Here is a 230,686-nt window from a genome sequence, read left to right on the forward strand (position 1 = left end):
ATGTTGTCTATGTGGATGCGACGGTGTTAAACCAAGGGGAGAACTTGGTGGATGATTTTTTCACCACTGAAGTTTCAAAAGGCATCAAGGGCGCTGTGGATAAGTTCGGAGATGGCTGGTTAATTCCTCCGGAATTTCTACGCAATCCACCACCAAAAACCATGAGTAAGCAGCCGTTTAAAACGTATACCGACCGTATTGATCTACAAGGCCCCCCTCCCAAATCTGGCACCGTCATCAATGCTACTGAGAATCCGGAAATCTTCGGCGTGATTCGCGAAAAGGGTAGCAAAAGGGCAAAAGAACGCGGTTGGTCCTTGCACATTGTTGAAGGACCTCATCCGCTTCAAGAGAAAAACCCCTCCAAGCAGAAAGTTGCGGAGATTCTTCTGGATATTGCGCAAGACAATAAGTAAGAATAGATATGTCGCAAGCATATTAATCCCGCAACTTCGCGGTAGGCTTTGATATTTGCAGCTTCAACGACTATTTCGAAAGGTCTTTGAGGTACGGCTTATTTTTTAGTTGACTGGCCAGGAGCATCACATGAGTGATCAAAAAGAAAGCAAAGGCAGTTCTTCAAGCCTGACGGGAGTCGGTATCGCAATAGGTACCGCAATTGGGGCTGGTATTGGCGCGGCGATCGATAATCTGGCTCTCGGTATTGGCGTTGGTATAGCGATCGGTGCGGCAATCGGAGCAAGCTGGGCGGCGAAGAAAGGCGGTTCTAGCAAGTAGCGTTGTTGGTCGAATTGACGCGGTATGCTTTCTGCGCCGGGTAAGTTAGATATGGATGTAGCGCACACAAAGCAATTCTGTCGATCCTTTCCCGGAGTGAACGAGGTGGAAAGTGGTCATCCAGCCAATGTGTTGTCCTATAAAGTCAGGGATAAACTCTTTGCATACTTCAAGACTAGTGAGCCGGAACGATGGCGATTTAGCTTTCGGGTGACCCCAGAGCGGTTCTTGGAGTTAACCGACCAGCCGGGGATCAAGCCTGCCCGGTATATGCATCGATATCATTGGGTTACCGTTGTCGACGTGAGTCGTTTTGACGATGAGTACCTGAAAGAGTTGGTGGCTTGGTCATTTAATAAAGCAGTTAGCCGTTTACCTAAGAAAGTGCAGGCAGAAATACGCGACATGACGTAGCGGGGGGGGTAGCTGACACAGACTAGTAAGGCTACTGGCTTGTTCGAAATCGGATTTCTTGGGGCGATACCCTTTTCAGCTGGCGGGAACCAAATGCGAGAGAGAATATGAAGATTCTTAACGAATCAAAAATCATGTATCTACTTTTGTTCGCCACGCTCCTGTGTTCATTCTTCGGCCTCAGGGGGCTGTCGTTTCTCCTGATGTCGGTAACGGTCCCTATATTTGTAAGCTGGGCGTTAAATCATCGTGACTTCAGATACCGAATACAGGCATTTATCTACTTTGTTGTAATCATTATTATCGAGATCGCCGGTTTCGCCGCGCTCTACGAGCGCGAGGGTATCGTGTGTGAAGGTAATCTGATTAAAGATACTTACACTAGCCTTTATTTTAGTGTCGTTACTTGGACAACACTGGGATACGGGGACTGTGTCCCAACACCACATATTCGGCATTGGGCGGCGCTGCAGGCTATTCTCGGCTACGTTATGATGGCTATTTTTACCGCATTGGTGCTTAATTTTCTTAATGGTCGAATACCGAAAAAAAGCTAAAAGAAAAGTTAATCACGTTACTCGCTGGAGAAAATCCTGCAGAAAGTTGTGGTTCTTAACGTATCTTAATTGTTTTCCGTGTTTTTCTCTGTGGTTTTGATCCATGACATCTCTCTTTGAGTATTACCTGGTTGACTGGCTCGGCATGGGGTTAAGTTTGATATCGGTTTACCTACTGGGTAATAGGAACAAATGGGGCTTTCTGCTATTCGCCCTGTCCAATGTGATTTTTATTTTCCTTGGCCTGACCTGGATGAACAGCGTGGGTATGGCTGTGGGTAATGTGGCGTTTATGCTGATAAATATTCGCGGTTATCTGCATTGGGATAAGAACAACCGTGAGCCGTCAGCCAGCAGCGCCTAGGTATGCAATCTCGCCTGGCTTTGCTAACGGGTGAGGTCAGATTTGATCACCGAGTGTGAGCGCCATTTTCCACGTAATGACCTATGCTTATGGCGACGATTCTTCTCGATATATTCTTAATTGAGATATAGATATGGCTACTTCTACCAAACTGAGAGCAGGTGATGCCTTTCCTTCTCTGGAGGCGGTCAAGTTGGATGGTTCGAGCGTTACGCTCGGTAAGCCACAAGGAGGCGCGACCTGGCAGGCAGTGTTTGTTTATCGTGGCAAGCACTGCCCCTTGTGCACCAAATACCTGAATGAACTGGAGACATTCAAGCAGGCCTTTCAGGATGCAGATGTGGATATTCTGGCGGTATCCGCTGATTCAAAAGAACAGTTGGAGCAGCACCTGGAAAAAGTGCAAGTCAGCTTCCCCATTGCCTACGGGCTGACGGAAGAGCAGATGAAGACTCTGGGGCTGTACATCTCCATTCCCCGTTCGGAACAAGAGACTGACCACAATTTTGCGGAGCCCGGGCTGTTTGTGGTGAACGAGGAGGGCAATCTGCACGTTGTGGATATCTCGAACAACCCCTTTGTGCGCCCGGAGCTGGGTGCGCTGACCCGCGGTCTCGCGTGGATTCGCGATCCGGACAACCATTACCCGATTCGCGGGACACTGAAGTACTAATACCACGAAGAATTCGTCCCAGAAGTAATCATTCCGGCTTCACAATTCACCGGCTACTGGTGCTGTTATGGCGACACACTCCTTTGCGGTTTCTCCCGAGGACTATCCTCGCCCGCTGAATGTGATGGGCGATACGGTGAACGTACTAGCGCGGCTCGCGCAGACCGGCTCATACGCAATCTCCATCGTTCACGGCAAGGCAGGGGATGGGCCGCCCCCGCACCGGCACGACTGGAACGAAACGTTTTTTGTGGTGCGGGGGAGTGTCGATTTTTCGTTTCGTGGCTGTGAGGCTTGTGCTGAGGCTGGGAGCCTGGTGCACTTCCCCGCCGGCGAGATTCATTCTTTCACCTTTGGTGCCAACGGTGCCGAACTACTCGAGATCACCGGGCCGGGGAGCCGGGCGGTGGAGATGTTCGAAGCGTTGGACCGCGAAATCCCTGCTGGTGTGAACGACGGGACACGTATTGCAGAGGTCCTTGCTCAGAACGGGGTGGAGGTGGTTTCGGGTACACCTTCCCACGACTAAGCGGTCCGGTGCGCAGTCATAGGGTCTCATTGGTCATCTCTATCAAACTGGAAAGTACAAACAATTTTTACAAATAGGAATTGTTCTCGATAATCGGCATATTGTTCGCAGTTGTACAAAATATGAACAGTGCAGCTGCGACCCGATACCGGTGCAACTGAGGATGATTCACTATGAAGAAGACCTGTAGTTTTGCGTTAGTTCACATGGCCGTTGCGTTTACCGTGGGCTTTGTGATGACCGGGGATTTCTTGGTCGGAAGTGCGCTGGCACTCGTTGAGCCCGCGTGTAACACGGTCGCTTACTATTTTCATGAGAAATGGTGGGGTGGGGCTGCGGTTGCCTAATATGCAGTGTCATCGACGTCGGGACTTAGTCTGAATTCTTTTCGGCGGCCAGTTAGTCTGTCCTAGCTTTTTAATGGCCTCCAATTAACTGCTTCGTTATTGAGATTCCCAAAAGAAAAGGCCGCGGATCGATTGTAATCTGCGGCCTTTTCTTTCTATCTGCCTGTTAACTCCAGTCTCGCTGGAGTTGTTGAGGCGTAATTACTCAGTTATTACCAAGCACGAAACAACGTTCCAGTTCCTTCGGATATCGCAGGCTCAAATTATCGCTGGTCTTACCCAGCTTGGTTTGTGACTGAGGTTGCGTCTTGGTGTCTTTCTGCCGTGTGGCGAGAAAGGCTGATTTGCTTTGGTTGTGGGGTTTTAGCGGCAAGTGCGTATTCATTTGGAAACCTCTACTGCATATACGCTGCGGTGAATGCCTTTGCTGCTTTCGCGGTCGTTCTCTCGTGAGCGTGTTGACCAGGGGAAAGATACGGAAAGTCTGCGCGGCCACGTTTTAACTGTAGTGTAAAAAACGAGGGACCAGCCGCCACATGCCCAATGTGCGCACAAATGCCATTTTCCCTGAGACTCACCGCAAGTTCCCGTCGCCTGAAAGCAGGTTCACGGATTTACCAGCAATTGCCCGCCCATAGATATAGCCTTCGGCAATCATCGCGAAAGCTATATTTGATTATCGCTATGGTGACTTTGGGTCTATTCTTAGTCTTAGTTTCGCGAATACACGACGAACAGATTAAGAAAGAGCGAGAGCAAAAATGAAAAATTCCACGACACCCATGCTAATTACAGAGTTACCTGCAGCCGCTGAGACCGAGTGCAACATTGAATGCAACTATGGCAACAACTATTACGGTGATCAGGTATGTATCTTGAAAAAGTAGTGGCGGACTGGGTAACTGGTATTCTACTGCGGGCACTGGAGACGCAGCTGCAAAGCTTGGATAAGGATGACAGCCTGTAAATGGCACTCAGTAATTTGCGTGCCGTTTTTCCCGTTTAATTTACTCGGCCTGATTTCACGAAAGTAATCCCAAAAGTTCTTCGCCACTTTTTGGCAGCTGCTGTGCCTGCGTGGCATCAAACAGGGCATCCGCCAGCGCTTGCTTGTGCTGCTGCATTTTCTGGATGCGTTCCTCTACCGTATCGGCCGCAATGAGTTTGTACACAAATACCGGTTTGTCCTGACCGATGCGGTGAGCGCGGTCTGTAGCCTGGTTTTCTACCGCGGGATTCCACCAGGGGTCCATATGGATCACTACATCCGCTGCAGTCAGGTTTAGTCCTGCACCTCCAGCCTTGAGGCTGATCAAAAATACCCGCACCTCACCATTTTGAAAACGATCTATTGCTTGCTGCCGGTTGCGAGTCTGGCCGGTAAGTTTCGCGTACTCGACCTGTTGTTCGTCGAGCTGTTGCTCGATCAGTTTTAGCACCTGGGTAAACTGGGAGAAGATCAGAATACTGCGGCCTTCTTCCAGCAACTGCGGCAGGTTCTCTTCCAGCCAGTTGAGCTTGGCACTTTCCTGAATACCCGCCGCCATTTCCAGCTTGACCAGTCGAGGGTCGATGCAGGTCTGGCGAAGCTTTAGCAGGGCATCGAGAAACTCGATCTGGCTTTTTCCTAGCCCCTGGCTTGCGACCAGGTCGCGGATACGCTTTTCCATACTGATGCGCACGCTTTCATACAGACTGCGCTGCTTGCTCCCCAGCTCCACATATTGCATGGATTCCGTTTTCGGCGGCAGGTCAGCGACCACTTCAGATTTTGTGCGCCGCAGCATAAACGGGCGTACCTTGCGGGCGAGTTCTTGTTGCCGCTCGTGGTCGCCATGATTTTCGATGGGATTGCGGTATGCCTGCTGGAATGCCTTGGCGCCACCGAGCAATCCAGGCAGGGCAAAATCCATCAGTGCCCAGAGTTCGCCGAGGTGGTTTTCCAGCGGCGTGCCGGACAGGCACAGGCGGGTGGCACTGCGGATACGGCGCACATGCTCGGCAACCTTGGTGTTGGGGTTTTTGATGGCCTGAGCTTCGTCCAGCACCAGCACGCTAAATGCGTGGTCTCGGTAGTGTTCGTAATCGCGGGCCAGCAGGGGGTAAGTAGTGATGACTAGATCGCTGTGGGCGATCTGGGTAAAGGCGGTTTCACGGTGGGGGCCGTGAATCAGCGTTACCTGTAACTCTGGGGTAAACTTCGCCGCTTCATGCACCCAGTTGCCGGTGAGGCTGGTTGGGGCGATGACCAGTGCCGGCGCGGTGAGGCTACCGCTTTCCTTCATGTGCTGAATCAGTGCCAGGGTTTGCAGGGTCTTACCCAGCCCCATGTCGTCCGCAAGAATACCTCCGAAACCGTAGCCCTGCAGGAATGCCAGCCAGTTCAGGCCATCGTGCTGGTAGGGCCGCAGCGTTGCGTGCAGATTCAGTGGCTTGGGGATATTGGGCAGCCCGGAAAAATCCCGCAGGGTTTCTTTTAGCTGGTGAATATTCGGCGCGTGCGCGTCGTCCAGTTTGTCGATATCCGCGAACTGTACTGCCTGGAAGGCGGGCAGCGGGATGGGTTTATCCAGCTTTTTTTCCTTCAGCAAATCGAACAGCAGGCTGCGAATACTTTGCAGCGGCCGCGTATTTACGCTGACCCAGTCACCATCGACAATCAGGCTCAGTTCATTCGGTGCGTCCTGTTCCAGCCATTGCTCAACCAAATCGACGATGGGCCACTGTTGCCCGTTGGGCAGTGTCAGGTCCAGCCCCATATCAAACCAATTGTTGTCACGATCGGTGAGTTCAATGGCAATTTCAGCGCGGGCAATATCAAACCGGTAGCTGCTGTCGGTACCGATTACCCAGCCCAGTTTTCGCCATTCGGGCAGTTGTTCCCGCAGTAGCGCACTCCAGCGCTGGAAAATTTTCTCGGGCTTGGTGGCATCCAGAATCCAGACTTCTTCCTGGCCACCGAGGTTTTCCGGAATCAGGTAGAGGCCCTGCTCGTGTATTCGATCACGGCAGCGCTGTTCGGCCTCTTCGTCGCGAATAATCCGAATGTAGTCGCCACCTTGCTCTTGGGTAATTTCCTGGCCCGCATAGTGCCGGCTGTAGCTGGGGGCGAGGGCAAAGCCGCCGTAGTCGAAGTGCAGTTTCAGGGCCGGGAGCTTGTAGTGGTCGAAGTCACACCCCACCAGAGTGATGTGGGGGGTAAAGGTGCGCACCACAGTGAGCGAGGGCTCTACCGGCAGTGGCAATTGTTCCAGTGGCACGCGCTGGCGCAGTTCCACGGACATCAGGCCGACGTCGCTCGCGGGCACCGCGGGCATCGCTAGCAGGTGTAATAATTGGGAAGTTGGCAGCGGTGTGGCGATATCGCCGAGACGCGCGCGCTCTGTATCCAGATAGCAGGGTGGGTTGGTTGGGATTATGTCCCAGTTACCCTTGTCTAGCCCGTCGAGGCTCGCGGTCAGTTGTAGCTTGCCATCTTGCTCTGGCTGCCACGTCCATTGCAGCGCGCGGGCAGGGCCCCTTTGAATACGCTCTTCTTCGAAATAAAAGCGTTTGCTATCGAGCAGGTAGGGCAGGGCGCGCCGGCCGGGCTCGCCAGAGAGTTCGAGCCTGCCGCTGGCGCTAACACGGGGTAGCAATTGCAGGATGGTGACGTCTTCGTCTAGCAGGTGGCTGGGGCGGTTCCAGCCAAGGCGGTTGGTTTCCTGGGTGAAATAGCGCAACTGGCTCCAGCTGCCGTCTTTCTTCAGATAGCCTTTCTTGGTGGATAACTGCAGTTGCCCCTGGGTGTTCTGTTCCAGTACATACAACAAGTAGTGCTGGCCGTGCTCGAGTGGCTGCACCTCGGTGCGCGGTGCGCCGGGTAGCTCGGACAGCCACTGCTTCCATGGGGCTGTGCCGGCTTCAGCTGCGGCACTTTCGCTATTCGAGCCGCTGTCTGCCGAATCTACCTGCTGTTCCTTGTTCAGCAGTTCCAGCGCAACGGCGACTGCATGCTTGCAATTAAGTGCCACCGGGCAGGAGCAAAGCCCTACCAAACGGCCGCGCTCCACATCCAGCTCAACCCGGTAAACAAAACGCGCCGAGCCTTTGACGCGACCGCGGTAGATTTCGGCGTCCTGGTCCCAGTAGGCCTCCTGCACCCGCCCGCGCTGGAAATATTCCTCACCGCGCTCGAATGCGCGCGGGTCCACCATATTGCGAACGTTATTGAGGGTGAAACGGACCAAGTTGGGCTCTCCGGTACGGTTTTTTCTGCCGGTACTTAGGGTTAAACCTGCCACTTTAGCATGAGTTACCGGTGGGCAGGTTGAATGCGGCGCAGTATGCCTATGCCTCTATGGTGATAGTGTTTGTGGCGATAGTGCTTATGACGATAGTGCTTGTGATACGGGCTTTGGTATATTCGATGCGGTTTAGCGGAAGGATTTTTTGTCGCCAAGGTGTGGCGCCCAACCGGGTATGGAAGTACTGATGTATGAATGATGTAACCGAACAGGTGGGGCAGGCGGGCGATGCGCTCACGCATAACCCCTCGCGACTGAGTGAGCGCGAACAACGCGGCAATATTTGGCGATTAACCATCGCCCAGGCCCTGGCGGGAGCCAACTCGGTGGTGGCCTATGCCACCGGCGCGATCGTTGGTGCCGAGCTGGCACCGGTATCCTGGCTGGCAACCTTGCCCCTGTCGGTCTTTGTGGTGGGCATGGCGCTGTGTATTTTGCCGGTGGGTGCGATTGCCGGGCGCTACGGGCGACGCGCAGCATTCCTGTTGGGCGCCGGTGCCGGTGTGCTCGCGGGTTTGCTCGGCACCTATGCAATCCTGGTTGGCGGCGTCACCGGTTTCTGGCTGTTCTGTGGCTCGACAATGTTTGGTGGAGCCTACGCGGCGGTTGTCTTGCAATTCCGCTTTGCCGCGGCGGATGCGGTAGCACCCAGCCGCAAGGCACGGGCACTATCCATGGTGATGGCCGGCGGTGTTGCCGCCGGTGTGGTTGGCCCGCAGCTGGTGACCTGGACCATGGATTTATGGGCCGGCCACGTATTTGCCGTTACCTTTCTTGCGCAGGCACTGGTCGCGGCGCTGTCGGCGATCATCCTGTTCGGTGTGCGATTGCCCATGCCGTCTGCAAGTGCCGCCAGCGGTGGCCGGCCCCTCTCACTGATCGCGCGTCAGCCGCGCTTTATTGCCGCCGCCGCGTGTGGGGCCATCTCCTACACGCTGATGAATTTCTTGATGACCGCGGCTCCGCTCGCCATGCACATGCATGGGCATTCTACTGAATCCTCCAACCTCGGACTGCAGTGGCATGTCATCGCCATGTTTGGCCCAAGCTTTTTTACCGGCAGCTTGATCGCGCGCTTTGGCGCAGAGCGGGTGATGATGGTGGGCCTGCTGCTGATCGGTGTCTCCGCCGCGGTGGGGCTGGCGGGAGTCGAGGTGATGCACTTCTGGGTAACGCTGGTTTTGCTGGGGCTGGGGTGGAACTTCGGTTTTCTCGGCGCCTCGGCACTGGTGCTCGAATGCCACAGCGATAGCGAGAAAACCCATGTGCAATCCCTCAACGACTTTATTGTGTTTGGGCTGATGGCATTGGGCTCGTTTGCCTCGGGCGGACTGCTCAGCGCCTACGGCTGGAATACCGTACTGTGGGTGTCGTTTGCTCCGTTACTGGTGACAGTGGTTGCGCTGGGGGTATTAATTTTACGTAAAAAGCCTGAGGTGAATCAGGCTGTCTAGCCAATAAAATCACCATTAAGTGAGGTGCAAAATGCCGCAAGGTTGACGCAAGAACCCGCGGCATTTTTCTTTTAGGTAACCCGATGGCTTTGGGCCCGTGTCGGCATTTGTTCGCCGTGGAGGCTTCTTGTTAAATTTTAAATTTCTGAAAGGGTATCTAACGCACTCAGTAGCAAATGGGCGCTCCGCTTAGATGCGGTGCGCCACTTACGCGTATCGCCAAGGTGTGCGACGGATTCGATATTGAAGTAGATGCCAACGATACCACTGGCCACGGCGTATCGATCGTCACTTTCGCAGTGTGGGTGCGTTTGCTGCAACAGTTGGGTGAGCGCCTCGATAAAGTCGTCAGTGGCGGCTTTAAGCGGAGCGGCGAGTTCCGGTATGGTCGCAGCTGCATTGAACAGGGCGTTGGCGAGCAGCGCACTGGAGCTGTCCGAGTAGTAATCGTCAAACAGATATTCGATAAAGGCCTGTGCCGGTTTTTCTGCCGGTAAAGCCGCAAACAGTAACTGGCTCTGTTGCTGGGATTGTGTGAGATAGCGTTCCAACAAAGCCATAATCAGGTCGTCGCGGTTTCCCGCATAATGGCGGATCAGGCTTCTCTGTAGGCCAGATTCCTCCGCCAGCCGTTCCAGTGTCGAGCCCTCCACGCCGTAACGCGTCACGCAACGCTCAAATGCCAGCATGATCTCTTCTGTTCGCTCTTTTTTGACGCTGGGTCTGGGCATGGCAAAGATACCGCTCTCACCTATAAATTATCAGTATTGACAATCTATCATTCGCTCGTTACTTTGTAAATTATCACGTTTGACAATTTACGGGGGTGTGAAATGCAAAGTGGCATTGTGCGGAGCTTGGCGGTGGTAGCGGTATGGCTGCTCACGAGCAAGGTTCAGGCGACCGATTTGACTGTGCAGTTGAACGGTATCGACGGCAGTCGTGGGGGTTATGTCCACGCGGCAATCTACCGGGAGGCCATGCCTTTTGAAACTTACGATGCCAATGGCGCCTTTGCGACGGTTTCCCGCCAGTTGAGTCCCGCAATATCGCCAAAGCCGGTGTTGATTGCATTTACCCTGGCGGATCTTCCGCAAGGTGAATACGCCGTGCACTTTTATCACGATGCGAATGGCAATCAGCAGTTCGACAGCTCCGGAAGTGAGCCATTGGAAGGTTGGGGTTTCTCTAACGCGCGTCACCTTTGGCAGACGCCCAGCTTCAAGCGTTCGGCATTTACCATTGGTACGGAAGCGAAAACTGTTTCTCTCAAGACCTTTTATATCGAGTGAGCGGGGTATTGGCCGTGGCGTTTTTTACACAAGTGATCAGTGATGCCGAACTGTATCGATGGGAGGCTTTGTTGGGCGATTGGGTGTTCGCTGCCTCAATTGCCTTTCTCATGCTCGAGCTCGCATTGTACGCAGTCAGAAAACAGGTAACGCGAAGTCTGCTGGGCGATACACTGGCTAACTTTGTGACTTTTGCCTTCTTCATTGGGGTTACGCTTGCGATCGGCGTAATCTATCTGAATGTGTTTTATTACGTTTACGATGAATGGCGGTTGTTTACGTTTGCGGTTAACCCGCTGACGATTCTGCTTGCGGTTGTCCTCGCCGATTTTGCCTATTACTGGGAGCACCGTTTTACTCACCGGGTTGGCATTGGTTGGGCTACACATACCGTTCACCACAGCTCGCCGCACTTTAATATTTCTGTTGCCTATCGTTTCGGCCCGTTGGACAGCCTTATCCCCATATTTTTCTACCTGCCACTGGTATTACTTGGGTTTAATCCACTGCTGGTTCTATTCGCCGAGTTGCTTGTGCAGCTGTACCAGACGTTGCTGCACACAGAGGCGGTGAAAAAATTGCCGCGGCAAGTTGAGGTAATCTTCAATACGCCTTCTCATCATCGCGTACACCATGGCTCCAATCCGCAATACATCGATAAGAATTACGCGGGTATTTTTATTATCTGGGATAGGTTGTTTGGCACCTTTGCCGAAGAAACGGAGAAGGTCGTTTACGGCGTTTCCTCGCCAATCAATAGCGTTAATCCGTTAAAAATATTCTTTGCAGGGATGGTCGATATGGGAAGAAAAATGTTGGCGGCCCCAAACCTACTCATCGCACTTCTCTATTTAGCCAAGCCGCCGGGGTGGCGCCATCAGGATGTTACAAAAGCTGAGGTTGTACGGGGCAGGTAGGTGTTGTTAGTCATCGCCGGATGGCCACGGTCTAGGAGCAGGCAAAGTGTCAGGTACTAACGAGAATGCGCTCAGGAAAATGGTGGGCCTTCCGGGACTTGAACCCAGGACCTGCCGATTATGAGTCGGATGCTCTAACCAACTGAGCTAAAGGCCCCCACAGGCGTTCGCAGGGACCTGCGAACGGGTTGGCAAAGTACTCGATTTTCTTCGTTAAATCAACGCTCTGGGGCAGTTTCGCCATGCGGCCCCGATTCTTACCATGCCCAGTTGAAGCCGAGGCTGGCATTGCCCCCGGACCAGTTCAGGCCGTCCAGTGAAGTCTGGTAGCCCACGTTAATAAAGGCGCTGCCGTACTGGCTCTCGAGTAGCACTACGCCAGCGCCAAACTCGCCCCAGGTGGCCTCGCGCTCAAGGTCGGTTTGCTGGTCCAGGTTGTACACCAACTGATCGTTACCGCCGAGGGTGTGCCACAGGTTGCCGAACAGGTAGAGCCGCAAATTACCATCGAGCCACTGGCTGTCGACGTTGTAACCGCGGATGCCGGCGCGAAAATTGGCTTCCGGGGTCTTGTCCGGATCCACCCACGAAATACCATCTTCATACGCTGAGAAGTTGGTGTAATTCACTACCGCCTGCAGTTGCGGCTCCAAATTCAGCGATTCGCTGACTTGCCAGGTAAAGCCCTTTTCCATGGAGAGGGTGAGCTGTGGGCCGGTGATGGTATCGCCGATGCCGCGAGTGGATTGGCTGTGCAGCTTCACGTAGGCGACTTTGGCGGTGAAGTCGAAATAGCCCATATTGGGCCGGTAGTCGTTGAAGTAGTAGCCGAGGTGGTGGCTGGTGAGTTGGTTGCGTCCGGCGTCGAAGTTGTTAAAGCCGCGGGCGAAGCCGGTGACATCACCGCTGGTGCGGGTACTGCCGACAAATAGCCCCATTTCCCGCGCCCCACCGGTACAGGTGGGGCCTGCCCAGAAGTTCTTGCCCACCTGAAAGCCGGAGATGTTGCCGTCGAAGCGGTTATCCACATCGCCACGCCAGTTGTAGTCGGCGCGGGTGTGGTGCACGCGCGCCCACTCCTGGTTGATCCCGTCAAACCAGCTGCGCTGTTCGCCTCGCCGTTTGTGATAACTGCCGATCTCCTGCAGGGAGGTTAGGCGCGCGAGGGATTTTGCCTGGGCGTACAGCGGTACTTCGGGGCGGTAGAGGGGCAGAGGCTCGGTGATTGTGTTCGCAGCGGCAAGATTCAGTAGGGGGGCAGCGGCAGGGGAGGCGCCGGTTTCGATATCTGCTGTGCCGGAACTCGCTCTTAGGTTGAGGCCATCTGACTCATCGCCCCCGGCATCGACGGGAAGCAGGTTGGAGCGTAGAAACCAGTTATCGCTGTCTTCGGGGTTGCGGGCGCCGCGGAACAGAAAATACTCGTAGGGCCCGGCGGATATGGGGCTGTCCATGTAAAACGCGCCACTGGCGGTGGTAGCGCCGCCGGTGGTTTCGACGACGAGAATCCCGTCGATGGTATCCGCGCCGTTTCCGGAAAAGCGATCGAAAACCAGCTGCGTGCTACCGCTGGCGTGGCCGCCATTCAGGATCAGGCGATCGGCGAGGCTGTCGTCATCACCTGCGATCATATCCATGTGGATGATACCGGTGCCGCTGTAATCCCCCTGCACCAGCAGTTGATTGGCGGTGGAACCGCGCATGTCGATGACGCCATGGTTAATAAGGCTGAGGCGCTGGTCGCGGTAGGGAATGATTGCGGCGCCCAGGTGTGGCAACGCGAGGGTGCTGTCACTGCCGATGCGCAGCCGGCCCGGGTGGTCGCCGTCATCGCCGAGGACCAGCGTGGTGTCGAGCGTGAGTCGGCTGGCGCCGTCCAGCGCAATGGACTCCCAGCGCTGCAGGCGGGCGGGGTTGCTGATAACGACATCGCGCAGGGTTAGTGTATCGAAACCATTGCCGCCATCGATTAGCAGCGTGTTGTTGCTCGCGGCGTTGTCATCGGCTTCGAGAATGTATTGGTTGTCGCCACCATCTAACTGAATTTGGGCGTTTGCACTAAACGGTAGGAGCAGGAGTGTTGTGAGAAGCGGTGCCAGCAATGCCGCCGCTGTGCCCGCGCCAATATCGCGGGTCACCCGAGAATACAGCATGGTTCCATCCCTGAACTTATTACTGGGCGCATATCCGTTGCGCTTTATTTAGGGGGTACCAATTAGGTACGTCAGTGCAGGGAGTTTAGGTCGGAGCGGGTAGGATTGCCGGGCCTGACGCCCGGCGGTCACGAATTTTGTCGGGCTAATTCGCCCGGTCATCCATTGGCAATGGCTCAGCCGAGCCAGCGCGGCAGTAGGATGCAGGCCCAGGTGCTGACCCACAACAGCAGGGATATGGAAACCGCGGCGGAGCCCGTGTCTTTGGCAATTTTCGACAGCGGGTGCTTCTCCGGGCCAATCCGGTCGACCACGGCCTCCACTGCACTGTTCATCAGCTCGACGATCATCACCAGCAGGGTGACGCCGATCAGCAGAGCGCGCTCGACACCGGATTCACCGAGCCACAGGGCGGCAGGGATCAGGATAATCGAGAGGGAGACTTCCTGGCGAAAGGCTGCTTCGTTGCGCCAGGTTGCGAGTAGCCCCTGACGGGAATACTCGGTGGCGTCGATTAGGCGGGAGATGCCGGTTTTTCCGGGTTTGTTCACAAACTGCTCTTCCATTGTTTTTCTGATGCTCCGTTGCCGTGGATGTTCATCCGTTTGCAATAAAATCGTGGCCCACAAAAAAGCCCGGCGAGCCGGGCTTTTTCAAGTATGGACAACATTTCCGTGATGGAAAGTTACTCGTCCAAGAAGCTGCGCAGGTGCTCGGAGCGCGAAGGGTGGCGAAGTTTGCGCAGTGCCTTGGCTTCGATCTGACGGATACGCTCACGGGTAACGTCGAACTGCTTGCCCACTTCCTCGAGGGTGTGGTCGGTGTTCATATCGATACCAAAGCGCATGCGCAGTACCTTCGCTTCCCGTGCGGTCAGGCCGCCCAGCACAGAGCGGGTTGCATCGTGCAAGCCTGTGGAGGTCGCGGTGTCCACCGGGGAAGACTGGTTCTGGTCTTCGATAAAGTCGCCCAGATGGGAGTCTTCATCATCGCCGATCGGCGTTTCCATGGAGATCGGTTCTTTGGCGATCTTCAGGACTTTGCGTACCTTGTCTTCCGGCATTTCCATGCGTTCGCCCAGCTCTTCCGGGGTCGGCTCACGGCCCATCTCCTGCAGCATCTGACGGCTGATACGATTGAGCTTGTTGATGGTCTCAATCATATGCACCGGAATACGGATGGTGCGCGCCTGATCGGCAATAGAGCGGGTGATCGCCTGGCGAATCCACCAGGTTGCATAGGTGGAGAACTTGTAACCGCGGCGGTATTCGAACTTGTCTACCGCCTTCATCAGGCCGATGTTGCCTTCCTGAATCAGGTCCAGGAACTGCAGGCCGCGGTTGGTGTATTTCTTGGCGATAGAAATAACCAGACGCAGGTTGGCCTCAACCATTTCTTTTTTGGCGCGGCGAGAGCGAGCCTCACCGATGGACATGCGACGGTTGATCTCTTTGATCTGGCCAACGTCCAGTTGCGCCTTGTCCTGAGCGTGTTGCAACTTGCGTTGTGCACGCTGGATTTCTTCGGATACCTGGCGCAGCGCGTCCGAGTAGTCGCGCTTCTTCTTGATGATCGCCGGGATCCAATCTTCGTTGGTCTCGTTGCCGGGGAATTCCTTGATAAAGGTTTTACGCGGCATGCGGGCACGCTTGATACACAGGTTCATCACCAGACGTTCCTGGGCGCGTACTTCATCGAGAATATCGCGGACTGCGGTGTACAGAGGATCGAACTGCCGCGGGGCCAGTTTGAAGAAACGGAATACTTCGCCCACGGCTTCCAGGGCGGCGCCGGCTTCTTTGGAGTCGCGGCCGTGCTTTTTGATCGCAGCGTCCGCTTTCTTCTGCGCGGCGATCAGTGCGTTCATGCGCTCGGCGAGTTCTTCTGGGTCGATACCGCCGGGGTTTTCTTCCTCTTCCTCGTCGTCAGAATCGTCGTCGCCGTCCTCGGATTTGGCTTGCGCGGCCTGGCCGGCCTGCGCACCCGGAGGCACATCTTCGGCAGGGTCGAGCCAGCCGGCGATCACGTCGGGGACGCGGCGCTCTTCTTTCTCGATCAGCGCGTACTCGTCGATGATGTGCTGCACGGCACCCGGCCAGTAGGCGAGGGCGGCCATCAGTTCACGCAGGCCTTCTTCGATGCGCTTGGCGATGGCGATTTCGCCTTCGCGGGTAAGCAGTTCCACGGTGCCCATCTCACGCATGTACATGCGTACGGGGTCGGTGGTACGGCCTACGTCGGATTCTACGGCAGCGAGCGCGGCGGCGGCTTCGGCGGCGGCGATTTCATCAGCGGAGCTGTCGCCTTCGGCCATCAACAGTTCTTCGGCATCTGGTGCTTGTTCAAACACCTTGATACCCATGTCGTTGATCATGCCGATGATGTCTTCCACCTGATCGGGATCAGAGATGTCCTCTGGCAGGTGGTCATTCACTTCCGCATACGTGAGGTAGCCCTGCTCTTTACCGCGGGCAATCAGTTCTCGAATGCGGGAGGTGGTTTTTTGCTGTTGGGTTTTGTCGGTCATGCACAACCCTGAATTCTGGGGATTGATAGTCTGGACTTTTGTCTGGACAAAGACGCGGGATTATAGCGTATTTGCGATAGCAATAACCACTATGACTGTCAAGGCAGATGGCGTGGTTCAGGGGGTCCGAGCGCGCTTGTCTTTGGTTTCCCCCCGGCTAATGACGGCGGGCCTGTGTATATGGTGCTGGCGGCGGGGAATTCAAGGGGGGAAGACAGAAAACCTTTTGCGGTGTTGTCAGTCTTGCTTGCGACGAAATTGCGCCAGTAGCGCCAGCTGATCGGCGCTTAACTGGTTGCCGTTGCTCTTCAGCTGGTCCAGCAGGCCCCGCTTGCGCTCGCGTTCGGCGGCGAGGTCCAGAGTGCGCAGGCAGTCGCTGAATTCGGTGTTCGGGTCGTACTCCATCGCCTGGCCCTGGCTGCCGACAATGGGGTGGCTCATGGCGAGGCGCGGCAATAACTCGCGGGCTTCCTTGCTTTCCAGATTGAGCAAGCGGCCGAACAGCTGATTGCTGTTGAGGCCGGGATTTTTGTGCAAAACCTGCAGAATTTCGCCGAACAGCCGCAAATCAGAGTCGTTACTGGCGCTAAATCGACTGCTGTCCTCGATCGTCTCTGCCAGCTGCGGGTGGTGCAGCAGCAGCGCGATCAGCATGCGTTCGGCGGGCAGGCGGTACTGCCCGCTGCGGCGGCGCGGACCGTCCTGGACTGCCGGGGTTTCTTCCGGATAGTACTGAGGGTCCTGTGGTATTCCGCCTTCGTCGTAGTCGGGTGGGGGGCCGTCGTAGGTCGCTGCGAGTGGCGCTTCGTCACCATAGGGTGGCGGAGTTGCTTCCCCGGCAGGGGAGTTTGCCACGGGCGCCGCAGAGGGGGCGGATACCGGCTTGGCCGCTGGTGTAGTTCCTGGCTTCGCTGCAGGTTGGGGCGCGGGCTGGGACTGGCGCGCCAGCTCGGCGCTGCGGGCTTTTTCCGCGGCGATAATCTCTTCCAGCATGTCCTGTTCGAGGCCGGTGCGTCGCGCCAGTTGCTGGAACATGAGTTGGCGGTAGACGCCGGCGGGCAGTCGGTCGAGCAAGGGGGCGGCGGCCTTCGACAGGCGCGCGCGCCCATCCATGGTCTGAATATTGATGCCTTCGCCGAGTAGGTCGAACAGGAAATCTTCCAGTGGACGGCCCTGCTCATCGATCAGCTGATTGAAGCGTTCTCCGCCGATCTGGCGCACCAGAGTGTCTGGGTCTTCCCCTTCCGGGAGTAGCAGAAAGCGCAGGCTGCGGCCGTCCTGCATGTGCGGCAGGCCGGCTTCCAGTGCCCGGCGGGCAGCGGTGCGGCCGGCCTTGTCGCCATCGAAACAGAAAACGACTTCCTGAGTGTGGCGGAACGCCAGTTGGATGTGGTCTTCACCGCAGGCAGTGCCGAGGGTGGCGACGGCGCAGCGGATGTCGAACTGGGCCAGTGCCACCACATCCATATAGCCTTCCACCACGATCAGCCGCTTGAGCTCGCGGTTGGCTTGGCGCGCTTCCCACAGACCGTAGAGTTCGCGGCTCTTATGGAAAATCGGGGTTTCCGGTGAATTCAGGTATTTGGGCTTGTCGTCCCCCAGCACCCGGCCGCCGAAGGCGATGGTGCGCCCGCGCTGGTCGCGGATCGGAAACATGATGCGGTTGCGAAAGCGGTCGTAATGATGGCGCTTGGCGGGTTCGGATTTGCCTGCATTGCCGTCACTGTCCTGGCGGCGGATCGCCAGCCCGGCAAGTTCCAGCTGGGCGGCTTTCTCCGAGCTGGTGCCCAGCTGGTTCAGCAGGTTATCCCACCCGGGCGGCGCCAGACCGATACCGAATTCCTTGCAGATCGCGCCAGACAACCCGCGGTTCTTCAGGTAGGTGATGGCGGGTGTGGAGACCTTGTGGTCTCGCAGTTTCTCGCGGTAGAACTCCGCGGCCTTTTCTGTGAGCTGGTAGAGGGACTGGCTTTCCTGTTGGCGCTTGAGCTGGCCCGCATCCATTTTTTCCCGCGGGACTTCCAGGCTCAGGCTGGCGGCGAGCTTTTCCACTGCCTCCGGGAATGGCAGGCGGTCGTATTCCATCAGGAAGCCAACGGCATTGCCGCTGGCACCGCAGCCGAAGCAATAATAGAACTGCTTGTCCGGGCTTACGGTAAAGGAGGGGGTTTTTTCGTCGTGAAATGGGCAGCAGGCGGAATAGTTTTTCCCGGTTTTGCGCAGCTTAACGCGGCTATCGACGACCGGAACAATGTCGGCGCGGGCCAACAGGTCGTCGATAAAATACTGCGGGATCTTGCCTGCCATAGGTCGTTAATCTAACTGCCTGACAGGCGTTAGAAGGAGGCCTTTACCAGCTTGCTTACTGCGCCCATGTCGGCGCGGCCCTGTACCTGCGGCTTCACCAGTGCCATCACCTTGCCCATGTCGGCCATGCTGGCGGCGCCGGTTTCTTTGACTGCCGCGGCTACGATTTCCTGAATCTCCGCCTCGCTCAGCTGCTCCGGCAGGAAGTCCTGGATCACGTTGATTTCCTGCTGCTCCACTTCGGCAAGCTCCGGGCGGCCGGCCTTTTCATACTGGGTGATGGAGTCGCGGCGCTGCTTGGTCATTTTGTCCAGCAGGGCCAGGATGCGAGCGTCGTCCAGCTCGATACGCTCATCGACCTCCACGCGCTTAATCTCTGCATTGATCAGGCGTAGGGTCGCCAGACGTGCCTTTTCGCGGGCCTTCATGGCGTCTTTGGTAGCAGTAGCGAGAGTTTCCTTGAGTGTGCTCATTGGGCGTTGTCCGGTTCTGGTTGCGGAAGATGGTAACAAGGCGGCTAAGCATAGCGCCTAGGGGGGAGCGGCTGAAGTGCCAGGCTTCGATAAATAAGCGCAAGAAATAGAAAACGGCGCGCGAGTGACCTCGGGCGCCGTTTCAGATCGCGAACCGCGTTCGCGTCAGCGTGCTGTGAGCGAGAGACCGGGCTCAGGCCCGGCAAAACTCAGTAGAGACGCTGGAACTTGCGGTTTTCGCGCTGCATTTTCTTGGCGTGGCGCTTAACAGCAGCCGCAGCCTTGCGCTTGCGAACAGAAGTTGGCTTCTCGTAAAACTCGCGACGACGTACTTCGGAGAGTACACCGGCTTTTTCGCAGGAGCGCTTGAAGCGGCGCAGAGCGATGTCAAATGGCTCGTTGTCTTTGATGCGTACTGAGGGCATTAGATTACCTGTAAAATTCGTTTCTCTCGGCCAGAATCCCTAAAGCAATACTTACTAGTAATACTACTGGTAACGCGCACAGGGACTGGCGGGGCCTATCCGGCAAAATGTATATCTCGCAGATACAAGCCGGAGGCCGGTTCACAGCGAGGGCGCAAATTCTATACAGATGATTTCGCCTTCGCAAGCCTTGTGGATGCAATCGCGCCAACCCGGTGCCAGCCGGTGCCACACGGGCGTTGCGACTGGATAGACGGTTTCTACGCTGGCTCGGTTACACCCTACCCGGGCCGGTAAATATAGTCGCCCTAACCAAAGGGGGCTGACTTCGGTGCAGTGCGGCGGATTTCTGGCCCACGTGAGAGTATGATAGCGCCCCCGCACGGGGGTTAACGCCGGTAGTTTGACCGGTTTTGATGCTTTTTCGGTTAATTTGTCACTATTAAAGGAAAGTCGGGCACTGTGCGAGTACTCGGAATAGAAACGTCCTGCGATGAAACCGGAGTGGCCCTGTACGACAGCGAACAGGGTCTGCTTGGTCACACGCTCTACAGTCAGGTAAAACTGCACGCAGACTACGGTGGTGTGGTGCCCGAGCTTGCCAGCCGCGACCATGTGCGCAAACTGTTGCCACTGGTGCGCGAAGTGATGGCGCAGAGCAATACTCGCGCCGAAGATATCGACGGTGTGGCCTATACCGCGGGCCCGGGCTTAATTGGCGCGCTGATGGTGGGCGCCTGTGCTGGCCGCGCCATTGCCTACGGCTGGGATGTTCCGGCGATCGGTGTGCACCATATGGAGGGGCATTTGTTAGCCCCGATGTTGGAGGATAACCCGCCGGAATTCCCGTTTGTGGCACTGCTGGTTTCCGGCGGCCATACCCAGCTGGTGGACGTGCAGGGATTGGGGCAATACGAGTTGCTGGGCGAATCCCTGGACGACGCCGCCGGTGAGGCTTTCGACAAAGCGGCCAAAATGCTCGATCTGGATTACCCCGGTGGCCCGCGCCTCGCCGCGCTGGCGGAAAAAGGTGACCCGTTGCGCTTTACCTTCCCGCGCCCGATGACTGACCGCCCCGGGCTCGACTTCAGCTTCTCTGGCCTGAAAACGTTCACTCTTACCACCGTGAAAAAGCATGCACTGGAAGACGGCTTGCCGGATGAGCAGACCTGCGCGGATATCGCTGCAGCCTTCCAGGAAGCGGTGGTGGATACACTGGTGATCAAGTGTCGCCGGGCCCTCAAGCAGGCGAAGCGCAAGACTCTGGTGATTGCCGGCGGGGTTTCTGCAAACATCTTGCTGCGTCAGCGGCTGGAAGCGCGGCTCGCGGAAGACGGCTGCAGTGTGTATTACCCGCGCCAGGAATTCTGTACCGACAACGGCGCGATGATCGCTTATGCCGGTTGCCTGCGCCTGCAGGCCGGGCAGCGTGCCGATCTCGAAATCGAAGTGCGCCCGCGCTGGCCGCTGACCGAATTGACCGGTGCGCTCGGTTCCCGTTAGCGGGCAAGCGCAGAATAAAAAGTAGAAATGAAAGGAGACGAGCGTTGGATATCGTTTACATCCGTGATTTGAAAGTCGAAACCATTATTGGCATTTACGACTGGGAGCGGGAAGTGCGCCAGACCGTGAGTCTCGATATCGAAATGGCGTTCGATATTCGTGAGGCCGCACGCACGGACAATATCGAACACACGCTGAATTACAAAGCCGTTGCCAAACGCCTGATCGCGTTTATCGAAGGCAGCGAGTTTCTGCTGGTGGAAACCATGGCGGAACAGGCCGCCGAGATTGTGCGCAGCGAATTCAATGTGAGCTGGCTGCGCCTGCGTCTTTCCAAGCCGGGCGCCGTGCGCGGCGCGCGCGATGTGGGTGTCATCATAGAACGTGGTAAAAAACAGGCTGTGGAGGTCTGATCAATGGCAATTGTCTACCTGAGTCTCGGTAGTAACATTGACCGTGAAAAACACTTGTGTGCCGCAATGGACGCATTGGTGGAAGCCTTTGGTGACCTGAAGATGTCCCAGGTTTACGAAAGCGAAGCGGTGGGCTTCGAGGGCGATAATTTTTATAACCTGGTAGCGGCGATCGATACGGATTTATCGGTCGGCGAGCTGGCCCTGCGCCTGCGCGATATCGAAGATGCCAACGGCCGTGTGCGCAGTGGGCCGAAGTTCAGTGCGCGAACATTGGATATCGATATTCTCACTTACGATGATGTGGCTGGAGACGTGGATGGTGTCGCACTGCCGCGCGACGAAATCCTGAAGAATGCATTCGTATTACTGCCGCTCTCCGAGGTGGCGCCAACGGACATGCACCCGGTTCAGGGCAAAACCTACCAGCAGTTGTGGGAAGAGTACGACCAGGCATCGCAGAAACTGTGGGCTGTGGCGTTTGATTGGCCCTGATATGAGCGCATAGAAATATTGTAGACAATTAACATTTGGGTCATCCTTCGGCTATCGCATTCGCGAGCACCTAAAAAAGCCGATAAAGGAAATAAAAATGGCCCTCAAGTCCCTCCCCTATGCCGTGGCGGTTGCCGTCACCTTAGCCTGCGCCGGCGGTGCGCAGGCCAATGATGTGGTGGAAAATTCCGCCACCCCCTCGAAGCCTACCGCCCCAGTCGCTCTAAAACAGCTGCCTGCCACCATCGTAGACTTTGCGCATGCAAGCGAGCAAGGGTGGCTGGTGGCCGACCGGGCGGAGCTCAAACTGCCGGAAAAAGGCAGTGCGCAGGGCCTCGGCATGCGCTTTCCAGCAGCGTCCCACACGCCGGTTCTGAGCATAGTGCCGGATACTCCCTGGGACCTTTCCAACCTCGACGATTACCATCTCGCTTTTGATGTGACCAATCTGGCGCCAGCTTCCACGCACTTTTATGTGGAGCTGTTCGATGCCCAAGGGAGGAGCCAGTCCCGGGAGTTGAGTGTGCCCGAGGGGTATGAGGGCACAGTGTTTTTCCCGCTGGCGGGTGAAAAGGCGGCGATGGACAAGGGGATGTGGGCCAACCCGATGCCGTGGGTAACCGATGAGCTGAAGATGGTTTGGCGCTCCTGGCACGGCGCGCTGGACTTGGCGCAGATCACCAAAATATCGTTCTTCACCATTGGTGTGCTGCAAGACCGCGAACTGCAGGTGGGCAATATTCAGTTGAGACCCAACCCCGATGCTGGGCAGGACTGGACCGAAAAACTGGTGGACCGCTTCGGTCAGGCCGCCAAGAAAGACACACCGCTGAAGGTGGCATCGGAAGCCGAGCTCAAGGCCCTGGCGGAGCAGGAGTTGGCGTTGCTCGCACAAAATACCGGCCCGAAGGACCGCTCACGCTTTGGTGGCTACAAAGATGGCCCCCGGTTGCAAGCAACGGGTTACTTTCGCACCGAGAAGGTGGATGGCAAATGGTGGATGGTAGACCCCGAGGGCTACCTGTTCTTCTCTCACGGCCCAGCCAATGTGCGCATGTCGAACCTCACCACGCTGACCGGGGTGGACTTCAAAGACCCGTCGGTGCGGGTTGTGCATGCGGATGAACTCACTCCGGAAGATTCCATGGGTATTGTGAAGGTCTCGGATAAGGTGCGCGCCTCCCGCTACATCATCAATGACACGCGCCATGACATGTTTGCCTGGCTACCCGAGTACGATCACCCGCTGGCCGATCATTACAGCTATCGCCGCTCTACCCATAAAGGGCCGGTTCCCCATGGGGAAACCTACAGTTTTTACCGCGCGAACCTGGAGCGCCGCTACGGTGAGACGGCACATGAGTCGTACGTGAAAAAGTGGGAAGAGGTCACTCTGCAGCGCATGAATAGCTGGGGATTTACCTCCTTCGGTAACTGGGTAGATCCCGCGTTTTACCCCAATGAAAAAGTACCTTACTTTGCCAATGGCTGGATCATTGGTGATTACCAGACGCTATCCGGCGACACCAATCACTGGGGGCTAATGCCGGACTTCTTCGACCCGGTGTTTGCCGAGCGCGCCCGCGCCACCATTGAAGTCATCGCCAGCGATGTGCAGGCCTCGCCCTGGTGTGTGGGGGTGTTTATCGATAACGAAAAAAGTTGGGGTGAGCGCGAGGGAACGGTGGCCGAACGCTACGGCGTGATCCTGGATGCACTGAGTAAAGATGCGGCCAACAGCCCCGCCAAGCATGCCTTTACCCGTCGCTTGCAGGCGCAATACGGGACTGTGGCTGCGCTCAACCGCGCCTGGGGTAGCCAGTTTGAAAGTTGGGAAGCATTTGCCGCGGGTGCCAGCCTGAACGAGCACACCGAGGCACAAGTGGCGGATCTGTCTTCGTTGCTGGAAGCGCTTGGCGAGCAGTACTTTAAAGTGGTACACGGCACCCTGAAGGAATACTTGCCGGATCATCTCTACATGGGCGCGCGTATGGCCAACTGGGGCATGCCGGATGAAATCATCAAGGCCTCGGTGAAGTATTCGGACGTGCTCAGCTTCAATATTTATGAAGAGGGTATGCAAACGCACCAATGGGACTTTTTGGAAGACATTGATTTACCGGTGGTGATTGGCGAGTTTCATATTGGCGCCACCAGCGATTCGGACAACTACCATCCGGGGATTGTCAGTGCAGCCAGCCAGAAAGACCGGGCGCGCATGTACAAAGCCTATATGCGCAGCGTACTGGAGAAGGACTATATGGTAGGCGCGCACTGGTTCCAGTATGTCGATGAGCCGGTAACCGGGCGCGCCTTTGATGGTGAGAATGCCAATATCGGGTTTGTCACTGTGACCGATATTCCCTATCCGGAAATGGTGGAGGCGGCGAAAGAAATTACATTCGACCTCTATCGCGAACGGTACGGTAAATAATCGATACCAGAACTATCCAACTGGAACTTTCCCCTGCAAGCAGTGGATCTGCTTGCAGGAGTTTTGCTTGAAGGAAGCTGTACTTGAAAGGGGTTTTCTTGCGAGAAAAAGCTGCTAGAAATTTTCATGCGTGCCTTTCAATGGCTTGCCTTCAGTTACTTGAAAGGCGCGTATCGTTTGTGGCGGATTTGGCGCTTGCCAGCAGTCGCACGATATCCAAAAACTTTTTCATCTCTCCCTTCATGGCTGCAACAATGCCGTGCATGGCCAGCAGGCGTCGATCGATGATTTCCCCGTTGCCATCTGCATGCTGCAAGAAACCCTGCAGTATTTCACTGGCTGCTTCGTGGCCATCATTTTCATAAGCCAATAGTATTTCCACGGTTTTCTCGGTTTCGGTGATGGAGCGGGGGGCAGGCTCATAACCCAATGCGCGTACCATTGCCTCGGTAACGTTCCATGAGGACCAGGGGTTCTGTCCGGTGATCAGGCCATCATCAGCGCTGACCTGATTTAAATAGAGCGGGCCTTTTTCAAATACGGCGCCGTTGTCGCGCAAGCGAGTTTCCAGCAAGAACGGGAATACCTGCTCGGCATCCGGGATTAGGAACAGCTCTTCCTCATTGGTGAAGCTGCTAATACGGCGTCCATCGAGAAACGAGGAACCGGAATCGAGTGTGATATCTGCCAGTGCGGCAGGGCCGTGGCAGACGGCACCGATCACGCCGTCGTTTTGGTGCAGTGCAATGACCAGATTCTGGATCGCCTGATTACCGGGGAAGTCAAACATGGCGCCTTTGCCACCGGCAAAGAAGATACCTTCATATTGGTCCGCGACGACGTTTTTCAGGGGAATACTGTTGCGCAGCTTATCCATCGCCTCGTCATCGTTGAGAAAGGCGTATTCGAACGGCCCCATATCATCTTTGTCCATCACCGCCGGTGGCTCGCCTCCCTGTGGGCTGGCGATATCCACGGCAAATCCGTTGGCGCTAAATACATAGTATGGGCGTGCTAATTCGGTGAATTCATAGCCGGTCTTTTTTCCGGTGTCACCGAATTTGGAAGCGCTGCTCACCACCACGAGAATACGCCCGCGTTCTTTCTCTGATGGAATCTGATTGAGGTAAGGGATGTCCGCGATAGTAGTGCGCGCCAGCGCGTCATGATCCGGGGCTTGGGGTATCAGGCTTTTCAGCCAGAAGCCGGTACCGAACAAAACGGCTGCGGTGCAAAGGATGGTTGCGAGTATTTTCTTGAGCATGGTGGATCTCCTGTAGGTAGTGGGGAGATCTTGCCCGGCACGAGGTGAAGGGCGGGTGAAATAAGTGGGCTAACTTGATTTCACCAAGCGTTACTGGTCAGCGCATTGTGAATCGGGCATTACTGAGAGTGAAAATTTGTTGTTTTCACAAGTAGCAGAAAAGCGCCAGCCCAGTGCGGTAAATATCCTGCTGGCCAAGTAGAGCCCCTGCCCAAAGCCTTCGCTATCCGGCCCACGCGCGCCGGCATTAAACAGCGAAGCCGTATTGAAGTCTTTCAGGACCGGGTTTGCGAAAATGAGTGCACCATCCATGTAGCGAATGGTTAACGCCGGTTGTGATGCGTGCTGAATTGCATTGTCGAAGAGGATGTCAAGCAGCGATGCCGCAAGGTGTGGGTGCCCCTCTACCGGTAAGGTATCCGGCAATTCTATGTCCAACTGGAAATCTGGGTGTGTGGTGATCTCGCGTCGCGCTAGCAGGCGCTCTTCCACCAGTGGCCGCAGGTCGAAACTGGAATGCTCGAAGGATTCGGATCGCGCCAGCGCCAATAGTGTACTGACGGTTCTGTTCATCGTCGCGAGTGTGTCGCTGAGCGCGCGTGTCTCTTCCACACCCAAACCTTGATCGCGCGCAAGGGCTAGGGTGTTGCTGGCAATAGCCAGATTGGTGCGCAGTTCGTGGCTGACATCGTGGGTGAATTCCGCTTCCCTCTGTCTGGCCTGTTGGAGTTCGTGCACGTTGCGTTGCAGGGTGCGTGCGAGAAAGCCGATCTCGTCGTGGCGACTGCTGGTACTCAGTGCCAGTGGCGACTGGCTTGTTGCCTGCAGCTCAACTTCCTGGGCCAGGTTGAGGATGGGGCGAATGGCGCTCGTCACAAGCCGGTAGGCGAGCCACAGCGCCAGAGCTGTGGTGAGCAGAAAGGCAGCCAATGGCAGCCAGATCAGGCGGTCCGACTGGTTGGAAACGGTGAGTAGGCTGCCAACTTCGGCGGCAAGTATTGCACCGGTGCCGGGGGAAAGTTCACGCAAATGAAAATGCTGGTGCCCTTCAACAAAGTATTCGGCTCTGCGTTGTTCACCAGCCAGTGCGGTAAGGAATTCTGGCGGGGTATCGGTTGGTGATGTGTACAGGGTAAACATCGGTAGCCGGGGGCTGGGCAGGGTGCCGTCATTGCGAAATGACTGTTCGATGTAACGCGCTTCTTCAATAATCAGGTTGTCGAGCAGCTGGTCCTCAATCACGTAGGCCGTGAGCAGCCCAATACCGGAATAAATCAGGCAGAGCAGCAGGGTAAAACCACCGAACAGGGTGAAGACTTTGCGCTGCAGGTTACTGCGGGGTGTTTCAGCTTGCATTTGGTTGCTCCAGCTGGAAGCCGATACTGCTGATGGTGCGCAGCATGGGCTCGGGAAATGGCCGGTCCAGCTGACGTCGCAGGCTGTAGATGTGTGATTTCAGCGCGTCGCTGTCGGGCGGGTTATCGCCCCATATGCGATGCACAATTTCCCCGCGGCTGAGTGGCTCGGGATAGGTGCAGGCGAGCTCCCACAGGATATTGAAGGCAATGGTGGTGAGCTTGAGGGCTTGCCCATCTCTGCTTGCCTCGCGACGGCGCCGGTGGACATGCAGGGGGCCGATACGGATTTCGTCATTGCGGTGCAGCTCCCAGCGTCGTGCCAGCGCACGGCAACGCAGGGCCAGCTCACGCGGGTCAAACGGTTTGCACAGATAGTCATCTGCACCCGAATCAAACCCTCGTGCCTTGTCCGTAAAGGCATCGCGGGCGGTGAGCATAAGAATCGGGGCAGAGAATTGTGCTTTCTCGCGCAGCTGTCGACAGACTTCGAGGCCGTCGATATCCGGCAGGTTCAGGTCCAGCAGGATCAGGTCGTAGATTTCCTGCAGCGCCAGTTGCAGGCCGAGCTGCCCATTACTGGCAAAGTCCACATGCCAGCCGTGCCCTTCCAGGAATTGGCCGGTCTGACGGGCGAGGGTGGGGTTGTCTTCAACCAGGAGAATCTTGAGGGTGTTCACCGGCAGTGCCTGTCACAGGTTGGATGAGTAGACATTGTGACAAGCTGCCGGTGAAATTGAAGTGAAATCTGATTTGCCGAGGAGTTGCCGGTTCTGAAGGCGTAACTCCCCAGTTTTTGATCAGCTCAGGCTTGCCAGTGCCGCTTTGGTAAATGGCACGATTTCTTCTTCGCGACCTTGTTTCACTTTCATCAGCCAGTTCGGGTCTTGCAGCAGGGCGCGGCCCACGGCAATCATGTCGAATTCGCCCTTGTCCATACGGCGCGTCAGTTCGTCCAGGCCGGTGGGGTTGGCGGTGCCGCCCATGCCCTGGTTGTTGCCACCGATAAAATCATCGTCGAGGCCGACACTACCCACAGAAATGACCGGCTTGCCGGTAAGCTCTTTGGTCCAGCCGGCCAGGTTCATATCGGAACCTTCAAATTCTGGTACCCAGAAGCGTCGTTGCGAGGCGTGGAAGATATCTACGCCGGCATTCGTGAGCGGTGCCAGGAAGCGTTCCAGTTCTTCGGGGGTGTGCGCCAGTCGCGCATCGTAATCCTGTTGTTTCCATTGGGAGTAGCGCAGGACAATAGCAAAATCTTCGCCCACCGCGTCACGCACAGCTTCCACAATTTCCACCGCGAAGCGGGTGCGGTTTTCCAGTGAGCCGCCGTACTCATCGTCGCGCACGTTGGTGCCTTCCCAGAAAAACTGGTCAATCAGGTAGCCGTGGGCACCGTGCAGTTCGACACCGTCAAAACCAATCGCCTTTGCTGCTTTGGCTGCATCGGCAAATGCCTGCACAGTTTCCTGAATGTCGGCTTTACTCATCGCCTTGCCGTTGGGCTTGCCGGGCTTGAACAGGCCGGAGGGCGAGAGACCGGGAAGGGATTTGTCCGGCCCGGTGCCTTCCTTGCGCACTGAGCCAACATGCCATAGCTGAGGAATAATCTGTCCACCGGCGGCGTGTACGCCATCGACAACTTTCTTCCAACCCATCAGGGCATCGTCACCGTAAAAGGCCGGCACATTCTCATAGCCGTTCCCGGCCGGGTGGACGAAAGTGCCCTCGGTAATCAGCAGGCCCACTTCACCTTCGGCGCGGCGGCGGTAGTAACCCGCAACCTGATCGTTGGGAATATTGCCGGGAGAAGCGGTGCGGGTCATGGGGGCCATGGCCACGCGATTGCGTAACTTCAGAGACTTGTGTTCTAACGGACGCAACAGATTGTCGAGAGGGTTGCTCATCGTGCACTCCTGCTTAAGGGTTGTGAGTCGTGCGACTTTACCCGTTTACGACTGCAGGGTTAACCCTCTGCGATATGCTGTGGCAGAAGTGCGATGAGCGGTTTGTTTGGTGAATGGTTAGTCGCTTTTTTTCAGCGCGCGCAGTTTGTCTTGGTGCTTGCGCAGTTCCTGTTTGTTTTCCAGGATTTCATCCATGCTGAGCCCTTTCAGTTCATGGGGGAAGACTAACCACTTGTCGGTTTCGTGCAGGTAGTAGTCCGGTTCCATGTCAGTCTGATTGCGACTGGGTTTGAAGTAGGGGCAGGCAACACGGATTTCCGGGGTGTTTTTCTTCGCCGCCTTGCGCATGTCGCTGATGGCTTGCTGAATGCTCAGTCCGGTATCGTAAACGTCGTCGACGATCAGCATTTTTTCATGGGATTCCACCTGTTTGATCAGGTAGGTGAGGCCGTGCACTTTCACCTCTTTCTGACGCTGGTTAACGCCGGTGTAAGAGGAGGTGCGAATGGCAATGTGATCTGCATGGAAGCCGAGGAAATCAAACATTTCCTGTACTGCGATGCCGATAGGCGCTCCGCCGCGCCAAACCCCTACGATGTAGTCTGGCAGGAAGCCGCTCTCCACGACTTTCAGGGCCAATGTGTAGGAATCGTCCAGCAGGGACTGGGCGGAAATATATTGCTTTTCGCTCACTGCGTTACCTCAAGCTTTAAGTGAAATATTGGCATTACATATTCAGGCTGCGGCCACCGTCGACCGCAATAATCTGGCCGGTGATATAGGGTGCGTCACAGGCGAGGAAGCGCACAGTGCGGGCGATGTCTGATGGGTCACCGCTACGCTGCATGGGGATGCGCTCCAGTATCTGCTCCTTGTTATAGCCTTCACTGGCCTGCTCCGGCCACAGAATCGCACCGGGGGCCACGGCATTGACCCGAACCCGCGGCGCCAGCTCACGGGCCAGGCTCTTGGTCATCATTACCAGTCCTGCTTTGGCCGCACTGTAAATCGTGTGGCTGGGCATGGGCTTGTCTGCATGAATATCGGCAAGGTTGACGATACAGCCATTGGCATCCGCCAGGGCCGGAGTCAGGGCCTGGCTGAGAAAAAACGGGGCTTTCAAATTACTGCCCATCAGTTCACCCCACTGCTGCTCGCTGGCATCGCCGATGGGGGTGGGGTAGAAGGCGGACGCGTTGTTCACCAGTACGGAAACTTCGCCGAAGCATTCCAGGGCGGCCTCTGCCAAGCGTTGGCAGTCGTCGGCACTGGCGAGTTCGCTCTGTACGGCAGTCGCCGAGTCGGGGCGGCGCTGATTCAGAGTTTCCACCAGCGCCTCTGCCGCTTGGCTGGAGTGACGGTAATGCACAATGACCTGATGATCGCGATGGAGTTCTTCGGCGATTGCGCGCCCGAGGCGTGCGGCGGCGCCGGTGATCAAAACTGTGGCCATGGCTGGGGTTCCGTCGGCTGTTGGAGTACTTGGTGCTGGTGCGCTTGCCGGTCAGTCCTGACCGGGGGCTCCGTAGGTGTTTTTTAATTTGGTCAGGGCTTGCAGGCGTGCCTGGTCCAGGGCCTTGCCGAGCTCCGCGCCGGCAAAACCCTGCGCAATAAGCGCCTGTGGGTCTACCTGCGCGGCGGCATCGCGGGCTGCGCGAAGGTAGTCGACTTGCGGATATTCGCGGTCTTCCAGTCCCAGGCGCCCGCGGGCGTCGGCTTCGCAACTCTCCAGAAACTGCTCGAAACGCTCCGGCTTGCGCAGCGCATCGAGCGCGCGCAGTAATTTCAGTAGTGTCTGCGGGCGCAGCTCAAACGCTTTATGGCTATGTAAATGGTATTCACACACGCCGAGTGATAGCGCGGTGATTGGGTTGGGCACGCGCAGGCGCTTACACACTGCTTTTACCAGCGGCAATCCGGCCGCTTCGTGGCCGCGATGGCTCGGCAGAACCTCCTCCGGGGTAACCCCTTTGCCGAGATCGTGTACCAGCACGGCAAAGCGCACCGGGAGTTCCGGTGGTGCCTGGCGCAATGCGCGCAGCACATGATCGCCCGTGTCGATTTCCGGGTGATGCAGCGGCGGTTGTGGGATACCAAACAGGCAATCTACTTCGGGTAGCAGTACTTTGAGTGCGCCACATTCCCGCAGCGTGCTGATAAAAATATCCGGCCGCGGCTCGGTGAGTGCACGACTCACTTCCTTCCATACCCGCTCTGCAACCAGGTGCTCCACCTCTCCTGCATCCACCATGGCGCGCATCAGCGTCATAGTCTCATCGGCGACGGTAAAGCCCAGTGGTGCATAGCGTGCGGCAAAACGGGCTACACGCAATATGCGCAGAGGGTCTTCGCTAAAGGCGGGAGATACATGGCGCAGCGTGCGCGCTTCCAGGTCGGCGCGGCCGCCGTAGGGGTCGATGATGGCACCCTCTTCGGTTTCTGCCATGGCATTGACGGTGAGGTCGCGTCGCTGCAGGTCCTGCTCCAGGGTGACGTCAGGGCTGGCGAACACGGTAAAACCACCGTATCCGTGGCCGCTTTTGCGCTCTGTACGTGCCAGTGCGTATTCCTCACCGGTATCCGGGTGCAGGAAAACCGGGAAGTCTTTGCCCACCGGGCGGAAGCCCTGGTTGCGCATGTCGTCCTCGGTGGCACCCACTACCACCCAGTCGCGTTCGTGTATCGGGCGTTGTAGAAGCTTGTCGCGGACAGCGCCGCCGACCAGATAGACATTCATCGCGTAGAACCTGGCGTCAATGGCTGCGCAGCGCCAGTGGAATGGGCGGTAATCAACAAAACGTGAGAAAAGGCGAAAACTGCCATAAATGCCGCTGTACCTGAGATAAACCACGTTAAAAAACGCTTGGGCCCAGGTAAATATTAGGAAAAAGGAGGATCGGGAAGATAAAAAAAAGGCCCCGAAAAAACAAGGGGGCCCAGGGTCTTAGGGTATTCGTGAAGAGAGAATCCCAACAAGCTCGTGTGCGCTGAAGAGGCTTGCAAGCCGCCTAATAACAACCATTTCGTGACAGTTTGGTACAAAAGGCTGCAGGTTCAGGCTAGATAGCGCGTGCTTTGTCGACATAATGCGTCGAGGTCAACATGCTGCCCATTTTATTTAACCTGTCTTAACTGTCAACCGTGGCTTTCAAACTTTAATTGAGGGAAATGTCGGTTGGTTCGTTAAACATATATAGGCATAGAATTAACGCCTGTTTTTTTGGTTTAATTCAGCACAATTAATAACAAGATGCGCGATTCGTGGGGGAAAGTAATAAAATGAGCGAAGTGCATGTACTTACGACCGGGGAAGCTGCCCGGTATTGCGGGGTTAATTTCCGAACCGTAATCCGCTGGATTGAGCGAGGACAGCTCAAGGCGTACAAACTCCCGGGCCGCGGTGACCACCGTATCTGCGTGGAAGACTTTGTGAGCTTCCTGCGCGACAACGCCATGCCGGTCCCTGCGGAACTGGGTGCCGCGACGCGCAAAGTGCTGCTGGTGTCCGATTCCCCGGAGATGATTGCGGGACGTCAGTTACTGCAACAGGCAGGCTGCGACGTAGATCTGGCGAGCGATTCGTTTAGCGCTGGCGCCATGCTGGCCAGCGGCAAGCCGGCAATGCTGGTGCTGGATAGCAACCTTGAAGGAGTAAACGGCTTTCAGGTATTGGATATGCTGCGTTCACGCAGCGAGTTTTCGTCTCTGAGTGTGGTGCTGGTTGCGCCGCAAGACGAAGACAATCAGCAGCGCTGGTTGGATGCCGGTGCCGATGCGGTGGTTGCGGCCGGTTGCGACCGCGCGGAGCTGGTAGGGCGCATCAACTTGCTGCTGGACGCCTGATCTACCTGTCTGGGTGCCTCGCCGATATCAAATCGGCTTTGGCACCAGCATGGACTCTTCTATTTCCGATCGGTCTCTTCCCTGCTCCGGGCAATGATAACTCGCGGTGATTTCATCGCCGTTGAGGCTATGCAGATGCACGTCGAATCCCCACAGGCGATGCAAATGCTTGAGCACCTCGAGCGTGTCTTTACCCAGAGGCCGGCGCTGATGCTGGGTGTGGTGTAGGGTGATGGAGCGGTCGCCGCGGGTGTCGACGGAGTACACCTGAATGTTTGGCTCGCGATTACCCAGATTGTATTGCCCGGCAAGTTTCGCTCTCAGATCCCGATAGCCGTCCTCATTGTGGATGGCTCCCACCTCAATTTCCTTTTCGCGATCGTCATCGCAAATACAGAACAACTTCATGTCCCGCATCACCTTGGGTGACAGGAACTGCAGGATAAAACTTTCGTCCTTGAAGTCGCGCATCGCGAATTGCAGGGTTTCTTTCCAGTTGCTACCGGCGATGTCTGGGAACCAGGCGCGATCTTCGGCAGTGGGATTTTCACAGATGCGGCGCAGGTCGGTAAAAATACTGAAGCCCAGTGCGTAGGGATTGATACCGTTGTAGTAGGGGCTGTCGTAGGGTGGCTGATAGATCACACTGGTGTGGCTACTGAGGAACTCCATCATAAAGCCATCAGTGACTTTACCTTTGGCATGCAGTGCGTTCAGTAGCGTGTAGTGCCAGAAGGTTGCCCAGCCTTCATTCATTACCTGGGTCTGGCGCTGCGGATAAAAATACTGTGCCATTTTGCGCACAATACGTATCAGTTCTCGTTGCCAGTTTTCCAGTAACGGAGCATTTTTTTCGATGAAATAGAGCAGGTTTTCCTGTGGTTCATCGGGGAAACGATGTACCGCTGCCTCCTCTTCACCGCTACCCAACTTCGGAATGGTGCGCCAGAGGTCATTCAGTTGTCGCTGCCGATATTCTTCCCGCTCTTTCTGGCGACGTTCCTCTTCATGGGCGGAAATGGGATAAGGGCGCTTATAACGGTCAACGCCGTAATTCATTAGTGCGTGGCAGCTATCCAGTAGTGCCTCGACCTCATCGACGCCATAGCGTTCTTCGCAACGGGCAATATAGTTTTTTGCAAACAGCAGGTAATCAATAATGCTGCTGGCGTCGGTCCAGGTACGGAACAGATAATTGCCTTTGAAGAAAGAGTTGTGTCCGTAGCTAGCGTGCGCGATGACCAGCGCCTGCATGGTCATGGTGTTTTCTTCCATCAGGTAGGCGATACACGGATTGGAATTAATCACAATCTCATACGCCAGCCCCATGCGTCCGCGCTGGTAGTTGTTTTCCACACTGATGAATTGCTTGCCGAAGGACCAGTGGTTGTAACCTACCGGCATCCCTACGGATGAATATGCATCCATCATCTGCTCGGAACTGATGACCTCAATCTGGTTGGGGTACGTGTCCAGGCCAAACTCTTTGGCCAGCAGCGCGATTTCGCGGTCGTACTCCTGAATAAGTTCGAACGTCCACTCCGAGGTCGTGGAAATGGGCTGCTTATCGTTGAGTCCTGTATCAAGCATCAGACGGCAACCTTCTGAGTAAATAACTGGCGGAACACCGGATAGATATCGCCGACATCAATGATTTGCTCCATGGCGAAGTGTTCTGGGAACACCTCTGCCACGCTCTGGTATTCATCCCACAGGGCCTGGTGATCCCGCGGGGTAATTTCCACATAGGAGTAGTACTGCACGTGGGGCATGATGTCGTCTATCAGAATTTTGTGGCAGGTACTGGAGTCGTCATTCCAGTTGTCGCCGTCGGAGGCTTGGGCGCCGTAAATGTTCCACTCACTGGCCGGGTAGCGCTCACGCATGATGTTACGCATCATTTTTAGCGCGCTGGATACGATGGTGCCGCCGGTTTCGCGGGAGTAGAAAAATTCCTGCTCGTCCACTTCCTTGGCGCTGGTGTGGTGACGAATAAACACGATCTCGGTGTATTCATAGCTGCGCTGCAGGAACAGGTAGAGCAGTAGGAAAAACCGCTTGGCCATATCCTTGGTGGCCTGGTTCATGGAGCCAGATACATCCATCAGGCAGAACATCACTGCCTTGGAGCTGGGGCGCGGCTGCTTTACCAGCAGGTTGTACTTGAGGTCAAAATCGTCAAGGAAAGGGATGCGACTCACGCGGCCGCGCAGGTCTTCAATTTTTGCGCGCAGCTCATCCAGTTTACGCTGGTCCCGCAGCGCCGGATCCTTTTCTTCTTCTGCCAGTAGCTCCTGTTCCAGCAGTTTAAGATTACGACGCTTACCGCCGCTCAGGGCAATACGGCGTGCATTTGCCGCGCGCATGGAGCGCACGACATTCAGTCGTCCCGGGCTACCCTCGTTACAAAAACCAGCGCGTACGACGTGAAAGGCATCGTTACCGGCAAGTTTACGCTTCACCATGTTCGGTAGCTCGAGACCTTCGAACATAAACTCGAGGAATTCGTCCTGCGAAATCTGGAAGGCGAACTCGTCCATTCCCTCGCCGCTATCGCTGGCACCACTACCGCCACTACCTTGGCCCTGCCCTTGTCCGGGACGGGGAATCCGATCACCGGTGACAAATTCCTTGTTTCCTGGCAAAACCTGCTCCATGTGGCCACCGCGGCCATTGGAGAAAATCGGTTCATTGAGGTCGCGGGTGGGGATGCTGATCTTTTCACCTTTACCTAAATCGGTGATCGATCGGCTGTTCATGGCCTCGCCAACGGCTTTTTTGATGTGTGCCTTGTACCGCCGTAAAAAACGCTGGCGATTTACGGTGCTTTTCTTTTTGCCATTCAGGCGACGGTCGATGATGTAGCTCATAGTACTGCCTTATATTGCTGACCCAAGCCGTTGCCAATTCGGCGATGTGCCAAGCAATCAATACCAGCTGCGCTGCTCACGGAGCTGGAAGGGTTGTCTGAAGGCCCTGGCACCGGTGGAGCTCCTCGAGACTGTCCGTCGGAGGGGCCCGACGGACAAGTCCCCAGGAATGGGGTCACGACGTGTCTCGGAGAGCTCCACCGGTGGCAGGGCCGCCACCGTCGGGCTTCAAGACACAAACCTCGATCAATTACTGAGACTTGCGCACCCGCAGATACCACTCGGAGAGCAGTCGAACCTGCTTCTCGGTATAGCCGCGTTCCACCATCCGTGCGACAAAGTCGGCATGTTTCTTCTGGTCGTCCGCAGACGCCTTGGTGTTGAATGAAATAACCGGCAGCAGGTCTTCGGTATTCGAAAACATTTTCTTCTCGATCACTGCTTTCAGTTTCTCGTAGGATCTCCAGTCTGGATTCTTGCCCTGGTTGCCCGCGCGGGCGCGCAGGACAAAATTGACGATCTCGTTGCGGAAATCTTTGGGGTTGGAAATACCCGCGGGTTTCTCGGTTTTTTCCAACTCCTCATTCAGCGCCGCGCGGTCGAGAATTTCACCAGTCTCGGGATCGCGATATTCCTGATCCTGGATCCAGAAGTCGGCGTAAGTCACATAGCGGTCGAACAGGTTCTGGCCGTATTCCGCATAGGATTCCAGATATGCCGTCTGGATTTCCTTGCCAATAAAGTCCACATAACGCGGTGCCAGGTATTCCTTGATAAAGCCCAGGTAATTTTCCTGAATCTCCGGTGGGAACTGTTCCTGCTCAATCTGCTGCTCCAGCACATACAGCAGGTGCACCGGGTTGGCGGCGACTTCTGTCGCGTCGAAGTTGAACACCTTGGACAGGATTTTGAATGCGAAGCGGGTAGAGAGGCCGTTCATGCCCTCATCCACACCGGAATTGTCGCGGTATTCTTGAATGGTCTTCGCCTTGGGGTCTGTATCTTTCAGGTTTTCGCCGTCATAGACCCGCATCTTGGAAAACACACTGGAGTTTTCTGGATTCTTGATGCGTGACAGTACTGAGAACTGTGCCAGCATACGCAGAGTATCGGGCGCACACGGAGCTTTCGACAGCGAGCTGTTTTCCAGTAGCTTGTCGTAAATCCGGATTTCTTCCTGCACGCGCAGGCAATAGGGCACCTTGACGATATAGATACGGTCGAGGAACGCCTCGTTGTTGCGGTTGTTGCGGAATGATTGCCACTCGGATTCGTTGGAGTGTGCCAGGATCACCCCGTTAAACGGAATCGCCCCCAGCCCTTCGGTGCTGTTGTAGTTGCCTTCCTGGGTTGCGGTCAGTAGGGGGTGCAGCACCTTGATCGGCGCCTTGAACATTTCCACAAACTCCATCAACCCCTGGTTCGACCGGCATAGGCTGCCGGAGAAGCTGTAGGCATCAGGGTCGTTCTGCGGGAAATCTTCCAGCTTGCGGATGTCCACCTTGCCCACCAGCGCGGAAATATCCTGGTTGTTCTCGTCACCCGGCTCGGTTTTCGCGATCGCCTGCTGGTCCAGAATCGAGGGGCGGATTTTGACCACCTTGAACTTGGTGATATCGCCGTTGTACTCATGCAAGCGCTTCACTGCCCAGGGCGACATGATGGTATTGACGTAACGGCGTGGGATGCCGTAGTCCTCTTCCAGAATCTGACCGTCTTCCGTAGGCGAGAAGAGCGCCAGTGGCGATTCAAATACCGGGGATCCCTTGATGGCATAGATGGGGACCTGCTCCATCAGCGCCTTGAGCCGTTCGGCCAGGGATGACTTGCCACCACCCACCGGGCCTAGCAGGTAAAGAATTTGTTTTTTCTCTTCCAGCCCTTGGGCCGCGTGGCGGAAGAAGGACACGATCTGCTCGATCGCTTCTTCCATGCCATAGAATTCGCCGAACGCCTTGTAGCGCTTAATGACTTTGTTAGAGAAAATACGCGAGAGTCGTGGGTCGCGGGAGGTGTCCACCAGCTCGGCTTCGCCGATGGCCATCAGCATGCGTTCCGCCGGCGATGCGTAGGCACTGCGGTCGTTCTTACACAGTTCCAGGTATTCCTGGATGGTGAGTTCTTCCTCCTGAATCGATTCGTAGCGTTCCAGGTAGTGATTGAATATCGACATGGTTTACGACTCCCTGTAGCGTACCGCGTCAGTAACCGGCCTCCTGCCGTGGAGTGCCAACTGCGCTGCAGCGTGTGATGACCGCGAATACATCCCGCAAAATAGCTCCGGTGAGGCTGGAAGAGCGGGAACGCTATCGTTATTACCTATTGAGTGCGCGACGGTGCTGCTGTCGCAACAGGGGGCCTGCTATCAGGTCCCGCACTTTCAGGATAGTCAGCGCTGTGGCCTTGAAAGGCGGATAGAGACAAGATGCGTCGATTGGCGCGTCAGTTTTGCGAAGCACATTGATGACGTAAAATCTGTCATCGGCGATCGCGTGGGACGCCACCGCGGTTGAACTTGCTCTACACCAAGCCCCTTGCTTGGGCTGGGTCGAGAAGAATAAAAGAGGAATTAGGGGACAAATGAAGATTTTGGTAACCGGAGGCGCGGGGTATATCGGCAGTCACACTTGTGTGGAGCTGATTGAGGCCGGTTTTGAGCCTGTTGTGGTGGACAACTTGTATAACAGCAGTGAGGAGGCCCTGCAGCGTGTCGAGGCGATTACCGGTCGCTCGGTACCGCTTCACAAGGTGGATATCACCGATGCCGAGGCGCTGCGAGGTGTCTTCGCACAGTACCAGATTCAAGCGGTAATTCACTTTGCCGGGCTCAAGGCGGTTGGAGAATCTGTTGCCAAGCCACTGCGGTATTACCAGAACAATGTCGCCGGTACCCTCACCCTGTGTGAGGTGATGGAAGAGGCGGGCGTCCACGAGTTGATCTTCAGCTCCTCGGCCACCGTTTATGGCGACCCGGAGACGGTGCCTATTCGCGAAGATTTTCCCACTGGAGCGACCAATCCATATGGTGCCAGCAAACTGATCGTCGAGGATATGTTGCGCGATCTGTGTAAGGCACCGGGGAATCAGTGGAAAGTCACCCTGCTGCGATATTTCAATCCGATCGGCGCGCATGAAAGTGGCACCATCGGGGAAGATCCTGCGGGTATTCCGAACAACTTGCTACCTTATGTTGCTCAGGTCGCGGTTGGTCGCCTGCCGCAGTTGCAGGTTTTCGGTGATGACTATGACACGCCAGATGGCACTGGAGTGCGCGATTATATTCACGTGGTGGATTTGGCCCGCGGTCACCTGGCAGCATTGAATAAATTGAACAACGATGACACCGAGGTCGGTTGTTATACCTACAACCTGGGCACCGGCCGCGGTAGCTCGGTACTGGAAATTGTGCAGGCCTTTGCCGAAACGGCTGGTAAAGAAATACCCTATGCGATTGTTCCTCGACGCGCAGGGGATATTGCCGAGTGTTTCGCCGATCCATCGTTTGCCGAGCGCGAGCTAAAATGGAAAGCAGAGTTTGATTTGAAGCGTATGGTGGAGGATACCTGGCGCTGGCAGTCGCAGAACCCTCAGGGATATGCCAAGTAGCTTTTGACCGTAAATCGCTCCTCGCAAGGAACTGTCTAAAAGACGGCAATAAAAAACCCGGCATATAGCCGGGTTTTTTATTGCTTGATAGCGGGTCGCTAATTAGAAGAAGCGGCGACGACGCAGCAGGGCAGCGGCGAGCAGAGCAAGAAGAGCGAAACCGGTGGCGCCGCCACTGGAGTCGTTGTCCTCATCCTCACCCTGGTCATCTTCCAGCTCTTCCTCGTCTTCGGGGATAGAGCTGTCGTCCTCACGGGCCAGAGTGAACACCGCAGTGGTACGCGCCGGAACAGTGAATACACCAGCTTCTACGGTTGCATCGGCCAGAGCTTCGTCTGCAGATTCCTGCTGTACTTCGTGCAGGGCAAACGGCAATTCAACAGCAGAATCGAGGGTAAACTCCTGTGTTTCCGCGCCACCGTTAAACAGCACCAGAATCTGAGAGGTTTCTTCATCGAAGTCGCCCGCCGGATCGTTCAGGTGCATGGCGATCAAACCGGGGGTCTGTTCAGGGCCAGTGTTGGCAAAAGACACCACAGAATCAATCGCTTCCTTGGTTGGAAGGCGGAACAGCTTACTGCTGCCTCGGATCTGCAGTTGCTCTTTGAATACCGCCAGTGCAAATTCGCGATCGGACTGCTGCGGGGCAATATCCGGGTTCGCCAGCAGCGGTGCCATTAGGTCCCACTTGTCTTCGTTCTTATCGGCGATCGGCAGGCCGGCGGCCCAATTGTCGGTGGCAAGGGAGTAGTCGATAGCGTTGAACCAGTCACCGGAGTTGTAGCTGTCGCGGTCCATGGACTTGGAGCGCAGGATTTCCTGGCCCGCATGGATGAACGGAACACCCTGGGCGAACATCACCAGCGAGGTGCTGAAGTTCTGCAAGCGCACACGGTCCGCCAGGCTGGTGGAGCTGTTGGCCTTGATCTGGATGCCGTCAAACAGCGTCTCGTTGTCGTGCGCGGCTACGTAGTTGATCGACTCCTGTGGGTCGGCGGTATAGCCAGTAGCCTGACCGTTGTACTCCAGTTGGGCGCCGGTCATGATGGTGCCGTCCGAGGTTTCCAGCTCATAACCTGCGAGGTTGCCGGCAAGGGTGATACGTACCTTGTCTGCCAGGGTCAGCAGAGTAGCGCGCTCATCATCACCGCCGAATTTACCATTGCTATCGGTAAACAGGCCGGTACTGAAGCCCTGTTCCTCAAAGCCACCGAATGGGTTGCCGCCACGCGCGGAATCGCGAATACGATCGTTGAAGGTGCCGACACCTGTACCCGCCATATTGCCTTGGCGTGCTTGCACGAAGCGTGCGTCATCAACAACTTCACCAAAGTTCCAGCCTTCGCCATACAGGTATATGGACGAGCCATCTACGCCGTCTGCTTCAGTGGTGAGCGCTTCCATATCGGATGCTACGTTGAGGATGTTTTGCTTGGTGTGATGCCCCATCAGGTCAAAGCGGAATCCATCCACCTTGTAGGCGGTGGCCCAGACCTTCATGGAGTCACGCATCAGCTTCTCCATCATGGTGTGCTCACTGGCAGTATTCGCGCAGCAGCTGCTCATTTCTACAAAACCTTCACCGTTGCGGCGGTGGTAGTAGCCTGGAACGATTTTGTCGAGAATGGACTTGTCGTACTGAGCAAACGAGCTGGTGTGGTTGTACACCACGTCCATCACCACACGCAGGCCAACATCGCTCAGGGATTGCACCATCTCGCGGAATTCGATAATGCGCTGTACACCGTTGGGGTCGGTGGAGTAGCTACCTTCGGGAACAGTGAAGTGCAGCGGGTCGTAACCCCAGTTGAAGCCGTCCTCATCACGGATCGCGTTGACTGCTGCCTGCTGCTCACTGCTGTCCGCCGCGTAGACGCTGAGGTCTTCGGTAGTTTTCTGTGCGGAGCGATCTTCATTCACAGTAGCGAAATCGAACGCTGGCAACAGGTGTACATGGGTCAGGCCGGCTGCCGCCAGTTCTGCAAGGTGCAGGCTACCGCGACCGTCTTCGGCAAACGCCGCGAAGGTGCCGCGTGCTTCTTCACTCACCATGTCGTCGGCAATACTGAAATCGCGCACATGCAGTTCGTAAATGGAGATGTCTTCCGCCGCGTCGAGAGACGGTTTCATTACCGAGTCCCAACCTTCAGGCTTCAGGTCATCATCATTCAGATTGACGATCTGAGACTTGTAGGAGTTGGTGGACAGGCTCAGGGAATAGGGGTCGGAAACCCAGTTGTTTTCGATCTTCCGGGTCGCGTAGGAGTAGACTTCTACTTCGTACATGTAGAACTTGCGATCCCAGTCAATGCTGGCGGAAGCTGTCCATACACCGTTGCTTTCTACCATTTCCACATTGGTGCTCGGTGCGTACTGATCGCCACTGTCGAACAGGTGTACCTTGACGGATTTTGCGGTTGGTGCCCACAGCGCGAATTCGACGGCGTTCTCACCAACAGTCGCACCGAGAGTTCCTTCATAGGCAAAAGCGTCATCCAGCAGGCCCGGCATTTGAATACCGGTGGCATCCACAATTGCGCCTTCTGCATCAAAAATGGCTACCGCCAGCTGGCCTTTTACCAGCGCGGACAGATCCGCAGTTTCGGGCACGGTAAGGGCGGTTGAATTCGTGAGGTGAGGGAATTTGGCGAGAGCTTCTTCGGATGCGCCATTTGCACTTACTGTCAGCGCAATTTCGCTATCACCGGAAACGCCGTCAGGACCCAGAGTAAGTGCAGCGCTGTCGCTTACCACCAGCTTGGCGCTACCGCCCTCTGGCATGGTGATCGGCCACAGAATGGTGCTGGCATCTACCCAGTGTGCCTTGTCGGTGGTCAGGTCTCCGCGCGGAACGCCGTCGGTGCTGACTACGACTTTTTTGGTGTTGCTGTCGAACGCGAAATAGATTTCTTTGCCGGCTTCTGCAGTAAAGGCAATGTTGTTGCCGTTGTCACCGTAGCTTTCGTCCCAGCCCTCATTGAGCGCGGCTTTCATCTGGTAATCACCAGCCGGGATCGCATCGGTAATGAATGTGTAAATACCGTCGCCGTCTACGTCTTGCAGTAATGTTTGCAAGCACTGCGGTTGCCAGTTATCCGGGCAGCCCAGTGCGCTTTGGAAATCACCGGCGGCAGTCACGATGGTGTGTCTGACGTTATCGGCAATCCAGTTGGTCTCGTGATCGTAGATAAATTTTACTGATTGCTCGGCAGCAATACTCAGTGGAATGTTGCCACCGCCTGCGTCTGCGTTCGCTCCATAGTTTTCATCCCAGCCCCCGTTGATCGCGACTTTGTATTCGTAGTCGCCCGCTGGAAGGGTGAAGGTGCCTTGCCACAGGTCATCGTCCGCGTCATAAGTCAGCTGTGATGCTGCGCAGTCCGGCTGCCAGTTGTCACCACAACCAATAGCGGTCTGGATGGTGCCAGGAATATTGACCATGGAAAGTTCAGAGTTGGTACTCGCCTGAGCGGCACTGTGGGTGGCGGCGGCGACTGCCATGGCCAGCAGCGAACTCAATTGTACGCGGCGGGCACTCCCTCGGGAGTGTGAGGATGCTTGCATGCTCTTTGACCTTTTTTTTCTATTGTCGATTCTCTGTCAGCCGCGGCATTTTTGCGTTGCTGCTGGCTGTTTCACCATCGTTACACGAGCCCCCTCAAACCGACGGGCGACTGAAATCATGTACAAAAACGGAAGATCGATTAGAGGTCAGGTACCTGCAAACGGCATCCCACCCGAGGGGGGCGGAGAAAAAAGTAGTCAGGGGTGATCTGGTAGCTGGGAGGGGGATATAGGGTGGAGGAAGCTAGGTGCAAATTACAGTTGGGTAAAATTTGTGCGGCGGGGGCGGCTCCCGCTGATATTTCTCGTATTTATAGTGGGCAGTCGGCGCAATAAAACGACTCGTCTTCCATCTTCATCGCAGTAAGGTAGCCGCCCCAAACGCAGCCGGTGTCGAGCGCGTATACATTTTTGGTGTTGGCTTCGCCTTCCAGTGCCGCCCAGTGGCCAAAAATAATCCGATCGTTTTTTGTCTTGCGGTTCTTGAAGCTGAACCACGGATGGTAGTCGTGGTGTGCGGCCAGCGGCCCCTGTTTTGTGACCAGATCCAAAGTCCCGTCTTCTTTGCAAAAGCGCATACGTGTGAAGTAGTTGGTAATTGAGCGCAGCCGCTCGACCCCAATTAGGTGGTCACTCCACTTGTGTGGCTCATTGCCATACATCCCAAAGAAATAGGCTTCGGCCATTGCCGGATCCTGTAGCGCTTTGTGTACTTCGCCGGCGAGTTCCAGAGCCTTGCTCATACTCCAGATGGGCGGTATGCCCGCGTGCACCATAGAAAAGTATTTGCCATTTACTTTTTTATGCACCATCAGCGGCTGTTTTTGCAGCCAGCCCAGCAATGTATCCGCATCCTTGGCCCGCAGGATCTTCGCGAGGTCGTGCTCTTTATCGGTGAGGCGCTTGGCACCGTGGGCGATGGCGAGCAGATGCAGATCGTGGTTGCCGAGTACTGCGGTAACCTGGCTGCGGTGCTCGTACAGAAAGCGCAGAGTGCCGAGGCTGTCATGCCCTCGGTGCACCATGTCACCGGCCAGCCACAATTTATCCTGGTGCGGATTAAAGTCGACTTTTTTTAGTAGTCGCTGTAAGGGCTCGAAGCAGCCCTGAATATCGCCGATTGCGTAAGTAGCCAAGGTATTCCCCGTTTACTGCGCTTGGGTTTGCGGAGGTGTCAGGTTATTGCAGAAATTTGCCAACTCCACATACTCTTTTACGCTCAAGGTCTCCGGGCGGCGTCTGGTATCCACCGGCAGTTGCTCCGGGTCGAGCTCAGGGAACAGCGGTTTCAGCGCGTTGCGCAGGGTTTTACGGCGTTGCTGGAAGGCAACGCTCACAATCCGCTCTAGTAGCGCTTCGTTCTCTGCAGGGTGCGGTAGTGATTGGTGGGGCACCAGGCGCACAATAGCGGAGTCGACTTTGGGGGCCGGACGGAAAGATTGTGGTGGCACTGGAAATAGTCCCTGTACACGACAGTAATACTGCGTCATCACGCTAAGCCGGCCGAATGCTTTTACACCGGGTACCGCACTGAGGCGGTCAACCACTTCTTTCTGCAGCATAAAGTGCATGTCTTTCACCTTGCCGCGAAAGCTCAGCAGGTGGAACAGCAGAGGGGTGGAGATGTTGTAGGGCAGGTTGCCGACAATGCGCAGCTGTTCGCCTTCTTCCACCATGCTGCCGAAATCAAATTTCAGTGCATCTTTTTCAATGATGGTGAAATCTGGGTAGTCGCGGAATTTGAATTCCAGCATTGGGATCAGGTCACGATCCAGCTCCACCGCAGTTAGCGACGGACACTTGTCGATCAGTAGGGCGGTAATAGCACCTTGGCCCGGGCCAATTTCCACCAGTTTGTCGGTTTCTTTGGGGCCGATGGCGCGCACGATGCGCTCAATAATGTTTTCGTCGACAAGAAAGTTCTGGCCGAAGCGCTTGCGCGCCTTATGTTGGAAAAAGTTGTCCATGGAATCGTTCGTATGAATATGAGTTTGCGCGCCACTCTATACAGGCGCGCCTAAACAGCCGGTCTAAAAAGCCTGACGCAGCTGGGCCAGTTCGATGGCTTGGTTCAGTGCTGCAATCAGGCTGCCTGTGTCAGCGATACCCTGCCCGGCGATATTGAGGGCGGTACCGTGATCCACCGAGGTGCGGATAAACGGAAGCCCAAGGGTGATATTGATTGCGCGCCCGAATCCCTTGAATTTTAACACCGGCAGGCCCTGATCGTGGTACATGGCGAGTACCGCGTCACAGCGCGCCAGTTGTGGTGGGGTAAACAGGGTGTCGGCGGGTAGCGGCCCGATCAGGTTGATACCGAGTGAGCGCAGGGTATTCAGTGCGGGCTCAATGACATCGATTTCTTCCCGGCCCAGGTGCCCGCCTTCGCCGGCATGGGGGTTGAGGCCACATACGCCAATGCGCGGCTGTTCAATGCGGAACTGATCGCGCAGGCTCCGATGCAGGATCGTGAGTACCTGCTGCAGGGATTGCCCGGTAACCGCGGCGCTAACGTCTTTTAGTGGCAGGTGCGTTGTCGCAAGGGCTACGCGGAGGTCGTCGGCAGCGAGCATCATCACAACCTTTTCCACGCCGGCTTTTTCTGCGAAGTATTCGGTGTGCCCGCTGAAGGAAACGCCGGCCTCATTGATTACGCCCTTGTGTACTGGACCGGTTACCAACGCATCGAAAGTGCGCTGCATGCAGCCCTCGGCGGCAATGTGCAGGGTTTCCAGTACGTAGGCACCGTTGGCGGGGTTCAGCTGTCCGGGTAGAGCGGATTCCGCGAGTGTTGCCGGCACGATATGCAGGCTGCCTGGAGGTGTAGGTTCCGCCTCTCGATTACTGTCGAAGGGAATCAATTGCAAAGGCTTGCCCTGGCGGGCGGCTTCCTGCTGTAGTAGGTCCGGATCGGCGATGGCGATGATTTGCGCCCGAGCAGCGGTGGCGGGGCGATCAGAGCTGGCAATTTTTATTGCCAGCTCCGGGCCTATCCCGGCCGGTTCACCGGGGGTAAAGGCAATGCGAGGGACCATAAAGCGTTACTGGGAATCGTTGGCGCTTTCTGCGCTTTGCTCTGAGTCACCGGATTCAGAGTCCGGCAGCTTGATTTCCACATAAGCCTGGTCGCGAATTTCCTGGCGCCAGTTTTGCAGTTCTTCTTCGTAACGTCGGTTACGCAGCAGGTTGGCGGCCTGGTTGCGGATGTACTGATCTGTCATGTCCTGCTGGCGGCGCTCATCCACGCGCAGGATGTGCCAGCCGAACTGGCTGCGGAAGGGCATGCTGATCTCGCCCACCGGCGTGTTGTTCATGGCTTGGGTGAACTCTGGGACGAACTGGCCAGGTGTGGACCAGCCCAGATCGCCGCCCTGCAGCATGGTGCCGATGTCTTCGGAGTTGTCCTTGGCTGCATCTGCGAACTTCAGTTCACCGGCTTCGATCTTGGTGCGCAAATCGGTGAGCAGGTTATAGGCCGCGTCGTCATCGCGGATGGCCGAGGTTTTTACCAGGATATGGCGCACTTTGGTCTGCTCCACCACCTGCTCAGTGGCGCCACGCTGCTGATGGATTTTCAGCATGTGGAAACCGGCATCGCTGCGGAAGGGTTTGGTGGTTTCCCCTACCTTCACACCGTCCAGAGCATCCGCAAACAGGGTTGGCAGCTCAACGGGTTTGCGCCAGCCCAGATCACCGCCCTGCAGCGCGTTCTGGCCGGAGGAGTTGGAAATGGCCAGGGCGCGGAAATCCTCACCGCCGGTGGCCTTGTCATACACCGCATCGGCTTTTTCACGCGCCGCTGTGACTTCTTCGGCAGGGGCACTGGAGCTTACCGCGATCAGGATATGGCCAAGTTCATATTGGGGAGACTTCCAGAACTCCCCTTCTTTGGAGCGCAGGAAATTATTGATGTCCTGATCGGTGATCTGGATGCGGCGGCTCACGCTGCCTTGTTCCACCCGGCGAATGATTAGCTCCTGACGGATTTGCTGACGGAAGGCATTGTTGGAGATGCCGTCCGCTTCAAGCTTCTGCTGAAACTGGGCCGGAGACAGGTTCATGTTCTGCTGTACGCGCGCGATCGCCTGATCGAGCTCTTCCTCAGAGATAGTGACACCAGCTCGGGCGCCCATCTGTAGCTGCAGGCGCTCAACGATAAGTTGCTCCAGGACCTGGCGGCGCAGCACGTCGATCGGCGGCGCCTGTACATTCTGTGCGGCGATCTGCTGAGTGATGGTGTTGATGCGCTGCTGCAGTTCACTGGCCATTACCACGTCGTCGTCCACTACGGCTACTACACGGTCCAGTTGCTGTACTTGGGCCCAGGCGGGGAGCGCAATGGCGCTGGCGGCGGCTAGGGTCAGCAGGCCGCGGCGAAGAGAGGTGAACATCTGCATTATTGTCATCACTGTTTCAGTACTTCTCGTTGTTCAAAGTTGGCAATGCCCTGGGACAAAATACGGGAAACGGAACCGCCTAGGCCGGCCAGCCCCTTCAACTGCAGTTCAATATAGACACCTTCGTCGAATTTCAGCTCTTCCGGCGGTACGACGTCGGCCAGGTCATTGTCCAATTCGCGGCGCCACAGCACACGAGTGCGGTAGCAGCATGTGTCATATTCGAGTCCCGCGAGGTACTCCAGTTCCCTATCGAAGGTGAAATCGTAGTTGGCGCGGGCCAGAACCGAAAGCCGATCATTTATTGGCCAGGCCGTGGATATATCCGCTTGGCGCACCGGTCCCTGCACCAGGAAGGTATCGGTTGAGTCGAACCGCTCTTCCTTGCGCAGATAGCGGTAGCTTACGTTAAACAGGCGAAAATCGTCATCCAGATAGCGCAGGCTGACGTTGCCGCGGTTAATGGTATTGTCACTGTCGTGGTAGATCAGCTCACTGCTGATGCGCAAGTCGCCCGTGGGACGGCTCTCTAGGCGTGCGGCGAACTCGGAGCGCGGCACATCCTCGATAAATTCAGCCAGCTCGATACGGCTGTCATTAGAGTAGAAAATCTGCCCCACGCTGGCGGCAAACAGGTCGCGGCCACTGCGTGGGTCGATAAACCGGGTGGTTAGGCCGAGAGCGGCGCGGTCGGCATCGTCGATACGATCGTTGCCGTTAAAGCGGCTGTCACGGAACAGCTGGTCGTAGCTGAAGGTAAACAACGAGGTGTCGTACAGCAGATCGTTGCCGCCGTCTACTGGGCTGGTGCTGACATTCAGGAAATCTGACTGATCGGCATTAGAGCTCGCGAGCAGGAACAGACGCGGCTCCAGGGTCTGCACATACTCCCGAGAAAACAGGTTGCCATCGCGTTCGAAGAACAGGCCGCTATCAATGGAAAGTTGCGCCGCCGCAGCCTCGGGGGTGTCCATATCTGGATTTTCGAGGAAGGTATCGGACAACTCGTAGCCGAGATAGATGCCGGTTACCTGCGGGTTGAAGAAACCCCACAGCCATTGCTTGTCCCAGCCGTAGCTGTAGTCCACCCGTGAACGCCGCGCGTTCACGAAATTGCGGGTGCTGGTGGTAACACTGTCCGGATCATTGACGTCGGCAATGAACTGGATGGTCTGGGTATCCTGATGGTCAAAGCTGGTGATCTCATGGTCGAGCATCAAATACCAGTCGTTCCACTTGTAGTTACCATTCACATTGATGCGTGGCAGCTGGCTGTAGGTATCGAAGCGATCCTTGGACAGCTGCTGATATTCCTGTACGCGTACGCTGGCGTTCCAGTGCTCCAGGGTCAGGCTGGCTTCCGCCGTCTGGTTCAGGTTAGTCAGTGCTCGCGAACTCACATTGGCCGGTGCTTTGAGCTCGGCGGTGTCGAGGTCACGGAAATAGTCTGGGTCACTGACCTTGGAAAAATCGATGCGGGTGCGCCACGGTCCCCCGTTGCCGCCGACCTGGTCTAAATTCACATACCAGCGGTCTTCGCCTTTGGCGGGTAATACCAGGTCTTCGGGGAAGCCTTCATTAATCAGGCGTCGCGCGTCTTCATCGTCGCCGCCCTTGTCGTCAGGTAGGCCGGCGAGACGCGCCTCGGTGCTGAACCATTCGCTGAGATGGCGGGCTTCCAGTTCAAGGCCAGTGCCGCGGTGCTGGATATAGCGCGGGGCAATGGTGGCATCCATTTGCGGAGCGATGTTCCAGTAGTAGGGCACCGCGATGTCCCAGCCGTTGTCATCGCTATTGCTGATACTGGGGAACAGGAAGCCAGACATGCGCTCATCTCCTACCGGGAAGCGCATGTAGGGAAAATAGAATACGGGGATGTCGGCGATTTCCAGACGCACGTTACGCGCGGTGCCTTGGCGCTCAACATTGTCGATGGTGATTTCACCACCAGTCATGCGCCAAAAAACGTCGTCCGGTTCACAGCGCGTATAGTTGCCTTGCGTCAGAATCAGCTCCCCGCTTGCCTCGCGGGAGGCGAATTGCGCGGAACCGTGTACCGATTCTTCGTGGACCACATAGGTAGCGTCTTCAATAGACGCGGCTTTACTGTCCGTGTGCACCTCGGCGGCCTTGCCGCGTACCAGCATACCGGGTTCGCGCATCTCGATGGCGCCACTCAGGTAAGCGGTGCTCTCCGCGCGGTTGACGTTTACCTGATCGGCAAACAGCTGGCGGTATCCCTGGGTGATGTGGACATTGCCGCGCAGTTGTGCCGTGCCGTCTTCCAACCAGTCGGAGCTGTCGGCAGTGGCGCGCAGCGGCGCGTCTTCTGGCAGCTCTTCGGCATTAGGGTAGTCGCGTGCGGGCTCGATAAACATGCCGCCGCAGATTGGCGAGATCTGGTTGCGCAGGTAGGGTTCCAGTTGGCCCTTGGGAAACCAGTCCAGATAGAGGTACGGGTTTTCTTTGAGCTGGGCGGAAGCCGCGTCGCTCTCCGCGGCAGCAGCGAGCGGCCACAGGGCGTGGGCAGCGAGCAGGCCGAAAGCGAGGGGGCGGGGGCGTGATAATTGTCCAATGGCCAGCGCAAGGCTGCGCCAGCGGGAAGCTTCCAGCATCGAGTGATTGGTTCCAGCTATCTTTAGAGTCTGTCTTGGATTCTGGCCGTTGGCGAGAGTTGCGCGAATGGCGTCAAAAAGTACGAATCGGCGAAGTTTGAACCGGTCCGCAAAATCAGCGGTCGATTCTACTTGAATGGTTGCGGCCATGGAAACCGGCCGCGCAAAGATTAGCGGGTGAACCGTGTGGCGGGTGTCGTTACAATGCCGGGTTTTCAGGCGGCATCGGTACCATTTATGGCCATTCGCGTGGTCAATCCCGTGGTGACGTGTTGAAGTGAACAAGCAGGTAGTGGATGAACGAGTGTGTAACCCAGGCCCCAGATGAGCGCAAAGAACAGCTGCGCCAGTGGGCTGCCCGTGCCCTGCAGTCAGGCCATGAGTCTTTGCGGGTGCCGCCGCTGGAGGCGACTCTGCATTTGCAGGCGCTGTCTGGCGATGCCGGGTTCCGCCGTTACTTTCGCACCGATACTGCCCCCACCCTTATCGCAGTGGACTCTCCTCCGAGTAAGACCAACGTCAATCGATTTGTTGCGCTGGCGGACTACTTGCGCCGCAATGGCATCCATACCCCACTGGTGATCGCCGCCGATGTTGAGCACGGCTATATGCTGTTGGAAGACCTTGGCGACACCCAGTTACTGCGGGACCTGAATCCGGACAGCGTCTCCGGTCTGTACGCGGAAGTGATGAATGAGCTGCTATGCCTGCAGCAAATCCCGCGTCAGGAAGGGCTGTTCCCGCCCTACAACCGCGAGCTGCTGCACATGGAAATGCGCCTGCTACCCGAGTGGTTGATTGGCAAGTTGCTACAGCGGGAGCTGAGTGAAGAAGAAAATCAGCTTATAGAGCACACCTTTGCACACCTGCTCGACAGCGCCACTAGTCAGCCGCAGGTACTGGTGCATCGAGATTACCACAGCCGCAACCTGATGATTCGGGATGGCGAGCGACCGGGGGTGGTGGACTTTCAGGACGCGGTGTGGGGCCCGGTTACCTATGACCTTGCCTCCCTGCTGCGCGATTGTTATATCCGCTGGCCGCAGGAACAGGTGGAAAACTGGGCCCTGGCCTACGCCACCAACGCAGTAGATGCGGGCGTTATTCCCGAAGTGGCACCGGAAACTTTCTTGCGCTGGTTTGATTGGATCGGCCTGCAACGCCACTTCAAGGTACTTGGGCTATTTCCGCGGCTGTATTTGCGGGATGGCAAGCACGGTTACCTGCCAGATTTGCCGTTGGTCATTCGCTATACCTTTGAAGTGTGCGATAAATACGCAGAACTACAACCCTTCGCCCGCTGGTTCCGAGCTGAAATAATGCCGTTGATCGAGCAGCAGGACTGGTATCGCGATTACCGCATTGCCGGCGAGCGGCAGCCTGCAGACACCACCGTTACTCCGTGACGCGTGCTACCTCATAGCAAACGCTGCCTACTAGCTGCCTAATAAAGCTGCTCAATAAAAAAGGACCGCATGACATCGCAACCGCCTAAAGCGCCCACCGCCATGCTACTTGCCGCCGGGTTCGGCAAGCGTATGCGTCCGCTTACCGATTTCACGCCCAAACCGTTGATCCCCGTGCTGGGCAAGCCGCTGATCGAATACGCCATCGGGCGCCTCGCTGCCGCAGGAGTCAAGAACCTTGTGATAAACCTCGCACATCTGGGCGGACAGATCCGTGAGCATCTGGGGAGCGGCGAGCGTTTTGGTGTGCAGATTCAGTACTCGGAAGAGAGTGAGCCACTGGAAACCGCTGGCGGTATCTGCAAGGCATTACCGCTGCTGGGCGAAGAGCCCTTCCTTGTAGTGAATGGCGATGTCTGGTGTGACTTTGATTTTGCGGCTTGGATAAACAACCCGCTGCCAGAAAACCGCCCCGGCCGCCTGCTGATGGTGCCCAACCCGCCGCATAACCCGGAGGGGGACTTCGGCATCGATGACGGCCTGCTCTCTGGTAGCACAAAGCCGCGCTACACCTTCGCCGGCATCAGCTACCTGCGCCCGCAAATCCTCACCGAATACCCCAATGCCCGCGAATGCTACGGCCTTGGTGAAGTCTTCGCGCATAACGAAGACAAGATGCAGGCGGAAGTCTACACGGGTGACTGGTGTGACGTGGGTACGCCCGAGCGCCTGAATAACCTTGAAGAAAGGTTAAGAGCGGGATAACAAAAACCGTTAAATATTAGAAAGTTCAAATCGAAGGCAGGGTGCCGGGTGGGGCTTTTCAGGATCGTCGGCAACAGGGATGTTGCCGACGAAGTGTACAGGGATGTATTCACAGCGGTCCTGAAAAGCCCCGCCCGGTGCCCAGCCGCCACCGGGCCAAAACAGAGCTCCGGGGAACAACTCCAAGCACCGAGACGAGAAAATGCCAGACTACAAAATTGCACCTTCCATCCTCTCCGCCAACTTCGCCCGCCTGGGTGAGGAAGTCGACAGCGTCCTCGCGGCTGGCGCCGACTGGGTGCACTTCGACGTAATGGATAACCACTACGTCCCCAACCTCACCATTGGCCCCATGGTGTGCAAAGCCCTGCGCGACCACGGTGTGGAAGCCCCCATCGACGTGCACCTGATGGTCGAGCCCGTCGACGACATGATTCGTATGTTCGCCGATGCCGGTGCCACCTACATCACCTTCCATCCGGAAGCGAGCAAACACGTCGATCGTTCCCTGCAGCTGATCAAATCCCTCGGCTGCAAGGCAGGCCTGGTATTCAACCCGGCCTCGAGCCTCGACGCTGCCAAATACGTGATGGACAAGCTCGACATGATCCTGCTGATGTCCGTAAACCCGGGCTTCGGCGGCCAGAAATTCATCCCCGCCACCCTCGACAAGCTCAAGGAAGCGCGCAAGCTGATCGATGACTCCGGCCTCGACATTCGCCTTGAGATCGATGGTGGCGTGACCCGCGACAACATCCGCGAAATCGCCCAGGCCGGCGCCGACAGCTTCGTGGCGGGCTCAGCGATCTTCAATCAGGATGACTACGCAGCGGTTATAAATGCCATGCGCGCCGAGCTGGCCCAGGCCTAAGAACTGACTTGAGACTGGCTGAGAATTGCTGGTCACAAGGGCAGGCGCCTGCGAAGCGGCGCTTGCCCACCCCAAGAGACCTTTGTACACTTGCTCGCCGGAATACAGGGAAGCAACTCGACGCTGCGAGATTCTGACATTGAACTGCACTGCCCACCTCAACAACAGCTGGCGATGGCGCCGCTGATCCGCTGAAGCCTGAAGACCTAACTCGATGAAGAGTCACAGAACTAGGTCCGACGGGCGCCTTCCCCGCGGGTTGGATTCCACAACGATGGGAAATCCAGACCCCGAAAGAACATACAAAGCATTGCATAGACCGGAGTCGCCATGACCCCCAGCGAATATACCCAGCTTGCGTCTGCAGGATACAACCGCATACCGCTCGTACGCCGCGTGCTGGCCGATATCGAAACCCCGCTCACCACCTATATGAAACTCGCTGCCCGCGATGGCGGCCGCTACAGCTACTTGTTGGAGTCCGTACAGGGCGGGGAAAAGTGGGGCCGCTACTCCATTATCGGCCTGCCGGCGCGCACGGTACTGAAAGTGACCGGTCACGAGTTAACGGTCGAGCGTGATCGCAAAGTGATTGAGCAAAAGCAGGTTGATGACCCGCTGGCGTTCGTCGAAGAGTTCCGCGGCCGCTATAAAGTGCCGGAAATCGACGGGCTGCCGCGCTTCAATGGCGGCTTGGTGGGTTACTTCGGCTATGACGTTGTGCGCTATATCGAGCCGAAACTCGCCGACAGCTGCCCGCCGGACACCCTGGGCAACCCGGATATCCTGCTGATGGTGAGCGACGAACTGGTGGTGTTCGACAACCTGGCCGGTGCGGTGCTGTTTATCGTGCATGCCGACCCGCAACAGGAAAATGCTTTCGAGTCCGCCCAGCGTCGCCTGGATGAGCTGGTCGGCCAGCTGTCCCAGCCCCTCGACAGTGTCGAGCCGCTCGGGATTGACGGGGAGCACACCGCCGAAGACACCTTCGTCTCCCATTTCGGTGAAGATGCCTTCAAGCAGGGCGTACACAAGGTGAAAGACTACATCCTCGCCGGCGATGTCATGCAGGTAGTGCCGTCTCAGCGCCTGTCCGCGCCGTTTACCGTACCGCCGTTGAATCTTTACCGCGCCTTGCGCAGCCTGAACCCCTCCCCATATATGTATTTCCTCGACCTGGGTGATCACCAGGTGGTGGGCTCCAGCCCGGAAATCCTGGTGCATTTGGAGGATGGGGACATGACCGTGCGCCCGATTGCCGGTACCCGCCGCCGCGGTGCCACCGAAGAGCAAGATCTGGCGCTGGAACAGGATTTACTGGCGGACCCGAAAGAAATCGCCGAACACCTGATGCTGATCGACCTCGGCCGCAATGATGTCGGGCGGGTTGCGCAGACCGGCACCGTGCAGGTAACGGAAAAGATGGTGGTAGAGCGTTACTCCCACGTGATGCACATCGTGTCGAATGTGACCGGCAAGATTAAGCCGGGGCTCAATGCCATCGATGCCCTGCGTGCGGCGCACCCGGCGGGCACGCTTTCCGGTGCGCCCAAGATCCGAGCTATGGAAATTATTGACGAGCTGGAGCCAGAAAAACGCGGCGTTTATGGCGGTGCTGTGGGCTACCTGGCGTGGAACGGCAATATGGATACCGCCATCGCGATCCGCACCGCGGTGATCAAGGATGGAAAAGTATTTGTACAGGCTGGCGCCGGTCTGGTGGCGGACTCCGATCCGCAGTCTGAGTGGGATGAGACCATGAACAAGGCGCGAGCACTATTCCGCGCCGTGGCCATCGCTACCGGTGAATAACCCAATCGTATTGAGAAACGTATTGCGACATTGGAAGACGTATTACCGATGAGTGAAATATCAGTACAACAGAAGCGCGGTTTTGCCGAGAGCTGCCGTCGCCTCGTAGAAGCGCCAATTTTTAATCAGGTGATTATTGGCCTGATTATGGTCAATGCGGTTGCCGTGGGTCTGGAAACCTCCACCTGGGTGGTCGAGCGTTTCAACGGCATGCTGCAGGGTGTGAACCAGCTGATCCTGCTGTCGTTTATGGTGGAAGCGGCAATCAAGATTGCCGCCGAAGGTCGTCGTCCGTGGCGTTATTTTGCCAACGGTTGGAACTGCTTTGATTTCTCCATCATCGTGCTCAGCCTGATTCCGGCGGCAGGCCCCATGGCCACGCTAGCGCGTCTGGTGCGGGTGTTGCGGGTCTTGCGTTTGGTATCCGCTTTCCCGGAGCTGCGCTTGCTGGTGGATACACTGCTGCGCAGCCTGCCCAGCATGTTCCATATCAGTCTGTTGATGGGCATTATTTTTTACATTTACGGTGTGGCTGGTTATTTCCTGTTTCATGAAATTGACCCCACCCACTGGCGTACACTGCCCATCGCACTGTTGAGCCTGTTCCGGATCGTCACCTTTGAGGACTGGACGGACATTATGTACACCGCAATGGATGCCATGCCCTACGCCTGGATCTATTTCATCAGCTTCGTGGTGATGGGCGCGTTTGTGATGATCAACCTGTTTATCGGGGTGGTGCTGAACAACTTGGAAGAGGCCAAGCTGCGCCGTTTGGACGAGCTTTCCATGCCACCGAGCCAGACCGAAATTTTGCGCGAACTGCGTGCCACTCAGGAATCCCTTGCCCGCTTGCAGAAGCGGCTGGGCGAGGCGGCACAGGATAAAGGAACCGAATCATGATCCTGATGATCGATAACTACGATTCATTCACGTTCAATATTGTGCAGTACTTGGCGGAGCTGGGTGCGGATGTGGTGGTGAAGCGCAATGACGAGATCAGCGTTGCCGATATTGAGCAGCTGAACCCGGAAAAAATTGTGATTTCCCCGGGACCCTGTACGCCGAACGAGGCCGGTATCTCCATGGATACCATTCGCGCTTATACGGGCAAGTTGCCGATTCTCGGCATTTGCCTCGGTCACCAGAGTATTGGTCAGGTGTTCGGTGGGCGTGTGGTGCGTGCCGGTGAAGTGATGCACGGCAAGACGTCGCCGATTATCCACAACAACCTGGGGGTGTTTAACGGCCTGTCGAACCCGTTTGAGGCGACTCGTTATCACTCGTTGGTGGTGGAGAAGGGCAGTTTGCCGGACTGTCTTGAGGTTACTGCGTGGACCGAGACCGAAGATGGCGAGATGGATGAAATTATGGGGCTGCGCCATCGCGAGCTGCCGATCGAGGGGGTGCAGTTCCACCCGGAATCGATTTTGACTCAGCACGGGCACGATATGCTGAGGAATTTTTTGGAGTCTTGAGGTATTGGGTTGGCACCTCGTAGGTGAGCTGGTGGCGGCGCTGCTACCGGGATCGCGTTTGCGAGACACGAACTAGGCGCCCCCCCGTGAACCCATCCATGGGGCTCTTCTAAAACATCCCTGTTTTAGAAGGTCTCGCAAAGGAATACCGGTATCAGCGCCTTCGCTTTGAATACTGGAAGTGTAACGACCCTCGGGAACTCATTACTTAGGGAAGGGGAAAATAATGAATATCCAGCAGGCCATTGCCAAATTGGTGGAAGGCGAACATCTCACCCGCGAAGAGATGCGTGGGGCCATGGGGCAAATCATGCGCGGCGAAGCGGAAGATGCGCAGATCGGTGCGTTTCTGGTAGCCCTGCGTATGGCGGGAGAAACCGTCGACGAGATTACCGGCGCGGTGGAAGTGATGCGTGAGCTGGCCACCAAGGTCGAGCTCGACCCTACTCATGCAGTCGACATTGTGGGTACCGGTGGTGACGGGGCAAACCTGTTCAACGTCTCCAGTGCGTCCAGCTTTGTTGCAGCCGCTGCCGGCGCACGGGTGGCCAAGCATGGCAACCGTTCGGTTTCCTCGTCCTCCGGTTCTGCCGATCTGCTGGAAAAGGCGGGTATCTATTTGCCGCTAACCCCGGAGCAGGTGGCGCGCTGCGTGGATGGTGTTGGTGTGGGCTTTATGTTCGCGCCGAGCTATCACAGTGCCATGCGTCACGCGATTGGACCGCGCAAGGCGCTGGGCCTGCGCACTATTTTCAACCTGCTGGGGCCGCTGACCAATCCGGCCGGCGTAAAGCGCCAGGTAATCGGTGTGTTTGACCCACACTACTGCCGCATGCTCGCGGAAGTGTTGCAAACGCTGGGTTCCGAGCATGTACTCGTATTGCACAGCGACGATGGGCTGGATGAAGTGAGCCTCGCTGCCGAGACCCGCGGTTGGGAATTAAAAGATGGTGAGCTAACCGAAATCGTCATCAAGCCCGCAGATTTTGATATCGAACCGAGAGCCATGGATGATCTGTGCGTCGATGGCTCCGAGGCCTCCCTCGCACTGATTCGCGATGCCTTGGGCAAGCGCGAAACACCTGCGGGCAACAAGGCTGCAGATATTATTGCCCTCAACGCCGGCATGGCTATTTACGTTAGTGGTGTAGCGGCGAGCCCCGCGGAAGGGGTGAGCATGGCGCAGGACGCGATTTATAGCGGACTGGCCGGGGAGAAAATTAACGAGCTGGCTGCCTTTACCAGCGCATTCAAAGAGTGAAGTCATGAGTACGCCAACAATTCTGAAGACCATTGTCGAGCGCAAGTGGGAAGAAGTCGCCGAGCGCAAGAAGCTGGTTAGCCAGGATGAAATGCAGCAGCGTGCGTTGCAGCAGCCGCCCTGTCGCGGTTTTGTGAAGGCGATTGAAGCCAAGCGCAATGCCGGTGAGGCAGCGGTGATTGCGGAGATTAAAAAGGCTTCGCCGAGCAAGGGCGTTATTCGCGAAGATTTTATTCCCGCGGAGATTGCCACCAGCTATGAAAAGGGTGGTGCAGCCTGTTTGTCGGTGCTTACCGATGTGGACTTTTTCCAGGGGGCGGATGAATACCTGCTGCAGGCTCGCAGTGCGGTACGTCTGCCGGTTATCCGTAAAGATTTTATTGTCGACCCTTATCAGGTGTATGAGGCCCGCGCCATGGGTGCCGACTGCATCCTGCTAATTGCCGCCTGCCTGGATGATGCACAGCTCACCAGCCTGAATGATCTTGCGCAGGAGTTGGGTCTGGATGTGCTAGTGGAAGTGCATGATCGCGAGGAGCTGGAACGCGCACTAAAACTGCCGAACCGACTAATCGGGATCAACAATCGCAACCTGCACACCTTTGATGTGCAGTTGGAAACTACCTTCAGCCTGCTGAGCATGATCCCGGACGACCGCATCGTGGTCACCGAAAGTGGTATCCACACCACCGATGATGTGGCCGCTATGCGTGGCCACAATGTAGACACCTTCCTGGTGGGCGAAGCGTTTATGCGCGAGGAAGAGCCCGGCCGTCGCCTGATGGAACTGTTTAACTAAGAGTTAGCCTGGCGGTCTCATGTCTTAAATCAGCCCGGCCTCGGCAAAGATTTCCGCGGCCGGCTGTAACTCCTTCTCATACTTGCGCCAGCGTTCCACTGCACTGCGGTAAATAGGCTGGCGTACCTGCACACTGCTGGCCGTAGATACGGCGGCATCTGAACGATAAAACTCGAGACACTCTGCTTCCCACGGTAAATCCAAATATTGCGTCAGCGAGCGCGCTTCCTGCTCCGGTTTTTCGGTGAGCTTTTCGTAATTCAGCGTATAGATTCTGTCCCCGAACAGGCTGCTCCAGTGCGCCATCAAATCTTTATAGGCGCAGATATAGCGTGCCGTATCGGTAAGGCTGTAGTGATAGTGGTAGTAGCGGAAGTTGAAAGAAAACAGTTGGCGGTAATTGCTCAGGCATATATCCAGTGGGTTTCGCTCGAGCACCACGATTTTTGCCTTGGGCAGGCTGCGCAGGATAAATCCCAGATAAAGGAAATTCATCGGTAGCTTGTCGATCAGGCGCGTGGCGGTTTTACCACGCTCGCTACAGCGTGCTACATAATTCCTGCCAATAGATTTTGCGTCCGCGGCGAGTGCCCCGGTGATTACCTCGGGATCCAGGGTTTGCGCCGAGCTGTTTTGTGAGTGGTGCTTGATTGCCAGCGGAAACTCGTGCAGCTCGCCGAGCGTTTCGATCTGCGAATGGCTCGCGAGAATACGCTCTACCAGTGTTGTGCCGGAGCGGGGCATACCCAGAATAAACAGGCAGTTTTCCCCAAGGTTTGCGCTCGTACTCTCTGATACGGGCGAGTCACCGGGAAACGCAGATTTAATTGCCTCAAACAGCTCTGCGTCCTGGGAAAAATCGTAGCCAATTTTCTGCCGGTAGCGTGTTTTCGCCTGAACGAGGTAGCGGAATGACTGGGTGTAATCACCGGCGCGCTCCAGATCCCGTGCCAACGCGTGGCTCAGGTAAAGCTGGTCTTCAGCGGCAAGGCCGGGCTGGGCTAACAGCTTGTTAAGCTCGCTATTCGTTACGGTCTGAGTTTCATTTTTTCCCAGCTCGGACAGAGCCCAGTGCGCGCGACTGAAGCCTGGCTGTAGTGTGATTGCCGCCTCATAAGCGGCGCGGGCCGCTTCTTGGTTGCCAAGGAACTGCTCGGCAGATGCCAGGTTAAACTGGAACTGGGCATTGTTTGGAGCGAGTGCCACGGCATGTCGCAGTGGGGTCACCGCTTTCTCGTGTTCATCAAACTTGGCATACACTACGCCGAGGGTGTCGAGAATCAGCGCGCGCTCGGGGCTTTCTGCCATAGCGGCGTCCGCCGCCTGAATCGCTTTGGCATATAGGTTCAGCTGCGCAAAGTAGCGGGCCTTCTGACTTAAATACTCTGCATTGTGCGGCGCCGTTGCCAGCGCACGCTCGATCATTTCCAGCGCCTTGTTGACCTGCCCGGCCGCAGCGGCCGCAATACTGATCAGAAACCAGGCGTCGCCGTGCGCTGGGTCCAGCTGCAAAATCTGTCGGCAGCACTGGTGCAGCGTGCGCATATCGCCCCGGTTAAGGGCCTGTTCGGCGGCAGCGTGGAGTTGTGGAATCGAGGGTTTTTGCATGGATAGCAACCAATAAAAAAGCCGGCCAGGATAGTGTATCGCAGGCCGGCTTCCAGTGAAGTTCTGAAACTAAGTCAGCATCAGAACTCGTAGGTGAAGCGAGCACCGATGGTGCGCGGGGTACCTACGTACTGGCCGTAAGAGCGCTGGGTGAAGCCATTGCCCCACTCGATGCCCGGGCCATTGTTTTCGTCTTGCAGATTGCGACGGCTGGTGCGGGTACCGGTGATGTAGTACTTGTCCCACAGGTTGTCGGCGAATGCCTGAACGGTCCACTTGTCCAAACGCAGAGTTGCGGACATATGGTGTACTGCGTAACCGGGGATCGCTTCACCACCGCGGTCGCCAGCCAGGATGTCGCCGCTGTCTTCGTCGATCATGTACAGCGGATCTTCCGGGCCACCCACCATGTTGTACACGTCACTGGCGAAGACCAGACCATAGTTCAGGTCGAGGTCGTAGCCGTTCAGTACAGTGGTGGTGTAGTTCAGATTCAGCGAGCCCTGGTGTTCCGCGTGTCCGGGCAGGCGTGCGCCGGCATAAACGTCGTATGGGCCAACCAGACCTGGAGCGTCTTCGGTCAGCTCTGCATCGGTATAGGCATAGGTAAATGCCAGATCCAGATTGTCGCTAATCAACCAGCTACCCTGCAGCTCGAAGCCCTGGCTGACCGCGGCACTGCCGTTGCCGGTAATCGGCAGGGAGCCGTTGGTGGTGGTAGTGGCCACCTGCAGGTCGGTCCAGTCGATGTAATAGAGCGCGGTGCTCACAGACAGACGATCGCCAACCAGGCCTTTGTAGCCCACTTCGTAGTTGTCGATTTTGTCCGGGTCGATCAGTACTTCGTCTGACAGCGCACACAGCTGCTGGTTGTCGCTGGCAATCTGCTCGGCGGTACATTCGGGTACGGAGTTAACGCCACCATTGCGGTAGCCCTGCGAGTAGGTGAAATACACCATACCGTTGGCAGTGGCATCCCAGGCGACGTTGAACTTGAACAGGTCGCCCTCGTCTTCGCCCTGGTTTCTGCCCAGGTCTACGTTGATTGCGTCCTGGGGTTCGCCGAGGAATACAGTTTCAAACAGCGGCAGGCCGAAGCCGCCGGTAATATCGGTTTCAAACTTGTAGCGACGATAGCCACCGGTAACTGACAGGGTGTCGGTAATGTCGTAGGTCAGCTCACCGTAGAACGCGGATTCTTTTTCGTCGATGTCGGTCAGCTGGATGTATTCCAGGTTGTCCGGACGCAGCTGCACACCGCCCCAGTTGTCCACAACGAACTGGTCGAAGAAGGGGGTGAATTCTTCACTGATCGCGTCGGATTGGTATTCGTTCTGGAAGTAGCCGGCTACCCACTTGAACGGGCCTTCGTGCTGAGAAGACATACGCAGTTCGAAGGTGTCGGCCTTATCCTTCACTTCCTCACGGGTATAGGCGGAGAAAGAGGGGAAGGAGTCATAGCCGTAGTCCAGGTCCAGCAACAGGTCGGTCTGGTCACGCTGGCCCAGCTCATCGTATTCCGACTGGCCGTAAACCATAGTGGCCTGGGCGAAGCCCAGATCGCCGATCAGCTCGATACTGGTGAGCTTGTTGGTGTAGTGGTTAGGCTCTTCGTAGCGCATACCGGATTCGTAAGGACCGGTATTGAAGGAAAGCTGGTGAGCCAGCTGGCGACCTTCCGCCTTGGTGTCCTGGTAGTAGTGCCACAGGTTGGCTTCCAGCCAGTCGGTGGCCAGCCAGCGCACGTTGATACGGCCAGATTTGGTGTCTTCACCGTTGGCATCTTTTACCTGGCGCAGGTTCGCGGCAACGTCATCGGGGTTGCTGAAGTCCGGGTCGGGGTTAGATACACCAGATTCACGCACGACGTAGTTGTAGTCGATAAACCCGGGATCCTGGATGCTGTCCGCGTTTACGCGCACGGCCAGGTTATCGGTGATCGCAAAGTTCAGGGTCGCACCGTATTCAGAGCCGAGGCCGGAGCTCTGGGCGTTGCTGCTGGCACTGCTGCGCACGGTAGCGGTGAACTCAGAAGGGTCCGCTTTAGCGGGAATATAGCGGATAGCGCCACCCATGGTGCCCTGGCCATACAAGGTGCCCTGGGGACCGATCAATACTTCCACACGCTCCAGGTCGATGGGCTTCAGGTCTACCTGCAAGGGGATGTCGCCGAGGTAAGTGGCAACGGTGCTGCTGCTGAAGCCCGGGCCGAGACCGCCGGTGTTCAGGCCGCGCACCAGAATGTCTGGGCTCTCGTCCCGCGGGCCGCGATCGACGACTGTCAGGCCGGGGGTGTAGTAGGCAATCTTGGCGATGCTGTCGAGGCGCAGGTCCTCGATCTTCTCGCCACCCACCGCAGAAATATTGATGGGGATATCCATCACATTTTCTTCGCGGCGGGAGCCGGTTACCACCACTTCCTCGAACACGGGTTTGTTTTCAGTGTCCGTAGCCTGTGCGGAGGCAAGGTGCGGCATGGGTAGGGCGGCGCAGGAAATAGCCAGTGCCAGATGGGATTTTTTCAGCCCGAGATAGTTGTTGTGCTTCAAGTGGTTCCCCTAGAGCTTTTTGTTGTGTGTTATTTTGATTGCAACCAACGTACCAGCGTAAAGAAGCACTCACTGCTGAATTCTTGTAATTTGCGGAGTTTTATTTTGCTACTGCGGGAGGTTCTGGTGCGAAATGCCGAAACGGGTGCGTTGTGCGCACCCATTTGGTGCGCCGGTTTGGTTTTGGGGCGCGCTTTAAATTTCACCCACAAAAAAGCCGGGCGATTGCCCGGCTTTTTTGTGGGTGAAATTGGCAGCTTATCGAGTGCCGTACACCACCATGGTTTTACCTTTTACCGATACCAGCCCCTGTTCTTCCAGAGTCTTCAGTACCCGGCCAACCATCTCGCGGGAACACCCCACGATACGGCCAATTTCCTGGCGAGTGATCTTGATCTGCATGCCTTCCGGGTGGGTCATCGCATCCGGCTCGTTACACAGGTCCAGCAGGGTGCGGGCTACGCGGCCGGTGACGTCGAGGAATGCCAGGTCGCCCACCTTGCGGGTGGTGTTGCGCAGGCGCAGTGCCATCTGGGTGGCCAGGTTGAACAGGAACTCCGGATGCTGGCGGGTAAGCTCCTGGAATTTGGTGTAGGAGATTTCCGCTACTTCACACTCGGTCTTGGTGCGAACCCAGGCGCTGCGGGTGTCCTGGTCGAACAGGCCCATCTCGCCGAAGAAGTCGCCATCGTTCAGGTAGGCAACGATCATCTCGCGACCTTCGTCGTCTTCGATCAGAACGGTGACGGAACCACGCATAATGAAGTACAGAGACTCACAGCGGTCGCCGGCGTAAATAATGGTGCTCTTGGCTGGGTAGCGGCGGCGGTGGCAATGGGCGAGAAAGTCTTCGATGTTGCCACTAGTCAGAGTGTCTTCGGTAGAGACCGTCACGGATCTACTCCTTTTTTTGAAATATTTGTGCCTGATCCCGGTTAAGGGGACGATTATCCCGCTAAAACCCTAGTGCAAACAGGGCCTTTACGAGCCAATCTTTCGCAATGTGATCTGGGCCACTTTTTGTATGGGGCATAGGCAGCGTTTGTTTATAGCGGTTGAGCGCAGCGCTGACAACCACCGTAAGTTAAGGCTTACTCAGATCTTAGGGTGAGACTGTACGTCCGCACCAATTAGCGGGTGCACTGTGCTGCGGGTTCCCAGGGTTGTTGTGGTAAGCTCCCGGCCCCCATCCAATATGAAGGAGAGAGTTCCATGGCGGGCGTAATGCAGGGTCAGGTGACCTGGGTAAATGGTGTCACTTTTGTCGGTGAAGCGGGCAGTGGCAATTCCGTGGTGATGGAAGGTGGCCAGAAGAACAATGGTATCCGCCCCATGGAAATGATTCTGCTGGGTGTGGGTGGCTGCGCCTCGTACGATGTGGTGGGCATCCTGCAAAAGACCCGTCAGGACGTGGCCAGCTGTCACGTAGAACTGAAAGGTCACCGTCCGGACGCGGTACCGGCGCCGTTTGAGAAGATCGAGATGGAGTTCGTGGTGCGCGGACGCAACATCAAGGAATCGCAGGTAGCGCGCGCGGTGGAGCTGTCTGCGGAAAAGTACTGCTCGGCATCCATCATGCTCGGCAAGGCTGATGTGGAAATCGTGCACTCCTACCGTATCGAAGAAGTCTAAGTCCTTCTTTTTCCCAAACTTTCCCCGACTTGTCCGTGGTATCGCACCGCGGGCAGGCTCGAATCCCGCAACTCATGAATTGCGTTGCGGGACACTAGAATTGTCTCGTTCTCTCTAGCCCTCTAAGATGCGCACATTCGTACTCATGCAGCGGGGAAATTGATGACAGATCTCAACCAAAAGACCAGTGTCCGCATTCTCACTACCGGTGGCACCATCGAGAAGAGCTACTGCGAATCCGAAGGCACCCTGAAAAACCGTGCCTCTATTATTCGCGAGGGCCTGATCAGCAGCCTGCGCCTACCCTATACCCATCTCGAGCTGGAGAGCATCCTCAACAAGGACTCTCTGGAGATGGACAACAGCGACCGCGACCAGATTTGTGCGGCCATTGCCCGCACCGCCGAAAAGGGCGACCCCATCGTGATTCTGCACGGAACCGATACCATGTCGGTCACCGCCGAATATTGCTTTGACAAGATGGGTACGCCGGCGGTGCCTGTGGTGTTCACCGGGGCCATGCGTCCCATGGGCTTTATCGATTCCGATGCCCGTCAAAACGTCACCGAAGCGTTGCTCGCCGCGCGCCTGCTGTCGCCGGGGTTCTATATTGCGTTCCACAACCGGGTATTCGCGATTCCCGGCGCCCGCAAGAATCTGGAGACCGGTACCTTCGAGGCCGTGTAAGCGGATTTCACCGGTTTGCAGTGGCAGCTTCCCTGCAGCAAAATACAGACTCGTTGATTTGTGATCACATTTTAGATATAAACTGAATAATCCTTCAGTTTTTAGCTGATAGCCAACTTTTCGTGTGCCAAACCGAGGTGACCATGACTGACAACCGGAATCCACAGCCAACGCCGCAAACCCTGCAGGAGTGGCTCGCCCGGGCCGACGAACTCACTATTGAGGGCCGCGCTTTCATTAACGGTGCCTACGTGGACGCAATCAGCGGCCAGACCCGTCCGTGCACCAGTCCGGCAGATGGCCGCGAGCTGGCACAGATTGCCAATTGTGGACCGGAAGACGCCGAGGTAGCGGTCAAGGTCGCCCGTGAAACCTTCGAATCCGGTATCTGGTCCGACATGCCGCCCATGGATCGCAAGAAGATCCTGGTGCGCTTTGCCGAGCTGATCGAAGAAAACCGCGAAGAGATCGCCCTGCTGGAGAGCCTCGATGCAGGCAAGCCCATCAGCGACACCATGAATGTGGATGTGCCCAGTGCAGTCACCACCATTCGCTGGAATGCGGAAGCGATCGACAAGATTTACGACGAGATTGCCCCTACCGGCCCCACCGAGATTGGCCTGATTACCCGTATGCCGTTGGGCGTTGTGGCGGCGATCGTGCCGTGGAACTTCCCACTCTCCACCACCGCGTGGAAGCTGGGCCCGGCGCTTGCCACCGGTAATAGCGTGATCCTGAAGCCGGCATCCAATACACCGCTCACCGCAATCAAGCTGGCGGGCTTGGCGAAACAAGCAGGCCTGCCGGATGGCGTATTGAACGTGCTGCCCGGACCGGGCAGTAGCCTGGGCAAGGCTTTGGGCCTGCACATGGACATCGATGGTCTGACCTTCACCGGTTCCACCGAAGTGGGCAAGACCCTGACCGAATACTCCGGCCAATCCAACCTGAAGCGCACCTTCCTCGAACTGGGCGGCAAGAGCCCGAACATCGTGTTTGCCGACGCCGACCTGGACAAGGCCGCGGAAGCGGCCGCGCTGGCGGTGTTCTACAACCAGGGGGAGACCTGTACCGCTGGTACCCGTCTGCTGGTGGAAAAAGGCATCGCCGACACCTTTATCGAGAAGGTCAAGAAAGCTTCCGAGCGCTTCCAGCCGGGACACCCGCAGGATCCAAACACCGTTATGGGTGCCCTGATCGACCAGAGCCAGTACGACACCGTGGAGTTTTACGTGGCCAAAGGCCTCGAGCAGGGCGCCAACCTGGTGTGCGGCGGCAAGCCGGCAGCAGCTGTGGAAGGCGGTCACTATTACGAACCGACTATCTTCCGTGGTGTGAGCGGTGAAATGACCATTGCCCGCGAGGAAATCTTTGGCCCGGTGCTGTCGATCATCGAATTCGAAACCGAAGAAGAAGCGCTGCAGATCGCCAACGATTCCATCTATGGCCTGGCCTCCGGCGTGTGGACCAAAGATCTCGCCCGCGCCCACCGCATGGCGCGCGACATTCGTGCGGGCTCGGTATGGGTCAACAACTACTTCGGTGGCGACATCACCGTGCCCTTTGGTGGTTTCAAGCAGTCCGGTAACGGCCGCGACAAGTCCCTGCACGCGCTGGACAAGTATTGCGAGCTGAAGTCCACCTGGATCGATATCAGCTAATCATCCCTACGTTATCCCGTCTAAATTGACTCCTTTGGGCTGCTTTTGCAGCCCTTTTTTATATGCGGGGTTCATATCTGTGGCGTGATAGCGAAACGATGAACCACTGCCTTAAAACTGCCCTATGGCCTTGGATTGCTGGTTTGTTGTCTCACTACATTCACCTTATACCTGCAAGCTAAAATACTTTTGCAGCAAGGGGCGAAAACATGTCTCACAATCATCACGGCTTTTCCGTTAGTGTTGAACGTGTCGCGGACGACAAAGTACTGTTGACCATGCACGCCCGAGGAAAGTTACAGCATGAGGATTACGCGACCATGGTGCCGATGCTGGAGACTGCGATTGCCGGTATGAAAAGCCCGAAAATCGACGTGATGATGGATGTGCGCGAAATGGACGGTTGGGAAATGCACGCTGCGTGGGATGACTTCAAGCTTGGCTTAAAGCATGGTCACCAGTTCAACAAAGTGGCCATGGTGGGCAGTAAGTCCTGGCAGGAAACCGCGGCCAAGATTGGCAGCTGGTTTATCGGCGGCGAAGCCCGTTTCTTTGAAGACAAAACCGCGGCGCTTGCCTGGCTAGTAGAAGAGGGCTGAGGTCGGTTTCTTGGCAAGTAATCTTTCCTAAATAATTTTAGGCAAATAAAAAAGGGGCGATAAATCGCCCCTTTTTTATTTGGTTGTCCGCATGAATTACTGGCACAGGCTGCGAATACCGTGCGCCTCCTGTGCTGCATCCATCCACAGGAACACATCGTCGTCACTGAAGTAGTAATACACCGAGTTGTTCGGTAAGACGAGTACGGTGATACCGCCATAGCCGGACATAAACGGTAGCCACAGTGGGTTGCTACAGCCGCTCATGTTGCCGCTCACCTCGTGCGCCCAGAAGCCATTGTTGTACTTGTAGTCAGTGAGGGGCTCCAGTCCGCGGTCGGCGCTGTCGCGCTGCAGCGCTGCATCCAGTTCGCCCTGGTGCAACACCGATTGGCTGCTGCCCGCGAGGAAGGCGCCAATCTTCGCCACATCGTCCCGCAGCCACATCAGTCCCCAGCCGGTAAAGGGCTGCTGAATACCGTCGTAGGTGCGGCGGGTGAATTCTGCCGTGGGGCTGACGCCGAGCGGCGCAAGAATTTCATCCACCACAATATCGCTGAAGATATCGCTACTGCTGCCTTCAATACCGCGCAGGTAGGCGTTCATCGCCGTGCCGAGAATATAGGTGTCAGAGGTGTGGTAAACCCACTTGGTGCCGGGCGACGCCTTGCGCGGATACTCGGTACAGCTGTAATTGATCTTGCTGGCGTGATCTTCCGGCAGGAACAGGTCGTTGGTGTGACTGGCGCCTTCGTCGCTCATATAGCCGGCGAGCTTGTAGTTGCCCGTCCCCATATCCAGCGCATTGCCAAAGGTGACATCGTTCCAGTTACCATTGGTGTTGCACTCGCTGATGTAACTGCCGATGGACTGGTTAAACGTACCCGGATATTTCTGTTCCAGGCGCATCATGGCGCCGCCGGCGAACACGGTTTTTGCACTGGAGTAAGACGGAACAACCAGGGATTCACAATACGGGTAGTCACCACGGCGAGAGCCGCATCCGCCCATGTAATGGGTGCCATCGATTACAAAGCCCGCCAGAGAAAGATCCAGGGGGTCCTTGCCGTTGGGTGCAGCAAAAGCGGTGTAGTCGGTGCCGGGGTAATCCTGAGCCAGCGCGCTGAGTGGTTTGCTCGGCATGCGGTTGTTCACTTCCGCCTGGTAGTCGCTGGTCAGCTGATCGCTGTTGGCAACGCTATGCGGCGTGTAACTGGCAGAGAGCTGCCCCCACATATCCACCTGGAAATACAGGCAGGTTTCTCCGGCGATCTGGTAGGCCACATCGGAGACGGAACCGTCATCCTTGAACAGGAAGGTCATCATGCCGTTGTGAATACAGTTGGCATTTTTCTGTTGCAGGGCAAATGGCAGCGCAACCCGGCTGTAGCCGGCATCCCCGTTTTCATCCCAGACCCGCCCAGGTGTCAGGATGTATTCCCACTCGGGGTGCGTGCTGACAATCGAACCGCGCTCTACCGGGAAAATATGGCTGCCGCTCTGTACAAATTCAAAATTGAATTCCGGCAGATGCTTGCGCGTGGTGTCCTGTGAACCGGTGTAACGGAAGGAGTCTTTGTGCTCGTCAAAGTCCCCACCGGAGGCTTCTCCGAATAATTCCAGAGAACCTTCAAACTGGTTGCTGGGCATCGCGGCATTGGCGGGTAGTGCATAGTGGCTGTAATCAACAAGACTACCCGGGTCGCTGCCATTGATCAGCGTATTCATGGTCAGTGCGCTGCGAGAAACATTGCCGCTACCACTTAGCGGATCAAAGTCGTCCACACTCCCGCCGCCGGTGGATGCGCTGCCGCTGAGGCTAACCGCAATACTCGGCTCGTCCGGATCGTTGGAAGAGATATTGAGGCTGCCGTTAAAGTTACCATCCGTTTGCGGTGCAAATGCCACATCGATACTGCAGTTTGCGCCGGCGCTCACGCTGCCACAGTTGTTACTGCTTACTGAAAAAGGTGATGCTGGGTTGCTCACATTGCTAATAACGAGGGCGGCTGAACCGTCGTTGGAAACGGTGATGGTGCGGGTAGAGGTTGTGCCTGTGCCGATCGCGCCAAAGCTCACACTTGCCGGTGCGCTAATGTCCGGATCGGTGGGCGCGCCGCCTGTGCCGGTTACCAGGGCCCGATACCCATAACAGTAATCGCCGGTGGTGGCGCCGGTGCCGCGAAAGCGCAACTGCACAGCAACGTTGTTGTCGATACCGGATGGCGCACTGTTGCTGGAGAACTGGCTGCCGTTGTCATCACCGTTGGCAATGGTCAATGCAGTTGTCCAGCTGCTGCCGCCGTCCGTGGAAATTTCACCGTAACAGAACTCACCGTTTTCCAGCGAGGTCGCCGCCATAGCGAGTTCAACGGAGACCGCGGAGTAACCCGCAGTAGAAAGTGCCTGCGTTGCGGTCGATGTACCGCGCAGACGCATACTATTGCCGTTGTATGCGGCAACGTTGCCGGTGGTGGACCAGCCGCTGATATCCCCGTTGGCAAAATTGTCCTCGTAAATGGTATCTGCAGTGGCGCTGGTAGATGCCCAGGCGCCAATGAGTATTGCCGCCGTGGTTAATTTAAATCCCGTCAAAATTCCGGAGGATTGCATGGTGTGTCCTCGATAGTTTTTTTGTTTGTGACCAAAGATTCTTCTGATCAAACGTGTTTTGGGAAGCTTGCCAAGGCATAACATGCGCGGTTTTCGAAAATCCCTATAGAACCAGCTGGGTAGTTGCACAGGGGCCAGTCTGAACGGGTGGTCTATTTTCGCGCCAAGCGGAAAGTGGTAAATGGTTTGCTTTATTGAGTTAGCGACCGGCTGGCAGGCATCGCGGGTCAGCGGGCAGGGTGGTATGGTTGTGCAAAATTTGTGCGAAATCGAAATTTCACACGGTTTGTGAGACAGTTCACGTTCGATGCCGAAAACAGGAGATGTGCGCGGTATGGCCGGGTTATTAGGAAAACGGACACAAGAAAAGGATCGCTTGGGAGCTGTAAGAGCGGGATGGGTAGTGGCAATAGCCCTGCTCGGTATTCTGCTGGCCGCCTGTGGCGATACCAGCAGTGAAAAGGCGGCGCAGGTTCTCGAGAATGGCAGCGCGGCAGAGTTGACTGAGAAGGCGACTGAAGAGAAGGCTGAAGAAAGAGCCTCGCAGGCCAGCGAACCCACAGCCCCCGCATTTACCAACTATATCAATCAGGGCGACCTCGCCGAGATTCACCAGCAAGGTACCCTGAGGCTGCTTGCGCCCAAGGGGCTGGAAGAGGAGTCTTTACCGCGAGACGGCCTCCCCACGGCGGAATGGCGGGCCTTGGCCGAGAAGTTTGCCGAGCAGCGCGGGCTCGCCGTGCAGTGGATTTATGTGGATAACTTTGCCGATCTGATTCCCGCGCTACAGGAAGGGCGCGGTGATGTGATTGCGGTGAACTTTACCCGTACCGAACAGCGTGCTGAACAGGTCCTGTATGTACGCCCATTGAAGTATGTTCAGGAACAGCTGATCACTCGACGTAAGCAAGGTTCCGCTTCCAAGCCGGTTGCCGCCGCTGAACCCGTTTCTGCATCTATCAAGGTTGCGGTGCGTAAGGGTAGTGCTTTTGAAGAAACGATTTCCGAGTTGGCCGAGTCCTCCTCAAATAAGTCGCAGGTATCCCTGCAAGCTCAGATTCTCGATGAACCCATTAGTCAGGATGAATTGCTGGGCGGCGTCGCCGATGGCACTTTTGCCGCAACCATTATCGATAGCAATTTGTCCGCAGTATTGCTCGAAGATTTTCCCGCGCTAAAGGCTGAAAACCTTAGCGATCGCCGCCGCGCCATCGCCTGGGCCGTGCGCAGTAATGCGGTAGCGCTGGGGCAGGCATTAAATGAATTCTTGACCGAAGAGCACCTGGTCGCGGCACAACAGCGCAATAGCGCTCGCCGCGATTGGGCGCAAATCAAAAAAAGTAAAACCCTGCGCGTGCTGACCCGCAATCACCCCGCCTCCTACTTTATGTGGCGCGGCGAACTGATGGGTTTTGATTACGACTTGTTAAAGCGTTTTGCCAAAGACCATGGCTTGCGCCTGAGCATGGTAGTGCCCGGCCACGATGTGGATCTGGCGGAGGCGCTGGCAGAGGGCATGGGGGATGTGATCGCCGCATCCATGACCGTCACCGACGCGCGCAAACAGCAGGGATTGGTATTTACCCGCCCATACATGCAGGTCACCGAACAATTGATCGCTGCTGTAGACAATACGCAGGAACTGGCAGTTCCCGTTGCCGAGCGGTTAATCGGCCAATCCGTCGCAGTAAACCCTCTCAACAGCTATTACTCCAGCCTCGAGGCGCTGGCGGCACTGCAGTCTGACGTTGCGGAAAGTGAGGGCAGTAAGCCGGTTAATATTTTGCCGATTCAGGGAGCCACCACAGAGCAGCTGATCGATGCGGTTGCGGAGGGACGTTACGACTACACGGTGGCAGATTCGCATCTGGTGCAAATCGAGCAAACCTATCGCGATGATTTTGCGGTGGTCGGTGACCTTTCCGAAGAGCAGGACATTGCCTGGGCAGTGCGGAAAGACCAGCCGGAATTACTGGGCAAGCTGAATGGTTTTTTGAACAAGTACTACCGTGGCCTGTTTTTCAATGTGACTTACAACAAGTACTTCAAGGAAGAAAAGCACATCAAGGGCAAACAGGGACAGCGCCTGCGAGATACCACCGAGCTGTCACCTTACGATCCGCTAGTGCGCAAACACGCGGTACCCGCCGATCTGGACTGGCGCATGGTGGTGTCGCAGATGTATCAGGAAAGTCGCTTCAATCCCAAGGCTCGCTCCTTTGCCGGTGCCCGCGGCCTGATGCAGGTGATGCCGCGCACCGGCAAGCAGCTCGGCATCTCCGATTTGTATCATCCGGAAAACAGTATTCGTGCTGGGGTATCTTATCTCGGCTGGCTGGAAGAACGTTTCCCCTCATCGCTGCCGTTTGATCAGAAGATTTATTTCTCCCTGGCCGCTTACAACGCCGGACATGGGCATGTAAGAGACGCGCGAGTGCTGGCGAAAAAGCTGGGCAAGGATCCGAATCGCTGGTTCGATAATGTGGAAGAGGCCATGCTGCTGCTGTCAAAACCGCAGTACTACAAGAAAGCGCGCTTCGGTTACGTACGAGGGCGGGAGCCGGTGAATTATGTACGGGAAATTCGCGATCGCTATTTCGGCTATCTGTCGGTGGCGAAAAAAGAGCGGTTGGGAGAAAGCCTAGGAGAAAGTCTCGGAGAACAACTCGGCGAGCTGCCAGGAGAGAAAGCGGCCGAGCAGCTTTGATTGGCGTCGTTCGGGGGGCAGGGAAGATCAGGATTAACTGACCTTCCCCGACTGGGCAAACGAGATTACCCAAAGTGTGTGTTAAACGCGCGCGGTCACCTGAATTTCAATTTTCATCGCGTCGTCCAGCAGGCGCGCTTCAAACATGGTGGCTGCGGGTCGTACCTCCCCCAGCCACTTTTCAAATACCGGCCAGCAGGGTTTGAAGTCATCGCGGTTGGGCAGGATGTAGGTCACCCGCACGATCTGTGCGATGCTGCTGCCCGCTTCTTTCAGAGCCTGTTCAATATTCGCAAAACACTGGTCCGCCTGTTCCGCGGCATCGTCACTGATGCTGTTGGTGGCGTAGTTGTAGCCGGTGGTGCCGGAGACGAAAACGTAATCGCCATCCACAACCGCGCGGGAATATCCGATCTTGGTTTCAAATTCCGATCCGCTGGAAATCAGCTTTCTGCTCATTGTGCGCACTCCTTGAATTGCAGTGTATCCGCAGCTGGGCGGATTGTTGGGGGCGCGGATAATGACACATTGTGAACAATTCTGCTAAATATCTCCTCTTGACCAATAAATATTGCGCGGTGGTTCATAAATAAAAACGCCCGCAGATTTCTCTGCGGGCGTTTTTCGTATACAGCGAGTGGAGCGGATCAGTTACTCGGGAAAGAGAACTGCGCACCTTCGCGCACGCCGCTGGATGGCCAGCGCTGGGTGATGGTCTTGCGCTTGGTATAGAAGCGCACACCGTCTGGGCCGTAGGCACCCAGATCGCCGAACAGGGAGCGCTTCCAGCCGCCGAAGCTGTGGTAGGCCACCGGTACCGGCAGCGGTACGTTGATGCCGACCATGCCCACCAGGATGTTGTCGCTGAAGTAGCGCGCCGCTTCGCCGTCGCGGGTGAAGATACAGGTACCGTTGCCGTACTCGTGATCGTTGATCATCTGCATGGCCTGTTCCATAGATTCGGCGCGCACTACCAGCAGCACCGGGCCAAAGATTTCCTCTTCGTAGCAGGTCATGCCCTGCTTCACCTGGTCGATCAGGGTACCGCCGACAAAGAAGCCGTTTTCATAACCGGCCACCTTTGGATCACGGCCGTCGACCACAATGGTCGCACCCTGCTCGGCGGCGCTGGCGATATAGCCGTCCACCTTGTTCTTGTGTGCCTCAGTGATGACCGGGCCAAAGTCGTTGCTGCTGTCGGTGTAGGCACCCACTTTAAGGTCTTTCATGGCGTGGGACATCTTGTCGATAAAGGTATCCGCAGCTTCATCGCCCACACACACCGCCACCGACAGTGCCATGCAGCGCTCACCGGAGGAACCGAAAGCGGCACCGGTCAGTGCGGCGACGGCATTATCCATGTCCGCATCCGGCATGATGATCGCGTGGTTCTTGGCACCGCCCAGTGCCTGGCAGCGTTTGCCGTTGGCGCTGGCCGTGGCGTAAACGTATTCGGCGATCGGGGTGGAACCAACAAAGCTCACCGCTTCCACACGCGGGTCGGTCAGCAGGGTATCTACCGCAACCTTATCGCCATTCACCACATTGAATACGCCATCCGGCAGGCCGGCTTCCTGCAGCAGTTGTGCCAGCAGCAGGGCGCAGGAAGGGTCGCGTTCGGAAGGCTTCAGTACAAAGGTGTTGCCGCACACGATGGCCAGCGGGAACATCCACAGCGGTACCATGGCGGGGAAGTTGAACGGGGTAATACCGGCAACCACGCCCAACGGCTGCATTTCGCTCCAGGAGTCGATGTCCGGGCCAACGTTGCGGCTGTGTTCACCTTTGAGCATCTGCGGCGCAGTGCAGGCAAACTCCACATTCTCGATACCGCGGGTCAGTTCGCCCATGGCGTCGTGGGAAATCTTGCCGTGTTCTTCGCCGATCAGCGCGCAGATTTTTTCTGCATTGTCTTCCAGCAGCTGCTTGAACTTGAACATGATACGGGCGCGTTTGATCGGCTGGGTGTTGCGCCAGGTCTTGTACGCCTCGGACGCCGCCGCGACCGCTTCTTCCACGGTGTCTTTTGCGGCGATCGCTACCTGCTTGGAAACCTCACCGGTTGCCGGGTTGAATACGTCCTGGGTGCGCTCGGCGGCGTCGACGGTTTTGCCGTTAATAAAATGGCCAACAATGCTCATGTTGTTTCCTCGGTTAACTCTCTAAATTTTTCGTGTTCTTAATACGTTTGGTTTGTGTGCTTTATTAGCCGGTCTCAGCCGGCAGCGATGCTGGTGATGGCATCGCCCAGGGCGCTGACCAGGGTGTCGACTTCTTCCGCCTCGGCCACAAACGGCAGGCCCAGCTGAATGGTGTCGCCACCGTAGCGTACGTAAAAACCCTTTTCCCACATCTTCATCGCGATCTGGTACGGACGCAATAGTGGTTCACCCGGTGCGGCCTCGATGGTGAGACCCGCGGCAACACCGCAGTTGCGGATGTCGGTCACCAGCGGTGTGCCTTTCAATTGATGCACGCGGTCTTCCAGTACCACTGCCAGTTCGGCGGCGCGGGAGAAGAGGTTTTCCTTCTCCAGGATATCCAGTGATGCGAGCGCTGCCGCGCAGGACACCGGGTGGGCGGAATAGGTGTAACCGTGGGGCAGTTCCAGCAGGTACTCGGGGCCGCCCTGTTCCATAAAGGTATCGTAAATTTCCTGCTTGGCGATGACCGCGCCCATGGGGACGGCGCCATTGGTCAGCTGCTTGGCCGTGTTGATGATGTCCGGGGTAACACCGAAGGCCTCGGCGCCGGTGGCGGCACCCATACGGCCAAAGGCAGTGATCACCTCATCGAAAATCAGCAGGATGTTGTGCTGGTCGCAAATCTCACGCAGGCGCTGCAGGTAGCCCACGGGGGGCGGCAATACACCGGCGGAGCCGGCCATGGGCTCGACGATGACCGCGGCGATGTTAGAGGCATCGTGCAGGGCAATCATTTCCAGCAGGTCGTCTGCCAGGTGGGCACCTTCCTCGGGCATGCCCTTGCAGAACTTGTTCTGCGGCAGCACGGTGTGCGGCAGGTGGTCGGCATCTACGGCGGTGCCGTACAGCGCGCGGTTGGCGCCGATACCGCCGACACTGATGCCGCCAAAGTTCACCCCGTGGTAACCCTTGGCGCGGCCGATCAGCTTGGTTTTCGATGGCATGCCCTTTTTGCGCCAGTAGGCGCGGGCGATCTTTAGGGAGGTTTCCGCAGACTCGGAACCGGAGCCGGTGAAGAACACGCGGTTCAGGCCTTCCGGCATGAACTGGGTGATGCGCTCTGCCAGCTGGAAGGCCTTGGGGTGGCCAAACTGGAACGCCGGCGCGTAGTCCAGGGTGCGCAGCTGCTGGCTCACCGCGTCGGCAATTTCCACGCGGTTGTGGCCGGCGCCGCAGGTCCACAGGCCGGAGAGGCCGTCGAAGATGCGGCGGCCATCGGCGCTGGTGTAGTAGCAGCCTTCGGCGCCTTTGATGATGCGCGGGTCCTGCTTGAACTGGCGGTTGCCGGTGTAGGCCATCCAGTGGGCATCTAGCTGGTCCTGGCTCAGGCCGGCAAACTTGTCGTTCACGCTCATGTCCATTGCTCTGCTCCCCTTTGTTCCTGGTTCTTATTTCTTGTCACTTGCTGCTTATCGATAGCAGCTTGTTTGGTTTGGTTGCAGCCAATGTAGAAGAGCTTTAATGTTGCATAAACTGTTATTTATCGATGTTAAGTTTCATATTTGTGAAACAAAGTGTTTAAAGAGGCCGGGCGAGATGGCTCGGCTGGATTGGTTGGATTGACTGGTCTGACAGAATTGGGGGGTATCGTGGGGCGCAAACAAACGGCGCTGCTGGGGCAGCTGAGTGATATCGACCTGCGCCTGTTGCGGGTATTCCGCGCGGTGGCGGAGGCAGGGGGCTTCTCGGCGGCGGAGCTGGAGCTCAACGTGGGGCGCTCCACCATTAGCCGCCATATCAAGGACCTGGAGGTGCGCCTTGGCGTGACCCTGTGCCAGCGCGGGCGCAGCGGCTTTGCCCTTACCAGCGAGGGGCGCCAGATCTACCAGGCCACCCTGCGCCTGCTCAGTTCCCTGGACGCGTTTCGCGGTGAGGTGGCGGATGTGCACAAGCGCATGACCGGGCATATCTCCCTGGCTCTGTTCGACAAGATGGTCACCAACCCTGCCGCCCATATCGACGCCGCCCTGCGCCAATTTGACGATCTGGCGCCGGAGGTCAGCCTGGATATCCACATCGAGCCGATCAATGAAATCGAGCGCGGGGTGATGGAGGGGCGCTTCCAGCTGGGGGTGATCCCCGCCCACCGCGAGTCCCCCAGTCTCGATTACCAGCACCTGTTTTATGAGCAGATGTATCTCTACTGCGGCTACCGCCACCCGCTATTCGGTACCGCGGATATCTCCATCGACGACGACGCCATCCGCGCGTGCAAATACGCCGGCCTCGGCTATCACTCACCGAATATGGAAGTGGGTAACCGGCTGGGGTTGCAGCGGGACATTACCGTCAACGACCAGGAAGCCATCGTTCACTGCCTGCAGACCGGGCGCTATATTGGCTATCTACCAGACCATTATGCGGAGACGTTTTTGAAGAAAGGCGAGATCCGTGCAATACATCCACAGCGCTATCAATACGAGTGCGACTTTGTGGCGATCCAGCGGCTATCGCCCAGGCCTTCACGTATTGTGCAAACTCTATGGGATTGCCTGGCCGAAGCGCACGTACACTGAGTGCTACAGGGAAGGCAGTATTTCTAACAGCAGGCCATTACTGACGATGTGATATTGGCAGCATCGTACCGCCGTATCGTTCTCCGGGCGGCCCGGATGATAATATGCCCGCCCAGAGCACGGACGAGAAGGAAGGTACATGCAGGGCGTATTTATCACCGGTAGCGGCAGTTTCCTGCCCGGTGCACCGGTGGACAACCGCGAGATGGAATCGCGCATCGGGTTTCTCGGAGAGCACAGTCGCAAACTCAAGGCGCTGACCCTGCGCCAAAATGGCATCCGCCAACGCCACTACGCTTTGGACGCGGAGGGCAATCCACTGTTCACCAACGCGCAGATGGCTGCCCGCGCGGTGGAAGCTGCCTGTGACGCTGCACGCCGGGATCCCGCGCAACTGCAGTATCTCGCCTGTGGTACAACCCAGGCGGATTTTCTGGTGCCGGGTATCGCCAGCGCAGTGCACGGTGAGTTGGCACACACACCCATGGAGATCAGCTCCCACCAGAGTGTCTGTGGCAGCAGCATGATGGCGATCAAGTCCGCCTGGCTGAATGTCCATGCAGGTCAGCATCGCATCGCCGCGGTGAGCGGCAGTGAATTTTCCAGTCGTTGGTTCCAGCCGGGTTTTTACCGCGCAATCGATTTTTCCCTCATGAACACACAGCAGGCGATGCAGTATGAATTTCTGCGCTGGACACTATCGGATGGTGCCGGCGCACTGGTGATGGAAGCCGAACCGAACCCGCAGCGCCCCAGCCTGAAAATCGATTGGATCGAACAGAAATCCTTTGCCGACCGCTTCCCCACCTGCATGTTTGCCGGCACTCGCGATAACAGTCCGGAGGATGCCAAACCCTGGGCTCACTACGAATCCCCTGGTGCTGCCTATGAACAGGGCGCCATCGTATTGCGGCAGGACTTCGACCTGCTGGACCAGATGTTTCCGGTGTGGATGGGCTATTTCCTCGAAGTGCTGGACAAGCATCAGCTGTCGCCGCGAGATATCCGTTATTTTCTGCCGCACTATTCTGCACGCGCGCTGGGCGAGCGTATGAAAACGTTGCTCACCCGCTCTGCTGCGATGATTCCCGAAGAGCGCTGGCGCAACCATCAGCAGGAAGTCGGTAATGTGGGCTCGGCGTCCATCTTTCTGCTGATCGACCGGTTGCTGCGGGAGGAAAAACTGGAGCGCGGTGATCGCATATTGTGTTTTGTGCCGGAGAGCGGCCGGTGTCTGGCGTCTTTTATGAGCCTAACGGCCGTGTGATGGAGAGAAATAAGATGGAAATGGTAGAAAACAAATCTGCGGCGGTCATTCGTGAGCTCGGTAAAACCTGGGCGGATTTCGAAGGGCGTCTTATCCGTGTGCCGATCGTCGCCCGCGCGCTGCGCGGTGCGATACGGCTGGAGGACTACCGGCTGTTACTGCACGACCATTACCAACAGGTACTGGACGGCTCGCGCTGGATTGCCTGCGCAGTATCGTCCATCGGCAGTGAGCATCTAGAGCTGCGCTCGCGCTTTCTCGAACACGCGCGTACCGAGCACCGCGACTACGAAATGCTACAGCGGGACTTCGAATCCGTCGGCGGAGACGTCGCGGTACTGCGCGCCGGCCGGCAGAATATTGGCTCCCGCGCCCTGTCTGCCTGGATGTTCCAGCGCGCCGGCGCCGCCGATCCGCTGGACCTGTTGGGTGCGATGTTTATCATCGAAGGGCTCGGCAAACACTTTGCCGGTATTTTCGCTCGCGCCCTGCAGCAGCATTTAGATCTGGGCTCTCATCAGGTTTCTTTTTACCGCTATCACGCCGAGCACGACGAGGATCACGTGGGGGAGTTGCAGGAAGTACTGGAGTCCGGAGTGCTGGCGATCGATGGCCTCGCCGAGCGGATACTGGAAACCGCGCGGGTAACTGGCCGTCTTTATTTACTGCAGCTGGAAGAGTTGGGAAATTATTAAGGCGGGATACGCATGAGCTGGAAAAGCGATTTTGAAAATGAGCGGATCGACCGTCGCGACCCCAACCCCTGGCTGGCGCTCTATCTGGACCGTAGCCTGCCCATTCATGAACCAGCGAAAAAGGCATTGCTTGCCGGCAATAATACCTGGTCGCGGCGCCTCCTGTTGCCAGTAGTGCGGCCGCTGGCGCGGCTCAGTATCGTGCTGGTGCAACTGCTGCGGATCGTGATTCCCGAGCGTTGGAATTCATCGCGGCTACTGCACAAAACCATCTACTGGGGGCTAAAGTACTTTGTCCGCGGTGACGCAAACTATCTGATACTACGCCATTTCAATATCGGTACCGAGTTATTGCAGTTTATTGCCGACAATATCGACGGCGTACGCATCTCAAGTACCAAACCTCTGCGCCCGAAAAACCTGTGCGACCTGCTCGACGATACCTTTCTGATCCACGATCTGAATATCTACAATTTTATCGCCGAGCTGAATGAGCAGTTGCGCCGCGACGGCCGCGATATCCGCGCGGCCGAGCGGCTGGATTTCTCCGCGATCACCGATGGCGAATTCGACCTGCAACCGGGCGGTGATCACGCCACCAATGTGCTGGATCTTCAGACCGCCATCGAAATGTACACGCCGCTCTACGCGCTATTCCTGTCCGATCACGACTTTTGGCGCGCGAGCAACTCCCTGCAGCTGGACGAGACCATCTCCATCTACATCGGCAAGCTGCTGAACGACAGCATGGCCCTGTCCCTGGTCAGCAACCGCCACCCGATGGTACCGCACTCCACACTACAGGCGGGTTTTCGCCTGATGCTGCACGGGCTGGATGCGGAGCTGCTACACGGCTATCTGCGCAGCCTAAAACAGGCCAATCAGAAGAATACAAACTTGGCGGTGAACAGCACCGCCAGTGCGTAGACACTGATGCTCACATCCTTATGGCGGCCGCTCAGGGTTTTGATCAGCGCGTAGCAAATAAAGCCCAGCGCAATGCCGTTGGCGATGGAGAACGACAGCGGCATCATCACCGCAGCGATTACCGCAGGCGCCGCCTCGGTAATGTCATCCCAGTCGATAGTGGACAGGCCGGAGGTCATCAGTACCGCAACGTACATCAGTGCACCGGCAGTCGCGTAGGCCGGAACCATACCCACCAGCGGCGAGAAGAACAGCGCCAGCAGGAACAGGCCCGCACATACTACCGCGGTCAGACCGGTACGGCCGCCAGCGGCAACACCCGCGGTGCTTTCCACGTAGGTAGTAGTGGTGGAGGAACCCATCAGGGAACCCACCGCAGACGCGGAGCTGTCTGCCATCAGCGCCTTGCCCATACCCGGCAGCTGGCCTTTTTTGTCCAGCAGCTTGGCGCGGTCGGCGGTGCTCAGCAGGGTGCCGGCGGTGTCGAACAGGTCCACAAACAGGAACGCGAAGATCACGCTGATCATGCCTACGTTAAACGCACCGGCAATATCCAGCTGCATAAAGGTCGGCGCCATGCTCGGCGGTGCGGAAACCAGGCCACCGTACTGCACCTTGCCCAGGGCCAGCGCAATACCGGTCACGATCAGAATGCCGATCATCACCGCGCCCAGCATACGGCGGTAAGCCAGCGCCGCAATCAGTACAAAGCTGAGTGCGGCCAGCACCGCTTCCGTGGAAGTGACATCACCCAGGGTTACCAAAGTGGCTGGGCTTGCGGTCACGATGCCCGCGCTCTTCAGCGCGATGATCGCCAGGAACAGGCCCACACCGGCCGCCAGCGCCTGACGCAGGGACATGGGAATACTGTCGATCACCCACTGGCGCACCTTGAAGATGCTGAGCAGCAGGAACACTACACCGGAGATAAATACCGCACCCAATGCCACCTGCCAGCTGTAGCCCATTTCACCCACAACCACGTAGCTGAAGAAGGCATTCAGGCCCATGCCCGGCGCCAGCGCAAACGGGTAGTTGGCGTACAGGCCCATGATCAAACAGCCTACTGCCGCGGCGAGACAGGTCGCGGTAAAGACCGCGCCCTGATCCATGCCGGCAGCAGACATGATGTTCGGGTTAACGAAAATGATGTAGGCCATGGTCAGGAAGGTGGTGAGACCGGCAATGACTTCCTGGCGCACAGTGGTCTTGCGCTCGGACAGTTTGAACAGGCGCTCGAGGATATTCGCTTGCGGGGCCGCGCGGTTGGCGGCCGCGGTAGATTTCGACTGGCTCATGGTATTGCGCACCGATTAATTAGAGGATTAATTAGAAGTGGTACTTCAGCAGCAGGTTGATGTTGCGCTCGTTGGAATCGATACCGAAGGTACCGTCCTTGATGCCGAACTTATCGTTCCAATGCACGTACTCAACACCGGCGTACAGCTTCTTCGGGTTGCCGCTGCGCGCGCCAATGTCCCACTTCAGCTGGGAGGTGAAGTTCAGGCTGGCGTGTACATCGCGGGAAGCGCTGGCCCAGTCGATAAAACCGTCATACAGGAAGGATTCGCTACCGATGGTGAACGGCAGGCCCCACACTAGGGTCAGCTGCTCGTTGTCCGCACGCTTCTCGTTGTTGCGGTGGTAAACGTTGGCCTGCAGGTAAGCAAAGCCCGGCGCGTCCAGGTCAAAACCCACACCCGCCAGTTTGTTGACGAAGCGTTCGCCGGTTACCAGCAGGTTGTCCGGGTCATCGGTATTGCCCAATTCCAGCTGGCCAGCCAGCAGCACGTCTTTTACCGGGCCAAATGCGACATCGTTACCCAGCTTGCCCAGGCTCAGGCGCGGGGAGATTTCACCGTACAGTTCGGCAGAACCGTCGGTGGACTTGAGGTAGTCGCCGAACATGAACAGGTCGCCCCAGGTGTGGCCGCTCACGTGTTCGAAGGTGAGAACGTTACGGGTGCTGTCGTCGGTAGACAGGCCGTAGTTCACTTCGTAGTTCTTACCGTGCAGCGCGGTCAGGCTGTTGTCACTCCACAGGGTTTTGGCTTGGGTGCCAGCGGTGAACAGGCCGGTCAGCAGGGAAAGGGATAGGGCGGGCAGGGACTGGGTCAGCTTCATGGTTACCTCAAGTGAGCTGGCGGAATCCTTCCCGACACACGGAGCGACTTGGAAGTCACTCTCTGGCTATAAACTATGGCTAAAAAATAGGCGCGCAATGTACCGGAACTAATGGGGCAGTTTCAAGGCTTTCGGCGCCAGACTGCGAGGTCAGCAACAAGATGGTTGAGTTCGCCAGTTAATATGGGCGGGACTTCAAATATGGCGCGTCTGCTACGCTGCTATTGCAATTGGATCGGCGCATTCCCGGTGGCTCAGCGGGGTAGCGGTGGCGCTAGATATAGCCCTTAGTGAAGGCATTAGAGAGGGAATTTGGTGAAAGCATCGGATCTGTTTGTGCGCGCACTGGAAGCGGAAGGTGTCGAGTTCGTCTTTGGCATCCCCGGAGAAGAAAACCTGGACTTGCTGGAATCCCTGCGCGGTTCCAAGATCCGGCTGGTGATTGGCCGCCATGAGCAGGCGGCCGGTTTTATGGCGGCCACCTACGGGCGGCTGACCGGTAACGCCGGCGTGTGCCTATCTACCCTCGGCCCTGGCGCCACCAACCTGGTGACGGCAGCCGCCTACGCGCAGCTCGGCGCCATGCCCATGGTGATGGTCACCGGGCAGAAACCGATCAAAAGCTCGAAACAGGGGCGCTTCCAGATTATCGACATCGTCGACATGATGCAGCCGCTGACCAAGTTCACTAAGGTGATCGTCAGTGGCGACAATGTGCCGGCGCATGTGCGCGAGGCATTTCGGCAGGCGGAGGAAGAGCGGCCCGGTGCGACGCACCTGGAGCTGCCGGAAGATATCGCTCGTGAGCACTCCACCATGCCGGTGCTGGAACCCAGCTATACCCGCCGGCCGATCGCCGAGAATAAAGCCGTGTGCCAGGCAGTGCAGGCCATCGCCGCCGCACGCAAGCCGCTGTTGTTAATCGGCGCCGGTGCCAATCGCAAACTCACTGCAAAAATGCTGCGGGAATTTGTGGAAAAGTTTGGCATCCCCGCAGTGACCACGCAGATGGGTAAAGGCGTGATCGACGAAGCGAGTTCGTATTTTATCGGCAACACCGCCTTGTCCGACGGCGACTTCGTGCACCGCGCCATTGATCAGGCCGATCTTATTATCAACGTCGGTCACGACGTTGTGGAAAAACCCCCGTTCTTCATGCGCCCGGGCGGTCCAGAAGTGGTGCATATCAACTTCAGTTCCGCACAGGTCGACCCGGTGTATTTCCCGCAGATTGAAGTGGTGGGTGATATCGCCAACAGCCTGTGGCAGATAAAAGAAAAGCTTGAGCCGCAAAGCCACTGGAGCTTCACCGACGCGCACCGGATTCGCGATGCGCTGCGCAAGCATATTGTGGACGGCGCACAGGACGCGAGCTTCCCGGTAAAGACGCAGCGTCTGGTAAAAGAAGTGCGCGAGGCGGTGCCGGATAACGGCATCATCGCACTGGACAATGGCATGTACAAAATCTGGTTTGCGCGGAACTATCAAGCGCACAAACCCAATACCGTGTTGCTGGATAATGCACTCGCAACCATGGGCGCCGGCTTGCCTTCCGCCATGGCCGCAAAGCTGGTGCATCCGGATCGCAGTGTGGTGGCGATCTGTGGCGACGGCGGTTTTATGATGAATTCCCAAGAGCTGGAAACCGCGGTGCGCCTGAAACTCGACCTGGTGATTTTAATTCTGCGTGACGACGGCTACGGCATGATCAAGTGGAAGCAGTCGCAGATGGATTTCCACGACTTTGGCCTGGATTTCGGCAACCCGGATTTTGTTGCCTACGCAGGGTCCTATGGGGCCAGCGGTCACCGTATCGAACGCACAGAAGATATTCGCCCCACCATCGAACGCTGTATGCAGGAAGGGGGGATACACCTGATCGATATCCCCGTGGACTACAGCGATAACGACCGTATCTTAAACCGCGAGATTCGCGAGCTCTCCGCCAAGCTGTAAACGCGAAACGACTATTCAGGAGTTGAGCTTTTGGGTCTGGTGTGAACTCGGGTAACGGCATACTATCGCCGATTGATTTACACAGAAGACCTTCTTTATGCCGGACTCCCGTGCGCCCTCAGCAACTGACATCGCCCCATCGCAATCTCCAAAATCTGCGAGCTTAAGCGCAACTTCCATGGCCAGGGCGCTGTGGCCATTCGTGCGGCCCTACAAACTGGTGCTGGTGTGCGCGGCGCTGGCGTTGGTGTTTACTGCGGGTATCACCCTGTCCATCGGCCAGGGCGTGCGACTGCTGGTGGACGAGGGTCTAACCGGCGATTCCACCCAGGCGCTGTCCCACGCGGTGTTTATTATTATGGTGCTCGCGGTGCTGATGGCCCTGGGTACCTACACCCGGCACTATTTGGTTTCCTGGCTGGGCGAACGGGTAGTGGCGGACCTGCGCAAAGCGGTGTTCGATCATATCGTCACCCTGCATCCGAGCTATTTCGAAACCAACCGCAGCGGCGAGATTATGTCTCGCCTCACCACCGACACCACCTTGCTGCAGCAGATTATCGGTACCTCATTTTCCATGGCGCTGCGCAGTGCACTGATGTTTGTCGGTGCGTTGATTCTTCTATTGTTTACTAATTTGAAGTTGAGCCTGATGGTGCTGATTGGCGTACCACTGGTACTGCTGCCGATTACCCTTTACGGGCGCCGGGTGCGTAAACTCTCCAAGGCAAGCCAGGACTCCATTGCCGATGTGGGCAGCTACGCCGGAGAAATTATTCAGCACATTAAAACCGTGCAGAGCTACACGCGAGAGCGCCATGAAATGCAGGCGTTTTCCGGTGAAGTGGAAGTCGCGTTTGGCGTTGCCAAGCGACGTGTGCGCCAGCGCTCGCTGCTTATTGCGGTAGTGATATTGATGATGTTCGGTGCGGTCAGCGGCCTGATTTTGGTCGGCGGCAACGACATGATTGCCGGGCGCATCACCAGCGGTGACCTCGCCGCGTTTGTTTTTTATGCAGTGATGATGGGCTCAGCGGTGGCCACAATTTCCGAGGTCTACAGCGAGCTGCAGCGTGCCACCGGTGCCACCGAACGGCTGATTGATCTGCTAAATGTAAAAGCGGAAATTCCTGTCAGTGAAGTCGCTTCGTCCCAAACCGCTGGGCAAGATACAGACAGCAAGGTAGATGGCGCGCAAGGTGAAGCCCAGCTCGCCTTCGAGTCCGTCACCTTCCACTACCCCTCACGACCGGATAAACCCGCATTGGAAGAGCTGAGCCTGGATGTGCCCGCGGGCAAAAGCCTGGCTCTCGTCGGCCCATCCGGCGCAGGTAAATCCACCATGATGGATTTGCTGCAGCGCTTTTACGATCCGCAAAGCGGGCGCATCACCTTAAATGGATCCGATATTCGCGATCTCGATACCGTCGTATTGCGCAGCCAGATGGCGGTAGTGCCGCAGCAGCCCGCACTGTTTACTGCGGATGTCTGGTACAACCTGCGCTACGGCAAGCCCGATGCCAGCGACGAAGAAGTCATTGCCGCAGCCAAGGCCGCACACGCGCATGAATTTATTGAGCAACTTCCAGACGGCTACAACAGTCACCTTGGCGAGCAGGGCGCACGGCTCTCCGGTGGACAGCGGCAGCGTCTCGCCATTGCCCGGGCCATTCTTAAAGACCCCACGATTTTGTTGCTGGACGAAGCTACCAGTGCACTCGATGCTGAGAGCGAACACCATGTGCAGCGTGCGTTAGAAACGCTGATGAAAGATCGCACCACAATTATTATTGCCCACCGCCTTGCCACTATCCTGCACGCGGACAATATCGCCGTGCTGGAAAACGGCCGTCTGGTTGCTCAAGGCCGACATCAGCAATTGGTGGAAAGCTCCCCGCTGTACAAACGCCTCGCCGAGCTGCAATTTCGCGAGGCGCAAACTCAGGAATCCTGATCGGTAATCGGTGACGACTCCGCCGCTTGCAGTAGCTCGCGCCGGCTCTGCAGTTGGTACACTCGCTGCAGGTTTCTTTTGGCGGAGACATTTTTATCGTCCAGGGCAATGGCGCGGGTGTAACTCAACTCCGCCAATTCCAGGCTGCCTTGACGTCGGTACAAATAGCCGAGGGTGTTCCATACCACGGACGATTCTGGTGAGAGTGTCAGCGCCTGCCGAGCAATACCAATCGCCGCGTCGAAATTTTCGTCCCGGGCCTCACTCAAAGCCAGATTATTCAGGTACAACACCTGCACGTCCTCATCCGAAAGTTTCTCGTGGCGGTAGTGCGAGCGCGGCTCGAAATTCATTTCCACAATCCGCGTGCTCCAGCCGTAGGAAATTTCCGCATTGATATGCAGGACGTTCTCTACCAGTACCCGTCCACTGTCGCTGCGCGTAGCGCGCCGCTCCTTCGGCGCATACACCCGGTTAAAGTGAGCCGGTACGCCCACCTCCCGCGCCAGCGCCACAATCATCGCCGCAAACGAAATACAGTTGCCGCGCTGCTGCGAGAACGTCTCGGCGGCGGTGGCGGTGGTATCCAGGTCGTACTCCATGAAAAACCGCTGCTGGCGCAGCGTGCGCAGAATCCGTCGCATGCGCTGGTTCGGCGAAAGGGATGGATCGATCGAATCCACAAACGCTTTCATCTCTGGCGATACCGCCAGCAGGTCCGGTGCCAGTGTTTGCAGGTCCGCCTGCGGGGGTTGCTGCCCTTCCATTTCCCAGGGTAGAGGGGGCAGGGGGGCGCTCGCGAGCGACAAGCCACCACCTGTTTGTGCGCTGTGGACAAGTGGCGCAACGCGCGCACTGAACTCTCCACTCCCGGCAGCAGTATTCTCGGGCAGCATCGTCGAGCTGCTACATGCAGCCAGCGTCGCACTGGCTAAAATCGCAATCCATCGCATAAGTCAATTCTCCTGAAAGTTGGAGTATTGATGCACATAAATATCGATTTAGATGCGCTGGATCGACGAAATTGCTAAAAATGGGGGTAAAACGAAGATCTGTGCGGACACACGTCGGCAAACCGAGTGACAGCTGCGGCCGGCCGAATGGATGAAGCGTGACTGGAACCGGAGGGCTGGTCCTAAGAGGCGAGAAAGTTTCGTCTAGGTGACTGATATCCCTTGGGGGGAAAAGGATCTTGGCAGTTTATCAATCAGGTGCAAAGGCACATGGTTTATGGATGAGAATCCCTGCCGGCTGCTACAAACATACCGACAGGAATCCTATATCGTATTGCCAGAGCTCAAGTTAGTCTTGAGGCCCCGCGAATAGCTTTCCGATATTGGCCTCATACTTCCACGAGGAAGTTCCGCCTTGAAGTTCATTCCAATTGGTTGTGTAGAAGTGGTCTTGAATTTTGCTGTTGTAATAGCGATAAAGGCTCTTGGTGTCGCCGCTCAATGGTAGATAAGTAGCTATACCGTTGTAGGACCACCCGTTACCGCCTCCACCGAGCTCCCCGTAGTTGGTGGTGTATAAATGGTCAGTTTGCGACGCATTGTAATAGCGATATAGCGGCTTGCTGTTCGTTTGCTGCCCTCGATATGCATAGCCAGTAACGCCCTCATACTTCCAGTCGCTGTCTGGTGCCGACTGCATCTCCCACCAGTTTTGGGTATAGAAGTGATTTCCTATCTTGTCGTTGTTATAGCGATGGAATGCGGTGTAGGTATTTGACGTCCCGAGGGAATAGGCAAAAAGATTGGGAGTATCGGTGGTCTTCCGGTCAGAGACCTTACCATAGGTAACTTTACTCATTACCCTGTTTACTACATTGGCGACAGCGGCATTTGGTGCTCCCTGAAGGTAAAGTGCCGCAATGCCACTTACATGGGGTGCTGCCATTGAAGTGCCTTGCCAGGATGTGATTGCTGTATTACTGGTTGAGTATGCAGATAGGATATCTACACCAGGCGCCCATACATCAACACACTGTCCATAGTTGGAGAATGATGCTCGTGCATCATTTTTATCCGTTGCACCAACGGTAAGAGCTTCCTTAACTCGTGCAGGTGACTGTGTGCACGCATCTTTCGCGTCATTTCCAGCGGAAACTACGACGGTAAACCCGGCATTAATCGCATTTTTTACAGCGTTGTCTACGGAAGTGGAAGTAGGTCCTCCAATGCTCGCATGAATTACCGCGGGCTTCACTCCATTGGATACAACCCAGTCAAGTGCGCCAATAAAATCGCTCCAATCTCCAGTGCCACTACAATTCTGTGTTCTTAGAGATACCAGCTTTACGGATTTCGCGACGCCGTACGTCTTGCCGCCGATTGTGCCGGCAACATGGGTGCCGTGACCATTACAATCGCTACCACTGCCCTGATTGTTACTGATGAAATCCCAACCCGAGCTGGCCCGACCCTCGAATTCGGTATGGCTGGTTCTGATTCCAGAGTCAATCACATAGGCCGTAACACCAGCTCCGGTGCGATCATATACATATGACCCATTCAGGCTACGACTTCTTTGGTCGACCCTGTCGAGGTTCCACGGAGCATTGGACTGCGTTGCATTAAGCCAGGTTTCACCCACCTGTTCGACGCGTTTGACACCGGCCTTTTTACTCAGCTTTTCGAGGGCTTTAATGTCACCTTCGACGACAAAACCGTTTATTACCTTGTTGAAGGACCGCTTTAAGCGCAACCCGTTCTCATGAGCAATCTGTATTGCACGTTCTGAGCGATTTAAGCCAGAATATTGAGATGTTGCTGCTCCGTTTGACGACACGTCGTCCATTATGACGAGATATTTCTCCGTACCATTTTTTTGCAACTGGACGAATTTGCTATTTTTTTCGGCTACTGCTTGGCTAGAAAAAATAACTGCTGCAACCAAAGTACCAAATATACCGAATCCTTTCATTCTTGCTCCAAAGAACTTGACTGTGTAATTAGTTGATAAAGCATAGGAATATATTTGGTACTGTTTTGACAGTGCCAAATATATAAAAGAAGCATTTTAAATGCGCAGTTAGGCTAGCATCTATATTCGATTTGATTAATCCTTGCCATTAAATCTTTTTTGTAAATGTGATTTATTTGGCATTTGTGTTTTTATAAAAACTGAACATTTATTCATGTTGATATCAATATGAAGTTTATATTAAACATTTACATATGCTTACTTTTTAAGTGAAGCGTGGTGCTTGTTTTTTTGTTGAGCACCAATAAGGTGCTCTATTTTTTGCTTAGGTTCATGGGTGGGATAAGATGGTGCACTTGTAAATTTTCTTCACGCAATCGGTTTGGGCACTGATTAAATATATTTTTCTTCAAAAAATTGGCAGCGAGTGTGATAGATTGGATGATCTAATTTGAACCTCTACTTTATTCTTAAGGTAGGTACTATCTAGATTTCTGAGGATTGGAAGCAGTTTATTTGAAGGAGACGCAGACCTGATTGCGTACCCTCAACACCGACTCCTGCTGGAATCGTCGCTTGTAGATATCCACAAGCTCGCCAATAGCGGTATCAGACTCTGCTGTTTCCCGATGCACCAGCAACAAAACTTTACTGCGCTCGCGCACAATTTCGCCGCTACTGCCGCGCCACTGCCCCCTGCCAGAAAGTACCGTAAAGCCATTGGGGAAGCGCGGTGACACCGCATTGGCAAGGAAGTCCCGCCACTCGGCATCTGACACCTCACCGGTGAATGTTTCTGTGCCAAAGAAAAGTTGGTCGTGGATTTGTAATTGCTCGCCCGGGTTGCACTTTAACTCAGGATTGGAGACGCAGCCAGCAAATGTCGATAGGCTGATCAGCAAATAGAATTGACGGACAATGGATGGGAGATCATTGATACCACTTGGAATTTTCCTGGGGGGTTTGCAGCAAAGAGTCCGTAGATTAGCTATCGCAGAAAAGTTCATTCTGACCTATGTATTGTCTTACATTCTAGTCTTGCTTGGACGGGACGCAGCCCGTCTTGTCAGAGGGAAGCTATTTAAAGAAGGATATCAGAAAAATCGATTTAATCATTCTTTTTTGAGCAGCCAAGTGACAGAATAAATGTAGTGGATGTGGCCATTCTCATGGTTTTTTAGCTGGCTAGAACCTCGGCTGAATATATTTTTTTCAAAATGGTTGTTTGCTCGGTTTGAAAATTATATGTTCAATTAAGCCTCTAGTTTTTTAAGTATAGAGGTAAGCTGATATGAAGGTCTTGCATCTCATTTTTGAGTGAAAGACCTAGGGTGTTAGGGTCAATTTTGTTAAACCATTTCTCTAGTGTATTCTTTCCGGTTGGTCATTTCTTGTGAAAATAGATGAGTTTATTTCGTCTAACCAATTGTTCGGTATTATCGGCCAGCACTTAAATTTAAAGTAGTTTTGGAAGCTATTTCTTATTTGCTTTTTAATGATGTTCTTTGCCTTTTGCTCATGATCTAATATTGCAAATGCTGCCACCTTTACGTCATCAGAATTTGATTGTGCGGAAAGGTTTTGAATTTTTGTTTTCGTAAAATCCCGGCCAAGTTTTTTGTTGGAAAAATAGCTGTTAATTATGAATGCTTCTGCATCTGGAATTTCTTCGAATGATTTGTATTTTTCAAACATCTTTATTACAGCTTTGTAGTTTTCTTCTAGTAAGTATACGTAAGAAAGCCTATTCAAGTATTCACTCATTGCGCCACCTTTTTGGAAGGATCTCTCAATATGCTTCCTGGCGGTTTCATAGTCTGATTTTTGGATGAGGATTTCTGATTTGTAGTAGTGGTATCGATGTTCAAGAAAAGTATATTTGTTTTCCTCTAGCAGGTTTTCTATTGGCTCAATTAATTCTTCGTCCGAGCAAGAAAGAAAATTTATAATTCCTTCCAAAAAGCTGTCTGCGTCATTTGAGTGGATGGCTTTTGTATACATTTCTTTGGATTTTTTTGTGTCTCGGTTTAGGCCAATTTCGTACTCTGCTGCGTAGAGATAAAATATCCCCTCTTTCTGAAAGTGTGTCTTCGTTAGAAAATTTTCAAAAAAATCTTTTGAGATTTCCTTGTGGCCTTCATTTTCTTCTGCGTCTGGAAGGCATTCAACTAAATTGGCTATAAGTTTACTTATTGTAATTCTTTTCTCTTTTGAGGATATTTCGTGGATCGCTTTGAGGTCTTCAATATATGATTTCATTTTCGGGAAGACTTTTTTTCGGGCAGTGTCCTTCGATTTTATGCTTAGAGTGTTCGAGTGGTTAGGGTTTACTGACTCCATATTTGTTATTAGTTTTTGTATTTCTTTATCAGTATTCGGATCTTTATTATGTTGGTTTGCCAGGATTGAATATTTTTCATTCCAGGCGGAGTTGGATAGGCTTGGCTCAAGTGAAATGCTTTTGTCGAGAAGGTCAATTATTTTGGAAGCTTCTTTTTTTTTGTTTATTGGGTCTGTTTTTTCCTGGCTAATTAGGGATGATGCATAAAAATTTAGTATTTGATACGAGTGTGTGTTTCTTTCAAGGGTTTCTTTAAGGTATTCAGTTTTTTCATCTCCTTCCAGGAAATTAGATTTTTGGAGGTGGAAAGAATAGTTGTTTTTATCGCACTCGATCAGTCTGTCGCACCAGTTTAGGACAGATCTTGTGTCTCCCTTTTTTTCAAAAATATCGATTATTTTTTGTATATAAAAAGGTTTTACATCATCGTCATTTGCGTCTGAGTAATCTTGCTCTGCTACTTTATAGGCTTCATCTAGTTCGTTCTTTGCGATTAGGTTGTTAATCGCAAATAGGTTTCTTGAGTCTGCTATCGATATGTTCGATTTTTTCCTGGCTTCTTCAGAAAAGTTTGTTATGAAGTTAAAAATTTCACGTTTGCTATCTGCATTCTTAATGGTTGATATTTCTTCTCCGATGATTTCATGTTCGGCGAGTCTGAAATCGTCTTTTAAGATGTTTTTAATTGTACTTTTGATTTTTGAATTGTCATGACTTGACTCGATGTCTAGCCTTTTTTGGGTGATTTGGAAGTGAAGCTCGGAAAATAGTTGGTCAAATCCTTCGATAAGTACTGGATATATTTTTTCTCGCCAGAGTAAGTTTTGGAGCTCTGGACCTATTTCATCGTCTTCTCTAAAGCACCAGTAAACACCATTATTTAGATACTCATCTTGTTTGGATAGCATATCCAAAACATCCATCACAGAACGATCTGATCCTGAGTAGCCAACTATTATGAGTCCAAATTCTTTACAGAATTCTATTAGTTTGTCTTTCGTGTTTTTTTCTAGCGATTCCGTTTCTCGGATGGTGTTTTTGATGTCATCAAAAAGATAGTCGCCATGAATCTTAATTACTTTTGGCCTGGATGATGTAATCGAAACACGTTTTATCGATGAGTCATGGGCGCACATTATTGGTCGAATATTTGAAAATTGATAAAACGCTTCATTTATCAGGTCGTCGAAGTTTGTAGTAAAGACTGCATTAAAAAATCCGCTTTCAACTAGGCGTGTTAGATACGCATATCCAATCGACGGTAGTTTGCCGTCCACTAGACCTTCGATAAATCTTCGTCTTTGCGTAGGCAGGTCGCATTTTTTTTCGAAAAGAGACGCGTACGGGTTATTTGGCTTGTACCACTTTTGGTGGTTCGATTTGAAGTACTCTATCGCTTCGCTCGAAGAGTTTGTCTTTTTTCCGGATAGATTTGAATATATTTCAAGTGCCCATTCTTCAATCAGACTTGAAGCTGCAGGGATGCCGGATGTAACTGAAGCTCCTGCTCCTAGAAAAATATTGTAGTTTGCACTTATCCCTTCGCGATTCCTTAGGTGTGTTGTTAGGTCATTGACGGTTCTTAGTTTATGTCTGAGATTTCCATCTTCATGTAGCAGTACAGATGCTTTCAATTTAATTGTTCCTTAATGTCAAATTCGTATGCGGATGCCACGAATAGCATTTTTAAGCCTTACCAAAATCGAAAAGACGCAGTATTTACCGAAGCTTTTGGTTTTCAATATTTATACGTTGGCGTAAATGCCATTATTTTCAGTTTATATCACGATAAATCAGGCGATGGGGGAGCTGTAATCTGTTGTAATCAGTAGGTGTGTATTTACTAACTTCTCTGCTGTCTATTATGTCGTAAGATCACTGCTATCTTCATAATTCATAACAATGCAGGGAAATACCCTATGCTTCGTAATATTTCTGTCGTGATAGTGTTTTTTGCTGCAATATCTATTCCTGCACTCCTCGTTGTTGGGTGTGATCGCTCACAGACCGAGCCCACACCCAAGCCCCAAAGCGACTCCGCGCCAAAAGAGCAGACACAGGAGGGCGCCAAACCCGACTTCTCCATTGAATACGAGCAATTCCAGCTGGATAACGGCCTCAACGTGGTCTTCCACATAGACCGCTCCGATCCGGTGGTAGCGGTATCACTTACCGCCCATGTGGGGTCGGCGCGTGAGGTAGAGGGGCGTACCGGCTTTGCGCATTTGTTCGAGCACCTGCTGTTTTTGGAGTCCGAGAACCTGGGCAAGGGCGGGCTGGATGCGATGAGTGCGCGCATCGGCGGCTCCGGTGCCAATGGTTCTACTTCCCGGGATGTCACTAATTACTACCAGACGGTGCCGAAAGATGCGCTGGAAAAAATGCTTTGGGCAGAAGCGGACAAGCTGGGCTGGTTTATCAATACGGTGACCGACCCGGTACTGGCGAAAGAAAAGCAGGTGGTGAAGAACGAGAAACGCCAGGGTGTGGATAACCGCCCCTACGGCCACACCCAGTATGTGATTGATAGCAACCTCTACCCGGAGGGGCACCCATATAGCTGGCAGGTAATAGGTTCGCTGGAAGATGTGGGCAATGCCACGCTGGATGATGTGAAGACGTTTTTCCGCCGCTGGTATGTGCCAAACAATGTGACCCTTGTGGTATCCGGGGATTTTGACCCGGAGCAGGCCCGCAAGCTGGTGCACAAGTACTTCGATGAGATACCCAAGGGCGAACCGGTGGAACGCGCAGCCAAGCAGCCGGTGACCCTGAAGGAAACCAAGCGCCTGTATTACGAAGACAACTTTGCCCGCCAGCCACAACTCACCATGGCCTGGCCCACCGTGCCTCGCTACGATGCCGACAGTTATCCACTGGCGGTACTCGCGAATTACCTTTCTGTGGGCAAGCGTGCGCCCCTCTACCGGGTGTTGGTGGAACAAGAGCAGTTGACCCCGGGTGTTTCCATGTACGCCTATGAATCGGAACTGGCAGGGCAGATGCAGCTCAAGACACAGGCGTTTGCCGGTGGTGCGTTGGACCCGATTTACGCGGGTATCGAAAAGAGCTTTGCCCTGTTTGAGAAAGAGGGCATATCCGAGGAAGACCTGGAGCGTATCAAGGCGGGCCAGGAGGTGGCCTTCTACAACAGTCTCTCCAGTGTGGTGGGCAAGGCTTTCCAGCTGGCGCAGTACCAGATTTACGCCGATGACCCGGGCTATGTAAGCAAGGACATTGCGCGCCTACTCGCGGTGACATCGGAAGATGTGGTCCGGGTGTATGAGAAATACATCAAGGGTAAGCCCTATATCGCAACCAGCTTTGTGCCGCGCGGCGAAAAGGATCTGGCACTAGAGGGCTCTGTTGCCGCACAAGTGGTGGAAGAGGAGGTGGTCGCCGGTGCGGAGGCGCAGTTTGATGCTTCTGGTAGCGCGGAATACGAGAAAACCCCTTCGATGTTTGACCGCTCCAAGGAGCCGGAATATGGCGAACCGGCGGAGCCGGCGGTGCCAGATGTTTGGCGCGACAAGCTGGGTAATGGCATTGAGGTGCTGGGCATTGAAAACAGTGAAGTCCCCACGGTGCGCTTCAGCCTGGTGATGGATGGTGGCCAGTTGCAGGAGAGCATCGATAAAACCGGTGTGGCGCATCTCACCTCGATACTGATGGGCCGCGGTACCAAAAACCGCACGCCGGAAGAGCTGGAAACCGCCATCCAGAAACTCGGTGCCGGCATCGGTATTTATTCCGGGCAGGATACTTTCCGCTTTGATGTGACAACCCTGGCGCGAAACTTCAACGAGGTGTTCGCGTTGTTGCAGGAAATGCTGCTGGAACCGCGCTGGGATGAGAAGGAACTGGTGTTGGCGAAGAAGGGCGTTATCAGCCAGATCAAACAGGCGGAGGGCGAGCCCAACGCGATCGCGGGCAAGAACTTTGCCCGCCTACTCCACGGCAAAGACAATATTCGTGGATACAGTGGCCTTGGCACCGAGGAATCCGTGAATGCGATTACCATGGACGACCTCAAGGCCTACTACAACAACTACCTGTCGCCGTCGGTAGCCCGCGCCCATGTGGTGGGGGATATCCAGCAGGCGGACTTTATGGCCACTGCGGAACAGCTGGCCAAGCAATGGCCGGCGAAAGCGGTGGAAGTCCCAAACCCGAAATCCGAACCCGCCGAGCCCGGTATCTACTTTATCGATGTGCCTGGCTCCAAGCAGTCGGTGTTGCGCATTGGGCGCATGGCGATGCCGGTGGTATCGGAAGATTATTATCCGGCGGTATTCACCAATTACATCCTCGGTGGCGGTGGCTTCGCCTCGCGCCTGACCCAGTTACTGCGCGAGGGTAAGGGCTACACCTACGGCATTAGTTCCAGTATTTCCGGTAACAAGCACGAAGGGCAGTTCACCATTGGCAGTGGTGTGCGCGCCAATGTCACTGCGGAATCGGTACAGTTGATTAACGAGGTACTCAAGGAGTACGGGCCTACCTATACCGAGGAGGATCTGCAGACCTCGCAATCCTTCCTAATTCGCAGTAACGCCCGTGCCTTTGAAACCTCCGGTGCCAAGCTCGGACTGCTGGAAAGTATGAGCGAGTTCGGCTGGCCGGCGGACTTCGTGCGCGAGCGCGAGGCAGTGGCCAAGGCGATGACGATTCCCAAGGTGCAGAAAATTGCCGAGACCTACATGCTGCCAGACTCGATGATCTGGGTTGTGGTGGGGGATGAGGCGACGCAATTGCAGCGGCTGGAAGATCTCAAACTGTTTAACGTGAAGCTGCTGAAGAAGGAAGAACTCGCCAAATTGCACTCGCCTCCGCAAGACTGACCGGCGCGCAGTAAAAAGGAGAACGTCAGTCCGCGTCTATACTTGCCGCACGCAAAAAATTTCCTCATGGAGTAATGCGGCGGCGCAGCCCGGTAACACAGTTCGGAAACACCCTGCGCCGCTGACATGGATGTTGTAAAGAAGTGATGGACACGGAGGTGCACTCCGGCGACCAGCCGCCCACAGGATGGGGCGAACGCATCTGGTCGCTGGCGCTACTGGCTTTTCCCCTCGGGGTCACGCTCTGGCTGCTGTTATTGATCGGCCCGGTGCGGGAGTACGCGCCGCTTGTGTTTGGTATCAGCTGGATTCCAAGCCTTGGGGTCGAGCTGAATCTTCTGATTGATGGTTTAAGCCTGCTGTTTGGTCTACTGGTCAGCGGGGTCGGTTTCTTTGTGGCGCTGTACGCCAAGTTTTATCTTCGCGGCCACCCGCTGATCCAGCGGTTTTTCTTTTATCTCTTCCTGTTTATGCTCGGCATGCTGGGGCTGGTGCTCGCCGGTAATCTCATTACGCTGTTTGTGTTTTGGGAAATCACCACCATCGCCAGCTACCTGCTGATCGGTTTCAACCACGAAAAAGCCAGCGCGCGGCGCTCGGCGCTGCAGGCACTGCTGATTACCGCCGTCGGCGGACTGGCCTTGCTGGCGGGTTTGTTGCTGCTGGGGATGATTGTCGGCAGTTACAACTTTACCGAGGTGTTGGCCGCGAAAGACAAGGTGCACAGCCATGTGCTGTACCTACCGATTTTGATTCTGGTGTTGATCGGCGCCTTTACCAAGTCTGCGCAATTACCTTTTCACTTCTGGCTGCCAAACGCCATGGCTGCGCCCACTCCGGTCAGTGCCTATCTCCACTCCGCCACCATGGTAAAGGCGGGTATCTATTTACTCGCGCGCATGTGTCCGGTGTTGGGAGGTAGTGCAGCTTGGTTGTTGACTCTAAATATCGTTGGTGCGGTGACGGCGGTGATTGCTGCCATCCTCGCCATGCGCCAGACAGATCTGAAGCTCGCTCTCGCTTACACCACGGTGGTCGCACTAGGCATCCTGGTTATGTTTCTGGGTTCCGAGGCCAGCGTGGCCATTGCCGCAGCTATCACCTTTATCCTGGTGCACTCTTTTTATAAGGCTGCACTGTTTATGGTGGTGGGGATTATCGACCACCAAACTGGCACCCGTGAGTTGACGGCGCTGGGTGGGCTGGGCAAGCGTTTACCGATTACGTTTGCGATTGCCGTAGCGGCGGGCTTGTCCATGGCGGGATTCCCGCCATTTCTCGGCTTTATCGGCAAGGAACTCAAATACGAGGGTGCGCTGGCGATCGCCGAGGAGCCCACCTTCGTGGCCTGGGCGGCAGTATTTGCCAATGCGTTAATGGTCGCCATTGCCGCCACGGTTGCACTGCGGCCTTTCTGGGGGCGCCTGCCGGAAAAACTGCAGTCGGTGCGTGAGGCATCTCCGGGGTTGTGGATCAGTCCGCTGGTGATGGCGCTACTGGGGCTGACCTTTGGCCTGGCGCCCGCACTGATCGCCGACACCTTAGTCGGACCCGCAGTAACCGCCACCATGGGGAGGGAGGAATCTGTGTCATTAAAACTCTGGCATGGCATCAACCTCCCACTGGTGATGAGCATTACCACCTTTGCATTGGGTGTACTCGCATTTTATTTGCAGCCGCAAATTCGTACCCTGCTCAACTGGATTGCCAACTGGCTCCCGGCGAACTCCGACACCCAGTGGGACCGCGGTCTCGATCTATTCAAACGCGGCGCGGCGCTGCATACCCGCCATCTTCAACACGGCATTCTCAAACACTATCTGGCGGCGGTATTTGCTGTTGCCTCGGTATTGCTGTTGTGGGGGCTGATGCGCAGTGGTGGGTTTGACATGACCGTGAACTGGGAGCGTCTGACGGTGAAGGAATGGGCGGCGATGGCGCTGGTGTTTGCCGGTTCCCTGGTAGCGATTGGCTGCCGCGCGCCACTGACCGCCATATGTAGTCTCGGTGGCATGGGTGTTGGAATTGCGCTGATCTTTTTGTTCTTCGGCGCTCCGGATGTGGCCATCACTCAGTTGTTGGTGGAGACGCTGTTTTTAGTTCTGGTTGCGCTGACACTACACCGCTTGCCTCACGCAACCGAGGTGAGTGGTAGAGGGTTTCGGTTTGTGGATGCACTGCTCGCGGTGTCGGTCGGTACCACGGTCTCTTTGACCATATTGGCGGTGCTGCAGCAACCGCTGATCAGCCCTACCAAAGAATATTTTGAACTCGCCGCGGTACCCGAGGCATTCGGGCGCAATATCGTCAACGTTATTCTGGTGGACTTCCGCGCGCTGGATACCTTTGGTGAGGTGGTTGTGGTGCTGGTGGCTGCGGTTGGTGCCGCCGCCTTGTTGCGGCGCAAGCTCAAACCGAATGTCCCCCACGATGACACACAAGAGGAACAGGCATGAGCTCCGTCATCCTCCAGGGCGCTACTCGCTTGCTGGTTGCGCTGATCCTGTTGTTTTCCGTGTATATGTTAATGCGCGGGCATAACTTGCCCGGTGGTGGGTTTATCGCCGGGTTAATCGCCTCCGCCGCATTCGTGCTGTATGCGCTGGCTTGGAGCCTGCAGGAGGCGCGCGCAGCGCTGCGTGTTTCCCCAGTAAAACTGGCGGCAATCGGCGCGTTGCTTTCACTGGCATCTGCGGTGCCGGGCCTGCTCAAGGGCTTTCCACCGTTTACCGGGCTGTGGCTCTTTATCGGCGGAGGTGAGGGCGAGAAGGGGATTCCGATCAGTACCGTACTGCTGTTCGATGTTGGCATTTACCTGGCGGTGCTTGGCGCAGTGCTGGCTCTGTTTTTCACCATCGAGGTGGACTGACATGGAATCGGCACTGGTACTGGTGATTGGCGTGATGGTGGCCGCAGGTGTGTACCTGATGCTGGCGGCCAATCTGTTGTGTTATTTGTTCGGCCTGATATTACTGAGCAATGCCGCGAATCTGGTGATCTTCGTTGCCGGTCGCTTGACCCGGGCTGTGCCACCACTGATTCCCAAGGGCCAGGAAGCACCGCTTGAGCCGGTGGCCAATGCACTGCCACAGGCAATGATTCTTACCGCAATTGTGATCGGCTTTGGGCTGTTGGCATTTACCCTGGCTTTGGTCGTGGCCTGTTATCGCGAGCTCGGCACCATTGATTCCGACCATATGCGGCTGGCGGAACCCCCGCCGAAACGTGGGGAGCATTGATGGGCTGGTTACTTGCGCTGCCATTCCTGTTGCCTATCGCCACCGGACTCTTCGCTCTTGGGGCAAGACGCAAACCGCGGCGCGCGCGGGCGATCAGCCTTGCCGGGTGTATCGGGCTGTTTGTGGTGGTGGTGATTATTTTTGTGCGCGTGATTGATGAGGGCACCATTGCCGCGCAAATGGGTAACTGGCCGGCACCGTTTGGTATTTCCCTGGTGGCAGACCGGTTAAGTGCCATCATGCTATTACTGGCGGGGCTAGTGGGACTGGCGGTGGCTATCTTTGCCCAGGCCGATGTGGACTTACGCCGGGAAGTTTTGGGTTTTCAGGGTTTTTATCAGCTGTTGCTTGCGGGGGTATGTGGCAGCTTTGTTACCGGTGATCTGTTTAACCTGTATGTATGGTTTGAGGTGATGCTAATCGCCTCTTTTGCGCTGCTTATTCTCGGCGGCGAGCGCGCACAGCTGGATGGCGGTATTAAGTATGTGGCACTGAACCTGGTGTCGACGCTGTTTATGCTGATGGCCATCGGGATGGTGTATGGCCTTACCGGTACATTGAATTTGGCGGCGTTACATGTGGCGCTCGCCGAGGTGGACCAGCCTGCGGCACTGCATATGCTGGCGGTGCTGTTGATCGTGGCCTTTGGTATCAAGGCGGCATTGTTCCCGCTGTATTTTTGGTTGCCGGCTTCTTATCACGTGCCGCCTGTGGCGGTGACGGCAGTATTTGCCGGGCTGCTCACCAAGGTGGGAGTCTACGCGCTGATTCGTACCTTTACCCTGGTATTCCCCGCCGACTTTAGTTTCGCCCATGACCTACTGCTGATTGCCGCATTACTTACCATGTTGAGCGGTGTTATCGGCGCGGCTTCGCAATACGAGTTTCGGAAAATTCTCGCTTTTCACATTATCAGTCAGATCGGTTTTCTGGTGCTGGGGCTGGCGCTGTTCAGCCCGCTGGCGCTGGCCGGCTCGATTTTTTACATGGTGCATAACATCGTCGCCAAGACCAACCTGCTGCTGATTAGCGGTACGGCGCGGCGTATGACCGGCAGTTTTAACCTCGCGGAAATTGGCGGCCTGTACCGTGTGAGCCCAGTATTGGCGGCCGTGTTTTTTATTGCGGCGTTCAGCCTTGCCGGATTCCCGCCGCTGTCCGGCTTCTGGGCCAAATTGATGCTGGTCACTGCCAGCCTGGAGCAGGCTGCCTACTGGGTTGCGGCCGTCGCCCTAATTACCGGAGCGCTCACCCTGTTTTCCATGAGTAAGATTTGGAGCGAGGCGTTCTGGAAACCACACCCAACCGGGGAGGCGCGCTCCCTCATGAGCCTCACGGTTACCGAGCGCATACAGCGTATGCTGCCGGCGGTGCTGCTGGTGGCAATTACGCTGGGTCTGGGTTTGTTTCCCCAGCCATTAATCCAGTTTTGTGAAACCGCGGCGAGGGAGCTGTTGGACCCTGCTGGATATGTGGCAACGGTGTTGCCGTCGCGCGGTGGGTGATGTGAATTCGTAGCTGCCGATGGGGGCGTTATGCAATTGTTTCTGATGAATATCCTGCTGGCGATCAGCTGGTGCGCGCTCACCAGTGACGCCACTCTGGATAATGTCGTCGTCGGAATGATCGTCGGCTTTCTGGCGATGGCGCTGTCGCCGGTGCGCAAATTTAACGACGGTTATTTTCGTCGCCTGCCCAAGGTGGTGGCGCTGATCGGTTACTTCCTTAAGGAGCTGTTGGTTTCCGGGTTGCGTGCTACCTGGGAAGTACTGGCCCCCTCGCCAAATCGACACCCCTGTGTGGTGGAGGTGCCCACATCCTATCCGGATGACAATGAATTACTGCTGCTGTCGCAACTTCTTTCACTGACCCCGGGCACGTTGGTGGTCGATATCGATGACGAAAACAAAACCTTGTACGTACACAGTATGTTTGTCTCCGACGGGGCGCAATTTCGCAAGGAGTTGCATGACGGCCTGGAGAGAAAAATTCGCGAGGCGTTTGAATGATGTTACAGGCGATTCTCGAAGGAAGCTCGCCGATTCTTGCCCTGGCGATCGCCCTGGCTTCCTGGTTGTTGTTGCTCGCCCTGGGGTTGTGTTTTTACCGTATTGCGCGCGGGCCGACACTGGCAGACCGTGTGGTAGCGCTGGATGTTTTGAACATTCTTGCAGTTGCTTACTGCGCCTTGCTGGCGATTTCTTCCGGACGCGATGTGTATCTGGATGCGGCGATTGCGCTGGCACTGGTCGCGTTCCTGGTCACGGTAGCGTTCGGCCGTTTTGTGGAGCGACTTGCGGAGGAGGAAGTGTTGGCCAAAACCGAAGGTGAGGGTACAGATGATTCAAGTCATTCTTGAATGGGCGCTCGCATTGCTCATTATCACCGGGAGCTTTTTCGGCTTTACTGCGGCACTGGGTTTGGTGCGCATGCGGGATATCTATTTGCGCATGAGTACCTCCGGCAAGGGGGCCACACTGTGTTGCGGCTTGTTATTGATCGGCGTGGCGCTGCTGTTTCAGGACACCGGGGTAACGGCGCGCGCGGTGGCCGCCATCCTTTTCTTGCTGCTCACGGTACCGGTTGGGGCGCATATGATTGCGCGCGCGGCGTTTCGTACGGGTACGCCCATGTGGGACGGTGAGTCGTTAAATTCACCGCGCAAAGGTTTGCCCAACGATATCGACAAGCGCAGGCCTGATTAGCTTCGGCCCTCTGGGAGAGCACAATGGACTATCGACTCTACTACTGGAACATTCCCTTTCGCGGTGTATTTGTCGAGCTGCTGTTGCATGAGGTTGGGGCGAGTTATCAGCGTTTGGATGCCCGGGAAATCTATCCCGATAAAAGCCTGCAGATTGATAACCCCGGTATGGCACCGCCGTATTTGTACGATTACGGGATGCAGAAAACCATCGCGCAGTTACCGGCGATTATGCTGCACCTGGCGCACAAGTATGACTATCTGCCGCGCTCCGCAGAAGGGCAAACCCAGGCGCTGAAGACGGTTCTGGATTGCGGGGACGTATTGATGGAGGTTACCCGCTTCTATGGCCTGCAAATGTGGGACAAAGCCGCGTGGGAAACTTTTCGCGAGGAGCGACTGGCGCGCTGGATGCAGTTATTTGAAAAGACCGGGTGTGAGCACGGCCTGCAACAAGACCGTGGATTTATGCTCGGCTCGTCCATTTCCATGGCAGACATAGCGGTAACGGCACTGTTCGGTACGCTCACACATTGTTACCCGGCTCTGGCCGCTGACCTCAATCGGTACGCGCCTTTTATTGCGGCGTTAGTCCAGCGTGTTGAGCAGCGGCCGGCGCTGTCGGATTTCCTGGCCCAGCAGCGGCAGCAGTATGGAAACGCCTATTGCGGCGGTGAAATTCAGCGGTCGCTGCAGCAGATGCTTGGTTAAACCCACCGTTGCGGAGCGGGTTTAATTGTTGTCGATCTGCTCGCGAATTTTGCCAAATACATTGCGGATCAGGCGCTTTGCTCGCGGCATTTTTTCATCCACTTCTTTGCGCAGGGACAGTAGTTCTTCGTCATCGGGCTGCACTTTAAGGCCGCGCTTCACATTGCGGTCAGCACCCTTGATATCGCCTTCCAGCAAATCGGCACGTGCGCGGCGGGTGTACTCGCTTGCAACCTGGCCCATGCCTGCGAGAGCGTGGCTGTTATCGGCATCCAGTGCCAGCGCCTCGCGATAAAAGTACAGGGCATTATTCCCTTGCGGGCGGTTGAGGTCGCCGCGCTCCAGCGCTTCGGTTCCCTGTGTCACATACTGCTGTACCAGCCGCGCGGTTACTTCCGCTAGGCCATCTTCCGCGGCACTGTTATCGTCGTCCAGTAACAATACCTGACGAAAGTAGTAGCGGGCATTGTCCTGTTCCGGAAAGATGTAGCGTTCTTCCTCCAGGCCCAGTTCTGCCTGCTCCAACAAGCGGTTTATTTCCTTGTCAGTTTCACTTTCATAGGTCAGTGCCGCGATGAGCAGTGTGGCACTGGCTATTCCGGCTAGCGCAAGAAGCGGGCGAGATTGCAGGGATGCGGGCTTGGCAAAATTACGTTGGCCAGTCGGGGCAGATGTGGTCGCTGCGGGAACAGAGGGCTGGTGTACAGATTGAATCGCCTTTACCAGTGACTCACAGCTCTGGAAGCGGTCGCCTGGTGACTTGGCCAGCATGCGTTTTAGCAGCGGTGCCAGGTAAGCCAGTTCTGCGGGGAGTTCTGGTACCGGCTGCTGAATGTGGTTGATGGCCGTACCCGTATGGCTGTCCCCCTTAAACGGGTTATAGCCGAGTAACAGTTCCAGCAGGATAACGCCGAGGCTGTAAATATCACTGGTGATATCCAGCGCTTGCCCCTGGGTCTGCTCCGGGCTGCTGTAAGAGGGGCTGCCCAGACTGAAGCCGGCCTGAGTCAGGTCGGAGTTGTTATCCACTTCCTTGGCGATGCCAAAGTCGGTGAGCACAACCGTCTTGTCTTTACGAAACAGAATATTCGCGGGCTTTACGTCCCGGTGAATGATGCCTTGCTGGTGCACCACCGCGAGCCCTTCGGCGATCTCGCGGATTAGCCCCAGTGCTCCCTGCGGCGCACGGAACCGTTCCAGGTTTTCATCCAGGTCGCCGCCGCTGACAAACTCCATCGCGATGTAGTGGTCGCCGTTTGCCAGGGTGGCGATATCGTGAATGGTGATGATGTGCGGGTTGTTGAGGCTCGCAATAAAGTGCGCTTCGTTGATGAAGCGCGCGTTCAGCTTGGCGCTGGCGCTATCATGCTCGACGTTGCGCAGTACCTTGATGGCGACTTTGCGGTTGAGTGATTCCTGGGTGGCCAGATAGACCGATGCCATACCGCCCTGGCCAATGGAGCCGTGCACGGTGTAACCGGGGATTGTCAGGTCGGAGTGTGTCATAGGAATCGTGCGCCAAATATCAGCGCGCAAGAATACCCTTGTGGCAGATTGAGATAAACCGACCAGATCCAGCTTGCCGCACGCCGGCCACATTCGGAAAGCTGATTCGGACCCCAAGCCTTATTCTGAATCGGCCTAACCTGTCGAATCTACTGCCGTACACTGATGAGAGTGATTCGTTTGAATTCACGCCGCCGATACCGATGACGCCTGTCTGGCAGTTCGCGCGGTCGATCTAGGTAACCAGCAAAGGCCTGACGACATAGGCCTGTTAGCACGGTCTCAAGAGGTAACTAAATGGCTGACAATATATTGGATATGGCGGTACGCCACCTGGGTTCGGCGGGAATGAACGCGTTGGGCAGTGCCCTGGGCCTGCCGGCGGATAAATCGCAAGGTGCCTTTTCAACCGGTGTGGCCTCGGTGCTGGCCGGCATGATGGGCAAGGCCGGCAGTGAAAGCGGCCTGGGCTCCCTGCTGAATATGGCTACCAAAAGTACCGAGATGGACCTGTCGTCTCCGGGGGATATCTTTGCCGATGCGGGCCGCATGACCAGCCTGCAGGATGTCGGGGGCAATATCCTTGGTTCCCTGTTTGGGAATAAGGAATCCGGCGTATTCAACGTGATTTCCAGTGCACTGGGGCTCGACAGCACCAAGAGCGGCAGCTTGCTCAAGGTCGCCGCGCCGGTGGTGATGTCGATCATCGGCAAACTGGTGAAAAGCAAGGGCCTGAATATGCAGGGCCTTGCCTCGCTCTTGATGGGGCAGAAAGACAGTATCAAAGATTACGTGCCCGCTGGCTTGATGAATGAGCTGGGGGTGAAGAGCCTGGACGATTTCACTGGCCCCGCGGCGGAGGCTGCTCCGCGTCAGACCGCGGCTACGCCTCCTGTGGAGCGTAAAAGCGGTTTCGGCAAGTGGCTATGGCCGTTGTTGATTGCGCTCGCGGTGCTGTGGGCACTGAATATGTGTGCCAAGAAAGAGAAAATGGATGATGGCTCTGGCGGCGTGGTGATGGAGCAGGAAGAAGTGGTGGTTGACGACTCAGCACCACCACCGGCAGACACTACGACGACCACACCAGACGTAGGCGCCGAAACGCCGGTCGGTACGGTGGTGGGTACCGATGATTTTGCCAGTAGCTTCCGCGCTTATTTGGCCGAAGCCGCGCGGGATCCTAGCAAGGAATTCCTGCTGAAAATCATGTTCCCTACGGATGGTTCCATGCCAACCGCCGCATCGCTGCCGGACGTGCAGGCACTGATCAAAATCATGCAGGAAAACCCTGGCCTCTCGGTAATCATTGAAGGGCATACCGACAGCGACGGTGATGCCGCCGCGAACGAAGAGTTGTCGAAAACCCGCGCGGAAGCAGTGAAGAAAATGCTTGCCGATGCCGGTGTACAGGCGGTCCGTGTTACCGCGGTAGGCCTGGGGGCGGCCAAGCCGGTTGCCGACAACAATACCGAAGAAGGTAAACAGAAAAACCGTCGCATTGCGGTGAAGGTGGACAAGTACACCCAGTAAGCAGATGCATTGACGGAAATAAAAAAACCGCGGTTCGCCGCGGTTTTTTTTATGAGGTTTACGGTTTGTTTCGCCGCGCTGCGCTTAGTCGCGGAATTTTTCCCGGTAAGCGCCCGGTGCCAATCCGGTCCATTTCTTGAACGCGCGGTTGAATGCGCTGGGCTCGGAAAAGCCCAGTCGCTCGGCAATTTCGGCAACCGCGGTTTCCTGACCCTTCAGCTGGTACATGGCCATGTCGCGGCGCACGGAATCCTTGATGTCCTGCCAGCTGTTTCCTTCGTCCTTCAGGCGCCGGCGCAGGGTCTGCGGCGAAGTGAACAGTCGCTCCGCTACATCGTCGAGGGACAGGTTTTCGATACTGTTGTCGCTTTGCAGCATACGGCGAATACGGCCGGTAAAACTGTTGTCGGACTTGTACTGGGTCAGCAGGCATTCCGGCGCGCGGGCGAGGAATTCGCTCAGCTGCTGGGCATCGCGCACCAGCGGCATATTCAGGTAGCGGGTATTAAATACCAGGCAGGTTTCCTGCTGATCAAAGTAGTGTCGGCACGGGAACATGTCCGCGTACTCTTCGTCGTAATCCGGCGGCGGGAACGCCAGGTGTACTCGCTCCAGCAAAATTGTGCGGTCGATCAACCAGCTGAAAAAACGCAGCCAGATTACCGCGAGGGATTCGACAAAATTCTGGTTGGGCAGCTGTTTACGGTTTTCGTGGTGGAAAATTAGGCGGGCTTCCTCGCCATCTTCCACCAGCTTGATGTGCAGCTCGTCGCTGACCATGGCAACAAAACGCGCAGAGCGCAGTAGGGCGCGGCGCAGGCTGGGGCAGGTGATAGTGGCGTGGCCCATCATGGCAAAGGTGCCGGGCAGCCAGGGGCGGGACAGATAGCCACTGGATTCATCGCCGAGCTCGTCCCACAGGCGGCGCAGGAGCAGGGCTAATTGCTCGCGGCCAATGCGCGCATTTGGTGTCTGGGTTTGGCCGAGGTCCACGCTGGAGTCTATGAGCAGGCGCTCGCAGTCGATGCCTTGTGCACGGGCGGCGGCCAAGTGGGCAAATACCGCAGCGGCCAGAATGCCGGATTCCCGATACTGCAAGGATTCTTGAGGCTTCTCTTCTGTCTCCACGGTCACTTTCCCGCTGTGCGCTTATTGAGTATTTGTGACCGGATTATGCAAAAAGGTGCGTGAAAAGTCGCGCTTTGCGGCGATTCATTCCGGGGCGGTGTCGGCGCGCGCTGGAAACTTGTGGTCTGGCGGGGTGTTGTTTGCGGCTCTCTATGTGCTACAAAGGGGGCAGCTTAACTCGCAAACAAGGACGTACCATGTCGCATGCCCTGAATTCAGGTCTCAACCCCACCATCTGCCGTCGCCTGTTGATCGCCTACCTGATTGAGCGACTGCCGCGCCCGAATAACCCAGCCCTTGAGGAGGCCACCGGCTGGCCGCGCCGTACCATTCAGGATGTGATCGCCAAGGGGCTGCCGGGCCACGGTACCCTGGTGGAGTTTGTTCAACAGGGCGTGCGTAATAACGACGGTTATTACGAGATGAAAGACTGGGGATCCATTGACCGAAAGTGGGTGCAGGAAAATCTGGCGGCGATTATAGAGGAGCTACAAGTGGCGCCGGAATTGATTCCGGCGCCCCAGTGAGCGCAAGCGTTAAGAACAGACTGTAACGATTACTGCTGTGGCGCGGCGGCCTTTTGCAGGATGGCGTTGACCTTCTTCAGCAGTTCTGGGTCCTCGCGCAGCTGGGTGGCAATGCCCTGATACTCTTCCTTGCTGAGCCCCGCGCTTTTCACTGCGGCGAGCATTTTTCCCTGTGCTTCCACGTTGATCGCTTCCGCGGCAGCGGCATCGGCTGCGGCTTTGATCTTGGGCGCGTACTCCTGGCTCAGGGTTACGATAGAGCGGTAGGCATCGGCAAATTTCTGCAGCTGTGCGTCGGACACCGCGGTTTCCGCAAAGGCGCTGGAAACGGCGAGTGCCAGGGCGAGGGCGAGGGAGTAAATGGCGGTCGGCTTCATAAGCACCTCTGGTTTTCGAATGCAATGGGTTTTCGAATGCAATGGGTTATCGAACGCAACGCATCTGTGCGGGTTGGCACGCCCAGCGTCGGGTGAGGGCGACAGAGCCTTGATCAGACGGTAGCAAACGCGCAGACACAGGGGCAACCAAAGGGGCAAAGCACTGTCTGCAAAGGGTAGTTGTTATTCCGGCGCGCTTGGCAAATTCGCCGCCACTTAGTGCGCGGCCTGTCGAATTTGTCGATGCGTCGGATGGTCGGCTCAGAACAGGCCGAGGAATTTTTTCCGCTTCTTCAGCGAGGCTTCGCAGCTATTGAGTTGCCGCTGATAGGTTTGTGAGCGCGCAGATACCTTTTGCGCCACATTCTTTAGCCATTGCTTGTTGCGGTAGGTGCGGCGGTTAAACCCGCCCTGGCCCTCGTGGTAGGCGAGGTACAGGTGGTAGGTGTCGTTGGAGCGGATGTTGCACTGGCGCTGGCTAGTGTTGTGGTACCAGCCGACAAAATCGATGGCATCGCCAAAGTCGTCGCGGTCCGCGCCATAGCTGCCGGTGGCGCGCTGGTAACCTCGCCAGGTGGTGCCCAGGGCTTGTGAATAACCATAGGCATCCGAGGGGCGCGGACCCGGAATGATCCACAGGATTTTGCTGCGCGGTGGTTTGGCATCGTGCACAAAGCGCGATTCCTGGTGCAGTGTTGCCATCATGGTGGCGATGGGCGTGTTCCACTTGCGCGCGGATTTGGCGGCATCCTGATACCAGCCGTCTTTCTCACGGAAAATCTCACACAGATCGTCGGTGTTACTGGGCGGGGTGGTGGCACAGCCGGTTGCCAGCAGGGCTGGCAGCACGAGCAGTGCCAATGCACGTTTCTTATTCTTGTGGGTCATTGCTGTCGATCGCGGGCTCGTTAATACGAATTTAGACTTTGGACTTCACCGTCTTCACGCCGTCGGCGGTACCTAAAAGCAGGATATCGGCCGGGCGCGCAGCGAACAAGCCATTGGTCACAACGCCGGTAATGTTGTTGAGGGCGTCTTCCAGTGCCAGGGGCTTGGCGATCTGCATATTGTGTACGTCGAGGATGACATTGCCGTTGTCGGTGGTCACATCCTCGCGGTAAACAGGATCGCCGCCAAGTTTGACGATTTCCCGTGCGACATATGAGCGCGCCATGGGGATCACCTCTACCGGCAGCGGGAAGTTGCCTAGTACTTCCACCCACTTGCTCTCGTCGGCGATGCACACAAATTCCTCGGAGCAGGCGGCGACGATTTTCTCGCGGGTCAGTGCCGCGCCACCGCCCTTGATCAGTTGCAGCAGCGGGTTGGTTTCATCGGCGCCATCCACATAGACGCGGATGCCGTCCACTGCGTTCAGGTCGTACACCGGAATACCGTGGGACTGCAGCCGCTCGGCGGAGGCCTCGGAGCTGGCCACGGTGCCGTCGAACAGGCCCTTTTTCTCCGCCAGATAGTCGATGAAGTAGTTGGCGGTTGAGCCGGTACCGACGCCGACGATGGTGTCGGAGTCGAGCATGGGGGTGATGTATTCCACTGCGGCGCGCGCGACGGCCTGTTTCAGTTGATCCTGGTTCATGAGGATTTATGCGTCCTTGTGCAATTATTGCCATCCATGCGCCTGCAAATGAAAATTTCCGTGCGCAAAAATGGCTTTTTGGTGGCTTTGCTGCTGTATAGAGATTAGACTGGCGGGCTTGCAAACACCTACTGGCTGCCGATTTCTGTCATGCCCAAGTCCTATATCAAGCGCATTTTAGACGCGCGTATTTACGATGTCGCCATCGAAACTCCACTGGAGCCGATGCGTCAGCTCTCTCATCGCCTTGGCAACCGTGTTCTGCTGAAGCGCGAAGACCTGCAACCGGTGTTCTCGTTCAAGATTCGCGGCGCCTATAACAAACTGCTGCAGCTGCCTGCGGAGCAACGCGCCAAGGGTGTGATCTGCGCGTCAGCCGGCAACCATGCACAGGGCCTGGCGCTGGGGGCGCAGCAGTTGGGGGTGCGCGCCACCATTGTGATGCCGTCCACCACGCCGGCGATCAAGGTCAACGCGGTGCGTATGCGCGGCGCGGAAGTCGTGCTGCACGGGGATACCTTTGACGAGGCGGCCGCCCACGCCAGGGCGCTGGTAGACGAGCGCGGGCTGGTGTTTATCCACCCTTACGACGACCCTGACGTTATTGCCGGCCAGGGCACCGTGGCGATGGAGTTGTTGCGCCAGCACCCGGGCAGCCTGGATGCGGTGTTTATCCCGGTGGGTGGCGGTGGCCTTGCGGCGGGCATGGCGGCCTATATCAAGTATGTGCGCCCGGAGATCAAGGTTTACGCGGTGGAGCCGGAAGATGCGGCCTGCCTGAAGCTGGCCATGGACGAGGGCCATCGCGAGGGACGCTTGCCGCAGGTGGGTTTGTTTGCCGACGGTGTGGCGGTGGCCCAGATCGGCGAGGAAACTTACCGGGTGCTGCGCGAGACTATCGATGGTGTCATCACCGTATCCACCGACGAGATCTGTGCGGCGATCAAGGATATCTTCGAAGATACCCGCTCGATTGCCGAGCCCGCTGGTGCGGTCGGCCTTGCGGGGCTGAAGAAGTACGCGGAGCAGAGTGGCGAGCAAAACCAGGCTCTGGCCACTGTGTGCAGCGGCGCTAATACCAATTTCGACCGCCTGCGCTATATCAGCGAGCGCACCGAAATTGGTGAGAAGCGCGAAGCGGTTCTGGCGGTGACCATCCCGGAGAAAGCCGGCAGTTACCTGCAGTTCTGTCGCGATCTGGGTGACCGTTCGATTACTGAATTCAATTATCGCTACGCCAACTCCGGCGAGGCGCATATTTTTGTGGGGATCCAGGTATCCACCGATGCGGATCGCGCGCAGTTGGTGGCTAATCTGGAGGAATCTGGCTATCAGGTCACCGACCTGACCGATAACGAGATGGCCAAGCTGCATATTCGCCATCTGGTGGGGGGGCGAGCGCCCGGTGTCAGCAACGAGGTGGTATACCGCTTCGAGTTCCCCGAACGCCCCGGTGCCCTGCGCAATTTCCTCGAGCAGCTGGCGGGCCGCTGGAACATCACCCTGTTCCACTATCGCAATCACGGCGCGGCCTATGGTCGCGTGCTGGTGGGGCTGGAGGTTGCCGAGGCGGAGCGTCCGGAACTGAATACCCTGTTGGATCAGCTGCACTATCCCTTCTGGGATGAAACTGAGAACCCGGCCTACCGCTTCTTCCTGGCACAGCGGGATTGAGCAATAACGGGCTTTGTACGCAAAACTTGCGGCGAGTAGTGCACAGATTCGGATCTGTCGAACTTGCAATTTGCAAACTGTGAGGGGAATCTCAAAAAAAAGTTGTTGACGGGTTACTATTTGGCCACTGATCGAGTATCTTTTGATCGGTATTTGGCACCGCTAGCTGGGTTTTTCTCACCTCAGCGGGCCGGATAACCACTGGCGGCGGAGATCGCCAGATGTAAAAAGATAGCGAAAACAACAAAAAAATCAGATCTTACAGGATGGTCCCCATGAAACCCGATGCAATGACACTCGCGGTAGTTGTCTTTGTTGCGGGCGTACTGCTGAGTAGCAGTGGCTTGACCGAGGTGTTCTCTTCCGATGAAGAAGAAGCGCAAGCCCCGGCAGCCCTTCAGCAAGGTGTGGTCACTCGCTGACCCTTGCGTCCGCAGGCTAGATGCCCAAAAAAAGCCGGGCCCCGTTTTCGGGGCCCGGCTTTTTTTATGTTCTCTGCATTTGAGTTCGCGCTAGTCGCAGCGATACAGCCGTGTATCGGTCGCCACCAGGGCGAGCGGAATATCCCAGCTTTCCATGGTTAGCTTTTCCACGCATTGCAGCTGGTGCGCCACGCCCACCAGCTGTGGGCCACTGCCCGGTCGCACGTGCTTGAAGGCAAAAGTGCGGTCGTAATAGCCTGCACCCATCCCGAGACGCGCACCGCTTGGATCAAAAGCCACCAGTGGCACCAACACGATATCCAGCTTCTGCGGCTTGCGCACTTCGCTGCGGCTGAAGGCCGGCTCCGGAATACCGTAACGGTTGCGATAGCGTAACGGGGCTCCATGCCAGCGCAGAAACGTCATGGTGTTGCGCCCGGGGCGCGGCAGGGCGGGCAGGTAAAACTGTTTGTCCGGGAAGCGCACTTGTAGCGCGCGCGGGTCTATCTCTCCGTCCATGGGCCAGTAGATGCCGATATGCCGTGCGCGTTTTAGCTCCGGGCTGCGTGCCAGTCGCAGGCACAAGTGTCGGCTGGCGAGTCGCTGCTGGTTGGGATTGAGTGCACGGCGCGCGGCACGTATCCGTTTACGCAATTGGTGCTTGTTTGGCGGTGCGGGAGAATTTGGCATGGATTGGCTGGTATGCGTTTTCCACTACCTGTCGCAGCGAAAGCGCGAGATGGGAATTAAGAGCCCCGAAATGCGGCTGAAGACATAGCCTTGAACCGTAAGGCTCAAGGTGGCGGTCCCCGGGATGTATAAGGCTTTCCGCTACGTGGCGGACTTGCACACCAACACCCGCTGGAAACCTCCAGGGTAGAATTATCGGCTCAGGACATAGTCAACTGGCCAACACTTCAGGGCGTGTAAGCAGTATACCTCTTGTGGGGGATCTTGGCTAAACGCACTTTCGCGCCAAAACGGTCTTTTTTGCGCTAGTCAAGCTTGCTGCGGGAAGAAAGGGCGGGGAATTAAATAAAAAGTTAAATATTGTCGAATTTGTTCAGTGCGTCCTGAACTTTTTCGTGTAACCGGTCGAGCATTTGCTCTTCCACCGGCTGGCGGGCAAGGCCTGCTTTGGCCTGAATCAATTCGTGGGCAATGTTCAGCGCGGCCATCACCGCAATACGCTCGGCACCGATCACAGAGCCGCTGTTGCGGATTTTTGCCATGCGCTCGTTAAGCAGTTTCGCAGAGGCCTGCAAGCCAGCCTGCTCTTCTTCGGAGCAGGCAACCCGGTACTCTTTGTCGAGTATGGTTACTGCGACTGTGGCGGATTGGTTGGTATTACTGCTCATGGATCATCAGGGCTCGGGCGATTTGACTCTTGCTGCCAGTATTTCGAATCTGGTTTCAGCGGTCAGGGTTAATGCCCTTCAGGCGGTTGATAATGGTTTCAACACGGCTGCGGGCAATTTCATTGTTCTTAATTAGCCGTTGGCGCTCTTGTTGCCACAGGCCTTCCTGCTCGCGCAGGGCCTGATTGTCGGCCGCCAGCTGCTGATACTGTTGTATCAGCGTATCCAGCTTGAGTTCTAACGCCTGTACTTTGTCCATAATTCCTGCGTATCGTGTGCGCCGCCTGCTCCAATGACCTGCGCAAGCCGGGGTATTCCGCTACTATATTGCCGGTATATTTTAGGGTCAATTACCTGCAATAGCTGTATGCCCGCACGATTGTCCGTCGGGGTAGTGAATTAGCTATTATTTCGCCACATTGGCGATTTATTCGCACATTTGATTTTCCATCGAAGATTATTTCACGTGCGGCTGGTCAATTCCCGGCGCTAGCGCAAATTTTTTGCTTTCCGGGCTCTGCCGTGGCCAAGCGCGCGAGACGGGAAGTGAAAGGATTGTCGTGCTCGCTCTGGCGCACCCGCTTTGTGGTAGCCGCAGGCCCACGCGTAACGAGTTTGTTTTTGGAGAAAGTATGTCCGCAAAAAAAATGTCGTTTGATGACCTGGCCAATCAGATCGTTGCGGCGGGAGGCAAGGTAGGCCCGAGTGAGCTGCACGGGTTTATCTGCGGATTGCTCGCCGCCGGGAGCCGCCCTGATGCGGGGCGCTGGCAGAAGGAGGCCGGTGAGTTTCTCGGTCTGGAAGCGGTACCGGCTGAACTGAATAATGATGTACAGGCGCTGGCGAAGAAAAGTCTCGACGATTTTTCCGAAAAGGATTTTTCGTTTGAGCCGCTGCTCAGTGATAGCGATGAACTGGCGGAGCGTGGCCAGACGTTGTGCCTGTGGTGCGAGGGTTTTCTGCACGGCTTTGGTATCGGCAAGTACACAGGCGAACTTTTGCCGACCAGCAGCGAGGCATTGAAAGATATGGCGGAAATTGCCCAGCTGGATGCCGAAGGCATGGAAAATGATTCCGAGCAGGAACGCCAGCTGTTCGAAGTGCAGGAGTATGTGCGCATGGGCGCGCTGAATATTTTTGTTGAATGTAACGATGCCGCTCAGGGTGACTCTGCAGCGGCGTCGCAAAAGCCTGCCGGCCCCACTTTGCATTGATATCTGGCCTGTCGCATCGTCAATGAATATCTCAAAAGCCGAATACGCCCGCCGCCGCCAGCGTTTGGTGGATGCGTTGCCGGAAAACAGTGTCGCCATTGTGCCTGCTGCACGGGAACAGCTGCGCTCCCGCGATACCTACTTCCCGTTTCGCCAGGACAGTGATTTTCTCTACCTGAGTGGTTTTAGTGAGCCGGAATCCCTGCTGGTCATTGCGCCGGGGCGTGCGCAGGGCGAGTCCGTGTTGTTCTGTCGCGAGCGCGATGCAGACAAGGAAATGTGGGATGGCCCGCGCCTTGGGCCGGAGCGGGCGGCGGAGAGCTGCGGCCTGTGCGATGCGTTCCCGATCGGCGATCTCGACGATATTCTTCCCGGCCTGCTCGAGGGGCGGGAATTTATTTGTTACACCATGGGGCGTTATCCACAGCTGGATCGGCGACTGCAGGCCTATCTGCAGGGAATCGATGAGGCGCCCGGCAGCAGCGGCGCGCCGCAGATGGTGAGCCTCGACCCGCTGCTGCACGATTTGCGCCTGTTCAAAAGCGCTGCGGAGATTCGCCTGATGGCGCGCGCGGCAGAGATCAGCGCGGCAGGGCATCGCCGTGCGATGCAGGTTTGTCGCCCTGGAATCTACGAGTACCAGCTGGAAGCAGAATTACTGCATACCTTTGCCACCGGGGGCGCGCGGGAGCCAGCCTATCCGAGCATTGTGGGCGGCGGTTGCAACGCCTTGATCATGCATTACATCGCCAATAATGCGCAGCTGAAAAAAGACGACCTGGTATTGATTGATGCGGGCTGTGAGTATCGCGGCTATGCCGCCGATATTACCCGCACCATTCCCGTCAGTGGCCGTTTCAGTGGCCCGCAAAAAGCCGTATATGAGATTGTGCTCGCCAGCCAGGAGGCGGCGATTGAAGAAATTCGCCCTGGACATGATTGGGATCAGCCGCACCTCGCCAGCGTTGAAGTTATTGTGCAGGGACTAAAAGACCTGGGGCTGTTGCAGGGCGATATTGACGGGCTGATTGAGTCCGGTGCTTACCGGAAATTTTATATGCATAGAGTCGGCCACTGGCTGGGCATGGACGTGCACGATGTGGGTGACTACAAGGTGCACGGGCAGTGGCGACAGCTGGAAGTCGGGATGGCGATGACGGTGGAGCCCGGTATTTACATCGGTGCGGAGGAAACGTCGGTGGCGGAAAAATTCCGCGGCATCGGTATTCGCATTGAAGACGACGTAGCGCTGACGAAAGAGGGCTGCAAAATTTTGTCTGCGGGTGCGCCAAAATCCATTGCCGATATCGAACACCTTATGAGCGCCGGTGATTTGATTCAGGAGGCCCTGCTATGACCGGCAAACAAATGGTCGACAAGCAAATGACCGACGTTGCCATTGTCGGTGGTGGCATGGCCGGGGCCAGTCTGGCACTGCTGTTGGCCCACCATTGCCCGGGACTCAAAGTTACTTTGCTCGAGCGCCAGTCGATTGCTATCGAAGCCGACGAGCTCAAATTACCCAGCTTCGATACCCGTGCCACCGCGATTGCTGCGGGTAGCCTACGGATTTTTGACGAGCTGGGGTTGTGGCCTGAGTTGCAGAAGTACGCTGCACCGATCCGCCGGGTTCAGGTGTCTGATCGCGGTCACAGCCTTGGCGCCAGTTTGCAGGCGCAGCGGGAAGCGGATGCGAGCTTTGCTGGCATGCTCGGCGCGGTTGTGGAAAACGCGGCCCTGGGGCCGATGTTGTATCGCGCCCTGGCAGAATCCGCGGTAGATGTGTGGGCGCCCGCCGAAGTTGCGAAAGTGGAGATGCATCTTCAGGGGGCTCACCTAGAGGTGCAATGTGATACGCAGGTTACCAAGCTGGATACCCGCCTGCTGGTGGTGGCTGATGGCGCGGATTCCGCGTTGTGCCGCCAGTTGGGTATTGCCACCGAGAAAGTCGATTACCAGCAGCATGCGCTGGTGACCACTGTGGGGTTGCAGCGTGATCATGCCGGGGTGGCCTATGAGCGCTTTACCGACCGCGGTCCCATGGCCTTGCTGCCGTTGCCCAAGCGCGACGGGGTGCACCGCGCAGCGCTGGTTTGGACTTGTGAAAACGGCAGTGAGCAGGAACTTGCAGGCCTGCCCGAAGCCGAGTTTTTACAGCGTTTGCAGGATAGCTTTGGCTGGCGCGCGGGGCGCATCGTGCGTGCGGGCAAGGTGCACAGTTATCCGCTGACACTGTCGTTGGCGCGGGAACAGGTGCGCCGCGGGGTGGCACTGGTGGGCAATAGCGCGCACTTTCTGCATCCGGTGGCGGGGCAGGGGTTCAATCTCACTTTGCGCGACTGCGAAACCCTGGCACGTATTATCGGGCGGGAAATGGCGGAAAAAGACGCGAATTTCGCGCAAAGTGGCCCCGGCGAGCTAGAATTAATGCAGCATTTTTGGCGTGAGCGCCAACAGGACCAGATGCTCACCATCGGTTTCAGCGACAAGGTCCCGTCACTATTTGCCTCCCGCAACCTGTTGGTCAGCGGTTTGCGCCAGTTGGGCTTGCTGGGACTGGCTCTGGCTCCGACCACGCGGGCCGCTTTTGCCCGGCAAGCCGCTGGGATTGCACGATAAGCACACTATAACAGTTCGGATTTCTGCGGCGCTTCGGCAATGGATCGGATCGCCTACTCCTCTCACAATTTCTTGCCCGGAGACACACTGCCTATGAACAGACAGCGAATGGACGTGACCATCGTTGGTGGCGGTATGGTGGGGATGGCGCAGGCGGCCCTGCTTGCTGTGCGCTGCCCGCAATTGCGCATTTCGCTGTTGGAGGCATCAAGCGTGGAGCAACCGGTACGCCCGGATGCCTACGATGCACGGGTAGTGGCATTGACCGAAGCTTCCCGCAATCTCCTGGAAGAGACCGGCGCCTGGCAGCGGATTGAAGGCGAGCGTGAATGCCCATACACCCAGATGCGGGTGTGGGATGCGGAGGGCACCGGCTCGGTCTATTTCGACTGTCGGGATGTGAAATTGCCCAATCTGGGGCACATCGTTGAAAACAATGTGATCCTGGCGGCGTTGCGCGCGCGTATTGAAGAGTTGCCTAACGTAAGTATGGAAACTGGCTTTAAATTGGAAAGCTGGTGGCGGGATTGCGGCTTGTGGCACTTACAGGCGCGCAGCCCCAATCGAGAAATGATCGATGGTCTAGATGAGCAGTCCCCGGTGTACACCACGCGCTTGTTGGTTGGTGCTGACGGTGCTCGGTCGCGTGTGCGTGACCTGCTGCGTATCCGTACGCGGGACGTGGACTATCGCCAGACCGCGCTGGTCTGTGTGGCGCGCTGTGAACAGTCTCATCAGTACACTGCCTGGCAACGTTTCCTGGATACCGGTCCGGTGGCGATGTTGCCGCTTGCGGGCCTGGGTGATGATAAGCACTGTGCGGTGGTTTGGTCTGCGGACGACGATCTCGCTCGCGAGCTGGTGATGCTGGACGATAAAGCGTTTGCGCTAAATCTCGAGAAGGCTATTGAAAGTCGCCTGGGTAGTATTGAGTCGGTGAGTGAGCGCTTTTCTTTTGCGCTGCGCGCGCGCCACGCCGAGTCTTATTTCGGCCCGGGTGCCGCACTGATTGGCGATGCCGCACACAGTATTCATCCACTGGCGGGGCAGGGTGCCAACCTCGGGCTGATGGATGCGCAGGTGCTGACGGAAGAAGTCGAGCGCGCCCTGAAGCGGGGCATTTCCCCTGCACATGTGTCGGTGCTGTCGCGCTACCAGCGTCGTCGTCGCGGTGAAAATGCATCGACCCTCAAGGCCATGAGTGCATTTAAATCCCTGTTTGGTGCGGGCGATTTGCAGTGGCGCTGGCTGCGCAATACCGGGCTCAGTATGGTCGACGCCAGCCCGATGCTGAAAAAGCGTATTATTATGCGCGCAATGTCGGTTTAAGATTTGCACCAAAGCATGGAGCACAACAATGAAACGCGGCAAATTAGCCGCGTTTTTTATTGGGTCTAAATGCAAGTTGATTGAATAAGGATTGCCGTTTGAATCAGTGGATTACCATCTGTGAGTTCCCTCTGGGCAGAGACCTTTCTCCGCTCGCGGAATTTATTCGCCGCCACGAGTTGCCTGTGCGTATCAGTGAAGAAAACAATGCACAGGTGGTCGCCAGTCTGGTGCCACAGTTGGTGGAACCGTTGCGTGATCTATTCGCCCGCTGGCAGGAAGGTAGTGTGGACCTGGCTCGGGTTGAGGTGCAGGTCCACGACTCTTCTGAAGCGCAGGGTGAAACCGATAAAGTAAATGGCAGTAGTGAAGTAGATGGTGCGGCCGCGCAACCTGCGACCGAGGCCCGCGCGGAAAAAACGGAGCGAGCCGAAAGCGTCGAACCAGTATCGGCGATCCCACAGTGGCCGCTGCAGCAGACGCCGGTATCCCTGTTGTTGATCGCCCTGTGTTTTATCGGTTGGTTTTTACTGCGCCAGGGCTGGGCCGAGCCCCTGGTGATTTATCCGGAGCAGCAGGGTGACTTTGATTTGCCGGGTTCGATATTGAGCCAGCAGTTGTCCCAGGGCGAATTTTGGCGGCTGTGGACGCCGGCGATGGTGCACTTCTCGATTCCGCATGCACTGTTTAACAGTCTGGGTATATGGATTGTCGGACGTTCGCTGGAGGCGCGTGCGGGATCACTGTGGTTTGCATTGCTGGTACTGATCAGTGCGCCGGTGGCCAATATTGCTCAGTATGCCTGGTCACCCGGTAATTTATTTGGCGGCATGTCCGGAGTGGTTTATGCCCTGATCGGTGCGGCGCTGGTAATCCAGCGCTGGCAGCCCCAGTGGCGCGATGTGCCTGCGGCTTTAATCTGGTTGGCGGTGGTGTGGTTGCTAGTGTGTATGACCGGGTTAGTGGATTATTTTATCCCCGGCGGTATTGCTAATGCGGCGCACGCAGGGGGATTTGCCGCGGGCCTTTTGCTTGGGATACTGTTTTGTCTGGGCGGTGGCGCGCAGCGGTATTTTGCAACGCCCGCGCAATCACAAAGCGCCCAAACAAATACAAGCCGAAAGTCCTTCTGATCGCTTATGTTATTACTGATTGTTTATGTTCTTGTCGCGCTGGGATTCTCTTTTCTGTGCTCCATTGCGGAGTCGGTAATTCTCAGTGTGACCCGTCCTTATATCCGCCTGCTAGAGCGGGAGGGGCACCGTTCCGGTAAATTGCTGGGGCAGCTGAAAGACGATATCAACGCGCCCCTCGCGGCCATTCTTACCTTGAACACCGTTGCCCATACGGTGGGTGCGGCAGGTGCTGGTGCCCAGGCGGCGGCGGTATTCGGCAACCAATATCTGGGTATTGCCTCGGCGATTCTCACCCTGCTGATTCTGGTGTTCTCTGAAATTATCCCGAAAACCCTTGGTGCGCTGTACTGGCGTCAGCTGGCGCCTACCACGGCTTACGTGCTGCGTTATCTGGTGATTCTACTGAAGCCGTTTGTGTGGCTCTCCGAGTGGCTTACCAAAGGGTTGGCACATGGCACCACATTGACTGGTTTCAGCCGCGAAGAGTTTGCGGTAATGGCGGAAATTGGTGAGGCGGAAGGGCAGCTGGAGCGACAAGAGTCCAGCATCTTGCACAACTTGTTTTTTACCCTGCGCGATCACACTGTGCGTGAGGTTATGACGCCGCGTACCGTAGTGTTTTCCCTTTCCCAAGATATGACGGTAGCGGAAGCTTACGAACAGGTAGAGAAGAGCCGCTTCTCCCGTATCCCTGTGTATGAACAGGATGATGCGGATTTTGTGGTGGGCTTTGTGCTCAAGCAGGACCTGCTATTGGCCTATGCGCGAGACGAAGGTGATACCCCGCTGCGCAGTCTGCGCCGGGATTTGTTGATGGTGCCGGAGACCGCGGCCATCTATCAGGTGTTCCACAAGATGCTGTCGCGACGGGTGCAGATAAGTGCGGTGGTGGATGAGTACGGTAGCCTCGAGGGGCTGGTGGCCCTGGAAGATATTCTCGAGACCCTGCTGGGTGAAGAGATTGTCGATGAAGCGGATAAAACCCCTGACCGCCAGGAGGTGGCGAAGCGCCTGTGGCGTATCCGTGCCAAGCGACATGGCCTGCGCGTGGATGAAGGTGCGAGCCGGCAACAACAGGGCCCGGACCCGCAGGACAAGCTTCGCGAGCAGGTGAAGTCCGATGTGGATGAGCTGCTGGATAAAAAAGAGGGGCCCGCAGGTGAGGAAAATACAGCAGGGAAGGAAGACGGCAAGTAGCCGTCTTCTTAACCCAATACCAAGTTCCAGTTGGTCAGCAAAATAATGATGGTTACCGTGCCCACCAGCAGGTTCATGGGGATGCCGACCTTCAGATAGTCGGAGAAGCGATAACCTCCCGGGCCGTAAACCATCAGGTTGGTCTGGTAGCCCAGTGGCGTGGCGAAACTGGCAGAAGCCGCCATCATCACGGCAAACATAAAAGGTTCCGGGTTCAGGCCGGCGCTGGCGGTAATCTGCAACACGATGGGCACCATGATGATGGCCGCCGCATTATTGGTCACCATTTCTGTAAGCAGGGATACGCACAGGTATACCAGAATTAGCATCAGCCAGGGGTGACCGTAAGATAGCGAAATTACCCCCTCCGCCAGTACCGCGGCGACGCCGGTTTTCTGCAGTGCGACGCCGAGGGCGAAGGAAGCGGCAATGGTGATCAATACCGGTAAATCTAGACTTTTTTGTGCCTGATTTACCGAGCAGCAGCGGGTGATCAGCATGGCACCGGCGCCGAGCAGAGAAGCGTTCAGCATGCTGATCAGGCCCGAGCCTGCCGCCAATACGATGGCGATCAGGATCAGCCAGGCGGTGAGTCCTTTTTCATGCCGGGGGCTTTCCGCTTCCAGATCGTTGATCAGCAGGAAGTCTTTGCTGTAGCGCTGGCGCAACACAAAGCCCGGACGGGCCTCCAGTAGCAGCGTGTCACCGGCCATCAACTTGGTGCTACCCAGGTTGCCGGACACCCGCTCCCCCTGCCTCGCTACTGCCAGCACGGCGGCGCCGTAACGCTTGCGAAACTGGGCATCGCGGATGCTGGTGCCGACCACCTCGCAGTGGGGGGAAACCACCACTTCCACCAGCCGGCGCTCTTCGAAACCGGTTTCCAGTGCGGCCTCTTCGTGATCGTGATCGGAAGGAACGATACCGCGCATACGCAGCAGGTCGGAAATGGCCTCGGTATCACCGGCAAATACCAGGCGGTCGCCGCCGCGGAGCTTTTCCTCCGAACGCACCGGGGTAATTACATGGTTGTCCCGTTCAATTTCTACCAGGTATACCCGGCGCAGTCCCCGCAGACCCGCATCCTCCACCGTCTGGCCTACCAGTGGTCCGTTGCCATCGATCGCAACTTCCAGTGTGAATTCACGCAAGTTACCGAATGGGGTTTTTTCGCGGCGATCCGGCAGCCAGCGGGGGAAAAAGATCAGCATAAAGGCCACGCCAACCAGCGCAGCCGGCAGCCCCACCGCGGCGATGGAAAACAGCGAGAAGCCCTCGTTGCCGGTGATTGCCTGGTACTGGCCGTTAACCACCAGGTTGGTGCTGGTGCCGATCAGGGTGAGGGTGCCGCCGAGGATGGCGCCATAGCTGAGCGGGATCATCAGTTTGGATGGCGCAATATCAATACGCTTGGCCCAGGCGTTCAGGGCCGGAATCATGGTGGCAACCACCGGGGTATTGTTCAAATAGCCGGAAAGCGCCACCACCGGTGCAAACACGCGCAGCATGGCAGAGCGCGTGCCTTTCGGGCGTCCAAGCACGTGTTTCACCAGCATATCGATACCACCGGAGGCGTGGATGCCGGTGGCGACGACGAACATGGCAGCTACGGTGATCAGGCCGCTATTGCTGAATCCGGATAGGGCCTCGATGGGGGTAAGGATACCGCTGACACTCAACAGGGTGAGCGCCGCCATCATCACCAGATACGCGTGCACGCGGGTGAAGATAAGGGTAGCCAATACGGCAAACACAAGAAAAAGGGAAAACCAGCCAGACCAATCCATAGCAGGGACGTGTTTTTCTAATCAAATGACGGGTAAAACTACTGCAAACGACTTAGCACCAAAAGTTCTTTTTTCGCATATTTATATAGCGCGCTGTTGATTGTGGTGGTGCTCTCATCCTGGCTGCCGGCCTTTTCACTGATGAACAAAGGCTCCAGCGGACTCAGGCTCTTGGCAATACCCTCCACAGGGCTTGGCCAATAATATTTTTCACTGCGGCTGCTAGTCTTTGCAGAGTATTGGCATCTGGTATCTATCGCTCTGCCGCCGGTAGAATACGCCGCTTTATTGATTGCCCGCGCCAGTCCTTTCGGGAAGTGGTGCCGCCGCCGGGGGGTTCCCGAGGCCAGCAGGCAGTCATTTGCAAGGCAAACACTCGATTGGGGATTCTGCACAGAATGGGAAATAAAACCGCGCTCTACGATGCCCACGTCGCCATGGGCGGCAAATTGGTGGATTTTGGTGGCTGGGACATGCCGCTGCACTATGGCTCGCAGCTGGAAGAGCACCACAAGGTGCGTCAGGACGCGGGTATGTTTGATGTCTCCCACATGACCGTCGTAGACGTAGATGGTGCTGGTGCCCGCGACTATCTGCGTACGCTGCTCGCCAATGATGTGGCCAAGCTGGACGGAAACCCGGGTAAGGCTCTCTACACCGGCATGCTCAATCCTCAGGGTGGGGTGGTGGACGATCTGATCGTGTACCTGCGTGATCCCGGTTATCGTGTGGTGGTTAATTGCGCCACCCGGGAAAAAGATCTGGCGTGGATGAATGAGCAGGCCAAGGCGTTTGACGTCACCCTGACAGAGCGCCCGCATCTGGCGATGGTAGCTATCCAGGGGCCGCAGGCAATCGAGAAAGTAAAGGAAGTGATGGGGATTGACTGGACCGCAGCCATCTCTGGCCTGAAGGTATTTAACAGTTTTGCCCGTGGTGACTGGTTTATCGCCCGTACCGGCTACACCGGTGAGGATGGTCTTGAAATCATGCTCAATAACGACGATGCGCCGGGCTTTTGGCAGGCGTTGGCGGACGCGGGTGTTGCTCCCTGCGGCCTCGGTGCACGGGATACCCTGCGTCTTGAGGCCGGTATGAACCTCTACGGCAACGAGATGGATGACGATACCTCACCGCTGCAGGCCAACATGGCCTGGACCATTGTGTGGGATCCGGAAGGCCGCGAGTTTATCGGCCGTGAAGCCCTGGCGCAGGAAAAGGCAGCGGGCGTGGAACACAAACTGGTTGGCCTGGTGCTGGACGGTCGCGGTGTTTTGCGCGCTGGGCAGAAGGTTGTGGTGGACGATTCCGATCGCCGCGGTATCATCACCAGCGGAACTTTCTCACCCACTCTGGGCTTCTCAATCGCTATGGCCCGCGTACCGGTGAGTGTTGGTGACACCGCGCAGGTAGAAATCCGCAAAAAGCTGGTTCCAGTGCGGGTCGTGAAACCGAGTTTTGTGCGCAACGGCAAGCCGCTGGTTTAAGCGCGCCGGGCGCCGATGCAATATTTGATGAATACACTGTTTATCGCTTTTTTTGAGCTTATTTGAGGGAAGAACCCATGAGCGAAATTCGCAACGAACTGAAGTACGCCTCCAGCCACGAATGGGCGCGGTTGGAAGAAGACGGCACTGTCACCGTCGGTATTAGCGATCATGCCCAGGAAGCACTGGGTGATGTGGTCTACGTAGAAACTCCGGAAGTTGGCCAGACCCTGTCTGCCGGCGAAGAAGCGGGTGTGGTCGAGTCTGTGAAAGCGGCCAGCGATATCTACGCGCCGATTTCCGGTGAGGTTGTGGCGATCAATGAAGCACTGGAAGACGAGCCCGAGACGGTCAACTCCAGTCCGTACGACGATGGCTGGTTCTTTAAAGTGAAGCCCAGCGACGAAGGCGAGTTGGAAAAGCTGCTGGATGCGGATGCATATAAGGCAGAAAGCGAAGAGGGCTAATCGCCTGTTCGCTGATGTGAAAACGCCGGGCATTGCCCGGCGTTTTTGTTTGTCCTGTTCGCTAGCCTTTTCAAGGGCAGAGCAGGTCAGGAGTCGGAGCTGGTTTCCGTCTGCTGAGGCTGCATCAATCCACCAATGCCAAGATCTTGTAAATAGCCTTGGAGCTTTTCTTCGATCTGCTCCGGGCTCTCCATTTTCAGTACCTGCTGCAGCAAGCGATCCAGGTCGGACTTGTTGACCTCGCGCAGGGCGGCCTTTACCCGTGGCAAGTTGGTAGCGTTCATCGACAGCACGTCGTAGCCCATGGCGACCAATAGCAGCGCGCCGCCGGGTGACCCCGCCAGCTCACCACAAATACCCACCTTGGTACTGGTCTCGTGGCACGCGGTAACCACTTGCAGCAGCGCCTGCAATACCGAGGGGTGCAAGCTGTGATAGATGCTCGCCACCCGGCTATTGTTGCGGTCCACCGCCAGCAGGTACTGGGTTAAGTCGTTACTGCCCACTGACATAAAGTCGACCCGCTTGGACAGCTCGCGTGCCTGATAAACCGCCGAGGGGACTTCAATCATGATGCCCAGTGGGGGCCGCTTGATGGCGTAGCCCTCGTCGAGCAGCTCATCGTAAGCGCGGTCCACCAGTTTGCGCGCCGCTTCTACTTCGCTGATCCCGGTCACCATGGGCAGCATGATGCGCAGGTTATCCAGCCCGAGGCTGGCCTTCATCATGGCGCGCACCTGGCCGAGGAAAATTTCCGGGTGGTCCAGCGTCACACGGATACCGCGCCAGCCGAGGAAGGGGTTGGTTTCCTCGATAGGGAAGTAGGTGAGGGCCTTGTCGCCGCCTATATCCAGGGTGCGCATGGTCACCGGACGCGGGGCGAAGGCCTCTAGCTGCTCGCGGTAAATCTCGCGCTGCTCTTCTTCGGAGGGGAAGCGATCCCGCAACAGGAATGGCACCTCGGTGCGGTACAGGCCGACACCCTCGGCGCCGCGCTCCAGCGAGCGCACAACATCGGCCATCAGGCCTGTGTTTACCCACAGGCGTATCCGGTGGCCGTCGGCGGTTTCTCCCGGCAGTTGTGCCAGGTGATCCAGGTTGCGCGCCAGCTCCCGCTCTTCGGCGACGATGACCTCGTAGTGACGGCGCAGCTCGGAGCCCGGTTGCAGGTGCAGGCTGCCGCGGTAGCCGTCGACAATCATGTCTACGCCATCGATTTGTTCCCAGGGTAGTTCCTGTGCCCCCATCACGGCGGGTACACCCATGGCGCGGGCGAGAATTGCCACGTGACTGTTGGCGGAGCCTTTCACCGACACCAGCCCGGCGAGCTTCTCTCTGGGTACGTCCGCAAGCACCGAGGCGGTCAGCTCTTCGCCGATCAGTACCGTGTTGTTGGGGTAGTCGCGTTGACTCTGCTCTTGCTGGCGCAGGTGCATCAAAACTCGCGCCCCCAGATCGCGCACATCGGCGGCGCGGTCGCGAAAATAAGAATCGGACATGGCCTCAAAGCGTCGCACATGCTCCAGCATTACTTCCGCCCAGGCGCGGCTGGCGGTCAGCTTCTGGCGAATACGCTCGCACACCTCGACTGCGATGGAGCTGTCGTCGAGCATGCTGATGTAGGCATCGAACAGCGCCCGCTCTTCCTTGTTCAGCTCCCCTTTGAGGCGCTCCCCGACCTCGCGGATTTCGCTGCGGGCCGCAGATAGCGCCTGCTGGAACAGCGCCAGCTCCGCATCCACATCCATGGCGCAGGCGAAGGGTACGGTTGCCAGGTTGGCTGGTGGTGCGACGATATGGGCGCGGCCAATGGCAATACCCGGGGAGGCAGCAAGACCGCTGAATTTTGCCTCGTTGCGCTGCTGTCCCATGGTGGCGAGGGCACCAGTGGCTTCAGCATGGGCGATAACACCGGCGAGCTGCGCGGACAGGGTGACAAGAAACGCTTCTTCGCCCTCGTCAAAGCGACGGCGTTCGGCCTGCTGTACCACGAGTACGCCGAGAACAGAGCGGTGGTGGATGATGGGAGTGCCGAGGAAGGCGGAGAAACGCTCCTCGCCGGTCGCGGGGAAGTACTGGAACGCCGGGTGTGCTTCCGCGTGCTCCAGGTTAATTGGCTCCTCGCGGGTGGCCACGTTGCCCACTAGGCCCTCGCCGGGCGCCATATGCACCTGGCCGACCGCGTCTTGATTCAGGCCCTCGGTGGCCATTAGTACGTAGTTGCCAGAGTGTTTATCGCGCAGATACACGGAGCAAACGCGCGTTTTCATAGCGTCGCGTACACGGCGGACGATAATGTCCAGTGCTGAAGGCAAGTCCCGGGCGGTATTAACTTGCTGAACGATACTGCGTAATGATCCGAGCAAAATGGCTTTCCTCGCCGTATTGTGGAGTCGGTCTGGGCCGTCTCCATCGCTGGCTCGCGCGTTCGCGCGGAGCCCACTTATCCTTGGGGCGCCGCGGCGGCAGGGTTACTGGTCGCGCTTCAGCCAGCGTCTTTCCAATTGTATTTGTGTGGGCGCCAGCTCCGTAAGGGCGCGCCGGTAGACCTCGCGTTTGAAGGTCACCACTTTGGTCAACGGGTGCCAGTAACTCACCCATCGCCAATGATCGAACTCCGGTTTGTAACCGTTGTTAAAGCTGATATTGCTTTCGTCCGCGTTGATCTGCAGCAAAAACCACTTTTGCTTTTGCCCGATACACAGCGGCTCCGAGCGGCGCCGCACCAAGCGTTGCGGCAGGCGGTAGCGCAGCCAGCCGCGGGTGCAGCCCAGCATGGTGACCTGGCTGCGGGTCAGACCGATCTCTTCATACAGCTCCCGGTACAGTGCCTGCTCCGGGGATTCGCCCGGATTGATGCCGCCCTGCGGAAACTGCCATGCGTCCTTGCCGCCCACCCTGCGAGCCCAGAGAGCCTGGCCGCGCGCATTCAGAACAATGATGCCAACATTCGGGCGGAAGCCCTCGCTGTCGATATTGCTGCTGTTGTCCGAAGTCGCACCAGTATCTGCCGCCTGTTTGCGCTGTGTCTTGTTGCCGCCGGAGCGGTCGTTGCGCGCGGAAGATCTGGTGGGTTTACGGCGGTTTTTTCTCCCGGCGGGTGTGTGCTTGCCGTCGCCCAAAATACCGTCCTCAATCTTTGCGGTGCAGAAGCCGGGGACCGAATTCATCTCGACCAACCGGCCGGGCGTAACACACCCAGCGCACCATAATGTTCTGCATTGTTCCACAGCGGTCGAATTACAGCAATTCAGTGACGGTGGTCGATGTATCCCGGCAGTCGGCAGGGTAAACTCTCCCGCCCCTGACAGGGAAAGCCCCTTAAGGTGCTGGTACCGCTGTTTAGCCCCGCTTGCGATTGAATTGGCGCGAAAATATTGCGTCATGGCGCCTTGGGCTTCAGTAGTGCCCTATAGTCAATAAAGGAGAATTTTGTGCAGTTGGCGATTTTTGACCTCGACAACACATTGATTGGTGGCGACAGCGACCACGCCTGGGGCGAGTTCCTGGTGGAGCGTGAATGTGTGGACGGGGAGCGATTCCGCAGCGAGAACGACCGCTTTTACCGGGACTACCAGCAGGGTGCCCTGGATATCTTTGCGTATCTTTCCTTTGCGCTGGAGCCTTTGGCCCAGCTGTCGCGCGGACAACTGCAGAACCTGCAGCATGAATTTATGCAGGAGGTGATTGGTGGCATCTGGCTGCCGCACGCGGAAACCCTGATTCAACGGCACCGCGAAGCCGGGCACCACATCATGATTATCACCGCCACCAATCGCTTTGTGGTAGAGCCGATTGTCGCGCGCCTGGGGGTGGATACCCTGCTAGCTACAGAGCCTGAAGAAGTGGACGGCAAGTTCACTGGGCAGGTGGCCGGGCAGCCCTGCTTTCAGGAAGGGAAGGTATTGCGTCTGCAGCAGTGGCTCAACGCTTATCCTCAATATGCCAAGGGGCAAAAGTGGTTTTATAGCGATTCCATCAACGATTTGCCCCTGCTCAAGCAGGTAGAGTTCCCCGTTGCGGTAGATCCCGATAACCGGCTGCGTGAGGAAGCACTTACCCGCGGTTGGAAGGTGATCAGCCTGCGCGGTGACTATGAAGATTTTGCCAGTGCAATGGACTGGTAAAGGGCTTCGCACCGAATTGTTCAATTTCACAGTAAACACAGGTTCTAGGGTTTGTTTGTGCAGATAAAAAACGCAGTACCCGGGATGTGGTCTTGTCAGGGAATGTTTGCAAAAAGTCTTTCAAACGGCGTAAAGCGGCTGTCCCAGATGTTAGTTCTGGGCGGATTGTTACTGGCAACTGGCGGGTGTGAGCGCAAGCCGGAAACAGACTCCGTGCGGGAGGATGTGTCCGCAGCACCGGTGCAGGCGGTAAATGCGGAGGCCGCGAATGCCTATTCAGCGGAATACTGGCAAGCGGGGCAGGCCCAGATCATCGATGCGCAGGCGGCAACGCAGGCGCTGGATCGCGCGGTCTCCCAGCTACTGATGGCGCCCACAGCGGATCATCTCGAATCTGCCAAGCTGGCATGGTTGGATGCGCACCGTGAATTTTCCGCTGCACTGCCGTTCATCAAGGTGGCGTTTGCGCCTTCATCGCTGCAACAGCAAGGTCAGGACCTGCTGATGGCGCTGAACAGCTGGCCGGTTCAGGCTGGTTATCTGGATACTGTTCCCGGCTACTCGACCAGCGGCATCGTGAATGACACTGCGATTGAATTGACCCTGGCCAATTTGCGCAAGCAGCACCGACTGACTGCCCACGAGGAAGCGAGTACCGGCTTTCACGCCCTGGAAATTATGCTGTGGGGCCCCACTGGCGAGCGCTCTGCTGAACAGTTTGCCGAGTCCAGTGGCGGCGAGGAGCCCAAGGCCCAGGCATCGAATCGACGCCGTGAGTTGACCCGTCTGATTACCCAGGGTATCAGTGAAGATATGTCGCAACTGGCCAATCGCTGGCCGGTTACCGCCAATGACCTCTCCCGCTATTACCTGGCGCGCGAGCCCGTGGCGCGTTTGCAATGGATTCGCCGTGCCCATGTTGACCTCCTGCGGGATGAAATTTTGCCGCGGGTGCCGGAGAGTTCCGAGAGCGATGTGGAAAGTGGCCTGGCAGCAAACTCAAAGCAGGCACTGCTTGCCATGTTGCGTAATCTGCAGGTGGCGTGGCTGCCGGGGGAGGGTTCCGGGCTGGCAGACATGTTATTAGATCAGCATCAGGCGGCGGCGCTGGCAGAGACCTTCGGTCTGCTGGAAGCGCGTTTACTGAAAATGGAAGACCCAATCGAGCTGGCAGAGCCGGCAGAGTTGCAGCGTAGCCGTCAGCAAGTGGAAAAACTGCTCGGGCTGATATCTGGTGATACCAAGGTGCCCGCACGGGAAGAGGATATGACCCCGGTGAGTGTGACCCTGCCGGAGGAGTGACGGCGAGAGAATTGCTCGACACGAAACGCAAAAAACCCAGGCAAAGCCTGGGTTTTTTGTTTCCCGGTTAACTCCGGGGTTGGGCGCAGTTGGCCACTTACCAGCGACGAACCGGGCCGGTGTCTACGTGTACGAAGTTACTCTTCGGATAGAAACCAACACCACCTGCTTTCAGGTCGAGCGCCGCTTTGCGCACTTTAGACAGGGCGACACCCGGCATACGGATATCCAGTGCCATGCCTCGGGTGTGGTAGCTGCGTCGCGCCACACCACGGCCAGCTGCGCGGAGCTTGGCGTTGGTCTTGGGAGAGCGGTATCCGGAGATAATCTCGATCTCACCGTTGTAGTTCAGCTTTTGCTTGATCTTGTACACGATGTCGAACAGTTTCGGGTCCATGCGTGTTACTTCATTGGCGCGGTGGTCGCGCAGCAGTCGGTTAAACTGCTTGAGGCCGCTACCGTCGTAGTCGCCATTTGCCCAATAGGCAGTGTTCAGGCGCTCACCGGTGTGCAAGTTACGCATTTTCAGGTTGCGCGACTTGCCCACTTTTGCCATTGCGGGGCCGGCTGAAACCGCCGCCGCAGTTGCTGCAGAAACTGCTAAAAACCTGCGTCTGGAAAGTTCTTTCATACCCTGTTACCGCCTTTGGTGTCGTAGTGAGTTGTGCTTTCATAAGCCTCTAGTCTTCGAGAAGCGTCCGGTGCTACTCGGTATGGACTCACTGTACAAAAAATAACCTTTGGTTACAAATCGATCAGCGGTAATGAAGAAATGATCGAAAAACATACTGGCGATTTTTTTCTACCACGCTAGCCACTTCGGATTTTTTTTGCTTGGCGCAAGGTAATAAACCCCAAATTCTCAGTGACAACGTTGTCATTTGTGGGAAATTATTTTTCTGTGACCTGAAGGTTCCAGATAAAAGGGTTCTCTGGAGTGTGGGCGAGGAGTACGTGAAAGCTGCCGTATTCCCTTAGCTGAAGCGCCCGTAAGTGGGGTGAGAAGGGACACTTCGTAGGCTGGAAAGGTTAGGCACCACGGGTTTGCTAGCGGTCCCGGTGGTAGATATCCGGGCGGAACTGGACCTGCCCCAGATGATCGACCCACGCGGTGAGATAGGTGATAAAGAGCTTGGGCGGGTTTTTCACCTTAATTGTGACTGACTCGTCTCCAGTGGTCGCCTGTGCGACCCGGGTTCTGTCCCATCCCTGTTTACCCAGCAGAGCGTAGGCCAGCTCTTCCGGTTGCTGGAGTCGGATGCAGCCATGGCTAAAAGCGCGATGGCGTTGTTCGAACAGACTCTGCGCCTGGGTATCGTGCAGATAAATGGCCTGCTTGTTGGGGATCACAAACTTGACGCGTCCCAATGTGTTGCCGGGGCCGGCGATCTGGCGCAGGGTTGCTTTACCACGGGCGGCGCTCTCGAGGCTTTTTTCGCTGATCGGGGTAGTGGTGTTGGTGCCGTAGCGGATTACGCGATAGCCGCGTTTGTGCATGGCTTCGGGAAAGTTCCGCGCCTTTGGCAGCAGGTCGGTGAGCAGAATGCTGCGCGGCACCGTCCAGGTGGGGTTGAATACTACCGATACCACCCGAGTGTTTAGGTCCGGGGTACGCTTGCTGCTTTTGCCCACCACGGTCTTCATGGAAAGCACGACCTGCTGGCCGTCGATAAGCTGCAGTTGGTAGTCCGGCACATTGACGAAGATATATCGATTGCCGGGTTTGGCGGGTAGCTTGTCCCAGCGCGCGGCATTGATCTCGAGAATTTCCGCCAGCTCCTGTGGCGGCCGTGACAGAGCTTCCAACGTAGCGCGGTTGGCGGTGCCGGTTACTTCGATCCCGTGGCGGCGTTGATAAGATTCCACCGCGCGTTGCAGGCCTGCGTCAAAACGATCTTCGGAAGACTGGGCGGATGCGAGTGGCCCCAGAGGACCTTGATAGTCACCATACAATTTCAAAATAGCGCGCAGTTGCGCCACTCTTGGCCCCTGGTCTCCGGCGCGCAGGGGTGTGCCGGCATCAATCGGCTGCCAGTGCTGCGCCAGCGTGCGGTAACGCACCGCTTTTTCGCGCAGCGCCTCAGCGGCGGAGGCGAAATCGATGGCTCTGTTTACTGTGGCCGCTGGCGGCAATGTATTTTGTTGCTCGCCTTGTGCCTCGGGTAACTCGATAGCGGGCGCGACAGTGTTTGCGATGGCCGTATCGTTGCTAATTGTCTTATCTTGGCGTTCGCCGGCACTCTGTTGCGCGAGTGCGCTCAAGGGCAGCAGGGCACAAAATCCCATGATCGCCAGCGCGTGCCATTCATGGGCGCTGAGGTTGGGCGGCTTGGTATGCTTTTGGCGTTTGTTAATGCGCATCTAACTCCCCCCCACCATTACTCTGCGGCGTTTTTATCGAGCTGGTAAACATCCGGGCGAAAATTCAGTAAGCCTTCCTCATCCACCCACGCCGTCCAGTAGACAATATGCACCGGGATTGGCTGGTTCAGCTCTACCGAGCGGGTGCGGCTGCCGGTGGTGAACCTTGCCAGTCGCTCCTGATCCCACTTGCCGGGTTTGCCCTGATCCGCGAGGACAATTTGCGCCAGCTCCCGCGGTTTCTGCAGGCGTACACAACCGTGGCTAAAGGCGCGCTGGTTGCGCCCGAAGAGTTCTTTCTTCTGCGTGTCATGCAGGAAAATGGCTTGTTGATTAGGGATGATGAATTTGAAACGTCCGAGGGCGTTCCCTTCGCCGCCTCGCTGTCGCAGGGCTACGCCACCCAGACGCAGGGCGCGCAGGTTGGAGCCGCTGAAGGGCACAGCTTTGCCGCGATTGTTGACTAGCCGGTAGCCCCGGGACGTTAAAGTGCCGGCACCTTTGGGTAACAGTTCCTTGAGGGCGATACTGCGCGGCACCGTCCAAGTGGGGTTGAATACTACCCGGGTCATGCGGGTGCTCAAGCGCGGTGTCTGGTGCTTGGTTTTACCCACCACTACGCGCATGCGGTATTGCTCCTGCTCGTTCTCCATCAGGCGCAGGGTGTATTCCGGAATATTTACCACCAGATAGCGCGGCCCCAGATCTTTGGGGGTTTGCTGCCAGCGTGCCAGATTGGCCTCAAGGGTCTCGAGACGTTTTTTAGGCGGCGTATTCAGTGCGTCGCGGGTGCGTTTATCGACGACACCATCGGCGCGCAGCCCGTGCCGGCGCTGGAAGCGTTCTACGCCCTTGCGCAGTTGTTGGTCGTAAAGATCCGCTGTGGACTTTGTTTTGTCGTTTGCCGCGGCCATGTCGGTCGAAAGAGTCAAATCGCCGTATTGCATCAGCAGGCTGCGCAGTGCTTTGACCCGTTCATCACGCACCCCAGGCGCCAGCGGCTGCCCCGCAGGCAGCGGTTGCCAGTTATCGGTAGTGCTGAGCGACTGGTAGCGCGCCAATTCTTCACGCATCAACGCGTACTGGCGGCCGTAAGGTGTGTAGGGACTGTAAGAAGTGGTTTGGTCAGTGGCTGCGGGACTTGTCGGGGTTGAACGCTCGCGAGTACTTTGGCCGGCCGCGGGGGCCTTCTGTTCCGTCTGATCCTTCTGGTTTGGTGTTGCTGGTGCAGGCTGATCCAGCGCAATCGTATCAATGGATAGCGACAACAGCATTGCCGCGCTGAAAGTGACTGGATATCCCAACTTATTGCCCATCGCTGACCCCTGTCTGTGCCGGGGCAGCTGGCTTGGCCCCTGATTACCAATCAAATACAGCGCGCGATCTGCGAGCGCTGTGCATTAATTGGTAATTTGTGACCGGAATGGCGGCAAATACGATTGGGGTATGCGGATTGAGGATGTCCGGCGGTTTAGGAATATAGGGGGCTAAATTGTGCCGGGTGGTTCCTTCACCCGGCGGTTTCATGGGCAGTGAGAGAAGTCTTAGAACTGGTTTGCGGCGAGGCCGTCCTTGCCGTAGATGTCCGGGCGGAAGTGCATGCGCCCCTGGCCATCGACCCAAGCTGTCCAGTAGGTCAGGTACACCTTCACGTTCTTGCTCATGCGTACCTCGGTGGTGTCGTCGCCGGTGGTCAGTTGTTCAATGCGATAGCGACTCCAATCCCCGGGTTCTTCCTGCAGCAGTACCTCGGCCAACTGGCGGGGTTTCTCCAGGCGAACACAGCCGTGGCTATAGTCACGATCGGTCAGGCTGAACAGGCTCTTGGCGCGGGTGTCGTGCAGATAAATGTCGTCGGAGTTCGGGATCTCGAACTTGATCCGACCCAGAATATTCTGCTCACCGCCTTTCTGGCGCATCAGGAAGCCACCGGCGGCTGCGCGTTTGAGGTTCTGGGAGTTGAGTGGCAGGTATTCGCCACTGCCATTCACCACGCGGTAACCCAGATTTTCCATGCCGTGCGGGTTGGCGCGGGCCTTGGGCAGAATCTCACTCACCAGAATACTGCGCGGTACCGTCCAGGTGGGGTTGAAGACAACGCGGGCCACGCGGGTGTTGATTTCCGGGGTCTGATGGACCTTCTTACCCACCACCACATTCATCGACAGCTTGACGCGATCCTGTTCCACATAGTTCAGGCGATATCCCGGGATATTGACCTGAATAAAGCGGTTGCCCAGGTTGGCTGGCAGTTTCTCGCGGCGACGAATATTGGTTTCGATAATGCGCGCACGGGCGGAAGGCGAGATGTTCATGCGCTGGCGGGTCTGCTTGCCAACAATGCCATCTGGTTTCAGGCCGTGACGGATCTGGAAGCGGACCACCGCATTGTGCAGGCGCTGGTCAAACTTCTTGCTGTTGATATCGTCACCGAAGCCGTAATAGTCCCCGTACACCGTCAGCATGTTACGCAGGTGAATCACATTCGCGTGCTTGGCGCCGAGCGTCATCGCCGGCCCGGCGGGCAGCGGACGCCAGCGGCCGGATGCGGCCATATTACGGTAGCGGGCGAGCTGCTCGCGCAAGGCCTGTGCATCGGAGCCAAACGGGGTGTTTTCCTCGACATACAAGCCTTCGCCATGGGATGGAGTCAGGCCTGAGCCTTCATCCGACAGGCTGCGGAAGCGTGGCATTACACGCGGATAAGAGCGGTTTGAGGTGTACGGGCGCGGATAGCTACGGGTGGAGTAGCGAGCGTTGTGGCTAGGCGCGTAGCGAGAGCCGCTGCTGTAAACCTGGCGCCCCTGGGAGGAGCGCTGGGTGTAATAGCGCGAGCGATTCACCGTTTTGCTGCCGCGGTTGTAGCCGCGGAAATACTGGCGCCCTGATTGACTGCTGTAGCTGTTATTGGCGAGCTGCAGTCCGTCAAGCAGTGTGTCGGTGTCACTACGCTGGCTTACCATTTGGAAGCCGCCCTCGGTGGCATTGACCGGGGTGATGTGTTTATCGCGCAAGCGTAAACGTGGGTGGTGCTTCGGCGCTTTGGGGCGCAGCTTGTCCAGCTGGGTGTCCTGCGCATAGGAGATAAACGCGTCGGTCAGCAAGACGTCGAGTACCGCGGCCATTTGCAGCCGCTGCGGCGTGTCGCGCAGGGTGCGGTCGAAGTAACCCAGGTGATAACGGTAATCCACCATGCTGCTGGGGTTGCCCGAGCTAGACGCGGTCAGCTGTTTGAGCAGGTCGTTTGCGGTATCGCTGAGACTGTAGTTATCAAACCACAGCAGGCGGTAATCCGTGCGGCGGTAGATGCGGCGCACGGCAATTGGATTGAAGATTGGGTCCTGAGCGGGCCAGGCGTCCGGGTTGTTCTCCAGCCAGTTCACCAAGTGCGGGCGCACGGCATTTTCCGGCAGTACCGGGACCGTTTCTTGATTGGCAGTGAAAGCATAATAGAGGGCAAACACGCACAAGCTGCCGAGAAAAATAAGCGGCAGGGCCGATTTGCGTTTGCGACGCTCTGGAATGAAATATGACATGGTACCTCAGCGATACTGCAGGGCGCCGGTTTACAGTGCGGAAGCCGGGGCCCGATCGTTCATACCTTCCCAACCTTCGGCGCGCCTCTCCTCGAAAAACCGGTGAAAGTGTTCACCGTCAGCGCACCTGAGTCGAGCATCCCGCGCGACCTTCCTTTTATTAAAGCGAATCGAGAGAACGACTTGCGCGTATCTCAACGTCCGCTTGCCTGTGCACTTAAGTATGGCAACAAATGCGAAATTTGCTTGGCGTTAGATTCATTTAATCTTGTGTCGCTGGCGCGATTTAGATTGTGGCCTTAGGAGGTGGGTGGATTCAGGCGAAAATGGCGTGCGGAGCCAGTGCGCTGACCATTTTCGTAACCCTGTTCCCAAAACTGGATGCCGCCGTTGCGGTCAACCGCGACCAGTGAGCTGACACGAGTACCGTAGCCGGCGGCGAGAGGTGTCCCGGCAGGTACATCTCCGTCGACGATGTGCACAAAAATTGACGATAGCGCGCTCTCGAGGGCTTCGCCCACTCCGGTATCGGGTAGTTCTGCGCACGGTGCCCGGCGGCTGTCGGCCAGCAGATTGAGTGCCGGGGTCACAAAGTTGTTCTTATCCAGAGTGCTGGGCAAGTCTGCGGTGAGCTCGGCCAGCGCTGCGCACCCGTGAATGACCTTGGGCCAGGGGGAATCCGGTGCCCCGTTGGAGATGCCGTGCACGCCCGCGGTAATCGCAAAGGGCTCGTGGCGATTGCCGGCGCACACCAGAGCCGGGTTGCTGTCGTCGTCGAGCAGGTTGGCATCGAACAGCAGGCTATTGAAGCCCCGATAGCGTGGCCCCTGGATTCTCTGGGCGAAGGCGCAGGGTGTTTGCTCGCCAGTCAGAAAATTGACCGGAATCTCACCGCGCGACAGCGGTTCTGCCGGGTCCGGTATCTGTGGCTCGCGCATATTGGTGACTGCGGCGACACGTCCGTTCGGTGCGACACCGAGCCAGGTCCCGCCTGCCTCCAGGTCACGACCTGCCGTGATCGCTCGGTCACGCCAAGGGGCAGCGGTTTCTGTGGCGCGAGCATAGAATTCATCCCGATTGGCCAGCACAATCAGTGGGAACTGGGGGTGTTGGCGGTAAGCGATTAGAAGTAGGCACATGGAAATTCTTCTCCGGGGCAATCCCGGGCTTTTACTGACAATAGGTTTCCAACCATAATAACGCCCACTTTTCATAACCGCGGTTTCAGCATGCTGACGTACCCCGAGATCGATCCCGTTGCGGTGGCCATTGGGCCGCTGCAGATTCACTGGTATGGCCTGATGTATCTTGCAGGCTTCGCTGCCGCCTGGTGGCTTGCCATGCGTCGGGCGCAGAAGCCCTGGTCGCCGGTGATCAAGTCAGAAGTAGAGGATCTGATCCTATTCTGCGCCATCGGTGTGGTGGTCGGCGGTCGCCTCGGATACATGTTCTTTTACAACTTCAGCGAGTTGCTGGCCCACCCGCTTAGCCTGTTCAAGGTGTGGGAAGGGGGGATGAGCTTCCATGGCGGGCTGATCGGCGTGATGCTGGCTGCCACTATTTATGCGCGCAAGATCGGTACAACCTTCCCGGCGCTGATCGACTTTGTTGCCCCACTGGTCCCGATTGGCCTTGGCCTCGGGCGTTTGGGCAACTTTATCGGCCAGGAACTGTGGGGGCGTGAAACGGACGGCCCTTGGGGAATGGTGTTCCCTCGCGACCCGGAGTTGCTGGTGCGACACCCTTCTCAGCTCTATCAGGCCTTCCTCGAAGGGTTGGTACTGTTCGTAGTGCTGTGGATCTATTCCAGCAAGCCGCGTCCGCGCCTGGCGGTCGGCGGCCTGTTTGTCCTGCTGTATGGCGTTTTCCGCTTCCTGGTGGAGTTTGTGCGCCAGCCGGATGTCGGCATCGAGGTGATGTTCGGATGGATGACGCGCGGCCAGCTGCTATGCCTGCCGATGATCGCGGCCGGTATCATCATCCTGGTGTGGAGCTACCGCACCCAGCCGCTGCCAGAAGGGCGTGGTCAGGGTGAGGATGGCGACAGTAAGTCCAAGGGCGATAGCGCCAAGAGTAAAGGCGGCGCGAAACTGAAAAGAAGCGCTGCCAAGTAAGTGATTTTAAGAATACGCAATTAGATGAAACAATATCTCGAATTGATGCGCCATGTGCGCGACAACGGCACGCTGAAGAGCGACCGCACCGGTACAGGCACCCGCAGTGTATTCGGTTATCAGATGCGCTTTGACCTGTCGGAAGGTTTTCCGCTGGTCACCACCAAAAAGTGCCACTTGCGCTCCATCATTCACGAGCTGCTGTGGTTCCTGAAAGGCGATACCAGCATCGGTTACCTGAAGGACAATGGGGTGCGTATCTGGGATGAATGGGCCACCGAAGAGGGTGATTTGGGGCCGGTGTACGGTTACCAGTGGCGCTCCTGGCCCACCGCGGACGGACGGCATATCGACCAGATCAAAGATCTGGTGCAGCAGCTAAAGACTCGTCCGGATTCCCGTCGTCTCATCGTCAGTGCCTGGAATCCCTCCGATTTGCCCGATGAAGGGGTTTCGCCGAGCGCGAATGCAGAGGCCGGCAAAATGGCGCTGGCCCCCTGTCACGCGCTGTTTCAGTTCTATGTGGCGGACGGCAAGTTGTCCTGTCAGCTGTACCAACGCAGTGCCGATATTTTCCTCGGCGTACCGTTCAATATTGCCTCCTACAGCTTGCTTACGCTGATGCTGGCCCAGGTCTGTGGCCTGCAGCCCGGTGACTTTGTTCACACTTTTGGTGATGCGCACCTGTATTCCAACCATTCGGAGCAGGTAGAAGAGCAGCTTTCCCGTCAGCCCTTGCCGAAGCCGCAAATGGTGCTGAATCCAGAGGTGAAGGACCTTTTTGAGTTCCGTTTTGAGGACTTTGAGCTGAAGGGCTACGAGGCCTATCCCCATATTCCCGCGCCGGTGGCGGTGTGATGGCGGAGTCAAAGACCCCTATTGCCATGATCGTGGCGATGGCGCGCAACGGCGCTATCGGCCGCGAGAACACCCTGCCTTGGAGTATCTCTGGGGACCTGCAGTTTTTCAAGCGCACCACCCTGGGCAAGCCTGTAGTGATGGGGCGCAAGACCTTCGAATCCATCGGGCGCCCGCTGCCCGGTCGGCAGAATATTGTTATCACCCGCAACAGCGCGTGGCGCGCTGATGGTGTAGAGGTGGTTTCCTCGCTGGAAGCGGCTATCGCTCTGGCAGAAACCGCTGCACAGCAGGCGGGGGCGAGTGAGTTGATGGTCATTGGTGGGGCTGAGATCTACCGCCAGGCTCTGCCGCTTGCCCAGCGCCTGTATGTGACGGAGGTGGATGCTGAAGTCGACGGGGACGCGTTCTTCCCGAATATTGATAACACCTGGAAAGAGGCCTCCCGGGACTGTTACCCGGCCTCGGAACGGGATGAATACAACTACTGCTTAGTCCAGTACGACAGGTTTATTTAAATACAATTTGACCAAAAAACACTCTTTCGGGTAGATTTGGTTAAATGTTGTACAGAGTAAATAGCTGCAAATGTGTGCATCAACCCCGCGGGTGTTACCCGGGTGTTACCGTGCTACACAGGCGGGCCGACGTAGTCAATCGGCATTTGAATAATCAAATCGGCTGTTTACAATGTGCGGCTCTTAGCTGTCTTCAAACCAATAAACTACCGCGTTGTGGCAGCTAATCCATCGCGACCATGTTGTGAAATATTGAACCCACTGGGGGGTCTAATGAAAACCAAGCGATTCATGGCTGTGGCGCTGACCACTGCGCTGTCTGCCGGCGCACTGTACGGTAGCGTAGCCACTGCGGATACAATCGACACCGTTCTAAAGGTTGGCCAGCAGAAAACTGCCGCCGCAACTGCATCTCAAAAGCGCATCGACAAGATCGCTCAGGAAACCTCTGACCTGCTTCAGCAGTTCAAAGTAGTAAACAAAGAGATCGACGGTCTGCGTGTATACAACCGTCAGCTCGAAAAGCAGCTGGCTAACCAGTTGACCGTGATCAATGACCTCGACGAGTCCATCGATCAAGTAACTGTTATTGAGCGTCAGATTCAGCCGCTAATCCTGCGCATGCTGGACGGCCTGGAGCAGTTCATCGAACTGGACGCACCCTTCAAGCTGGCTGATCGTAAAGCCAACCTGGAAGCGGTTAAGAACAATATGGACCGTTCCGATATCACTGTAGCGGAGAAATTCCGTCAGGTGCTGGAACTTTACAACTTCGAATCCGAATACGCGCGTAAGATCGACAGCTACGGCGACACCCTGAACGTGAACGGTCAGGACCGCGAAGTAAACGTACTGCAGATCGGTCGTATTGCTCTGGTCGCTCAGACTACCGACTCCAAAATCTCCCTGGCCTATGACAAAGAGCAGAAAGCTTGGGTTGAGATCGATTCCGGTGACTACCGCCGCGCGATCATGGAAGGTCTGAAGATCGCCAAGAAGCAGGCCACTCAAGCAATCATGACTATGCCGATCCCGGCTCCGGAGGCTGCACAATGAAAATCTCTATCGCCAAGCGCGTACTAGCGGTTGCAGCCGCTGGCCTGTTCAGCGTTTCTGCTGTTGCACAGGACAAAGCTTCTAACCTGGACCAGCTGCTGAAGATGGTACAGGGCTCCAAGGTTGCTGAATCTGCTGAGCACAAAAAGCGCGAAGCCGACTTCCGTCGCCAGAAAGCCAACCAGGGCTCTCTGCTGCGTCAGGCTGAGAACACCCGTACTTCTGAAGAAGCCCGCTCTGCGGCGCTGGAAAAGAAGTATGAAGAGCAGGAACTGCTGGTTCAGCAGAAGCGCCAGCAGCTGGACGAGCGTCTGGGCTCCCTGAAAGAGCTGTTCGGCCACCTGACCTCTACCGCGGGCGACCTGCGTGCGAATATGGATACCTCTCTGGTTTCTGCGCAGTACCCGGGCCGTGCCGAGTTCCTCGATCAGCTGATCGACAAAATGAACTCTGCGACCAAACTGCCGACCATCCAGGAAATCGAGCGTCTGTGGTACGAAATGCAGCGCGAGACCGTGGAAGCCGGTAAGGTTGTTAAGTTCAACACCACCGTGATCCTGCCAGACGGCGAACAGGTTGATCAGGAAGTTGTCCGTGTAGGTAACTTCAACATCGTTTCCAACGGCAAGTACCTGGAAATGAACGACAACCAGAAGCTGGCCGAGCTGATTCGTCAGCCAAGCGGCAAATTCCAGAGCATGGCAGCTGACCTGCAAGGCGCGAGCAGCGGTTTCTCTCCGTTCGGTGTTGACCCCACTGGTCCTACCGGCGGTTCCCTGCTGAAAGCGCTGATCGCAAGCCCGAGCCTCGCTGAGCGCTGGCACCAGGGTGGCATCGTTGGCTACATCATCACCGGTGTTGGTGTCGTTGCGGTGCTGCTGGCTATCTGGCGTCTGATCGTGCTGTCTGGCGTAAACGCTAAGGTTAACGCCCAGCTGCGCTCCTCTACCCCGAACACCAACAACCCGCTGGGTCGTGTTCTGTCCGTGGCGGAAGAGAACAAAGGCGTTGACGGTGAAACTCTGGAACTGAAGATGGAAGAAGCGGTGCTGAAAGAGCGTCCGGCCATCGAATCCGGCCTGAACCTGCTGAAGATCATCGCCATGGTAGCCCCGCTGCTGGGTCTGCTGGGTACCGTTACCGGTATGATCATCACCTTCCAGGCGATCACCATCTTCGGCGCAGGCGATCCTAAAGCGATGGCTGGCGGTATTTCCTCTGCACTGATTACCACCGTTCTGGGTCTGTGTGTTGCGATCCCGACTGTACTGCTGCACACCATCGTGAACGGCCGCGCCAAGCGTATCCTGCACATCCTGGACGAGCGTAGTGCCGGTATCGTGGCAGAAAACGCTGAGCGTAAGTAAGAGGAGGCGGCAACATGCACGCATTGAATGACGCATGGGCCGCCGTTGTCGCCTTTATGGCGTCGGGCGGGCCAGTACTACTCCTGATCGCCGGCCTGACCTTCTTTATGTGGACGCTGATTTTCGAGCGGTTCTTCTACTTCAAGGGTGGCCTGAAGCACGATGTTCAGGGCGCCGTGGACACCTGGGAGGCACGCCCCGAGCGTAAATCCTGGAATGCCCACCAGATCCGCTACGCACTGGTTTCCCGGGTATCCGAGAAGATTCAGAGCAATATGGACATGATTCAAACTTGTGTTGCCCTTGCGCCGTTGTTCGGCCTGCTGGGCACCGTTTGGGGCATGATCAACGTGTTCGAAGTTCTCGCGATTACCGGCGGTGGTGATGCAAAGCAAATGGCCAGTGGTGTATCCATGGCGACCATCCCGACGATGGCCGGCATGGTAACCGCACTGTCTGGGGTATTTGCTAACACTTACATCACCCGTACCGCGGAACGTGAAACCCAGCTGCTGGAAGACCATCTGACGATGGATCACTAAGGCACCACAATAGCGTTGCCCGGGTGGCGTAAGCCGCTCTGGCAGCCGAGAAGGTTTAGCCAACGAGTGGGCTTTCATTCGTACGCAGTGCGATGAAGGCTCCGGGCCAAATCTCGCTATTAGCATTTCGCTAGAGAGAGTTGCAATGAGCAGAAAAAAGAATACGGCTGAAGAAGAAGGACAAGCGATTGACCTCACGCCCATGCTGGACGTGGTGTTCATTATGCTGATCTTCTTCATCGTCACCGCGACCTTTATTAAGGAGCCGGGTGTCGATGTAATTAAGCCGGAAGCGACAACCGCTGATCTCAGAGCCGCCTCGATTCTGGTAGCGATTAACGACAACAATGAAATCTGGATCGCCAAAGAGAAGGTAGATGACCGCCTGGTGAAAAACACTCTGGAACGTCTCTACGCGGAAAACCCCAAGGGGTGGTTGGTGATTCAGCCCGATAAAAAGGCGAGCATCGAGAAGGTTGCCCTGATCGCGGATGCGGCCAGAAAAATCGGAATCGATAAAGTGTCGGTCGCTACAGAGAAGAGTTAACAGCTATGAACCCGGTAAGACTATTAGGGGCGGGTGCGTTGGCAGTAGTCACCACCATTGCCCTGATCTTCACCATGCATGCGCTGATCGAAGCAAACATGAAGGCTCCCGATGAGGAAGAGCCGATCAAGGTTGCAGACGTCGTCATGCCGGATACCCAGATCGAAACCCAATACGACACCAGCAAGCCGGATAAGCCCGACGAGCCGGAGCAGCCGCCGCCCGATATGCCGGAGCCGGAGTTTGACCAGCCGGATGTAGACAATGCCCTGAACATGTCTGCACCTGCGGCCAACGCCAACCTGCAAGTGGGTGGTATTGGTGGCTTCGCTTCCGAAGGTGACTACCTGCCGATCGTAAAGGTACAGCCGCAGTATCCCCGTCGCGCGCTTCAGCGTGGCATCGAGGGCTGGGTGGTTGTCGAGTACACGGTAACCAAGAACGGTTCTGTACGTGACCCACGCGTTGTGGAAGCTTTCACCCTGGACGGTAAACCCACCACGATTTTCAATCGTGCTGCGGTTAAGTCTGCGCTGAAGTACAAGTACAAGCCGCGGGTTGTTGATGGCGAGCCGATTGAAGTACCTGGTGTTAAAACCAAAATCAGCTTCAACCTGGCCAAGAACTAATAGGGGACGCATATGAATATGACGACCGTGACAAAGAGCCTTTCCCGGCTTGTCCTGCGCACATCCGTAGCGCTGCCCCTGGTCCTGGCGCCTGCGGTTAGCGTAACTGTGCTGGAGGCTGTGGGTGTCTCTGCTTCTTTTGCCCAGGCGGAAGCGCAGAGCGAGAAGAAAACCCGCAAAACTCCGGCGATGCGTGAGAGTGCGTTTAAGTACCTCGGCAAGGCCCAGGAAGCCGCGGACGCGCAGAACTGGCCGGCAGCCCTGGCCGCCCTGCGTGAGATGGAAGCGGGTAAGTCCAAGCTGAACGGTTATGAAACCGCACAGATGTACTACTTCTACGGCTTTGTTTACTACAGCATGGAGAAGTACCCGCAGGCGATTTCCTACTACAAGAAAGTGCTGGAGCAGGGTGAAGAAAACCTGCCGGTGGCGCTGGAAGTAGGTACCTTGCTGACCATTGCCCAGCTGTACTTCGTAACCGAGGACTACAAGCAGGCGATCACCTACCTGAACCGCTGGTTCAAGGTAGCGGATAACGTCAACGCGGACTCCTACGCGCTGCGTTCCCAGGCTTACTACCAGCTGGGTGACAACGCCAAGGCGCTGTCTGATATCAATCAGGCTGTGTCTATGTACAAAAAAGAAGGCAAGGTGCCCAAGGAAAACTGGTACGGCCTGCAGCGTTTCTTGTATTACGACAAGAACAACTACAAGCAGGTGGCCGACGTTCTGGAAGAGCTGGTTAAGCACTACCCGAAAGGTGAGTACTACAAGCAGCTGGCGGGCATGTATGGTGAGCTGAAGCGTGAAGACGATATGCTTCACATGATGGAAGCTGCTTACATTGCCGGTGCCTTGCAGAAAGAGAAAGAGCTGTTGAACATGGCTTATCTCTTTATGGGTGCCGAAATGCCGTACAAAGGCGCCAAGGTAATCGACAAAGGTATGAGCGAGAAGAAGATCGAGCGTACCTCCAAGAACCTTGAAACCCTGGCGCAGGCCTACCAGATGGCTCAGGAACTGCAGAAGTCCATTCCAGAATTGGAAGCGGCTGCCAGCTTGTCTGACAAGGGTGAAATCTACTCGCGTCTCGCGGGTATTTACCTGGACCTGGACAAGAACCAGCAAGCACTGGACATGGGTAGTAAGGCGCTGAAGAAGGGCGGTATCAAACGCGAGGATCAGCTCTTCATCGTACTGGGTATGGCGAATGCCAATCTGAAAAAGTACGATGCTTCTCTCAGTAACTTCAAGAAAGCACTGAAGGACAAGCGTTCTGAAAAGTTCGCCAAACAGTGGATCTCTTTTGTAGAAACTGAGAAGAAACGGGAAGAACAGTTGGCGATGTAATTTCGATTATCTCCAGAGTTTTTCTCCACAAAAAGGCCGCACACTGTGCGGCCTTTTTTTGTGCGTCTATCTAATACGCCTATCTAATACGCGTATCTAATATGAGACACAGGCTAGAAGGCGCTGGCGCATTTTTTGACCAATAAATGCGAATTATTTGCAATTTCGTCAGATTCAACTAAACCTGTAAATAGCTGATCAGCTTTTTCCATCGCCGCGCCGTAGTGATTTGGCGCTGCAATTTAAACAACACCCGAAAATAAAAAGGAGAGGTGTTATGGAACTGGCTTATCCGCTTAATTCCACGTCCCTTCAGTCGATACCGATTCGTTCTGCGACCACATCAATCGTCTTCCTGCGTAATGGCGCAATGGCCTTGGGGGTTACCGGCCTGCTGTTGCTTGGTATGTCGCAGCTTATCGCGACCGACCTGCAAGAACCCCCGGCAGAAATTCTGCCAACCATTGCTCCCATTCATATGCCGGAGATGAAACCGACGGTTATTCGCGAAACGCGTGTCACCAAGCCGCAGGAGCTGCCGCCGCCGATGACGCCATCAACGGTGGACCACACGGTAGAACCCGGCGATATGCCGATCGTGTTTCAGTCGCCAACGACTACCGGCACAAAAGTCGATACCTCAATTGTGACTGCTGACCCGATGCCGATCTACAAGCCGGCGCCGCGTTATCCACGCAGGGCGATCGCAAAAGGTTTGGAGGGCTATGTCGTAGTGGAGTTCACCATTAGCAAAAATGGATCGGTGAAAAATCCTTCGGTGGTTGGAGGCTACGATGCGACGGGCGCGCCAACGGATGTGTTCAATCAATCCGCGCTAAAGGCCGTAGAACGGTTCAAATATCGCCCCACGGTAGTGGATGGTAAACCGGTCGAAAAACACGGTGTTCGCAACCGAATCTCGTACAAGCTGGCGGACTAACTTAACGGAGTAGCAATAGTAACCTCCCGCTACTCAGGTGGCGGGAGGTTACGCTGATTGCTGAAATGATTGCGTGGTTAACTCTTCAGTAGTTTTACCATCGCCTGACCAACGCCACCGGCGGATGCAGGATTTTGCCCGGTAACCAGGCGCTCATGCACCAATATATTTTCGCCCCAGGGGTCTACCTCGTGAAATTGGCCGGCCTTGCTGCTGATCGCATCCTGCAACACAAATGGAATTTGGTCGATGGTCCCGAACTCTTCCTCTTCACGGCGGGTAAAGCACGTTACCGTTTTACCGCTCATGATGTTGCTGCCGTTGGCCAGGGTCACTTCGAGCAGGCCGGCGGGTCCGTGGCACACGGCTCCTACTACGGCGCCGGCGTCATAGCGGGCTGCGGTGATCGCGGCAGCGGCCTTGTCGTGAGCGAGGTCGTTAAGCAAGCCGAATCCACCTGGATAGAATACTCCGTGGTAGTCGTCTGCATTGACGTCCGCAAGCCGTTTGGTATTGGCCATCGCCGACAGTAGACCGCCATCGGCCAGCATCGTGGTGTTCACCGGATCATCCATGTCAGTACCGTAGATTGGTGCTTCACCGCCCTGGATAGAGGCGAGATCGTAAGAAAAGCCTGCATCGTTAAATTCACGCAGCGCGTGGGTTAATTCTGGCGCATAGGTGCCGTTATCTTCCGCATCACCTAACTTGGCACTGTTGGTCACAATCACCAGGATTTTTGTCATCGTTTTCACTCCTCTGTTGGAATGGGCACATACTAGGCCTTTCACTGGTGTGGGATAATCCTGCAAATTTGGAAATCTTTATTGCTGAGGTGCAACAATGGCGCAATTGGATGGCCTACCGGAGTTTCTTGCGGTGGCAGAGACCCATGGGTTTTCTAAGGCCGCACGCCAGCTGGGCGTCTCTACTTCGCATGTGTCGCGCAGGGTAAAGGCACTGGAAGAGCGGCTCGGAGTGTCATTGGTCGCGCGCAGTACCCGAATTGTTCGTCTGACTGAAGCCGGTCGGCAGTATTACCACGAGTGCCGGGATCTGATGAACGGCCTCGAGGCCGTGGAAGAGCAGATCGGGCGTGAGCGTGGTGCCCTGGAGGGGCGTTTGCGTGTGTCTGCGGCCGGTGAGTTCGCCGAACGTTACGTGGCGCCTGCGCTTATGCGATTTGCGTTAGTGCACCCTGCGTTGCAGGTGGAGATCGACTTCAATAGCCGGCTGGTAAATTTCGTTGAAGAGGGGTTTGATCTGGCCGTGCGTTACGGCGATATGCAGGACTCACAACTCATCGCGCGCCCTCTGGTTACGCGCGCTTTAGTATGCATGGCCAGTCCGGAATATCTGGTGACCCACGGCACACCGCAACGACCGCAGGATCTGGCTTACCATCACTGTATTATTGCCAACAGTGATCGCTGGCGTTTTCGTGAGGAGGCTGGAGACACGGAGGTGCGTGTGTCGGGGCGGTGGCGCTCCAACAGTGGGCGCAGTGTGGTGGCCGCCTGCCAGACGGGACTGGGTATCGCGTATTTACCAGGCTCGAGTTTTGGCGAAGCCGCGCATGACGGCACCCTGAAGCCGGTGCTGGAGGGCTACTGGGCGCAGGGTCCGAATACCTGGCTGGTATACCGCGATCATCGACACCTGTCTTTGCGGGTGCGTGCCGCGATCGATTTTTTGTTGGAAACGTTTGCGGACTGGCGGGAGGAAGAGAGCGTGAAACCAGCCGGTTGAGGTGAAAAATAAAAAGGGGCGCTGTGCGCCCCTTTTTATTTGCGGTGTCATTAGATTCCGCTTTCAGCAATCAGTCGATTTCTCGCACCGCGCCCTTGTCGGCACTGGTGGCCAGCAGGGCATAGGCTTTCAATGCACGGCTAACTTTACGCGGGCGTTGCTTCACGGGTTTCCAGCCCTCAGTACCTTTCGCATTCATGGCCTCGCGACGGCGATGCAATTCCGCTTCCGGAATATCCACTTCGATCAAGCGCTTTGGAATATCGATGCGCACCAGGTCGCCGTCTTGCACCAGCCCTATATTGCCGCCGCCAGCAGCTTCTGGAGAGACGTGGCCGATCGACAGGCCGGAAGTGCCGCCGGAGAAACGGCCATCGGTAATCAATGCGCAGGATTGACCTAGACCTTTGGATTTAAGGTAGCTGGTGGGATACAGCATTTCCTGCATACCTGGGCCCCCTTTCGGCCCCTCGTAGCGCACGATCACCGCTTCGCCTTCTTTCACCTTGCCTTCCAGAATATGCGCAACGGCATCTTCCTGGCTTTCTACCACGTGCGCGGGGCCTTCGAACTGCCAGAGTTCCTCTTCTACGCCGGAAGTCTTCACCACGCAGCCGTCCGGAGCGAGGTTACCGAAAAGTACGGCCAGGCCACCTTCGGAAGAGTAGGCGTGCTCGACAGAACGGATGCATCCCTGTTCGCGGTCGCCGTCCAGGTTGTTCCAGCGGCAGTCCTGACTGAACGCCTGCTGGGTTGGAATACCTGCCGGGCCAGCGCGAAAGAATTTGTGTACGTCTGGGTTATCGGTACGACGGATGTCCCACTCTTCCAGTGCGTCCTTGAAGGACTTGCTGTGCACGGTAGGCAGGCTGGCATCGATCAATCCGCCGGCTTCCAATTCGCCGAGAATCGACATTACACCACCGGCGCGGTGCACGTCTTCGATATGATATTTCTGGGTGTTGGGGGCCACTTTACACAGCTGCGGAATCTTGCGGGACAGGCGATCGATGTCTGCCAGGGTAAAGTCGACCTCGCCTTCCAGCGCCGCCGCCAGCAGGTGCAAAATGGTATTGGTGGATCCGCCCATGGCGATGTCGAGGGCCATGGCATTGGTAAATGCCGCGCGATTGGCAATGGTGCGCGGCAGAGCGGATTCGTTGTCTTGCTCGTAGTAGCGCTTCGCCAGGCTAACGATTTCCCGGCCGGCGCGCAGGAACAGCTGCTCGCGGTCCGCGTGGGTGGCGAGCGTGGTGCCATTACCGGGCAGGGACAGGCCCAGGGCCTCGGTCAGGCAGTTCATAGAGTTGGCGGTAAACATACCGGAGCAGGAGCCACAGGTAGGGCAGGCGGAACGCTCATACTCCGCAACTTCCTCGTCGGTGGCGGAATCGGTGGCTGCGATAACCATCGCATCAACGAGGTCCAGCTTGTGGTCGGCGAGCTTGGTCTTGCCGGCTTCCATTGGGCCGCCGGAGACGAAAATCACTGGAATGTTCAGGCGCATGGCCGCCATCAGCATCCCGGGGGTGATCTTGTCGCAGTTAGAGATACACACCAATGCGTCGGCGCAGTGCGCGTTGACCATGTACTCCACGGAGTCGGCAATGATTTCGCGGCTCGGCAAGCTGTAGAGCATGCCGTCGTGGCCCATGGCGATACCGTCATCCACCGCAATGGTGTTGAATTCCTTGGCGACACCGCCCGCTTTCTCAATTTCCCGTGCGACGAGCTGCCCCATATCCTTCAGGTGTACATGCCCGGGCACGAACTGGGTGAAGGAGTTGGCCACGGCAATAATGGGCTTGTGGAAATCTTCATCCTTCATGCCGGTGGCGCGCCACAGGGCGCGGGCGCCGGCCATATTGCGGCCAGCGGTGGAGGTGCGTGAGCGGTACTGAGGCATAGGGCTACTTTTACGTGACGGTTAAACGTGATCTTTTGTGGATAGATTGCGTGAAGCGCGGGCAGGGCTGGCGTGCCCGGCAGCGCCACAGATTAGCAAAATGGGAGGCGTTGTGCGCGGTTCGTAAATCTATGCCAATCGGGCGAAAGAGTCATCCGTTCTTTCCGTGTCGACAGGCAAATTTATTGCGCGTCGAGCCGTTTGCATAAAACGCGTGAATTTCGCTGTATGTTGTAGAGCGATTTACGACTGGTAGGCAATTGGGAAACGTCCACCTGGGTAAACCCGCGCTCAATAAACCAGTGCTCGGTTTGCGTGGTGAGCACGTAGATTTCCGACAGGTCCAGTGCGCGGGCCTGGCGTTCGAGATGCTGCATTAATTTGGCGCCGCGGCCGCCGCCACGGAATTCCGGATGAATGGCCACGCAAGCAACTTCCGCGGCGATGGTGTCGCCCTCATCGTCAAGGATGGGGTAGAGCGCCGCACAGGCCACCGGGGTACCGTCTACCTCCACGAGGGTGAAATGGTCGATCTCCGCTTCCAGCTTTTCCCGTGAGCGCCGCACCAGTACCCCCTGTTTTTCCAGTGGGCGGATCAGTCCAAGAATACCGCCGACGTCGTGAATGCGCGCACGCCGAATCACTTCGTAACGGTCCCGGTAAATCATGGTGCCGGTACCCTCACGGCTGAACAATTCCTCCAGCAGGGCACCATTGTCGGCATAACTCAGCAGATGGACCCGCTGCGTGCCGGCGCTGCATGCGGCAATCGCGCAGGTCAGGGTTTCGCTGCTGGCTTTTTCTGCGACATACTCGGCCTGATGAATACTGAGGTCGTGTACCGGATCACCCTCAATTTCCAACTGTGGCAGGTCGCGGAACAGGATCAGCTTCTCAGCCTGCAGGGCCTTGGCGGCCTCGGTGGCAAGATCCAGATAGTTCAGGTTAAACAGTTCACCGGTAAGCGATGTACCAAAGGGGGATAGCAGTACCAGGGAGTTGTCTTGCAACGCACGCGCGATGGCCTGTTCGTCGATGCGGCGTACCTGCCCGGTCCAGCGCATATCGGTGCCGTCAATTACCCCTACCGGACGCGCGGTGACAAAGTTTCCGGAAATGACTTTTAGCGCGGCACCCGCCATGGGTGAATCGGGCAGGCCCTGAGAAAAAGCAGCCTCGATTTCGAGCCGCAGTTTGCCGACGACGGCTTTGATAACCTCCAGGGTTTCACGGTCAGTAATACGTGTATTACCAAGAAAATGGCTCTTGATCCCCGCTTGTTGCAGCGCACTATTTACCTGAATGCGTGCACCGTGCACCAGTACCAGCTTTACCCCGAGACTGATCAGCAGCGTCAGGTCGTGCACCAGGTTGCGAAAGTTCTCATCGGCAAACCCTTCGCCGGGAATCGCGACCACCAGGGTTCGTCCGCGCAAATCATTGATATAGGGCGCGGCATTTCTGAACCAGTTGAGAGTGGTGGTTTCGGTGTTCACGTTTTGAGTAATTCGGCAGTTACATGGGTGTTTGACACAATATACCGTATTTCCTGCGGTATTCCCGCGATGACATAGACTCAATTAAGGATGTTTACCCTCTGAAAGCAGCAGGTTGAACAACATCGGGTTATGCACAGGGTAAAAAATCGTGATTCAGGGTGTGGATAACACAGGGCTTGTGGCACTGGCGAAGCTTTGCGCGCGGTTGTCTAGGGTGCATGAATTCAGCTTCAACGCGAGCAGTGGTCTCGGTTCGAAGACGGATTGGCGCAACCATGGACGTGGAGAGGTGGAGGTCTCCAGTTATGGCGCGCATAGCCTGTTTACCGAGCAGATGAAGCGTGCGGATAAGGATGTCGAGGGATGGGACGTTGCTCTGCAACATCGCTATCGTTGGACCCGATGCGTTAACTTTGTACGCTTGGAGCATTTGCGGGATGGCTGGCCCTGTTTGTTGTTTGATTTCACTCCGGCTACCGCGCACGGTTTTCGTCATCAAAATGAACATCGGTATGGTGAGGATATCTATACCGCAGATCTCATTTTGCACGCGGACGAGATTGAGCTGATCTGGCAAATTCATGGGCCGCAAAACAATGCGCGTTTGCACTATCACTATTGGTGAGGTTCCTTCCACCGATTCCGGTCGGCACTAATTGTTCGTCAGTCAGGTGGGCCCAAATGAGCATATGGACCCACCCGACGGTTAGATGGTGATTTGACCGCGCAGATAAGTGACAGCGCCTCCACGCATAATTACTCGATCACCGATTAGCTCGCATTCCAGTTCCCCGCCGCGTGAGGAAATCTGCCTTGCTCTCAAAAGGGTTTTATCCAGCTTTTGCGCCCAGAACGGCACCAGCCGCGTATGTGCGGAACCGGTAACGGGATCTTCATCGATACCGATTGCGGGCGCGAAAAAGCGGCTGACGAAGTCACAAGCATAACTGTCGCCGGGAGCGGTACAGATCAGGCCCTTATACGGTAGCCGGGCAACTGCACGCATATCCGGAGATAGTGCGGCGACCTGTTCAGCTGCGGCAAATTCCAGCAGTAGCTGGTCATCGGAACCGGTAACCTCGAAGGCGCCTATTGGGCTAACGCCGAGTGCCTGGGTGTACTCATCGTCCTGTGAAATGGGGTGGTTTATCTGGGCGGGAAAATCGAGTGCCAGGCGCTCTCCATCCCGGCGTACGATCAATTCGCCGCTTTGGGTGAAGAAATGAATCTCATCATCGGTGAAACCGAGCTCTGTCCACAGCAGGTGGGCGGTGACCAGAGTGGCGTGACCGCACAGGGGCACTTCCTCTCCCGGTGTGAACCAGCGCAGCTCAAAGCCATTGCCGGCCGCGACGGTGAAGGCAGTTTCGGCGAGATTATTTTCTGCGGCGATCTGCTGCATAAGCTGGTCATCGAGCCAGCGGGTGAGCGGGATGTACGCGGCAGGATTGCCTTGGAAGAGTTTCGAGGTAAAGGCGTCGGCCTGATAGATGGGCAGTTGCATTGGAGGGTCCTTCTCACATTGCCAGCATAAAAAAGGGGGAGCCAATTGGCTCCCCCTTTTTTATCAGACGTTACCGGTAAATTCTATTACCAGTCGGCTTTTACAAACTGCTAGCTATCAGCCGAATACGCCTTTGAAGAAGAAGAAGAACAGGATCGCCAGGCCGGCGCCCGCCGGCAGGGTGATTACCCAGGAGGCGGCGATAGTGGTGATCATACGCAGATTCAGTGCGCCGATGCCGCGCGCCAGGCCAACCCCGAGTACCGCACCCACGAGGGTGTGGGTGGTGGAAATGGGCAGGCCGGTACCGGAAGCCAGTACCACGGTGGCAGCTGCACCCAGCTCGGCGGCGAAGCCACGGCTCGGGGTCAGCTCGGTAATCTTGCGGCCAATAGTCGCCATAACCTTGAAGCCATAAGTGGCGAGGCCGACTACGATACCGGCGCCACCCAGCAACAGGATCCACGGTGGCATGACCGCCTTCGCAGTGACCGCGCCTTGCTGAACCGTGTTTACTACCGCAGCCAGCGGACCAACGGCATTAGCCACGTCGTTGGAGCCGTGGGCAAATGCCATGGCACAGGCGGTGAAGATCATCAGGATGGCGAAAACACGCTCAACACTGGCAAAGCGATTTTCTTTCTCGGCTTCCGGGTCGCGCTTCACGCGTTTCAGCATGACCACGCCAATAGCCATCACGACCAGTCCCATGACGGCGGCGATCAGGGCGTCCTGCCAGAAGGCGAGGCTGATGTTGGCATCTTTAAATACATGCTTGAGACCCTTGGTGAGGGTCACCATGGAAATCATCCAGCCCACGGCAAACATGTAGATGGGGATGTAGCGCTTGGCGTTGTTGAACGGGTCTTCGGTATTGAGAATCAGGCGCTGCACACTGCGGAACAGCATGAACGAAATAGTGCCCGCTAGTACCGGGGATACTACCCAGCTGGCGACGATGCTGCCCACCTTGCCCCAGGCCACCGCATCCACAGAGATACCCACTGCGGAGAAGCCGACAATGGCGCCGACAATGGAGTGGGTGGTGGACACCGGCCATCCCAGAATACTCGCGATCAGCAGCCAGGTACCGGCGGCCAGCAGTGCAGAGAGCATGCCGTATACCAGCAGTTCCGGGGTGTCGTTAAACAAGTCCGGGTCGATGATGCCTTTGCGAATCGTCGAGGTCACTTCGCCGCCGGCCAAGTAGGCGCCGGCGAACTCGAAGATCATGGCGATAATGATCGCCTGTTTGATGGTCAGCGCGCGGGAGCCTACGGAGGTGCCCATGGCATTGGCCACGTCATTGGCGCCCACACCCCAGGCCATGAAGAATCCGAATACACAGGCCATTATCAGAAAGATATGGCCGTATTGAGCGATAATTTCCACGTTTTCTCTCCCCGTTATCGCGCCAGCAGTAGCTGCAATCGGTTGCCCACACCGTGGGCTTCATCTGCCAGCTCACCAATTTCTTCGATTACCCGATACAGGAAAATCACATCCACCGGTGGCAGGTCTTTTTCGATGTCGAAAAGTGCGGCACGCACTTCTACTTCTAATTTGTCGGACTTGCGCTCCAGCTCATCCAGTTCTTCGATCATGCGCTGGGCAATGTCGACTTCGCGGCCGGAAAAGCCGGATTCCAGCAGTTCGTCCAGCTCGTTGATGGCGGTCAGTGCCTGCGCGGACGCGGCTACGGCGCTTTCTACGAAGGTACACATCAACGCCTTCAGCGGTGCGGGAATCCGCATTTGGCGGCCTACCGCGAGGCCGGCAATGTCCTGAGCGGTGTTGGCTACCTTGTCCTGCACATGCAGTAGTTCCAGCAGGTCGGTACGGGATACCGGCATAAACAGGCTGTCTGGCAGGTGTAGGCGCAGGTCTCTCTTGATGTCATCGGCGCGGCTCTCGCTGGCGGAGATACGCTCTTGGACGGTTTTGGCGGTCGCCAAGTCCTCGTTCACGAGGGCTTTAAAGAAGGGCACCAGATCCGCTGACGCCTCATGGGCGGTCGCCATATGCTCTTTGATCGGTTTGATCGGCGAGCGGCCGAACAGGTTGCCGATGTTGGACAGGGGCATGGTTTGTTCCTTTTTCCGGTCCTGACAGGTAGTTAAACAGCCCAGAAGGGGCCAAATCGGGCGGCATGGTACCCCAACCTGTGCGCAGGGCACAGTGACGTGGCGGTTTCCGTATCAATTCGACCAACCGGCGCACTGTTGCAGCTCGCCAATAGAGCTACAATGCGCCTTCTAACAATAAGCGTAGACGGGTAACAAGGTATGGCTGCAAGCGCTGGGGTAAGAGGTGCAGACCGGATTCTCGACCTGCCTGGGTTGCTGGAGGACCTGGTGGGTGAGGGGTATGTGGCGCGTATGGATGCCAACCGGCTAATCGGCACGCCGCGCACCGCCGAGCAGGCGCAGATGCACCCGCTGACTTATATTGCCAGTTGCGAGCTGGAAAATCAGAAGAAGCCCGGGCGCGCCCTGGATGCGCAGGTGCTGACCCAGTGGCTCGCGGATACCTCCTCTCATGGTCTCTATCATATTGACCCGCTCAAGGTGAATGTGGCGGCGGTGACCGAGGTCATGAGCTTCCAGTTTGCCAAGCGCCACCAGATTCTGTGTGTGGAGGCGAGCCCGGAGATGCTGCTGGTGGCCACCGCGCAGCCTTACACTTCCGGCTGGGAAGAGCAGCTGGAGCACACCAGCGGCCGCACCGTGCAGCGGGTGGTGGCCGATCCCGCGGATATCTTGCGCTACGGCACCGAGTTTTACTCTCTGGCCAATTCGATTTCTGGTGCCAGTGGGCTCAAGGGCAGCTCCGCGGCGGGCAACTTCGAGCAGTTGCTGGAGCTGGGCAACCTCAAGGACCCGGAGGCCAACGACCAGCACATCGTCAATATTGTGGACTGGCTGTTACAGCACGCCTTCGACCAGCGCGCCAGTGATATCCATATAGAGCCGCGCCGCGGTATTGGTCGCATCCGCTTTCGTATCGACGGTGTTCTGCAACCCATTCATGAGTTACCAGACCAGGTTAACGCGGCGGTGACCAGCCGCCTCAAAATCCTCGGGCGCATGAACGTGGCCGAAAAGCGCAAACCTCAGGATGGCCGCATCAAGACCAAGCGTCCGGATGGCAGCGAGGTGGAGTTGCGTCTGTCGACCTTGCCCACTGCATTCGGCGAAAAGCTGGTCATGCGGATTTTCGATCCTGAAGTACTGGCGCGCTCCTATCATGACCTGGGCCTTACCGGTGACGACCTGACACGCTGGCAAAAAATGCTCGGGCGTCCCAACGGCATCGTGCTGGTGACCGGCCCCACGGGTTCCGGTAAGACCACGACACTGTACACGGCGCTCAAGCAGTTAGCCTCCAGCGAGGTGAATGTCTCAACCATCGAAGATCCTATCGAAATGGTGGAAGACAGCTTCAACCAGACCCAGGTGCACCACAGCATCGGCCTAGATTTTGCGGCGGGTATTCGCACCCTGATGCGTCAGGATCCGGACATTATTATGGTGGGGGAGATTCGCGACCTGGAAACTGCGCAGATGGCAGTGCAGGCGGCGTTGACTGGCCACTTGGTGATTTCCACCCTGCACACCAACGACGCGCCCACTGCGGTGACCCGCCTGCTAGACCTGGGTTTGCCGCATTACCTGCTGAAGTCCACCGTGCTCGGGGTAATGGCCCAGCGTCTGGTGCGTACCCTGTGCCCCAGCTGTAAGCGTAAAGCGGAGGTCAGTGACGAAGACTGGCAGGCGCTGGTGAAGCCCTGGAAAGCGCCCAAGCCCGAAGTGGTGTATCAACCGGAAGGGTGTCTGGACTGCCGCAACACCGGTTACCGCGGGCGTCAGGGTATCTACGAAATTCTTCCGTTCAGTGAGGCGATCCAGGGGCTGGTTACCGCAGATTGCGATCTGCAGCAGGTGCGTCGCCAGGGAATGCGCGAAGGCATGAGTAGTCTGCGTCTCTCCGGGGCAAAAAAAGTGGCTGCCGGCATTACCACGGTGCAGGAAGTGTTGCGGGTGGCGCCGCCACCGGATATCGCATTCTAAATACCCGCCTCCTAATCCGGCTGGGCGCTCTTACCTCGTCACTCTTGCCCGGCCGCACACTTATACTTGAGTCAGCTTCATTCACGCAAAAGGACCCTGCTGTGTATCACTTCCCTGAATCTATTTGCCCAGCACCACTGCAAGCCCGGCTTCAGTCACAGTGGCAAAGCTGGTGTGAGCAGGCAGGGAAGGACGAGGCCGCTGCGCTGGAGGCGCAATTGCAGGCGGATGCATCGCAGCCCTTGTTAGTCGCCAGAGCACTGCTTGGGTCTGATTTTCTTTTGCAGCAGTGTGCGCGAACCCCCGGGTTACTCAGTGAGCTGCTCGCCAATGATGACTTGGGGCTGGCGATGCCGGACCTCTCTACCCTAGAGAGCGATGAGGATCTGGAACGCGTCCTGCGTTTTTTGCGCAATCGGGTGATCACCGAGGCCATCTGGCGGGACTTTGCCGGCCAATGGGATATCCCAAAGGTGTGTGCCCGTTTGACCGAACTGGCCGAGATTTGCATTCAGGCAGCGCTAGACTGGCACTGGCAGAAAATGGTCGAGCGCCACGGAGAGCCCCGCAATCGCGAGGGGCAGGTTCAGCCAATGATTGTGCTGGGTATGGGCAAGCTGGGTGCGCGTGAGCTGAACCTTTCGTCGGATATCGATCTAATTTTTGCCTATCCGGAGCCGGGGCAAAGTGGCGGTGATTCATCAGAGATTAAACCCCTGGAGAACCAGGCGTTTTTCCAGCGCCTCGGCCAGCGCCTGATTAAATCCCTGGATACGGTAACCGCCGACGGTTTTGTGTTTCGTGTGGATATGCGCCTGCGGCCCTACGGCGACAGCGGCCCACTGGTAAGTCATTTCGCTGCGCTGGAAGACTACTACCAAACCCAGGGGCGCGAGTGGGAACGCTACGCCATGATCAAGGCGCGGCCAGTGGCTTTTTCCAGCCTGCCGGGCGGGGCACAGGCCGCGGAGGAGTTAATGGAGCTACTGCGCCCATTTACCTACCGGCGCTATATCGACTTCAGTGTGATCGAAGCACTGCGGGAAATGAAAACCCTGATCCAGCGACAGGTACGCGCGCGCGGCCTCACCGATAATGTGAAGTTAGGGCGCGGCGGCATCCGCGAAGTGGAATTTATTGCTCAGGCCTTCCAGCTTATTCGCGGCGGCCGTGAGCCAGACCTGCGCGTGCGCAATATCCTGAAGGTCTTGCCACTGCTGGAGCAGGACGGACACTTACCCCTGGGCGCGGCCGATCAATTGCGCGATGCCTACCTTTTGCTGCGCCGGGTAGAACACGGTCTACAGGCGGAAAAAGACCAGCAGACCCAGACGATACCCGCGGAGAGTGAGCGGCGCGAGCAGCTGGCCTTTGCCCTGGGGTACGCAGGGTGGGAGTCCCTCGAGGAAGAACTGCTGCTGGCGCAGACAGTGATCGAGCGCGAGTTCGACCAGGTCATTGCACCGCCGGAAGAAAGCGACGAGATCTCCGAAAGCGATCGCTGGGAATTGCTGTGGAGTGGCTGTGAGCGCGACAGTGATCGCGACACTTGGCTCGCGCAATTACAGGGTGCGGGTTTCGTACCGGCGAAGAACGCGCTGGAGGCCGTCAGTGCGTTGCATGGTGATCGAATTGTCTCGGCCTTGCCTGTTGCCGGACGTCAGCGCCTGGATCAGACCATGCCGCTGCTGCTCACTGCGGCCGCGGAAGTTGGCGAGCCTCTGCTGGCACTGGAGCGGGTGTTACCGCTGTTGCGCTCGATTCTACGCCGCAGTGCCTATCTGGTGCTGATCAACGAAAACCCCCCGGTGTTGCAGCAGCTGTTGCGACTATGCAGTGCCTCGCCGTGGATTGCTGATCAGTTGGCGCGGCATCCGGTGTTGCTGGATGAAATGCTCGACCAGCGGCGCCTGTTACAGCCTTCCACGGCGCAGGATATCGCCGATGAGCTGCGCCAGCATATGCTGCGGGTAGATACCGACGACCTCGAGGCGCAAATGGAAGCGCTGCGTCATTTCAAGCAGGGGCAGAGTCTGCGCATTGCGGCGCAGGAAGTTACCGGTGCCCTGCCGTTGATGAAGGTGAGCGATTCCCTTACCTGGTTGGCGGAAGCGATCTTGCAGCAGTCACTTTCATTGGCTTGGCAGCAGGTAACAGAAAAACACGGAATGCCAAACGGTGCCAGCACCGACGATATGCGTTTTTCGATTGTTGCTTACGGCAAGCTCGGCGGTCTGGAGCTGGGATATGGGTCGGATCTGGATATTGTGTTTGTGCACGATGTCGATGGAGCCGGTTACACCGATGGCGAGCGGACACTTGACGCGCAGAGCTTTTACACGCGCCTTGCCCAGCGCCTGATCCATATCTTGCAGACTCGCACACTGAGCGGTGCGCTTTACGAGGTAGACACACGCCTGCGACCCTCCGGTAATTCGGGCCTGCTGGTGACTTCGCTGGCTGCATTTGAAAAGTATCAACGAGAGAGCGCGTGGACCTGGGAGCATCAGGCTCTGGTGCGCACCAGACCTGTGGCGGGCAGTGGGCGCCTCGGACAAGCTTTCGAAGCTCTGCGCACGCAGTTGCTATGTGAAGCGCGAGATGAACAGAAATTGCGTAAAGAGGTGGTGGCTATGCGCAATAAGATGCGTGCACACCTCGATAAGAGCAATGATCGGCAATTCGATCTCAAGCACGGCACCGGCGGTATTGTGGATATCGAATTTATGGTTCAATATGCCGCATTGGCCTGGGCACAGCGCGCCCCATCAATCGTGCGGTATACCGATAATATTCGCATCCTTGAGAGCCTCACCGAGGCAGGCCTGATGCCGGCCCATCAAGCCGCGCATTTGATCGACGCCTACAAAGCCTACCGATCTGAAGGTCATCGCCTGGCATTACAACAGCTGCCGGGGGTTGTATCCGGTGACCAATTCGAAGCGGAAAGAAAGACCGTTACAACAACTTGGCAGCAGATGCTGGGCTAAGCGAGTAAAGTCTCGCCAGCTACCCAGTAGTTGTTCGCTGCCCGATTAAACTGTTTTTCATCAGGCTCTGTGCTGTAGGAGCCTGCCTGCAGGCGAATTGGCTCGACCCGGCTCAGACCGTTCCGCTCCCCCTCCAGCAGGCCGCTCCTACAGAGTGCGTATTTAGAATTTTGTAGGAGATTCCCATGTCTTTTGCCGATAGAGACGGCGTTATCTGGTTTGACGGTGAACTGGTTCCCTGGCGCGATGCCCGGGTCCACGTACTCACCCACACATTGCATTACGGAATGGGCGTATTTGAGGGCGTGCGCGCCTATCAAACCGCCGACGGTGGCACCAGTATTTTCCGCCTGCAGGAACACACCCGCCGTTTGTTCCGCTCCGCCAAGATCATGAATATGAGCATGCCTTACGACGCGGAACAGCTGAATGAAGCACAGCGTCTGGTGGTGCGTGAAAATGGCCTGGAAGAGGCCTACCTGCGTCCGATGGTGTTTTACGGATCGGAAGGTATGGGGCTGCGTGCCGATGCTTTGAAGACCCACGTGATCGTGGCGGCGTGGGAGTGGCCGAGCTATATGACGCCGGAGGCGCGTGAACTGGGGATCAAGGTGAACACCTCTTCCTACACACGTCACCACGTGAATATTGCCATGTGTAAGGCCAAGGCCAATGGTAACTACATCAACTCCATGTTGGCGTTGCAGGAAGCCCTGCGTAACGGCTGTGAAGAGGCCCTGCTGCTGGACCCAGAGGGCTACGTAGCGGAAGGCAGTGGCGAAAACTTCTTCCTGGTTAGCGATGGTGTGATTTACACGCCGGAACTCACTTCCTGTCTCGACGGCATTACCCGCGCTTCTGTTATCCAGTTGGCCAATGAGTGCGGCTATAAGGTGGTGGAAAAGCGCATTACCCGCGACGAGGTTTATATTGCGGATGAGGCCTTCTTTACCGGTACCGCAGCAGAAGTGCTGCCGATCCGCATGCTGGATGGGCGCACCATCGGCGCGGGTCGCCGTGGTCCGATTACCAAGCGCCTGCAGCAGTTGTACTTCGATGTGGTGCAGGGCCGCAGTCAGGCTCATATGGGCTGGCTGAGCGATGTGCATGAAGGTTGTGAGGAAGTAGCGGCTTCTGCTTGATTCTTCCATTCCTCATATAAAAAAGGGCGGGCATCGTGAGATGCCCGCCCTTTTTTATATATTTATTTTTTGGTGATGTTTGCCCAGTTTGGCATATGGTAATTATTCTTTGATTTTGCGCTGTTCTCTGGATTTTGTGCTTCGTAGTTGGCTAAGAACCAATTGCACCGCGAGGGGGATCCAGTAGAAAAACCAAATGTAATTAGGCTTGGTTAGAGGTTGTTGAGCATAGACGAGCATGGCCAAAACGCCAAAGCTCAGCCATAAGAAAAATGTCACCCTCAACCAATTGATCTGTGGGCGCTGCTTCAATAGGCTAGCGCAGACAGCTACCAGCTGCCATAAGAACGCCACAAGGCCTAGTAGGCCACAAAAGCGCACGATATCTATCAGGTAGTTGTGTGGGTGTGGTAAGGTGGTGTGGACGTCTAGAAAGACTTTGTGTGACAGGCCTGCCCCGATCATTGGCGCCTGGGTAAAGCCTTCCAGCGCCTTGCTCCAGAGTTCAATGCGTACGGAGTAGGCGAGGCTCCTTTGCAAAAGAGGGAGCTCCCCGAATAGCAGTTGGTAGCTTAACGGAACTGCTGATATGACAAGTAAGGCACAAGTAACCTTCACGGCCTTGTTTCCAAGTGTGCAGGCTGCTAGCAGCAAAGCTGTAGTGGCCATCACAATGGGGATCTTTGTTTGAGAAAATAGAATGTAAGTACAGCTTGCAGCTAGTGCTGCTAATGAGATCCAGCGCCAAAAGCGCGACTTAATGGTTAGTCCATAACAGCAGAATAAGGCATGAAAGCCATGCAGCATTCCGGTCTTGTCGATATCCCCTTCGAGAGAAATCCCGCGAATTCGCCGAAAGTGAACAAATCCGCCGTCCGCCCCATAGGCTAATAAAGAGGCTGTGGCAGAAATTAGCCCTGCAGGGATCAGCCACAATAGCCAGCCTTCAAGAGCCGCCTCTCCACGTCGTTCCAGTACGAAGTAAAGACAGCAGTAAAAGATGGCTAAGTAGGTAACAAGTTTGAGGTAATACTGTGGTTCACGGTAGACATCTGCTTGGGCTTTATCCGCCCACAGGGCCGATAAGGCGAGTATTAGGGGTGGCAACAAAAAGGTTGCAAACTGCCAGGATTTGAGGAAGTAAAAATCACGGCGCCAGCACAGTAATAAAAGTCCGGCTGGCAGGATAGTCAAGTAAAAAATGGTTTGGATTCGCGCGATTTTGGGTGCGAAGAAGTAGGCGCAGAGCATAACGATAAGAGCTGCACCGGCAAAGTTAATCAGTCCGTTTAGCCAGCGAGAACCTTGGTGCCGGAACAGCATTCTATTGGTGGGGCACGGCATTGAATAAATACTATTGGTTCCGGACATCTGGTCACCGAATTTTTAGGCGTGGTAGTAAGGGGCTCTATAGCTTAGCGAGCCATTCATTGGTGGAAATTATACTGTTGCGGGAGAGGCCTACAATATGGCCTTTGTAGGCTTTCTTTATTTTTCTTGACGTATATCTCAATGGGGGCAAGAGTGGTCGATGGACTTACTGTATGGTGGCGGGTACGCTCTCGGCGGAAGCTGTTGACCCTATGAATGGGAGAGATAATTGATCAACCCGATACTGGAAATCGCTATTTGTACCTATCGACGCTTGCAGCCGCTCGAGAGTGTGCTAGCTAGTTTGTCGCAAATGGTGGCTCCTGAGTCCATGGATATTCAGGTTTCAGTTATTGATAACGATCCGGAGGGTGGTGCCAGAGCTATTGTTGATAATGTGTCTGCGGGGTTTCCGTTTAGGCTGCAGTATTGTCTTGAGCCGCGCCGAGGAATTGCCTGCGCGCGTAATCGGGCTATCGATGAGGCGCATCGGCAAGGGGCAAGCTATCTGGTGTTTATTGATGACGATGAGAAGGTGGATAGAATGTGGTTGTTCCATCTTGTTCGGTGTGCGCTTGTATTCAATGGGAATTGTGTAATTAGCGGCAGGGTGCGCGCCCTGGTGCCAGAAGGTACTTCGCCAGTCATGGCTGAGTTTTTCGAGCGGAAATGCTATCGCACAGGGGAGCGTCGCCAGTATTGTGCAACGAACAATGTGCTGATCCCGATCGCAGTCACCCGTGACCTAAATTTGCGCTTTGATGAATCTCGCCCATTTGCTGGTGGAGAAGATACCTTGTTCTTTACAGAAGTGGTGAAAAAAGGTGTTGAGGTCGTGTTTTGCGCTGAGGCAGTCGTTTATGAGGTGATTCCTAGGGAGCGCATTAGTGTAGCCTGGCAGTCTCGCCGAAAGTTTTCTGTTGGCACGACTCAGGCGCTGCAAAAAATGTCATGCGGCCGCAGGCGGCCGCGCATATTATTGTCTGGCTTTTTGCAGTTGGTTGCATCCGTAGTGAAGATGCCCCTGTTTCGCCTGTCTGGACGAGCAGATGATGCTTACCGTAGCTGGCTGAAAGCTTGCCGTTCCGCTGGCATTGTGGTCGGCGTTTTCGGTGTGCGATCGGACTTCTATCGACCCGCGAGCTAAGTCTTAGACGCTTCGTTTATTGCCCGGGGTTACGATTTGCTTGGGGTCTGCCTACGCAGTAATACTCGAATCCAGCCGCGGCCATATCCGTCGGGGCATACAGGTTGCGGCCATCGAACACTACAGGCTCTCGCAGGCTATTTTTGACGGTATTGCTGTCCAGTGATTTGAACTGTTGCCATTCGGTAGCGATTAGTAGTGCGTCAGCGCCGGATAGGGCGCTGTCGCGTGTGCCGCAAAGTTGCATGTCGTCTCGGTTGCCGTATATACGTTCACATTCATGCATTGCTTCCGGGTCAAAAACGCGCACGTTGGCGCCCATCGCCCATAAATTCTCCATCAGTACACGGGCTGGCGCCTCGCGCATATCGTCGGTGTTGGGCTTGAATGAAAGGCCCCAAAGGGCGAAGGTCTTATCAGACAGGTCCTTGCCGTATCGCTCTACAACTTTTTCAAGTAGATAGTGCTTCTGGGTGTGGTTGCGCTCTTCCACCGCGTTCAGAATCTTGGGCTCAATGCCTAGTTTTGTAGCTGTAGTTTTCAGCGCTTGCACATCTTTGGGGAAGCAGGAGCCGCCGTAACCTATGCCTGGGTAAATAAAGTGGTAGCCGATACGTGGGTCGGAACCGATACCCTGGCGCACGGATTCAATATCGGCCCCCACGCGATCGGCGATGACTGCCATTTCATTCATAAAGCTGATCTTGGTGGCGAGCATGCAGTTGGCCGCGTATTTAGCTAATTCGGCACTGCGAACATCCATCACGATGACTTTGTCGTGATTGCGATTGAACGGAGCGTACAGCTGGCGCATTTTCCGCTCGGATGCCTGTTCACTAGTGCCGATGATGATTCGGTCCGGCTTCATGCAGTCGGCCACAGCTGAGCCTTCCTTGAGAAACTCTGGATTGGAAATGACATCGAATTCCAAGTTTAGTGCATCGCGCTCCTGCAAGGTATGAATCACTTCTTCACGTACCTTGTCTGCTGTGCCAACAGGAACGGTGGATTTGTTAATAATGTATTTCTTGCCGCTCATATGCTTGGCAATAGTGCGGGCTACGGTCAAGACATACTGCAGGTCTGCAGAGCCGTCTTCATCTGGTGGAGTGCCAACCGCAATAAAGATCAGATCACCATGGGCCACACCCTCGGCAGCATTGGTAGAAAAGCTCAGGTTGCCGGATTCGTTGTTTCGCTTTACTAGTGGTTCCAGGCCGGGTTCGAAAATGGGGATATGGCCCTGCTTTAATCGCTCGATCTTGTTTTCGTCGATATCGATACAGGTGACACGGTGGCCGGCTTCTGCAAGGACCGCAGCTTGTACCAGTCCGACGTAGCCCGTACCAAATACAGTAACGTTCATTCTTTTGTCTCCACTTTTAACTAGGCTTGGCTGTGCAGAAAATGTTGCGCAAATGCATTCACTTAAATTAAGCGCGCGAGCGCGTTTTTACTGCTTCGCAGGTTTATTTGATCCACACGTAATTGTGGCTGAACTTTGTGCCAGTCGACGCTTCTACAATGTACTGGGCGTATAGTGTGTTATTTATTTCCCTATGGAAAAACTCTCTACACTTGTGCGCCCAATAGCATCGTTTTGCGTCGTCATGGTGATATTCTTGAGTTAGGCGTATTAGGGACTCTTCATCGTCAAAATACACTAATGTTTCTTTGGGGATGTATTCATCAAATGCGGCAGCACTGTGCGTGAATATTAGTAAACCGTTCCCGGCCATCTGAGCAATTCGTGCGGATGAGTACCACTGATAGCCTTCTTGTCGGTTTAGGTTCAGCCCCATTTTACTGGTGGCTAATTTGCGATCGTAATCTCTCCCCCAGAGGGTGGGTTGTCCGAACATACCTGGGGTGTGGAAGCGGAAATTGCTGGGAAGCTTTCCCTGCAGTTCGGTCACCAAGTGGCCGCGACTGGTGTGGTTGTCTGATTTGCTGCAAAATAGCAGATCCGTGTGTAGCTCTTGGTTGTCACTTGCGAGAGCGCTGGCATCGGCTGTTTCGATACAGGGGTCAACAGGGTTTGGCATGTGCCAAAGCTTTGCTCTATTGCCGGTGAATCGTGCTAGCTCTTTTGGGCCGGTCGAGACGAACATGGCATCGGCGACTAAGCAGCGTTCCGCGATGTTGGCAGCGTTTCGAGGTACAAACAAAGGGTCGTTATTGCATCCCGCCAATATAGTGTACGGGTGCCGGCGGCGGATCTCCAAAAATGTATCGTTGTCGATTAGGTCGCAGTGCCCGAAAATTATTAGCTCTGGCTGAAACGCGGCCACCGTCTGGAGTAGGCGCCTATTTGTCCTTTTTCTTCCGAGATCGCGGATGCCCAGAGGGGCCTCGAATTTAGCGACGTCACGGTCACTAAAAGCCAGTACATTATGCCCCGCACGTATCAGTCCCGAGTATAGCTTTAAAGCCCAGCTGACTCGAAGGTGGCCGTACTTCCGGTATTGATGGTGATCTATGTGAAGTATGCGCATATAGAAAGCGTGGCTAGGTAGGTAAGCTAGTTTTAGTTGACGGTCTTAGTTGAATGTTTCGGGGCATTATACTGCGCTTGAAATAGTGTTCAATTCTAGGATAGGGGTTGAGTCATAATTTAGTTTCGTGGGTCGAATGCTGTAATGGCCAGTGGGCCTGAGGTAGCATTCAGGAGTAATTTCAGTTTTTACAGGTTTGGGTGCGAATGGATGCTCCTGAAGTTTAAGATGAGACTGGTAAGTTGTTGATAGTTTGGCGGTTTGTCGATGGTAATCGCGCCCACGAAAAGCAAAGTGCTGCATTGGTTAGTGGGTTAGGTGAGCTGTTGGGCGTTGAAAGTGTACGGTATTGCAACATCGACTGTAGTCGTTTTCGCTGGTGGCGGGCTGGGGCGCTGCAGCGGGCCCTGGAAGATGCTGGTGCGATGGCTTTTGGGCGGCCTGATTTTTTAGTCGGCGCTGGTCATCGTTGCCACTTTCCTCTTGTGGCTGCAAGGCGCAAGTTCGGTGGGCGTAGTGTTGTAATTATGAGGCCATCCTTACCCATAAGTTGGTTTGATTTTGCGATTATCCCCGAGCATGATCGCCCCCCGCCCCTGCCGAATGTATTGATAATTCGAGGGGCGTTAAGCGGACCGCTGCCTGTTAGGCCCTTTCAGGCAGCTAGTGGACTAATTTTGCTTGGTGGTCCTAGTAAGCATTTTTCGTGGGACCCAGTTGCGCTCGATCGAGATATTAAGCAGCTGGCAATGAGCTCTATCAATTGGACACTAACTGACAGTCGAAGGACCCCAGAATTTGCCATGTCGAAATTGTCGCAGCCCAGTTTTTCCACTGTTCCTTGGCGCGAATGTCCGGATGACTGGCTGGAGCAGAAGTTGGCTTCTGTGGGGCATGTGTGGGTTACACGAGACAGTATCTCAATGGTCTTCGAGGCATTGCAGAGTCGGGCTCGCGTTGGTGTCCTGGGGCTCCCCTCGCGCACGCCAAAAAACAAAGTTAATTTAGCTATCCAGAGATTGGTTGATGAGGGGGTGGTGAGCGATCTTCCGCGCGAAGCCCAGATTTTTTCGAGTGCCCCACGACAGCCGTTAAACCAGTATCGAGCAATTGCAGCTGCCTTACTTAGCCGTTGTGGGATGGGTCTACTTCAATGACTAAGAAATTTCCACGTAGTCTCTGCCACTTGTTTATGAGTAGTGAGTTTGGTGGGCTGGAAAAACATGTGATGGAGTTAGCTGCCTGGCAAGCAGCTAATAAGTGCGCGTCAATAGCGATTATTGCTCACCCGCGCTATCGGCAGCATTGCCCAGAAAGTGTACGCTTTTTTCCCTTAGATACTGATCGGAGCCGCCGTAATCCGTTTCTCTTGATTGAGATAGTGCGAATTTGTCGGAAAATGCGGTTCGATCTACTTCATGGCCATGGTGGGAAGGCGGCTTGTGTTATGGCTACAGTGCGCAGTTTGATGCCCATCATGCACGTGATTACTCGGCACAATGTGGTGCATCCAAAAGATCGGGTGGCGGCACATTTTTCTCGACGTATTGCAGTAAGTGAAAAAGCTATAGCTGAGTCTTCGTTGCATTGGGAAGTGATTCCCAACGGTACAGCTGCTCCCCGGCAAAGGCTGTCGTGTCCAAGCGGCTACGATGCGGGTTCGCGGGCTGTTCTTGCGGTGGCTCGGTTGGTGCCAGCTAAAGGCATAGACTTGCTGCTGGAAGCATGGGCCAACGTCAAGCCCCGTAATGCGTTGCTGTACTTGGTAGGTGATGGTCCGGATCGACGTAAGCTGGAGGATTTAACGCAAAGTTTTTGCCTAGATGGGAGTGTACGTTTCGTCGGGTACTCGAATGAGGTGGATGCTTGGATGCAGGTCGCGGAGTTTATGGTTGTCTCTTCATTCAAAGAGGGGGCGCCATATACAGTTGTGGAGGCACTCTTAAATCGTTGTCCGGTAATATCGACAGATGTGGGTAGTAACCGAGAGGTGCTACCGTCTGAATATATAGCGCAAGATGTCACCGCAGCCTCAATAGCCATGATTTTAACTAAGGCTCTGGAGTCGCCCGCAGGATTGAGGCAAGTGTTTGAGCCGGTATTCCAATATGCTGAGAGACACTTGACCGTAAATGCGATGGCTAGAGCTACTTGGGCAGTATATGAGGCGCCCTAAGTTGATTGGGGCCGGATTTAAGCTACTACTGGCCTTTTGTTATAATTTTTCCGCCGTTTTCCAAGGGATATTGCGGCCCGAAAGCTCCCAATGAATGCGTTTCCACATTCGTTCTATCCTGCGTTCGACGTAATGTTGACGAGGCGCCTCGAAATACTCTGGTAAGGGTATGGCTGCAGCGCATCCCAGGCCGTCTATTAAATAAAGCTCGGGATGTTCGCTTTTTTCACAGATTACAAGGTTATGGGGTAGCAGGTTTTTGGTTAGCACCCCAGTAGTACGAAGCCAAACGCAGAATCGATTTAGTGCCCCACGAATACGCGGGTTTAGGCCGAAATTTTGAAGATATACTTCAAGCGTCATTGCTGGCTGTCCGTAGTCATCCTGTATTAGCTCCGATACTGCTCCGGGGCCTTCGCTCGTAGCAGTCACGCCATACCAGCGCGGCAGATGCTGCCATACAACATTGTCTGGAGCGGAATTTCTCAGTGCCCGTTGCTTGTAGCCTGTAACCTCTCGCAAGTTGTCATCGAAGTGCGAGTTCCCAGCTAGGCGTTTATACCAGGTAGCGCGTCGTCGCAATTCTGCAATTCGTCCTGGTATCATGGTTTTGATGCATCGATTTGGGAAGAAAGGGTGCTGGAAGCACATTCGGTTGCCTCCTCGAGCAAAGGGTTTGCAGTTGCTGAGATCGATCAAACTGGAGCCTCTGGCGCATTTTTTTGGAGGAGTAGCTTCCGATAGAGTGCGATGGTACTTGCCGCCTGAGCGTCAAGTGTAAACTGCGAGGGGAGCGTTGGAGTCGCGCTAGATCTAAGCAGGGCTTGCGTGCGGCGGAAAAGTTCAGTGTGATTGCCGTTTTCTACAACCCCCTCGGGGAAGCAAGCGCTTAGCGATTCCGCGGGGCCTCCAATATCGTAGCCAATGATTGGTGTGCCCATGGCCGCAGCTTCGATAATTGTACGCCCGAAAGGCTCGGGAGTTTTTGATAAGTTGTAGACTAAAGAGGAGTGCCGATACCATTCTCGTATATCGCTGCGGTGACCTGTGAAGGTTATTTTGTCCAGTACGCCCAACTCTGAAGCTAGTGCACGAAGTTCCTCTTCGAAGTGCTCTTTGTTCTTTTCTGCTCCACCCAGAACAACACCTTGGATATCGGGATAACGCTCACCTTGATCGCAGTCGTGCAGCTTGGCAATCATGCGGATGAAGTCTTCTTGTCCTTTCCAGCGGGTTAGGCGCCCGGGTAGCAGGAGCCAGCGTCGATTACGGAGTTCTGGGAACTTCTTAAGAATTGTTTCTAGCCAGTTTGCTGATGGGGGGGTACTTGGCGAAAACTCGTTTTTATCCACGCCGCGATAGATCACCTGAGGCTCTACCTGTAGATCCGCAGCATAGTGATCTATCAAGTACTGTTTGACGCACTCAGAAATCGCGATGACCTGCTCGCTCTTGGCCATGATGGCACTATATCTGTTGATTGAGTAAAGACCGTGAGCGGTACTCACCAGTCGCGGGCGAATCTGGGGGTCGAGCTTTTTCCACGCGAGGTATGTGAGCCATGCGGGTACTCGGGAGCGAACGTGCAAAATATCTGGTTGTATCTCCTGGATTAGGCGGCGGAGGGGGCGAACCTGAAACAGGCTGCTCGGGGACTTTTTGTGCACAGGCAAGGAGATGTGGTGGCTGCCTTCTCGCTCCAGTTGTTCGACCAATCGTCCCCCGTTGGAAATGACGATGGAATCGTGCCCCGCATGTGCCAGTGCGCGGGCCAAGTCCAAGGTGCCTCGCTCTACACCCCCGGCGTTCAGGGCAGGTAATAGCTGTACAACTTTCAGGGGGCACTCCTTTGTATGTTGGCGTAGGTAGTGAGGGTGCATCAGTCGGAGTTAGAATAGGGTAGAATAATGCACCGAAAAACTTCTAAATGCACACTTCTCGGTGTTAGTAGCCATATTTTGATTTTGACCTGATGCGTTTTCTTTATACTTGGTTCTTCCGTCTTGCACTGCCTCTGATGTTGCTGCATCTGTGGTGGCGTGGACGTTCGGATCCGGCGTATCGTAAGCGCTGGAGTGAACGTTTTGGCTTAGTGCCGTCGCGTCCTGGGACATTGCGCCGCTGGCGGGAGCGCTTTGGTGTTGTGCCGGATCGGGCTAGTCGTGCACCGTTGATCTGGATTCATTCCGTTTCTGTTGGGGAGACCTTGGCCGCGATTCCCCTCATCAAGGAGCTGGCCGCACGGCATCATCAATGGCAGTGGCTGGTGACTACTACTACACCGACTGGTTCGCAGCGTGTTCATGATGCTTTGGAGCCAATTCTCGATGGTCGGTTGCTGCATTACTACCTCCCTTTTGATCTGCCAGAGTGTCTTACTCCATTTCTCGAGGCGTTGAGGCCAAGTGTACTGATCACTATGGAGACTGAGTTGTGGCCAAATATGCTGGCGTTATGTGATAAGCGCAAAATACCCGTGGCACTGGTCAATGGGCGGTTGAGTGAGAAATCGGCGCGGGGCTACCGTCGATTTCCTCGTTTGAGCCGGAACATGATGAGCCATATTACCCGGGTATTGGCGCAATACCCAGCGGACGCATATCGTTTTTCTGAGCTTGGCGTAGATCCCGAGCGGGTATCGGCGGTGGGCAATATCAAGTTTGATTTGCATATCGGGTCCGGCTTGATCAGCGAGGCTCAGGCGCTCTCCCATCAATGGGGGCACTCCGGAGCTCAGGTCAATAATGATGGGCGTAGCGGGCAGCATGGGCGCCCCGTATGGTTGGCTGCCAGTACTCATGCGGGTGAAGACGAAGTGGTGCTGGACGCGTTTGAGATACTGCGAGTTACCTTTCCGGATTTGCTCCTGGTGCTGGTACCGCGACATCCGGTGCGCTTTGATAGTGCGGCGCGTATGTGTCGTGAGCGCGGCCTGCGTACGGTGCGCCGTAGTGATGGCGGCGTGCCCATGGCGTCGGATCAGATATTGCTGGGCGACACAATGGGAGAGCTACTGCGCTTTTATGGCGCGTGTGATGTGGCCTTCGTTGGTGGCAGCCTGGTACCGGTGGGTGGGCACAATATGATCGAGCCTGCCGCCTGGGGGGTGCCGGTAGTGTGCGGCCCCCATCTGCACAACTTTAGTGTGGTTTCGGACCTGCTTAAAGAGGCGGGTGGCCTCAGGGTTGTGGATGATGCCGAGCAAATGGCGCAGCAGGTGGCGAGCTGGTTGGAGGATTCAGCAGGCCGTGTCGAAGCGGGTACCCGCGGGCGGGAAGTGGCGGCGCAGAATAGCGGCGCGCTCGAGCGCACCGTGGAGGCGGTCGAGTCTCTGATGCGCATGAAAAAATCTTGATCAAATTCTCTGAAAAGAAAAAGGCCGGATGAGTAACCATCCGGCCTTTTTCTTTTACGCATCATATCTGCGAAGTGATCAGTGTTTGTCGGTCGCCTGGCGCACACTGCTGCGGATCTGAGTGTTCAACTTGCTGCCGGTATAGCGCCCCTTGCTGATATGGCGAATCCGGTATACCGAAGGGATGTCCAGTGGCGTTCCCTGGGTGCCCAATAGCCAGCGGAAGGCTCGGTCTTCATGGGCCTTACACCAACGCTCTGCTGGTTTCTGGTAGTAGCTGAGCGCATCGCAGTAGCCGCCGGCACGGGCCATGTCGCCGTGCGCAATCTGCAGGGGACCGGTGGCGCGGTCGCGGGTCTGCTCGACAAACCGAGTGTCATCAATATCCGCTAGTTGAACGTTGTTTGGGTCGAAATTCAACATGGGGTCGTCGTCTTCCAGCAGCGAAGTAATGCGTTCGCGCTCGGGAAATACCAGGCTGTCAGTGCGTCCCTGCAGCAACTCTGTCAGCTGATCCAGACAGTTTTCCCGGAACATCAGGTCGCAATCAGTAAACCAAATCCAGTCCGCTTTGGTGGCGAGCGCGGCTTCATTGCGGCCAATAGCGCGGCGGTACAGAGATTCCTTGGGTAGCTCGCACCAGTTCCAAGTGATACCCGGAACCTGTTGTTTGCCGAAAAAATCTAACACTGCTGCTGTGCGGGTATCCTCACTGTTGTAGTACACGGTCATGGTTACCGTGGCCTTGGTCGGTGGAAACAACACCAGCGAGCTCAGCTGATAAATCAGAAAGTGTGAGTACTGCCAGCAATGGCTGACAATCTCGATATCCAACACTCCGGTACGTGCGGCGCGCTCACTTTTGCTTGGCAGCGGCTTCTGGAACAGGGAGGGTGGCACCAGGCCGCTGGCGGCCAGCCGCAGGAAGCGGCTTACGATGGGATCGGACCAGTGTTTGTTAACTTGCGATGCACTCATGGGTGTCTTTCAACTGTAAAAAATGGAATGTCAGGGTCGCTGTGCGCTATTCCGCACGGTAGCCGGCTTCGGTGAGTTGGCGGATACCCTGTGGAGTCTCAATGATGCCCTCTTTGGCCACGCGCAGGCGCAGCGCCTTGTTGCGAGCAACAATTTCCGGGTCGGCATAGCCACGTGGATGATCCAAGTGGATGCAGACCGCATCGAATCGCACATGGCGCGGCTTGATGCCGGCGTTCTCCAGGCGCACGCCAAATTCTCGATCCAGGCCGCCCCAGGCCATGCGCTCGTCAAACCCGTTTACCTTGAGGATATCTTCCCGCCATGCGGAAGCATTGGAGCCTTTCAGGTTGCAGGCGGTAGGGGTTATCCGGTTGAGTAGCGGCGCCCAGCGGCGCGTAGCGCGCAGTTTTAGGGTTTTGCGGCGGTGCTTGAGACCGTTGGCCCGCAGCCACTGGTAGTCGAAGCAGCGCCCGGATTCGATATCGTTCCGGGTAATGGCCTCGCTAGTACTCATCGGTAGCTTGAAGTAGCTGCCTGACAGGAAGTGGCCGGGTTCGGCACGGTCTTTGTGTACCGCGAGAAAGTCTTTGCGCGGAATGCAGTCGCCGTCGGTGAACACGACATAATCACCACGGGCACAGAGGATCGCTTTGTTGAGGATGCGGCACTTGCGGAAGCCGTCGTCCTTTTGCCAGATGTGGCGGATATTCAAGCCGGTGTCTTCTCGCACCCGCTCAATCAGGGCGGCGGTTTCCGGGGTAGAGCCGTCATCGGCGACGATTACCTCATGAGGCTGCTCGCTCTGGCAGCTATAGCCCCACAGCACCTTCTCCAGCCACTCGGGCGAGTTATATGTGGTCATGATGACGGACTGCTTCATGGGGTCTCCACAGCAAGTTTCGGTAAAGCTGAGTGCGAATTGTACAGATTATTGAAGATCAAAGGCTGTAACCGTAACGCTGGGCGGCCGCACTGAGGTCGGCGCGGGTCCCGTCGGACAACAGATCGAGAGTGATATCTTCGCGTTTTTGTCCGCGGGTGTTCACATTGGTGGGCAGTGCGCTGAACACCTGTTCGACCTGTGCGGGATCGTGGGGGAAGTCGAGCAACTGCAGGATCTCTTCCAGCTTCTCCAGATCGAAATCCTCAATACGGTAGCGTAAGTATTGTTTGCCTGCAGCGCGGGCCTCGGCCAGCGCGTTCCAGTCAATCCAGAACCTGGCCAGCCAGTCAGCTTGCTCCGGCAGGGGCAGGGTGGCAAAGCGTGCTTTGTTCATGCGCGGAAAGTGCGGCAGGTGGCGGCTGCGAAAATAGCCGTGAACCCAGCCTTTTTTCTGGCGGGAGCGAATAAATTCCAGCGGGTGACGCAGTTGGTGCAGCACCAGGATGTCGTCCGGCATACGTGGTAGCCAGGGTACAGCCTCCCAGGCTGCCTCACCGATGACTGGCGGCTGCCAGGCGAACTCGCGGAGGCCGAGTTGGGCCGCCAATCGTGTAAATACGCCGGGTTTGCTGCCGGTAAAGAAGACTTCGTGGTCGCAATGGCAGCCCAGCTCAGTCAGCAGTTTGGCAATATAGGTGGTGCCGGATCGGCCGCAGCCGGTTATGACGAAACGCTTGGTCATGGAGGTCCCAGAGGGTAATTCGCGGAGCCGGGTCCTTGGCTTAAAAACCGGCAATTCTAAGGAGTTGGAGCAAGTTTTGCACTCCGGAATGTTGAAAGTCCGACGTGTAACACACTTATTTGGGGTGCAGAGTTCAGCTTAGCGATTGCGTGCCGAGACTGGTACCCTAGCTAGCTGCGACAGGAGTTAGGTCGCAGCTGAAGATGATTCCCACGGAACATTAGGGGGCAGAAAATGCATATCTTCGTTTTTTCCTACAATCGCGGCGCCCAGCTGGAGAATTGTGTTCGCTCTATCGAGGCCTGCGCACCACAGTGCCAGTTAACCATTGTGGATGACGGCAGTGACGATCCAGCGACGCAAGCTGTGCTGAGAGAGGCTGCGTGTCGGCATCAAGTCATTGACCGCACGGCCGAGTCCGGGCACAAGCTGGGCGGCCTCTATGCCAATATGCAGGCGGCTTACGAGATGGCCAGTGCGGATGAGCTGATGTGCTTCCTGCAGGACGACACCCAGATGGTCAGACCGCTGACCGAAGAGGATATCGAGGCGTTGCGGGCCAGTTTTGCCAACCAGTCGGATCTGGGGTTTATTTCACCTGCGTTTGTGCGCGGTATTTCTCTCCGGAGAAAGGTGGATCGAGATTTCCGCTTTGATACCGACCGCAATTTCTGGTTCTGGTACCCGCGTAAACGCTCCACCGGTACCTGGTTCTCGGCTTTATTGATTGCCGATCCCAAGCGCCTGCGTAAACACAACTGGCAGTTTGAAGTGGGTGAGTCGGTGAACAATCGACGCGCAGCCAAGATGTTTTGCCGTATGGCCCGCATGCGCGTGCCTTTCGCTATGTGGCTGCCCAACGGTGGTGCCTATCGCGGCAAGCAGAAGTCCCTTGCGTTAAGGTTTGGCGAATGGGTGCGCAATTGCGGCCTTTATCCACTGCAGGTGATGTCCGCCGTTGAGGTGAACGGTCTCGCTCAGGCTTCCCCGGTGCGACTGCCGGTGGCCGAAGAATTCCTTAAAACCGATAAGAAAGTGAGGCAGCCCTGGGCCTATGATCCGATGCAGGGTGCCGGCTGGCTGAAGCTACTGGACCGCATTGAGCGCAAGGTGCGAAAAATATTTTCCTGATCCTTGGGTATAGGGATAAAACGATACTGGGGTACTGGCGGCGCAACGGTTAGAATGCGCAAAAATGGGAAGATTGTGCTTCAGGGTAAGACCGGTAAGCATGTTTAGGGAGTACCCAGTGGGGTATCAGCAATTCAGGCATCAGCGCGCGACAGTCATTTATGATGACGAGGTACTTGGTACCGACTGTGAAAAACTGTTTCGGTCTGATTGGCTGGCGGCAAATTGCGGTAGTGCTCAGGTGGAGCGTGGCAAGGCGGTGATGTTCTCCTATGCCGGCCATGACCTGGTATTCAAGCAGTACCACCGTGGTGGGCTGGCCGGACGTGTGGTGGAAAAGTCCTATCTGTATAGCCGCCTGCCCAATACCCGGGTGTGGCGGGAGTTCCATATGCTGCGTGAGATGCGTGCTCTAGGGTTGCCAGTGCCGCGTCCCGTTGCCGCGCGCTGTGTGAGCCTGCCGCCGCTGGCCTATCGCGGCGCACTGATCACCGAGCGAGTACCTAATTCTGAAACTCTGGCGCAGGTGCTGTGTAAGGGGCCTATGGATGAGCCTTTATGGCAATCGCTGGGTTGCCTGATTGCGCACTTTCATCAGCAAAATGTGTATCACGCGGATCTTAACGTGCACAACATTCTGCTGTCCGGTGCTGATAGCGAGGAGCCGAGCTGGTATCTGATCGACTTCGATAAGGGGGCGATTCGCAATCCTCTTTCGCGGCAGGCTGCAGAGAGCAATGTGGCGCGCCTGAGGCGTTCACTAGATAAAGAGCTGGTGAGGTTGCCCGACTTCCAGTTCCGCGAGCAAGACTGGCAGGTGCTGGAAGGTGCCTACCGCAAGGCCCGCTCAGAACAAGGTCAGGATAAATAAGACCGACTGTCGGTTACCTGGTCGGGCGGCGGGTATCGCCTAACGGTTAAACCTCGTAGTAGTCCCGATACCAATCCACAAATCGCTGCACGCCATCCACCACGCTGGTGTCTGGGCGATAACCCACCGCCTGCTCCAGCTTACCGGTATCCGCATGGGTATCCGGAATATCTCCCGGCTGCATAGGCAGCATTTCGCGAATCGCCTTTTTCCCCAGCGCTTGTTCCAGCGCATCGATATAGTCCGACAACTGCGCGGGATTGCCGTTGCCGATATTGAACACCCGAAAAGGGGCGTTGCTTGTGGCCGGCTCCGGCTGCGCGCTGGACCAGCTTGTATCGGGTGCCGCGATTTGATCGCTGGACTTGATCACACCTTGCACAATGTCGTCGATATAGGTGAAGTCGCGGGTGTGGTGGCCGTGGTTAAACACCGGGGTCGGCTTGCCCTCGAGGATCAGGCGGGTGAACTTGAACAGAGCCATGTCCGGGCGCCCCCAGGGGCCGTATACGGTGAAGAAACGCAGTCCAGTGGTGGGCAGGCGGAACAGGTGGCTATAGCTGTGTGCCATCAGTTCGTTGGCGCGCTTGGTCGCGGCGTAAAACTGCAGCGGGTGGTCCACCCCGTGATCTTCGCTGAACGGCATGGTGGTATTGCCGCCGTAGACACTGCTGGTACTGGCGTAGCTCAGGTGCGGAGCCTTGGCCTGGCGGCAGACTTCAAGCAGGTTGGAGAAACCCACCAGATTGCTCTCTACATAGGATTCCGGGTGCTCGATGGAGTGGCGTACCCCGGCTTGGGCCGCCAGATGGATTACCCGGTCAAACTCGTGCTCGGCAAAGCAGCGATCCAGCGCAGCGCGATCAGCAATGTTGGCGCGGACAAACTGGTAGGCAACCCCGTGTTGCTGGGCGGTACTCTCAAGCTTCCGCAGACGGGCTTCTTTGAGGCTGGTTTCGTAGTAATCGTTGACGTTGTCGATACCAACGACTTCGTCGCCCCGGGCCATCAGAGTGCGAGCAACGTGGAAGCCAATAAAGCCGGCGTTGCCGGTGATCAGATACTTCATGGATGTCTTGAGCGCAGTTCAGGGTGGTAAACGGGCATTTGGCTAGTGTAGTCAGTGGCTTGCCGAAACTGGCAATTACTGCCCGATCCGCAAGCCGACGCATTTTGCCCAGGCCGAAAAAAGGCCGGAACTATAGCAGTACCGGCCCTGTATTTCTGCGCGCAGTGCGCAATATTGGCTTTTATTCGGCCTTCATTAACTTATTTACTAAAGCCCGGGGCGCCGCTATCGAGGATGTGCGCGCGGGATACCGGCATGCTCGGGTTCAGGCTGGCATCCAGTTCTTGCAGGTCGTCCGGTCCCAGCAGGCCCGCTACTAGCTTCAGATTCAGGGTGTTGAGGATGTAGTCGTACAGCGCATTGGCGTAATCGGTTTGAGAGAGTGCCAGGGTGCGCTGTGCCAGTAGCACGTCAACAATGTTACGAGTACCTACCTCATAGCCGGCCTGGGTCGCATCCAGTGCGCTTTTCGCGGAAATCACCGCCTGTTCACGGGCTTCTACCCGGCTGGTGTCGGTGGTCACCGCGCGGTGCAGGGTGCGGGTGTTCTGAATGGTGTTGCGCTCGGTCAGGTTGCGCAGGTCCTGTGCCTGGAATGCCAGGTTGCGCGCTTCGCGACGGCTGGCGCTGAGGCGGCCGCCAGAATAAATCGGCATTTCCAGTGTGATGGCCGCAATTTTGGTCTCGATGGTTTCGTCGACGGGCAGCTCTGATGTGAAGGGATCGAAATCCGGGAAACGGGTGGCACCGGAACTTTTACCGTCACGCTTGAGCTTGTCGTATGCCAGTGAGCCGTACAGCGTTGGCAGGTGGTCGGCCGCCGCAGCGCGTGCGTTGTAGCGCGAAGCATCCGACTGCAGGCGAGCTGCCTTCAGGGTGAAGTTGTTGGTCAGTGCAAACTCGACCCAGGCGGCGCGGTCAGAGGGGTTTGGCGGTGCGACGGTAAAGGTGTCTTGCAGCGGCGCTACGTCATTGTGGTCCTTGCCTGTCAGTACTGACAGTGCGTCGAAGCGGCTCAGCAGGTCGTCCTGCGCGGTGAGGCGACGCGCCACAGAGCTGTCGTAAGCTGAGCGGGAGTCGTAGACGTCCGTGATTGCGGTCAGTCCCACCTCAAAACGCTGCTGTGTTTGCTCCAGCTGTTTGGCCAGGGCCTCTTCTTCGGCAATGGCCGCATCCAGCACGTCGTGGGCGCGTAGTACGTCGAAGTAAGCGCTGGCCACACGCAGCATCATATCTTGCTGATCGGCACTAAATTCGGCGGCTGCCTGCTCGCTGACAATTTTGCCCTGCTTGTAGCCGAACCAGGCAGGCAGGTCGAAGATGGCTTGGTCCAGGCGCGCACCGTAGTTAAAGCTGTCGATACTAGTGTCGCCAGTCGCGGTACCGTCGATCAAGTCTTCCTGCGGACACAGGCGTGTGCCATCGGGGCAGGTTTGTGTCAGTGACTCTGAGTCGGTGCTAATCGTCCGGTAGTCTGCACTGGAATTGATTTGTGGAAGCAGCGCGGAGCGGCCGAGGTTCTTCGCCTCCAGGCCTGCGCGGTAGGCAGCGCGATCCGCAGCCAGTTGCGGGTCGTTGTCCAGAGACTGCAGGTAGATTTCCCACAGAGTATCGGCTTGCGCCTGCACGGCGCTCAGGCCAGTCCCCAGACCCAGTACGGTCGCGGCGAGCAGGGATTTCATTGGGCGGCTCAGTTTGCGAGCGATGGGCCCTTTTGCACTTCTTGTCATTACGTTTGCTTTCCTATGACAGCTGCGGTCTTCAAGTTTTCGGTGGCGTCTTGGGTGACGACTTGGGCAACCCGCGCCTGCGGTGTTGCTGTATACCCTGCTCCACCTTTTGCGCTGAGTGTTGCTATATACGCGCAAAAATCGGATTTGGAGCCAGTCTGTTGTTTGCTCTGAAGGCAGCGCTGGCTTCGGCCGTATTACCCTTTGTTTCCGTTTGAGACGGAGTTCGAGTTTGCGGTCGCGAGAGTGTACCGTCCGCCTGCGAGAGCGTCGAGGCGACGCTTCCGGCAAATTGGTATATCTTCGTTAAACGGACGCGAATGTGCGTCCAGTGACCAAATCCGAGCCTTTCAGCGGGCTTTACGTCGTTTCCGCTCCATCTGACGCGACAATGTCGGCAATTGGATGCAGGGAGTGCGAAAACCGCCCGCATACCGGTGAAAATACTTCGCTGGCCAGGGCGGGACGACGTGTGAGGTATCAGTAAAGGCGGGGCATGGAGCAGTCTTCTCAATATCAAGAGCTGTCTGATGAGCACGAGGTAGTCTGGAAGAGGGCCTGTCATCAGTGCGATCTGCTACTCACGCGCTCTCACGCGCCAGTGGGGCAGCGCCTGCAATGTCCTCGATGTGGGGCAATACTGCACCGCAACATGTACCGGAGTGTGGCGCACACGGCTGCACTGAGCCTGACGGGGCTGCTGCTGTTTATTCCCACCGCAACACTGCCACTTATTGAGTTTTCACTGTTCACGTTTGGCGCAGAAAACACTCTGATGAACGGGGTGATGGCCTTGTTTTCGGCGGGCTATCTCTGGCTTGCCTCTATTGTATTGTTTTGCAGTGTGCTGGCGCCGTTAGCCAAGTTTTTACTGTTGGGATTTATCTGCTGGGGCAGCGCCTGGGTCAGCATGGCGAAGCCGGTGGCGAAAGCGCTGCGCTGGTACCACCATTTGCAGGAGTGGGGAATGCTCGATGTGTATATGTTGGGCATCCTGGTGGCGCTGGTGAAGATGTCGGATCTCGGAAAGATGACGATTGAGCCTGGGCTCTACTGCTTTGCGGCAATGATGGTGATTTCCAGCGCGACGACTGTGTCGTTCGATGCCGAAACGGTCTGGGCGCGACTTGCCCGTCGCGCCCAGATCCCGCGCAAGCCGGTCGTGGAACCTGAGGAAGATGCCGGCGACGATTCTGAGCAGGGCTCGGGGGAGGGGGTCGCGTGAACCGACCCGCCCGTGCACTGTCTCATGGTTTCTGGACGTGTCTGGGGTGTCGCCAGCTGGTGCGTGTGAAGCCCGGTATCCATACCTGCTTTTGCCCCCGCTGCGGCGCGCGCATGCACGGCCGGGTGGAGGCGAGCCTGATGTTGACTTGGGCGCTGACCATTACGGGCGCGCTGTTGTTGATACCGGCGAACGTGTTGCCGGTAATGACGGTGATTTATCTGGGGGCGGGCGATCCCAGTACCATCATTGGCGGTGTGTTTGAGTTATACCACGCGGGTTTCTGGGGCATTGCGCTGATCGTGTTTATCGCGAGTATCGCGGTTCCGGTGATGAAACTGGTGGGGCTGGTGATTTTGTGCCTGGTGGTCCAGTTGCGCCTCAATGTTCCGCCGCGTCAGTCCATGCGGATTTACCGGGTGGTGAGCGCCATTGGCCGCTGGTCACTGCTGGATCTGTTTATGATCTCGATACTGGTGGCGCTTGTGGATATGGGTGCCATTGCCGAGGTTGCTGCAGGGCCGGGCAGTACCGCATTTGCCACCGTGGTGATCGTTACCATGTTTGCGGTGCGTGCGTTTGATCCGCGGCTGGTATGGGATGTATACGAGTCGAAGACGGCTGAATCCAGTGTGCAATCGATGCCTTCGGATCAGCCGTCTCAGGTTCGCGAGCTGGATAGCTAATTAGCAAGTACAGGGAGTTTGGATGAGCGAATCGCCGATGGATTACGACGTCCCGCCCGCAGGGGTGGCGCGCCGCAGTCGCGGTATTTCGCTGGTATGGCTGTTGCCATTGATTGCTGCGGCGATTGCTGTCTGGCTACTCTACGAAGACTTCACCCAGGGCGATATCAAAGCGACCATTTTGTTTTCCAGTGGTGATGGCCTGGTCAAGGGTAAGACCGTGGTGAAGTACTCCGGGGTGGAGATCGGCGTGGTCGAGGATTTCCGTCTGGTACCCAGTTCCAAGGAACTGGACGGGCAGGACGGTGTGATTGCCGAGGTTCGCTTCAACCACAGCGCGGCTTACTTGTTGACTCGAGGCAGCAAGTTCTGGCTGGTGAAGCCGGAAGTTTCCCTCACCGGGGTGCGAGGTCTCGAGGCGTTGGTGTCGGGTAATTTTATTGCCATCGAGCCGGGTAGTGGCCCCGCGCAGAAACACTTTGTCGCGGTAACTGAGCCGCCCACCTATGTGCGCGGTGACGGTCTTCGTGTCATTCTCAAATCTCCACGTCTCGCCTCTTTAAACCGCGGTTCACCGGTGTACTACCGCCAGTTGGAAGTGGGCAAGGTCGAAAACTACCAGCTGACCGACGATGCCAGTGAAGTGGAGGTTAGCCTGTTTATCCGCCGTCCATACGCGCACCTGGTACGCCGCGGTAGCCGCTTCTGGAATACCTCGGGGATCTCTATCCAGGGGGGTATTGGTGGGGTGAATGTGGAACTGGAATCCCTGGCCTCGCTGATTGCGGGTGGGGTCAGCTTTTACACCCCGGATACCCAGCGCCATTCACCAGAAGCTGTGGATGGCAATGCCTTCAAACTCTACAAAAACTTTGCTGCAGCGGATGCCGGTATTCCCGTCACTTTGAACTTTGACCGCGGTGTGAGCCTGTCGGAAGGGGCCACCGAAGTGATTTATGAGGGCATCAAGGTGGGCGAAGTCAGCCGGGTAAAGGCCAAGCCGGACATAGAAGGGATGTCAGTCGAGGTGCTGATGGACCCGATAACCGATGACCTACTCAGCGAGAACACCCGCTTCTGGTTGGCGCCACCGACTCTGGATTTCACGTCCGGGGTCAACGACCTGCTGAAGGGCAATCGTATCGAAGTGGACCTGCGCAAGGGTAAACGCTCGATGCGGACTTTCAGCGCCGCGTCAAAACCGCCACAGCGCGACCCCCGTGTACCAGGGCTACACCTTACCTTAACTGCGCGCAGCACTGGTTCGTTGCAGCGTGGGGCGGCGGTGTATTACCGCCATGTGGAAGTCGGCAAGGTACAGGGTATGTCGCTGATGCCCGATGGCTCCGGAGTCGAGGTATACATCGTAATTGACCCGCCCTATGCGCATCTGGTCAATAGTGACAGCCGCTTCTGGAATGTCAGCGGGGTGCGCGCCAGTGCGAGCCTACAGGAAGGGATCGAGGTGGAAACCGACTCTCTGTTGTCTGTGGTACGCGGTGGTATTGCCTTTGGCACTGGCCCCCACCACAGCAAAAATGCCGAGCGTGCCCGCAATGGTGACAACTTCCGACTCTATCGCAGCCGCGATGACGCACAGGAAGAGGGGATTAATATCTATATCGACCTCCAGGGCGACGAGGGTCTGAAGGTCGGTACGCCACTGCGTTATCGGGGAATTCAGGTAGGTGAAATTACCCGCATGCGTCTGACTCTGGAAATGGATGGTGTGCGTGCACGGGCGCGCTTATACCGTCGGGCAGAGCGTTTTGCGCGTACGGGCACCCGAGTCTGGGTAGTGGGCCCGAAGCTTGGGCTCGACGGAGTGAGCAACCTGGAAACCCTGGTGACCGGCCCCTATCTCGAGTTAGACCCGGGAAGCGGCAACGACCCACAGACCGAGTTTGTCGCGATGTCCGCCAAGCCAGAGCCTGACCTCGCGGATACCATGATGATGCCGGGCCTGGCTCTGATTCTGAATGCGCCACGGCGAGGCTCGCTCAATCGCGGCAGCCCGGTGTATTACCGGCAGGTGAAGGTTGGGCAGGTCACCGGATATCAGCTTGGGGAACTGGCGGACCGGGTTTACATCTATGTTTATATTGAGCCTCATTTCCGCACACTGGTGCGCGAGCACTCAAGGTTCTGGAACGCCAGCGGCGTAGATGTGAATTTTGGGCTGAAGACCGGGCTCGATGTGCATACGGAATCCACCCAGTCCCTACTGGCGGGTGGGATAGCCTTTGCCACGCCCAATAACCCAGAAATGGGGCGTGAGGTAGAATCCGGCAGTCACTATCCGTTATACGGTAAGCCGGAAGATGAGTGGCTGCTGTGGAGCCCGAAAATCGAGCTTTACCCGGCTCTGGAAGACAGTTTCAAATAGCCGGGTCGGTAAGAAACGCTGAAAATGGATCCAAGTCCGGGTCTGGCAACGTATTTAAGAACGTATCTAAGGAAGAATCGATGCGCAAAATCATTTCCACCCTTCTGATCGGGTTGTTCCTGCTGATTGGATTCACAGGGTGCGGCACGCCCACCAAAATTGAGCGTATCCAGCCGCAAGCGGCACCGGTAAGTTTTCAAACCTACGCCTGGGGTACCGAGGCCCTGACGGCGGACTCTGGCGCACCGGCACAGTTGGTTGAGCTGGATACCGAGCTGCGCCAGGCGGTGAGCGCGCTGATGCAGTCGAAGGGCTACATGCAGGTAGCGAGGCCTGAAGATGCGCAAATGGTAGTGGATTACCAGGTAGCGGTAGTAGAAGAAGAATTTGCCAGCGATGACAAGAATGAAAGCTGGGATGCCCAGTTTGACAGCAACGCCCAGCGCGGTGTGGTGGAACTGCCGGATCGCAGTGGCGCGCCGCGCGTAACCTTGTCTGTGGGCATTGGCCCGCAAAATGGCATGCCTATCTGGGGTGGTAGTGCCACCAAGCTGATGGCGCGCCCGGAAGATAAGAACGAGCGCCAGCGGATTCTGAACAATGCGGTGGGCGAACTGCTCAGGGACCTGCCGCCTGCGGCCTGATTGGGGATAAACTCCAGCCGTGTGCGGTAGCATTTACCCATACCTATACCCACACCCAATTCCAATAACGTTTCGGCAAGGATGCCGGTACTCTCACTGAACGACCGGGAGAAGACATGGCTTCATTGCGAAAATTTATAACCACGGCCACTCTGGGGCTGATAGCTGCCCTAATCCTTGGGGGGTGTGCTGCACCCAATCCGGTGGCGGTCGACTATGACCCCAATTTCAAGTTCGCCAACCTACGCAGCTATCACCTGCTAGACACCCTCGCCAATGGTCCTGTGTCTCCGTTTGAAAGCAAGCGTGCCAGTCAGGCAGTGGACGATGTGCTGAAAGGGCGTTACCAGCCCGCAGACAGCCGCGAGACCGCGGACTTTCTGGTACGGGTGCAGTTATTCAGCGCCGATAAGGTCGCAGTACACGAAGACCCTTTTTCCATCTATGGCGGCTACGGCTATTTTGGCTTCGGCTGGCGTCCGCCGCTGCGGGTGCGGGAGTACCGCGAGACCACGCTGATCGTGGATGTGCTGTCCCCGGAAAATGCACCGCTGTGGCGCGGTTCCATGCCTTCTAGCGCTGGTCGACAACAGTCGCCAGAGCAGCAATTGTTCCGCTTGCGTGAAGAAGCCGGCCAGATTCTGGCGAGCTTCCCACCCTACACAGATGTAGGTTACGACTGATCCTGGTTGTAAGAATTTCCTAGGAACGAACTGAATGAGTGATAACAAGGACCTGCGCCCGCAGTTTACCCGGGGCGCAGTGGATGTCGTTGAGCGCAAAAGTGCTTACAACGGTTTTTTCAAACTGGACAAGCTGCGCCTGCGTCACCGCCTTTTTCGCGGTGGTTGGGGCAGCGAGATGGAACGTGAACTGTTTGTGCGGGGCGATGCAGTGGGTGTGTTGCTGTATGACCCCGAACACCAACTGGTGGCGCTGACTGAGCAGTTCCGTGTTGGTGCGCTGGAGCGAGAAGCCGGCCCCTGGTGCCTGGAAGTGGTTGCCGGGATGGTCGAAGAAGGTGAATCACTGGAAGACGTGGCCCGCCGCGAGTTACAAGAGGAGGCCGGTGTCACCGCGCAGGAACTGCACTTTATCCGCAGTTACCTTCCCAGTCCTGGCGGCACTTGTGAGCGCATGCACCTTTTTTGTGCCTGCGTAGACCTGCGTGATCGCGAGGGATTGTTTGGGCTGGCCGATGAGCATGAGGATATTCGCTTGCGGGTATTCCCGCTGGAGACAGTGATGGCGGCCGTGGATAGCGGTGACAGTGCCATCGACAACGCGGCCAGCATCATCAGCCTGCAGTGGCTGCAGCTGAACCGGGAACGGCTGCGCTGAGTCATGGAAATGGATCCGGCTTTCGGGTCACAGCTAAACAGTTCCGGTCGATAGCGAATCTCAAATAGCTAGATGTGGCGGATGGTGCCAAGCTAGTAAATGGTCACTTTTTCGCTCGGCTCGTGATGGTGCTATGCGTACTCGCTATGTCTTGGGTGGTTTTTGTCCAGGCTTCGAGCTCGGTAGCCGCAATTTACATTTGTCGCAGACAAATTGAGAGCTGAGTCACGGCGTGAACACAACAGGAGTGTCGATAATGGCAGTACCGGCAGACGCAGGCCGACCGCAAACTGTGGCGCCCGCAGGCAAGCCCCGGGAGGCTCAGGTAAGCGGTGGTCGAGCGCGCTATCGCGTGGACCTGACGACCTATCACGCAGACTGCGACGCGAACTACCTGCGCCTGTGTAAATTAATGCCGGAGCTCGCGACCAATCAAAACTGGCGCTACCAGATACCTCAGGGAATCCTGGAAATGGCGGTGCTAGATCGCAGTCGCTACACCACCGAGGTCAGCTTGCGTGCCTCGGCGGCGGCCTCGAGTGATCGAGGCGATGGTTGGCTGACGCCACCCCCGATTACCGTGCGCCTGTATCACGATGCGCGCATGGCGGAAGTGGTCGCGATAAATGGACAAGGGCCTGTGGGGGGGGACGGATTGAACTTCCGCTACCCAAACCCGGCCATGCATAACGAAGATGAACGCCAACAGGTCAACCGTTATTTAAGTGAATGGTTGGCCCACTGCCTGGCAAATGCCCGTGCGGAATTTACGCTTCCAGCGGGTATTAACGGCAAGTCCGAGTAGGCCGGGCTGCCGTATAGCAAAAGGAATAGCAGGCAGACACGGACGTAGCGGCAAGGTGAGATAGTGAGTAACCATCCAGAAAAAGCAGTACATCGACTGATCCAGATTACCGACCCCCATATTGGTGGCCGGCCGGATTATCAGTTGCTCGGTCTGGATACCGGCCACACCCTCGACGAGGTTCTTTCGGTCCTTGAGGGCGGCGCCGTGCCGCCTGAAGTGATGGTGGTGACTGGCGATGTATCTGCCAATAGCTCAGAGGCCGCCTACCGCCGCTTTTTGCACAAGATGCAGCGGGTGACCTCGCCCTGGTACTGGATTCCTGGTAATCACGACAACCCGCAACGTATGGATCAACTGGCGCCCCGGCGCCGTCCGGAAGTTGTTGAGCTTGGTAACTGGCGGTTGCTGCTGCTGGACACCAGTGTACCCGGGCAAATCTGCGGTGGCTTCAGCACCGAGGAACTCACCCGAATCGAACAGTTGATCGCCAGCCATAACGACTCCCACCTACTGCTGATGATGCATCACCAACCGGTGCCGGTGGGCAGCCACTGGATCGACGGCCATATGTTACGGGAAGGCTGTGATGCCTTTATCGAGCTGGTGCGCGGTGCGCCAAACGTGCGTGCGATCACCTGGGGGCACGTACACCAGCAGTACGACAGCCACCTCGGCAGCGTCGGCCTGCATGCGACACCTTCCACTTCTGTGCAGTTCACCCCGGGTAGCGGCCCGTTCGCGGTGGATGACCAGATGCCCGGTTACCGCTGGTTCGACCTGCACCAGGACGGCAGCTATGAAACCGGCGTGGAGCGGGTGGCCATCGCCGAATACAGCGTTGATCTGGCTTCCTCAGGTTACTGATTCCGGCTTCCCTCTCGCGCACAGAGTAATCTCCCCTTTGCGCTTCTTAACCTGTCGTTGATGACTACACGGCCAGCTGTCTATTATAAAATGGCACCTGAATTCGCGGTTTGGTGGTACCGGATTCGTGCGGAGAGGCTAGTGGTCTGCTACAAGGCGACGACTGGCGGCCCCGCAGCCCTAACACATTCATCAGGAAGTGAGGTCACCATGCACAAACGTTATTCCTATATTCTCTCCCTGTTGGTCGCCACAGTATTGGTTGCCGGTTGTGTGCAAACCCCGGTTGTGTCGCAGGCGGATGAGCAAGACGGTCTTGTCCCGCGCCAAACCGGCCTCGATAGCGTCAGCGCGGCGTTTGCCTTCGATCTCAGCGGTGCCAAGGTTTACCTGGAGCCGGTTGCGGTTGAGTACAGCAAGCGTCACCCCAATGCGACCTCGCCTCTGCGCGCCAAGGACTACGAACTGCGCGATAAAGATATGCTCAGGTTGCAGGAGTTACTGGGCGAAACCCTGAGTGAGCGCTTCCTGCTGCCCCGTCAGAGTCAGCTGGTTGCCGACCGTGCAGAAGCGGATTATGTGATGCAACTGGATCTGAGTCGCTTCGCACTCGGTGCACCCATTGACCCGCTAGTGTCGCCTTGGCGTACCTACACCACCCAGAGCGCCCACGGTGTGCTGTCCGGTGAGTTGACTGATAGTAATGGCAACCCCGTTATGCGTTTCAGCGATCGCCGCGACATCGGGGAAAACTTTGGCAGTTTCGGGCCCAGTGGCCGCCTCGAGCGCTTCAATAACGTGACTTTCTGGCACGATATGCGAGTGGACCTGCGCCGGGCCTTTGCCAGCCTGGACGAATCCCTGCGCTAAGAGATCTGATGACTGCCGCCGGTACTTCTGCCGGCGGCATCGTTATAATCCCCTGCATGTCGCAATCTGATACCCAAGCCAGCCAAGATCGCCCCTTGCTTGTTTACCTGCACGGGTTCCTGTCTTCACCGCAGTCGTTTAAATGTCAGCAACTGAAACAGTGGCTGCAGGCTACCCGCCCGGATATTGTGTTCTACGCGCCGTTGATTTCGCCTTATCCAGCCGAGGCTGCCGCAGCGCTGGGTAAGGCGCTGGAAGATTTCACCGTGCAGCACCAGGGGCCCATCGGCCTTGTGGGTAGCTCCATGGGTGGTTTCTGGAGCACCTGGCTGGCGGAACAGCACAAGCTGCCGGCGGTGGTGGTGAACCCCGCGGTGACGCCTTCGCGCTTTATGCCGAACTATATCGGCCAGGACCTGAAGCCCTATAGTGGTGAGGATTTTACCTACCGCTTGCAGCGCGAAGATGTGGATAATATGCAGCGTCTGGAGGCGGAAATTCCCGGCACATTGGGTGGCCGCTACTGGCTGCTTGCCCAGCGCGGTGATGAAACCCTGGATTGCCGCGAAGCCGAGCAGTTTTACCTGGGCCATCGCCAGACCGTCGAGGATGGTGGCGATCACAGTTTTCAGGGATTTGATCGCTATATGGCACCACTGGTAGATTTCCTGTTTGCAGATAGCTGACGACACCCATTTAGACTCTGTACAACACCTATTACAACACCCATAACAACACCCAAGCAGTAGGCGCCGGCCACGGCGAACAAAATCTATGGCCAATTACTCCGCAGAAGATATCGAGGTACTGACGGGACTCGACCCGGTGAAAAAGCGCCCGGGGATGTATACCGAAACCACCCGTCCCAACCACCTCGCCCAGGAAGTGATCGACAACAGTGTCGATGAAGCCCTCGCCGGGCATGCGAAAAAGATTGAAGTGGTGTTGCACAAGGACCACTCCATCTCGGTAAGTGATGATGGCCGCGGTATGCCGGTGGATATCCACCCGGAACAGGGGCGTCCCGGTGTGGAGGTGATCCTGTCGACGCTGCACGCGGGCGGTAAGTTCTCCAATAATAATTACCAGTTCTCCGGCGGCCTGCACGGGGTGGGTGTGTCCGTGGTGAATGCCCTGTCCAAAGTGCTCGAGGTTACTATTCAGCGCGATGGCAAGGTCCACCGTATTGGTTTTCAGGACGGTGAAAAAGCCTCTGACCTGGAAGTGGTGGGCGAGTGTGGCAAGCGCACCACCGGCACCAGCGTGCGTTTCCTGCCGGATCCGAAGTATTTCGATTCCTTCAAATTCTCGGTGCCGCGCCTGCGTCACCTGTTGCGCGCTAAAGCGGTACTGTGCCCCGGTCTCAGCGTCACCTTTATCAATGAGCAGGACGGTGAGTCCGACCAGTGGTTTTATGAGGATGGTCTCAAGGATTACCTTGCCGCCGCAAACCAGGGTTGGGAAGTACTGCCGGCAGAACCGTTCGTGGGCAACTTCGCGGCGGAAACCGAAGCGGCCGATTGGGCGGTGCAGTGGCTGCCTGAAGGCGGCGAGGTTACCGCCGAATCCTATGTGAACCTGATTCCTACCGCGCAGGGTGGTACCCATGTGAACGGCCTGCGTGCGGGCCTGCTGGATGCCATGCGCGAGTACTGCGAAATCCGCAACCTGTTACCCCGTGGGGTAAAACTGGGTCCGGAAGATATTTGGAACCAGTGTTCTTACGTGCTTTCTGCCAAACTGGCTGACCCACAGTTTTCCGGGCAGACCAAGGAGCGTTTGAGCTCCCGTGAAGCCACCGCATTTATCTCTGGTGTGGCCAAAGATGCATTCGGCCTGTGGTTGAACCAACACACCGAAGACGGCGATAAACTTGCTGAGCTGTGTATCAGTAATGCACAGAAACGTTTGCGTTCGGCGAAAAAGGTTGCGCGGAAGAAAGTGACTCAAGGCCCTGCACTGCCGGGCAAGCTCGCCGATTGTTCCAGCGGTGATACCAATCGCTCCGAACTGTTCCTGGTGGAGGGGGATTCCGCGGGTGGTTCCGCCAAGCAGGCGAGGGATCGCGAATTCCAGGCGATCATGCCACTGCGCGGTAAGATCCTGAATACCTGGGAAGTGGACTCCAGTGAAATCCTCGCCAGCCAGGAAGTGCATGATATTGCCGTGGCGCTGGGCGTGGATCCGGGTAGCGACAACTTGGAAGGCCTGCGCTACAACAAAATCTGTATCCTCGCGGATGCGGACTCCGATGGTCTGCACATTGCCACCCTGTTGTGTGCACTGTTCCTGCGTCACTTCCGCCCGCTGATTACTGCCGGCCATGTGTATGTTGCCATGCCGCCGCTGTTCCGTATCGATATCGGAAAGGAGGTCTACTACGCCCTCGACGATGCCGAGCGCCAGGGTATTCTCGATCGCATTGCAGCAGAAAAAAAGAAAGGCAAAATTCAGGTAACGCGATTCAAGGGGCTGGGTGAAATGAACCCGCTGCAGCTGCGCGAAACCACCATGGACCCGAACACCCGTCGTCTGGTGCAGCTGTACATTGAGTCTGGTGACGACAGCAACCAGTTGCTGGATATGCTGCTGGCGAAAAAGCGTGCGAGTGATCGCAAGCAGTGGCTGGAAAGCAAGGGCAACCTCGCCGAGGTCGGTTAAATAACCAGTCACAAAAAAGCCCCGCATTGCTGGGCTTTTTTGTTTGCATAAATAAAAAAGAAATCGTGCTCGATGTCTGTCGCAAAAAATAGGTTAATACTTTTCTACATCCGCGATTGCAGGCCAAACCAGGCCGAAACGTATACCTGCCAATAGAATGACAAAGGAAGTTTCCAAAGCGAGAAAGGTGCCGATGGGATGCCCGGGCACGCCGCGCACCATCAGGTAAATTAAATACACTGCTGCAATCAGGTTGGCTGCGAGCGTCAGGTTGATTGCGTAATCCCGTCGCTGCCAGAGTGATTTGCACAGTAATAAATTTAGTGCCGCGGTACCGGCGAGCATTACGCCGGGCAGTATCAGCAGTAAGCGTCGGGAAATGCCAGTCGAGTCGTCGGATAGCAGTGGCCAGACGGCGACAAAATGTCCGCGGGCGCCGAGAACCAGCAGCAAACCGAGAAGCACGGCACCGACTGCTGCGAGGTTATACAGGGCGTTGCGCTGAGAATCGCGCGTTGCACTAAAAGCCGACATCGTGCTCTCCCGGGGTCGCCAAACCACATTCGTAAGCGAAGACTACTGCCTGGGCACGATCACGCAGCCCTAGCTTTGACAGTAAGCTGGAGACATGACTTTTTACCGTGGCCGCACCAATAAACAGGGCTTCGGCAATCTCGGCATTGCTTTTACCCGCGGCGATTGCCGTCAGTACTTCGCGTTCGCGGGATGTCAGCCGCTGCAGACGTTCGGCCAGGTTGCGTTCGGTTCCCAACTTTTGCGCGAACTGGCTGATCAGGCGTTGGGTGATGCCGGGGGCGAGCATGGCACCGCCCTCGGCGACCGTGCGTACCGCGTCGACGAGGGCTTCCGGCGGGATGTCTTTTAGTACAAAGCCACTGGCGCCCGCGCGCAGTGCGCGAAACACGTATTCGTCGGGATCAAAAGTGGTGAGGATGATGACTCGGCATGCTGTGTCGCCGGTTTCCAGGATGCGCGCGGTGGCTTCCAGGCCATCCATCTCTGGCATACGGATATCCATCAAAATAACATCCGGCTGCTGAGTGCGTGCGGCCTCGATCGCTTCTACACCGGTGCCGGCCTCGGCGACTACTTCAATGTCGGGCTCGTTATCCAACACCAGGGCAAAACCACGCCGCACCAGGGCCTGGTCGTCCACCACCATGACTCGCAACATCATCTTCCCCCTGTCGCTGTGGGTAATTGCGCAGTTATTTCAAATCCGCCATGAGCGAGCACCCCCGCGTGTAAGTGGCCGCCGAGCAATTCTGCACGCTCACGCATACCGGCAATACCATGTCCGGTATGAGGCCCGGAATGAGGCCCGGTACTAGGCTCGTCGCCAAATTTAGTGTCGCCGCTTGGCTCAGCGGTGCTGTGTCCATCGTCGCAAACACGAATGGATAGGCAATCGTTTTCTTTCTTTACGCTCACGTACACGCTGGCCTTCGAGCCGACATGCTTAACCACGTTGGTCAAAGACTCCTGAACAATGCGATAGGCGGCAAGCGAAACACTGGTGGGGACCGATTCCAGATCACCCTGCCTGTCGTATTCCACCTTGGGTACTACCAAGCGTACTTTTTCGATCAAGGCTGTCAGGTCATCCAGGTCCGGTTGTGGTGCGAGGGCGGCTGCATCGCTGGCGGGGCGCAACACACCGAGTAAATCCCGCATTTCTGCCATGGCCTGGCGACCTGCCGTTTCGACCGCGGCCAATGCTTCACTCGCTGCTTCGGGGTTGTTGCGACTGATCGCTCTGGCAGCGCCGGCCTGAACCGTCATCAGGCTAACCTGGTGCGCCACCACGTCGTGCATCTCGCGCGCAATGCGCGTGCGTTCCGCGGCCACCGCGCGTTCGGCCTCGGCGTTGCGTTCGCGTTCCAGGTAATCCGCCCGTTCTTCCAATAAACGCAGGTATTCGCCGCGAAAACGCAGTCGGCGACCGATGTACCAGAGCGCCCAAACCAACATCACCGTTACAGTGCCGCCGGCTGTGGGTTCAACCAGGGTGTTTTGATCGATTGCCACGAACAAGATGGCGGCAATAACCCCAATGAAAGTGGCCCGAGTATTCGCCTCATAGCGGCCGAGCGCGTAGAGAGAAAATGCCAGGGCGACGATGCCATCGACGGGCAAGCCCAGCTCCAGTATCAGCATGGCGGCAAGCACAACCGTATGCACCTGCCAGGGGTGCGTGCGACGCCACAACAGGGCGAAGCAGCCTATGAAGCCGCACTGGAAAGCCGCCACGTCCCACAGGCTTTGTAACGCGAGCACTTCGCCAGTGCGCGACCACATCAGCAGGGTTAATAACAAGGCGAGTATGGCGAGCAACAGATCGGTTAGGTGCGGCCAGCGCTCGAAGGGCCCACGGATTGGCTGCCATACCGGCCGTTTGGACAATTCTGTATGGATGTAAGAGGTGTCGGGGGTGTCCGACGTTGGTGTGTGGGGGCGCGATCTCATTTGTGCATGCTAAACCAGGCGTGGGGAGCTGTCATGAGCCTTGCGGTGGAGTCGCCAGCCGGTGCGTCTCCTCCTTTTGGGGGAGAGCAAAATCCTGCTTTTGGCGGATGTGTGGCGACCTGCAGAAGAGGATCATGCTTCGCAGTCACATTCAGTCCCAACCCAGATGTAAACACCTGGAGAAACCCCATGAACGAAGCTGTGCTCAGCCCCTCCTTGCCCAAACCTTTTGATGCCCGGCGGGCGGTCACACTTACGGTAAAAAGCTGGTTTACTGCCGCAGCGATCGGCCACGCGATTTTTGTTGTGTACATTCTCGCAGTTTTTTATCCGCCCATTGCCCTGTCCGGGTTGCACGGCCTGGAGGGGCTGCATCTGCCGGGAGGTTTTCGCGAGGGGGACACCCTGGGCAATCTGGCAGCGGTAAGCCACGTGTTGTTGGCGGTTGTTGTGATTGGCGGCGGACCTCTGCAGCTGATTCCCGCCGTACGCCGCTCCGCGCCGAATTTCCACCGTTGGTTGGGGCGCAGTTACTTATTCGCCGCCGTATTTAGTAGCATTGCCGGCCTGTACATGACCTGGACGCGGCACACCATCGGTAACCTCATGTCTCAGATCACCATATCGATTGATGGTGTGCTAATACTCGTGTTTGCCTTTCTGGCATTGCGCACGGCAATGGCTGGCCGGTTCAGCGAACATCGCCGCTGGGCTTTGCGACTGTTTATGGCGGCCAGTGCGGTATGGTTCTTCCGTGTGGCGCTGATGGGGTGGGCGATGCTCACCGGTGGCTGGGGTATCGACTGGAAATCCTTCACGGGGCCTTTCCTGTACTTTCTTGGATTTGCGCAGTACCTGCTTCCACTGGCCATGCTGGAATGGTATTTCCATTGTCAAAAGCCTGTTGCCCGGCAGCATACCCAGATTGCTTTCGTGGGCACCTTGGTACCACTGACCATTTTCATGGCCATCGGAATCTTTGCTGCGACCATGGGAATGTGGTTGCCGCGGATGTAAGCCGACAGAGCGGGCATGTCGATGAGAGGGGCTAGCTAAAAAGCTAACGCTGGCTTAGCGCAAGAGGACGTAATCACCGCAATACGGTCTTAACATCGTGATACTGCAGAGAGGGTTGCCAGCTCCTCACCAGCGGGTGGTCAGGAGCTGGACTTGGCTTGTCTTACTTAGGCGAAAGCGTCAGCGTATGAGTCACCGCTCCCGGAAGCAGCGGAGTATTTTCTGCATTGACCCAGTCGGCGTGGCCGGCGGTATAGAAATCGGAAAGTGGGTGGCCACTCTGTCCACCGGGCATAATCAGGAAGCCATCTTGTTCTTTACCCGGGCTTACTACAAAGCGCATGGACTGGCCATGCTTGGGGCGCTGCGCCAACGGCATGTAACTGTCACCGGCCTGTTCGCTCGCCGGCATATTCAAATGGTCGCCGAGGAACGCGGGCAGTGCCGAGGCCAGTGGGTGGTGCATTTGCAGCGCGTTGTGTTTACCCCAGTTTGCCTGCGCTAGCGCACCGTGTTTCTCAACCAGTTCGGACAGTACCGATTGCAACACCGAGCGCTGGAACGCGAGCCAGTTGTCAAAGCCCTCAGGTAGCCAGTGTGTTGGTTGCTGGTCACGGATCTTGGCCAGGGCGCCCTCACTGTTACTGTTGAACAGCCATACCTCATCGTGTTCCGCAGAAATCACTTCGTTGTTTACCAGGGTTTCCTGCAGCGCGCGGTTCATTGCGCGAGAGAATTCGCGCTGGTATTCGCGCGCCACGGTGTAGCCGACATCGTCAACGGCTGCCCGTGCGGTCCAGTCAGTGAGGGCTGTCAGTGCGCCGTGCTCTTCTGCGGACAAGTCTTGCAGCGACTCCATCCAGCTCAGCAGGTGGTCGCGCCAACCGGTGACGGTTTCCGCCCGGTTGTTCTGCAGCATTTCGGTCATGCGCAGTTCGTCGAAGCGCTGGGTGGCAATCAGGTCCTGCTCGATCAACCAGCCACGGGTGCCCAGGGCATAGGTGCCGCGCCCGATCTGGTCGCGCATCTTGTCCCCGACGATGCGGTTGTTTGCGGTCCAGATGTAATCCAGTTGTTCGCTGGTAATCATCGGGTAGTCCGCAGGCTGCAACCAGCCGCGCCAGGTATCGTCCACCTCCTGCCAGGGCACCAGACGCTCGCTCGGCACGCTGCCGCGCTCGGGAATACGGCCGAGAATCGTCCACAGGATTTCCCCTGCGCTGTCCGCGACCACAAAGTTAAACGGGCTGATGCCGGAGCGATGGGCGATGTCTGCAGCTTCTGCTGCGGTCACCGCATCGTCCAGGTTCAGGAACGGCAGCGGGTTCAATGCTTCCGCGTAATGTACTAGCCAGCGGTAGGCCGCACGCTGCCCATCTTCCAGTGAGACGGCAGGGCCCCAGATGGTGTTGTCGATCTCCAGCGTCAGCGGCTCTTCGCCTTTGACGAGGATGGTTTCGGTCTGGCGATCGAATGCCTGGCGGCCCTGTGGGGCTTGGTACTGGGTTTCATCGTGGTCCAGCACGATGTAGTCGGCCCAGTCACCCGCCGAGTTGGTCATGCTCCAGGCGACGTTGCCATTGGTGCCGATGGCCATGGCCGGCATACCGGGGAAGCTCACGCCGTTCATGTGTACCGCATTGCCCGCGGTATTGGTGTAATTGAGCTGCACGCGGTACCAGATATGCGGAATGGCCATACCCAGGTGTGGGTCATTGGATAACAGCGCACCACCGTGGCTGGTCTTGGCGCCGCTGATTGCCCAGCTGTTGGAGCCGTTCATGGGGCCAGGTTCGGGGGATACGGCGGCCAGCTCGTTGGTCTCGCTGGGTTCACTCGTACCGTTAATCGCAAAGGTGGCCTCAGGCGGGATTGTCGGCGTTGCATACTTGGTGCCGTCAATCGCGGTATCCCATTGGGTCCCCTGGGGCTGGATGAATTCCAGCAGGGTTTCACCGCCGGCGCGCAATAACAGGTCCCGGGCGTAATCCGATTGCGCCAGCTTGCCGGTCATCTGGATGAACATCGACATGGACACCAGCATGGACTCGGTCGGGGACCACTGTTTGGGCTCGACACGCAACAAGTGATACTCGAAAGGCTTGCTGCCGAGACTGGCGAGTCCCGCATTCACACCCTCAGCGTAGATATCCAGAATGGCGCGATCCGCGGCGGGGATCTGCGCAAGCGCTTCATCGGCGCGGCGGCGCAGCTGGTGCACGCGATATTTCTTGTCGGCTTCAACCGCGATGTTGCCAAACAGCTCTGCAAGCTCACCGCTGGCGAGACGGGAGGCCAGGTCCATTTGGAAGAAACGGTCCTGCCCGTGGGCAAAGCCCATCGCATAGGCCGCATCCAGTCGGTTGGCCGCGGTAATTACCGCGATGCCTTTGTCGTCACGGGCCAGTGTCGCCGGGGCGCCGAGACCCGAGCTCACCGCAATCTCACCGTCGAGTGTTGGCAGGCTCGCGCGCAGGGTAAAGGTGACGAAGGTGCCGATCGCGAGCACCAAAATGAACACTGCAGCGGTAAGCTGCTTCAACCAACGTGGCATGTTGAAACCTAATTATTTGTTTTGTGCGCGGTGATCATATCACCGATTTTTTAATCGGCTACCGTCGACTATATATCCACAAACAGTGTATTGGATTAGCCAACAGCGATACGTTGATTGGCGGTCATCAGCCTGCCGAAATTTATATTTTCCGTATATGTGTTTGACTGGTTGGTCAGCTGTGGGCAGGTGGTCTGGATTTATATTGGTTTCAGATGCGTGCGTGGGGCAACGTCAGGTGCTCGTTAAGATTCTATGTAAATTGCCAATAGCGAGTTGAAATGCATTGTGGGCAAATGGGGAGGCTCGGCTGAATGGAAAGATTGTTTATATATGGTTCTCTGGGGCCGGGAAGAAAGAATCATCACGTGGTCGAGGTCATACCCGGAATCTGGGAGGCGGCTACGGCCAAGGGGAAGTTGCAATACGAGGGCTGGGGTGCCGAGCTGGGCTTTCCCGGATTTGTGCCCGTTCAGGACGGTGAAGACGGCGAGGAAGTTCAGGGGTTCTTATTGTCGTCCGAAGAGCTATCTGCGTATTGGGCAATACTAGATGAGTTTGAGGGCAGCGAGTACGAGCGCATTGAGATTACGGTAAAAACAGAAAACGGAGAGATAGTAACGGCCAGTATCTATTCTCTCCGCCAGCTGAATACTTGAAGCATGCAAACCTTCACGAACGTTGTTAACCAATTAAGTTTTTACTGCTTATGACGGTAAGTGCCCGGTCTTCACATAGATCAATGCGCCATCCTCTTTCGTAAACGGGGTATGCCGACTGAAGTGCGGGCTGCGCAACCAGGAGCCTGCCGGGTAGCTGCCGTACTCGTCGTGAAAGGTGCCCTCTATTACGAAAATTTCTTCACCGCCCCAGTGTTGGTGGCTGTTGAATTGCGTATTGGGGGCCCACTTTACCAGCGCGACACGCTCGGTGCCGTATTCGTGCAGCGGCATAACTTGCAGCCCGCCTACCAGCCCCGGAAGCCAGGGTTGTGTACTGGTGTCGATTACCTTCTGCTCTTTGTCGGCTTCGTCGAATTGATGCAGCTTGACGAAAATGGTCGCGCCCTCTGCGCCAATTTTTGGTGTGTGGGAGGTGCCGATTGGGTTGCGTACGTAACTGCCTTTGCCATAGTCCCGGTGCTCATCGGAAAAGACGCCCTCCAGCACCAGGAATTCTTCACCACCCGAGTGGATGTGGGGTGAGAATGCACTGTTTGGTGCGTAGCGAACAATCGAGGTGGCTCTCGCAACCTCGTCGCCAATCCGGTCCAGCATCATGCGTTCCACACCGGGCATCGGCGATGCTACCCAATCATACTGCTCCGGGCGGACTACCACTCTTTGGGAAAAATCGGCGTTGATACGCGTTGTCATATAAGTGCCTGAATACTCAAGTTTGATCAATCTATCGCAAGTTATTGGAGGGCGGGTACAAGTTATGTGTTGATGCCATTCCGTATAACTAGTCGAGGTTTCATTATATATTAATCCGCTATTGGCAAGATGGACGCGCTGCTGCTATTCGTGATTAAAACGATACGGACGGCTGGTAAATTGGCTGTACAAAACGGTGTATCAGATGGACATAACAAAAACTCTCCAGGATTCGGTGATCGAGATCGCCAAGCTACAGGCGTCCGACTTCGATGGTTTGTACCGGGTGGCTAACGACAAGGCGCTGTGGGCAGATCATCCGGCAAAAGATCGCTATAAACGTAGTGAATTTGAAAAATGGTTTGAGTCCGCGATGGATTATGGTTCTACGCTGAAGATTGTCGATCGGACTACCGGCGAGATAATTGGCAGCACGCGGTATTACGATTATCAGCCGGAGCGGGAAGTGGCGATTGGCTATACCTTCCTTTCGCGCAAACATTGGGGTGGGGAAACGAACGGGCGCGTAAAGAAACTCATGTTTGACTATGCGTTCCAGCATGTGGAACGCATCTGGTTACACATCGGTCCCGATAATATCCGTTCACTGAAAGCGGCGGAAAAGGTCGGTGCAGTGTTTTCGCATTCGGAAACCAAGGAGCTGGCGGGGAGCTCGCTGGAATACTGTTGTTACCGCGTCGACAAGCCTGCCTGATGTTGCGGTTGATGGGTGGTGAAATACAAAAGGGGCCGGCATAAGCCGACCCCTTTTCGATATCAGTGTATTCGCGTTGTTAGGTGGGATTGAGCCGATCTTCGTAGGTGCCAGTTGCCTCTCCCTGCTTAACCACGCGGCGCCCATAGGCTACCAGCATAAAGCCGATTGGGAACATGATGACCCCGTAGATTGCCGACGGCACAGACATCTCATTGGAATGCATCAGGGTCAGCGTCACCATCAGGCCGAGAGTGCCGTTTTTAATCCCCAGCTCAGTGGCTACGGCCAATCCCTCACGTTTGCCGAGTCCCACCAGCTTCGCGCTGAGGAAGCCCAGTGCTATGCCCAGCACGTTCAGGGCAATGGTGGCGGGGCCGGCCTGTGCCATCAGGTCAAAGATACGGTCGCGCACGCCGTAAACAATGCCCACAACCAGTAACACCAGTACCAGCCCGCCGAAGATACTCACAAAACCCTCAGCGCGCTCCGCGAACGCGGGGCGCAATGCCTTGACGGTCATACCGATGGCAACCGGCAGCAGCACGATTGCGGACAGCATCAACACGGTACGCCCGAACGGCAGGGCAATCTCCTGTTGTGCGCCGTAATACAGTTGCAGCGCGTAGTTGGCGAACACCGGCAGCGTCATGATCGTAATCAGGCTGGCCGAGATGGTAAGCACAATAGACAGGGCGACATTGCCGCGCGCCAGCATGGTAAACAGGTTGGAAGTGGTGCCGCCGGGGCAGGCTGCGATGATCACAAGGCCCACCGCCATGGCCGGTGGCAGGGTCAGCGCCCACGCCAGAGCAAAGGCAATGGCTGGCATCAAAAGGATTTGGGTGATGCTGCCGAGGATTAGCCCGGCTGGCTTGACGGTGACCTGGTGGAAATCCCTGGCCGTCAGGGTCATGCCAATACCGATCATGATGATAAACAGTGAGATCGGCAGGCCGATAGAGATTAGGGGGCTCGATTCCATGGGAAACTCCGGAAATTATTATTAGCTGTTGTTATATATAGCCCAGAACAGCGTTCTTTATCGCTTGGCGTACCCTAGAAAACCCTCTGGCGGCGACAATGTCAACGGTTTCTCGCCTCGCCGGGGCGCAGTTGCCGGCCACACAAAATTGGGCCCCCGATGTTACTGGTTAGTATTGGCTAATACAGGCTAGTAACAGGGGGCCGTATATTGCATTTACACACCGTAATGGCAGAGTTAGAGATTAGTGCAGGGCCAGGCTATAGCGGACCATGGTGTAGTCGCCGGGATCGGACTTACAGGTGAAGCCCAGCTCCCTGGCCAAGTGGTCGATGGCCGAGTTGCTGGCCGAATCCAGTGAGTAGATTTCATCGAGCCCGTCCAGTTTTGCCGCCTCTACCAGGTCCTGCAGCAGGTATTTGCCCAGCCCCGAACGCTGCCAATCGTCTGCGACAACAACCGCGCATTCGCAACGGCTGCCGTCCGGGTCACAGGCAAAGTTCGCCACGCCGACTGCCTGTTGGGTACCCTCCTGAGTGGTGGTAAGGGCAATGAAGGCCTCGTGCTGGGCGTCGTTGTCACTGAGAATTTGTAACAGCTGGCGCGAGACCTGACCGATACCACCGAGAAAACGCATACGACTGCTATCGGCAGACAAACGCTCGATCAATTCCCGTTCAAGCTCTCCATCCGATGCCCGCACGGGGCGAATCAATACCTCCCGCCCATCGGCCAGCGTGTAGTGGTTTTCGTTCCAAATGGACTCCGGATCGACCTGCCTGAGCGGCGCGGGCTGCGAGTGCCCATTGCTTTTACTGACTGTCATAAACCAAACCCTCCCCATCGCACAACAAATGGATCAATAGCCACCGGGCCACGACCATCGCGCGGTGTGAGATACAGGCTACGCTGCACAGTTGTGGGCTCACAGGTTCCACGGGCTTGAGCCATGGGTCACGGGCCAGATAGTGCAAAGCGGGCGAGCGTAAAATTAAAACTAGGCAGTCCGTCGCGCTGTGGTATAGTGCCGCGGCTGGCGATATCGCCAGAAGCGTCATCTGTAGGCCGGACCATTTCCCGGCTCATTTCTAGAACACTGTTCTCATCAGTGTGCCTGAACTCTTCCTACTGAATGCCGCACCCAGCCGAATACGAATTTTCGGCCTACGCCTAAGGCGGCAACTCGAAACCGACTGTGGAACATTGCAATTTTTTGCGGTTTCAGTATGAGTTTCACGAATTTACCTCTGGTTGACCCGGTGCCGAACTGCGGTCGCCTGCAAGAAGATACATTATGTTGTTTGAAGATCTCGGCCTCGAGCCGGAAATTGCCCGCGCCGTGGCGGAGCAGGGCTATACCCAACCTACCCCTATCCAGCAGCAAGCCATTCCGGTGGTGATGCGCGGTGGCGACGTCATGGCGGCCGCACAGACCGGTACCGGTAAAACGGCTGGTTTTACCCTGCCACTATTGCACCGGCTGAGCGCCGGCCCGCGCGCGCGCAACAATCAGGTGCGTGCGCTGGTACTGACCCCGACGCGCGAGCTCGCTGCGCAGGTGTTCGACAATGTGCAGAGCTACAGTGAGCACCTGCCCATGCGACACTCCGTGGTGTTCGGTGGGGTAAAAATCAATCCACAAATGATGCGCCTGCGCGGTGGTGCGGACATCTTGGTGGCCACTCCCGGTCGCCTGCTGGACCTTTACAATCAGCGCGCGATCAAATTCGATCGCCTGGAAACGCTGGTGTTGGATGAAGCCGATCGCATGCTCGATATGGGTTTTATTCACGACATCAAAAAAATTCTGCGCGTACTGCCAGCGAAGCGTCAGAACCTGCTGTTCTCCGCGACCTTCTCGCCGGAAATTCGCGGCTTGGCCAAAGGCCTGGTGAACGACCCGGTTGAAATCGATGTGGCGCCGCGCAACAGCACCACCAAAACCGTAATGCAAAAGCTGCATCCGGTGGATAAGTCCCGCAAGGCATCTTTGCTGTGTCACCTGATCAAGGAAAATGACTGGCACCAGGCACTGGTCTTCAGCCGCACCAAGCACGGTGCCAACCGTCTGGCCAAGCAATTGGAACAGCATCGTATTCCTGCGGCGGCGATTCACGGCAACAAAAGCCAGAATGCGCGAACTAAAGCACTGGCAGATTTTAAAAATGGCAAGGTGCAGATTCTGGTGGCCACGGATATCGCCGCGCGCGGTATCGACATCGACCAGTTGCCGCAAGTGGTAAACTTCGATCTGCCCAATGTGCCGGAAGATTATGTGCACCGAATTGGTCGTACCGGTCGTGCCGGCGCATCCGGACACGCGGTATCTCTGGTGTCTGCCGACGAAATCAAGCAGTTGCGTGATATCGAAAGACTGATCCAGAAGCCGATCGAGCGTGAAGAAATTGAGGGCTTTGAACCGGACCACGTGGTGCCGGAATCCGGCGGCAAAGTCGGCAAAGGTTCACAGGTTCGCCGCGGCGGTAGTGGGCGCAGCAAGTCGGGCAACGGCAAGGCTGGCGGTAACAAACCTTCCGGCAATAAGTCTGGTGGAAACAAGCCGTCTGGGAATCGTAGCGCTTCCAGCAACCGCGCCAATGGTAATCATTCGGAAGGTCGCAACGGCAATGAGCGCAACGGCAATGGCCGCAGTGGCAACAGCCGTTCAGGTAATCGTGCTGCCAATGGTAATAGCAATGGCAATACGGCGGCCAAGCCGGGGCAGCGCCGTCGCCGCCCACAACGCCGTACCGAGTCGGCGTAAGCGTAGAGTTTTTTGCTCAGGCGCTATAAATAGAAAAGGCGATCGCAAGATCGCCTTTTTTATTGCCAACTGTTACTGATTTTTCTGCCTGTCCAGATAATCGATGGCCAGTTGGGTAATCGCCTTGGTGCCAATTTTTAGGGCGCCCTCATCCACGTAAAACTGCGGTGAGTGATTGCTGGCAGCGGTGGAAGGATCTGTACCCTTGGGGGTAACCCCAAGAAAATAGTAGAAGCCCGGAATTTCATTGGCGAAGAAGGAGAAATCCTCAGCGCCGGTAATTTTCGGAATCACCATTACCTTGTCGTCGCCAGCGGCGGCTTTTAGCGCGGGAATGGCTTCTTCAGTGAGTGCCGGGTTGTTGACGGTTACCGGGTAGCCCTCAAGAATTTCTACTTTTGCCTCGGCGCCACTGGCTTCGGCAATTTTCTCCGCTGTCACCTTCAAGCGTTTAAAAATTTCCTGGCGGTTATCCATATCGAAATTGCGAATGGTGCCGTTCATGTACACGCTGTCGGGAATAATATTGTTGCGCACACCACCGTCGATAATGCCGAAGGAAACCACGGCAGGTTCTTTGGTGATATCAATCTGACGGCTAACCAGCGTCTGTGTACCCATCACGATCTGCGCTGACGCAGTAATTGGATCGACGCCGCCCCAGGGGCGGGAGCCGTGGGTCTGGCGGCCATGCACATGAATTTTGAACTGATCGGAACTCGCCATCAGTGGCCCGGAACGGTAGCCAATGACACCAGAGGGTAGGCTGGAGGTTACGTGCTGGCCGAATGCCACTGCGGGCTTGTACTTCTTGAATAAGCCTTCTTTCAGCATTAACTCGGCACCGCCTTCTTCGCCGTCTGGTGCACCTTCTTCGGCGGGCTGGAAGATAAACAGGATATTGCCGGCAAGTTCGTCGCGCATACCGGCCAGCACTTCGGCGGCCCCCATCAACATGGCCACGTGGGTGTCGTGCCCACAGGCGTGCATCACACCAACCTCTTCACCGTTGTACTGGGTGGTGGCTTTTGAAGCGAAGGGGATGTCCACCTGCTCGGTCACTGGCAGCGCGTCCATATCCGCGCGTAGCGCTAGGGTGGGGCCCGGTTTGCCGCCCTTGAGGAACCCGACTACGCCGGTGTGGGCGATACCGGTTTCCACTTCGATACCGAGGGCTTTCAGGTGCTGGGTGATGTACTTGGCGGTTTCAAATTCGCGATTGCCCAGTTCCGGGTTCTGGTGGATATGGCGTCGCCACTCGATCACGTTGGGCTCGGATTTCTTGAGTGCCGCGTCGAGAGTGTTTGATTGTGTCTGCGCGAAAGCGCCGTGGCTGACAAAGGCCAGGGCGGAAAGGGAGAGGGAGATTAGGGGCTTTTTCACAAGAACATTCCTGTTTTGCGGTGTATGGCTCCAGAGAAGCAAACCATGCACCGCGGCAGGAATCAATCTTTGTGATTCTTTGTTCTTACTCGTGTCCTTACTCTGCGTCCTCGCCATGTGCGCATAGCGATATGCGCACAAGGCTGTTTTACTTTGGTTTTACATAGTGAAGTAAGTCGCCGCGCCCGGTCCTACCGGCATGCCCGCAACAAATACCCACAGGAAGAACAACGCAGTCCAGCCGACGAAGAAGAAGATGGAGTAGGGAATCATCGTTGCGATCAGCGTACCCATACCCAGGTCTTTCTTGTAACGGGTAGCGAAGGACACGATCAGGCCGAAGTAGCTCATCATCGGGGTAATGATGTTGGTGACAGAATCGCCGATCCGGTAGGCCGCCTGAATGACTTCCGGCGCGTAGCCCAGCAGCATCAGCATGGGCACGAAGATCGGCGCAGTCACCGCCCACTGAGCCGAGGCGCTGCCAAGGCTCAGGTTCACCACACCACACATCATGATAAAGAACAGGAATAGAATCGGACCGGTCAGGCCGATACTCTGCAGGGCCTCGGCACCCAGTACCGCAAAGATGGTGCCCAGGTTGGTCATTTTGAAGAAGGCCACAAACTGCGCGGCGAAGAACACCAGCACGATGTACATGCCCATGGTGCCCATGCTTCGGGACATGGCGTCGATCACATCGCGATCATTCTTCATGGTGCCCACGGTCTTGCCGTACACGAAGCCCGGAACCGCAAAGAACACCACGATCAGTGCCACAATGCCTTTCAGGAACGGGGAACCTGCCACGGCACCGGTTTCCTGGTTGCGCAGCACACCCCACTCGGGAACGATGGTGAGCGCCAGCAAACCGCACACGCCCAGAACCGCAAAGCCTGCATATTTGAGGCCGCGCTTCTCATCACCGGTAAGCTCGGTCATCTTGTCCTGGGACAGGTCGACGGAGGCTTCGCTGTTATCGTATTTACCCAGCTTCGGCTCCACGATCGCCAGGGTTACCCAGCTGCCCACGATGGTGATCAGGAAGGTACTGATAATCATGAAGTACCAGTTTACTTCCGGGCCCACCACATAGTTGGGATCGATCATATGTGCGGCGGATTCGGTGATGCCTGAAAGCAGTGGGTCAACGGTGCCCAGCAACAGGTTGGCGCTGTAACCGCCGGAGACACCCGCAAACGCGGCGGCCAGGCCCGCCAGTGGGTGGCGGCCGAGGGAGTGGAAGATCATCGCTGCTAGCGGGATCAGCACCACGTAACCCAGTTCAGACGCGGTATTGGAGATGATGCCGGCGAACACCACGATCACGGTCACGGTGCGTTTGGAGGCCTTCAATACCATGCCGCGCACGGCCGCGGAGAGCAGGCCGGAATGTTCCGCGATCCCCACACCCAGCAATGCCACCAGCACCGTGCCCAGCGGGGCGAAGCCGGTAAAGTTGGTGACCAGGGTGGTAACAATTGTCCTGAGACCCTCACCGGACAGCAGGTTCACCACATGGATAACACCGTCGGCAGAGCGGCCAGCGGCGCCTTCCGGGCGCGGATCCACCACAGAAAGCCCGAAGAACGATGCCACACCGCTCAGTACGATTACGCCGAGGGCAAACATGGCGAACAGGGTAATGGGGTGGGGCAGCAGATTACCCAGCCATTCCACGGTATCGAGGAAGCGGGTAAAGGCGGTTTTTTTGCCGGAGGCTCCGGGTTGGATCTCGCTGGGGGAGGTGGATGTCGTCATTATGTCTCCTCTGGTTCACCTGCCGGCTAAAAAATAGTCAGTTGGCGCGCAATCATACATGAAAATGGCAGCGATGACTTCGCGGGCAGTGATACGGATGCGTATTCTGCCACTTCATCTGCTTTTGGCCATTTGGCGTCGACGCCGGGGTGCCCAATTATCGGCATATAAAAGCAGCTATCGCCAGAGGAGTGGCGCCGAATCCAATGTTTGTCTGGGGGATGCCGCGGGCGGAGTGAGGAGAGGGGAGAAGGGAAAGGGTAAAGGGGAGAGTTGTGCGGGCGCTATCGCGCCCGCGGGAACAGCCTAGAACTTGTAGCCGATACCAATCGAGTAAACAAAGGGGTCGATATCTACATCGGCAGTAATGCGGGTAAAGGTATCGCCGCGGCTGCGGAAGTCGATTTTCGCCTCGGTGTCGATATCCAGGTACCAGACGGCCGCATTGAACAGCCAGTTGCTGTCTGGCCCGAACATTACATCCACACCGATTTCGCCGGCGAGCCCCCAGGAGTCGTCGAGCCGGAGGTTCGCGCGGCTAACGGCCCCGAGCACATCCGCGAAGTAGTCATTGGCAACGGTGCTGATGCTTTCGTCCGAGAAAGTGGTGAAATTCACCCCGAGGCCGAAATACGGCTGTACCCAGGACTCTTTGCACGTGGGGAACCACTGTACGGTAAGCGTGGGTGGCAGGTGCTCGATACTGCCCAGGTCCACCTTGCCGAGTCGGGCATTGAGGTTGTCGGGGTTGGGCAAGCCAATGACATCAAGGTCGTGCTCAAACGGCAGCGCCGCCAGTAACCCAAGGCCGAAGTGGTCTGCGAACATCCAGGTGCCGGTAATGGTCGCGCTATCGCCATCGTCCACAAGGACCCGGGTGTTGGTCAGTTCGACGGTGTTGTCGATCAGCAGCGGGTCGGAATCATCATCCGGATCCACCAGTCCCCAGCCAATGCGGACAATAAAGTCGCCTTGCTCCAGATCGGCCAGGCAGTGGCTGCTGGCGAGGGTGGCGGCGAGGAATGCGGCGGCCAGACTGAGTTTCTTCATAAGATCGCTCCTTGAACTTCCTAGCGGTGCGACAATGCAGTCCGGCATTGCCATTTTGCACGACACTTTCAGTCTAGCTGTCTGTCGAATGGAGAAACTTTCTTGCGTTTGATTGGGTGACATTTGGATCTGGGCTTGTGGCCGGCGTGCACTGCGGCAATAATGTGATCACAAAAATGATCCTGGTTGGTAATTGGCCTGTATATGGGTGAAGTAATGAAGATTGGTGTTCTTAAAACGGACGATGTGCGCCCGCAGCTGGTGGCCGAATTCGGTGAGTACCCGGAGATGTTTGCGGCGCTGCTGAAGCGTGAGGATGACGCGCTGGAGTTTGTCACCTACGAGGTGCAGCACGGTGAATACCCGGCGGATATCGACGAAGTCGATGCCTACCTGATTACCGGCAGTAAAACCGGGGTCTACGACGATCAGCCGTGGATTGCGCCGCTGATGGAGTTTGTGCGCGAGTTGCGCCGCCGTGAGAAGCCGACCCTGGGCATCTGCTTTGGTCACCAGATTATTGCCCACGCTCTGGGTGGTGAGGCGCGCAAGTCAGAAAATGGCTGGGGTGTCGGGGTGCACAGCTACGAAGTGCAGGAGACGCCAGCGTGGATGGTGGAACCGCAGCCGCAATTCAGCCTGCTGGTCAGCCACCAGGACCAGGTGGTGGCACTACCGCCAGAGACCAAAGTGATTGCCTCCAGCGACTTCTGCCCCTATGCGATGCTGCAAGTCGGTGGGCACATGCTTACCATGCAGGCGCATCCGGAATTCACCAAGCCATACTCCAAGGGCTTGATGGAATTGCGTAAAGAAGTATTCGGCGAAGATATGGTCGAGAAGGGCAAGGAATCTCTGCACAATGACATTCATGAGAGCGCGGTAGCGCGCTGGATGCTGGCGTTCCTGAAGAGCGCCGCTTAGCACTGGAATGCGTCTTTAGAATGTTCCCGGTGTCAATACCGAGGCAATACCGGGAACATTCTGTCACCAATTACTTCCACTTAATGTTGCAGCCAATCGACGCCACCTGATCGTCTGCAGGTTTCTCCCCCGCCAACACCGCATTCACTGCAGCGTGTAAATCCTTACCATTGACCGGCGCATCGTTGCCCGGGCGGCTGTCATCAAACTGTCCGCGGTACGCGAGCTTCCTGTCTCGGTCGAACAGAAAAAAGTCCGGCGTGCAGGCTGCGTCAAATGCCTTGGCCACGGACTGATCCTCGTCCACCAAATATTCAAATTCATATCCCCGCAATGCGATCTCTTCACGCATTTTGGCCGGGCTGTCCGCCGGGTAGCTGGCGAAGTCATTACTGTTGATGGCCACAACGTTAACGCCCTTGGCCACCGCGTCCTTGCCAAACGCAGCCAGCCCATCTGCGATGTGCTTTACGAACGGGCAGTGGTTGCAGATAAACATCACTACCAGCGGCTTTTCATCAAGTGCATTGCTGTCGACCGCCTTTCCATCCGCGTTGGGTAGCGCGAATGCCGGCATGGGGGTGCCGAGGGGAATCATGGTGGATGGAGTCAGGGCCATGGAGTGCTCCTTGCAAGGTGGGTGGCATCAAAGTGTATCGAATTTCCCGCAGTTTGGGGTTGCCGGAGTCGGCGGCACTTAACTACGTCAATTGACGCATACCGTCGTTCCACAATTCTTGCTTCCATTGTCCTCTAATCCAACCAATCGACGGCAGTCGTGGGCTGCCTTGCATGTACGTCTTTGATGAATCAGCTCGCTACATTACGAAGTTCAGAAGGCCTTGGTTGCTCCGATAGTGCGGGAAGTAGTGCGGGTCGCTGGTTGGCAGGACTGGAACTGGTATTTGAGCATGATGCGCGGGGTTGTCGCCTGGCAAGGAATCATCATCGGGGTCCGCTGTATGTACAGAAACCGTTCTTTCCCGAAGGACGGGATCTGGCTCACATATATCTGCTGCACCCTCCGGGTGGCCTGGTTTCCGGGGATCAACTGGATGTCCGTATAACCGTCGCAGAGCGCGCGCGGGCATTGGTGACCACAACCGGTGCCGGGCGTGTGTACAGGGCACGCGGTGACGGACTGTTACAGCGGCAAAACACCCTGTTGCAAATTGCCGCTGGCGCGAGTCTTGAGTGGTTGCCTCTGGAGAACATCGCTTATCCCGGTGCCAATGGCTCCATGCACACCCGCGTGAACCTGGAACCGGGAGCGCTATTTGCGGGGTGGGAGGTGACGTCACTGGGGTTGCCAGCCCGAGGAGAATCGTTTCACAAGAGTCGATTGCATCAACGTCTGGAAATTTTTCTGGATGGTATGCCGTTGCTGCTGGACTCGCTGCGTTTGGGGGACCCCGCGGTTGACATACTGCGCTGCAAAGCCGGGCTGAGTAATTTTCCGGTAAACGGGATGATGGTAATGGGGCCCTTTCCCGAGGCGGTTTGCGATGATGCGATGGCGGAATGCCGCCGGATTTTAATGCGTGGCAATACGCACGGCCTTGGCGGAGTCACCCTTGTGGCCAATATGCTGGTGGTGCGCGTGCTGGGGCGTTGTGCATTTGAAGTACGTGAATTGTTGAGCCAAACGTGGTGCTACATGCGTCCGCAGCTACTCGGGCGCAGTGCCTGTGCACCGAGGATTTGGCGCACATGAAATCAATAAAATAATTGCGGGTTTTCCATGGAATTATTGCCCAGAGAAAAAGATAAATTACTGGTGTTTACCGCCGCACTATTGGCCGAGCGACGTCTCGCTCGTGGCTTGAAGTTGAATTACCCGGAAGCGGTGGCATTGATTTCAATGGAAATTATTGAAGGCGCACGCGATGGAAAAAGTGTCGCGGAGCTAATGGGTTTTGGCCGTGAAATCTTGCGCGCAGATCAGGTGATGGAAGGTGTCGCCGATCTGGTACACGAAGTACAGGTAGAGGCTACCTTCCCCGATGGAACCAAACTCGTGACGGTGCATAACCCCATCAGCTAACGCGGAGGCAGCAAGATGATTCCCGGAGAAATTCAGGTCGCCGCAGACAGAGGCGATATTCAGCTTAATCCAGGGCGTGAAACACGGACCCTGCGTGTAGAAAACACCGGTGATCGGCCTGTGCAGGTCGGCTCTCACTATCACTTTTACGAGGTAAACCCCGCGCTGCGATTCGAGCGCGAACGTGCCCGTGGTTTTCACTTGAATATTGCATCCGGGACGGCGGTTCGGTTTGAACCCGGCCAAGGGCGCGAAGTGGAGCTGGTGGCCTATGCAGGTGCTCGCAAAGTGTATGGATTCCGCGGTGAGGTCATGGGTGCACTCGATGCTGAGGAGGTATGCGAGCCATGAGCCAAATGGATCGGGAAAGTTATGCACAGATGTTCGGCCCAACCACCGGTGACCGGGTTCGTCTTGGCGACACCGAACTGTGGCTGCAGGTGGAAAAAGATTTCACTCGCTACGGCGACGAAGTGAAATTTGGCGGTGGCAAAGTTATTCGTGACGGAATGGGACAGAGTCAGCGTTCGTGTGAGGAAACGCCCGATCTGGTGATTACCAATGCACTGATTCTCGACCACTGGGGCGTGGTAAAGGCCGATGTATCGGTGAAAAACGGCCGAATTACCGCTGTTGGTAAAGCCGGTAATCCCGATGTGCAGGAGGCGGTTGATATTGTCATTGGCCCCGGGACGGAAATTATTGCCGGTGAGGGTTCAATTCTTACCGCAGGTGCCATCGATGCGCACATTCACTTTATTTGTCCACAGCAGGTGGAGGAAGCGTTGATGTCGGGTGTCACCACCATGATTGGTGGGGGTACCGGCCCCGCTACCGGAACCAATGCCACAACGTGCACACCCGGCCCTTGGAATATTGGAAAAATGCTGCAGGCCACCGACAGCCTGCCAATGAATTTTGGCTTCCTCGGCAAAGGTAATGGCAGTTTGCCAAAGGCCATCGAAGAGCAAGTCGAAGCCGGGGCTTGTGGGCTCAAATTGCACGAAGACTGGGGGACTACCCCGGCGGCGATCGATTGTTGTCTGAGCGTTGCAGAAAAATACGATGTGCAGGTGGCAATACACACCGACACCCTGAATGAATCCGGCTTTGTTGATGACACGCTGGAGGCGTTCAAGGGGCGCGCGATTCACACCTACCACACGGAGGGCGCCGGTGGTGGTCATGCACCGGATATTATCAAGGCCTGTGCTTCGGCCAATGTCCTGCCCTCGTCGACCAACCCTACACGGCCATACACGATTAATACCGTCGATGAGCATCTGGATATGCTGATGGTATGCCACCATCTGGATACCAGTATTCCGGAAGACATCGCTTTTGCTGATTCGCGTATTCGCAAGGAAACAATCGCCGCGGAAGACCTGTTCCACGATCTGGGTGCTTTCAGCATGATTGCATCCGATTCACAGGCGATGGGGCGTGTGGGCGAGGTCATTACGCGCACCTGGCAAACCGCACACAAAATGAAAGTCCAGCGGGGAACGCTGCAGGAAGATCGTTCCGGCGATGCCGCTGGTGCAGATAATTTTCGCGCGCGTCGTTACATAGCTAAATACACCATCAATCCCGCCATCACCCATGGTATTGCCCATGAAGTCGGTTCCATCGAAAAGGGAAAGCTGGCGGACCTGGTGTTGTGGAAGCCGGCCTTTTTCGGCATCAAGCCATCCATGATTATCAAAGGTGGCATGATCGCCGCAGCCCCAATGGGGGATCCAAACGCGTCAATCCCTACACCGCAGCCGGTGCACTACCGTCCGATGTTCGGTGCGTACGGTATTGCTGCAGCAAAGACCTCTCTAACGTTTGTTTCACAAATTGCGATGGAACGTGATCTCGGGAGAAAGCTCGGGCTCGCACGTACGCTTGCGCCATGTAAAAACACCCGCAGCGTACGCAAGAAAGATATGTTGCTAAACGACTGGCAGCCAGATGTGAGTGTGGACCCGCAAACCTATGAAGTGCGTGCCGATGGCGAGCTACTTACCTGCGAACCCGCCACAGAACTCCCCCTGGCGCAACGCTATTGCCTGTTCTGATTCCAAAGGAGATCTGTGTGAAATTGGATGTATATCAACGGCTCGGAATTCGAACCGACGTAGCTGTAACGGAGCAGGTTGTTCTCGACCATCTGCAGCGTGACCGCGGGCGGCTGCGTGCAACTACACTAGGCGGCCACGAAATTCGAATTTTTTTGGAGCGCGGCAAGCCGCTGTTGGTAGGCGAAATCTTGCAGAGTGAATGTGGCAAGAACATTCAGGTGGTGGGCGCGGACGAACCAGTAACAACCGCCTACGCAGCGGACTGGCAGACGTTTAGCCGCGCTTGCTACCACCTGGGCAATCGTCACGTAAAGCTGCAGATTGCTAGTGCGGATGGTGAGCGTTGGTTACGTATTACCCCGGATCATGTGTTGGAAGAGATGCTCGGACTACTGGGGTTGACGTTAGAAAGTGAGTGCGCGGTATTCGTACCCGAATCCGGTGCCTACAGTGGCGGCCACGGGCACGCTAGCTCTCACAGCCATTCCCACGACCATTCCCATGGCCACTCGAATAATGCTGACGCAGCCCATGAGCATCACCACCACTGATACGGCACTACTGCGTTTACTGCAGCTATCCAGTGCGAGCCTGCCGGTAGGCGGCTATGCGTTTTCACAAGGATTGGAATTCGCTGTAGAGGCTGGTTGGGTAACCGACCTCGCCGGTGCCCGTGAATGGCTGTCGGTGCAGCTGCTGGAATCCATCGCAGGCGTAGATTGCCCGCTGCTACTGCGCTGCCATAGAGCGTTACAGGTGGACGGCGCAGCAGCGGGAGAAAACCACGAACTCGCATATTGGAATCAGTACACCCTGGCATGTCGTGAAACCCGCGAATTACGACTCACGGATACTGCAACAGGTGCGGCGTTGATGCGTCTGCTGACACAGCTGGATATTGTGCAAACGCATTTGGATGGTGATGTCAGCTTTGTCGCAGCCTTTGCTGTTGCGGCGTATCACTGGCAACTCAACGAGGAGGCGGCCATGCTGGGGTTTGTGTGGTCCTGGCTTGAAAACCAGGTCGCCGCCGCGACCAAGCTGGTACCTCTTGGGCAGACTCAGGCGCAACAGTTGATTGGCGAGCTGCAGCGGGAAGTGCCGACAGCGATACAACGAGCGCGACAACTTGAGGACCATGACCTTGGTGCTGGCCTGCCAATGCTGGCGATTGCCAGTGCCCGTCATGAAACCCAATACAGCCGCCTGTTCCGGTCTTAAAAATCTCAAAAGTAATTCGGGGATAACCATGACTTCACAAAAAAAACAAACCCTACGTGTTGGAATTGGCGGGCCGGTAGGCTCGGGTAAAACCGCATTATTGCGGGAACTGTGTGCCGCGATGCGCAACCACTACCAGATTGCTGTAGTAACCAATGATATTTACACACAGGAAGACGCACAGTTTCTCACTCGGCATGAAGCGCTGGACGCGGACCGAATTATTGGTGTGGAAACCGGTGGTTGCCCCCATACAGCTATCCGGGAAGATGCTTCCATGAACCTTGCCGCAATTGATGAATTGATTGCCCGTCATGGCGCGCTGGATGTCGTATTTGTGGAGAGCGGTGGTGACAATCTCAGCGCTACGTTTAGCCCGGAGTTGTCGGATCTCACTATTTACGTCATCGATGTTTCCGCCGGTGACAAGATTCCTCGCAAGGGTGGCCCCGGTATTACCCGCTCGGATCTTCTGATGATCAATAAGATTGATCTCGCACCGCTAGTGGGCGCGTCGCTAGAGGTAATGGATCGGGATGCCAAAAAAATGCGTGGCGAGCGCCCATTTGTGTTTTCGAACCTGAAAGCGCAGCAGGGGTTAAAGGATATTATTCACTTTATTGTGCGCGAGGGGATGTTGGAGGAAAAAGCGATTCCAGAGATTACTTAGTTAAGCAAACTCCACAAAGCCAGAAGGATCCTGATGTAGAAGTTGGATTGAGAAAGTAGTGATTAGTTAACGATTTGAGAAAACTGTTAGGAAGAAAGTCGTATGAAAATGCAGTTGATTTTAAAGTTAGTGGCGATATGGATAGCTATGTCCATAAGTCTTATTGTGCATGCTCACGAAGGGCATGCTCCATCTGGTGTGGTGCACGACCTGCATCATGCATTGTGGGTTGCGATGGCACTGGCAGTTAGCGCCGTAGCAGTGTTTTTGTTGAGAAAAAGTAGTAACAAGCAGGAAAAGTCAGAAGACTAACCGGCTGCGATTACGAGTCCGGATTCAAAGTGCGTATGGCAATGCCTGCCGCGGCGGTCCGGTTCTCAACACCCAATTTTGAAAATATGCCCTCCAGATGCTTGTTGACGGTACGCGGGCTCACCTCAAGGATCTCACCTATCTCCCGATTGGTTTTGCCATTGGCAATCCAAAACAGGACTTCTGACTCGCGCTTGGTAAGCGTGAGCTTTTCGCGCAGGATTTCTTCTCCTGCCGGTCCATCATCGTCCACTAGTTTTAGCAAGCAAGTCGTAGCATCCCGTCGCTCAAGAAATACTACTGACATTGTTTTTTTGAGTCCATCCAGCTTTAATTTGTTGCCAGCCGCGGGATCGCGTTGCAGCCAAATTTGCAGTGAGACGAGGAGCTTCTGTTTTGCGTCATCCTGCAGCGCTCCGGCACTATCCAATAGTGTGTAGGTTTGTGGTGTCGCCCACTGCATTTGTCCCGTCAAATCTACGGTAAACAAAAACTGCCCGGTGGAGTCCAGTGCCTGGTGCGCACTGGATGTCAGTCGCGCATTACTTAAATGCACTTTTATGCGGGCAATTAATTCAGTGGGCTGTATAGGTTTGGTCAGGTAATCCACTCCACCACTTTCCAGGCCGCGCACAATATCAGCAGAATCGGTGAGTCCGGTCATAAAAATAACCGGGATTGCCGCAAGAGTCGGATCGGCCTTGAGTCGACGGCAGGTCTCAAATCCGTCCAGTCCCGGCATGACGGCATCCAGTAGAATCATATCCGGCCGTAACCTCTGGGCAATATTCAATGCCTGGCTGCCATCTAGTGCCACCAAGGCATCGATTCCCGCTTGCTCAAGAGTGTCATTAATCAGGCTCAAGGTATCCGGAGAATCATCGACTACTAGTACGATATCCCCCGAGCGGCGCACAGGTCTTGTTGATTTTGCTGGCGAAGTCTCGACATCGTCGCAGGTGGTCATGGGTATTCCTCTGATGCGTGTGTCGTGGGTTCACGCGAATGGTTTGCAAGCGACTCGCTCAAACGTTCAAAGCGCATACTGTTCGCCAGTTCGCGGAACTCGTCCAGCTGCTGCTCGCTGACGATGCCTGCAGCGGCAACTTTGTCCAAGATTCGTTGCACGCCACTACGGTAGCCGATCCGTGTGTAGGCCAGTAGCTCGACCAGTAGGGGGTGCTTGGGGAGTATGTCCGTTTGTGTATCTTCTGGGCAGGATGTCTCGGACTCTGAACTAACGATGATGTCTGCAGGAGAATCCAAGTCAGAATCAAAACGCCATTCCAGCGCCAACAGCTCCGCCATGGTGTCATAGAGCTTTTGGTTGACCAGGGGTTTAACCAGATAGGCGTCGTGGTGGGATTTAGGAGAGTCACCCGGCTGTAGGTGATGCTCTTTTGCTTCCGCCGATAGCATGACAATTGGGCCATTAAACGCACGCTCACGCAAGGTCTTCGCCAGCGTTAGTCCATCCATACCGGGCATGCTTACGTCCAGCAAGAAGAGGTCGGGATTGCCCTGTTTAAGCTGAGCCAGGCAGTCTTCAGCGCTCCGGGCTTCACGAAGGATAAACCCAAGAGGCGAGAGCAATTCGCTAATTAGACCCCGATGTACCGGTTCATCGTCCACCACCATGATGGTTTGCCGCGGCCCTTGGTAACCGGTGAGCTGTTGTGTTGGGATTTCACGTGGTAGCTCTGCATCTACCCACGACAACAGTAATGAGACGGTGAAGCGACTCCCTCTACCCGGCGTGCTCTCCATCCGCAGTTCGCCGCCCATAATCTCCGCGAGTAAATAAGCAATAGTGAGGCCGAGACCCGTACCGGTTACCGAGGGACTGTCGCCATTACGCACTCGTTCGAAGGGTTTTAAAATGCGCGCTTGATGTTCGGGGTGAATACCGACTCCCGTGTCGGCAATCGTGAATTCAGCTACCTGATTGCGATAGCGGATATGGAAATCGACTTTGCCAATGCGTGTGTACTTGATTGCATTCGATAGCAAATTGATCAGGATCTGTCGCAGACGCTTCTCATCGGCGATGACTGTAGAGGGCAATGTACTGTGAATGTGACAGTGCAACTGAATTCCTTTGGCTTCAGCCTGCGGCCCAAACATGTCCACCATCTGTTCGATTAGTTCAGGTAAACGCACGCGATTGCGGTATATATCCAGGCGCCCGGCCTCGATTTTGGAGATATCCAGTAGCCCTTCAATAAGATCGGTCAGATATTCTCCACTGCGTTTAATAATTCGCAGCCCGTTACGGTGTTTGTCGGGGATATCGGTCTGCTGGTTGAGTAGCTGGGCATAGCCGAGAATCGACTGCAGTGGCGTGCGCAGCTCATGGCTGATACCGGACAGGTAGCGGCTTTTTGCACTGTTCGCGCTTTCCGCCTCTTCCTTGGCCAGTTGCAGGGCGCGGTCGGTTTCCTTGTGCGCTTCAATTTCGCTGATGAGCAAGCGGGTTTGTCGGTTGGATTCCAGCTGGGCCACGACGCGGCTGTCATGGGTGAGCAGGAACAGCCAACACAAGACACCGGCAATTAGCATCAGCACCACAAACAGTGTCCAGAACGTTTGTTGCAGTACATCGGCGGCCGCAGGCAGAGTGGGGGCTATTTGTCCGTATATCAGCGATAGCATCCCCGCGATACAGGAGCCTGCGCCGATCAGCAATACGGTAAAGCGCCCGAGCCGGGAGTCGATGCCGTCGGCGACCTGATCTGGCACCAGCATTTTGATCAGCGCAAGCAATTGCTGAGAGAAGTGTGCGTCGGGCTTGCACGCATCCATACAGCGGGAATCCAGCGAACAACAAAGTGAACAGATTGGTCCCTGATAAGCGGGGCAAGAGCTTACATCTGCCGGTTCGAAGTCATTCTGGCAGATACAACAGGTCTTGCTCGACTGGAATGTGCCGGAGTCGGCTTGGGAATCGTCATCTGGAATGTTGCGGCGCACCGCCAGGTAAAAATGCCCGCGGGTCACCACGCCGAGAAATGGCACCATCACAAAACAGATTGCCAAACTAATAAAGCTGGCAAAATTCTTTGCTCCTTCACCAAAGTGGCCGAGATAACACAGAATGCCGATGATAGACGCGAGCAACATCGAGCCCACGCCCACCGGGTTAAAGTCATATAGATGCGAGCGTTTAAACTCTACGTAAGATGGACTGATTCCTAGTGGCTTGTTGATCATCAAGTCTGCAGCCAGGCATCCTAGCCAGCTGATCGCGACGAGTGAAAAAATACCCAATACACCCTCCAACGCACCGTAGATACCCAGTTCCATCAGGATCAGCGCAATACTCACATTGAACACCAGCCAAACTACTCGCCCGGGATGGCTACGGGTCAGGCGTGAGAAAAAGTTCGACCAGGCGATGGAGCCGGCATAGGCGTTGGTCACATTAATCTTCATCTGCGAGACCACTACCATAATCCCGGCAAGAATCAGTGCCATGGTGGGAGATTGGGTGATGTAGTTGAAGACCATTTGGTACATGTACACCGGGTCCGCCGCTTGCAGACTGGAGGCACCGCGGGTGATTGCCAGGTAAGCGAGGAAGGAGCCGAAGAGCATCTTGATCACGCCGATCACAATCCACCCCGGCCCGGCAAGGGTGAGCCAGAACCACCAGCGCTTACGGTTCTCGCGGGTTTTTTCGGGCATAAATCGCAGGTAATCCACCTGTTCACCGATTTGCGCCACCATTGCGAAAAAGACCGCACTGGCTGCACCAAATAGCATCCAGTTGAATTCGGCGCCTTGCGGGTTGTGTTGCGGTGCGTAGCGTGTCCAGTCCTCAACTCGAGATAGTTCAAACCAGGCGGCGATAGCGAGGGCGAGGCACTGCAAAAATAGCCATACCGGTTGTGTGCCAATTTGGAATTTGCTGATCGTTTGAATGCCGTGGGTGACGATAGGGATTACCGCAACGGCACAGAGTATGTAACCGATGGCCGGTGGAATCCCCAGTAGTGCGTGTAACGCGGAGGTGAGGATGGCCGCTTCAATCGCAAAGAAGATAAACGTAAATGAGGCGTAGATCAGCGATGTGATGGTGGAGCCGAGATAGCCGAAGCCGGCACCACGGGTAAGCAAGTCAATATCGAGCCCGTGTTTGGCTGCGTAGTAACTAATGGGAAAGCCGGTAATAAAGATCACCGCGGCTACGGCAAGCATCGCCGTGACGGTATTGATAAAACCGTAATTTAGCGTCACCGCTGCCGCAATTGCTTCGAGAGCCAGGAACGCGGTGGCTCCCAGTGCGGTCTTTGCCACTTGTTCGATGGTAAAACGGCGCCCGCGCACCGCGGTAAAGCGCAGTGCGAAGTCTTCGAGTGTCTCGTCTCCCACCCACTTGTTGTAGGTCCGCCTTACGCGGAAAACCTGTTGTGCGGGGCGCATAGCCTGTTGTTCGTTGTCGTTATCGTTGCCCGTAACTACGTTAACCACCGGGATTTGCCTGTCACTGCCAGAATATTCCTGTTTTTCATGCAAGTTTCATGCAACAAGAATACCGAATCGATCCTTTTCTTACTTCTTTAGTTTATCCACCACGGATTACCTGAGAACCGTCAAATGACGTAGTCCTGTGCCCTTATTCGCGTATAGCGCCTCTGGTTCGCCAATCGAATAATCGATAGCAGCAAAAAATAACCAATCGAGACCACAACGACGACTAAGGGGATATCCATGGAAACACCGACAGAGAGTACGCGACTGAACCATCAACCGCGGTCTAAGAAATTACTCGGCCGCGCAAGCTGTGCGGCGGCCATCTTGGCGCTGAGCTCCGTGTCGCTTCCCGCACTGGCCAAACAGTATGAGTCTGAAGGGGGCCAGACCTTCAGTATCGGAGCAGGCTTCCGCTCGCAGTTCCAAACGGTAGAGGGTGACAGTGACTTCACCTTGCCGGATATTCGCGTGTATACCTCAGGCCAACTGAACGACACCGTCAAGTTCACCTTTAACCTGCAACAGCGTGACGGAGACACCGTCGATGTGCTGGATGCTATTGCCCAATTTGAATTCACTCCTGAATTCAATATCTGGGTTGGGCATATGCTGACGCCGGCCGACCGTATCGAAATGAGTGGGCCTTACTACGCACTCAGCTGGAATCAGTATCGCCAGCCTTTGTATGCCTCTGACCAAGGTGGTCAGGCAGGTCTCATCGGGCGTGATGAGGGTGTTACCTTCTGGGGTACTGCAGGAAAATTCCAGTATGCGGTGGGTACATTCGCAGGCGTGGATGGCTTCAGTAACGAAGATGATAATCCGCTGTACGCAGCGCGCTTCGCCTACAACTTCCTGAACATGGAATCCAACCCAGGCTACTACACCAGCTCTACCTACTATGGTGGCCTGGGCAATATCTTCACCCTTGCTCTTTCCATGCAAAGCCAGGAAGACGGTGTGGGTAGTGCATCTGAAGCTGGCGATTTCTCCGGTTGGACTATCGATATGTTGTCCGAAACCGTACTCGGCGGCGGTGGAGTGGTGACCGTAGAGGGCGAATACAAAAGCTTCGATGCAGATTACACCCTGGCCTCGATGCCGGCGGCCGATGATTGTTTCTGCCTATTCGACGGCGAGTCCGTTTTCGCTACTGCTGCCTACCTGTTTCCCAACGATGTGGGCCCCGGCAAATTCCAGCCTTACCTGAGACTGGTCGAGAACAGCCCGTCTGATGCCTCCAGCAGCAGTTCTACCGAACTGGGCCTTAACTATGTGGTGAACGGCCACAACACGCGCCTCAATCTCAGTTTCGTCTCCGGTGATGCCAATGCTTCTGGCTATGCGGGTGACGACGTCGACGTATTGAGCCTGGGTATGCAGGTCCAGCTGTAAGTCCTGATCAACGCTTCAAAATCAATAAAGGAATTTATTAATGAATGTAAAAAAAATGATCGCCAGTATCGCCCTGGCGGCGGGCACGAGCGTCATCAGTAGTGTGGCGCTGGCGGCAGAGACCATCAAAGTCGGAGTATTGCACTCCTTGTCCGGCACTATGGCCATCAGTGAGACCACGCTGAAGGACACCGTGTTGATGATGGTCGACGAGCAAAACCGTAAGGGTGGTCTACTCGGTAAAAAACTCGAAGCTGTGGTGGTAGACCCCGCGTCTGACTGGCCACTGTTCGCAGAGAAAGCACGCGAGCTGCTGACCAAAGAGGAAGTAGATGTAATTTTCGGTTGCTGGACATCTGTTTCCCGTAAATCCGTGCTGCCGGTGGTGGAAGAGCTGAACGGTCTTATGTTCTACCCGGTGCAGTATGAGGGTGAAGAGTCCTCCAAAAACGTGTTTTACACCGGCGCCTCACCCAATCAGCAGGCCATTCCCGCGGTGGATTACCTGATGTCTGATCTAGAAGTAGAGCGCTGGGTACTGGCCGGCACCGACTATGTCTATCCGCGTACCACTAACAAGATTTTGGAAGCCTACCTGAAGGCTGCAGGTGTTGCCGAAGAAGACATCATGATCAGCTACACCCCGTTCGGCCATTCTGACTGGCAGGGTATCGTTTCTGATATCAAAAAATTCGGCGGCGAGGGTAAGAAAACCGCTGTTGTTTCCACCATCAACGGTGACGCCAACGTGCCTTTCTACAAGGAGCTGGGTAACCAGGGTGTAAGCTCAGAGGACATTCCCGTAGTGGCCTTCTCTGTGGGTGAAGAAGAGCTCTCCGGTATTGATACTGGCCCGCTGGTTGGTCATCTCGCCGCCTGGAACTACTTCCAGGGTATCGATAGCGAAGCTAATGAGTATTTCGTGGAGCAGTGGAAGGCGTTTATCGGCGACGAGAAGCGCGTAACCAACGACCCGATGGAAGCGACCTATATCGGCTTCAATATGTGGGCCAAAGCGGTAGAGAAAGCGGGTACTACTGAAGTTGACGCGGTCGAGCAGGCGATGATCGGAATTGAGTTCCCGAATCTGACGGGTGGCATAGCGAAGATGAACAAGAATCATCACCTGTCGAAGCCAGTGTTTATCGGTGAGATCCAGGATGACGGCCAGTTCGAAGTAGTTTGGGAAACCGACGGTGTCGTTGCCGGTGATGCCTGGTCCGATTTCCTGCCTGGTTCCAAGGATCTGATTGCCGATTGGACAGCACCGATCAAGTGCGGCAACTACAACACCAAGTCCAAGGCATGTAGCGGTCAGGTTCAGTAAGTCGAACGGGATAGCGGAGAACGTAGTGAACGCATTACTACACAAGCTTTGGTCGGTTGCGATTGTACTGTTGTTGTTACCGACCGGCAGTCCGCTGGCACAGTCAGAGCCCGCAGGAATCTCTGCGGACTCTGTACTCCAGCAGTTGCCCGGGGCAAGTCTGAAAAAAACAGGCGAATTGATCGGGCAGCTGGAGCAAGCTGGGGGCGCAGAAATGCGGCCCCTTTTTGAGGTTATGCTGGCTGGTGAACTCTACTTTATTAAAGAGAGTAAACAGATTATTGCTATTACCAAAACAGAACGCCGTACGTACATGGGCCGTGATGTGTTTGGTGGGGCTACCCTTGGTGAGTTCACATCACGGGAAATTAAGAAGATTCGTGTTAATAACCGGCTTCGCAGTCAGTTGCGCGAGACCCTAGCGCGCATTGATCTACTGCATGGCAGAAAAATTGCGCAAAAGCAGGCCGTACTGGCGATGCTGGATGATCTGAATGAACAGAATATGCGGCTGCTGACAGTGGCGCAGCAAGGCGGTGTTGACGGTGAGGTGGCACGCCTGATCGATCTTGCCGCAGCGATGGTGCAGTTGCGCGATAGCCGTGTTTCCGAAGAGCGACTAGAGGCTATAGGCATCATGACTGGGCAGCTGGAGCCCGCGGTGCGTAACCAGTTACAGCGCTTGGTGAACGATGCGCAAGAACAGGACTTGGCCGTACGAGCTGCCGCACAAAAAGCGCTAGACAAAATATCCGAGCGTATAGAATTCTTTGGCCAGTTAGAGCAGCTATTCTTTGGCCTAAGCCTGGGGTCGGTACTGCTGTTGGCAGCCATTGGCCTCGCCATCACATTTGGCGTAATGGGTGTGATTAATATGGCCCATGGCGAAATGATCATGCTGGGGGCCTACACCACGTATGTTATCCAGCAGCTATTCCCAGGGGCCATTGCATACTCACTTTTGATTGCTGTACCTGCGGCGTTCCTGGTTTCCGGCAGTGTGGGAGTGCTGATCGAGCGAGGTGTTATTCGCCACTTACAGGGGCGCCCGTTAGAAACGCTCCTCGCTACTTTCGGTATCAGTCTGATACTGCAGCAGGCTGTGCGCAGTATCTTTTCGCCACTCAATATGCAGGTGGTCACGCCAAACTGGATGAGCGGCTCGCTGGTGATTAATCCAGTTTTTTCGGTTACCTATAACCGCTTGTATATATTGCTCTTTGCGCTGGCGATCTTTGCCGCCCTGGTCGTTGTACTGAAAAAGTCCTCGCTTGGCTTGAATGTACGTGCCGTATCGCAAAACCGCGATATGGCCAAGGCGATGGGTGTGCGCACCGAGATGGTAGATGCCATGACTTTTGGTCTTGGCTCCGGTATTGCCGGTGTGGCTGGGGTTGCCTTGTCACAGCTGACCAATGTTGGGCCAAACCTGGGCCAGTCTTACATTATTGATTCTTTTATGGTGGTGGTCTTCGGCGGGGTCGGGAACCTGTTGGGTACGCTGGTGGGAGGCTTTTCCCTTGGCGTAGCAAATAAATTCCTTGAGCCCTCCATGGGTGCGGTACTGGCGAATATTATTGTACTTGTTGGCTTGATCCTGTTTATCCAGAAGCGACCGAAAGGGTTGTTTCCACAGCGCGGGAGGGCAGCGGAATGAATGTGCTCAATAGCCTCGCGCAGGCGTCGTACCGTCTTTTGGCTGCAATGCGTCAACCGGGGCGCGGTACCTCCTGGTTGGTGGGGATACTACTGGTGGTGACGCTGGCAATGTCTGCAGCGAACCTCCTGTTGCCGGCCGACTCTCCCTTTTATGTGAGTACCTACACCATTACGTTGATGGGCAAATATCTCTGTTTCGCCATGTTGGCGATGGCGGTGGATATTGTCTGGGGCTACTGCGGAATACTGAGTCTTGGCCATGGGGCTTTTTTTGCGCTCGGCGGCTATGGCATGGGTATGTACCTGATGCGTCAAATCGGTGATCGCGGTGTGTATGGAAATCCGAATCTGCCAGACTTTATGGTATTTCTGAATTGGCAAGAACTCCCCTGGTATTGGTTCGGTATGGACCAGTTCTGGTTCGCCATATTTATGGCACTGCTGGTGCCTGGAACTCTGGCCTTTGTATTTGGTTGGTTGGCATTTCGCTCGCGGGTAACAGGTGTTTACCTTTCGATTATGACACAGGCACTGACCTACGCTCTCATGCTCGCATTTTTTCGCAATGAGATGGGGTTTGGCGGTAACAACGGACTGACAGACTTCAAAGATATTCTTGGTTTTGATCTGCAGGCAGATGCCACTCGTGTAGCCTTGCTTCTAGTTACAACTTTTTTTGTGGTAGTTACCTTCTTGGTGAGCCGTACAATCGTGCAGTCGCGTCTGGGGCGGGTGATCGTCGCGGTAAGGGATGCGGAGGCCCGTACACGTTTCCTCGGCTATCGTACCGAGCATTACAAGGTATGGCTGTTTGTGTACTCGGCATTGATTGCTGCAGTAGCCGGTATGCTTTATGTGCCGCAGGTCGGCATTATCAATCCGGGGGAGTTTTCCCCACTCAATTCCATTGAAGTGGTGGTGTGGGTAGCTGTTGGCGGCCGCGGTACATTGTACGGTGCCATTGTCGGCGCGTTACTGGTGAATTACGCAAAAACGCGTTTTACCGCACTTATGCCAGATGCCTGGTTATTCGCACTCGGCGCTTTGTTTGTCATCGTGACCGTTTACCTGCCGCGTGGTTTAGCTGGCTTGTTCGGGCGTGTAATTGAGCTGGTACATCGTCGACCAGGCAGAGGCAAAGAGCAAACAACCAGAGATGATGGATTATCAGTAGCGGAGGTGGGCGCGTGAATCCAATCAATCACTTTGCCGGACAAGCGCGTGAACTGATGCGCAGGGATACTACCTGGCCGTTTCTTGTGACGCGTCGGCGGCCAGTAGATGTATCAAAGAATATTATTCTGTACCTCGAAGAGTTGAATGTGAGCTTTGATGGGTTCAAGGCGCTCAATAATTTAAACCTCTATGTAAATGATGGTGAGTTGCGCTGCCTGATTGGAGCCAATGGCGCCGGCAAGACCACCCTGATGGATGTGATTACCGGTAAAACAGCCTGCGATAGCGGCAGCGCGTGGTTTGGGCAAAACATCGATTTGCTAGCGCACGACGAGGCAGAAATTGCCGGGCTCGGGATCGGGCGCAAGTTCCAAAAGCCCACGGTGTTCGAGGCACATACCGTATTCGATAACTTGGAGCTGTCGCTTAAGGGGTACAGGGGCGTCTGGCGGGCATTGACCGCGAGGCTCTCAGGCAGGGAGCGAGATCGCATTGAAGAAGTGCTATCGGTGATCGGTCTGGAGGATGCCCGCTACCAGCTGGCCGGCGCACTGTCCCACGGACAAAAGCAGTGGCTGGAAATCGGCATGCTGCTGGCCGCTGAGCCCAGGTTATTACTGGTGGATGAACCGGTTGCCGGTATGACCGCGGAGGAAACCGAGCGCACCGCAGAGCTACTGACGTCGTTAGCAGGTAAGCACACAGTTATAGTGGTGGAGCACGATATGGAGTTTGTGCGCAGCATTGCGCGAACTGTGACGGTATTGCACCAGGGGTCAGTGCTGGCAGAAGGCACCATGGATCAAGTGCAGAACAACCGAGATGTGATTGAGGTGTACCTGGGGGAAGACGCGTGATTCGTATTGAGAAATTGAATCAAAAATATGGTGGTACCCAGATTCTGTGGGACCTGGATCTGAATATCGAAAAAGGCTCCTGCACCTGCATTATGGGACGAAACGGTGCGGGCAAGACGACTCTGCTGAAATGTCTTATGGGATTGTTACCTGCGAGCAGTGGACAGATTCTTTTTGATGGAAAACCCATCCAGCAAGTGGCCGCGCAGCAGCGCGCCAAGATCGGTATCGGCTATGTGCCGCAAGGGCGGGATATCTTTCCCTTGCTCACTGTGGAGGAAAACTTGCAAATTGGGCTTCCTGCCCGCAGGGACGGGTTGAGGAAAATACCTGAGCGGGTATTTGAGCTGTTTCCGGTGCTTAAGGAAATGCTACAGCGGCGCGGAGGTGATTTATCCGGCGGACAACAGCAACAACTGGCCATTGCCCGCGCACTGGTGATTGACCCAAAGGTGCTGATTCTGGATGAGCCCAATGAGGGCATTCAGCCGAATATTGTGCGGCAAATCGGCGATGTGGTAACGCAGCTTAACCAGGAGGATGGTTTGACGGTAATTCTGGTGGAGCAGAAGCTGGGTTTTGCCCGCAGGGTAGGGCGGGAGTTCCGCTTGATGCAGAAAGGCGCGGTGATGGCGGCAGACAAAATGTCCAACCTGAATGACGAGTTAATTCGTCAGTACCTGGCCGTATAAGGCCGTTGTCGAACCTGCTGTACAGATAGATCGCTAAAGTGACTGTGGTAGTCAGCGTACTTCGACCTTGTCGCCTGTGCAAAGCACGGTGTGTAGTTTATCGGCCGATGCTGGCGCTAGATTCATGCCAAAATAAATTTGCCCATCTTCCCACCTTCGGTACTTTGCCAATGTTTTCAGAGGCTCTTTTTGCGCGCGACCGGTGAGCGGGTTTAGTCCGGGGATCGCACAGCGGGCGCAGGGGTGGGTGCAGTCGAATTCGATGGGGCCGTCAGCAGTGTGCACTATTAACGTTTTCCAGCGATCCTCTGCGAAAGGATCGCAATCGCTTACGACAAGGTTAGGGCGAAAACGGAGCATGGATACCGGCTCTTCGAGGCGGTTATTCAGATCGTCCAGCGATGCCTGACTGATGACCAGTAGCGGCGCGCCATCAGCGAAGCCGACCTGGCGGTCTGCGCGGGGCGCTTTCAGTGGACGGCGGAACTCTTCTCCCATTGCGACGAGGCGCACGCTGGTATGCAGTTGCTCGCTCAGCCATTGAGCCGCTCTATCGCCTGCGTCGCGGGCAGTAACATTGTCATGCCAAACGCGTACTTCTCTCAATTCGGCTTTGCTGTCAGGTTGTTGGACCTGCAGTGAATCACCCTGTGGATTTTCCAGAAGTACCCCACTGTCGATTGCGGTGGCCTTCAGCTGAGCCATATCGCGCAGTCGTCGCTGGGTTACAAATTGGTTTTCTTCATCCACCAGCATCCAGCGTCGATCGTCTATGGCGCCAAATTCGTCTAGCGGTAAAGTATTGCTTTTATGCCCCTGCAGGGATTTTACCGGGAAATGGTAAAGCTCAGAAATTTCCAACTGCGACTCCTGCAACGTATTTTTACTGGCAAGTTGCTAAGGATATCGATAACCAGGCCAATGCAAAAGCGCTCACCGCACATACATCATGGCAGCGAGCGCGGGCGCTATATCTATTGGTCGGCTTACCACTTCTTATGGAAGCCGATACGCGCCTCAAAGGCGTCTACCTCCCCGGAATCGATATCCGTTGTGTAGTCAATAATACCGAATAGACTGGTGGTGCCACTGAAGTCTGACGTGAGCCCGATACCGGTTTCCAACACCGTCTGGCCTCGTTCGACAAAAATGGGTGTCGTATTAAACCAGACCGCGTCTGAACCATTGTCTTCATACCAAACGTTTAATTTAAAGTAGGGCCGCCAGGTACTGTTGTTGCGTTTGATATCCGCAATAAATCGCCCACCGACCCGTGCGGTAAAGGCATCTACATCGTCGTAGGTTATCGACGAGAAAATGTCTCGGGTATTCCTGGTGCGCTGATGTTGCCAGATGATTTGTGCCTGGGGTTCGAGGTACCAGGTTCCGTCCAATGGTATGGGTACACCCGCCTCCACCGATGCGAGCAGTTCATCACCGTCGATGTCGGTGTTGATGTTCAGGTTGGAGCGCCCTTCACCGTCGAAGCCGGCGTACATAATGACGCTATCTACGTAGGCGCCTCCCGCCCAGTGGTGTGTCCAGTAGCCGCCAATGTTGTATTGGTCGAGGTCAATCTTGCCGGTGGCGACATTCTCTTCACCGAGCGCGAAGCCACGGGTATCTCCATGGGCACCGCCTGTGCCGAGCATTATCCCGAAAATATCTTTTTGACCGTTCGCATGAGTTTGTCCGTAAAGCGGTAAGCCTACCTGCAGCCCCCAGAGAGTACCGTCAAAGTCGGGGTTCACCAGCCCCCCGAAGGATTGCTGCATGCTGTTGCCAAAGGCGCGCACCCATACGCCACTCAGGCCGTTGTTGCGCTTGGACCACGCCTGTTCGCCTTCCCTTTCGTGGAAAGTACCGAGGGATTCCCGCCCCAAAGCACGGCTGACGGATGGGAGCACGATATCAACCCCGACCTCGGGACGAATCAGGGGGATGTTGCCCCCACTGGAGCTACTGCTAGATGAGGAGCTGCTTGAGCTCGAAGAGCTGCTGCCACTGGAGCTGGAAGAACCTGACGAGCTGGAAGAGCTACTACCGCTAGATGTAGAAGAGCCTGACGAGCTGGATGAGCTACTGCCGCTGGATGTGGATGAACCCGATGAGCTGGAAGAGCTCGATGAACTGGAAGAGCTCGATGAACTGGAAGAGCTCGATGAACTGGAGGAGCTCGATGAACTGGAGGAGCTCGACGAACTGGAGGAGCTCGACGAACTTGAAGAGCTCGATGAACTGGAGGAGCTCGAAGAACTGGAGGAGCTCGACGAACTGGAGGAGCTCGACGAACTTGAAGAGCTCGACGAACTTGAAGAGCTCGATGAACTCGATGAACTGGAGGAGCTCGATGAGCTGGAGGAGCTCGATGAACTTGAAGAGCTCGACGAACTGGAGGAACTCGATGAACTTGAAGAGCTCGACGAACTGGACGAACTGGACGAACTGGAGGAACTCGATGAACTTGAAGAGCTCGATGAACTTGAAGAGCTCGACGAACTGGAGGAACTCGATGAACTTGAAGAGCTCGACGAACTGGAGGAGCTCGATGAACTAGAGGAGCTCGATGAACTTGAAGAACTCGATGAACTTGAAGAACTCGATGAACTAGAGGAGCTCGACGAACTTGAAGAACTCGATGAACTTGAAGAACTCGACGAACTGGAGGAACTCGATGAACTTGAAGAACTTGAAGAACTTGAAGAACTCGATGAGCTAGAGGAGCTCGACGAACTTGAAGAACTCGACGAACTGGAGGAACTCGATGAACTTGAGGAACTCGATGAACTTGAGGAGCTGGAAGAGCTTGACGGTAAACTCGAACGCAAATACCAGTTGTCTTCCGTGCCCGGTGAGACTCCACCTCGGAACAGGAAATATTCGTAGGGGCCCGCAGCGACTCGATTCGCCCGTGTTAAGGCATTCCGTGCACTCGTGCCAATGACGACTTCTTTGACCAGAATACCGTCACCAGTGGTGAGCGCGCCGGGACCATTTGTATTGTTGACAAACAGCCTGGTTCTGCCGGTGGCATTTCCAGTAGTACGAAGATAGTCAGACGGTGAACCATCGCTACCAAGGAAGGTGTCCAGTGATATGCTGCCGCTTATGCCGATGTAATTGCCCGTTAACGTAAGAACGTCAGTGGGGCTATTGTTTCCGGTAAAGTCAATTAAACCAGAGTTGGTAAGTGTCGCGACATTACCGGCGACTGCGGGACTAATATTCCGACTCCCGCGGTTGACGAAAAGGGTCGAGCTCCCGTCGATAAACAGTCTGCCCGTTAACGTACCCGAGTCCCCAAGTGTTAAGTCACTATTCATGGTGAGCTCGGAGCCGGTCAATAGGCGGATGTCTTCCCAATTGAGCAGTCGGTCTGGGCGGGTTCCGACGGTACCCTCCCAATCTAGTTGGTCTGTACCGAAACCTCCGCTGAATCGATTGGCCATTAAATTGTTGTCGGTCAAGCCAATAAAGCGCGCAACATCATTGCCATCCTCCATATCTAGCGTACGAATAATACCGCCACTCCAGGTCAGCATGTCATTGCCGCTGCCAGCCAGAAAGTTGGATAGTTCGCCGTCGAGCACCGTCGCCTGATCGCGCCCGCTTTCCTGATCAACGGTGTTGGTAAAGCCGCCCTCCATTAGAAATATGTCGTCTCCGGAGCCTTGCTCCACCACGCTATTGATACGTGCGCCGTTGCGGTTGATCACCGTGTCATCCCCGCTGCCCAGAGAGACCGACTGCCCCTGGATAATACCGCCGTTATCGACCAGGGTTTCCACGTTGCCGTTGATGCGTATTCCGCCATTAATGGTGGCGTTTGGGTCGTTGAAAATGTTCAGGTTGCCGGTGCCGCTGGCCTCGATACCCTGGTTGACGGTTGCCCGGTTGGTGAAATCCGCCAGTCCATTGTTGATGAATTCGACGCTACTGAGGATGCCCTGATTATCGATAATCAGGTTGTCGATTTGCCGGGCCTCCAATGGACCGTTGAATGTGGCTCCGGAGAGGATATTGATAGTGAGCTCGTTGAGCTGCCGGACAGAAAAGTCGCTGGTAGCGCCGGTACAAACCACGGTGTCACCGGAGTTTGGAGAATCGGGTTGGCAGTCTGCGGATGCCTTTATCGGAAGCAGGCTTGCAATGATCCCCACGGCGAGCGATGCAAGGCAGAGATATAGTCGGGAAGCGGCGCGACGATTTTCTACAAAATCCATAGTATTCCAGGCGTCCGTTTTACTTATTTTTCCGCCATTCCGTTGTGTGTTCTGCATGCGGCGGTTCCGCAAACACATTATTTGAGTCGAGAATGGGGACTGTGGCAGTCTAGTTGAGGGCGGTGGCTTGGCCTGGTATGCAGGAGGATTGTGGTAACATCGTGCGTCATAAAAATATGGGAAAGTTGGGGGCGCGGCGCGATGGTCATCGCCAGGTGGATTTGGGTGTTGATGCTGGTTTGCTTGTCTCAGGGCGCCTGGGCAGCACCCCTCGTGGTGGAGCAGGGGCTAGCCCCGCAAAGTCTCAATTCACACCTGCGTATTTTGCGGGATGAAAGTGGCAGTCTCGGCATCCAGGACATCCTCAGCGCAGAAAGCCACGCATGGATGAGGTTAGCGGAGGGGGATGAGGCTAACTTCGGATTCACCTCGGCGGCCTATTGGGTAGCAGTGAGCTTGCGCAACCCGACCTCGGAGCCGGTCGAACTGGTGATTCGGCAGGACTACCCGCTTATTGACCTTTTGGATTTCTGGCAGCCCGGCGGCGACGGCGGCTGGCAGCACATTGCCACCGGTGATCTTCGTCCTTTTCATTCACGCCCATTGAACCTGCGGGACTTTGTTTTCCCGGTCACGCTGGCGCCACACTCTGCACAAACGTTTTACCTCCGATATCAGACTTCTGGGTCTATGAATGTCGGATTAAGCGCTAGCAGTAAGACATCATTTCTTCCGAAGTTGGCCTATGAGCAAGTTTTACTTGGTGTCTACTACGGTGGCTTTCTTGTATTGGTGATTTACAACCTGTTCCTGTTCCTGGCAGTGCGGGATAAGGCTTACGCGTATTACATGGGCTACGCGGTCTGCTATGGGCTTTATTTTGGTGTCCACAATGGTGTTTCCTTTCAGTATTTGTGGCCGGGTAACCCGTGGCTTGCGAATCAGAGCCTGGTGTTTTTGCTCGGGCTAACCCTGATCTTCGGCACTCAGTTCGTTCGTACTATCTGCTCTGGCGAGCGGTTTGCTCCGCGCACCGACCACGTTGCGCGATGGCTTATGTACCTACTGATTCCGTTAACCGCAATCTCACCGTTTGTCAGCTATGGCCCGATGGTGTTGAGCCTGGCGGTGCTGACCCTGGTGCTCACTATTCTCTTTATGGTGATGGGTATTATCAGTGTCCTGCGTGGCTCGATTCCTTCGCGCTATTTTCTCGTTGGGTGGTCCGCACTGCTGGTCTGTGTGGTTATCTACATGCTGAAAACGTTCGGTTTGGTTCCACACAACGGCTTTACCCACAACGCCTTCCAGGTCGGTGCATTGATCGAGATGGTGTTGTTGTCGCTCGCGCTCGGTGCCAGGGTCGGGGAGATCCAGCGTCATGGCTATACGGACCAGTTAACGGGCCTTTTCAATCGTCGCTATTTTGACGAGCAGTTACCCCGGGAGTTTGATCTCGCTGCGCGCAACGGGACGCCCTTGTCCCTATTGATCCTCGATCTTGACCATTTCAAGGAGGTAAACGATCGTCTGGGCCACGCTCGTGGGGACGCTGCCTTGTGTGCGGTGGGGCAGTTAGTGAAGCGACAGGTTCGCAAGCCGGTACTGGCGTGTCGCTATGGAGGAGAGGAATTCGCTATTTTACTGCCCAGAACAGGGCACAAAGAGGCACTGGTAGTGGCTGAGCGACTGGTGCGATTGGTGGCGAAGCAGGAGTTGGATGATATTTCCCTCACCGTTAGTATTGGCCTGGCTACCTCCGAGCAGGAGAACTATGCGTCTTCAGTTCAGTTGTTTGAAGAGGCAGATATTGCGCTCTACGGGGCAAAGCAGGCTGGCCGCAACCGGGTAGCGTGTGCGCCATATCAGGATATTCCCGGCGAAACTAAAAGCGAGGCGATTGGCACCTTGCAGTAATCCTGCAGGTGAGTCCGCAGGTTTCAGGGGGCCGCGCAACGTGTCTGTATGTCAGGGTGCGGCTTAACGTTTCTTTTGCAGTAAGAGACTGTCCTGAATGGGGTTGAATTTATCGGCGGCACTGATAAGCGTACCCGCGGTTAACGCCGCTACGCCGTATACC

At 56.1% G+C, this 230,686-nt stretch carries 198 protein-coding genes, 1 tRNA gene, 1 other RNA gene and 1 pseudogene (2 of these 201 cut by a window edge); 113 read left to right on the plus strand and 88 right to left on the minus strand.

Annotation, left to right across the window (positions count from 1 at the left end; all coding sequences use genetic code 11):
• The 8 genes from Mag101_RS01855 to Mag101_RS01890 all read left to right on the plus strand — a co-directional run.
• Positions 1 to 416, plus strand: partial view of an alpha/beta hydrolase gene (locus Mag101_RS01855; RefSeq protein WP_077400000.1) — the 3' portion only. It extends 379 nt beyond the left edge of the window; 416 of the gene's 795 nt are visible here — the last part of the coding sequence; its start codon lies off the left edge, out of view; it ends in the stop codon at positions 414 to 416.
• 130 nt (positions 417 to 546) lie between these two features.
• On the plus strand, positions 547 to 738 hold the full coding sequence (locus Mag101_RS01860; RefSeq protein ID WP_077400003.1) for a hypothetical protein: 192 nt from the start codon (positions 547 to 549) through the stop codon (positions 736 to 738).
• Between the two features lie 51 nt (positions 739 to 789).
• Positions 790 to 1,152, plus strand: coding sequence for an MmcQ/YjbR family DNA-binding protein (locus tag Mag101_RS01865; protein ID WP_077407982.1), 363 nt, complete (start codon positions 790 to 792; stop codon positions 1,150 to 1,152).
• A gap of 107 nt (positions 1,153 to 1,259) precedes the next feature.
• Positions 1,260 to 1,709 (plus strand): ion channel, encoded by a 450-nt coding sequence (locus Mag101_RS01870; RefSeq protein ID WP_077400006.1) that lies wholly within the window; start codon positions 1,260 to 1,262, stop codon positions 1,707 to 1,709.
• Positions 1,710 to 1,812: 103 nt separating this feature from the next.
• The gene (locus tag Mag101_RS01875) at positions 1,813 to 2,073 is read left to right on the plus strand and encodes a nicotinamide mononucleotide transporter (protein WP_077400009.1); all 261 of its coding nucleotides are present in this window, start codon (positions 1,813 to 1,815) and stop codon (positions 2,071 to 2,073) included.
• Positions 2,074 to 2,206: 133 nt separating this feature from the next.
• Positions 2,207 to 2,746 (plus strand): redoxin family protein, encoded by a 540-nt coding sequence (locus Mag101_RS01880; protein ID WP_077400012.1) that lies wholly within the window; start codon positions 2,207 to 2,209, stop codon positions 2,744 to 2,746.
• 67 nt (positions 2,747 to 2,813) lie between these two features.
• Positions 2,814 to 3,275, plus strand: a complete 462-nt coding sequence (locus tag Mag101_RS01885) for a cupin domain-containing protein (RefSeq protein WP_077400015.1) — start codon at positions 2,814 to 2,816, stop codon at positions 3,273 to 3,275.
• A gap of 173 nt (positions 3,276 to 3,448) precedes the next feature.
• Positions 3,449 to 3,622: a DUF2061 domain-containing protein gene (locus Mag101_RS01890; protein WP_010133370.1), complete on the plus strand. Its 174-nt coding sequence runs from the start codon at positions 3,449 to 3,451 to the stop codon at positions 3,620 to 3,622.
• Between the two features lie 1,022 nt (positions 3,623 to 4,644).
• Here Mag101_RS01890 and Mag101_RS01895 read toward each other — a convergent pair.
• Positions 4,645 to 7,851: a DEAD/DEAH box helicase gene (locus tag Mag101_RS01895; protein ID WP_077400018.1), complete on the minus strand. Its 3,207-nt coding sequence runs from the start codon at positions 7,849 to 7,851 to the stop codon at positions 4,645 to 4,647.
• Between the two features lie 248 nt (positions 7,852 to 8,099).
• Between Mag101_RS01895 and Mag101_RS01900 the strand changes: the two genes are divergently transcribed.
• Positions 8,100 to 9,362 (plus strand): MFS transporter, encoded by a 1,263-nt coding sequence (locus Mag101_RS01900; RefSeq protein ID WP_077400021.1) that lies wholly within the window; start codon positions 8,100 to 8,102, stop codon positions 9,360 to 9,362.
• Positions 9,363 to 9,499: 137 nt separating this feature from the next.
• Here the strand turns inward: Mag101_RS01900 and Mag101_RS01905 are convergent, their stop codons facing one another.
• Positions 9,500 to 10,093: a TetR/AcrR family transcriptional regulator gene (locus Mag101_RS01905; RefSeq protein ID WP_157520118.1), complete on the minus strand. Its 594-nt coding sequence runs from the start codon at positions 10,091 to 10,093 to the stop codon at positions 9,500 to 9,502.
• 102 nt (positions 10,094 to 10,195) lie between these two features.
• On the opposite strand from Mag101_RS01905, the gene Mag101_RS01910 reads away from it, so the two are divergent.
• The gene (locus tag Mag101_RS01910) at positions 10,196 to 10,654 is read left to right on the plus strand and encodes a DUF2141 domain-containing protein (protein ID WP_077400027.1); all 459 of its coding nucleotides are present in this window, start codon (positions 10,196 to 10,198) and stop codon (positions 10,652 to 10,654) included.
• Between the two features lie 14 nt (positions 10,655 to 10,668).
• The gene (locus tag Mag101_RS01915; protein ID WP_077407984.1) at positions 10,669 to 11,571 is read left to right on the plus strand and encodes a sterol desaturase family protein; all 903 of its coding nucleotides are present in this window, start codon (positions 10,669 to 10,671) and stop codon (positions 11,569 to 11,571) included.
• An 80-nt stretch (positions 11,572 to 11,651) separates the two neighbouring features.
• Here Mag101_RS01915 and Mag101_RS01920 read toward each other — a convergent pair.
• From Mag101_RS01920 to rpsU, 7 genes are all read right to left on the minus strand, one after another.
• Positions 11,652 to 11,728: transfer RNA gene (locus tag Mag101_RS01920), tRNA-Ile, on the minus strand.
• A 100-nt stretch (positions 11,729 to 11,828) separates the two neighbouring features.
• Positions 11,829 to 13,724, minus strand: a complete 1,896-nt coding sequence (locus tag Mag101_RS01925; RefSeq protein ID WP_077400031.1) for an autotransporter outer membrane beta-barrel domain-containing protein — start codon at positions 13,722 to 13,724, stop codon at positions 11,829 to 11,831.
• A gap of 176 nt (positions 13,725 to 13,900) precedes the next feature.
• Positions 13,901 to 14,290: a diacylglycerol kinase gene (locus tag Mag101_RS01930; protein ID WP_077400034.1), complete on the minus strand. Its 390-nt coding sequence runs from the start codon at positions 14,288 to 14,290 to the stop codon at positions 13,901 to 13,903.
• Between the two features lie 119 nt (positions 14,291 to 14,409).
• Positions 14,410 to 16,251, minus strand: a complete 1,842-nt coding sequence (rpoD, locus tag Mag101_RS01935; RefSeq protein WP_077400037.1) for an RNA polymerase sigma factor RpoD — start codon at positions 16,249 to 16,251, stop codon at positions 14,410 to 14,412.
• Between the two features lie 237 nt (positions 16,252 to 16,488).
• The gene (gene dnaG / locus Mag101_RS01940) at positions 16,489 to 18,558 is read right to left on the minus strand and encodes a DNA primase (RefSeq protein WP_077400040.1); all 2,070 of its coding nucleotides are present in this window, start codon (positions 18,556 to 18,558) and stop codon (positions 16,489 to 16,491) included.
• Positions 18,559 to 18,587: 29 nt separating this feature from the next.
• Positions 18,588 to 19,031, minus strand: coding sequence for a GatB/YqeY domain-containing protein (locus Mag101_RS01945; RefSeq protein WP_077400043.1), 444 nt, complete (start codon positions 19,029 to 19,031; stop codon positions 18,588 to 18,590).
• A gap of 209 nt (positions 19,032 to 19,240) precedes the next feature.
• Positions 19,241 to 19,456: a 30S ribosomal protein S21 gene (gene rpsU / locus Mag101_RS01950; protein WP_010133379.1), complete on the minus strand. Its 216-nt coding sequence runs from the start codon at positions 19,454 to 19,456 to the stop codon at positions 19,241 to 19,243.
• 462 nt (positions 19,457 to 19,918) lie between these two features.
• Here rpsU and tsaD point away from each other — a divergent pair, with 462 nt between their 5' ends.
• From tsaD to Mag101_RS01970, 4 genes are all read left to right on the plus strand, one after another.
• Positions 19,919 to 20,959 carry a tRNA (adenosine(37)-N6)-threonylcarbamoyltransferase complex transferase subunit TsaD gene (tsaD, locus tag Mag101_RS01955; protein ID WP_077400045.1) on the plus strand — a complete coding sequence of 347 codons (1,041 nt, stop codon included), beginning with the start codon at positions 19,919 to 19,921 and terminating at the stop codon, positions 20,957 to 20,959.
• Positions 20,960 to 21,003: 44 nt separating this feature from the next.
• The gene (gene folB / locus Mag101_RS01960) at positions 21,004 to 21,372 is read left to right on the plus strand and encodes a dihydroneopterin aldolase (protein WP_010133381.1); all 369 of its coding nucleotides are present in this window, start codon (positions 21,004 to 21,006) and stop codon (positions 21,370 to 21,372) included.
• A 3-nt stretch (positions 21,373 to 21,375) separates the two neighbouring features.
• Positions 21,376 to 21,867, plus strand: a complete 492-nt coding sequence (gene folK / locus Mag101_RS01965) for a 2-amino-4-hydroxy-6-hydroxymethyldihydropteridine diphosphokinase (protein ID WP_077400047.1) — start codon at positions 21,376 to 21,378, stop codon at positions 21,865 to 21,867.
• Positions 21,868 to 21,964: 97 nt separating this feature from the next.
• Positions 21,965 to 24,301, plus strand: a complete 2,337-nt coding sequence (locus tag Mag101_RS01970) for an agarase (protein ID WP_077400050.1) — start codon at positions 21,965 to 21,967, stop codon at positions 24,299 to 24,301.
• A gap of 151 nt (positions 24,302 to 24,452) precedes the next feature.
• On the opposite strand, the gene Mag101_RS01975 is transcribed toward Mag101_RS01970, so the two are convergent.
• From Mag101_RS01975 to Mag101_RS02005, 7 genes are all read right to left on the minus strand, one after another.
• Positions 24,453 to 25,565 carry a type 1 glutamine amidotransferase domain-containing protein gene (locus tag Mag101_RS01975; RefSeq protein WP_077400053.1) on the minus strand — a complete coding sequence of 371 codons (1,113 nt, stop codon included), beginning with the start codon at positions 25,563 to 25,565 and terminating at the stop codon, positions 24,453 to 24,455.
• A gap of 90 nt (positions 25,566 to 25,655) precedes the next feature.
• Complete coding sequence (locus Mag101_RS01980) at positions 25,656 to 26,921, minus strand: sensor histidine kinase (protein ID WP_077400055.1); 1,266 nt, start codon at positions 26,919 to 26,921, stop codon at positions 25,656 to 25,658.
• Positions 26,911 to 27,600, minus strand: coding sequence for a response regulator transcription factor (locus Mag101_RS01985; RefSeq protein WP_077400058.1), 690 nt, complete (start codon positions 27,598 to 27,600; stop codon positions 26,911 to 26,913). The genes Mag101_RS01980 and Mag101_RS01985 overlap by 11 nt, the downstream gene beginning before the upstream one ends.
• 120 nt (positions 27,601 to 27,720) lie before the next feature.
• On the minus strand, positions 27,721 to 28,830 hold the full coding sequence (locus tag Mag101_RS01990) for an NADH:flavin oxidoreductase (RefSeq protein WP_077400060.1): 1,110 nt from the start codon (positions 28,828 to 28,830) through the stop codon (positions 27,721 to 27,723).
• Between the two features lie 117 nt (positions 28,831 to 28,947).
• Complete coding sequence (locus tag Mag101_RS01995) at positions 28,948 to 29,523, minus strand: phosphoribosyltransferase (RefSeq protein ID WP_077400063.1); 576 nt, start codon at positions 29,521 to 29,523, stop codon at positions 28,948 to 28,950.
• A gap of 34 nt (positions 29,524 to 29,557) precedes the next feature.
• On the minus strand, positions 29,558 to 30,283 hold the full coding sequence (locus tag Mag101_RS02000; protein WP_077400066.1) for a pteridine reductase: 726 nt from the start codon (positions 30,281 to 30,283) through the stop codon (positions 29,558 to 29,560).
• 51 nt (positions 30,284 to 30,334) lie between these two features.
• Positions 30,335 to 31,567, minus strand: a complete 1,233-nt coding sequence (locus Mag101_RS02005) for a multifunctional CCA addition/repair protein (RefSeq protein WP_077400068.1) — start codon at positions 31,565 to 31,567, stop codon at positions 30,335 to 30,337.
• A 542-nt stretch (positions 31,568 to 32,109) separates the two neighbouring features.
• Between Mag101_RS02005 and Mag101_RS02010 the strand changes: the two genes are divergently transcribed.
• Positions 32,110 to 32,673 (plus strand): response regulator, encoded by a 564-nt coding sequence (locus tag Mag101_RS02010; protein ID WP_077400071.1) that lies wholly within the window; start codon positions 32,110 to 32,112, stop codon positions 32,671 to 32,673.
• A gap of 27 nt (positions 32,674 to 32,700) precedes the next feature.
• Here the strand turns inward: Mag101_RS02010 and Mag101_RS02015 are convergent, their stop codons facing one another.
• The 3 genes from Mag101_RS02015 to Mag101_RS02025 form a co-directional block, all read right to left on the minus strand.
• Positions 32,701 to 34,263 carry a SpoVR family protein gene (locus Mag101_RS02015; protein ID WP_077400073.1) on the minus strand — a complete coding sequence of 521 codons (1,563 nt, stop codon included), beginning with the start codon at positions 34,261 to 34,263 and terminating at the stop codon, positions 32,701 to 32,703.
• The gene (locus tag Mag101_RS02020; protein WP_077400076.1) at positions 34,263 to 35,543 is read right to left on the minus strand and encodes a YeaH/YhbH family protein; all 1,281 of its coding nucleotides are present in this window, start codon (positions 35,541 to 35,543) and stop codon (positions 34,263 to 34,265) included. The genes Mag101_RS02015 and Mag101_RS02020 overlap by 1 nt, the downstream gene beginning before the upstream one ends.
• Positions 35,544 to 35,793: 250 nt before the next feature.
• Positions 35,794 to 37,716 (minus strand): PrkA family serine protein kinase, encoded by a 1,923-nt coding sequence (locus Mag101_RS02025; protein WP_077400079.1) that lies wholly within the window; start codon positions 37,714 to 37,716, stop codon positions 35,794 to 35,796.
• 407 nt (positions 37,717 to 38,123) lie between these two features.
• Here Mag101_RS02025 and galE point away from each other — a divergent pair, with 407 nt between their 5' ends.
• Entirely contained in the window at positions 38,124 to 39,149 is a 1,026-nt protein-coding gene (gene galE, locus Mag101_RS02030) for a UDP-glucose 4-epimerase GalE (protein WP_077400082.1), read from the plus strand.
• Positions 39,150 to 39,251: 102 nt separating this feature from the next.
• Here galE and pulA read toward each other — a convergent pair whose 3' ends face one another.
• The 6 genes from pulA to Mag101_RS02060 form a co-directional block, all read right to left on the minus strand.
• Complete coding sequence (pulA, locus tag Mag101_RS02035) at positions 39,252 to 42,713, minus strand: pullulanase-type alpha-1,6-glucosidase (protein ID WP_232325099.1); 3,462 nt, start codon at positions 42,711 to 42,713, stop codon at positions 39,252 to 39,254.
• Between the two features lie 311 nt (positions 42,714 to 43,024).
• A complete protein-coding gene (locus tag Mag101_RS02040) occupies positions 43,025 to 43,849 on the minus strand; it encodes a symmetrical bis(5'-nucleosyl)-tetraphosphatase (RefSeq protein WP_077400085.1) in 825 nt (274 codons plus the stop codon).
• Between the two features lie 12 nt (positions 43,850 to 43,861).
• Positions 43,862 to 44,680, minus strand: a complete 819-nt coding sequence (rsmA, locus tag Mag101_RS02045) for a 16S rRNA (adenine(1518)-N(6)/adenine(1519)-N(6))-dimethyltransferase RsmA (protein ID WP_077400087.1) — start codon at positions 44,678 to 44,680, stop codon at positions 43,862 to 43,864.
• Positions 44,681 to 44,743: 63 nt separating this feature from the next.
• Positions 44,744 to 45,748 (minus strand): 4-hydroxythreonine-4-phosphate dehydrogenase PdxA, encoded by a 1,005-nt coding sequence (pdxA, locus tag Mag101_RS02050; protein ID WP_077400091.1) that lies wholly within the window; start codon positions 45,746 to 45,748, stop codon positions 44,744 to 44,746.
• Between the two features lie 6 nt (positions 45,749 to 45,754).
• Entirely contained in the window at positions 45,755 to 47,119 is a 1,365-nt protein-coding gene (locus tag Mag101_RS02055) for a peptidylprolyl isomerase (protein WP_077400094.1), read from the minus strand.
• Positions 47,119 to 49,725, minus strand: coding sequence for an LPS-assembly protein LptD (locus tag Mag101_RS02060; protein WP_198040054.1), 2,607 nt, complete (start codon positions 49,723 to 49,725; stop codon positions 47,119 to 47,121). Before Mag101_RS02060 ends, Mag101_RS02055 begins: the two co-directional genes overlap by 1 nt.
• Positions 49,726 to 50,021: 296 nt before the next feature.
• On the opposite strand from Mag101_RS02060, the gene Mag101_RS02065 reads away from it, so the two are divergent.
• The 8 genes from Mag101_RS02065 (at position 50,022) to trpC (ending at position 58,117) form a co-directional block, all read left to right on the plus strand.
• Positions 50,022 to 51,131: an aminoglycoside phosphotransferase family protein gene (locus Mag101_RS02065; protein WP_077400100.1), complete on the plus strand. Its 1,110-nt coding sequence runs from the start codon at positions 50,022 to 50,024 to the stop codon at positions 51,129 to 51,131.
• Positions 51,132 to 51,200: 69 nt separating this feature from the next.
• Positions 51,201 to 51,896 carry an N-acetylmuramate alpha-1-phosphate uridylyltransferase MurU gene (gene murU, locus Mag101_RS02070; RefSeq protein WP_077400103.1) on the plus strand — a complete coding sequence of 232 codons (696 nt, stop codon included), beginning with the start codon at positions 51,201 to 51,203 and terminating at the stop codon, positions 51,894 to 51,896.
• Positions 51,897 to 52,098: 202 nt separating this feature from the next.
• The gene (rpe, locus tag Mag101_RS02075; protein WP_077400106.1) at positions 52,099 to 52,767 is read left to right on the plus strand and encodes a ribulose-phosphate 3-epimerase; all 669 of its coding nucleotides are present in this window, start codon (positions 52,099 to 52,101) and stop codon (positions 52,765 to 52,767) included.
• A gap of 330 nt (positions 52,768 to 53,097) precedes the next feature.
• Positions 53,098 to 54,579: an anthranilate synthase component I gene (gene trpE / locus Mag101_RS02080; RefSeq protein WP_077400109.1), complete on the plus strand. Its 1,482-nt coding sequence runs from the start codon at positions 53,098 to 53,100 to the stop codon at positions 54,577 to 54,579.
• A gap of 48 nt (positions 54,580 to 54,627) precedes the next feature.
• Positions 54,628 to 55,482 carry an ion transporter gene (locus Mag101_RS02085; protein WP_077400112.1) on the plus strand — a complete coding sequence of 285 codons (855 nt, stop codon included), beginning with the start codon at positions 54,628 to 54,630 and terminating at the stop codon, positions 55,480 to 55,482.
• Positions 55,479 to 56,057 (plus strand): anthranilate synthase component II, encoded by a 579-nt coding sequence (locus Mag101_RS02090; RefSeq protein ID WP_077400115.1) that lies wholly within the window; start codon positions 55,479 to 55,481, stop codon positions 56,055 to 56,057. The genes Mag101_RS02085 and Mag101_RS02090 overlap by 4 nt, the downstream gene beginning before the upstream one ends.
• Positions 56,058 to 56,283: 226 nt before the next feature.
• Positions 56,284 to 57,318, plus strand: a complete 1,035-nt coding sequence (trpD, locus tag Mag101_RS02095) for an anthranilate phosphoribosyltransferase (RefSeq protein WP_077400118.1) — start codon at positions 56,284 to 56,286, stop codon at positions 57,316 to 57,318.
• 4 nt (positions 57,319 to 57,322) lie between these two features.
• A complete protein-coding gene (gene trpC / locus Mag101_RS02100) occupies positions 57,323 to 58,117 on the plus strand; it encodes an indole-3-glycerol phosphate synthase TrpC (protein ID WP_077400121.1) in 795 nt (264 codons plus the stop codon).
• A gap of 24 nt (positions 58,118 to 58,141) precedes the next feature.
• Here the strand turns inward: trpC and Mag101_RS02105 are convergent, their stop codons facing one another.
• The 3 genes from Mag101_RS02105 to crp form a co-directional block, all read right to left on the minus strand.
• Positions 58,142 to 59,725 (minus strand): tetratricopeptide repeat-containing sulfotransferase family protein, encoded by a 1,584-nt coding sequence (locus Mag101_RS02105; protein WP_077400123.1) that lies wholly within the window; start codon positions 59,723 to 59,725, stop codon positions 58,142 to 58,144.
• Between the two features lie 80 nt (positions 59,726 to 59,805).
• Positions 59,806 to 62,274, minus strand: coding sequence for a TonB-dependent receptor (locus Mag101_RS02110; protein WP_077400126.1), 2,469 nt, complete (start codon positions 62,272 to 62,274; stop codon positions 59,806 to 59,808).
• A gap of 258 nt (positions 62,275 to 62,532) precedes the next feature.
• Positions 62,533 to 63,168, minus strand: coding sequence for a cAMP-activated global transcriptional regulator CRP (gene crp, locus Mag101_RS02120; RefSeq protein WP_010133420.1), 636 nt, complete (start codon positions 63,166 to 63,168; stop codon positions 62,533 to 62,535).
• Between the two features lie 330 nt (positions 63,169 to 63,498).
• On the opposite strand from crp, the gene Mag101_RS02125 reads away from it, so the two are divergent.
• The 4 genes from Mag101_RS02125 to Mag101_RS02140 all read left to right on the plus strand — a co-directional run bounded on the left by Mag101_RS02125 (position 63,499) and on the right by Mag101_RS02140 (position 66,853).
• Positions 63,499 to 63,906, plus strand: coding sequence for an OsmC family protein (locus tag Mag101_RS02125; RefSeq protein ID WP_198040147.1), 408 nt, complete (start codon positions 63,499 to 63,501; stop codon positions 63,904 to 63,906).
• Between the two features lie 162 nt (positions 63,907 to 64,068).
• Positions 64,069 to 64,593, plus strand: a complete 525-nt coding sequence (locus Mag101_RS02130) for an asparaginase (protein ID WP_077400135.1) — start codon at positions 64,069 to 64,071, stop codon at positions 64,591 to 64,593.
• 143 nt (positions 64,594 to 64,736) lie between these two features.
• Entirely contained in the window at positions 64,737 to 66,254 is a 1,518-nt protein-coding gene (locus tag Mag101_RS02135; protein ID WP_077400138.1) for an aldehyde dehydrogenase, read from the plus strand.
• 209 nt (positions 66,255 to 66,463) lie between these two features.
• Complete coding sequence (locus tag Mag101_RS02140) at positions 66,464 to 66,853, plus strand: STAS/SEC14 domain-containing protein (protein WP_077400141.1); 390 nt, start codon at positions 66,464 to 66,466, stop codon at positions 66,851 to 66,853.
• A 96-nt stretch (positions 66,854 to 66,949) separates the two neighbouring features.
• Here the strand turns inward: Mag101_RS02140 and Mag101_RS02145 are convergent, their stop codons facing one another.
• Positions 66,950 to 69,466, minus strand: coding sequence for a choice-of-anchor D domain-containing protein (locus Mag101_RS02145; RefSeq protein WP_077400143.1), 2,517 nt, complete (start codon positions 69,464 to 69,466; stop codon positions 66,950 to 66,952).
• Positions 69,467 to 69,869: 403 nt separating this feature from the next.
• Between Mag101_RS02145 and Mag101_RS02150 the strand changes: the two genes are divergently transcribed.
• On the plus strand, positions 69,870 to 72,173 hold the full coding sequence (locus tag Mag101_RS02150) for a transporter substrate-binding domain-containing protein (protein WP_198040055.1): 2,304 nt from the start codon (positions 69,870 to 69,872) through the stop codon (positions 72,171 to 72,173).
• Positions 72,174 to 72,254: 81 nt separating this feature from the next.
• Here Mag101_RS02150 and Mag101_RS02155 read toward each other — a convergent pair whose 3' ends face one another.
• From Mag101_RS02155 to Mag101_RS02165, 3 genes are all read right to left on the minus strand, one after another.
• Positions 72,255 to 72,632: a RidA family protein gene (locus Mag101_RS02155; RefSeq protein ID WP_077400149.1), complete on the minus strand. Its 378-nt coding sequence runs from the start codon at positions 72,630 to 72,632 to the stop codon at positions 72,255 to 72,257.
• Between the two features lie 188 nt (positions 72,633 to 72,820).
• Complete coding sequence (locus Mag101_RS02160) at positions 72,821 to 74,314, minus strand: CoA-acylating methylmalonate-semialdehyde dehydrogenase (RefSeq protein WP_077400152.1); 1,494 nt, start codon at positions 74,312 to 74,314, stop codon at positions 72,821 to 72,823.
• 74 nt (positions 74,315 to 74,388) lie between these two features.
• Complete coding sequence (locus tag Mag101_RS02165) at positions 74,389 to 75,738, minus strand: aspartate aminotransferase family protein (protein ID WP_077400155.1); 1,350 nt, start codon at positions 75,736 to 75,738, stop codon at positions 74,389 to 74,391.
• A gap of 228 nt (positions 75,739 to 75,966) precedes the next feature.
• Between Mag101_RS02165 and Mag101_RS02170 the strand changes: the two genes are divergently transcribed.
• The 4 genes from Mag101_RS02170 (at position 75,967) to Mag101_RS02185 (ending at position 79,782) form a co-directional block, all read left to right on the plus strand.
• The gene (locus Mag101_RS02170) at positions 75,967 to 76,893 is read left to right on the plus strand and encodes a LysR family transcriptional regulator (RefSeq protein WP_077407988.1); all 927 of its coding nucleotides are present in this window, start codon (positions 75,967 to 75,969) and stop codon (positions 76,891 to 76,893) included.
• A gap of 139 nt (positions 76,894 to 77,032) precedes the next feature.
• The gene (locus Mag101_RS02175; RefSeq protein WP_077400158.1) at positions 77,033 to 78,160 is read left to right on the plus strand and encodes a StlD/DarB family beta-ketosynthase; all 1,128 of its coding nucleotides are present in this window, start codon (positions 77,033 to 77,035) and stop codon (positions 78,158 to 78,160) included.
• Between the two features lie 14 nt (positions 78,161 to 78,174).
• Positions 78,175 to 78,855 carry an iron-containing redox enzyme family protein gene (locus Mag101_RS02180; protein WP_198040056.1) on the plus strand — a complete coding sequence of 227 codons (681 nt, stop codon included), beginning with the start codon at positions 78,175 to 78,177 and terminating at the stop codon, positions 78,853 to 78,855.
• Positions 78,856 to 78,867: 12 nt separating this feature from the next.
• Positions 78,868 to 79,782 carry a DUF6999 family protein gene (locus Mag101_RS02185; RefSeq protein ID WP_077400164.1) on the plus strand — a complete coding sequence of 305 codons (915 nt, stop codon included), beginning with the start codon at positions 78,868 to 78,870 and terminating at the stop codon, positions 79,780 to 79,782.
• Here the strand turns inward: Mag101_RS02185 and Mag101_RS02190 are convergent.
• Positions 79,737 to 81,080 carry an NCS2 family permease gene (locus Mag101_RS02190; RefSeq protein WP_198040057.1) on the minus strand — a complete coding sequence of 448 codons (1,344 nt, stop codon included), beginning with the start codon at positions 81,078 to 81,080 and terminating at the stop codon, positions 79,737 to 79,739. The two genes, Mag101_RS02185 and Mag101_RS02190, sit on opposite strands and share 46 nt — an antisense overlap.
• Positions 81,081 to 81,111: 31 nt before the next feature.
• Positions 81,112 to 81,906 (minus strand): outer membrane protein OmpK, encoded by a 795-nt coding sequence (locus Mag101_RS02195; protein ID WP_077400167.1) that lies wholly within the window; start codon positions 81,904 to 81,906, stop codon positions 81,112 to 81,114.
• Between the two features lie 315 nt (positions 81,907 to 82,221).
• On the opposite strand from Mag101_RS02195, the gene Mag101_RS02200 reads away from it, so the two are divergent.
• Positions 82,222 to 83,862 (plus strand): acetolactate synthase large subunit, encoded by a 1,641-nt coding sequence (locus Mag101_RS02200; RefSeq protein ID WP_077400169.1) that lies wholly within the window; start codon positions 82,222 to 82,224, stop codon positions 83,860 to 83,862.
• 178 nt (positions 83,863 to 84,040) lie between these two features.
• Positions 84,041 to 85,816, plus strand: a complete 1,776-nt coding sequence (locus tag Mag101_RS02205) for an ABC transporter transmembrane domain-containing protein (RefSeq protein WP_198040059.1) — start codon at positions 84,041 to 84,043, stop codon at positions 85,814 to 85,816.
• Here Mag101_RS02205 and Mag101_RS02210 read toward each other — a convergent pair.
• The 4 genes from Mag101_RS02210 to Mag101_RS02225 all read right to left on the minus strand — a co-directional run bounded on the left by Mag101_RS02210 (position 85,804) and on the right by Mag101_RS02225 (position 92,716).
• A complete protein-coding gene (locus Mag101_RS02210; RefSeq protein WP_077400175.1) occupies positions 85,804 to 86,769 on the minus strand; it encodes a transglutaminase domain-containing protein in 966 nt (321 codons plus the stop codon). The two genes, Mag101_RS02205 and Mag101_RS02210, sit on opposite strands and share 13 nt — an antisense overlap.
• 349 nt (positions 86,770 to 87,118) lie before the next feature.
• Complete coding sequence (locus tag Mag101_RS02215; protein WP_077400178.1) at positions 87,119 to 88,741, minus strand: S8 family serine peptidase; 1,623 nt, start codon at positions 88,739 to 88,741, stop codon at positions 87,119 to 87,121.
• A gap of 512 nt (positions 88,742 to 89,253) precedes the next feature.
• Positions 89,254 to 89,643, minus strand: a complete 390-nt coding sequence (locus Mag101_RS17950; RefSeq protein ID WP_232325100.1) for a DUF3574 domain-containing protein — start codon at positions 89,641 to 89,643, stop codon at positions 89,254 to 89,256.
• Positions 89,644 to 90,103: 460 nt separating this feature from the next.
• Complete coding sequence (locus Mag101_RS02225) at positions 90,104 to 92,716, minus strand: SIR2 family protein (RefSeq protein WP_198040061.1); 2,613 nt, start codon at positions 92,714 to 92,716, stop codon at positions 90,104 to 90,106.
• 285 nt (positions 92,717 to 93,001) lie between these two features.
• Between Mag101_RS02225 and Mag101_RS02230 the strand changes: the two genes are divergently transcribed.
• The 9 genes from Mag101_RS02230 to Mag101_RS02270 all read left to right on the plus strand — a co-directional run bounded on the left by Mag101_RS02230 (position 93,002) and on the right by Mag101_RS02270 (position 102,577).
• Positions 93,002 to 95,923: a M16 family metallopeptidase gene (locus Mag101_RS02230; protein ID WP_077400188.1), complete on the plus strand. Its 2,922-nt coding sequence runs from the start codon at positions 93,002 to 93,004 to the stop codon at positions 95,921 to 95,923.
• A 146-nt stretch (positions 95,924 to 96,069) separates the two neighbouring features.
• Entirely contained in the window at positions 96,070 to 98,379 is a 2,310-nt protein-coding gene (gene mbhE, locus Mag101_RS02235; RefSeq protein ID WP_077400191.1) for a hydrogen gas-evolving membrane-bound hydrogenase subunit E, read from the plus strand.
• The gene (locus tag Mag101_RS02240; RefSeq protein ID WP_077400194.1) at positions 98,376 to 98,792 is read left to right on the plus strand and encodes an MnhB domain-containing protein; all 417 of its coding nucleotides are present in this window, start codon (positions 98,376 to 98,378) and stop codon (positions 98,790 to 98,792) included. Before mbhE ends, Mag101_RS02240 begins: the two co-directional genes overlap by 4 nt.
• A 1-nt stretch (position 98,793) precedes the next feature.
• Complete coding sequence (locus Mag101_RS02245) at positions 98,794 to 99,162, plus strand: Na+/H+ antiporter subunit C (RefSeq protein WP_077400197.1); 369 nt, start codon at positions 98,794 to 98,796, stop codon at positions 99,160 to 99,162.
• On the plus strand, positions 99,162 to 100,667 hold the full coding sequence (locus Mag101_RS02250) for a Na+/H+ antiporter subunit D (RefSeq protein WP_077400200.1): 1,506 nt from the start codon (positions 99,162 to 99,164) through the stop codon (positions 100,665 to 100,667). Before Mag101_RS02245 ends, Mag101_RS02250 begins: the two co-directional genes overlap by 1 nt.
• Before the next feature lie 30 nt (positions 100,668 to 100,697).
• Positions 100,698 to 101,171 (plus strand): Na+/H+ antiporter subunit E, encoded by a 474-nt coding sequence (locus tag Mag101_RS02255; protein ID WP_077400203.1) that lies wholly within the window; start codon positions 100,698 to 100,700, stop codon positions 101,169 to 101,171.
• Positions 101,168 to 101,521 carry a monovalent cation/H+ antiporter complex subunit F gene (locus Mag101_RS02260; RefSeq protein ID WP_232325101.1) on the plus strand — a complete coding sequence of 118 codons (354 nt, stop codon included), beginning with the start codon at positions 101,168 to 101,170 and terminating at the stop codon, positions 101,519 to 101,521. The genes Mag101_RS02255 and Mag101_RS02260 overlap by 4 nt, the downstream gene beginning before the upstream one ends.
• Entirely contained in the window at positions 101,502 to 101,867 is a 366-nt protein-coding gene (mnhG, locus tag Mag101_RS02265) for a monovalent cation/H(+) antiporter subunit G (RefSeq protein ID WP_077400209.1), read from the plus strand. The genes Mag101_RS02260 and mnhG overlap by 20 nt, the downstream gene beginning before the upstream one ends.
• A 23-nt stretch (positions 101,868 to 101,890) precedes the next feature.
• On the plus strand, positions 101,891 to 102,577 hold the full coding sequence (locus Mag101_RS02270) for a glutathione S-transferase family protein (protein ID WP_077400212.1): 687 nt from the start codon (positions 101,891 to 101,893) through the stop codon (positions 102,575 to 102,577).
• 21 nt (positions 102,578 to 102,598) lie between these two features.
• Here Mag101_RS02270 and Mag101_RS02275 read toward each other — a convergent pair whose 3' ends face one another.
• Complete coding sequence (locus Mag101_RS02275) at positions 102,599 to 104,083, minus strand: serine/threonine-protein kinase (RefSeq protein WP_198040062.1); 1,485 nt, start codon at positions 104,081 to 104,083, stop codon at positions 102,599 to 102,601.
• 297 nt (positions 104,084 to 104,380) lie between these two features.
• Between Mag101_RS02275 and Mag101_RS02280 the strand changes: the two genes are divergently transcribed.
• Positions 104,381 to 105,613 carry an OmpA family protein gene (locus tag Mag101_RS02280; protein ID WP_077400218.1) on the plus strand — a complete coding sequence of 411 codons (1,233 nt, stop codon included), beginning with the start codon at positions 104,381 to 104,383 and terminating at the stop codon, positions 105,611 to 105,613.
• An 84-nt stretch (positions 105,614 to 105,697) separates the two neighbouring features.
• Here Mag101_RS02280 and Mag101_RS02285 read toward each other — a convergent pair whose 3' ends face one another.
• Positions 105,698 to 106,741 (minus strand): AraC family transcriptional regulator, encoded by a 1,044-nt coding sequence (locus Mag101_RS02285; protein WP_232325102.1) that lies wholly within the window; start codon positions 106,739 to 106,741, stop codon positions 105,698 to 105,700.
• Positions 106,742 to 106,938: 197 nt separating this feature from the next.
• Between Mag101_RS02285 and Mag101_RS02290 the strand changes: the two genes are divergently transcribed.
• On the plus strand, positions 106,939 to 107,268 hold the full coding sequence (locus tag Mag101_RS02290; protein ID WP_077400224.1) for a winged helix-turn-helix domain-containing protein: 330 nt from the start codon (positions 106,939 to 106,941) through the stop codon (positions 107,266 to 107,268).
• Between the two features lie 29 nt (positions 107,269 to 107,297).
• On the opposite strand, the gene Mag101_RS02295 is transcribed toward Mag101_RS02290, so the two are convergent.
• The 3 genes from Mag101_RS02295 to rpiA all read right to left on the minus strand — a co-directional run bounded on the left by Mag101_RS02295 (position 107,298) and on the right by rpiA (position 109,242).
• A complete protein-coding gene (locus Mag101_RS02295; protein WP_077400227.1) occupies positions 107,298 to 107,645 on the minus strand; it encodes a DUF4168 domain-containing protein in 348 nt (115 codons plus the stop codon).
• A 261-nt stretch (positions 107,646 to 107,906) separates the two neighbouring features.
• Complete coding sequence (locus Mag101_RS02300) at positions 107,907 to 108,533, minus strand: hypothetical protein (protein ID WP_077400230.1); 627 nt, start codon at positions 108,531 to 108,533, stop codon at positions 107,907 to 107,909.
• A gap of 31 nt (positions 108,534 to 108,564) precedes the next feature.
• On the minus strand, positions 108,565 to 109,242 hold the full coding sequence (rpiA, locus tag Mag101_RS02305; protein WP_077400233.1) for a ribose-5-phosphate isomerase RpiA: 678 nt from the start codon (positions 109,240 to 109,242) through the stop codon (positions 108,565 to 108,567).
• A 150-nt stretch (positions 109,243 to 109,392) separates the two neighbouring features.
• On the opposite strand from rpiA, the gene ilvA reads away from it, so the two are divergent.
• A complete protein-coding gene (gene ilvA, locus Mag101_RS02310; RefSeq protein ID WP_077400235.1) occupies positions 109,393 to 110,916 on the plus strand; it encodes a threonine ammonia-lyase, biosynthetic in 1,524 nt (507 codons plus the stop codon).
• 275 nt (positions 110,917 to 111,191) lie between these two features.
• Positions 111,192 to 111,338, plus strand: a complete 147-nt coding sequence (locus tag Mag101_RS17955; RefSeq protein WP_198040190.1) for a hypothetical protein — start codon at positions 111,192 to 111,194, stop codon at positions 111,336 to 111,338.
• A gap of 90 nt (positions 111,339 to 111,428) precedes the next feature.
• On the opposite strand, the gene Mag101_RS02315 is transcribed toward Mag101_RS17955, so the two are convergent.
• The 4 genes from Mag101_RS02315 to Mag101_RS02330 form a co-directional block, all read right to left on the minus strand.
• Positions 111,429 to 112,028 (minus strand): 5-formyltetrahydrofolate cyclo-ligase, encoded by a 600-nt coding sequence (locus Mag101_RS02315; protein ID WP_077400238.1) that lies wholly within the window; start codon positions 112,026 to 112,028, stop codon positions 111,429 to 111,431.
• A gap of 58 nt (positions 112,029 to 112,086) precedes the next feature.
• Positions 112,087 to 112,265, minus strand: a non-coding RNA gene (ssrS, locus tag Mag101_RS02320) — 6S RNA.
• Between the two features lie 116 nt (positions 112,266 to 112,381).
• Positions 112,382 to 112,696, minus strand: a complete 315-nt coding sequence (locus tag Mag101_RS02325; RefSeq protein WP_077400241.1) for a cell division protein ZapA — start codon at positions 112,694 to 112,696, stop codon at positions 112,382 to 112,384.
• A 55-nt stretch (positions 112,697 to 112,751) separates the two neighbouring features.
• Positions 112,752 to 112,955 carry a TIGR02449 family protein gene (locus Mag101_RS02330; RefSeq protein WP_077400244.1) on the minus strand — a complete coding sequence of 68 codons (204 nt, stop codon included), beginning with the start codon at positions 112,953 to 112,955 and terminating at the stop codon, positions 112,752 to 112,754.
• A 373-nt stretch (positions 112,956 to 113,328) separates the two neighbouring features.
• On the opposite strand from Mag101_RS02330, the gene Mag101_RS02335 reads away from it, so the two are divergent.
• The 6 genes from Mag101_RS02335 to Mag101_RS02360 all read left to right on the plus strand — a co-directional run bounded on the left by Mag101_RS02335 (position 113,329) and on the right by Mag101_RS02360 (position 120,191).
• A complete protein-coding gene (locus Mag101_RS02335) occupies positions 113,329 to 113,910 on the plus strand; it encodes a UPF0149 family protein (RefSeq protein WP_077400247.1) in 582 nt (193 codons plus the stop codon).
• Positions 113,911 to 113,932: 22 nt separating this feature from the next.
• Positions 113,933 to 115,267, plus strand: a complete 1,335-nt coding sequence (pepP, locus tag Mag101_RS02340) for a Xaa-Pro aminopeptidase (RefSeq protein ID WP_077400250.1) — start codon at positions 113,933 to 113,935, stop codon at positions 115,265 to 115,267.
• Positions 115,264 to 116,529 (plus strand): 2-octaprenyl-6-methoxyphenyl hydroxylase, encoded by a 1,266-nt coding sequence (ubiH, locus tag Mag101_RS02345; RefSeq protein WP_077400253.1) that lies wholly within the window; start codon positions 115,264 to 115,266, stop codon positions 116,527 to 116,529. The genes pepP and ubiH overlap by 4 nt, the downstream gene beginning before the upstream one ends.
• 93 nt (positions 116,530 to 116,622) lie before the next feature.
• The gene (locus Mag101_RS02350; protein ID WP_232325103.1) at positions 116,623 to 117,858 is read left to right on the plus strand and encodes a UbiH/UbiF/VisC/COQ6 family ubiquinone biosynthesis hydroxylase; all 1,236 of its coding nucleotides are present in this window, start codon (positions 116,623 to 116,625) and stop codon (positions 117,856 to 117,858) included.
• Between the two features lie 98 nt (positions 117,859 to 117,956).
• Positions 117,957 to 118,991: a rhomboid family intramembrane serine protease gene (locus Mag101_RS02355; RefSeq protein WP_077400259.1), complete on the plus strand. Its 1,035-nt coding sequence runs from the start codon at positions 117,957 to 117,959 to the stop codon at positions 118,989 to 118,991.
• 6 nt (positions 118,992 to 118,997) lie between these two features.
• Positions 118,998 to 120,191 (plus strand): hemolysin family protein, encoded by a 1,194-nt coding sequence (locus Mag101_RS02360; RefSeq protein ID WP_077400262.1) that lies wholly within the window; start codon positions 118,998 to 119,000, stop codon positions 120,189 to 120,191.
• Between the two features lie 8 nt (positions 120,192 to 120,199).
• Here the strand turns inward: Mag101_RS02360 and Mag101_RS02365 are convergent, their stop codons facing one another.
• Positions 120,200 to 121,933 carry an SLC13 family permease gene (locus tag Mag101_RS02365; protein WP_232325104.1) on the minus strand — a complete coding sequence of 578 codons (1,734 nt, stop codon included), beginning with the start codon at positions 121,931 to 121,933 and terminating at the stop codon, positions 120,200 to 120,202.
• A gap of 443 nt (positions 121,934 to 122,376) precedes the next feature.
• On the opposite strand from Mag101_RS02365, the gene gcvT reads away from it, so the two are divergent.
• Positions 122,377 to 123,465, plus strand: a complete 1,089-nt coding sequence (gene gcvT, locus Mag101_RS02370) for a glycine cleavage system aminomethyltransferase GcvT (RefSeq protein ID WP_077400268.1) — start codon at positions 122,377 to 122,379, stop codon at positions 123,463 to 123,465.
• 77 nt (positions 123,466 to 123,542) lie between these two features.
• Positions 123,543 to 123,932 (plus strand): glycine cleavage system protein GcvH, encoded by a 390-nt coding sequence (gcvH, locus tag Mag101_RS02375; RefSeq protein WP_077400271.1) that lies wholly within the window; start codon positions 123,543 to 123,545, stop codon positions 123,930 to 123,932.
• An 86-nt stretch (positions 123,933 to 124,018) separates the two neighbouring features.
• Here gcvH and ptsP read toward each other — a convergent pair whose 3' ends face one another.
• Positions 124,019 to 126,298: a phosphoenolpyruvate--protein phosphotransferase gene (gene ptsP / locus Mag101_RS02380; protein ID WP_077400275.1), complete on the minus strand. Its 2,280-nt coding sequence runs from the start codon at positions 126,296 to 126,298 to the stop codon at positions 124,019 to 124,021.
• Positions 126,299 to 126,403: 105 nt separating this feature from the next.
• Positions 126,404 to 126,907 carry an RNA pyrophosphohydrolase gene (locus Mag101_RS02385; RefSeq protein ID WP_198040148.1) on the minus strand — a complete coding sequence of 168 codons (504 nt, stop codon included), beginning with the start codon at positions 126,905 to 126,907 and terminating at the stop codon, positions 126,404 to 126,406.
• Positions 126,908 to 127,366: 459 nt separating this feature from the next.
• Between Mag101_RS02385 and Mag101_RS02390 the strand changes: the two genes are divergently transcribed.
• Together Mag101_RS02390 and Mag101_RS02395 are read left to right on the plus strand one after the other, a co-directional pair.
• Entirely contained in the window at positions 127,367 to 128,059 is a 693-nt protein-coding gene (locus tag Mag101_RS02390; protein ID WP_077400281.1) for an HAD family hydrolase, read from the plus strand.
• A 147-nt stretch (positions 128,060 to 128,206) separates the two neighbouring features.
• Positions 128,207 to 129,361 carry an imelysin family protein gene (locus Mag101_RS02395; protein ID WP_232325105.1) on the plus strand — a complete coding sequence of 385 codons (1,155 nt, stop codon included), beginning with the start codon at positions 128,207 to 128,209 and terminating at the stop codon, positions 129,359 to 129,361.
• A 97-nt stretch (positions 129,362 to 129,458) separates the two neighbouring features.
• Here the strand turns inward: Mag101_RS02395 and Mag101_RS02400 are convergent, their stop codons facing one another.
• The 5 genes from Mag101_RS02400 to Mag101_RS02420 all read right to left on the minus strand — a co-directional run bounded on the left by Mag101_RS02400 (position 129,459) and on the right by Mag101_RS02420 (position 136,397).
• The gene (locus tag Mag101_RS02400) at positions 129,459 to 129,992 is read right to left on the minus strand and encodes a DUF882 domain-containing protein (protein ID WP_077400284.1); all 534 of its coding nucleotides are present in this window, start codon (positions 129,990 to 129,992) and stop codon (positions 129,459 to 129,461) included.
• 416 nt (positions 129,993 to 130,408) lie between these two features.
• Positions 130,409 to 131,722: a L,D-transpeptidase family protein gene (locus Mag101_RS02405; protein WP_077400287.1), complete on the minus strand. Its 1,314-nt coding sequence runs from the start codon at positions 131,720 to 131,722 to the stop codon at positions 130,409 to 130,411.
• Positions 131,723 to 131,739: 17 nt separating this feature from the next.
• Entirely contained in the window at positions 131,740 to 133,038 is a 1,299-nt protein-coding gene (locus Mag101_RS02410; RefSeq protein ID WP_077400290.1) for a L,D-transpeptidase family protein, read from the minus strand.
• Positions 133,039 to 133,266: 228 nt separating this feature from the next.
• Positions 133,267 to 135,258 carry a L,D-transpeptidase family protein gene (locus Mag101_RS02415; protein ID WP_077400293.1) on the minus strand — a complete coding sequence of 664 codons (1,992 nt, stop codon included), beginning with the start codon at positions 135,256 to 135,258 and terminating at the stop codon, positions 133,267 to 133,269.
• A gap of 299 nt (positions 135,259 to 135,557) precedes the next feature.
• Positions 135,558 to 136,397: an NRDE family protein gene (locus Mag101_RS02420; protein WP_077400296.1), complete on the minus strand. Its 840-nt coding sequence runs from the start codon at positions 136,395 to 136,397 to the stop codon at positions 135,558 to 135,560.
• Positions 136,398 to 136,487: 90 nt separating this feature from the next.
• Between Mag101_RS02420 and lgt the strand changes: the two genes are divergently transcribed.
• The 10 genes from lgt to Mag101_RS02470 all read left to right on the plus strand — a co-directional run bounded on the left by lgt (position 136,488) and on the right by Mag101_RS02470 (position 145,179).
• The gene (lgt, locus tag Mag101_RS02425; protein WP_077400299.1) at positions 136,488 to 137,372 is read left to right on the plus strand and encodes a prolipoprotein diacylglyceryl transferase; all 885 of its coding nucleotides are present in this window, start codon (positions 136,488 to 136,490) and stop codon (positions 137,370 to 137,372) included.
• Between the two features lie 24 nt (positions 137,373 to 137,396).
• The gene (locus Mag101_RS02430; RefSeq protein ID WP_077400302.1) at positions 137,397 to 138,230 is read left to right on the plus strand and encodes a thymidylate synthase; all 834 of its coding nucleotides are present in this window, start codon (positions 137,397 to 137,399) and stop codon (positions 138,228 to 138,230) included.
• A complete protein-coding gene (locus tag Mag101_RS02435) occupies positions 138,230 to 138,748 on the plus strand; it encodes a dihydrofolate reductase (RefSeq protein WP_077400305.1) in 519 nt (172 codons plus the stop codon). The genes Mag101_RS02430 and Mag101_RS02435 overlap by 1 nt, the downstream gene beginning before the upstream one ends.
• Positions 138,749 to 139,021: 273 nt before the next feature.
• Positions 139,022 to 139,804, plus strand: a complete 783-nt coding sequence (locus tag Mag101_RS02440; RefSeq protein ID WP_077400308.1) for a DUF3450 domain-containing protein — start codon at positions 139,022 to 139,024, stop codon at positions 139,802 to 139,804.
• Complete coding sequence (locus Mag101_RS02445; protein WP_077400311.1) at positions 139,801 to 141,171, plus strand: MotA/TolQ/ExbB proton channel family protein; 1,371 nt, start codon at positions 139,801 to 139,803, stop codon at positions 141,169 to 141,171. The genes Mag101_RS02440 and Mag101_RS02445 overlap by 4 nt, the downstream gene beginning before the upstream one ends.
• Positions 141,172 to 141,185: 14 nt before the next feature.
• Positions 141,186 to 141,713, plus strand: coding sequence for a MotA/TolQ/ExbB proton channel family protein (locus Mag101_RS02450; protein ID WP_010131796.1), 528 nt, complete (start codon positions 141,186 to 141,188; stop codon positions 141,711 to 141,713).
• A gap of 145 nt (positions 141,714 to 141,858) precedes the next feature.
• The gene (locus Mag101_RS02455) at positions 141,859 to 142,260 is read left to right on the plus strand and encodes an ExbD/TolR family protein (protein WP_010131795.1); all 402 of its coding nucleotides are present in this window, start codon (positions 141,859 to 141,861) and stop codon (positions 142,258 to 142,260) included.
• 5 nt (positions 142,261 to 142,265) lie between these two features.
• A complete protein-coding gene (locus Mag101_RS02460) occupies positions 142,266 to 142,889 on the plus strand; it encodes an energy transducer TonB (protein WP_077400314.1) in 624 nt (207 codons plus the stop codon).
• Positions 142,890 to 142,901: 12 nt separating this feature from the next.
• Positions 142,902 to 144,239 carry a tetratricopeptide repeat protein gene (locus tag Mag101_RS02465; protein ID WP_077400316.1) on the plus strand — a complete coding sequence of 446 codons (1,338 nt, stop codon included), beginning with the start codon at positions 142,902 to 142,904 and terminating at the stop codon, positions 144,237 to 144,239.
• Positions 144,240 to 144,516: 277 nt separating this feature from the next.
• Entirely contained in the window at positions 144,517 to 145,179 is a 663-nt protein-coding gene (locus tag Mag101_RS02470; RefSeq protein ID WP_077400319.1) for an energy transducer TonB, read from the plus strand.
• 77 nt (positions 145,180 to 145,256) lie between these two features.
• On the opposite strand, the gene Mag101_RS02475 is transcribed toward Mag101_RS02470, so the two are convergent.
• Entirely contained in the window at positions 145,257 to 145,925 is a 669-nt protein-coding gene (locus Mag101_RS02475) for a type 1 glutamine amidotransferase domain-containing protein (protein ID WP_077400322.1), read from the minus strand.
• 97 nt (positions 145,926 to 146,022) lie between these two features.
• Here Mag101_RS02475 and Mag101_RS02480 point away from each other — a divergent pair, with 97 nt between their 5' ends.
• Positions 146,023 to 146,928: a LysR family transcriptional regulator gene (locus Mag101_RS02480; RefSeq protein WP_077400326.1), complete on the plus strand. Its 906-nt coding sequence runs from the start codon at positions 146,023 to 146,025 to the stop codon at positions 146,926 to 146,928.
• A 70-nt stretch (positions 146,929 to 146,998) separates the two neighbouring features.
• On the opposite strand, the gene ilvD is transcribed toward Mag101_RS02480, so the two are convergent.
• The gene (gene ilvD / locus Mag101_RS02485) at positions 146,999 to 148,834 is read right to left on the minus strand and encodes a dihydroxy-acid dehydratase (RefSeq protein WP_077400328.1); all 1,836 of its coding nucleotides are present in this window, start codon (positions 148,832 to 148,834) and stop codon (positions 146,999 to 147,001) included.
• Between the two features lie 182 nt (positions 148,835 to 149,016).
• Positions 149,017 to 150,330 (minus strand): amino-acid N-acetyltransferase, encoded by a 1,314-nt coding sequence (argA, locus tag Mag101_RS02490; RefSeq protein ID WP_077400330.1) that lies wholly within the window; start codon positions 150,328 to 150,330, stop codon positions 149,017 to 149,019.
• Between the two features lie 151 nt (positions 150,331 to 150,481).
• On the opposite strand from argA, the gene Mag101_RS17750 reads away from it, so the two are divergent.
• Entirely contained in the window at positions 150,482 to 150,958 is a 477-nt protein-coding gene (locus Mag101_RS17750; protein ID WP_157520124.1) for a hypothetical protein, read from the plus strand.
• Between the two features lie 81 nt (positions 150,959 to 151,039).
• Here the strand turns inward: Mag101_RS17750 and Mag101_RS02500 are convergent, their stop codons facing one another.
• From Mag101_RS02500 to Mag101_RS02510, 3 genes are all read right to left on the minus strand, one after another.
• A complete protein-coding gene (locus tag Mag101_RS02500) occupies positions 151,040 to 151,837 on the minus strand; it encodes a PhzF family phenazine biosynthesis protein (RefSeq protein ID WP_077400336.1) in 798 nt (265 codons plus the stop codon).
• A 117-nt stretch (positions 151,838 to 151,954) separates the two neighbouring features.
• On the minus strand, positions 151,955 to 153,229 hold the full coding sequence (locus tag Mag101_RS02505; RefSeq protein ID WP_077400339.1) for an inorganic phosphate transporter: 1,275 nt from the start codon (positions 153,227 to 153,229) through the stop codon (positions 151,955 to 151,957).
• A gap of 14 nt (positions 153,230 to 153,243) precedes the next feature.
• On the minus strand, positions 153,244 to 153,921 hold the full coding sequence (locus Mag101_RS02510; RefSeq protein WP_077400342.1) for a TIGR00153 family protein: 678 nt from the start codon (positions 153,919 to 153,921) through the stop codon (positions 153,244 to 153,246).
• 201 nt (positions 153,922 to 154,122) lie between these two features.
• On the opposite strand from Mag101_RS02510, the gene Mag101_RS02515 reads away from it, so the two are divergent.
• The 3 genes from Mag101_RS02515 (at position 154,123) to Mag101_RS02525 (ending at position 160,039) form a co-directional block, all read left to right on the plus strand.
• On the plus strand, positions 154,123 to 155,907 hold the full coding sequence (locus Mag101_RS02515) for a GspE/PulE family protein (RefSeq protein WP_077400345.1): 1,785 nt from the start codon (positions 154,123 to 154,125) through the stop codon (positions 155,905 to 155,907).
• A gap of 101 nt (positions 155,908 to 156,008) precedes the next feature.
• Positions 156,009 to 158,897 carry a bifunctional [glutamate--ammonia ligase]-adenylyl-L-tyrosine phosphorylase/[glutamate--ammonia-ligase] adenylyltransferase gene (gene glnE / locus Mag101_RS02520; protein ID WP_077400348.1) on the plus strand — a complete coding sequence of 963 codons (2,889 nt, stop codon included), beginning with the start codon at positions 156,009 to 156,011 and terminating at the stop codon, positions 158,895 to 158,897.
• 185 nt (positions 158,898 to 159,082) lie between these two features.
• Positions 159,083 to 160,039, plus strand: a complete 957-nt coding sequence (locus tag Mag101_RS02525; RefSeq protein ID WP_077400351.1) for a branched-chain amino acid transaminase — start codon at positions 159,083 to 159,085, stop codon at positions 160,037 to 160,039.
• Between the two features lie 102 nt (positions 160,040 to 160,141).
• On the opposite strand, the gene Mag101_RS02530 is transcribed toward Mag101_RS02525, so the two are convergent.
• Positions 160,142 to 161,410, minus strand: a complete 1,269-nt coding sequence (locus tag Mag101_RS02530; RefSeq protein WP_157520127.1) for an O-antigen ligase family protein — start codon at positions 161,408 to 161,410, stop codon at positions 160,142 to 160,144.
• Between the two features lie 292 nt (positions 161,411 to 161,702).
• Here Mag101_RS02530 and Mag101_RS02535 point away from each other — a divergent pair, with 292 nt between their 5' ends.
• Positions 161,703 to 162,557, plus strand: coding sequence for a glycosyltransferase family 2 protein (locus Mag101_RS02535; protein WP_232325187.1), 855 nt, complete (start codon positions 161,703 to 161,705; stop codon positions 162,555 to 162,557).
• 16 nt (positions 162,558 to 162,573) lie between these two features.
• Here Mag101_RS02535 and Mag101_RS02540 read toward each other — a convergent pair whose 3' ends face one another.
• Together Mag101_RS02540 and Mag101_RS02545 are read right to left on the minus strand one after the other, a co-directional pair.
• On the minus strand, positions 162,574 to 163,923 hold the full coding sequence (locus tag Mag101_RS02540) for a UDP-glucose dehydrogenase family protein (RefSeq protein ID WP_077400360.1): 1,350 nt from the start codon (positions 163,921 to 163,923) through the stop codon (positions 162,574 to 162,576).
• Positions 163,924 to 164,026: 103 nt separating this feature from the next.
• Positions 164,027 to 164,848: a glycosyltransferase family protein gene (locus tag Mag101_RS02545; RefSeq protein WP_232325106.1), complete on the minus strand. Its 822-nt coding sequence runs from the start codon at positions 164,846 to 164,848 to the stop codon at positions 164,027 to 164,029.
• Positions 164,849 to 165,378: 530 nt separating this feature from the next.
• Here Mag101_RS02545 and Mag101_RS02550 point away from each other — a divergent pair.
• Positions 165,379 to 166,209 carry an ELM1/GtrOC1 family putative glycosyltransferase gene (locus Mag101_RS02550; RefSeq protein WP_232325188.1) on the plus strand — a complete coding sequence of 277 codons (831 nt, stop codon included), beginning with the start codon at positions 165,379 to 165,381 and terminating at the stop codon, positions 166,207 to 166,209.
• The gene (locus Mag101_RS02555; RefSeq protein ID WP_077400369.1) at positions 166,206 to 167,228 is read left to right on the plus strand and encodes a glycosyltransferase family 4 protein; all 1,023 of its coding nucleotides are present in this window, start codon (positions 166,206 to 166,208) and stop codon (positions 167,226 to 167,228) included. The genes Mag101_RS02550 and Mag101_RS02555 overlap by 4 nt, the downstream gene beginning before the upstream one ends.
• A 39-nt stretch (positions 167,229 to 167,267) precedes the next feature.
• Here the strand turns inward: Mag101_RS02555 and Mag101_RS02560 are convergent, their stop codons facing one another.
• Positions 167,268 to 167,879 carry a YrbL family protein gene (locus Mag101_RS02560; protein WP_232325189.1) on the minus strand — a complete coding sequence of 204 codons (612 nt, stop codon included), beginning with the start codon at positions 167,877 to 167,879 and terminating at the stop codon, positions 167,268 to 167,270.
• A gap of 44 nt (positions 167,880 to 167,923) precedes the next feature.
• Positions 167,924 to 169,108, minus strand: a complete 1,185-nt coding sequence (locus tag Mag101_RS02565; protein WP_232325107.1) for a glycosyltransferase family 4 protein — start codon at positions 169,106 to 169,108, stop codon at positions 167,924 to 167,926.
• Positions 169,109 to 169,200: 92 nt separating this feature from the next.
• On the opposite strand from Mag101_RS02565, the gene waaA reads away from it, so the two are divergent.
• On the plus strand, positions 169,201 to 170,583 hold the full coding sequence (gene waaA / locus Mag101_RS02570; RefSeq protein ID WP_077400376.1) for a lipid IV(A) 3-deoxy-D-manno-octulosonic acid transferase: 1,383 nt from the start codon (positions 169,201 to 169,203) through the stop codon (positions 170,581 to 170,583).
• A gap of 78 nt (positions 170,584 to 170,661) precedes the next feature.
• Here waaA and Mag101_RS02575 read toward each other — a convergent pair whose 3' ends face one another.
• The 3 genes from Mag101_RS02575 to Mag101_RS02585 are packed head-to-tail and all read right to left on the minus strand — an operon-like array spanning position 170,662 to position 173,189.
• Positions 170,662 to 171,561: a glycosyltransferase family A protein gene (locus Mag101_RS02575; protein WP_077400379.1), complete on the minus strand. Its 900-nt coding sequence runs from the start codon at positions 171,559 to 171,561 to the stop codon at positions 170,662 to 170,664.
• Between the two features lie 46 nt (positions 171,562 to 171,607).
• Positions 171,608 to 172,444: a glycosyltransferase family 2 protein gene (locus tag Mag101_RS02580; RefSeq protein ID WP_077400381.1), complete on the minus strand. Its 837-nt coding sequence runs from the start codon at positions 172,442 to 172,444 to the stop codon at positions 171,608 to 171,610.
• 58 nt (positions 172,445 to 172,502) lie between these two features.
• A complete protein-coding gene (locus Mag101_RS02585; protein ID WP_077400384.1) occupies positions 172,503 to 173,189 on the minus strand; it encodes a hypothetical protein in 687 nt (228 codons plus the stop codon).
• Positions 173,190 to 173,423: 234 nt separating this feature from the next.
• On the opposite strand from Mag101_RS02585, the gene Mag101_RS02590 reads away from it, so the two are divergent.
• On the plus strand, positions 173,424 to 174,320 hold the full coding sequence (locus Mag101_RS02590) for a glycosyltransferase family 2 protein (protein ID WP_077400387.1): 897 nt from the start codon (positions 173,424 to 173,426) through the stop codon (positions 174,318 to 174,320).
• Between the two features lie 118 nt (positions 174,321 to 174,438).
• On the plus strand, positions 174,439 to 175,191 hold the full coding sequence (locus Mag101_RS02595; protein WP_198040064.1) for a 3-deoxy-D-manno-octulosonic acid kinase: 753 nt from the start codon (positions 174,439 to 174,441) through the stop codon (positions 175,189 to 175,191).
• 46 nt (positions 175,192 to 175,237) lie between these two features.
• Here the strand turns inward: Mag101_RS02595 and Mag101_RS02600 are convergent, their stop codons facing one another.
• Positions 175,238 to 176,260 carry an NAD-dependent epimerase gene (locus Mag101_RS02600; protein ID WP_077400393.1) on the minus strand — a complete coding sequence of 341 codons (1,023 nt, stop codon included), beginning with the start codon at positions 176,258 to 176,260 and terminating at the stop codon, positions 175,238 to 175,240.
• A gap of 200 nt (positions 176,261 to 176,460) precedes the next feature.
• On the minus strand, positions 176,461 to 177,990 hold the full coding sequence (locus Mag101_RS02605) for a TolC family outer membrane protein (RefSeq protein WP_077400396.1): 1,530 nt from the start codon (positions 177,988 to 177,990) through the stop codon (positions 176,461 to 176,463).
• Positions 177,991 to 178,486: 496 nt separating this feature from the next.
• Between Mag101_RS02605 and Mag101_RS02610 the strand changes: the two genes are divergently transcribed.
• The 11 genes from Mag101_RS02610 to parE all read left to right on the plus strand — a co-directional run bounded on the left by Mag101_RS02610 (position 178,487) and on the right by parE (position 189,475).
• Positions 178,487 to 179,215, plus strand: coding sequence for a paraquat-inducible protein A (locus tag Mag101_RS02610; RefSeq protein WP_077400399.1), 729 nt, complete (start codon positions 178,487 to 178,489; stop codon positions 179,213 to 179,215).
• Positions 179,212 to 179,901 carry a paraquat-inducible protein A gene (locus Mag101_RS02615; RefSeq protein ID WP_232325108.1) on the plus strand — a complete coding sequence of 230 codons (690 nt, stop codon included), beginning with the start codon at positions 179,212 to 179,214 and terminating at the stop codon, positions 179,899 to 179,901. The genes Mag101_RS02610 and Mag101_RS02615 overlap by 4 nt, the downstream gene beginning before the upstream one ends.
• Before the next feature lie 22 nt (positions 179,902 to 179,923).
• On the plus strand, positions 179,924 to 182,287 hold the full coding sequence (locus tag Mag101_RS02620; RefSeq protein ID WP_077400402.1) for a PqiB family protein: 2,364 nt from the start codon (positions 179,924 to 179,926) through the stop codon (positions 182,285 to 182,287).
• 80 nt (positions 182,288 to 182,367) lie between these two features.
• Positions 182,368 to 182,931, plus strand: a complete 564-nt coding sequence (locus tag Mag101_RS02625) for a DUF4136 domain-containing protein (RefSeq protein WP_077400405.1) — start codon at positions 182,368 to 182,370, stop codon at positions 182,929 to 182,931.
• Between the two features lie 116 nt (positions 182,932 to 183,047).
• Complete coding sequence (locus tag Mag101_RS02630) at positions 183,048 to 183,614, plus strand: DUF4136 domain-containing protein (RefSeq protein ID WP_077400408.1); 567 nt, start codon at positions 183,048 to 183,050, stop codon at positions 183,612 to 183,614.
• Positions 183,615 to 183,648: 34 nt separating this feature from the next.
• Positions 183,649 to 184,272, plus strand: coding sequence for an NUDIX domain-containing protein (locus tag Mag101_RS02635; protein WP_077400411.1), 624 nt, complete (start codon positions 183,649 to 183,651; stop codon positions 184,270 to 184,272).
• A 256-nt stretch (positions 184,273 to 184,528) separates the two neighbouring features.
• Positions 184,529 to 185,077, plus strand: a complete 549-nt coding sequence (locus tag Mag101_RS02640) for a DUF1249 domain-containing protein (RefSeq protein ID WP_077400414.1) — start codon at positions 184,529 to 184,531, stop codon at positions 185,075 to 185,077.
• A gap of 63 nt (positions 185,078 to 185,140) precedes the next feature.
• Entirely contained in the window at positions 185,141 to 185,944 is an 804-nt protein-coding gene (locus Mag101_RS02645; RefSeq protein ID WP_077400417.1) for a metallophosphoesterase, read from the plus strand.
• A 210-nt stretch (positions 185,945 to 186,154) separates the two neighbouring features.
• Complete coding sequence (locus tag Mag101_RS02650) at positions 186,155 to 186,814, plus strand: hypothetical protein (RefSeq protein WP_077400420.1); 660 nt, start codon at positions 186,155 to 186,157, stop codon at positions 186,812 to 186,814.
• A gap of 8 nt (positions 186,815 to 186,822) precedes the next feature.
• Complete coding sequence (locus Mag101_RS02655; RefSeq protein WP_077400423.1) at positions 186,823 to 187,500, plus strand: YqiA/YcfP family alpha/beta fold hydrolase; 678 nt, start codon at positions 186,823 to 186,825, stop codon at positions 187,498 to 187,500.
• 88 nt (positions 187,501 to 187,588) lie between these two features.
• The gene (gene parE / locus Mag101_RS02660; protein ID WP_077400426.1) at positions 187,589 to 189,475 is read left to right on the plus strand and encodes a DNA topoisomerase IV subunit B; all 1,887 of its coding nucleotides are present in this window, start codon (positions 187,589 to 187,591) and stop codon (positions 189,473 to 189,475) included.
• A 93-nt stretch (positions 189,476 to 189,568) separates the two neighbouring features.
• On the opposite strand, the gene Mag101_RS02665 is transcribed toward parE, so the two are convergent.
• From Mag101_RS02665 to Mag101_RS02675, 3 genes are read right to left on the minus strand one after another with little or no spacing between them, the layout of a single operon-like run.
• Positions 189,569 to 190,009 (minus strand): hypothetical protein, encoded by a 441-nt coding sequence (locus tag Mag101_RS02665; RefSeq protein WP_077400429.1) that lies wholly within the window; start codon positions 190,007 to 190,009, stop codon positions 189,569 to 189,571.
• The gene (locus Mag101_RS02670; protein ID WP_418287760.1) at positions 189,996 to 190,670 is read right to left on the minus strand and encodes a response regulator; all 675 of its coding nucleotides are present in this window, start codon (positions 190,668 to 190,670) and stop codon (positions 189,996 to 189,998) included. The genes Mag101_RS02665 and Mag101_RS02670 overlap by 14 nt, the downstream gene beginning before the upstream one ends.
• The gene (locus Mag101_RS02675) at positions 190,670 to 191,962 is read right to left on the minus strand and encodes a sensor histidine kinase (RefSeq protein ID WP_077400435.1); all 1,293 of its coding nucleotides are present in this window, start codon (positions 191,960 to 191,962) and stop codon (positions 190,670 to 190,672) included. Before Mag101_RS02675 ends, Mag101_RS02670 begins: the two co-directional genes overlap by 1 nt.
• A gap of 189 nt (positions 191,963 to 192,151) precedes the next feature.
• Here Mag101_RS02675 and Mag101_RS02685 point away from each other — a divergent pair, with 189 nt between their 5' ends.
• Entirely contained in the window at positions 192,152 to 192,979 is an 828-nt protein-coding gene (locus tag Mag101_RS02685; protein WP_077400441.1) for a DUF2306 domain-containing protein, read from the plus strand.
• A gap of 163 nt (positions 192,980 to 193,142) precedes the next feature.
• On the opposite strand, the gene Mag101_RS02690 is transcribed toward Mag101_RS02685, so the two are convergent.
• Positions 193,143 to 195,533: a penicillin acylase family protein gene (locus tag Mag101_RS02690; RefSeq protein WP_077400443.1), complete on the minus strand. Its 2,391-nt coding sequence runs from the start codon at positions 195,531 to 195,533 to the stop codon at positions 193,143 to 193,145.
• 314 nt (positions 195,534 to 195,847) lie between these two features.
• On the opposite strand from Mag101_RS02690, the gene Mag101_RS02695 reads away from it, so the two are divergent.
• Positions 195,848 to 196,192: a gamma-glutamylcyclotransferase family protein gene (locus Mag101_RS02695; RefSeq protein WP_077400446.1), complete on the plus strand. Its 345-nt coding sequence runs from the start codon at positions 195,848 to 195,850 to the stop codon at positions 196,190 to 196,192.
• Positions 196,193 to 196,240: 48 nt separating this feature from the next.
• Here the strand turns inward: Mag101_RS02695 and Mag101_RS02700 are convergent, their stop codons facing one another.
• Positions 196,241 to 196,909, minus strand: a complete 669-nt coding sequence (locus Mag101_RS02700) for a cupin domain-containing protein (protein ID WP_077400449.1) — start codon at positions 196,907 to 196,909, stop codon at positions 196,241 to 196,243.
• Positions 196,910 to 197,114: 205 nt separating this feature from the next.
• Between Mag101_RS02700 and Mag101_RS02705 the strand changes: the two genes are divergently transcribed.
• The gene (locus tag Mag101_RS02705) at positions 197,115 to 197,624 is read left to right on the plus strand and encodes a GNAT family N-acetyltransferase (RefSeq protein WP_077400452.1); all 510 of its coding nucleotides are present in this window, start codon (positions 197,115 to 197,117) and stop codon (positions 197,622 to 197,624) included.
• Between the two features lie 79 nt (positions 197,625 to 197,703).
• Here the strand turns inward: Mag101_RS02705 and Mag101_RS02710 are convergent, their stop codons facing one another.
• Positions 197,704 to 198,609, minus strand: coding sequence for a bile acid:sodium symporter family protein (locus Mag101_RS02710; RefSeq protein WP_077400455.1), 906 nt, complete (start codon positions 198,607 to 198,609; stop codon positions 197,704 to 197,706).
• Between the two features lie 244 nt (positions 198,610 to 198,853).
• Entirely contained in the window at positions 198,854 to 199,435 is a 582-nt protein-coding gene (locus Mag101_RS02715) for a GNAT family N-acetyltransferase (protein ID WP_198040065.1), read from the minus strand.
• 468 nt (positions 199,436 to 199,903) lie between these two features.
• Here Mag101_RS02715 and Mag101_RS02720 point away from each other — a divergent pair, with 468 nt between their 5' ends.
• Positions 199,904 to 201,373 (plus strand): DEAD/DEAH box helicase, encoded by a 1,470-nt coding sequence (locus Mag101_RS02720; protein WP_077400461.1) that lies wholly within the window; start codon positions 199,904 to 199,906, stop codon positions 201,371 to 201,373.
• A 72-nt stretch (positions 201,374 to 201,445) separates the two neighbouring features.
• Here the strand turns inward: Mag101_RS02720 and Mag101_RS02725 are convergent, their stop codons facing one another.
• From Mag101_RS02725 to Mag101_RS02740, 3 genes are all read right to left on the minus strand, one after another.
• Positions 201,446 to 202,756 carry a M20 family metallopeptidase gene (locus Mag101_RS02725; protein ID WP_077400464.1) on the minus strand — a complete coding sequence of 437 codons (1,311 nt, stop codon included), beginning with the start codon at positions 202,754 to 202,756 and terminating at the stop codon, positions 201,446 to 201,448.
• 159 nt (positions 202,757 to 202,915) lie between these two features.
• On the minus strand, positions 202,916 to 204,517 hold the full coding sequence (locus tag Mag101_RS02730; RefSeq protein ID WP_077400467.1) for an AbgT family transporter: 1,602 nt from the start codon (positions 204,515 to 204,517) through the stop codon (positions 202,916 to 202,918).
• 306 nt (positions 204,518 to 204,823) lie between these two features.
• Positions 204,824 to 205,567, minus strand: coding sequence for an OmpW/AlkL family protein (locus Mag101_RS02740; protein WP_077400473.1), 744 nt, complete (start codon positions 205,565 to 205,567; stop codon positions 204,824 to 204,826).
• A gap of 216 nt (positions 205,568 to 205,783) precedes the next feature.
• Here Mag101_RS02740 and Mag101_RS02745 point away from each other — a divergent pair, with 216 nt between their 5' ends.
• On the plus strand, positions 205,784 to 206,491 hold the full coding sequence (locus Mag101_RS02745; RefSeq protein ID WP_077407995.1) for a glutamine amidotransferase-related protein: 708 nt from the start codon (positions 205,784 to 205,786) through the stop codon (positions 206,489 to 206,491).
• Between the two features lie 70 nt (positions 206,492 to 206,561).
• Here Mag101_RS02745 and Mag101_RS02750 read toward each other — a convergent pair whose 3' ends face one another.
• On the minus strand, positions 206,562 to 207,110 hold the full coding sequence (locus Mag101_RS02750; RefSeq protein ID WP_077400476.1) for a thioredoxin family protein: 549 nt from the start codon (positions 207,108 to 207,110) through the stop codon (positions 206,562 to 206,564).
• A 186-nt stretch (positions 207,111 to 207,296) separates the two neighbouring features.
• On the opposite strand from Mag101_RS02750, the gene Mag101_RS02755 reads away from it, so the two are divergent.
• The 8 genes from Mag101_RS02755 (at position 207,297) to Mag101_RS02790 (ending at position 212,804) form a co-directional block, all read left to right on the plus strand.
• Positions 207,297 to 208,205 carry an urease accessory protein UreD gene (locus Mag101_RS02755; protein ID WP_077400479.1) on the plus strand — a complete coding sequence of 303 codons (909 nt, stop codon included), beginning with the start codon at positions 207,297 to 207,299 and terminating at the stop codon, positions 208,203 to 208,205.
• Between the two features lie 27 nt (positions 208,206 to 208,232).
• Positions 208,233 to 208,535, plus strand: coding sequence for an urease subunit gamma (locus tag Mag101_RS02760; protein ID WP_077400481.1), 303 nt, complete (start codon positions 208,233 to 208,235; stop codon positions 208,533 to 208,535).
• A gap of 15 nt (positions 208,536 to 208,550) precedes the next feature.
• Positions 208,551 to 208,886: an urease subunit beta gene (locus Mag101_RS02765; protein ID WP_077400484.1), complete on the plus strand. Its 336-nt coding sequence runs from the start codon at positions 208,551 to 208,553 to the stop codon at positions 208,884 to 208,886.
• A complete protein-coding gene (gene ureC, locus Mag101_RS02770; RefSeq protein ID WP_077400488.1) occupies positions 208,883 to 210,598 on the plus strand; it encodes an urease subunit alpha in 1,716 nt (571 codons plus the stop codon). Before Mag101_RS02765 ends, ureC begins: the two co-directional genes overlap by 4 nt.
• A 17-nt stretch (positions 210,599 to 210,615) precedes the next feature.
• The gene (locus Mag101_RS02775) at positions 210,616 to 211,152 is read left to right on the plus strand and encodes an urease accessory protein UreE (RefSeq protein ID WP_198040066.1); all 537 of its coding nucleotides are present in this window, start codon (positions 210,616 to 210,618) and stop codon (positions 211,150 to 211,152) included.
• The gene (locus Mag101_RS02780; protein WP_232325109.1) at positions 211,103 to 211,822 is read left to right on the plus strand and encodes an urease accessory protein UreF; all 720 of its coding nucleotides are present in this window, start codon (positions 211,103 to 211,105) and stop codon (positions 211,820 to 211,822) included. Before Mag101_RS02775 ends, Mag101_RS02780 begins: the two co-directional genes overlap by 50 nt.
• A 28-nt stretch (positions 211,823 to 211,850) precedes the next feature.
• The gene (ureG, locus tag Mag101_RS02785; RefSeq protein ID WP_077400493.1) at positions 211,851 to 212,492 is read left to right on the plus strand and encodes an urease accessory protein UreG; all 642 of its coding nucleotides are present in this window, start codon (positions 211,851 to 211,853) and stop codon (positions 212,490 to 212,492) included.
• A gap of 102 nt (positions 212,493 to 212,594) precedes the next feature.
• Positions 212,595 to 212,804 carry a hypothetical protein gene (locus Mag101_RS02790; protein ID WP_077400496.1) on the plus strand — a complete coding sequence of 70 codons (210 nt, stop codon included), beginning with the start codon at positions 212,595 to 212,597 and terminating at the stop codon, positions 212,802 to 212,804.
• Positions 212,805 to 212,814: 10 nt separating this feature from the next.
• Here the strand turns inward: Mag101_RS02790 and Mag101_RS02795 are convergent, their stop codons facing one another.
• On the minus strand, positions 212,815 to 213,771 hold the full coding sequence (locus Mag101_RS02795; RefSeq protein WP_077400499.1) for a response regulator transcription factor: 957 nt from the start codon (positions 213,769 to 213,771) through the stop codon (positions 212,815 to 212,817).
• Positions 213,768 to 217,274 (minus strand): ATP-binding protein, encoded by a 3,507-nt coding sequence (locus Mag101_RS02800; RefSeq protein WP_198040067.1) that lies wholly within the window; start codon positions 217,272 to 217,274, stop codon positions 213,768 to 213,770. Before Mag101_RS02800 ends, Mag101_RS02795 begins: the two co-directional genes overlap by 4 nt.
• Positions 217,275 to 217,514: 240 nt before the next feature.
• Between Mag101_RS02800 and Mag101_RS02805 the strand changes: the two genes are divergently transcribed.
• From Mag101_RS02805 to urtE, 6 genes are read left to right on the plus strand one after another with little or no spacing between them, the layout of a single operon-like run.
• Complete coding sequence (locus Mag101_RS02805) at positions 217,515 to 218,672, plus strand: hypothetical protein (RefSeq protein ID WP_077400502.1); 1,158 nt, start codon at positions 217,515 to 217,517, stop codon at positions 218,670 to 218,672.
• A 40-nt stretch (positions 218,673 to 218,712) separates the two neighbouring features.
• The gene (gene urtA, locus Mag101_RS02810; protein WP_077400506.1) at positions 218,713 to 219,999 is read left to right on the plus strand and encodes an urea ABC transporter substrate-binding protein; all 1,287 of its coding nucleotides are present in this window, start codon (positions 218,713 to 218,715) and stop codon (positions 219,997 to 219,999) included.
• 25 nt (positions 220,000 to 220,024) lie between these two features.
• The gene (urtB, locus tag Mag101_RS02815; RefSeq protein ID WP_077400509.1) at positions 220,025 to 221,656 is read left to right on the plus strand and encodes an urea ABC transporter permease subunit UrtB; all 1,632 of its coding nucleotides are present in this window, start codon (positions 220,025 to 220,027) and stop codon (positions 221,654 to 221,656) included.
• A 47-nt stretch (positions 221,657 to 221,703) separates the two neighbouring features.
• Complete coding sequence (gene urtC / locus Mag101_RS02820) at positions 221,704 to 222,849, plus strand: urea ABC transporter permease subunit UrtC (protein ID WP_157520510.1); 1,146 nt, start codon at positions 221,704 to 221,706, stop codon at positions 222,847 to 222,849.
• A 5-nt stretch (positions 222,850 to 222,854) separates the two neighbouring features.
• A complete protein-coding gene (gene urtD, locus Mag101_RS02825) occupies positions 222,855 to 223,691 on the plus strand; it encodes an urea ABC transporter ATP-binding protein UrtD (protein WP_418287761.1) in 837 nt (278 codons plus the stop codon).
• Positions 223,688 to 224,383: an urea ABC transporter ATP-binding subunit UrtE gene (urtE, locus tag Mag101_RS02830; protein ID WP_077400515.1), complete on the plus strand. Its 696-nt coding sequence runs from the start codon at positions 223,688 to 223,690 to the stop codon at positions 224,381 to 224,383. The genes urtD and urtE overlap by 4 nt, the downstream gene beginning before the upstream one ends.
• A 51-nt stretch (positions 224,384 to 224,434) precedes the next feature.
• Here the strand turns inward: urtE and Mag101_RS02835 are convergent, their stop codons facing one another.
• Both Mag101_RS02835 and Mag101_RS02840 read right to left on the minus strand, forming a co-directional pair.
• Entirely contained in the window at positions 224,435 to 225,244 is an 810-nt protein-coding gene (locus tag Mag101_RS02835; protein WP_198040068.1) for an MOSC domain-containing protein, read from the minus strand.
• 125 nt (positions 225,245 to 225,369) lie between these two features.
• Complete coding sequence (locus Mag101_RS02840) at positions 225,370 to 226,290, minus strand: autotransporter outer membrane beta-barrel domain-containing protein (protein WP_198040191.1); 921 nt, start codon at positions 226,288 to 226,290, stop codon at positions 225,370 to 225,372.
• Between the two features lie 34 nt (positions 226,291 to 226,324).
• Here Mag101_RS02840 and Mag101_RS02845 point away from each other — a divergent pair, with 34 nt between their 5' ends.
• Positions 226,325 to 227,269, plus strand: coding sequence for a hypothetical protein (locus tag Mag101_RS02845; RefSeq protein WP_077400520.1), 945 nt, complete (start codon positions 226,325 to 226,327; stop codon positions 227,267 to 227,269).
• Here the strand turns inward: Mag101_RS02845 and Mag101_RS18275 are convergent.
• Positions 227,269 to 228,030: pseudogene (locus Mag101_RS18275) on the minus strand (autotransporter outer membrane beta-barrel domain-containing protein); the annotation flags it as partial. The gene Mag101_RS02845 and the pseudogene Mag101_RS18275 overlap by 1 nt on opposite strands.
• Before the next feature lie 24 nt (positions 228,031 to 228,054).
• Here Mag101_RS18275 and Mag101_RS18090 point away from each other — a divergent pair.
• Together Mag101_RS18090 and Mag101_RS02855 are read left to right on the plus strand one after the other, a co-directional pair.
• The gene (locus Mag101_RS18090; protein ID WP_232325110.1) at positions 228,055 to 228,570 is read left to right on the plus strand and encodes a hypothetical protein; all 516 of its coding nucleotides are present in this window, start codon (positions 228,055 to 228,057) and stop codon (positions 228,568 to 228,570) included.
• Positions 228,571 to 228,837: 267 nt separating this feature from the next.
• Entirely contained in the window at positions 228,838 to 230,523 is a 1,686-nt protein-coding gene (locus Mag101_RS02855; RefSeq protein ID WP_232325191.1) for a diguanylate cyclase, read from the plus strand.
• A gap of 63 nt (positions 230,524 to 230,586) precedes the next feature.
• Here Mag101_RS02855 and Mag101_RS02860 read toward each other — a convergent pair whose 3' ends face one another.
• Positions 230,587 to 230,686, minus strand: the end of a protein-coding gene (locus tag Mag101_RS02860) for an NYN domain-containing protein (RefSeq protein ID WP_077400526.1). 386 nt of this gene lie beyond the right edge of the window; only the last 100 of its 486 coding nucleotides appear in the window; its start codon lies beyond the right edge, outside the window; the stop codon is at positions 230,587 to 230,589.

Source organism: Microbulbifer agarilyticus (assembly GCF_001999945.1).
GTDB lineage: Bacteria > Pseudomonadota > Gammaproteobacteria > Pseudomonadales > Cellvibrionaceae > Microbulbifer > Microbulbifer agarilyticus_A.

Coding starts and splice junctions, on each gene's coding strand:
- Mag101_RS02600 (WP_077400393.1), bottom strand. CDS start 176,260: ATGAAGTATCTGATCACCGGCAACGCCGGCTTTATTGGCTTCCACGTT.
- waaA (WP_077400376.1), top strand. CDS start 169,201: ATGCGTTTTCTTTATACTTGGTTCTTCCGTCTTGCACTGCCTCTGATG.
- Mag101_RS02400 (WP_077400284.1), bottom strand. CDS start 129,992: ATGAAAGAACTTTCCAGACGCAGGTTTTTAGCAGTTTCTGCAGCAACT.
- Mag101_RS02525 (WP_077400351.1), top strand. CDS start 159,083: ATGTCTTTTGCCGATAGAGACGGCGTTATCTGGTTTGACGGTGAACTG.
- Mag101_RS02410 (WP_077400290.1), bottom strand. CDS start 133,038: ATGGGCAATAAGTTGGGATATCCAGTCACTTTCAGCGCGGCAATGCTG.
- Mag101_RS02245 (WP_077400197.1), top strand. CDS start 98,794: ATGGAATCGGCACTGGTACTGGTGATTGGCGTGATGGTGGCCGCAGGT.
- rsmA (WP_077400087.1), bottom strand. CDS start 44,680: ATGGACAACTTTTTCCAACATAAGGCGCGCAAGCGCTTCGGCCAGAAC.
- Mag101_RS02180 (WP_198040056.1), top strand. CDS start 78,175: ATGGAAATGGTAGAAAACAAATCTGCGGCGGTCATTCGTGAGCTCGGT.
- Mag101_RS02755 (WP_077400479.1), top strand. CDS start 207,297: ATGAATCAGCTCGCTACATTACGAAGTTCAGAAGGCCTTGGTTGCTCC.
- trpD (WP_077400118.1), top strand. CDS start 56,284: ATGAATATCCAGCAGGCCATTGCCAAATTGGTGGAAGGCGAACATCTC.
- Mag101_RS02460 (WP_077400314.1), top strand. CDS start 142,266: ATGAACCCGGTAAGACTATTAGGGGCGGGTGCGTTGGCAGTAGTCACC.
- Mag101_RS02760 (WP_077400481.1), top strand. CDS start 208,233: ATGGAATTATTGCCCAGAGAAAAAGATAAATTACTGGTGTTTACCGCC.
- rpe (WP_077400106.1), top strand. CDS start 52,099: ATGCCAGACTACAAAATTGCACCTTCCATCCTCTCCGCCAACTTCGCC.
- Mag101_RS02215 (WP_077400178.1), bottom strand. CDS start 88,741: ATGAAAGGATTCGGTATATTTGGTACTTTGGTTGCAGCAGTTATTTTT.
- Mag101_RS02415 (WP_077400293.1), bottom strand. CDS start 135,258: ATGTCATATTTCATTCCAGAGCGTCGCAAACGCAAATCGGCCCTGCCG.
- Mag101_RS02210 (WP_077400175.1), bottom strand. CDS start 86,769: ATGCGATGGATTGCGATTTTAGCCAGTGCGACGCTGGCTGCATGTAGC.
- ureC (WP_077400488.1), top strand. CDS start 208,883: ATGAGCCAAATGGATCGGGAAAGTTATGCACAGATGTTCGGCCCAACC.
- Mag101_RS02330 (WP_077400244.1), bottom strand. CDS start 112,955: ATGGACAAAGTACAGGCGTTAGAACTCAAGCTGGATACGCTGATACAA.
- Mag101_RS02655 (WP_077400423.1), top strand. CDS start 186,823: ATGACTGCCGCCGGTACTTCTGCCGGCGGCATCGTTATAATCCCCTGC.
- Mag101_RS02250 (WP_077400200.1), top strand. CDS start 99,162: ATGGGCTGGTTACTTGCGCTGCCATTCCTGTTGCCTATCGCCACCGGA.
- Mag101_RS02590 (WP_077400387.1), top strand. CDS start 173,424: ATGCATATCTTCGTTTTTTCCTACAATCGCGGCGCCCAGCTGGAGAAT.
- Mag101_RS02555 (WP_077400369.1), top strand. CDS start 166,206: ATGACTAAGAAATTTCCACGTAGTCTCTGCCACTTGTTTATGAGTAGT.
- Mag101_RS01945 (WP_077400043.1), bottom strand. CDS start 19,031: ATGAGCACACTCAAGGAAACTCTCGCTACTGCTACCAAAGACGCCATG.
- Mag101_RS02765 (WP_077400484.1), top strand. CDS start 208,551: ATGATTCCCGGAGAAATTCAGGTCGCCGCAGACAGAGGCGATATTCAG.
- Mag101_RS02855 (WP_232325191.1), top strand. CDS start 228,838: ATGCTGGTTTGCTTGTCTCAGGGCGCCTGGGCAGCACCCCTCGTGGTG.
- Mag101_RS02440 (WP_077400308.1), top strand. CDS start 139,022: ATGAAAACCAAGCGATTCATGGCTGTGGCGCTGACCACTGCGCTGTCT.
- Mag101_RS02300 (WP_077400230.1), bottom strand. CDS start 108,533: ATGACCCACAAGAATAAGAAACGTGCATTGGCACTGCTCGTGCTGCCA.
- Mag101_RS02480 (WP_077400326.1), top strand. CDS start 146,023: ATGGCGCAATTGGATGGCCTACCGGAGTTTCTTGCGGTGGCAGAGACC.
- Mag101_RS01905 (WP_157520118.1), bottom strand. CDS start 10,093: ATGCCCAGACCCAGCGTCAAAAAAGAGCGAACAGAAGAGATCATGCTG.
- Mag101_RS02135 (WP_077400138.1), top strand. CDS start 64,737: ATGACTGACAACCGGAATCCACAGCCAACGCCGCAAACCCTGCAGGAG.
- Mag101_RS02675 (WP_077400435.1), bottom strand. CDS start 191,962: ATGAGATCGCGCCCCCACACACCAACGTCGGACACCCCCGACACCTCT.
- Mag101_RS02090 (WP_077400115.1), top strand. CDS start 55,479: ATGATCCTGATGATCGATAACTACGATTCATTCACGTTCAATATTGTG.
- Mag101_RS02515 (WP_077400345.1), top strand. CDS start 154,123: ATGGCTGCAAGCGCTGGGGTAAGAGGTGCAGACCGGATTCTCGACCTG.
- Mag101_RS02435 (WP_077400305.1), top strand. CDS start 138,230: ATGGCGGAGTCAAAGACCCCTATTGCCATGATCGTGGCGATGGCGCGC.
- rpsU (WP_010133379.1), bottom strand. CDS start 19,456: ATGCCCTCAGTACGCATCAAAGACAACGAGCCATTTGACATCGCTCTG.
- Mag101_RS02205 (WP_198040059.1), top strand. CDS start 84,041: ATGGCCAGGGCGCTGTGGCCATTCGTGCGGCCCTACAAACTGGTGCTG.
- Mag101_RS01910 (WP_077400027.1), top strand. CDS start 10,196: ATGCAAAGTGGCATTGTGCGGAGCTTGGCGGTGGTAGCGGTATGGCTG.
- trpE (WP_077400109.1), top strand. CDS start 53,098: ATGACCCCCAGCGAATATACCCAGCTTGCGTCTGCAGGATACAACCGC.
- Mag101_RS02025 (WP_077400079.1), bottom strand. CDS start 37,716: ATGTCGATATTCAATCACTACCTGGAACGCTACGAATCGATTCAGGAG.
- Mag101_RS02620 (WP_077400402.1), top strand. CDS start 179,924: ATGAGCGAATCGCCGATGGATTACGACGTCCCGCCCGCAGGGGTGGCG.
- Mag101_RS02715 (WP_198040065.1), bottom strand. CDS start 199,435: ATGACAGTCAGTAAAAGCAATGGGCACTCGCAGCCCGCGCCGCTCAGG.
- Mag101_RS02630 (WP_077400408.1), top strand. CDS start 183,048: ATGGCTTCATTGCGAAAATTTATAACCACGGCCACTCTGGGGCTGATA.
- ilvA (WP_077400235.1), top strand. CDS start 109,393: ATGCCCAAGTCCTATATCAAGCGCATTTTAGACGCGCGTATTTACGAT.
- Mag101_RS02540 (WP_077400360.1), bottom strand. CDS start 163,923: ATGAACGTTACTGTATTTGGTACGGGCTACGTCGGACTGGTACAAGCT.
- Mag101_RS02145 (WP_077400143.1), bottom strand. CDS start 69,466: ATGCAATCCTCCGGAATTTTGACGGGATTTAAATTAACCACGGCGGCA.
- Mag101_RS02605 (WP_077400396.1), bottom strand. CDS start 177,990: ATGACAAGAAGTGCAAAAGGGCCCATCGCTCGCAAACTGAGCCGCCCA.
- ureG (WP_077400493.1), top strand. CDS start 211,851: ATGACTTCACAAAAAAAACAAACCCTACGTGTTGGAATTGGCGGGCCG.
- murU (WP_077400103.1), top strand. CDS start 51,201: ATGACATCGCAACCGCCTAAAGCGCCCACCGCCATGCTACTTGCCGCC.
- Mag101_RS02140 (WP_077400141.1), top strand. CDS start 66,464: ATGTCTCACAATCATCACGGCTTTTCCGTTAGTGTTGAACGTGTCGCG.
- Mag101_RS02665 (WP_077400429.1), bottom strand. CDS start 190,009: ATGTCGGCTTTTAGTGCAACGCGCGATTCTCAGCGCAACGCCCTGTAT.
- Mag101_RS02430 (WP_077400302.1), top strand. CDS start 137,397: ATGAAACAATATCTCGAATTGATGCGCCATGTGCGCGACAACGGCACG.
- Mag101_RS02780 (WP_232325109.1), top strand. CDS start 211,103: ATGGCCACTCGAATAATGCTGACGCAGCCCATGAGCATCACCACCACT.
- Mag101_RS02695 (WP_077400446.1), top strand. CDS start 195,848: ATGGAAAGATTGTTTATATATGGTTCTCTGGGGCCGGGAAGAAAGAAT.
- Mag101_RS02635 (WP_077400411.1), top strand. CDS start 183,649: ATGAGTGATAACAAGGACCTGCGCCCGCAGTTTACCCGGGGCGCAGTG.
- Mag101_RS02060 (WP_198040054.1), bottom strand. CDS start 49,725: ATGCTGGAAGCTTCCCGCTGGCGCAGCCTTGCGCTGGCCATTGGACAA.
- Mag101_RS02185 (WP_077400164.1), top strand. CDS start 78,868: ATGAGCTGGAAAAGCGATTTTGAAAATGAGCGGATCGACCGTCGCGAC.
- Mag101_RS01925 (WP_077400031.1), bottom strand. CDS start 13,724: ATGCTGTATTCTCGGGTGACCCGCGATATTGGCGCGGGCACAGCGGCG.
- Mag101_RS02005 (WP_077400068.1), bottom strand. CDS start 31,567: ATGAATGTCTATCTGGTCGGCGGCGCTGTCCGCGACAAGCTTCTACAA.
- Mag101_RS02155 (WP_077400149.1), bottom strand. CDS start 72,632: ATGAGCAGAAAGCTGATTTCCAGCGGATCGGAATTTGAAACCAAGATC.
- Mag101_RS02845 (WP_077400520.1), top strand. CDS start 226,325: ATGTTGCCCCCACTGGAGCTACTGCTAGATGAGGAGCTGCTTGAGCTC.
- Mag101_RS02500 (WP_077400336.1), bottom strand. CDS start 151,837: ATGCAACTGCCCATCTATCAGGCCGACGCCTTTACCTCGAAACTCTTC.
- Mag101_RS02730 (WP_077400467.1), bottom strand. CDS start 204,517: ATGACGACATCCACCTCCCCCAGCGAGATCCAACCCGGAGCCTCCGGC.
- Mag101_RS02280 (WP_077400218.1), top strand. CDS start 104,381: ATGGCTGACAATATATTGGATATGGCGGTACGCCACCTGGGTTCGGCG.
- Mag101_RS02510 (WP_077400342.1), bottom strand. CDS start 153,921: ATGCCCCTGTCCAACATCGGCAACCTGTTCGGCCGCTCGCCGATCAAA.
- Mag101_RS02125 (WP_198040147.1), top strand. CDS start 63,499: ATGCAGGGTCAGGTGACCTGGGTAAATGGTGTCACTTTTGTCGGTGAA.
- Mag101_RS17955 (WP_198040190.1), top strand. CDS start 111,192: ATGAAACCCGATGCAATGACACTCGCGGTAGTTGTCTTTGTTGCGGGC.
- Mag101_RS02260 (WP_232325101.1), top strand. CDS start 101,168: ATGATGTTACAGGCGATTCTCGAAGGAAGCTCGCCGATTCTTGCCCTG.
- Mag101_RS02315 (WP_077400238.1), bottom strand. CDS start 112,028: ATGCCAAATTCTCCCGCACCGCCAAACAAGCACCAATTGCGTAAACGG.
- lgt (WP_077400299.1), top strand. CDS start 136,488: ATGCTGACGTACCCCGAGATCGATCCCGTTGCGGTGGCCATTGGGCCG.
- Mag101_RS02105 (WP_077400123.1), bottom strand. CDS start 59,725: ATGCAAAAACCCTCGATTCCACAACTCCACGCTGCCGCCGAACAGGCC.
- Mag101_RS02130 (WP_077400135.1), top strand. CDS start 64,069: ATGACAGATCTCAACCAAAAGACCAGTGTCCGCATTCTCACTACCGGT.
- Mag101_RS02700 (WP_077400449.1), bottom strand. CDS start 196,909: ATGACAACGCGTATCAACGCCGATTTTTCCCAAAGAGTGGTAGTCCGC.
- Mag101_RS02685 (WP_077400441.1), top strand. CDS start 192,152: ATGAACGAAGCTGTGCTCAGCCCCTCCTTGCCCAAACCTTTTGATGCC.
- Mag101_RS02745 (WP_077407995.1), top strand. CDS start 205,784: ATGAAGATTGGTGTTCTTAAAACGGACGATGTGCGCCCGCAGCTGGTG.
- Mag101_RS02195 (WP_077400167.1), bottom strand. CDS start 81,906: ATGAAGCTGACCCAGTCCCTGCCCGCCCTATCCCTTTCCCTGCTGACC.
- ubiH (WP_077400253.1), top strand. CDS start 115,264: ATGACCGGCAAACAAATGGTCGACAAGCAAATGACCGACGTTGCCATT.
- Mag101_RS02805 (WP_077400502.1), top strand. CDS start 217,515: ATGGAAACACCGACAGAGAGTACGCGACTGAACCATCAACCGCGGTCT.
- Mag101_RS02470 (WP_077400319.1), top strand. CDS start 144,517: ATGGAACTGGCTTATCCGCTTAATTCCACGTCCCTTCAGTCGATACCG.
- Mag101_RS02690 (WP_077400443.1), bottom strand. CDS start 195,533: ATGCCACGTTGGTTGAAGCAGCTTACCGCTGCAGTGTTCATTTTGGTG.
- pulA (WP_232325099.1), bottom strand. CDS start 42,713: ATGCAAGCATCCTCACACTCCCGAGGGAGTGCCCGCCGCGTACAATTG.
- Mag101_RS02650 (WP_077400420.1), top strand. CDS start 186,155: ATGCACAAACGTTATTCCTATATTCTCTCCCTGTTGGTCGCCACAGTA.
- Mag101_RS02560 (WP_232325189.1), bottom strand. CDS start 167,879: ATGTGCTTCCAGCACCCTTTCTTCCCAAATCGATGCATCAAAACCATG.
- Mag101_RS02290 (WP_077400224.1), top strand. CDS start 106,939: ATGTCGCATGCCCTGAATTCAGGTCTCAACCCCACCATCTGCCGTCGC.
- Mag101_RS02475 (WP_077400322.1), bottom strand. CDS start 145,925: ATGACAAAAATCCTGGTGATTGTGACCAACAGTGCCAAGTTAGGTGAT.
- Mag101_RS02625 (WP_077400405.1), top strand. CDS start 182,368: ATGCGCAAAATCATTTCCACCCTTCTGATCGGGTTGTTCCTGCTGATT.
- Mag101_RS02450 (WP_010131796.1), top strand. CDS start 141,186: ATGCACGCATTGAATGACGCATGGGCCGCCGTTGTCGCCTTTATGGCG.
- Mag101_RS02295 (WP_077400227.1), bottom strand. CDS start 107,645: ATGAAGCCGACCGCCATTTACTCCCTCGCCCTCGCCCTGGCACTCGCC.
- Mag101_RS02465 (WP_077400316.1), top strand. CDS start 142,902: ATGAATATGACGACCGTGACAAAGAGCCTTTCCCGGCTTGTCCTGCGC.
- Mag101_RS02750 (WP_077400476.1), bottom strand. CDS start 207,110: ATGGCCCTGACTCCATCCACCATGATTCCCCTCGGCACCCCCATGCCG.
- Mag101_RS01975 (WP_077400053.1), bottom strand. CDS start 25,565: ATGCTCAAGAAAATACTCGCAACCATCCTTTGCACCGCAGCCGTTTTG.
- Mag101_RS02790 (WP_077400496.1), top strand. CDS start 212,595: ATGAAAATGCAGTTGATTTTAAAGTTAGTGGCGATATGGATAGCTATG.
- Mag101_RS02395 (WP_232325105.1), top strand. CDS start 128,207: ATGTTAGTTCTGGGCGGATTGTTACTGGCAACTGGCGGGTGTGAGCGC.
- Mag101_RS02420 (WP_077400296.1), bottom strand. CDS start 136,397: ATGTGCCTACTTCTAATCGCTTACCGCCAACACCCCCAGTTCCCACTG.
- Mag101_RS02585 (WP_077400384.1), bottom strand. CDS start 173,189: ATGACCAAGCGTTTCGTCATAACCGGCTGCGGCCGATCCGGCACCACC.
- Mag101_RS02640 (WP_077400414.1), top strand. CDS start 184,529: ATGGCAGTACCGGCAGACGCAGGCCGACCGCAAACTGTGGCGCCCGCA.
- Mag101_RS02740 (WP_077400473.1), bottom strand. CDS start 205,567: ATGAAGAAACTCAGTCTGGCCGCCGCATTCCTCGCCGCCACCCTCGCC.
- Mag101_RS02065 (WP_077400100.1), top strand. CDS start 50,022: ATGAACGAGTGTGTAACCCAGGCCCCAGATGAGCGCAAAGAACAGCTG.
- Mag101_RS02015 (WP_077400073.1), bottom strand. CDS start 34,263: ATGCTTGATACAGGACTCAACGATAAGCAGCCCATTTCCACGACCTCG.
- Mag101_RS02255 (WP_077400203.1), top strand. CDS start 100,698: ATGCAATTGTTTCTGATGAATATCCTGCTGGCGATCAGCTGGTGCGCG.
- Mag101_RS02405 (WP_077400287.1), bottom strand. CDS start 131,722: ATGCGCATTAACAAACGCCAAAAGCATACCAAGCCGCCCAACCTCAGC.
- Mag101_RS02325 (WP_077400241.1), bottom strand. CDS start 112,696: ATGAGCAGTAATACCAACCAATCCGCCACAGTCGCAGTAACCATACTC.
- Mag101_RS02350 (WP_232325103.1), top strand. CDS start 116,623: ATGAACAGACAGCGAATGGACGTGACCATCGTTGGTGGCGGTATGGTG.
- Mag101_RS02610 (WP_077400399.1), top strand. CDS start 178,487: ATGGAGCAGTCTTCTCAATATCAAGAGCTGTCTGATGAGCACGAGGTA.
- Mag101_RS02270 (WP_077400212.1), top strand. CDS start 101,891: ATGGACTATCGACTCTACTACTGGAACATTCCCTTTCGCGGTGTATTT.
- Mag101_RS01990 (WP_077400060.1), bottom strand. CDS start 28,830: ATGAGCAACCCTCTCGACAATCTGTTGCGTCCGTTAGAACACAAGTCT.
- Mag101_RS02085 (WP_077400112.1), top strand. CDS start 54,628: ATGAGTGAAATATCAGTACAACAGAAGCGCGGTTTTGCCGAGAGCTGC.
- Mag101_RS02455 (WP_010131795.1), top strand. CDS start 141,859: ATGAGCAGAAAAAAGAATACGGCTGAAGAAGAAGGACAAGCGATTGAC.
- Mag101_RS02010 (WP_077400071.1), top strand. CDS start 32,110: ATGAGCGAAGTGCATGTACTTACGACCGGGGAAGCTGCCCGGTATTGC.
- Mag101_RS02275 (WP_198040062.1), bottom strand. CDS start 104,083: ATGACACACTCCGACCTGACAATCCCCGGTTACACCGTGCACGGCTCC.
- Mag101_RS02670 (WP_418287760.1), bottom strand. CDS start 190,670: ATGTTGCGAGTCATGGTGGTGGACGACCAGGCCCTGGTGCGGCGTGGT.
- ilvD (WP_077400328.1), bottom strand. CDS start 148,834: ATGCCTCAGTACCGCTCACGCACCTCCACCGCTGGCCGCAATATGGCC.
- Mag101_RS02190 (WP_198040057.1), bottom strand. CDS start 81,080: ATGAGCCAGTCGAAATCTACCGCGGCCGCCAACCGCGCGGCCCCGCAA.
- Mag101_RS02530 (WP_157520127.1), bottom strand. CDS start 161,410: ATGTCCGGAACCAATAGTATTTATTCAATGCCGTGCCCCACCAATAGA.
- folK (WP_077400047.1), top strand. CDS start 21,376: ATGGCAATTGTCTACCTGAGTCTCGGTAGTAACATTGACCGTGAAAAA.
- Mag101_RS01970 (WP_077400050.1), top strand. CDS start 21,965: ATGGCCCTCAAGTCCCTCCCCTATGCCGTGGCGGTTGCCGTCACCTTA.
- urtA (WP_077400506.1), top strand. CDS start 218,713: ATGAATGTAAAAAAAATGATCGCCAGTATCGCCCTGGCGGCGGGCACG.
- Mag101_RS02795 (WP_077400499.1), bottom strand. CDS start 213,771: ATGACCACCTGCGACGATGTCGAGACTTCGCCAGCAAAATCAACAAGA.
- Mag101_RS02000 (WP_077400066.1), bottom strand. CDS start 30,283: ATGGCCACAGTTTTGATCACCGGCGCCGCCGCACGCCTCGGGCGCGCA.
- rpoD (WP_077400037.1), bottom strand. CDS start 16,251: ATGACCGACAAAACCCAACAGCAAAAAACCACCTCCCGCATTCGAGAA.
- Mag101_RS02445 (WP_077400311.1), top strand. CDS start 139,801: ATGAAAATCTCTATCGCCAAGCGCGTACTAGCGGTTGCAGCCGCTGGC.
- Mag101_RS02335 (WP_077400247.1), top strand. CDS start 113,329: ATGTCCGCAAAAAAAATGTCGTTTGATGACCTGGCCAATCAGATCGTT.
- Mag101_RS02360 (WP_077400262.1), top strand. CDS start 118,998: ATGTTATTACTGATTGTTTATGTTCTTGTCGCGCTGGGATTCTCTTTT.
- trpC (WP_077400121.1), top strand. CDS start 57,323: ATGAGTACGCCAACAATTCTGAAGACCATTGTCGAGCGCAAGTGGGAA.
- parE (WP_077400426.1), top strand. CDS start 187,589: ATGGCCAATTACTCCGCAGAAGATATCGAGGTACTGACGGGACTCGAC.
- Mag101_RS02720 (WP_077400461.1), top strand. CDS start 199,904: ATGTTGTTTGAAGATCTCGGCCTCGAGCCGGAAATTGCCCGCGCCGTG.
- Mag101_RS02055 (WP_077400094.1), bottom strand. CDS start 47,119: ATGACAATAATGCAGATGTTCACCTCTCTTCGCCGCGGCCTGCTGACC.
- Mag101_RS01880 (WP_077400012.1), top strand. CDS start 2,207: ATGGCTACTTCTACCAAACTGAGAGCAGGTGATGCCTTTCCTTCTCTG.
- galE (WP_077400082.1), top strand. CDS start 38,124: ATGAAGATTTTGGTAACCGGAGGCGCGGGGTATATCGGCAGTCACACT.
- gcvH (WP_077400271.1), top strand. CDS start 123,543: ATGAGCGAAATTCGCAACGAACTGAAGTACGCCTCCAGCCACGAATGG.
- Mag101_RS02230 (WP_077400188.1), top strand. CDS start 93,002: ATGCTTCGTAATATTTCTGTCGTGATAGTGTTTTTTGCTGCAATATCT.
- Mag101_RS01900 (WP_077400021.1), top strand. CDS start 8,100: ATGAATGATGTAACCGAACAGGTGGGGCAGGCGGGCGATGCGCTCACG.
- pdxA (WP_077400091.1), bottom strand. CDS start 45,748: ATGGTCCCTCGCATTGCCTTTACCCCCGGTGAACCGGCCGGGATAGGC.
- Mag101_RS01980 (WP_077400055.1), bottom strand. CDS start 26,921: ATGCAAGCTGAAACACCCCGCAGTAACCTGCAGCGCAAAGTCTTCACC.
- gcvT (WP_077400268.1), top strand. CDS start 122,377: ATGGGAAATAAAACCGCGCTCTACGATGCCCACGTCGCCATGGGCGGC.
- Mag101_RS02580 (WP_077400381.1), bottom strand. CDS start 172,444: ATGAAGCAGTCCGTCATCATGACCACATATAACTCGCCCGAGTGGCTG.
- Mag101_RS02020 (WP_077400076.1), bottom strand. CDS start 35,543: ATGAGCTACATCATCGACCGTCGCCTGAATGGCAAAAAGAAAAGCACC.
- Mag101_RS01875 (WP_077400009.1), top strand. CDS start 1,813: ATGACATCTCTCTTTGAGTATTACCTGGTTGACTGGCTCGGCATGGGG.
- mbhE (WP_077400191.1), top strand. CDS start 96,070: ATGGACACGGAGGTGCACTCCGGCGACCAGCCGCCCACAGGATGGGGC.
- Mag101_RS02565 (WP_232325107.1), bottom strand. CDS start 169,108: ATGCACCCTCACTACCTACGCCAACATACAAAGGAGTGCCCCCTGAAA.
- Mag101_RS02240 (WP_077400194.1), top strand. CDS start 98,376: ATGAGCTCCGTCATCCTCCAGGGCGCTACTCGCTTGCTGGTTGCGCTG.
- rpiA (WP_077400233.1), bottom strand. CDS start 109,242: ATGAACCAGGATCAACTGAAACAGGCCGTCGCGCGCGCCGCAGTGGAA.
- Mag101_RS02575 (WP_077400379.1), bottom strand. CDS start 171,561: ATGAGTGCATCGCAAGTTAACAAACACTGGTCCGATCCCATCGTAAGC.
- Mag101_RS01870 (WP_077400006.1), top strand. CDS start 1,260: ATGAAGATTCTTAACGAATCAAAAATCATGTATCTACTTTTGTTCGCC.
- urtC (WP_157520510.1), top strand. CDS start 221,704: ATGCGTCAACCGGGGCGCGGTACCTCCTGGTTGGTGGGGATACTACTG.
- Mag101_RS02710 (WP_077400455.1), bottom strand. CDS start 198,609: ATGGAATCGAGCCCCCTAATCTCTATCGGCCTGCCGATCTCACTGTTT.
- dnaG (WP_077400040.1), bottom strand. CDS start 18,558: ATGGCAGGCAAGATCCCGCAGTATTTTATCGACGACCTGTTGGCCCGC.
- pepP (WP_077400250.1), top strand. CDS start 113,933: ATGAATATCTCAAAAGCCGAATACGCCCGCCGCCGCCAGCGTTTGGTG.
- Mag101_RS01930 (WP_077400034.1), bottom strand. CDS start 14,290: ATGGAAGAGCAGTTTGTGAACAAACCCGGAAAAACCGGCATCTCCCGC.
- Mag101_RS02705 (WP_077400452.1), top strand. CDS start 197,115: ATGGACATAACAAAAACTCTCCAGGATTCGGTGATCGAGATCGCCAAG.
- mnhG (WP_077400209.1), top strand. CDS start 101,502: ATGATTCAAGTCATTCTTGAATGGGCGCTCGCATTGCTCATTATCACC.
- Mag101_RS01860 (WP_077400003.1), top strand. CDS start 547: ATGAGTGATCAAAAAGAAAGCAAAGGCAGTTCTTCAAGCCTGACGGGA.
- Mag101_RS01890 (WP_010133370.1), top strand. CDS start 3,449: ATGAAGAAGACCTGTAGTTTTGCGTTAGTTCACATGGCCGTTGCGTTT.
- Mag101_RS02165 (WP_077400155.1), bottom strand. CDS start 75,738: ATGGACATGAGCGTGAACGACAAGTTTGCCGGCCTGAGCCAGGACCAG.
- Mag101_RS02175 (WP_077400158.1), top strand. CDS start 77,033: ATGCAGGGCGTATTTATCACCGGTAGCGGCAGTTTCCTGCCCGGTGCA.
- Mag101_RS01865 (WP_077407982.1), top strand. CDS start 790: ATGGATGTAGCGCACACAAAGCAATTCTGTCGATCCTTTCCCGGAGTG.
- Mag101_RS02160 (WP_077400152.1), bottom strand. CDS start 74,314: ATGAGCATTGTTGGCCATTTTATTAACGGCAAAACCGTCGACGCCGCC.
- Mag101_RS01885 (WP_077400015.1), top strand. CDS start 2,814: ATGGCGACACACTCCTTTGCGGTTTCTCCCGAGGACTATCCTCGCCCG.